Source organism: Pseudoalteromonas distincta (assembly GCF_005877035.1).
GTDB classification, from domain to species: Bacteria; Pseudomonadota; Gammaproteobacteria; order Enterobacterales; family Alteromonadaceae; genus Pseudoalteromonas; species Pseudoalteromonas distincta.
In genome coordinates this window covers 230,685-461,370 of sequence record NZ_CP040559.1, presented here as the reverse complement: position 1 = coordinate 461,370, position 230,686 = coordinate 230,685, and the positions used below count along the sequence as shown (strand labels likewise).

Here is a 230,686-nt window from a genome sequence, read left to right as displayed (position 1 = left end):
TGGGGCGATTTTAGATACACCTACAAGCCTTGAAGCTGCAACAGATCCTCGTTCAGATGGACGTGCAACAGTAACTACAGCAGGAACACAATGTCAGAAATAATAAATCAATGGCCAATTATAGTAGCCTTAATAGCAACCGGTATTTTTGCAGGTATTTTAGCAGGACTTTTTGGTGTAGGCGGCGGTATTGTTATCGTCCCTGTACTGTATTTTTTACTGCAAGGTTTTGGCGTAAGCCCAGAATCGGCAATGATGATAGCCACCGCTACATCACTTGCAACCATAGTACCTACTTCGCTTTCATCTATTCGCTCGCATCATAGCAAAGGGAATATTGACCTTGCGCTAATAAAATACTGGGCACCATTTATTTTAGTTATGGCCGTTGTAGGCAGCTACTTAGCGCACTCAATACGCGGTAATGCACTGGTACTTATGTTTGCCTGTATTGCTATTTTAGTCAGTTTAAACATGCTATTTAGAGCCGGCGCACCCGCGCTTGTAAAACAACTACCAGGTAAATTTGGTCAAGGCGTTATGGCAAGTATTGTAGGTGGTTTGTCGGTAATGATTGGCATAGGCGGCGGCACTATTGGCGTACCTATGCTAAACGCATTTAATGTACGTGCTCATGTTGCAGTAGGTACTGCGGCCGTTTTTGGTTTATTGATTGCGCTACCTGGCGTTATTACCTTATTAAGTATTGGCACAACGCCAACCGATGCTCCCCTAGGTACGTGGGGGGTGGTTAACCTCCCTGCCTTTTTTCTTATTATTCCGCTAACTATTTTATTTGCGCCTATTGGCGTAAAAATCGGTAGCAAGCTGGATCAAAAACAACTAAAACGCGCCTTTGCCGTTGTATTAATGATAACCGGCATACGCATGCTTATTCAGACTCTGGGAGCCTAAAATATGTTTAATAACACGCAAGTTCAAACCTTAAACCCACCACAGCGTTTATTAATGGGACCAGGCCCAATTAATGCCGACCCTCGTGTTTTACGTGCTATGTCGGCGCAGCTTATAGGCCAATACGACCCAGTAATGACCGGTTTTATGAACGAAACCATGGCACGTTACCGCGAAATTTTTAAAACCAAAAACGAATGGACCATGCTAATAGATGGCACATCGCGCGCAGGGATTGAAGCCGTATTATGCTCAATTTTACGCCCAGGCGATAAAGTACTAGTACCAATTATGGGGCGCTTTGGCCACCTACTTGCTGAAATAGCAGAACGTGTTGGCGCAAAGGTGCACACAATAGAAGTACCGTGGGGTGAAGTGTTTACGCCAGAGCAAATCGAAAAAGCCATTGTTGATGTAAAACCCCATGTACTTGCTATGGTACAAGGCGATACATCCACCACCATGAACCAACCTCTTGAGCATATTGGCGATATTTGCCAAAAGCACGATGTACTATTTTACTGCGATGCCACCGCATCTATTGTGGGTAACGAACTTCCTGCCGATGAATGGAAACTCGATGCACTTTCTGTTGGTCTGCAAAAGTGTTTAGGCGGACCTTCTGGGTCTGCGCCATTAACGCTTAGCGACAAATGCGCCGAGTGGATCCAAAAACGTAAAAAGGTAGAAGCAGGTATTCGCACGGCCGACCATACCGACGGCACAGAACCCTTTGTACGCTCAAACTATTTTGATTTAGGCATGATCATGAATTACTGGGGCGAAGAGCGCCTAAATCATCATACCGAAGCCACCAGCATGCTGTATTGCGCCTCAGAATGCGCCCGCATAGTCATTGAAGAAGGCGTGGATAACTGCGTAGCGCGCCACAAATTACATGGCGATGCCATGCTAACAGGCATTCAAGCGCTCGGCTTAAACGTATTTGGCGATTTAAACCATAAAATGAACAACGTACTGGGTGTTTATATACCCGAGGGCATTAATGCCGATCACGTACGCGGGCAAATGCTAACCGATTTTGGAATAGAAATTGGCACCTCGTTTGGGCCACTTCATGGCAAAATTTGGCGTATTGGTACCATGGGTTACAACGCCCGAAAAGATACCGTATTACAAACACTTGCAAGCTTAGACGCTTGCTTACATGCCAACGGCTATAAAGGCCCTAAAGGCGAAGCCGCCATTGCCGCCCTTGCTCACTATAAATAAAAAAAGGATTTAGCATGACGATTGTAAGCCCACAACACAGCCCTTTATTAGATAAAGAACTTGCTGATGAATACGCAACACGCGCTTTATCTCGCTGTAAAACTCTCAGCGCACTATCGCAAATGCAAGGCGGTATTCACCGCGTGTACTTATCAAAAGAGCACAAAGAGTGTAACGCCCTTACTGCATCGTGGATGGTTGAGGCAGGCATGCAATCGTGGCAAGACGAAGTGGGCAACCTTTGGGGGCGGCTTAAATCATCAAACCCACATGCTAAACGTTTAATTATTGGATCGCACCTCGACACAGTACCAAACGCAGGTGCGTTTGATGGTATTTTAGGTGTACTACTGGGGATAGAAATTGCAGCGCTTGCACATAAGTTAAAGCTCGACCTGCCCTTTCATTTAGATGTAGTGGGCTTTTGCGATGAAGAAGGCACCCGCTTTGCCACCACTTTAATTGGCTCAAAAGCCCTCGCTAACGAATTTGACCCACAGTGGCTAAACATTGAAGACACAAACGGCATAACAATGCGCCAAGCCATGCTGGACTTTGGTTTAAACCCCAACGACTATGCAAAGGCCGCACTAAACAAAAACGAATTACTAGGTTACTGGGAAACTCATATTGAACAAGGTCCTGTACTCGAATCGGTTAATCAGGCGTTAGGCGTTGTAACTGCAATCGCAGGAGCAAAGCGCGCCATGCTTACCCTAACAGGGCAAAGCGGTCATGCGGGTACAACGCCAATGAACTTGAGGCAGGATTCACTAGCAGGCTGCGCTGAATTAGTAACCGAAATTGAAAAACTAGCAAGCAATGCTAAAAACGGCGAAGTTGCAACCGTAGGGCAAATACAGTCTCGCCCTGGGGCTACAAACGTGATTGCAGGCAAAACAACCATAAGCCTAGACGCACGCGCACAAAGCGACACCGATCTCGCTAACTTACTAAGCGCCATACAAAGCAGCGCACAATCTATAGCAAGCAAACGCAATTTAACGTTTGATTGGCAATGGACGCATGCCGCCGATGCCGTAGCGTGCGACACCACTATTCAGCATTTGTTTTCAAGCGCATGTAAACTCAATAACCAAGCATCGCCTTCACTTGCCTCAGGCGCAGGGCACGATGCAATGGCAATCGCTCCAATTTGCCCCGTTGGCATGTTGTTTATACGCAGTCCTGGCGGTATAAGCCATCACCCAGCAGAAGCGGTTATCGACAGCGATGTAACAAAGGCACTCAGTGTAATGTACAGCGCGCTTTTACTTTATGTGAAAGAGTGTGAGTGATTTTAAGGTAATCGAGTAAACCAAGTATATTAACTTGGTATGCTTAGAGGCTTAAACCTCCTCAAAGTCATTTGGAGGTTATTACTGAAGGCAGGTAAATGCAGGAATATACGTTATTTAAAGTAGCTTTATCGGGCTGCCCTTTGCTCTTTTAAGCTAAGGCGTTTATGTGAGCTATATACATGTTGAATGTTTGTACCATTGACCAAATATGCATCCATTTCGACGGTAATTAAACCCGATAATGGCTTGATTTCTAGAACACCCAACTCACCTAAATTTGCAGATAGTAAAGTATTATTCCTAATAGCTAACAAAGTTTTGTCAGTATCTCGTAAGTCACCATTCACATATAATTTAGCACCACTAAACCAAGTGTTAATTATTTTAACTTTGATTGACTTAATAGTAAATTCAAAGGATTTTCTCATCAGATCTCCATACCCAGAAATGTAATTATTATACTTTGTGTTCTTATGTGTTTGGCGCACAACCACTTTCTTTTAATACCCGCTTAGTCGATGCTGGGTAATTTTTTAGTGCAGCCAAAGGGCGAATTGGCCGCTGAACCAAATTACCTGAGCAGTTTGGGCACATGTTATTTAACACCGTTTGAGCACAGCTAGAACAAAACGTGCATTCAAATGAACAAATAAAAGCCTCTGTGGACTGTGCAGGTAGATTCTTATCACAACATTCACAATTAGGTCTTAAATCTAGCATTTAGAGCTCCTTTTTATCCACCCAATGCTGAGTAAATATCTATTACCTTTTATAACTTTTGATACCTGATGCTCACTTACATCAGGGCGGAATAGCTTAACCCGCTTTGTTTCAAATATCGGATCACTGCAAATAAACTCACCACCCAAATCTGCTTTTTTAAGCACTATATTCAATCGATAGTGTTTACCAGATTCAACTTTGTCTGTGTGTGGTGCTATTTCACTTCCTTGTGGGAATTTAAGCAAATATGTATCAAATTTAATTGGCCACGTAGCACCACAAATCAACATTTTATCGTAGCCTGATTTTTGTCGGCCTCGCTCCCAACAAAATAATTCACTCAAAAAAAACATACAACCCCTCGAAACAGCTAACAAGCTGCAGGTTAACTCGTTTTTTTATTTTTATTGATAAACAAACCATAGCCGAGTTCATATTTTGATTCAATCGATTACTGTATATTACGTGGGATATAAAAGGGAGTTTTAATGGTGTTTTGATTGGCGTTTTAAAAGACATTATGATGGCTATAATTGACAGAAAATCAAAATATAGCCACCCGTTTTACTTTAATGCTTATTTAAGGTCTTATTTAATCGTTACCTTTGCATCACTTACCCATGTTTCAGTTATAGCTTCATCATTTTTATCAACTAAATACGCGCGTATGTTCACCGGATTGTTGTTAGCTTGTTTGTAGTCAAACGCTAATCGCCATTGGTTTGTACCAACTACCGGATAAACTCCAATAGGTTCTAGTATTTCACCGTTGCTGGCTTCAACAATCGGCTTTATACCACTTTTGTTATCTAAGCCTTTAAATACTGGACCTTCAAAATCAATCACCATCTTGTTAACGCCTTCAGGAATAGGCTGGCCGGGAATTCCCCCTAAGCCTTGGCGAGTATTTACAACGCTTGCAAGCGTTTTTGATTTTGGATCGAGTGGACGCCATTCAATATCATAAGAAAAGGTAAACTCATCACCTTTGCGCGCCTCTTTTTTGGGCACCCAGTAGGCAACAATATTGTCGAACGTTTCATCTTTTGTAGGAATTTCGATTAACTGTACTGCGCCTTTGCCCCAATCGTCAGTAGGTTTTATCCACGCTGATGAACGCTTATTGTAAAATACGCCGTCGTCTTGGTAGTTATTAAAGTCACGATCTCTTTGGATTAAACCAAACCCTTTTGGGTTCTCATCAATAAAGCTATTGGTCGACACCGACTGAGGGTTATTTAAGGGGCGCCAAACGTATTGACCCGATCCTGTGTGAATCGCCAGGCCATCGCTGTCGTGAATTTCTGGGCGCCAATCTTTAGCTTCTGTTTTATCTTTTTGTGAGTACCAATACATACTGGTTAACGGTGCCACGCCTAAGCGTTCAACATCGGCGCGCATATACAAATTAGCGCTCACTGAGGTGATATGGCCTTTGGCTTCTTTGTTATCTTTGCTTAAACCAAATCGATAAGCACCAGTGATAGAAGGCCCTTCAAGCAATGCCCAAACAGACACACTTTCACCTTTTTTCTCTGCGGGGCCAATCCAAAATGCAGAAAAGCGCGGAAATTCTTCTGGCTGATTCATGCCCGTATTAATCGCGATACCTCGGGCTGACAGTCCATATTGCCCCTCTGGCCCATCAGTTCTAAAATAAGACGCGCCTAGAAAAGATATCCAATCTGGTTTCATATCTGGGCGCATTATTCTAAAGCCTGCAAATCCAAACCCCTCTGGGAGATCGTGAGCTGGGCTGTCATCAGGCATATCAAAAACATCATTACTAAAAGGTACATTTTGAACCTGATTTTTATCGTCTCTGATGTAAATACTTACTGGCTCAGGAAAATATCGGCCAGGGTAAAATAATTGTACAGGTGCCTTTTTTCCACTTGGGTATAAGGTTTCATCTTCTTTAAAGCGTATTTTCCAATGTTCGTCATACGTAATTTTATCGATTAACTCCGGCGCTGGCACCTTGGTTGCCGTATAGGGCTTTTCGGCTGAGGCTTTTGCCAGCGCTTTTAAGTCTTCGAATGAAAACTCCGTTTGATCTACTGCTTCTGTCGCGTAAGACGACATCGAAGTGCTAAAAATAATTGCGATAAATAACTTTAATTTCATAAAAAGAATGTCCAATAAATTGAGTCAAATAAAAATGGGAACGCTGCTCGAACGTATGTTTAACTTAAAGTTCTGTATGGATATTACGTGACGAAATATGAACTCGCGTTTACTAAAATATTGTTATTTGACTACAGGGCCTCCCATAATTATTTTTTTAGGGTATTGGTTTTAAGGGAAATTGCGCGCGTTTAATGATATCGCTGAAGTGAAATAAGCGGGGATAGCGCAATTGATTATTAGATCGCTGGTATTCAAATGGATAAGGGTTGTATCTAGGTGGTGGAAAACGAAGAGACTCACCACTTTTAAAATTTGCAATTAATAGCTGAATTTTACTAGTCGTCCACCTCAGGGCATGTTGTTATATTTTATATGCAAATCAGCCATTGGTTAATGCACTAACAATAACACCTGAAATTATTGATGTAACTAATGCTAATGCAGCGACTAAATACCAACCTTTTCTAGTCTCATTTCTTGTATTAAAATACTCGATTGATTTAGAGCCAATATATAAATATGAATCATCTTTGTTACCCATGATAGTTACCCCATCATATGTTTGACTTCCATCTCCCTGAGAATATGCCTGAAACATTCTAACTTGCTTATAAGTTTCAAGTTTACCATTATTATCAAAGTATACAGGCCCTGTAAAGCCAATATATCCAGAGTCCAACAAGGCAGCGAGTGAGTAAAAATCACGATGGTCATTATGTGTACGAATCATAATTGATGATATTTCTTTAATACCCGCATCATCATTGTCATAAATATATTTTAGAATTTGATAATGACTATTTTTCAAAGTGACTCCGAAATTGAATAAAAATATAACAAGTCTCTAGGTTAACTCGTTTTTTATTTGTTTTTATTGATAAATAAACCATAGCTGAGTTCCTATTTTGTTCAATCAGTTACTCAGTTATGCATAAATTTTCAAAAGCGGCTCTGGTAATAATTCAAAAGCCTGTCATCTCAATTCGATATATCGGCATTATTTTTTGTTTGATTTATACCAATAAGGATTTTCTCCAAATAAGTAAAAGTAAGCATTATTGCTAACTGTAGGCAAACAAAAATAATAATGGAGAACGGTGAACTTGATAGCATACTTTGTGTTGTTTTTTCTGAAGTGTCGGCCAAGTAAAAATCAACATAGATCAAAAGTAAAAATAAGCCCGAGACATAAAGTACAACTTTAACTTTTGCACTGCGTAGCTTTGGAACCACTTCATCATTAGTCATTTAAAACGCCTTTAACTGTATTATTTTTTTAAGACGTTTTTTAATGACCTTTTGCTCGCAATAAAGCCCGATAAAACCACCAACAGCAATTGAAGCCACAACCAAAAACCAATATAAAGGGCTGTTAGATGCCTGAATACCCGAAATGTAAAGGTATAAGTTAAACGGGATAATAAAAAATAAGCTACCTAATACTTTAATGAATTCCCTAAAAAGCTCTGTATCAGACTTTGCTTTGTCGATATGAGAGTTAATAGTCTCATTTGATATCTCATTTAGCTCTGGGTATGTCTTTTGTAACCAATTTAAATAATTCAATTATGCATCCTTGTATTTTTATATCTAGTGCTGCCTTAAATAGGCAAAATATATTTGTAAAAATAAGCATTGTGGCAGCAAAGCGAACTACTTTTTGTTCTTGGTTAATTTATTGCTAACTTCATATTTAGCTTTACCTTGGTTTGCACGTAAACCTGCAAAATAGGTTACAGCAGCTATAGGTAAGCAAATAAAACCGTATGCTTTAAAGCTTTCTAAAAAACCACTTTTCTCGCTTATAATGCCACCAAATAAAACCCCAAGAATGGTAGGCAATAAAATAGCTGCAGCTGCGTATATAAATTTTTTCATTCTTCAATCCTTTTATGATTAGTAATTTTGTTTGTAATGATGCTCACCAAGAGCAAAATGTATTTTTATCTTATTTTAATTATTCTTATTGGCTACTGGTTAAATAACCTTTCGCATTTTATTTAATAACTCGTAGCATGCTTTATACAACAGTATTTCCATGTCTTCGTTATGGTACAAAGGACCCCAACGAAAAAAGCCTCTTAAGCTAAATTTTTTAGCTATGAATTCGCGCCACGTAACAGATTTAGAAACGCTGAACGTTTTAATCGTCTTATTGTGTTTAATGTTATACAAGCGCGATACTAACTTAACTTTTGGTCGCCAAAATAGCGGAATAATAGCTGTATCAAAATCTATAGTGAATGCATCACCACCATGCAAAGTAACTATAACAACATCTAAACCAATATCTGACTTTTTAGGCTCTTTAATAGACGAAATGCTGTGAAGACAAAAAATATCCTCAAGCTTCTTGTGCATATGATCTTGTAGTGAATCGCCCGTTATATAAAAAAACGACTCTACCTTAGAAAAATGGCTGTTATTAGCTACAGCTAACGATCCCAAATAAACATTTGGCTTTTCAGAGCTAAACCAATCGAATAGCAAATTTAAATTCCTTTTTTACTTATGCCGAATAAATAGGCCGTAAGGTTGTTATCTAAGGTTAGGATGAAGGAGCAAAAACCAGCTTTTTTTGTTCTGCTTTACGGTTTATTTATTTACGCTCAACTCTTTTACGACGTAATTGAATACCAAGTAATGTCCCTAATAAAACAGCAACAACATGCAGAAAAGCTGGAATTAAATATATCAGAGGATCCATTGATATTTCTAATGAAATGTATAGTAAGGCACCGACACTTAGATCAATAAACCAATAAACCGCCGCAACTAAAAAGGCTTGTTTATACGGACTCACTGTTTGCTTATAGCCTAGGTAACAATAAACGATTAAAGAGGTTACAAATCCGAGGACGTAATAAGTAAAAGTTAATGAGGTACTTTGAGTCATTTCATCAAAGCCAACAATCTTTGTTGCTATTGTTGATAAAGCAACTAGCAATAAATACAAGCCTACTGAAAAGAGTACAATCCTAGAATATTTCACGATAATCCTTTAGCAATACAACGAGGCTGTAGAATAGCTCTAACAGCCAGATTCAATTAATTAGTTTCTTTAATCTTAACGAGCCTGTAGATTAACTCGTTTTTTATTTTTTTGATAAACAAACCATAGCTGAGTTCCTATTTTGGTTCAATCTATTACTGTATTTCACGTGGAATATAAAAAATTCTTAGCTGTTGTTTTAATTGGTGTTTTGGAAGGTATTACGGGAAAGTTTAGTGTGGTTGGATTTTTACTCTTTCTTTCATTGTAGCTCAGCTTTTTGCGTGATTCATTTTTATAAAACTCACTTAACCCGCTGCTTTAATTTATTATTTATGTAAAAGTTAGAATGAATTTCATCCTAATTCTTTAGCTTTTGTTTAACTCTATTTTTGAAACGTAAAATACAATACCAGCAACAAGACCTACTATAGAAAATAAAAACAATTGTAAAAAGCTATATCCATAACCTATTAACGTAATTGAACCATTTTCGACCAATACCTTATCATTAATAATTGAGCTATCTAAACCTGAAGGGAAAACAAAAAAGAAAGAAACTAAGCAAGTAGATATAACTGAAGATTTGAGCACTGTATTTAGCGAATAACCACAGCTTTTAGTGATAAATTTATAAATGGGAAATGCTGTTACTGGAACCAAAATTAGAACAACTATTAACGTCCAAATAAATATACCAAAAGGCATAATAGTAAATTTCATTTCAATTGCCATTGGCGCTAAAAATGCAACAATTAAAGAGGCTAAAATAAAGCTAAATATTGTTCTCAACTCGAAACCTTCTTAGAAAGCTAACGCCTGCCATAACCGATTTGTGGCGCTCTTGCACAAATCCGGTTAATGGTTTTGTTATGTAACGTCACCGTCAAGTCCAAATTTTTTCCTGTTCAAAACTAGCGCTGCCAGCACAGTTACTCCTAGCACTGTGCCAACAGGGAACATGAAGAGTAACAATGTTGAATATATTATTAGTACCCAAAAAAGCCACTCAGTTCGATAGTTTAAGCCCACAACGGAAAATGTTAAAAAGCAAAGTGCAACTAAAAATAAGATGAACCCTGTTACTGTAGACAAAGCTGTTGATGACATTTCTTCTTGTGATATTTTAGGTTCATTATTTCCAAACAGCGTTATCTCTTGAAATGAAGAGGACATAATTAAATACGAATCAACAATTCCCCAAAGTGGTGCCCAGAAAAGCAATAAACCCAAAACTGCGACGTATTTCCCTATAGTTTCCTTGTTCATCATCTCTCCTCACGTAGTTACATAACGAGCCTGTAGATTAACTCGTTTTTTTATTTATTTTTATTGATAAACAAACCATAGCTGAGTTCCTATTTTGGTTCAATCTATTACTGTGCTTTTACGCAGCATATAAAGAAGTGTTTGGTGTTGTTTTAATTGGCGTTTTGGAAGGTATTACTGAAAAATTTAGTGTGGGTACCTTTTTTACTCTTTCTAGAATGAGCAGGATTATCTGTGCGTTATTTATTTTGGGCTAAAGCACCGTTAATTGACCACGATAGTTGGCAGCAAGAAACCATAGGAAAGCCTCATAATACCATCATCACTTCATTGGCATTTAAGTGGATACGAATACTATTTAGGTGCTGGAAAACACACACGCCTTACGACGAATCAACTTACTTAACAGCATTGAAAAGTAAGGGATCACCACTATTAAAATTTGCGGTGAAAAGTGAGCTTTGGTGCTTGCTGTCCCCCCCTGGGCGTGCTGTTATGTTTTATGGAAATACAGCCCCATTTTTCATTCCATGATTAGTATTTTTATCATACTTTTTTTCAAGCACTACGTATTTATCAATAATCTTTTTACCAAGACTATTGGCTTTACTTTTTAAACTAGAGCAATTTTTTGCTGCTAAAACTGACAGACGATTTTCAATCTCTTTAGCTGCATTAATACCAAAGTCTTTATGGCCATTTTCGTGAGCAATTAGTGCATTGTAATAATGTGCCCAACGCTTTTTTAGGTTTACCTTTGCACTATTACTATTCTCCCACTTGGGAAGAGTGAAATTAACTTTGACAGTACTTTTAACACTCATCATAGAGCACAGACCATTACTTTCATTCCAGTTAAAGCGCCAATTAACAAACCAAGAAGTATAAGCATCGTAGGTGTTTCCCGATTGCTTAATAGAGCTTTTAGTATTCATTTCATTTCTTAGCTCATTAGCCGTTGAACCATGTATTGAGTAATACTCCGTATTTATATTTACCTTAGGCGTAGCAAAGGCACTACTTGATACTAAGCAAAACAATATTGAGGTTTTGCTTAGTAATATGAGCTTTTTCATGAAACCTACTCCTTGGTCAGATTTAAAACTAATCTGCTTATTAGACACCACTTCGGGGGGTTATAACACCCCAGAACGGCGTATATTACATAGCTCAATAATTTCACTAAATAACTTTAATGTAAACAAGTGATTAGGCATGTTATAAAAAGGTCTTTGTTATTTTTCACCAAAACGATTTTTAATGATGTTATCGGACAAAATTAAAACAGCTGTTTATTTAAACAGCTGGCTCTGTAAGTCAGCTTTATTTATGTAGCTACCTTTTACGACCATAATTAACAAACGTACGGATACTAAGCGCTAGTTAAGGCTTATTGAGGCTTACTTATACTGGTTTAGCATTGTTATACGCTTTAATAGTTGGCGTTTAGCCTTATCTGGTGGAAAAACTCGATTATAAAACAGAGGAAAAAGTAATAGGAAAATTTTGGCTTTATGTATTTAGCGCGTAATTAGCTAAAGCATTGGTGAGATAAGCGAGCCTTAAAATATTAATGATACAGGCTCGCAGAGGTGTTTATGATAAAAACGAATGAGTGAGGTATTTACTTTACTTCAAAATTCACGTGGTCAAAGTATGGATTTTTCTCACGCGCTTTAAGTACGCTGATTGTAGTGAGCACGATGTGTTGCAGCTCGCTATTTACGCTAACAACTATGCATTCGTCTCTATTAGCATTGCGTTTTGTGTCAGTTGCTATCCCGCATACACCATCACCATTTTTTAATATAAGCTCAATGCTTAAATGGTGCATACAGGCAATTTCGATGTAATCGTATTGGTTGCAACTGATCATAACGTCCTCTTTATTTAGCCGGTTTAAAAACCATTAAAAAAGCAATAACAACAAGGTTGGCTATATACCACAGATCTTTAATTACAAACTGTCCTAAACGATCCAATAAAGTGGAAGAACTAAATGCACCGGTTGCGGTAATTAAGAATGTTTGGGTCATCATAAATACGCTTAAACACGCTAAGCCACTTACAATAATTAGCTTTTTATTATTTAAAAATAACCCTAAGCCCAATAACACGGCAAATAATACATCAAACCCGCCAATTACGTTAGACGCGCCTTGTACGCTAAATACCGTGTATAACCACGACATAAACGGTGAGGTTTCTACTAAACTTACAATGCCTTTTGCTTCAAATTCATAAAACTTCATGCCGCCAATCCACAATAAAACCATAGCAACCGGTATAAAGTTTAAAAGTACGTGTTGTTTGTCGGTAAGTTTGTCTTTATAAAACAAAAACAAATACAAAGGCACTACAGCAAAGTATTTAATTATGCCCTGCCCGCTACCAATGATTGGAAAGCCGCCAAGTTGAGCCATCCAACGGTTACTGGCAAACAAGGTAAGTAATGCAACTAAACTTATAATTGCTGCAAGTAAAAGTGCTGGCGTAGGTTTCATTAGTTTAAGGCGAGCGAGCACGGTGGCAAACGCTAAGGCAATCATAAAGGAGCCACTAATTAAACCTAATGCAGGTACAGACATTAGCGAGTCAACGCCATAAAAACTAAACGTAGCCGTTAACGTATTAGGGTTTGATCCTAACGCAAACGACAAGCCAAGTAGCAAAAAGCTAGTCGTTAATAAAAAAGTAATCACGTTATTGGTTAGTTTTAAGTTCATTGTATTTCCAAGTATTCGTTGAGGTTTATAAAGACCTTACGAACCTATAAAACAATTCAAGCTAACTCTTAAAAATCAGAGTTAATTAAGCACACTGTAAGCTCTTATCGGGTAATGTAATCAATCACTTTAGTTTATAGTTTATTTCCTCTTTATTAATAAAATTAAATAAGTCTAATATTCATATGATGTGCGTCATCTTTTTTATTATTAAATGAAGTAGAATAACGTCGCCTTTTCAATAAACAGAATGCAAGCATTTCTAAAACTTAGGGATATTTTAATGAAGGGTACTGATATTCGAGTTACCTCTGGACTGATTTCTATAGCCATTGTTTTACTACTTTGGTTTGCTGTACCGCCTCCGCAAGGTGTTACCGAAAACGCATGGCATTTGCTCGCTTTATTTATTGGTACTGTTGTTGCCATTATTGGTAAAGCAATGCCTATTGGCGCCATTGCTATTTTAGCTATTACTTCTGTTGCGTTAACCGGCGTAACTAATGACAGCCCATCTGGCGCTATTAAAGATGCATTAAGTGGCTTTTCTAATTCATTAATTTGGTTGATTGGTATTGCTATTATTATTTCTCGGGGTTTAGCTAAAACTGGTTTGGGAAATCGTATTGGCTATAATTTTATTTCTCTTTTTGGTAAAAAAACAGTTGGTATTGGCTATGCACTCGCACTTTCTGAACTTGTTATAGCACCTGTAACGCCAAGTAATACCGCGCGAGGCGGCGCTATTATTCACCCAATAATGAAGTCTATAGCAACAAGCTTTGGCTCTTCCCCTGAGGAAGGCACATCTCGTAAAATTGGGCACTACCTTGCTTTAGTTAGCTACCATATAAACCCTATTACATCAGCTATGTTTATTACAGCGACTGCGCCAAACCCTCTAATTGTAAAACTGATTGCTGATGCTACCGGTGCAAATATCAGTATTACTTGGAGTACGTGGGCGCTGGCAGCGCTTGTTCCTGGTTTGCTATGTATTGCCCTTGTGCCTTTGGTTGTTTATGCCATTTACCCACCTGAAGTTAAAAGTACGCCCGACGCTAAAACCTACGCAGAATCTAAATTAACTGAAATGGGCCCAATGAGTTATGGCGAAAAAATAATGGTGGGTGTTTTTGCTATGCTGCTTGTTTTATGGGCCGGCGTACCTGCAATGATTTTAGGGGCTGACTACGCAGTTAACACAACCGCAGTGGCCTTTTTAGGTTTATCGGTTTTATTAGTGACTGGTGTATTAAGCTGGGACGATGTACTTAAAGAAAAGTCTGCGTGGGATACCGTTGTTTGGTTTTCAGCATTAGTAATGATGGCCACTTTTTTAAATAAACTAGGTTTGGTAACGTGGTTTTCAACACTTGTTGAGAGCAATATTGCGCAACTGGGCTTTGACTGGATTGTATCGGCCATTATATTGGTAGCTGTATATTTTTACGCTCATTACTTTTTTGCGAGTACTACAGCACATATTACTGCTATGTTTGCCGCATTTTACGCCGCAGGTTTAGCGCTTGGCGCTCCGCCTTTATTTTTAGGTTTACTGTTAGCTGGCGCCTCATCACTCATGATGTCGTTAACGCATTACGCAACAGGCACATCACCCATAGTGTTTGGCTCAGGCTATGTATCGTTAAAAGACTGGTGGGTAATGGGCCTTATAATGAGCGTTATTAATTTAAGTGTATGGGGAATTATTGGCGGGCTTTGGTGGAAAGCACTTGGGTATTGGTAGTATTGCCTTTGTTAGCTTGGCTTGCACATTTAATACTGCGCACTTATTTTGATTAGTTCTACAAATATAAACATTAAGGCTGTTGCAAGGGAGCACTATGGTTTTTAAATTCATAAAAGCAGCATATTCAGACAGAGACTACTTATTAAGCCTCAGAAAACTGACTATGATTGAACACTTAGAAAATGCCGGGTTATTTTTAACAGATCAACAGCATGTTTTAAGGCTTAATGATCAATATGACTGCTCCCATCTTATAGTTATAAATGAGGTACCAATTGGTACTTAAAAATACCAAACACACGCTCAACACGTTGAAATAATGCAATTACAAATACATCCATTGCACCAAAATAAAGGGTATGGGAAAGCGGTTATTGAACAAGTTATTACAAGTGCGCAGTCAAAACCCATTAAACTCACCGTGCTTAAAAACAACCCAGCATTAGGACTTTACAAGCGGCTGGGTTTTACTATAACGGATGAGGATAATTACGAGTACCACATGCAAACGCGAGCTACTCGTAGCTAAAATTAGTCGCTTTGATCTCTGAAGTCTTTTTTTCTGAAAATAGTTAAATGCCAACCCCAATGCAAAGAGCCTAATCTTAAAAAGATAGTCGTGAAAAATGAGCCTAAAATACACCAAATGTAATCTACATTAAGGCTAAATAAAGCAGCATAGACTGCACCACCCGCTAAACACGCAGAGGCGTAAGGTTCGCTGCGCATAACAGTTGGTACCTCACGGCAAATTACGTCGCGTATTAAACCACCAAATATACCTGTAGTAATGCCCATGGTAATTGCGACCACCATGCCAGAGCCATTAATGAGTGCTTTTTCTATCCCCATAATATTAAATAGCGCCATACCCACAGCGTCTACCAATAAAAAGTAGTAATTATTAACGCGCGGTAAGTATCGAATAAATGCAATTGTTGCTATAACGGCCCCATAGGTTGAATATAAATACTCTGGGGTTGCAATCCAAAATACCGGTTTGTTTAAAAGTATATCTCTGAGGGTACCGCCCCCTAATGCTGTAACGGTTGCAACCACTACGACGCCAAAGCCACTAATGTTTTTTTCATACCCAAGCAATGCCCCTGCAACAGCAAAAAATGCAACACCGAGTAACCCTAGTACCATAAAGTATTCAGCAGTCATGGTAATTCCTTTTTAAAGTTTATTAGGAGTTGTATCAACTTACGTGCCAAAAAACTGAGTAAATATAAATAAACCAACAATTTAAGTGACTGAAATTTATAAGCTTATTTAATTTATTAAAAAACGTAAGCTATGTGATATTTAGTGAAGGATTAACAAGAGTAATTATTTTAATTATGGGTAGTTTTTACACGTTAAAGTACAGAGGGATTTTGTTACAGAGTTGCAGTCGAGCACTTTTAAATTTTAAGCAAAAATTAAATGAACAATAAAGCTATTACCAATATTACAAAAATAATAGGCAATATTGCATGTTGCCAGTTTTGTTCTTTATTTTGATTGTAGAGTGTTTGCATTGAGCTTTTATCATTATTGGTAAAACTATGCTGGCACTGCATACAGTTTTGGGCTTTTATGCTCACCCAAGTACCACATTTAATACATGCGTAACACCTCGACAGTTTATCAAACTCGTTTGTTTTCCTAAATATTCTCATTTATCACCTCATTGATTTTCGCCGCAGTAAGAAACCCAATGAATAATATATGCTCTTTAAATTCATTATTACTTCTTTACTTTATTCAATAATTTTTACATTTGGAATGTTTTGTAAAAGGTAGGATTTTAAAGATTCAAACGCATCTTTATTAAAAATAAACTCAGTTGTTTTACCATCAACTTGATTATACGGTAGTGCAAATACACCGTGCCTTTTAGTTTTGTCGATGACAACTTTGTTAATATCGTTAATATTAAACACTTGCTTATAAACGTATAATATTTGCCCCTCAACGCGTACAGCCTTTAACGGGCTTTGCTCAACATTACGCGAACGAATAAACACAAAATATAAAATAACGGGAAATAAAAACAGGTTAAGCGCTTGCAAACTAAAAGGTTTATCTATCAATACAATATATGTTGAGTAACAAATTAAAGAGGCCGCTAGTGCTAAAATTAGCTGTGTGTTGTTTTTCATAATCATCCTTGGTTACTAGTCAAAAAAATCGGTAAGGTTTTTTAATTATATTACCAATTTAGTGAAATACGCCATTTTGTAACTTTTGCTAATCAAACAGCGTTTGATACATTATTAAATCCGCAATAAAATATTAGGCTCTCGCTGATGATTAAAGCTCATCTAAAGTGTAGGTAGAAAAATCTATTTCAGAGTCCATGAAAAAAATCCGTCATATAGTGTTATTAAAAAGCAATCTAACACAACTAATTTAAGCTATTCAATTATTTAAGATTATCAAATAAAAAAACTACTAAAAAGTAGCCTTTAATTATTAATTACCCTTCAGCTTTTTAACTGTGCTGCCTTTTTAAGCGCCCACCAACCAATTACTAAGCTCATTAATATACGTACAGGAAAGTAAATAACAGCTGGTAGGCCAAATAACCACTTGGCAAAGCCTTGTGGCATTACATAAAATGCGACCCGCTTCACCCAAAATATAAACTCAACATACTGCGCTAAAAAGTCATTAAGCGATAAGCTTAGTAGCGCTAATTCATTACTTATTAGAACCCATAAGGCATATAAACCAAGCAGACCATCACCCATACTACCAATATAAGATGAGTAGCCTATAAATAATAAAAAACTGCGCATGGTAAGTCCTTCTTAGCTGTACCAACAAGTTAAAATACAAACTAGCTAATCCAAAAAATATTAAAAATGGCTTTGTTAATTGCACCCTTTAGACGTTTTAACTAATTGAATATTATTAACACTTGCGTGTACTCCACAGTAAAACATGTAGTTAGAGCAATGATAGTTTTCATCCATAATATTCAAACCATTCTCATCAAATTCTAGCTCAAACTTACAGTTAATATCGTATTCGGGCTCTTGCTCTTCAAACACCAGTTTTTTACCCTTTAGTACTAAAGGTAATGGTTCTGCCGCCCCTTCTAACGGAGCTGTGATAGTGCAAATATGAAAGTTAAAGCCCCAGATAAGACCTTCTGTAAAATATTTATCGTCTTTTTTAAATATATTTATATAGCTCGTTTTTAATTTAAAACGCTCATCACTTTCGCTACCATCGTCGTTGAGCATAGGGGTCGCGCTAGTTATTTTGTCTGTTCTTGAATAGCATCCTTCAAATGAGTCTGCATGTGAATATCCACTAAAGACCGCACTTGCTAGCATAAAAGCTGTTTTAATCATCACTCGCTCCTTGCTGTAACGTTAAGTTCGCTCAAAAAAACGCCCTGTATCGTCTGTCATTTTTACTGGTAAACCGTTACCAACCATAAAGTGATAAAAACACAAATCATCAATCAAGTCAGGGGCTGATATTTCTATGTCTCGGTAAGTCGCGTCTCTAAATTTAAACCTTAAGGTATGCTCAAACCGCTTCGATTAACAATAAAGTACTTCTTCTAGCTCAGACACCTTTATATTTATACCAAGTAATTTAAATTCACCATTGGCAATATCAATAACTTGTGATTGCTTATTATTTGTAGATAGCCATTCAATAACCACTCCTAAAGAAGATAATCCAAACAAATATAAAAACTGATGCAATAAAGGTTTTTCGTTAATTACTTCCATGTAAAATAGCAAAATGACAATAAATAATGCTGATAAAGCCAAACTATAGACTATTTTAAATCCGGGTAGTTTTTTTTGCCTAGGCAAAGCTGCCATAATTAATATCCTAATTAATCTACATAACTCACTTTTGTTCCCGCTAAATGATCATGTAAACATCGTTTATCTTTTCCAAATATAAATAATGGATTAACAAAACCTGCTATAAACTGACCTACCGAAGGTACAAGTGATAATAGTTGCATACAAAGCATGCGTTTAAAGTAAATTGTAGTAAAGCTTGCTTGTGTACCATCTAAATTTTCAATACGGATAGACATTAAAGATTTACCAATCGTTTGTCCGCGTTGGTACATAAGGTAACCATGAAGCACTAACGTGCTTAATATGCCATAACCTAGCAAACCTGCAGATAAAGTAAGTGTTGGTTGGCTTAAATTATCAAACCCTACGAGTATGAATACAGGTATAAAACAAGCAACACCTAAAACGCCATCAACAATAGCAGCTACTAGCCTATCTGAGCGCGTTGCTTTTTCTCCTGCTACTTTTGATACAATATTTTCAGATGGGCTCTGTGCTTCTCGCATTTTAATTAAGTCGTCTATTTCTTTTGCTCGATCTGGGTAGGCTTCGCGATCTATAGCTCTCGCTGATGAGTAAAGCTCATCTAAAGTGTAGGTAGAAAAATCAATTTCAGAGTCCATGCAAAAAATCCATATAGTGTTATTAAAAAGCAATCTAACACAATTAATTTAAGCTATTCAATTATTTAAGATTATCAAATAAAAAAGCTACTAAAAAGTAGCCTTTAATTATTAATTAAATACCATTCAATTTGCTGTTAAAAATGCCATTTAACTAGTAAGTTTGGATTATGTTCGGTTTGCCCATCTACACCAAATTTATTTTTCCAATAAACATACTCAATACCCACATCAAGACGAGTGGTATCTAAGCCGAGCATAGGGGCAATATTGTATTTAATCTGCGAGGTAAAGTTAAAGCCACCTTCACTTTTACCAAACATTGTGTCGGTGCTATCTACAATATCTAAAAAGCCATCGTATCTAAAGTTACCTTTGTTATAGCCCCACGTGACTGTTATTTGGTTATTATCTTCACGTTGAATACCTATATCATCTTGAAAACGACGATAATAAGCCACATTAAAATATTGAAAGCCAGGTACATCAAGTGATACACCGCCCCCTAATAAATAGTTATTTTGATCCGTATCTCCCGAGCCATACTCTGTTTGTAAGCCTAAAAACACCTCTTTAACAAAGCTATTTTGTGGCTTGTAAAGAGTAGGGTTTATGTTTAGCTCACCGTACACTTCATCGGGATTACTTAATCTATCCATAAAGAAGAACGTACTGCCCCATGTATGTCCCGATGCATGCTCTATAGTAACAACACTTCTATCATCTTCCTCCCCTGAAAACGGCTCTAGGTAGTCGGCTCCTGTCATTGCGGTAATACTAAAATCAGACCAAAGCTCTTTAGCCGATAAACCTGTAGAGCACATTGCAATTGCAGTTACTAATGCTAATTTTTTTATTGTTTTGATTTTCATTGTTAATCCCTTTTATGATTTTTATTAGTTTAGTTAAGATGATCCGTACTTGCTGAGTAATTTTCTGGTAGTACCAACGTCATTATTATTGCGGTGATACCCGACACCGTCACTGCGCTACCAAATATGGCAGTAACTAACTTAGGTGCGTTTGCAAACAACTCCGGTACAAAACTAACACCTAGCCCGAGCCCCAAACTCACCGCAATAATAAGTAAACTTCTGCGATTTATTTTTTCGCTGGCAAGTATTTTGACCCCAGCGGCTGCTACGGTGCCAAACATTACAAGCGTTGCACCGCCCAAAACGGGTTTAGGTATATTTTGTAATACAGCGCCAATCACAGGAAACAAACCAAGGATGATTAAAATACCGCCGATCCACAGGCCTATGTACCTGCTGGCAACACCTGTTAGCTGAATAACCCCGTTGTTTTGACTAAAAGTAGTATTAGGAAAAGTATTAAATAAGGCCGCAATCATCGAGTTAACGCCATCACCTAGAATACCACCGCGTATGCGTGCTAAGTAAGTAGGCCCTCTAACAGGTAACTTAGAAACAGCACAATTGGCAGTAATATCGCCTGTCGATTCAATTGCAGTAATAAGGTATAAAAAGCCAAAGGCTATAAGCGCACCAAAATCTACACTAAAACCGTACTTAAACGGTATTGGCATGGCGATTAAATCAAACTCGCCGACTTCAAATTTGGCTATTCCTAATATAACGGCCAGTATCCAACCTACTATCATGGCTACAACCACGGCTGTTAGCCTTACCCATTGATTTTTACTTGCATTAAGCAGCACCACTAAAGCAACAACCGAAAAACCAACAATTAGGTTACTTGGTGAGGCAAACTCGTCAGGCTTATTAGTTAATAGCCACTGGCCGCCGCCTATGTCGGTCATACCCACTTTTATAAGGTAGACGCCTATAGTGGTAATAACCACGCCGGTAACAACAGGCTTAATTACTTTGCCGAGTTTTTCTATAAAAAAACTAATAAATATCTCTACAAAGGCCGCTAAAAAACACACAGCAAAAATAGTAGCGAGCACTTCATCGTTATTGCCACCCGTAGCTTTAACAGTAAAGCCTGTGGCCAAAATAGTGCCTAAAAAAGCAAAACTGGTGCCTTGCACACATATAAGTCCAGAACCAACAGGCCCTACTCTGCGCGCTTGTATAAACGTACCAACACCCGATACAAACAACGCCATACTAATTAAATATGGTATTTCAGCTGCTAGGCCAAGCACCCCACCAATAATAAGTGTGGGTGTAATAATGCCTACAAAGCTTGCGAGTACGTGCTGTAGTGCAGCAAAAAATGATTCAGTTAGCCCTGGTTTATCATCTACCGCGTAAATTATGTCTTCTGAAATAGCTTCTTGGTTTGACATGGTCAATATCCTTTTAGCGCTTAAACTTGGGCAAGGTATTAACGCCCTGCCCTATTTTAATTCAAATACGTCTGCGTTTATTTAAGCTGCCCTTCTACGCCTTCAACGTAAAAGTCCATGCCGAGTAAGGTTTTATCATCAATAGTCTGCCCAGCTTTTGTAACCAGCTCACCTTGCTGATTTTTTATAGGGCCAGTAAATGGATGAAATTCACCTTTACCAATTTTCTCTGAAATAGCATTTACTTCACTCACTACATCACTTGGAATGTCTTTACTTAGCGGCGCTAAGCGAGTCATCCCTGAGCCTATCCCTTTCCATATATCTTGCGATTGCCATTTATCGTCAAGTACTTGCTGTACGCGATCTGCATAAAATTCATCCCAGTGATGAACCGCTGCCGTTAAATGTGCTTTTTTACCGTATCCGCTCATATCTGAGTGGTAGCCAATAGCGTAAATACCAGCGGCTTGCGCTGCTTGCAATGGTGCAGGCGAATCAGTATGTTGGGTAATAATATCAACGCCTTGATCTATTAGGCTATCGGCAGCTTCGCGCTCTTTACCTGGATCAAACCAGCTATTAACCCACACTACTTTTACTTTTGCATTAGGCTTTACTGAGCGCAAACCAAGCGTAAATGCATTTATACCGCGTATTACCTCCGGAATAGGAAACGCAGCAATATAACCAATACTGTCGGTTTTACTCATGTGCCCTGCAATAACACCTGTTAGGTAGCGTCCTTCGTAAATGCGATCAAAGTAAGTGCTTACGTTTTTTGCGCGTTTATAGCCTGTGGCATGCTCAAACTTTACATTAGGAAATCGTTTAGCCACTTTAAGTGTTGGGTTCATGTAGCCAAACGACGTGGTAAATATTAAATCGTGCCCGCTTTTAGCCAGTTGCGTAATAACACGCTCTGCATCCGCCCCTTCTGGTACGCTTTCGACAAAAGTGGTTTCTATTTTGTCGCCAAACTTTTCTTCAAGGTAGTGGCGGCTAGAGTCATGTGTATAAGTCCAACCGGCCTCACCTATGGGGCTTACATATACAAAGCCAACTTTTACGCTATCTTTTGCAATAGCAGATGCGCTTATGCCTAAGCTCAATGCAACCCCGAGTGCTGTTATAAGTTTTTTCATTGTTATTCTCCGTGTTATATTTTTAATATCCTGTTGAAGCAGGTGATTTGCCTTATTGATTTTGTAATTAATTTAATGACCCTTGTGCCAAGGTTTACCTAGCCACATGGGTTCGTACATTTTTAATTTTTGTTTATTTTTACTGAGCATAATCAGTACTATAAGCGTTGCACCATAAGGCAACATGGCTAATAAGTTAGACTCCACAGCCCACCCAAAAGCCTGTGCCACTAAGTGCATAATGCTGGCAAAGCCAAATAAATAAGCGCCAAGCATTACGCGCTCAATACGCCAGCTTGCAAACACCACTAAAGCAAGAGCTATCCAACCTCGCCCTGCCGTCATGTTTTGAGTCCAAAGTGGTGTATAAGCCAACGACAAGTATGCGCCCGCAATGCCAGCCAGTGCGCCGCCAAACATAACGGCTAAATAACGAGTACGCATTACAGGTAATCCTAAGTTATTACCCACACTTGGGTTTTCGCCAATAGCTCGTACTGCAAGCCCTGCTCTGTGGTATTTAAAAAACAAATACGCACCAAGCACTAAACCCCAACTTAAATACACAATGGCGTCTTGCGAAAATAGCGCTTTGCCTAAAACTGGAATATGCTCAAACCCTGCAATTGCTAAAGTAGGTAACGCGTTAATGGTTTTTCCCTCATAGTCGGCACCTAAAAATGCCGAAAGGCCTGTACCAAAAATAGTCAGCGCCAAACCTGCCGCTACTTGGCTAGCATTTAAATTAAGCGCTACAAAAGCGAAAATAAGTGAGGCCATAACACCAACCAAAGCTGCTACCGTAAAACCAATAAATAGGTTGTCGCATTGGTACATGGTTATAAACCCTGCCACCGCGCCTAAGAGCATCATGCCTTCTTGCCCTAAATTTAAGGTGCCGCTTTTTTCGCATACCATTTCACCCAGCGCCACCAGCAATAAGGGGGTGCCTGTACGAATAGTGGCGTATAAAATATTAGTAATTACATCTAATTCCATGATTTAAGACTCCTGTGCAATATGTATTGGCTGCGCTTTTTGTTGTTTAAATGGCAGCGAAAATCTAAGGCGATAAGTAATAAGCACATCGCACGAGAGTAAATAAAACAGCATTAACCCCTGAAAAATACCGGTTATAGCGTTAGGTAATCCCATGTTAATTTGCGCAAGTTCACCTCCCATATAAATAAGCCCCATTAATAAGCCCGCAAACGTAATTCCTACTGGGTGGAGTCGCCCTAAAAAAGCAACAATAATGGCGGCATAGCCATAACCGGGTGATATTTGCGGAACTAGCTGCCCAATAGGCCCAGCTACTTCGCCCGCTCCAGCAAGCCCCGCCAAGCCCCCGCTAATAACTAGCACTCCGGCAATTAATAATGCTCGTTTGTAACCCGCCATTTTGGCCGCGGATGCATCAAGCCCAAGTACTTGTATTTGAAAGCCTATAAAGGTTTTACTAATAAAAACCCATGTGGCGCATAGCGCTAATAACGCAAACGCCAGGCCTAAGTGCAATCGAGTACCGTCGAATAAAATAGGTAATAGCGTGCTATCGCCAAACAATGCACTTTCAGGAAAGTTATAACCGTGAGGATCTTTGAGTGGCCCATGAACAGCCCACAGCAATACATTTACTGCTATGTAGTTGAGCATTATGGTGACTAAAATTTCATTGGTGTTTAAACGCAGCTTCATAAAAGCAGCAAGCCCCGCCCACAACATGCCACCAGCAATACCAGCGAATAATGTAAGTGGCATTGCAAAAGCACTTGTTGAGTCAACAAAGTTAACGGCTACAGCACTTGCACATACACCACCAATAAGCAGTTGCCCTTCTGCGCCTATATTCCAAACCGATGCTCTATAACAAAGCGCTAAGCCATAGGCGCATAGCAAAATAGGAATGGTCATTACAAGTAGCTCAGTTACACCATACCAATCGGCAACAGGTGCTATAAGCAATGTATACAGGGCATTTAAAGGATCATGCCCTAATAAGGCAAACACCACGTAACCGGTTATTAATGTGAGTAAAATAGCTAAAACAGGAGAGAGATAACTCCAAGCCGGTGAGCGTTCAACACGTGGTTCTAACTTAATCATGCGAGTGCCCCTTGTGGTGTGTGTACTTTAGGCTGGTTATTAAAAACATCGCTAAAGTCGCCAGCCATCCACTGCCCTAACTGCACAAGCGGTACGGTATCGGTATTTAAAATAGGAGACAGTTTGCCATCACAAATCGCGCCAATACGGTCGCAAATTTTATAAAGTTCGTCTAAATCTTCTGAAATAACGAGTACCGCACACCCTTCGTCGCGAAGCTTTAAAATAGCTTCATGTATCGCCACTTGTGCGCCTATATCTACACCCCAAGTAGGGTGCGACATAACGAGTAGTTTTGGGCTTTGCTCTACCTCGCGACCAATAATAAATTTTTGTAAATTACCACCTGAAAGGCTAGCTGCATGAGTGCGAAAACTTGGTGTTTTAACCTTGTATTTTGTAATGATTTTATTAGCAAGCTCAGTAATTTTTTGTTTTACTAAAAAGCCATTTTTAACTAGTCCACTATCAAAACTAGTAAGCAGTGCATTTTGTGCTAAATCCATAGTGGGCACGGCTCCTCGCCCAAGCCTATCCTCTGGCACACATGCAAGCCCAAGGCGGCGCCTTTTTAGCGGGCACAGTGCATCAACTACGGTATTTTTAAATTTAATGGCGCTACTACTAGCTTGAATCTGCTCCCCCGAAAGCACTTTTAATAACTCTTCTTGTCCGTTGCCAGCAACACCCGCAATCCCCACTATTTCGCCTTGCTGTACTGCAAAGTTAATGTTTTTAAGGGGTGTTTCAAATAACGCTTGTGCGGCGGTGGTTAGATTATTAACGGTTAAAAAATCCGCAGTACCCAAAGCTCTGCGAGTTTGGTTACTAATTGGCGTGTTGTCGCCTACCATCAGCCTAGCAATTGACTCACTAGTTTCGTTTTTAGGAATACAATGCCCGCTTACTTTCCCGCCTCTCAAAATGGTAGCACTGTCACATAGCTCAATCACTTCGTGCAGTTTATGGCTAATAAACAGCACAGAGCAGCCTTCTTTTTTAAGTGACTTTAGGGTTTTAAATAATGCATCGACTTCTTGTGGAGTCAGTACTGAAGTGGGTTCGTCTAAAATAAGTAACTGAATATCTAATAATAAGCATCTAACAATTTCTACTCGTTGGCGCTCGCCAGTTGAAAGTGTTGATACCAGTCTATGAGGGTCTAATGGCATACCATAACGTGTTGATGTTTTCGTAATTCGACCCGCAAGCGTGCTGCTATGCCCTGCTAAATCACCTAACGCTAGTTCAATATTTTGGGCGACCGTAAGTGTTTCAAATAACGAAAAGTGCTGAAACACCATTCCAATGCCTAAATCACGCGCATCAGCAGGCTCTTTTATATTCATTATACGGCCGTTGAAAAACATGTCCCCTTGGTCAGGTTTAACCACACCATAAAGCATTTTCATTAATGTGCTTTTACCTGCACCGTTTTCACCTAATAAGGCATGCACTTCACCATGCTTAATTTTTAAGGTTACGTCATTATTGGCTATACATCCGGGATACTGCTTTGTCATTCCCTGCATAGTAAGGCGGTATTTATTATTCATTATTAGGGCCTATTTGTACTTAATGAGCAATTTAACCTACTCAAAACATCAACTGACCAACCGGTCAACAATGGCATGGTAACTGCAATATACTTACCAAGATGAAAAAGTATTTTTCTTACCCGTGCGCAAACAACAAGAAAAAACATACGCCAAGCCTTTATGTATCAGGGCTTTATAAAAATTAAGGGGGTCTGTGTGATTCAATTTTTATTAAATAACACGCCAATTGAAGTACAAGAATGTTCGCCAAGTCTCACCATTTTGGACTGGCTACGCACCAAAAAAGGGAAAGTGGGCACCAAAGAAGGGTGTGCAACTGGCGACTGTGGCGCGTGCACAATTTTAGTGGGTGAAGAGCGTATAAATGCAAACGGGCAAACTAGTTGGCAATACAAAACAATGAACAGCTGTTTATTGTTATTAGGTAATGCGCATGCAAAACATATAGTAACGGTAGAGGCTGTGACTACTGGCTTATACCCAAACTTAACCGATTTACATCCCGTACAACGTGCACTGGTAGAGTGCCATGGTTCGCAGTGTGGTTTTTGTACGCCTGGTATAATAATGAGCTTGTTGGCTCTTTATATTAATGAGCCAACGTACCCTGGTAAAAAAGCGGTTATTCATGCACTTGGCGGTAACTTATGCCGTTGTACAGGTTATAGCCCTATATTACTTGCAGCCGAAAAAGCCTATAGCTATGAGCGTAAAGCTGAACCTTACTCAGCAATGGCCGCTCAATTTAAAGCATCACTTAATACACAATATGATGACGATATTCCATTTTTAAAAAATGGTCCTCGTAAATTTTACTTACCACAAACTGCCCAACAACTTGTTGAGCTAAAAGCGCTTTATCCTTATGCACATTTAGTTGCTGGTGGCACCGACTTTGCCATTGAGCTTAGCCAAAACATGCTCTTACCGGATGTAATTATCTCCCTTAGCCAAGTAAAGGATCTTTGCACCTTGGCAGATAATAACGGTGAGTTACACATAGGTGCAGCGCTACCTTATAGCCAATTTGTTGAGGCATTTTATAACCATTACCCAGAGTCAAAAGAGCTATTTGAACGCTTAGGATCAAGCCAAGTACGTAACAGCGGCACACTAGGTGGCAGCATAGGGAATGCCTCTCCGATTGGCGATCCCGCTCCACTTTTAATCGCTCTTAATGCATCAATGGATTTATTAAGCAGCGCTGGTACGCGCACTATTAAAGCTGCCGACTACTTTATTGATTATAAAAAAACAGTTCTTAAAAGCGATGAAGTAATAAGTAAATTCACAATTCCAAAGCGCCCAGAGTCACTAAAACTGGCGTGTCATAAAATATCAAAACGCTTTGAAGACGATATATCTACCGTGTGTTTGGTGCTTGCTATAGAGCATTCACAAAACATGATTACTCAAGCCCGCTGCGCTATGGGCGGTATGGCAGCTATTCCTAAACGCGCACATCATATTGAGCAAAAGCTGATATCTCAATCATTACAAGTAAGTAGTTTTATAGACGCAGCAACGGCTATTAATAATGACTTTACGCCTATGAGCGATGTAAGAAGCAGTGCGCATTATCGCACCACGGTAAGCAAAAACTTATTACAACGCATTGGTATTGAGTTTTGTGAGCCACAAGCACGCAACAATAACAACATTGCCATTACGAGGATCTCACATGCGTCACTTTGAAATGGATAAACTAAAAGCGCAAGGTGGTAGCGTTGGGCAATCTAAATATCACGAAAGCGCTATTAAACAAGTTTGTGGCAGTGCAAATTTTGCCGACGATAACCCTGAGCCATACGGTTGCCTGCATGCTTACCCAGTGCTCGCCCCTGTTACAAGCGGCTTTATTAAATCAATAGATACCAGTCTCGCACTGGCAGTTGAAGGCGTTAAACGTATTTTATCGGCCGAAGATGTACCGGGTAAATTAGATATTGGCCCAGTATTTCCTGGTGACGTATTACTCACTAACCATGAAATTCAATATCACGGACAACCTGTGCTGGTAGTAGTTGCCGACACCTATGAAATAGCGCGCCGCGCGGCACGTTTAGTGGTTATAGAGTGCGAGCAAACCACACCCATACTTGATATTAAAGAAGCAATTAGCAAAGAGCATTGGGTAAGGCCGCCCCATTCACTTAACCGTGGTAACAGCGAACAAGCCATTAATAACGCAGCCCACCAGCTTAAAGGCGAAATAAACATAGGCGGGCAAGAACACTTTTACCTTGAGGGCCAAATAGCGCTGGCGCAACCTGATAACGACGGGGGCATTCATGTTCAATGCTCTACGCAACACCCTACTGAGGTGCAGCACTTAGTTGCTAAAATTTTAAAAAAGCCATTTAGCTTTGTAAACGTAGAAACCCGCCGTATGGGCGGTGCTTTTGGCGGAAAAGAAACCCAAGGCGCACCATGGGCATGCCTTGCAGCTCTTGCGGTTTACCACCTTGGCTGCGCAGTAAAAATGCGCCTAGCCCGTAGCGACGATTTTAAATTAACCGGTAAGCGCCACCCGTTTTATAATCACTATCATGTTGGTTTTGACGAAAATGGTTTAATAGAAGGTGCCGACATTACCGTAAACGGATTTTGTGGCTACTCCCCAGATTTATCAGATGCAATTGTAGACCGCGCCATGTTTCATGTCGATAACGCCTACTACTACCCAGCCGCCACAATTAAGGGTAATCGCTGTAAAGTAAATACCGTAAGCCATACCGCATTTAGAGGATTTGGTGGCCCGCAAGGCATGATTATGGGCGAGCTAATAATGGACGATATAGCCGCCAAATTAGGTAAAGATCCGCTTGAGATCCGAAAACTCAATTTATACAAAAAAGGCCGCGATACCACGCCGTACCATCAAACCGTAGAGCAACATATTTTAATAGATATGATTGCTCAGCTTGAGGAGTCGGGTGACTACTGGGCACGTAAAGAGGCTATTAAAGCATTTAACGTATCGTCACCTATTATCAAAAAAGGCCTTGCGATGACGCCGGTTAAATACGGTATTTCGTTTACGGTACAACATTTAAACCAAGCTGGTGCATTAGTACATGTATATAGCGATGGCTCTATACATTTAAACCACGGCGGCACCGAAATGGGCCAAGGGCTAAACACCAAAATTGCGCAAATTGTGGCCCATGGCTTTGGGGTCGATTTTAACGCGGTAAGTATTAGTGCTACGCGTACCGACAAAGTGCCAAACACTTCACCAACAGCGGCCTCAAGCGGTACCGACTTAAACGGTATGGCGGCGCTAAATGCAGTAAACACAATAAAAGAGCGCTTAATTGATTTTATTACCGAGCACTTTGAAGTAGACAGCAACACTGTTGTATTTAAAGATAACCTCATTACTTTTAGTAAAGGGGAAATTAGCTTTAGCGAACTTGCAAATCTTGCTTACATGAATCGTATATCGCTTTCATCTACCGGTTATTACGCCACACCCAAAATTCATTACGACAGAGCCAAAGGCGAAGGCCGCCCATTTTTTTACTACGCACACGGCGTTGCACTGAGTGAAGTAGAAGTAGATACGCTTACGGGCGAAAACACGGTAACTCGCGTTGATATACTGCATGATGTAGGCAGCTCAATTAACCCAGCTCTTGATATAGGCCAAATTGAAGGCGCCTTTGTACAAGGTATGGGCTGGCTAACAACCGAAGACTTACAATGGAATGATAAAGGCCAGCTTGCAAGCTTTGGCCCAGCCAACTACAAAATACCAGCCATTGGCGATACCCCTGCCGAATTTAACGTCAATCTTTATAACTCAGCAAATCCAGAAACCACCGTGTTTAGATCAAAAGCCGTAGGCGAGCCGCCATTTATGCTGGCCTTTAGTGTATGGAGCGCCATTCGTAATGCAATAAGTAGTGTGGCTGATTATAAATACACCGCCCCACTGGATACACCCGCAACCCCAGAGCGAGTATTGAGTGCAATTGAGCAAACCGCTAGCTGGTTTAAGGAGCATCAACATGACTAATTTAAATGAGTCGTTTCAGGGTTTTCATACGCAAAATTGGGCGCAGGCTATAAACGAGCACGAACAAAGCGGCACTAACTATGTAATTGCCACGGTACTTGGCACCAATGGCTCAACCCCACGCGGCACAGGCTCTAAAATGGTAATAAGCGGCGAGCATATTTACGACACCCTTGGCGGTGGCCATCTTGAGTACGTAGTAATAGAAAAAGCCCGCGAACTACTTGCCAAAGGCGAAGCCGCCCAAGTAATTGAGCAATTTAACCTAGGTGCAAATTTAGGCCAGTGCTGCGGCGGAGCTGCCACCGTTATGCTTGAATGCATGCAATGCGAGCGCTTTACCCTCGACATTTATGGCGCAGGCCATGTAGCACAAGCGCTTATTGGTATATTGGCACAGCTGCCTATGCGCATACGCTGGATAGATAGCCGCGCAGATGTATTCCCACAGACTATTCCAAATAACGTAGTAAAAGTGGTTGATGAAGAGCCCACAGAACAAGTAAAGCGTGCACCTAAGTCTAACAACTACTTAATATTGACCCATAACCACCAGCTCGACTTTGCACTCACCCAAGCCATTATTAAACGCGCTGATGCCAATTGGCTGGGCGTTATTGGCTCTGACACTAAAGCAAAACGTTTTAAACAACGCCTAGCACATCGCGATTTTACAGCCGCTCAAATACAACAAATGACCTGCCCTGTTGGGCTTAAAAATATTACGGGCAAATTACCAATGGAAGTGGCTATTTCGATTAGTGGACAGCTAATTGGCCTTTATCAGGCTATGCAAACCCAAGCGCCAAAACGCCAAGGCTTGCAATGGCGCACACTAAAAAATGCCTTAATTAGCACCACGCAGGAGGAAGTAGACGCATGAGCAGTTTACAAATAAATACGCTAAATGATGCACAAGCAAAACAAGCACTTGAGCATTGCTGCGCGGCCCCTAACTGGGTAGCGGGCATGATAAAAGCAATGCCATTTAAAAGTGCTCAACAGCTGTTTGAATGCGCACAAAGCATATGGGATAGCCTTGGCGAGAGCGACTATTTAGCTGCCTTTGAAGGCCACCCGCAAATAGGCGACTTATCAACCCTTAGCAAAAAATACGCTGCTACCGCACAAAAAGCGGGGCATGAGCAATCAGGTATGAGCAAAGCAAACGAGGCCGTACTTACCAAAATGATTGCCCTTAATAAAGAGTACCTTAGCAAGTTTGGCTTTATTTTTATTGTGTGCGCCACCGGTAAAACGGCCGAACAAATGCTCGAACTCATAGAGCAGCGCATACACAACACCCGCAGTACAGAGCTAAATATAGCCGCGGGCGAACAAGCCAAAATAACAAAAATAAGATTGGAGTCACTGCTATGAATAAAAGTATGAACAAAAGCCCTATTACCACCCATATACTTGATACCAGCACCGGAAAACCTGCGGCAAACGTTGCTGTTAAGCTATTTAAACTTACAAATAACGAATGGGTACAACTAACCCAAGGCACAACCGATACCGATGGGCGAATTACCGACTGGCTAAATACAGAAGTAGAATTTGCAACCTATAAGCTAGTATTTGATTTAGATAGCTACTACCAAAACCAACCTACCCCTGCGTTTTACCCAGAGGCGCAAATAACGTTTAGATTACAAGATACTAAACATCACCATATCCCATTGTTGCTTAGCCCGTTTGGCTACTCTACATACAGAGGTAGCTAACTATGAGCACACAAAACAATAATAACTTAACAGTAGTTTGTGCCGATATACTCGACTTTGTTGACGACCCTGCCATTACTGGCGAAAACGCCCATCGTTTTTTTGAAAAGGGCGCATTAGTTATCAAGCACGGCAAAGTAGTTAAACTTGGCTACGAGCACGACATACTGCCAACAATTGATAAATCAGCGCGTGTTATCCGCCACGATGGCAAACTCGTTATGCCTGGTATGATTGACACACACATACATTTGCCGCAAACCGAAATGGTAGGCGCGTATGGCGAGCAACTGCTAAGTTGGCTCACCGAATACGCGTTTCCGACAGAGAAAAAGTTTACATGTAAGCATTATTCAAAAGAGATCTCTAATCGCTTTTTAGACGAGCTACTGCGCAATGGCACAACCACTGCTCTTGTATTTGGCACTGTGCACCCGCAATCGGTTGATGCGTTTTTTAAAGAATCACAAAAACGCAATTTACGCATGATTGCCGGTAAAGTAATGATGGATCGTAACTGCCCTGACGACTTATCTGATTGCGCGCAAACAAGTTATGACGAATCTAAAGCCCTCATCGAAAAATGGCACAATGTTGATAGGTTAAGCTACGCAGTTACACCACGCTTTGCTCCTACATCAACCCCAGAGCAACTTCAAAAATGTACTCAGTTGCTTGAAGAATACCCAGACACCTACCTGCATACACACCTATCGGAAAACAAAGACGAGTGCGAATGGGTAAAAGGGCTATTTCCAGAAGCTGAAGATTACCTTGGCGTGTACGAGCAAGCAAAAATGGTACGTAAACGCTCGGTATTTGCCCATAGCATTCATTTATCTGAGCGCGAGCTATGCTGCCTTGCAGATAACAATGCGGCAATATCGCACTGCCCTACCTCAAACCTATTTTTAGGATCAGGACTTTTAAATTTAAAAGCCTGTGAAGAGCACGGCATAAACGTAGGCATGGGTACCGATGTAGGCGCAGGAACAAGCTTTTCTATGCTACAAACAGGTAACGAAGCTTATAAAATTCAGCAATTACAAGGTCAAAAGTTTTCAGCATTTAAAGGGCTGTATTTAGCAACTCTCGGCGGTGCTAGAGCGCTCGATTTAGAAGGAACAATTGGTAATTTTAAAGCCGGTTGTGAAGCCGATTTTATTGTAATGGATTGTTCAGCAACCCCATTTTTAAAATTTAGAATACAACATGCCAAAACCCTGCATGAAAAACTATTTGCAATGATGATGTTAGGCGACGACCGCTGCGTTGAGCAAACCTACATTATGGGTAAAAGCGTGTATAAGCGCGATGATAACAATCAATTTTCAGACACCCGCTCACCGGTATTAGAAGAGGCTTAACCGTTATGGAAAACTATTTATTTGAGCTTGCTCATTTAGTACTGCGTTATTTTCATGTTATTGCTGGTATAGCATGGATTGGCGCTTCATTTTATTTTGCATGGCTTGATAACAACCTACAAACACCACCGCAGTGGAAAATAGATAAAGGCATAAAAGGCGATCTATGGGCCGTGCATGGTGGTGGCTTTTACGAAGTGGCTAAGTATCAAAATGGCCCTGAACAAATGCCTCATACTCTGCATTGGTTTAAGTGGGAAGCCTACACAACGTGGATCACCGGTATATTACTATTTAGCTTACTTTATTATGTTGGCGCCGATGTGTATTTAATTGATAACAGCAAAAGTGAGCTAAGTAAATTTGCAGCTATTGGCGCATCCCTTGGTTTTATTGGCTTAGGCTATGGTGTTTATCGTTTATTGTGTAAAAGCCCACTGGTTGAAAACGGCAAAGTGTTTATTGCTGTAGTTATTGGTTTATTAGCTCTGTGGACTTTTGGGGTTGATCAATTATTTAGCGACCGCGCTGTGTATATTCATGTAGGTGCACTTATTGGCACGTGTATGGTGGGTAATGTGTATCACATTATTATGCCAGGGCAGCGCTACATGGTAAGTGAAGTAGAAGCGGGTAGAATCCCTGATTCAGCGCCAGGTTTAAAGGCAAAGCTGTGTTCTATTCATAATAACTACGCCACATTACCTGTAGTATTTATAATGCTTAGCAATCACTTTCCTTACACGTATAGCCACAACTTTGGCTGGCTTATTTTAATTGCGTTGTTTGGTATTGGTATGTGGATACGCCACTACTTTAACTTAAAACATCAAGGCGTTAATAAGCCCTCAGTACTTGTAAGCGGTATTGCAGCATTTTTTGCTCTTATGCTCGCCATAGCCCCTTGGCCCAGTACACCAACAAATGCAGGCGAAAGCGCGCCTTTACAAGCAAGTATTACCGACGCACAAGCGTGGAATATAATCAGCAAACACTGTACTGGGTGTCACAGCGAAACACCTACCTCTGCGCTTTTTCAAACAGCGCCGCTAGGCTTTAAGCTCGACTCTATCAGTGATGTAAAAAAAGCCAGTACGCTTATTCATACCCGCGCGGTTATAACCAAAGATATGCCACTGGCTAATATGACCAAAATGACTGACAAAGAGCGCGAAACGCTCGGCGCTTGGCTCACAGCACTTAAAAAGGAGCAATAAAATGAGCGAGCAATTTAAAAACTACCCGCGCGATTTAATTGGTTATGGTCCAGATGTACCCCATGCAAACTGGCCTAATAAAGCCCGCATTGCCGTGCAAGTAGTATTAAATTACGAAGAAGGCGGCGAAAACTGTGTATTACATGGTGATGCAGCGGCCGAAACGTTTTTATCAGAAATAGTCAGTGCCCCGCATGTTGAAGACCGCCATATAAGCATGGAGTCTATTTACGAATATGGCTCACGCGCTGGCGTGTGGAGGCTACTGCGTTTATTTAAAAAATACGATATACCGGTCACCATTTTTGCAGTGGCGATGGCCCTTGAGCGCCACCCCGATGTAGCTAAAGCCTTTGTTGAAGCAGGGCACGAGATTGCAAGCCATGGCCTGCGCTGGATTAATTATCAAAATATAGATAAGCAAACCGAACGCGAGCATATGCAACAAGCCATTGATGTCATTAAAAAGCTCACAGGTAAAAAGCCCAAAGGCTGGTATACCGGCCGAACTAGCCCAAATACCGCAGCACTTGTAGTTGAAAATGGTAATTTTTTATATGATGCCGACGATTACAGCGACGACCTACCTTTTTACAGTATTAAAGAAGGTAAGCCACAGCTTATTGTGCCCTACACGCTTGATGTAAACGACATGCGCTTTGCTGCCGTGCAGGGTTTTAACGCAGGCGATCAGTTTTATAATTATTTAAAAGATGCCTTTGATACGCTATACGAGGAAGGCGATCCAGAAGGTGAAAACACCCCAAAAATGATGTCGATAGGTTTGCATTGTCGCTTAATTGGCAGACCAGGAAGAATAAAAGCATTAGCACGGTTTTTAGAATATGCTCGCTCGCATGATCAGGTTTGGTTTGCCACACGTGAGCAAATAGCCGAGCACTGGCTTAAAACACATCCGTATAAAAAAGCATAGTTTATATTTTTTAAAACATAAAAAAGCCCAGCAATGCTGGGCTTAAAGTCACTTTAGGAGTAGTGAAATTTATTCAAAAAACTATTTCCCCATTGGCAGCAAAACAGATATGTAGCGCTGCGCCCAATTAGCAAGCTCCACCCTGTTGCGTGAGTTAGTTTTTTTAAACGCACTGTACAAATGTGTTTTTACAGTGTGGTCGCTAATGCTAAGTTTATCAGCGATTGTATTGTTACTCGCACCCTGTGCAATTAAATGAATAACAGACTTTTCCCGCTTTGTTAAATGCTCGTAATAGTCCTGCTTTAATTCAATGTCGCCGTGTAGGTTATTAAATGACGTTGCCACGGCTAAAATGTCGTTAAAAGCTTTTGAAATTACTTTACGCGTAAACCAAAGCTCGCCAGTATCAACACGAATTAACCCTTTAAAAATATCTTCTGGCGCATCTGATTTATAAAAAACACCATTAAAATGGTTAAGCAATAAGTTTTGCTCGCACACATCTTCTTTATCAACATTAAAGATAACAACGCTATAGTGTTTAGCTAAACAAATAAGGTCTGCGGGAATGAGATCTTGCCATTTACTTTTAGCACCATCTATTAAAAATAAATCATAATTTGCACGCAACTCTATTTTAGGCAAAACATCATCCATTTTAATATCACCAAACAGGGCTTGTAGTGTCCTTAAAATAGTGGCGTAGTTATGTAAATGAAAAGAGGATTGAAATGTTGTTTTTACGAATACCGAGTTTTTATGGGGCATAAATTTCGTCCTTGAAACATTTACACTACATTACCTAAACCAAATACAACTTACAATGAGATTTTGGTATTAAAATAAAGTTATCGCTTCTCACCCTAAAACAGATAAAAACCTATTAAATCAATATATAACCTACATTGCCTTTGTTTTTACAATTGCTTTTGTAAGATAAATAACAGATCGGATTAGTAGTTTAGTAATTCTTAAAACCTTAAATATACATTGTCGTAAACTAAGCTTTAGGGGTAATTATTCTATTGTCTCTTTTAATTTATTTAACGCATCAACCGAAAAACCTCGATCATAAAAGTATAAAATTTCGCCGCTGCTATTTATAAGTACCACACGAGAGTTATTTGGGCTTTGATTACCTGTAAACTTTTGAACTGTCTCGCCATCTTTATAAATAGTGATTACCCCACCCCATAATTCTTTAGGGATGCCTTTGCGCATACCGCTGTCTATAAATGTGCTAAACATACGTGGTGCCATGCCGGCAATGGTTGGTAGTTCGTATGTAGGGAGCGTTACGCCCGCCATATCTAAACCAATTAACCAACGGTCTATATCAAACTGGCTGTCTTGCTTGTACCCAATGAGCAGTAATGTTTTATCTGCTTTAAAATCACTAGGTATAGTTACTATACTTTGCTCTAAGCTTTCGCCACTAATGCTTGGAAACTGCTTACCTGTTAATTGCTGGTTTGGGTACTGTGTTGTACATGCGCTAAGTAGTAAAAGTGCAAAAGCACTTAATGTTAATTTGATCATAATAAACCTAATATTTATAAATTTCATACCGATACGTTTAGTATGGCAGCTGAGATCTAAAAATGCTGACTAGTTATATAATTTTTAAATTTAGACGCAGTCATGGGCTTACCGTACTTCCAGCCTTGTCCGTAATGCACACCCGCTGTTTTTAAAATGGCTTCTTGCTCAGTGGTTTCAATTCCTTCTGCTACACAGGTATAATTAAACTTATGCACAAGTTCCATAATATTCGGGATCATAGAGGCTTTTAAGCCCTCAGTTGCTATATCTTGAACAAACGTACGGTCAATTTTAAGTTGATGAAAACTCAAATTTTGTAAGTTTCTTAAATTTGAATACCCCGTACCAAAGTCATCTAATGATAAGTTAAATCCCGATTCAACCAAGGTTCTAAAATGAGCATGCGCGATGCTTGTATCAAGGTATTCGTCTTCAGTTATCTCTAAACAAATAATAAAGCGTGAATTGGTAAGCTCTGTAATTTGTGGCAGCAACGACACGTTACCCAGCTCTACATCACACGGAAATATATTAAGCGACACTTTAAAGCCTTCAGGCAATACCTCTATAGAAGTTAACTCTTTGATTGTGGTGGCAATCATGGCCTCAGTAAAAGTCCAGGTTAAATTGTTTTTTCTAATAACCGGAATAAACTCATCTGGAAATAAAACACCGTACTTATCTTCAAAACGGGCAAGTACCTCGCAACCAATCAGCTTGCCACTTTGCAAACAAATAATAGGCTGGTAAGTCCAATAAAATGATCCCTTTTTGAGTCCTTTACGAATACGCTGATTAATAGAGCGACGTGCAGCAATTCTTGCATTTACCATTAGCGCACTCGATACACCAGCTAAGCAGGTTAAAATTAAGGAGATGATTAATAAAAAGTGGTTATTAGAAAAGAACTGACTCCAAGGCAAATGCACTGCTGCGCAGTAGTTCTCATTTTCAGTACTACAAGCAACACCCGTTTCATACGGTAAATAGCTGTCGCCACTTATTTTACTATAAGTGCCTTTTGTACCTGCTAAATGATGCAGTTCCTCGGAGTCTCTATATACAACTTCCCAATTTTTGGACCCAATACTCGCAGAGTTGAATGCCTTTGACTCCATGATCAGGTTAAAATTACCTTGGCGAACGATTACCACTTCCATAGGACGTCCGGTAAATAATAATAAATACAACTGCGGCTCAAAACGTACACGTACATCCTCATCTTTACGGATATAGTCAGGCTCAAGGTCGTTTATAACACTGCTTAGCAAACCAGCTCCAGTTGTACACATTAACTGGTTACCAATAAAAAAACCGATATCAATCACATATTGTGAATCAAATAAAACACGCCGCATTTCAAGCAATGTAGTTTCATCGCACTGCTTGAAGCCAAACTTATTAAGAGGTGTAAGCACACTGCGACGCTCTAATACAGCAGAGTCAACATGTTTAAGAATGTGTTTAGTATCGGCATTGATTTGAGTAGTGAGTTCTTGCGCTGCAAAATAGAGCAAAATGAGACAGCCAGTTATAAAAACTAACACCCCTGTTAGAACGGCTATAATCGATTTTTTTTGGTACTTTTCCATAGCATCCTGAGATTGTTAATTTATATCACTAATTTATTAGATGATTGCATAAGTCGCATTAAATTCACACAGATAGATTTAACAATTATTGAGTGAGTTTTGAACCAATTGCGCTATTTTAAAGCCTATTGCCAAATGTTGGATATCATCAAAATGAATCCCATCACCATCTGTTATGTTAATAAACGAATTAAAATCAATAAAAGCACACTTATTATTAGCTGCAACGCTTTTAAATGCACTAGAGAGCTCTGTTGCTTTTGTATCAGCCTCTTCATAAATACGTGAATACTGCTCGGTAATTCTTATTCTAGGTGGGCTAGCAATAATAATTTTAGGGGATTTTAAAGTACTACCTTGCTGATAATAAATGTGTATTGAGTTAATTAAATCATTCAAGCCATCTGCTATTAAAGTAGGTGTTAAATTAAAACGTTTTTTAAGATCGTTTGTACCAAGAGCTATAATAATAAAGTCGAGATCATGCTTATCCAAATAAGGCTTTAAATAGCTAACACCATTGAGCACACCGTCAAACGGGGGATTATGCACTAAAGTGCGATTAGGTTGCCCAGCCTCTATTACGTTAAAACCACACCCTAAGTTTTTATTTAAAAGTGATGTCCAACGGGTATTTTCATCCAAACGTTTACCCGTTTCAGGGTTTAAGCCCCATGTATTTGAATCCCCAAAGCAGAGAATATTTTTTGTTATTTGAGTCATTAAAATGGATTGAGCGTATAGCCTTGCTGTTGAAGTTGTGCGTGAGCGGTCATAGCCGAAAGCGACATTTTTACACCCTTAATTAAAAGCGCTGGCATTACTTTAAAGTGAGTAGCAGATTGCCCGCAAACATACACTTTAGTGTTGTTTGCTAGTAGCTGCTCAATTAACGCTTGGTTTTTATTGTCAGCGTTAAAACGTTTTTTATATTCGCTATTAGCTAACACATCAACACTTGCGCTGCCGTGCACAACTAATGCAAGTTGTATGTTTTCAGGCTTTACGCCATGCGCCACATGCATGTTAATAAAACGCGCTAGCGAATTTATTGAATTATTTTGCGTGCCTTTTTCAGCGCCATCAGCAACATCAAATGCTATTTTAAATACCGTAGCGTCATTAATTTCATCATGCTTGGGGACATTGTAATAATTACCATACCCCTTAATTGGTTGCTCTGTTGCATATATTAAAGGGCTAAAAAGCAGCACTAACAATAGTAAATATTTCATAAAACAATCCTGTGTTTTTTAAGATTATTACTAAACTACCAGAGACAACCAAAAAAGGCTGCAATTTAAGCAACTTTTTGGGTACTTTTATGGCTGTGGTTAATAAACTGCATACCTAAATAACTAAACGTATTTTTAAACTGCTCTACAAAACAGGCGGGGGCTTCACTTGATGACGCATTAGAAAGCACTGAAAAATGCTTACTGCGTAAATTACGAAGCTTAGGTTTTAATACTTCATCGTCCATATAATCGGTTATTCTATCGATAAATAATTTCATTTGTACCGTGGTGCTGTACCAATAAACAGGAGACGCAAACACCCAATGATCATATTTTAAAAGTGCTTCAAACACAGCGTAAAAATCATCATTTTTATAGTTTTTGTTATAGCAGTACGGCGCAATTTTATAATCATCTAAGCATATTACACGCACAGTATTTTGCTCTGCAAATCCATTAACGTGCGCCTGTGTATTACCATTTTTGCGTGCGCTTGAATAAATAATAACAGTGCTACGCTCAAGTTTTTGTTGCATTTAGTTAGCTCCTTTTTTAATGTTGAAAGAAGCTTAAAACCTCAAGTTATATTGAGGTCAATCGGAAATTAAAAATAATGCCAATAGATCAAAAAAAACTAACTGAGGCCAACTTAACCGTGGGCTATGTAGCAAAGCGTAGCGGCGTAAAAGTATCAACCCTGCATTTTTACGAAACAAAAGGACTAATACGTAGCTGGCGCAATGGCGGCAATCAACGCCGCTATAAAAAAGATGTACTGCGCCGCATAGCGGTAGTAAAAGCCGCACAAGCAATGGGAATAACCCTTGATGAAATTAAACAAACACTGGCCACATTACCTGATCAGCGCACACCCACACAAAAAGACTGGGCAGCCCTTTCAAAGCAATGGCAAGCACAGCTGGACGAGCGAATAGCGTATATGCAGCGTTTGCGAGACAAGGTAGACAGCTGCATAGGATGTGGCTGTTTATCACTGAAAAGCTGCCCTATTTATAATAAAGACGACCATTTAGGCAAAACACAAAACGGTGCAGTATTTTTAAATTCAAAGGTTGAAAGTATTTTTCAAGAATGACCTTTGTTATATATTTAAAATAAAAACTAATTAGCCATAACTTAGTATTATCAATTTTATATATTCCAATATACTTACCTCATGAGCAAAACATAGCTTTTCTAGCACAGAATTCTTATTTGCTTTAACTGTTAAATGAGGAAGAGCCATGGCTGCTTGTTTTATTTTTAATCACAAAGTAATCAATTGAAACCTTTAACAGTTTTGATATGGGGATTTTAGTAGTTGTGCACTTAAAGTATAATTACTAAAGATTCATTACCCACTCTCCTTAGGAAATGAGTAAAGTTTACGTCTGCATGTACATGCAGGTCGAAACGTAAAAAAGTATATTCAATACGGATAGTAGCATTGCTAACTGGTTAATTTTTAAGTATTCTTGTGCGCTTAAAAAGGAAGCAATATTCAAGGAACAAACTGTTGGAACCAACTAATCCCACCCCTGACAACAATACAAAACCACCTGTAGTTACTCAGAAACTCACTCAAGCCCTTAAAACGGTCGATCATAAAGAGCTCAAAAGTACTGGTTTTTGGTTAAATCAATTTTTTATGGTTATTTCTACCGTATTTGGTGTTTATTTGGCTGCTCAAAGCGGTTTAGAACAAGCGCTTAAGTTCGATTCATTTAGCAAAATGGAAGATAACTACTATTTGCGTACATCGCTCTATGACGAAGTTAATGATAACGCAAATACGGTAGCTAAGTATGCAGAACGCTTAGCGAAGAGCCCGCCAAAATCAGAAATGGAATTTTTTAAACCCACACTTGAGCAGTACATATGGAAAACCATGCAGTTTTCGCCTACTACGCTTGAAACACCAAGTGAATTTTTGACTAAAATACGTCGGTTTTATTCTCGAGCTGATTTTATCATTAATGCCGCAATAGAAAGAAAAATGTCTGCTAAGCAGGCTTCTATCGAATTAGCAAAAATAACAGACTCAATTAAAACTCAAACGCTACCCGCACTAAAAAATAGCGCTAAACAATTAAAAATGGAATTACAGCAGAATGACATTTCTGTTGGTTCGTTAAAGGAGCTAGAAAATGCCAACTAAGAGCTGCCCACATTGTAAAGACCATCCATTAGAAGTAACCAATTATCAAGGCGAAGAAATAGATATTTGCCGTGAATGTGGTGGCTTATGGTTCGAAAAAAATGAAGTAAATCGGATGATTTCCGAAATAAATGAAGGCCCTGAAGGTGATAAATTTGAAACTCACTTTGGTGAAGCATTAGGAATTTCTGAGCTTGACTGCCCTGATTGTAAAAAAAGCTTGGAACGTTTTCACTTACTTGAAGCTTTTCATACCGAAATAGATGTTTGTAGACACTGCGATGGCACATGGATTGATAAAGATGAGCTTGAAAGTGTTGAAAATAGCCCTGAAATAAAAGCGAGTTTAGGCGAGCTAAATCAAAAAGTAAGTTGGAAAACTTACTTGTTCCAATTTTTAACGCAAATGCCTGTTGAATATAATATTAAGCCACAAAAGACCCCCTGGGTAACTCGCGGTCTTATTGTCTTAAACACACTGATTTTTGCACTTTACTTTTTAAACCCGAGCTCATTTAGCTACGTCATTGATAACTTTGCCATGACACCTGCAGATTTAAGTAAAGGTAATGAGCTATGGACTGTATTAACTTGCGTATTTTTACATGGTTCCATAATGCATCTAGTTGGCAATATGTACTTTTTATATATCGTTGGCGATAACTTAGAAGATGTTTTAGGACACAAGCGCTTTTTGTTGTGGTACTTGGCCTGTGGTCTACTCGCATCATTTGCTAGCTACATTGTAAACCCTATGTCGAATATTCCAGGCGTGGGTGCCAGTGGTGCGATAGCCGGTTTATTTGGCATGTATCTGATGTGGTTTAGGCACGCAAGCCTCACTTTTATGTTTGTAATTTATCAGAAGAAACTTTCTGCGGTATGGTTTTTTGCTATTTGGTTAGGATTTAACATTTTTGGTGCAGTAACAGGCCCTGATGGCATTGATTATGGTGCACATATTGGTGGCTTTATAGCTGGACTAATTATTGGTTATATTTTGAAAAGTAAAATATTAGAGCAAAACCCTATAATTCGTTTACTAAACCAAAAAGAAGCACAGTTAAAACGTTAATCATCATATTAAAGCCACTAATAGATGAACATTGGTGGCTTTATCAAACTTCTCACTAATTTCTATAACTTATACCAATCCGCAATAATACTTAATCATTTTGCGGGGCTAAACGTGTCGCTACCTGCGTTAAAAAATTCTCATTTAGAACAACTAAATAGCGAACTTTTTGCCTAGCTATCAACACGTTTTTCCGCCCTCAAAATAGACCACTTAATTAAGCGAATTGATATTACAACGCGTATAAACTGTATAAAATTGACCGGTGTTTTTTATCGGTATATCGTACGTTGTAGCCTCTTCACTAAGTTCGCATTCAAAGTTATTTAATATATCAGACAGCAGTGCTTGCTCTTCGGTGAACTGTATTGTGGTATACCACAAGATTGAGTCTTCATCTTTTTTGTTTCCAATATAAATACTCTGTAGCAAAGAGCTATTAAAAAACATGTTTGAAGGCTTTGAACTACGTATTGTTTTATTATCGAAATAAAAGTAACCATTGTTATCACTTATGGCTTCATCAATATAAGTATCACCGTAAATCAGCTCTCTTGTTACTTTAACGCCCTGTTGGGGCTCACCATTATTTAATAGTCTGCCTTTTACAGGCAACGACAACGTAACGTTTTGTTTATTAAAAAACCCAAACATGTCTGCACATCCTTGCAATGGTATTAATAAAAATAAAATAAGCGTTAAGGTCACGCCAGCCGATCTTGTATTAGTCATAAAAAGTCCTTTTCCTATTTATACTTTAACCTAACAATAAATCTGGAAAATAAATAGCGATAATACTGCATCCCGCATTTATTAAAATACATAACCACAACATCACTATAAAACGTCGCTTTTGCGATTTATGGCGAAGTAATTGTTGAGCAAGTAATGCCCCCGGCCATCCTCCAAATAATGCAAGTAGTTGCAGTGTGCGCTCTGGCGTACGATTTACTTTTTTATGTGAAGAGCGCTTAGCTTGTCGCTTATCCCACGCGTACATTAAAAAAGTGATAGCACTTAATACACTTATATAACCAGGTACATATATTGGTATATATACAGGTAAGTATTGCAGTAGGTAAGCCAGCCAAATGGCGGCTAAATAAAGTAATGAGAATGTGATTAATATTTTCTTTATCAATTAATTATCGCCTATACTTGGCATTGGTATTACAAAAACAAGAGCCAAATTATGACATATTTTAAAGCGATATTCTTAGTCTTATGCTTATCAACATTTAGTAGCTATGCATCCGATACACCCACCAACCTTGATAAAGAACTTGCCGTATTTAAGCCCTATTTAGGAACTTGGCAGGCTGACTTTAAAGTACCTGAAGGTGCTAAAAAAATACAAGATGTTGGCCGTTGGGAGCGTGCTTTAAACGGTAAAGCGATACATACCAAGCACTCTATTAATGAAGGTGAGTATGGCGGCGAGTCGATGATTTTTTACGACAGTAAAAAAGAGTCTTTGGTATTTTACTATTTCACAACCGCAGGATTTTATACAAAAGGCACTATGAAAGTGCTCAGCCCCACTCAATTTGTAGCCTATGAAGATGTAACTGGTAGCCAAGATGGTATTACAAAGGTTAAATCGATGAGTGAACTAAAAGACGATAAATTTATTGTTTCGACCTCTTATTTAAAAAAAGGTGAGTGGACAAAACCCGAACAACGTATTTATACACGCAGTACAAAAACGGTTAAATTTAAATAGCTGTGATTTAAAAGCACAAAAGACAGCCTAGGCTGCCTTTTGTCATTTATAAAACCGTATTTATTTTACGTATTTTTTAAATGGCGCGTCTACTGGTGTATCAGCAAGGTGATTAGTGTAGTTGCTCATTACTTTTTGAGACAAGCCTACAATAATTTCAAGTAGCTGTTGCTTAGCGTAACCTGCGGCAAAGAATTTTTCGATTTGCTCATCGCTGATCACGCCACGTTCACGTGTCATTGCGAGTGTAGTTTCACGAAGAGTTTCTAGCTTAGGGTTTTCAAGTGGTGTTTTGTTAACAAGTGCGTCAACAATACCTTGATCAACCTTCATTGCCGCTGCAATGCCACTGTGAGCAGGAACACAGTAATGACAGTCGTGCTCTACGTTAATTGATTGCCATACTACTGTTAGCTCTTCTGCGTTGAATGATGTTTTTTGAAACAACTCATGCAGTACTTGATAACCTTTAAGTAATGTTGGTGCTTCAGCCATTACTGCATGTAAGTTAGGAAGCATACCAAATGCTGCTACTGAATCAGCTAGTAACGGTTTTGCTTCTTCTGGTGCGTTTTCTTGAGTGTATAAAGTAAATTCGGCCATGGTTAGCTCCTAATAATTAATAGTTTTAAGTAACTTCGAGACACATAGTATTTGATTTTGAGCGACTGTTCAAGTTAAAATTGAGCAAATGTTCAAATTGATTGAGAATGATATGGCTAATAAGGTTAAATTTGAACGCGAGAATGTAGTTCGCGTTGCTAGTCAGCTATTTTGGCAAAAAGGTTTTCATGCAACCTCAACGCGTGACTTACAAGAAGCCGTTAATATGCGCCCGGGTAGTATTTACTCTGCGTTTGGCTCTAAAGAAGGTCTATACTGCGAATCGCTGAAAGATTACACCGTACAAATGAAAACCCAAATAGAAGGGTTTTTATCAAGTGCCGATACAGTACTTGGTGGATTACGTGCGTTTGTTGAAAACGTGGTAATTAAAACAAAAGATTGCAGCCCAAGCGCTATTTGTATGCTAGTTAAAGCAAACAGCGAGTTTGCAGAAAAAGATTCAAACCTGTATGAGCTAAGCTTAGATTTAACAGCTCAATTTGAAGCTTATTTAACGCAATTATTTAACCAAGCAATAAACAAAGGTGAGTTAAGTAACACGTTGACCGCTGTTGAATATGCGCGCTTTTTTCAAGTGCAATTTACAGGTTTACGCGGTTATTTTAATCGTCCTAATGTAGAGCAATTTGCTGAGCCAATGATCAACCAAATGTTTATGTTGATTAAAAAGTTATAAATAGCAGTTATCGAGCATTCTCAACAAGTTACATTTATTCTACTAAATAAAAATGGCCAGTATTAACTGGCCATTTTTTTGTGCTTAAAGCTTAATTTGTAAGTTACGTTTTAAGCTTATTTAGTTCATTATCTTGCTGGGCAACAAGTGCATTAAGAGCTTCGCTGCTATCCCCTGCTTGTGTAGATAAGTCAGCAAGTTGCGATGCGGCATCAGAGATAAGCGTTAAATTACGGTTTATTTCTTCAGTCACTAAACTTTGCTCTTCAGCAGCGGTGGCAATATGTGTAATTTGGTTGGTTATTTCATCAACTTTAACAACAACACTGTGCAGAGCATCAAAAGCTACTGATGTTTCATCAACGGCATTTTGTGCACGTACTACGCCTTTTTCAATAACGGTAGATGCGTTACCTACTTCAGATAATAAACTATCAATTAGTTGGCTTATGTCATCTGTTGATGAACGCGTTTTAGAAGCAAGTGCACGTACTTCATCGGCAACAACGGCAAAGCCGCGCCCATGTTCACCAGCGCGCGCAGCTTCAATAGCAGCGTTAAGTGCAAGTAAATTTGTTTGTTCTGAAATAGTACGAATTACATCTAATATTTGCGTAATGTCTTTACTACGCGAAGCAACTTTTTCAACGGCTTGGTTAGCTTCTTTAATTTCTTCAGACATCGTTTTAACTTGCGTCATCGCAGATGATAAGCTCGACTCACTGCTCACTACCAAGCTATTTATTTCATCGGCTTGTTGGGCTGATTGCTCTGATGCTCTGGCTACTTCGAGTGCTGTTGCGCTCATTTCGTTCATAGCCGTTACCACACTTTCAATTTCTTGAAATTGAGATTGCACATTATGCTTTGTATCAATAGCTATGTGTTGTGCTATTTCGCCTTGCTGCTTGGTTTGATCAGACACCGTTTTAAGCTCAGAAATTAAATCACGTAGCTTTGCTAAAAATCGGTTAAATCCACCAGCTAATGCAATAAGCTCAGCGTGACTATCAACATGCAATGTATGTGTTAAATCACCTTCAGAACTTGCGAGGTTATCAACCCGCTGTTGAATTTGCTGTAGCGGCGCTATTACACCTGCTATTACTAATTTCATAATAACAAAAGCAACCACAGCAATTACTAAGCCTGTTATTAAAATAATAAATCTGAGTGATGTTGCTGTCTCTTGCATGTTTTTTTCTAGCGCTTCAGGCCCTGCAAGTGCTAGAACTGTAGGTACTTCTATGATTAATGACCACTGAGTGTTAGCTAGTTTTATATTAATTGGGTAGTTAACTAAATACTCGCTAGGCGTTTTAAAGAGACCATGTTGGCCTTTAAATTTAACCAGCTCACTGTAAGTGTTGCTACTAACCGCTTCTTTAAATGGGCGGCCTAATTTAGATTTATAGTGACTGCTGCCTACAATTAAACCTATATCACTTAAAAGTGTTACTTTTGCTTGGCCGTTGTAAAGCTCGCTCGACAGCTTTTCGGTTAAGCCCTGAAAAGTTGGGAGCGTTAAATCAACGCCAGCTAAACCAATAAACTGACCTGACTTTAAAATAGGCACAGTTAACGAAGTTAGCATTACTGAGTCGCCCGATGGGATTTCGTATAAGTACGGTTCCATAATACAAGGCTTAAGCGTGTCTTTTGCACATAAGTACCAATGCGCTTCGCGAATACCAAATTCGTTTAAAGAGGTTATATATTTATCGGCAGCATTAGCTACTTTTTGCTGCTCAATAGCCCCACTTGGATCACGTGTTATATAAACTTCTAACGTACCATCACCATCAACAGAGTGTTTATAGCCCTTGTTAAAGCTCGAATCTTGCCCGTCAAACGCGTTTGCTTCAAACTGAGAGTAGATAGATGAAAGTAATGTGTTTTGTTCTAAAATAGAGCGATTTATACTTACTACCGTATCGCGGCTCAGGGTTTCGCTTTTTGCTGCGTCACCTAATAAAGCAGCCAATGAATAAGGAATGCGGTAAGCTTCATTAATAAAGCCGGCAATTTTTTCTCCGTATCCAGCTGCATGAGCATTAAGCTTTTCTTCTACTTCTACAGTAATGTACTCTTCAGATTTAGTCGCTAACTGCTTATTACTTGATGATAACTGCCACCACAAAATGCCTGATAACACTAGTACAGTTATAAATATACTACCGACACTAAGCCAGAGTAACTTTTTTGCTAACGATATTTCTCGCATTCATTACACCCTTTAAATTAAAACTACTGATACAGTTTAGTAGATCTAATCAATGAAGCTATGAATATCGTTAAACAAATTGAATTTAATACAATACGTTGAGTTTTTTAAAGTTTAGCTAACCGTGCTGTTGTAATTGCGGCTAAAACTAATAAACACACACTTACCCATAAACACGCACTAAGCCCATATACTTGAAAAACCCAACCAGAAAGCACCGTACCAAGCAAACGCCCTATCGCATTGGCCATATAATAAAAGCCAACGTCGAGTGACACTCCATCGTTTTTAGCAAAACTTACTATTAAGTAACTGTGCAGCGATGAATTTACAGCAAATACACCACCAAAAATAAGTAAGCCTATAACAAGCGTAAAATGTACCGCTATATCCAATTGCATCAACAACGCTAAAATGCCAGTTACGCCACTCAATAAAGCAACCCACCAATATGCTTTTTTGACCGAATGTGAAGTTGAATCACCTTGCCCAGTTATTCGCGGTGCTTGCGATTGCACCAGCCCATAAGCAATTACCCACGAAGCCATAAAACCGCTGACCCACCAATGATCCCAGTTAAACTGAGCGGCTAAGTAAACAGGTAGTGCAACTACAAACCATACATCGCGCGCCGCAAACAAGCATAAACGCGCTGCACTAAGTAAGTTAATTGCCCGCGATTTAGAAAATAATTCTTTAAACTTAGGTTTGTTTTTAGCTTTACCAATATCGCCTTTTAAAAAAATTAAACTAATAACCCACGCAACACTAAGTAAAATAATTAGACTTATTAATGCTCCCATAAAACCAAATACAGTTAGTAATAAGCCGCCTAAAAAAAAGCCCACCCCTTTTAAAGCATTTTTAGAGCCCGTAAGTATGGCAATCCATTTATATAATTGGCTTTGCCCTGCATCGTCTTGTGGTACTAAATACTTAATGGCGCTCTTTGCACTCATTTTATTTAAGTCTTTTGCTATGCCACTCAGTGCTTGCGCTGCCATAACATAGGCAACGGTTAGCCAATCCCCTGGCACGCAAAGCATGGCTAAAGCGACAAGTTGTAGCCCAAGCCCTACATTCATGGTTTTGTTCAACCCTAAATGCGCGCCAAGCCAACCACCTACTAAATTGGTGAACACCCCAAATATTTCATAAAACAAAAACAACATGGCTATCGCAAATGCGCCATAACCCAACTGATGAAAATACAGCACCACCAACATGCGTAGCGCACCATCAGTTAAAGTAAATGCCCAATAGTTACCAGTAATTATTAAATATTGTTTTATAGAGCTCGGTAAGTTAGCTAACTGCGCAAACATAGCGTTAAACCTTTTTAAACGAGATTAAACCAAATCACTTTGTGCAACTTTAAGCATTAGCTCAGCAGTACGGTTTGCATAACCCCACTCGTTATCGTACCAAGCGTATAGTTTAAGTTGAGTGTTGTTAATTACCATGGTTGAAAGCGCATCAATAATGCAGCTGCGCGGATCTGTTTTGTAATCTATAGATACAAGCGGTCTTTCTTCGTAGCCTAAAATACCTTGTAACTCGTTATTTGCAGCGTCTTTAAACCACGTGTTTACTTCGTCTTGTGTAACACCTCGCTCGAGCTCAAAAACACAATCGGTAATTGATGCGTTAGTAAGAGGTACACGCACGGCATGGCCGTTTAATTTACCTTTAAGCTCAGGAAAAATATGCGTAATAGCCGTTGCACTACCGGTTGTAGTAGGAATTAAACTTGTACCGCACGAACGCGCACGGCGTAAATCTTTATGAGGGGCATCAATAATTGTTTGGGTATTAGTAATGTCGTGAATAGTAGTCATTGAGCCGTGTTTAATGCCCACTTTTTCTTGCAGTACTTTTACTATTGGCGCTAAACAGTTAGTAGTACACGAGGCGGCTGTAACAATTTTATGCTCACTTGGGTTATAAAGATCATCGTTTGCACCCATTACTACATTTAAAATACCGTCTTCTTTTACAGGTGCGGTTACCACAACACGCTTAACACCTTGTGCTAAATATTGATTTAACAGCTCAGTGGTTTTCATTTTACCGCTGGCTTCTATTACTACATCGCAATCTGACCAATCAGTTTCGTTTATGGTTTTGTTGTTGGTAACTGCAATCGTATGCTTACCCACACTAAAGCTATTATCATCACTAGAAACCTGTTGTGCTAAGCGCCCGTGTACTGAGTCAAACTCAATTAAATGTGCGTGGGTTTTAGCATCGCCCGCTACATCATTTACTTTAATAAACTCTATTTCTGGCCAATCAACTGCTGCACGCAGAGTTAAACGTCCCATACGGCCAAAACCGTTAATACCTACTTTAATAGTCATAATTAAATACCTTTAATAAGTTAGTTACAGCAGCTAGTAATACGTTCAGGGCGATTACCCATAACATTTAAGCGCGTTAAATCGTTTTCATAAAATGAAGGGTTGGCAGTAAGCGTTTGCATTAATACATTTTTAGCCCACTCTGGTAGGGCTTTATTAATACTGTAATAAACCCATTGATTTTGTTTACGGTCGCTCAACAATCCGCATTGTCTTAACTGCGCTAAATGGCGAGACACTTTAGGCTGGCTTAGCTCAAGTGCAGTAACCAGTTCGCATACACATAGCTCTTCTTGATGGCTAATGAGCAGCATTGCTTTTAAACGCGTATCGTCCGCTAGGCATTTATAAAATTGAAGTGGGTTGAATTGTTCCATATTGTCCTCGCAGTTTTATTGCACATACAATAAAACAAAAACAGAACATATGGAATAGTGAATATATGATTTTTTGTATATTTATTTAACGACTCATTTTTATTAAACTCCACGCACAAAAAAGCCCAGAGGCAAAACCACTGGGCTATTACAGTATTAGTTAACTTAGCAATTAATTAAATAACTGAAAGCTCTACTTCAATATTGCCACGTGTTGCGTTTGAATATGGACATACTTGGTGCGCTTTATCTACAAGCGTTTGCGCTGCAGCTTTATCCATATCACCTAGTGACACAGCAAGTTTTACTGCAATACCAAAACCGCCTTCAATCGCGCCAATAGATACTTCAGAATTAATATGCGTGTCGCTTGGTAAATCTATTTTTTCGCTACCTGCTACAAATTTTAGTGCGCCAATAAAACACGCAGCATAACCTGCGGCAAATAATTGCTCAGGGTTAGTGCCTTGACCGTCGTCTCCGCCTAAGCCTTTAGGTGTTGATAGTTTTACATCTAAACGACCATCATCAGATTTAGCTACGCCTTCGCGGCCGCCAGTTGCAGTTGCTTTTGCTGTGTAAGCTACGTTTTGTAATACATTCATAATGAACTCCAAAGTTTAGTAATTAATTTAGTTTGTGTGCAAAATAATAGAACAAGTAATTAGAGATTGCAAATACTTTGCATGCAAATTAAAATACCATGTATCGAAATAAAGGATAACGTTATGCCGTTTGAGCAATTAAAGTTAAAAAATCAGTTATGTCATCGGTTATATATGGCATCTAACAGCATTGCGCGTGCGTATCGCGAGCCTTTAAACGAGCTAAATTTAACTTACCCGCAATACGTAGTAATGATGGCGCTGTGGGAGCAAGACGAAATAACAATTGCAGAGCTAGTAGATAAAACCGCGATAGATGGCGGTGCAATGACTCAAATACTCAAAAAAATGAGCGACAAATCATTACTGGCTGTTATTAAAGATGAGCACGACAAACGCAAACGCCTAGTTCAGCTAACCCAGCATGGCCAATCACTTAAGTTAAAAGCAGCCGATATTCCTAAAAATATTTTATGTAAATTTGATAGTGTAGATGCAACACAAGCGAAGCAGTTAATGCAGCTGCTCGATTTAGTAGTAAACGACTTAGCCGATTAGGCTCTTAATTTTTAAACAATAAACGTGTTTTAAAAGGTTTTAAAAATGACTCATATTAAAAAATTACTATTAGCAGCGGCGTGTAGCACGGCACTTTTAGGTAGCAGCGCCGTAACTGCTAACACCGCTGGCCAAAATGCTGATTTAAAAACAGTAGCGACTTTTGATGCGCAGCACCCACCGGGCAACATTGCTATTACCCCATCGGGCAGAAAGTTTTTATCTGTGCATGGCTTTTTTGGCCAAAAGCAAAAAATTATGGAGCTTTTAAGCGATGGTACAACTAAGCCCTACCCTAATGAAGAGTGGGCATACGCGTACAATAACGGTAAAGGTTTTTACGACGTACTTGGCATAAATGTATCAAGCGATGGCGTTTTATGGATGCTTGATACTTCAGGGCCCGATCACGCTGGGCGCTTAGTAGGTTGGGATACAAACAAAGAGCAACTGCACAAAATTATTTATCTGGCTAAACCGACCATTACCGACACCTCGTTTTTGAACGATTTAGTCATCGATAATAAGCATGGCGTTGTATACATTGCCGACACAGCACAAGGCAGCCAAGCCGCTATTATTACGGTTAACCTTAAAACAGGTGTAGCACGCAGAGTGTTACAAAATAGCCATTACACCACAGCCGAAAATATCGATATGGTTATTGATGGGCGCACAATGAGCCTTGGCGGACAACCTGCCCGCTTAGGTGTTAACCCTATTACGCTTGACCCTAACGAAGACTGGCTTTACTTTGGCTCAATGTCGGGCACGTCGGTTTACCGCATTGCCACCAGCGATATAAATAACAAGAGCCTTTCGGGTAAAGCACTTGAAGACAAAGTTACGCGTTACGGCACTAAGCCAATTTCAGATGGTATTATTGTTGATGGCGGCGGTAACGTATATGTAACCGACATAACCAATGGCGCAATTGGCGTAGTTAAACCCACTGGCGACTACGAAGTATTATTTAAAGACGAACGTTTGAGCTGGCCTGATGGTTTTAGTTACGGAGCCGATCATAAAATATACTTTACCGTTGACGATTTACATAATTCGCCTGTACTTAATAATGGCAAAAATCAAAGCCACGGTAAGTTTAAAGTAATGTCGTTCGAGCCTTTAGTAAAAGGAAAAGTAGGCCGCTAATTTACTTTTTAAGTGACTACATTTTTTAAAAAGCCTTGCACATTTAAGTGACCCAATAGTTGCATGGCTTTTTGTTAAAAACACACCACGTTGGTGCATCTTTTAGTAATATTTCACCTCTTTGGTGCTAACCCTTAAGTATGTATTTACACTTAAATACTAAACACCTGATTTCTATTCATAAAATATTCAAGTTAATGTTGGCATACTTCTTTCTATAAACTGATGTGTTCAGTGAAAATACCAAGGAAAAACCATGTTCAACTTATACCATACCCTTTACCTTTTATGGCGTTTAGACATTAGCGTTTGGCAAGTTAATGATCCAACAAATACCCATACCACCGCTGACAAAGAGCGCGTCTATGTTAAGTAACATCGTATTGTGTAAAGGCTTGGCATAAAGCTTAAATGTAAAAACCTACTTTAGGCTAAGCTTTTGCACACTATGAAATTTATGTGTACATTTTAATTAAACTTCAAATTAATCGTTCAATATAAAAACAACCCCCTTGTAATAAACTCAACATTTAAAAACATCGAAAAAATTAGTAAAAACACTGCGTTTATAACTTTGCAAGCAGCCCTATTGCGTTGTATTGTTGCATCCTATTGAAAATTTTTAGTTGGAACGTGTATGCACGCTTTGGAAGTTAATTTTGATGGCTTAGTTGGCCCTACTCACAACTACGCTGGTTTATCGTATGGTAATGTTGCCTCGTTAAATAACGCAGCAAGCTTTTCAAATCCTCAAGAGGCTGTGCTTCAAGGCCTTGAAAAAATGAAAGCCATGCACGACAAAGGCCTAACTCAAGGTGTATTTGCCCCTCATGCGCGCCCCGACTTAAACGTACTGCGCCGCTTAGGCTTTACCGGTAATGATGCACAAGTAATTCACAAAGCATTTAAAGCAGATCCTATTTTATTACGCGCGTGTTATTCAGCGTCTGCAATGTGGACAGCCAATGCTGCTACGGTATCGCCATCTCCTGATACAACCGACGGCAAAGTACATTTTACTTCAGCTAATTTAAATAATAAGTTTCATCGTTCATTAGAGCCTGCAACCACTACGCGCTTATTAAAAGCGATGTTTAATAACGACAAATACTTTGCGCACCATACCCATTTACCAGACCAAGGCTTTTTTGGCGACGAAGGTGCAGCAAACCATACTCGTTTTTGTGACAGCCACGGCGAGCAAGGCCTTGAAATGTTTGTATTTGGTGCCAGCGCGTTTAACAGCCAATTACCAAAACCAGCTAAATTTCCTGCAAGGCAAACACTAGAAGCCTCAGAAGCAATTTGTCGCTTACATAACTTAAAAGATTCAAGCCAAATTTTACTACAGCAAAATCCAGACGTAATAGACCAAGGCGTTTTTCATAACGATGTAATTGCAGTAGGTAACGCCAACGTATTACTGTGCCACCAGCAAGCATTTTTAAACCAAGCTTTGGCACTTCAAGATATTCGCAAAGCATATGTGGGCAATAAAGAATTTTACATTATTGAAGTACCTACCGATAAAGTAAGCATTACCGACGCTGTAAGTAGCTACTTATTTAATAGCCAGCTTGTGAGCCTTGAAGATGGTTCAATGCTGTTAGTGGCACCACAAGAGTGTAAACGCAACAGCGCAGTTAACGCCTACATTGAAGAAATGATTATGGCTGATAACCCAGTAAATCAAGTACAGTTTTTTGATTTACGCCAAAGTATGCAAAATGGCGGCGGCCCTGCTTGTTTGCGTTTACGTGTAGCCCTTAACGAGCAAGAACTTGCTGCAGTAAACCCAGAGGTTATTTTAACTGATACTAAATACACACAACTGTGTGACTGGGCAAAACGTAACTACCGCGACAAATTAGGCGCAAGTGACTTTGCAGATTCAGCCCTATTAACTGAAAGCTACCAAGCACTTGATGAGCTTACACAACTACTTAATTTAGGTTCAGTGTACGACTTTCAATTAGAAGGTTAATACATCAGCCTACACAAAGGCTAATACAAAAATAGCGAGCCAAGGCTCGCTATTTTTATTTGTGCTTATGTTAATACATATTTAAGCATCTTTGTTAACAGTTATTGCCGATGCCATAGACTCTGATATATGCAGCGTACGCTGCGGAAACGGAATACTCAGCCCTGCGCCTTCAATAGCTTCTTTAACACGTTTATTTAAATCCCACACAGTTTGCCAATAATCACCATTAACAGCCCACGCACGTAATTGAATGTTCACTGCGCTTTCGCCTATTGATGTCACCATTACTTTAGGTGCAGGCTCTGCGAGTAATCGGCTCTCTGATGCGGCTAATTCTTTAAGTACATTTAAGCCAACATCAATAGAGTCGGCATACGAAATCCCCACCACTATATCCATTCGTCTTTTGCCATTACGGGTAAAGTTTTTAATATTGCCACCCCACACTTTGCCGTTAGGCGATGCTATATAAAGACCGTCGGTGGTTTTAAAAATAGTGGTAAATAGGTTTATTTCACTCACAGTACCTAGTGTGCCACTGGCATCAACAAAATCGCCTATTTTAAAAGGTCTAAGTATTAGCAGCATAATACCCGCAGCAATATTGCTCAGCGTATTTTTAAGGGCTAAACCAATCGCTAAACCAGCAGCCCCCATTAGCGCGATTAAGCTTGCCGTGTTTACGCCAAAAATATCTAAAATAAATAGACCGCCAATTATATAAACTAAATAACCAGCAATACTCGATAAAAGAGGAAGCAGCGTACTATCCACTCTTTTTAACGGGGATTTAGAGTTTTTAATCGCTTTTTTAACCGATCGTGCAATTAAGGCACTCGCAACTAATATCACCAACGCTAAAATCACCTTGTAACCTAAAGTGATGATTGTTTCTGAATGGCTTTGCCAAAACGCTAAGAGTTTATCTTTCATGTTTGTTCCGATAAATGTGGCTGAAACTCAGCAAAATAATGGTTAAATCTAATAAAACCGACTTCAAAAGAAGTGGCGCGAGTATATAGAATAAAAAATTTAAACCTACCTTTTTTAATCACTTATTCCAATTTTAATAACGGCCTAAAAACCATGGTTATTAGAATATAAAACACCGCCATTTATGGCTAATTTATAGCGACTATTCAATGTAGGTTAATCGTTTATTGGTATGGTGATTTTAAGTTTTTAACGTTCATTAAAGAGGTCATCTATGGCAAAAGAAAAAATAGTACTTATAACTGGTGCTTCAAGTGGCATTGGCGAAGCAACCGCAAAAACCCTTGTTAACAACGGCCATAAAGTAATACTTACCGCTAGACGCGAAGATAAGTTAACGGAGTTAGTTGAGTCGCTAGGCTCAGATAACGCACTGAGCGTAGCCGCAGATGCAACCGACTTTACCGCACTTGAAAACGTAGTTACCAAAGGCATTGAAAAGTTTGGCCGGTTAGATGTAGCCTTTGCTAACGCGGGCATGGGCGTTTCAACCGCTGGCACCGAAAAAGGCGACCCAGATGAGTGGTCAACTATGATTGACATAAACATTAAAGCCCTACTGTGGACTGCAAAATTAACACTGCCGCATTTACGCCAAAACAAAGGTCACTTTATATTAACCAGCTCTGCCGCTGGCCGTAAGCCAATTGGTGGCTCTATTTACGGTGCCACTAAATGGTTTGCTTATGGCTTTGGACAAAACTTAGCTGAGGAAATAAGCGAATGGAATGGCCGCTGCACAACCATAGCACCAGGCATGGTAAACACCCCATTTTTTGATGAAGCTAAACCCGACAAACTCGACCCACAAGATGTAGCCGACGCCGTACTGTTTGCTATTGAAGCAAACCAGCGCAACAGCGTACGAGAAATCTATTTAATGCCAACTAATTAAATGTAGCTTGGTCGATTTTGGCTATCAGGTTTAATGCTAATGGCGTTAAACCTGATAGTTGCTTGCGTTAAATATAGGTAGATGTTCGCAAGTAAAATAGGGCGAAAGTAATGGGTGTTTAAAGGCTTTGTTATACATCAGAACTAAAGCCCACGTTGCCACCGTTTTGGATAGATACCTTTAAATACGATATTAATAAGTTCTTGTCGGTCGATATATCCTTTCTTGCACTTAATGCCATAGTAAAAGCAGGCAAATAAAGCGCAAAATGTGTATAGCGATAAACAGAGAATTAAGAAGCATAATGTGAACACTACCAATACAGTATCACCATCGTAGCTACGGATTGGTATATCTGACTCGACACCAAAACTTGAAGTAACGACAAAGAACAGGGGAGGATGCAGTTGCAATCCCAAATAAGCAACCAACGCCGCCAACTTTAGCAGACTGCGACTAAAAGTAAGATTTTAACTTTCTTTGACTATTAATTGCTCGAATTAGCACAACACTTTTCCTAGGATATATAACGAGGCTGTAGGGTAACTCAAACAGCCAAAATTAATTAAAAAACGACCTTCTGTAATTAACTCTAAGCGTTTTTAAAGCATTACAAAATTTAGGTTGGGTGTCACTGTAATTCACGCAGGAGCAAAACCAACTGTTTTTTGTCCTGATTGAATCGTCTTGTTATATTTTCAGTTCACAACAACGGGTACGTTTATAGATATACCACAGCCATCTCCGTAGCTAAGAATTAAGCTATGCTTTTCAATAGCATCGGCTTTTACGAGAAACCACACTTTAGCCTCACCTTCGTCTTCAAATATTTTTAGTGCGGAATAAAAAACTGGGTTATTTTTATTACCTATAATGATCCCGGCTAAATTAAATGATTGCCCGTCAATTTCTTGAGGAATTGAAACTGAAATACTATATGTGCTTTCATTTAACACACTATTTATTTTAAATTTACTTGCATAGGCAGCATCCCATTTTGCATTTTGTTCTTCAGTTTCAATACAACTTGTTGCATTGGCAAAGAATGTAAAGAAATATAATGCTAATAGAATTCGCATACTCAACCTGCTTTGAAAATATAACGCTTACATAAGCGGAAAATTAAAGTTGGCTATAATGTTTGAGGAACGAAAAACAGCCAACTGTGATTTTTTCGTTTAATGTTCTTGTTATAAACCCTAGCGACAAATTAAAGATTTATTACAGTCCATATTATTAAAAGTGTACAGATGGCAGTCAATAGTGGCCAAGGCCTTGGCTCAACCATATTAGAATTTGCTTTGTACTTTGAATTTTTATAAATGCTGTAAACTAACAAAATTGAAGAGGTTAAAATTACCAATAATAACTTGTAGCTATCTGATATCCAGTTTAATCCTGCACTTGAAATACCTAAATAAAAAGCATTAATTAATAACCCTGCAATAAAAATTAATACCCCAATAAAAAAATACTTTTCTTTGTGAGCATTAACAGGTGTGCCACATAAAGGGCAAACATAGTTTCTATGTCTTCCTTTAGGAGTAAGATCTCTTGCGACTATAGAACTTTGACATTTCTTACATTTTAATTGAGACATAACTCTGACTTAGACTGGGTTTATAACGCCGTTGTAACCGGCTAAAAATAGTTGGCTATAATTTGTGAGGCACGAACAAAGCCAATTGTTTTTGTCCGCACTTTTAATTTGCCTTGTTAACTGACTTTAGATTCTTACATTTTATTTAAATGGTTTTTTACCGTAACTTGACCTGTGCTTATAAAATAAATAAAAATGAACGATGAACATAAATATGAAATAAAGTACACCGAATAGTAACCCTTTATCTACACCTTCCGCCCAACCGAGTAATCCTCCAGAGAATAAAGCAACACCCAAGTGAGCAAGTAACATTTCAAAGTGTATTCTCAAAAATGCTAACAATTTATTACTCCCAACTGATTATATGCTCAATGCTTAAGAGCCAGTTAACAATTTAGTCTACGACATCTGTCGTTTTACAAACCGATAAATGTCCCTATATTACAGTGATTTCATGCTAGCTATAAAATAAACAACTGTAAACAGTTAGTTAGATTCACCTTACCTTTTCTAAATGAAGCAAAACCCCAAAATGGTGGAGATCAGTAATATCAGACGTATAGCTGATTAGTTATACCCGTTGACTATTAATTAACAGGTTATATTTTAAATACCTGTGTTTAAACCAATAACGCGTACACCCCATAACCCTTAAACTTGTAACTCATTATTACTTATAAAATTAGTTAACAATCACAATCTACTTCTATTGAATACTTTGGATTTTTACTTCATATTAAATATTCTTATTTCTCACTTATTATGCTGTTATGTCATTTTTAAAATTTAGCCATGCACTTATTTTTACCCTTGCTAGTACCCTACCGCTTACAAGCCATGCGGCGCTTGATAAAAATGAGCGTGAAATAGTAAAACAGGTCGATAAAAATATTCCCCAAGCACTTAAAGAAATAGAGCAAGCCGTAAATATTAATAGCGGTTCGCTTAATATTGAAGGTGTAAAAAAAGTAGGTGCGCTGACAAGTGAGCAGCTTAAAGCCATTGGTTTTAAAGTTGAATGGCTGGATGGCAGTGCGTTTAACCGCGCAGGACATGTACTGGCAACCCATGAGAGTAAAAACCCCGATGCAATAAAAATACTGATGATCGGCCATCTAGATACGGTATTTGCCAAAAACGATAACTTTACTACCTACAAACAACTTGATGCCGATACAGCCAGTGGCCCAGGCGTTGCCGATATGAAAGGCGGTAACACGATAATAATTACCGCACTTAAAAGCTTACAAGCCCTTAATTTACTCGAAAATGTAAGCATAAAAGTATTATTGACTGGCGATGAAGAAAGCAGCGGTCGCCCGCTTAGCTTATCTAAACAAGCTATTGTTGATGCAGCAATTTGGGCTGACGTAGCGCTTGGCTATGAAAATGGCGATAACAATATAAAAACAGCTATGGCGGCGCGCCGTGGTTATACCGGCTGGACGCTAAACGTAACGGCAAATGCAGCGCATTCGTCACAAATATTTAGCGAAAGCGTTGGATATGGCGCTATTTACGAAGCATCACGCATTTTAAATGATTTTAGAGAGCAACTTGCCACGCAACCTAATTTAACATTTAACCCAGGGCTTATTGTGGGCGGTACCAATGCCGACTACGACAGTGCTAATTCGTCAGCAACAGCGTTTGGTAAAAGTAATGTAATAGCACAAACCGTGCATGTAGCAGGTGATTTACGCGCACTTTCGCCAAAGCAGGTAGAAAGCGCTAAAAGGGTAATGCTACAAATTGTGGCTAAAAACTTAGATGGCAGTAAAGCAGAGCTTATTTTTGAAGACGGTTACCCGCCAATGGCATTAACTGATGGCAATAAAAAGCTATTAGAATTATACAGCGACGCAAGCCACGATTTAGGCTTCAACAAAGTAGTAGCCGCCAACCCACGCAATGCAGGTGCGGCTGATATTTCGTTTGCGGCAAATCATGTTGATATGGCACTTGATGGTTTAGGCTTGATGGGCAGCGGTGCGCACACTAAAAACGAAACAGCCGATTTAACCAGCCTAAATAAAAACACCGCTAAAACAGCGCTGCTTATATACAGATTGGGGCAGCTATAAGCTCTTTGATTATTTAATAGGCTCTAACCGCTTGCCCGCTACTTGCAATGCAAACTTACGTAGCGTTTTAAGCTGCGGGCTTTCGGTTTGCCAATAGTGCCAGTACAAAGGCGTATCAATATAATATTCTGGGAATAAATCGACTAACTCTCCTTTTATCAGCGAGTCTCCTAGCTGTAAGGTAGGTAATAGCCCATAACCTAGGCCTGCAATCATGGCTTGTTTAAATCCCTCTGACGAAGGGTAAATATGGGTAAACAGTGGGGCTGAGCCATTAATATCTTCTAAAAACTGGTGTTGTAGCTTGTCATACTCACTAAATACCAAGCACGGTAAATGCGCTAATTGCGAAAGCTCAGTAAGCTTATGTTGTTTTATAAAATCGGGGCTTGCAATGGCTTTGTAGCGTATGGCGCCAAGCGGGCTTACCAGCCCGCCATTAACGGGCTCGGGGGATGAGCTAATACACACCATAACCTCGCCGTCTTTCATTCTTTTATGGGCAATGGATTGATCTTCACTAATGACCTCAAAGCGTAATTTGCACGTAAGCTCACTATCAAGCACAGCGAGTGCTTCGGGCAGCCAGGTGGCAAGCGAATCCGCATTAGCAGCAAGCTTTACGCTAAGCGGGGTGTTTAAATCTGTGTGCTCGTTAAGTGCCTCTACATTAAGGGCTACTTCTAGCTGCAATACTTGCTGTAAATGGTTAAGTAAACGTTTACCAAGTGCCGTGGGCGTTGGCGGCTGGGTTCTTATTAATACGGGCTCGCCTAGTTTGGCCTCAAGCTGATGAATACGCCTGCTCACCGCCGATTGGGTAATAAATAATTTTTTTGAGGCTTTTTCAAATCCGCCTTCACTTATAACGGCACTAAGCGCATTGAGTAACTGGTAATCAATCATGAGTTTTACGCATATAACAATAAATATATTCATTGGATTTGTAACAGAATACTCCCTACCCTGCAAGGCATTGAATTGCAGGCTTTATTTATTTGGATTTAAAGTATGTCGTTTTTGTCGGGTGTGATGCTGGGGCTGAGTTTAATTATTGCCATTGGGGCGCAAAATATTTGGATTTTAAGCCAATGTATGGCGGGCGCTAACCGTTTTGTTTTAGCCGCGGTTTGTATAATTTGTGACGCCACTTTAATTATTGTAGGGGTATTTGCAGCTAATGAGTTAAAGCTATGGCTGCCAGGGTTATTACCGTGGTTAACGTGGGGCGGTATTGCTATGTTACTTTACTTAGCATTTGGCTCTGCGCGCAGTGCAATTAAAGGCACATCGGGGTTAAAAGTAACTCAGGTAATAAAAGTGAGCTGGTGGAAAACGGCCCTTGCGGCCTTTGCAATAAGTTTACTAAATCCACATGTTTATTTAGATACCGTGTTACTGCTTGGCAGTATTGGCGCACTTCAGCCTGCGCCTATGCATTTTGCTATTGGCGCTTGCGTGGCCTCTGTTATTTGGTTTAGTGGCTTGGTGTTATTTGCGCCAAAATTAAAAAAGGTTTTAAGCTCCCCATTTCGATGGCGTATATTTGATAGCTGCATTGCGGTTATTTTATGTTTTGTGGCCTTTCAGTTGTATAGCGTTACATAATAAAAAAAGGGAGCAAGCGCTCCCTTAGCGTCAACACATTGTAAAATTAAACATTACAATACATTGCACAACACACATTTTAAGTAATCTATTAAAAGTTAATCATTAATGATGCTTTAATAGTTCGTCCAAGTAATGGTCTAGCTACACCGGTGTAGTCGCCATTTGAAAAACGTAGTCCCTCAGTTACAGAACTACCTTCTGTAAACGAATCGGCATTATTTAAGTTATTAACGTGAAGTTGAAACTCCATATCCTCAGTGAATGAATACAACATACCTGCATTTAATTGCGTGTAACCTGGGTAAATAGTTACGTTGGTATTACCATCGTCTGAAAAACGCTCACTGTAGTGCATTACTTGGCCATATATAGTGACCGGTAATTCTGAGAACGTGTATGACGGACGCACGTTAATCAACCACTGAGATTGACGGCGTGGTCGTCTGTCTGCACCTGATGACACATCGTAGCGGCGTGTATCGTTTATGCCATCACCATCTGTATCTGTTTCTATAATCGCAGAGCGAATTGCTGAGTCTTGTCCTTGCTTGGGATCTTGCCAAACAATACTACCCTGTAGCGATAATCCATCTAACCACTCTGGGCGGTATTTGCCTTCAAATTCAATTCCGTGAGTTTTTAAGCTGGTGCGATAGCTATCGCGTATTTTTGCACAATCATCCGGTGCAGGTACTGCGCTACAAGACACCCCATTTGCACCTGTATCACTTAAGTCATCAAGCGTTGCGGCTAAGGTTTCTTTAGCTGCAAAATCAATGTAAAAACCACTAAAGTTAAATTCATAGTTTTTCTCTGAAAAACGGATGCCACCTTCATACTGCTTAATGTTTTCGACCAAATCTCCGCGAGCAATATCACCGGTAGACGGGTTAGTTGCTGGGCCGCCAAAAATATAATCTTCAAAACCCGGTAATCTAAAAGTGTCAGCGTAACTTAAATAAGTTGTTACGGTATCTGTTAAGCGATAGTTGGCACCAATAGTCCAACCAAAAGCGTCGTAGCTCTCTGAAGCAAATTGCGGTGTACCGTCGGGTACATTTACAAAATTATCAGCCAAGGTATCGTTGGTAGAGCCGACAACTACGTCACTTGGTGTAAAATCGTTTGAGCTATTACCTGGGTCGAATGAATTGGTTGTTACGCGGTCTACTTCAAGTTCTTGATAACGCCCGCCAATATCAATTTGCAGTCTGTCATCAAGCATTGAAATGTGGTCTAGGAAATAAAATGCATTGGTGCGCATAGTGGCATCTGCGCCTAAACCAAATAACGCGGGCTGATCAACACCGCCTTGTGAAATAGACGGGCCAACCTGCTGATCGTTCTCATCCACAGCATACAAATCAACTAATCGAGAGCTTTCACTAATATTACTATAGGCACTTGCAAATACAGATTGAACTTCATATGTGTAATGGCTTGTGTATAAACCAAATGTTAGCTCGTGAGAGTGTTCTTCAAAGTCAAAAAAGCGGCTTAAGCGAAAATCACCTACATAGCTTGTGGCATCAACCATGCCGTAAACCGGAATGTTATGCGCTAAAATTGAGTCTGCGCGTTCTGCAGTGCTTAAATCGGTGCCTGTTACTGTATCTGAGTAAAATGCTTTAACGCCTGTTGCATTTGCGTACGAGTCACCAATTACGCCATCAAAGCTTTGAATGCGAGAAAACTGTTCAGCTTCTAAACGGCTGCGCTCTGTTGGTGGATCGTTAAATAACGCATGGAACCCATTACTACCGCTTGTTGCACGTAATGCGGTATCAAAGCGCCATTGATTAGCAAAGTCTTTAGTTAATTCAAATGTATAAATATTAAATTTAGGCTGTATCCCGTCACTAATATCTAGCTTTAATTGGCTACCGTCAGCGTTATAGAGCTCATAAAAACTGGTTTGATGAGATAAAACAGTTCCATCACTAAAATCAACACCGAGACTATTTACACGACTTGGATCAATTTCAAAAGGATTTTCTGACGTGCCTGGCGCCCGATCGGCAGTAATTGAATACGGTATATTTTGATAAAAATTTGTTTTATCGTTAATAACATGAGCTTGTAGTTTTACTTCTGTGCTGCCATCGTCACTAATGTAAAGTAAATTACCTCTAAATTGGCCGCCACTATTACCTGTGTAACCTGGGTCACGAATACCATCAGCAACACGATAAAAACCACCTAGCGCATACGTTAAGTTATCGTTAATTGGACCTGCAACAAAAAAATCGTTACGCACATGCCCCCAGTCACCCACTTCTATTTTATACGCACCTTCAAAATCTTGAGTACCTGTACGAGTAATGTAGTTTACAGCAGCGCCAAGTGCATTAGAGTAAAGTACGCCACCGGGGCCGCCTTTAACAGCCTCAACGGTTGTGGTCATCAAATCGGGTTTAATAAAAACATCGTTATTCATAAACGGCGCTTCGGGCTCTTCGTATACTGGCAAACCATCAATGAGATTTGGTACATAACGATATCCACCAGCTTGTGGTAAGCCTCTTACAAGTACGTTGTTATGGCTTTCACCTGCGGTTCCGCCTTCAGGGAAAAACCCAGGAATATTTCCTAGTAATTCAGCTGCGCCGTGAGGTGCTAAAACTTTCATTTCCTCTTCTGAAATAGTATTTATAGAAAATGTAGCTTCCATTTTTTGCATATTGCGCGTAACACCGGTGACTATTACGCGCTCTATATCTTGCACTTCAGCTTTTTCTGTTTGCTGTGCTTCCTGAGCAGCTTCTTGAGCAAACAGTTGACTGCTAGGTGCTGCAAAAACAGCTGCTATGGAAATAGCTATAACGTTTTTATTAAACATAGTTGTGTTCCTGTTGATGTCAGTTGTCTATCGTTAGACATTATCGTTACCACAAACCTTATGTCAACAATTTATTTACTTTAAAAAAACAAATTAAACATAAAGTTTGCTGGGGTTAATTAGTTTATTCTAACTATTTGGTGTACTTGGTTATTTTTAAATTTTCTAGCGACTCTTTTTTGCTGCTTTGATCGATATGCAGCTGCGAGAATGCTTGTTTAGGGAAAACTAATGCGGTAATACAATGTGCCCCGTTGTTAAAAAACAGCTCTATTGAGCACTCGTCTACAAATATTTCTAATTGCAAGTTAGTGCACTCATGTTTGCTAAGCGGCATTTTTATTACAGAGTCAAAGCCTTTATCTGTAAAACCTGCTTTCGTTCTGTCGGCGGTTACACTTTGTGTATCGGCATCTATTTCGAGTCTGAATTGTTCATTACAATCATTTTTCCAAACTAAGGCTATATTCCCTTGAGTTAGTGAAATATCGCACTCTAAGCTATAAGCTTCTGGCACACTAATAGGCTGCTCTTTACTTAAGCAATATTGCAAGCGGACTGTATCTTGAGGTAGTTTTACTGCGCTTGGCGTTAATAAGTAATAGCTTTGCTCCGCTTTTTTTAAGTACATAGTGCGGGGTAGAGTCATGGCTCCTCGCCAGGTATTATCAGGAGTATTATTTGCGTATTGCCAATTGCTCATCCATGCAATGTAGGTACGCGAATGTTTAATATTGGGTGTGTTATCCCATGTAATACCCGCATAACAGTCGGTGCCGTAATCTAACCAGCGTATTTGTTCATCTTGAGATACAAATTTTTCGCCGTCAAAATCACCAATAAAATATTGCGTTGCTGAGCCACCATTTGGGCCACCTGGGTTAATACTAATAATTAATACCCAGCGCTCAGTATCAGTATCGCTGCAAATAAGAGGGAATAAATCAGGACATTCCCACACCCCACCATGGGCACCTATTTTGTGTCCAAATTCAGATAGTTTATGCCATGTTTTTAAATCATTCGATTTGTAAATGTGTATGCACTGGCCTGCCACTACCGTTTTAATCCAAAACTGCCCTTTTTCGTACCAGGTTACTTTAGGGTCTCTAAAATCTTTTAAGCCTGGGTTAGGAATAACTGGGTTTTGATCATAAACAGTAAAGCTTTTACCCTCATCGAGTGAGTACGCAATACTTTGCACTTGCGTTTCGTCTTTAGATTGCTGTGTAAAAGTAGCAACAATAGGGGTTTCACCATTTTTAGCAAAACCCGATGTATTATTTTTATCAACAATTGCACCGCCCGAAAATATATAACCTAAGCCTTCTGGTTCCGCGTAAAGTGCGATTGGTTGATGCTGCCAATTAATAAGATCGTCCGAGGTTGCGTGCCCCCAATGCATATTTCCCCATACAACATCATCTGGGTTTAGCTGAAAAAACAGATGATAAGTACCATTAAGATAAAACAACCCATTAGGATCGTTTATCCAGTGGTTCGGTTTATAAAAGTGATATTGAGGTGTCCAGCTTCGCTGCTCAATTAAGTCGTTTTGTTTTGTAGAAGATTGCATAGGCACCACTTAATAAATGTAAATTAAATCTTGTAAAAATGTCTATCGTTGGTCATTATAATGGCTAATTTTAAATTATTGTCAACTTATTGTTCGTAATGTGTGAAAATCCATTACCTTCTAAATAAAGAGAGTATTGAACAATATGTCATCAATTAAAGATGTAGCAGCTAAAGCTAACGTATCAGTAAAAACCGTTTCTAGAGTACTAGGCGGGTTTGAGGGCGTGAGTGATAAAACCAAAAACAAAGTTGAAGCCGCGATGAAAGCGCTTGAGTTTTATCCCTCGGCAGCGGCGCAGTCTTTACGCGGGCAAGAGAAAGGCATTGTGTGCCTTATTACCGAACACCTGACCACCACGCCTGACTCTTTCGATATTATTGCGGGCATTCAACATGAGTGTGAAAAACATTCCAAGCTATTAATGATTGGGGAGTCTGGTGGTAACGAACAAAGCTTTTCTCGGCTGGTGGATGATTTTAGGCGCCAACGCGCCGAGGCCATTATTTACGCGACGGTTTATCACCGAGAAGTGAATATTAAACAATCATTTAATAAGTGCCCTTTAATACTTGTTAACTGCTTTGAATCTCAGCTTAAGCACCCAACTATTTTGCCCGATGATTACAAAGGGGCCTATAAATTAACTGAAGAGTTATTAAATTTAGGGCACACAAAAATAGCGTATTTAACACTTTTTGAAGATATGCCCGCTACACCACTTAGAACGCTAGGGTTTAAAGACGCTCACGAAGCAAAAGGCATAAGTGTTGAAGAAGAGTTGATAAAAATAGGTGTTTGCACAGACCCAGAAGATGAGTTTGCACAGTTACCCGATGTATTACGCGACATTATGTCGAGGCACGAGCGCCCTACAGCCATATGCTGTGGTAACGATAAAATGGCTATGCGCGTATTTATGCTTATACGTCAAATGGGTTACAAAATCCCTCAAACCATTTCTATTGTTGGTTACGATAACTACAAATTAATCGCCGAAAACCTACTACCTAAATTATCAACAGTGAGTCTTCCTTACTTTCGTATGGGCCAACTAGCTGCACAAATCGCAATAAATAAAGAATTACAATCACACACTAAAACACATGAAATTAGCGGAGAACTACTTCTTAGGGGGTCACACAGCTCCGCGTAGATATTAAGGCACTGACAAATGACTGAACACTTATCTAAACGCAATTATTGGTTATTAAGCGGCTGTATTTTAAGCTTTTTTTTAACATGGTCTTTCTGCTTTTCGATTTATCCTATATGGCTTAACCAGGCAATAGGCTTAAATGGTACTCAAACAGGTATCGTATTTAGTATAAATGCTATTGCAGCACTGTTTGTAATGCCTTGTTATGGTTTTATTCAAGATAAGTTAGGTTTAAAAAAGAACCTGTTATGGTTTGTTGGTGTGATGTTGCTACTAAGCGGTCCATTTTTTATTTATGTTTATACCCCGTTACTTATTAGTTCTTTGTATGTTGGGGCCTTTGCTGGTGGTTTATTTTGCTCGGTCGCATTTTTTGCAGGCGTTGGGGCCGTTGAAACCTACATAGAACGAGTTGGCCGCAATACTGGGTTTGAATTTGGTAAAGCACGTATGTGGGGCTCGGTTGGGTGGGCTATTGCAACCTTTTTTACTGGCCAAATTTTTAATATATCACCCACCTTAAATTTTGTTTTAGCAAGTGTAAGTGCTTTAGTTTTTTTAGTGTGTTTATGGTTTGTTAAAGCAAGTGATGAGTCTAAGGAAGTAAACCTAAGCGCCAGCGCATTAAAAATTACTGACGCAATTGCGCTATTCAAAGATGCTAAATTTTGGGCGTTTACAACTTTTGTTATTGGCGTTTCGTGTATATATGGCGTCTACGATCAGCAGTTCCCTGTTTACTTTGCAGCGCAGTTTCCTACTAGAGAAGAGGGAAATGCTATGTATGGTTACTTAAACTCTTTTCAAGTATTTTTAGAAGCGGGTGGAATGTTTTTAGCCCCTTTTTTAGTCAATAAAATTGGCGCAAAAAACGGCTTAATTGTAAGCGGTGTTGTTATGGCACTAAGAATAATCGGCTCTGGCTATGCAACTGATCCATTATCAATCTCTGCAATGAAACTATTACATGCAGTTGAGCTGCCTATTATGCTAATTGCTATTTTTAAATATATATCTGCCACATTTGATGCAAGGCTTTCTGCCACTATTTATATTGTTGGTTTTCAGTTTATGGGGCAGGTTGCGGCAAGCGGTTTATCTGTATTTACTGGTATTTTGTACGATGCGATAGGCTTTGCTGAGGCATATAAGCTTATTGGTATTGTAGTTGCATTCTTTGTAGTTGTATCGGCATTTGTTTTAACTTCAGATAAAAATTCGAACCAAGTTAACAGCAAAGAGAAACTCAATCCCCAAGGAAGTCTTTAGAATTTATTTATGAGATATATTGCTAAGGCTAAAATCACTTTTGCCTTAGCTGTCTGTTCAAGACATTATTTTATACAGTAATTTTCGCACCGTTGCGGGTTCAAACGGCTTATCACAAATGGCATCAACTCCCGCTTGCGCAATATTAGCTAAGTGAGTGTCGTTTGCCTCTGAGCTCACCATTAAAATAGGAATATGTGAGTAGCTATTTGAGCTTCTAACGGCTTCTGTTAGTTCTCGCCCGTCCATTTCTGGCATGTTGTAGTCGGTTACTATTAAGTCAAACGGTTGGTTATTCAAGTGCTCAATAGCTTCTTTACCGTTTTCAGCTTCTATTGGTGCAGGTATTCCCATCCCCGCAAGTACACGTATTATGTGTTTACGCGCAAAGCGGCTGTCGTCTACCACTAAAACTCGCAGCAACGTTACGTCAAAATGATCAAGTTCTACTTCTTCTTCGCTTATAATATCGAGGGTTGCTTTGAGTGCGCGGGTAATGGCTTTTGCGCTAAAAGGCTTTGGCAAAATAGCCAGCACACCCGATTGGCGTAATTGCTCAAGGTATTTTTTATTACGCTCGCTCGATATAAGCATAAAAGGTTGATGCTCGGTGAGAGGGTTTGATCTTATTTCTTGCAATAGTGAGTCGGCTGTCCCGTCAGATAAATACATAGAGCTTATAACTAGATCAGGGTGATAACTTGCTAATAAGCTAAGCGCTTGTGTTTGTGTAGATGCAGTTTCAACTTGTTTTACACCACTTTCTAAAAGCGATTTTATTATTATTTTTTGCTGAACCTCTGAAGGCTCTACAAGTAAAATAGACAAGTTTGCTATTGCAGTTAAGTCGCTCATTCAGATCTCTTTAGTATTGTTATAATCAGGATAATAATAACATTTTTGACTCGTTAATATTATATAAAGAGATTGTAATATTTAAGAAAACATTACCAACCCCTTTAAAATATAGCACTTATTAATTAGATTGAATGTAATCTAATGCATTCATTTTTTTATATGTGACGTTAGCGTGCAAAATATGCGCAGGTTCAGGGTCAACCACTTCAACAGGAATGTCGTAATTTCGGGCTATTTCAATGGCCATTTGCGTAATATTGACGCTAAACGAGGTGCCCATAAATACAATTTTATCGGCGTTGAGCATACGCTGTTGTGCTTGTGTTATTCTGTAAAGCTCGGTGTAGTATTCGTCAAATAATAAAACAAAGGGCTTAAATGAATGGTTTAGCTCAGGCGTTTGGTTTTGAATATTAAATAGCTCAAAAAGAGACTCTTGCAGGCGGCTTTCGTCTACGCTATCCCACGGGGTGGCAAGTGGCGTGACTGGCTCCCCTTGCTCATGAAATAAGGTCATTTGATCAAGCCTGCCGTGTATAGCTATGTAATTTTTGTTACCCGCTTTGCCATCAAGCCCATCTATGTTTTGAGTAATTAGATTTTTGTCGCTCAGCCAATGGTGTACGTCGTTTGGGCCATGGTTGCGATACGTTGCAAAGCGATGGTAATACCATGCTAAAAATTCTTTAGGGGCATTTTGGTACATTGCGCGCGTTGCCATTTCCATAGGCGTATAATTTTTACTGCCAATGGTCCAATAACCATCCTCCCCTCTAAAGGTGGGAATACCACTGGCTGCGCTGACTCCCGCTCCTGTAATGTAAAGAGTGTTCACTTTTCAACCTCGTAACCGAGCACGTTAGCGCTTACTTGCTGACTGTTATCAATGCCGCCAATTCGATATAAAACACCGCTGTGCTCAAGTAAACCACGATGATCCATACTCTTTACTTCAACTGAGGATAAAACCTGCCATTCGTTTTTTTCGATACTAAAGCGCCAAACATGATCACTTGCTGGTGCAGGTTTGCCGTCGTAACCTATTGCGCTGTAGTTGTATGGGTTATTAGAGCCTGCCATCATATAAATATTGCCATTATAGCTGGTGGCTGCCATTCGATAGTGAGCGGTGCCCGTTGGATGTGGCAAGGTACGCCAATCTATTTTTTGTGGGTTAGTTGAATCTATTGTGCCTTTTAAGCACTGTGCTACACCTGCAAACGAGCGATGCGAATCAGGATTAGCTTGTGTTTTAACGCCATCACAAATAACAATGGTGTTAGCACTAATAGCAGCGGCTTGGCCAAATACAGGCTCACCTAAAAATGGCGAGGCTTGTTGCCATGTATTATTTTGCGTGTCGTATACTTGTACTAAGTTTACGTTGCCGTCGTTATGCCAACCGCTAATTAGATAAATGTAACGCGCTTTGTAGCTCAGCGCTACGCTATCGTCTACGGGTACTGGCATGCTCGCAAGATGAGTGTAGGTATCTTTTATTACGTCGTACCTATATACGTCGGGGCTTGAAACTTCAGTATGATCCTCTGCTACCGTATAGCCGCCAAACACATAAGCGTACTCGCCTAAACCGACTGCGGTGCTTGCTAAGCGCCCTTTTAATGGCAAGCTTGAAGGCACACCAGTTTTAGATTGCCACTGTGAATCGCCAACTTTAAGCGCCCACACTTTGTTATGCACTGACGAGTATTGTTTATCGCGCCCCAGCCCCATAAAGCTTAAAAAGTAGGGCTGGTTTTTTACAATAACTTTAGCCACAGCATTATTTGCAACAGGCTCAGGTAAAGCGGGAAGGCTTGCTAACGCAAGAGAAAAAAGAAGGCTCATAAGGCAAATAATTTAATAAGAATTAATACGCTCAGATTAAATTATTTTAGCCTTGTGAGCCAGTATTGTTATATCTAAATAATCAAACGCTTTTGATTAGTAACCATATTAGTAGGCAATACTAATATGCTGATTTACGTGCGCTGCATTTTGCGCTACATCAACCATTGCTGTTGCGTAATCAGTGACCGAAACTTTGCTTTCGCCTGCATCATTAGTAAAAAATGTATTACTGCCTATACGGTAATTGCCTTCATTATCACCCAGGCATAGCTTGTGCAGTTTATTTATCAAGGAACTACCTACAAACTGCTGTAAGAGCATTTATAGATTTTTAACGCAGCGCTGGAAAACCGCTATTAAAAATGTGGCGGTAAGTAATGTATTGTAGTTAAGGGCGTTGTGAAGATGAGTTGTCTAAGGTGGTAGTTCAGCATGATTTTTAACGTAAATAGGTTACGTTATCTAAGCCTTGTTGTTTATTTTTGTACATAGCTTGATCAGCATATTTTATAAGTTCGTGATCTGTTTGTCCGTGCTCTGGGTAGTTTGCAATGCCAATACTGGGGGAAATATTTAGTAGTACGTCATCTAACTTAAAGACAGCTTTAAACTCAGTGAGGACTTTATTTTTTATTCTGATTGTTTCGTGGCTAGAACTTAAATTATCTAAAATAATTAAAAATTCGTCTCCGCCTAAACGCCCTACTGTGTCGTAATGCCTAACCGACGCTGAGAGCCTTTTTGCTATAGCACATAAAAGCTTATCGCCAGTTTCGTGTCCGTGGGTGTCGTTTACTGCTTTAAAGCCATTTATGTCTATAAACAGTAAAGAAAAAAATGTGTTGTTTGTAGTTGCACTAATAATTACTTTTTCTAATCGCTCCATCAATAAAGAGCGATTTGGTAAGCCAGTTAACACATCATGCCGAGCCATGTAATGGAGCTGCTCTTCCATTACTTTTCGCTCAGTTATATCGTGCGCTACTGCAATTCTTACTTGATGTTGCTCTGACCAACGCACAGACCATAATATATGGACTACTTGACCATCTTTTCTCATCCAGCGGTTTTCGAAGCGAGGGTTTACCGTTTCGCCAGACAATAGCGATGTTACGGCGTTATGCGTTTTGTAATGATCACCTTCGTAAACATAGTTAATCATTTTTTTGCCTACAACTTCGTCGGCCGTATAACCAAAAATTTGCTCAAATGCTGCGCTTACAAAAACAAATGTGCCTTGTTTATCTACCACACAAACGGCATCAAGCATTAAATCGAGTACTTCTTCTACATTAATTAATTCATTTTTTATCATACTTTGGTGCCTTCAAAGCAAAACCAAGCAAATTTAAGTATTCTATATAGCTTTAACAAAAGCAAAGATAATTAAACCACAATCGCAGATAACACAGGGCTAGGTATAAATTGTGCCCATATAATTAATATTGCTTTGAGAAGCATGACACGAAAAAGTTAAGATTAAATATTTAATAACCGTAAATACTTTGAAGTTATTCTGAAATAGACTAAATTTTAAGTCGTATATAAACATATAACTATCATCTATTTACATTTTACTGACTCTTTAATAAATATACTTATAAAGTTCATTTAACTATATTTTTACAGTTCAATTGGGCGAAATTAGACCTTTTAACTACTACAAAATTAGTTACCTTGATTTAATCTCATTTATGCTTTTACACTGTTAATGTATGTTAATATTGTGTGATATCACATGTATTACAAAAACAAAGACTGTTTTTGATTTTTTGATTGCGCAGGAGACTTTTGGGTGAAAATATCACAACGTTTGTTTTGGCCATTACTTTTTGTTTGCCCTTTCTTAACGGCCGAGCCGTTTGAAGATGAAGACCTCGATCTTGATGCTTTAATGGGCATGGATGTACAAGCAACTTCTGCGATGAAAAGAGCGCAATCAGCATTTGATACCGCTTCATCTATTTATGTATTAAGTAAAGAACAAATTACTAACTCTGGTGCTACATCAGTACCTGAAGCACTGAAAATGGTGCCAGGTTTAATTGTACGTCAGCTCGATAACAATCAATGGGCTATTTCATCAAGAGGTATTGCCTCTCGATTTTCTAGCAAACTATTGGTTATGATTGACGGGCAAAGCTTATATACCCCAAAATTTGCTGCAGTTTATTGGGAAACACTCAACGTTCCTTTGTATGACATTGAACGCATTGAAGTAATACGCGGACAAGGCGGATTACTTTGGGGTAGTAACGCAAATAATGGCGTGATTAATATCATTACTAAAAACAGTATTGATACTCGCGGTGGATACGCAAACGTAACAACTGGTAATCAAATAAATGTTGATGCAAATCTTCGTTACGGTGGTGATATAAGTAACATAGGCAGCTACCGTGTGTATGGTCATGTAAAAGATGCGAATGAATCAAAAAAAGGGATTTCACTCGCACCTAACGATACAACTAAACAAAATTCCTTAGGTTTTCGGGCTGACTTTACCCCTAATGACGAGTGGTCTGCGCTACTTCAGGGGGACGTTACTCACTCAACACTTGGTCAAAACTACCGAGGTGTTATAGATGAAACCAACGAAAACATTTCATTCTCAGATGATTTAAAGCGAACAGACTCACGCATAATGGCGCGCCTTGAAAACAGAGTGTCGCCCGATGCCAATCAAATGCTACAAATTTCTTGGCTGAAACAAAATGGTTCCCAAGATTATATTAAAGAAGATTTTGAATCGATAGATATTGATTATCAAATGAACTTCATATACCAATTTCTACAGCTAGATTGGGGATTAAACTACCGGTATAACTCTATCTCTTTCGCAGAAAGTGTATTTTTAGATAGCGATAAAAACTTTGATAACCTCAAACAGTTTGGTGCACTTGTTCAAGCTCAATACAATGTGACGCCTGATACACTCGATTTTATTATTGGTACTAAGCTTGATCATAACGATTTAACCGGCTGGGAAAATCAACCGTCAGCAAGGCTTATATACAAACCAGTAGATAACCACCTTACTTGGGGTGCTATATCGAGAAGTGTACGTACACCAACATTGATTGAATTTAACGACAACTTTAAAGTTAATGGTACAGAAATTAAAGATCTTACCGGTTTAAGCTCTGGCTTTGGACAAATAGACGACTACCGAATTGCAACCTACCTAAATGGTAACGACAAAGTTAAATCTGAAAACTATCTATCTTATGAATTAGGCTACCGTTTTACTGCTAACGATTGGTCATTGGATCTTTCTACTTATTATACAGATGCTAATAACGTAGCGGTTATTGATATGAATACGCATGCTGAACAATTCACACCTATACTTGAATTATTTCTAGCAGGGAGAATCCCAGAAGTATTTCAAGCACTAACAATGACTCGCATAGATTTAGACTTTGCATCTGTAGCAGACACGACCACTAAAGGGTTCGACCTAGTTGTATCATGGCAACCAGTTGATAATCTCAATACTGAGTTTGGTTATAGTTACACCGATTATAAGTACGATTTACCTCCTCGAGTAGAGCCCGCAATCGGCTATGACTCTAAAAACAGGCAGTTATTTGCAAAAGCCGATTATTCTTTTTTAACCAACCATAATGTGTTTGCGACATTGCGCGCAATAAACTCAAATGCATATAACACTGATAATTACACAACGTTAGATGTTAGTTGGAATTGGCAAGCAACATCTGTGTGGTCTACTGCAATTTCGGGTAAAAACCTCTTTGCAGGTTCACATATTGAGTACAATAATACGCGCGAAACCTATACATTACCAAACTATATTGATGAATGTATTACGTTTACAATTTCAGCAAATTTCTAAGTTAATTAGATGATTAAATTAAGAAGTTTAATTCACAGTAGCTTAATAACGTTGACACTTCTTAGTGCCAGCGTTTGTGCTGTTGAAAAAGAATACATGCTAAAAGCAGGCTTCTTATATAACTTTGCACGTTTTGGACACTGGGATTATCATTTAGAATCTCTTAATGAATTTATTATTTGTAGCCCTGATAAATACTTTATTGATGCGGCTAACAACGCTTTAAAAAGTCGCACTATAAAAAACTTACCTCTATACAATAAATTAATCACTCTTGATGAAGTAACAACCTCGGCGTGTAACATGCTATTTATTACCTCTGATACATTTATCGAATGGCAAAACATAACACCTTTAGAACTGAAAAACGTTATGCTCATTGGTGAAACAGACACATTTATTGAAAATGGCGGTCATATCAGGTTTTTTCTTTCCAGTGGTAAAATTCGCTTTGAAATTGCTCCAAAACAGCTTAAAGATGCAGGCATTACTATGAGCTCAAAAGTGCTACGCCTTGCCCGCGTTGTAGATAGGTAGTGCAATGAAAAAACTATTTGCATTAAATACGATGAGCAAAAAATTACTATTTATCTTAATGAGTGTTGCACTTGTATCAACCGCGACAGTAACCATTGTATTTAGTGCTTATGAAATCACTAGCGCTAAAGAGGAACAAATAGAAAGCTTGGGCTCTCTGTCAAAAATGCTTTCACCGAATATAACTACAGCACTTATGTTTGATGATATAGATGCAGTGCAAGAGCTTATAAACCCAATACTTATACGCTCAGATGTTATTAGTATAATGGTAACAAGTATGACTGGTGAGGAACTTGTTATTGCGCAATCCGAAGATGAAGATATGGAGCAAAGTATTGAAGTAAGTACACCCCTTCAGCTCGATATGCATGATTACGGTATATTAAAAATACGCGCTAACAACAGCTACATTCAAGACAGAATTACTTTTTACTTTAAATTTATAATGATTTTGATGGTATTCACCTTTGCCGTCAGCCTAATTTTATCTCTTTTATTAAGGCGTCGCTTTTTAAACCCTATTTTATATCTAGCTCAAACAGCAAATAAAATAACTACATCACACGATTATAGCTTACGCGCTAAACAGCTATCACAAGATGAAGTAGGACAATTAACCTCTTGTTTTAATGCGATGTTATACAACATTGAGCAAAGAGAAAATTCATTAGAAAACCAAGTTAGACTGCGTACTAATGAACTTGAAAATGCGAATATTCAGTTGCAACAATATGCCTACCAAGATGGATTAACCGACTTACCGAACAGGCGTTATTTTTACGAAAAACTACAAAGCTTAGTAAGTATTAAGGAAATGAAGTTCGCCCTTATATTCATAGATTTGGATGGCTTTAAAGAAGTAAATGACAGCCTAGGTCACGACTACGGTGATTTACTCTTACACCAAGTAGCCACAAGACTGCAAAGTTGTATAACGACCAAAGATACAGTCGCACGTTTAGGTGGTGACGAATTTACATTAATTTTAGAGGGTGTAAATAGTCCTGATGAAGCATCAAAAATTGCCGAAGCAGTAAAAAGTAGCTTAATGCAGAGCATTAAAGTAAAAAAAGAGACAGTCTATGTTACCGCAAGCATAGGTTTAACATTTTTCCCTGCTGATGGTTTAACAGTAGAAGAGCTCGTTAGACGCGCTGACCAAGCAATGTATTTATCTAAAAATAAAGGGCGGAATCGCTATGAATTTTTCTCTTATGCTATAGAAGAAAAAGCCACAGAAAAGCGTCGTCTAATAGAGGAGATACGCACTGCAATTGTTAAAAACCAATTTGAATTATTTTACCAACCTATATTTTCAATCGACGGGAAATCAGTACCAAAAGCTGAAGCTCTAATTCGTTGGAATCACCCTGAACGAGGCCTAATAGGGCCAAATGAATTTATACCTGTCGCTGAAAAAAACGGATTAATAAACGATATCGGCCAATGGGTAAAATCTCAAGCAATTCAAGATACCGTCCAATTCAATGTTTTAAGTGAAAAGACAATTCAAGTCAGTGTAAATACATCACCTCTTGAAATTGACCGCGCTGGTTGCTGGGTGGATGAATGGATTGTTGCAAGTAAAAAGTACCAGCTACCCGCAAACACCATTTTAATTGAAGTCACTGAAAATACTTTAATGGATCCCGACTCGTCAATACAACGACAATTAAAACGCTTAAGCACTATTAATATAGATATTGCGATTGACGACTTTGGTGTTGGTTATTCTTCTTTGGCGTATTTACAGCGCTTAGATATAGATATTTTAAAAATAGATCGCTCATTTATCAACGATATAGAATCAAACGATAATAGTATTGCTCTCGTGAAAGCTATTATCACTATGGCTCACAATCTAGACGTAATGGTGGTTGCTGAAGGAGTTGAGACACAAAAACAGTATGACCTATTAAAGCAGCTTGCTTGTGATTATATTCAAGGCTACATTTTTTCAAAGGCAATTACTAAACAAGAGTTTATGGAAAAGTATATAATACCAATCCGCAATAATACTTAATCATTTTGCGGGGCTGAACGTGTCGCTACCTGTGTTAAAAAATTCTCATTTAGAACAACTAAATAGCAATTTTTTTGCCTAGCTATCAACACGTTTTCCATCCTCAAAATAGATCACTTAATTAAGCGAATTGGTATAAAACAAAAAGAAGTGATCTGATTTATGTCTATCATGCTAGATTTTAGCAAGCCAACACAGAACACTTCTTTACTTTTTCCTTAAAAATCCATGTATTTAAAGCTCAATCCCAAGCTATAACCAGCGAGGGACTAGTTGTTTATACTCTTTATATTGTGTAGAAAAACGATGAGCTAAATGAGCCTCCTCAACTAATGTTTGTCTATATATAGCTGTAAAACCAATAACTAAACAGGTCAAACTAAATATACTAGGTAAGGCTAAAAAGAACCCCACCTGTGCAGCTACAACGCCTAAATACATCGGATTCCTAGAGTATTCATATAATCCTGATGTTTTAAGCTCATGTGGTCCCTTAGGATCAATGCCTGAACGCCAAAGGGCTGCCATATGAAAATGTACAAACATCGTTAAAATAAAGCCTGCTGTCAATAATACATCGCCAAATAATACGCCTGGCCAGCCATTGAGTATCGAGAATAGCCCAAGATAGCTATCTAACTCAGGTACAAACACTCTAATTACACATACAAACCAAATAGCAGCCCTGAAAAATTTAAAAACCATATGGTTCCACCAACTAGTACAAAATTTATCACCGGGATAAATAACGCCTGATGGTGTATTTCGATTTTTATAAATAATTCTAAATGTATAAAATCCGGCAACAAAAGTATAAAAAATAGCTAAGTAAACTCGGGTAAATTCAACTAGCGATGCAGAGTCATCTACAAATGTTTCATAAGGCATTTAAGTTACAGCTCACAATCATTATTGGTAGTAATTTTAAAACAACTAAGCCAATAGATTTAGTTATAAGATCATGAAATCATATTAGTATTCATTGCCCTCATAAACAAGCTAAGTCTGTGGTTAGTTAACGAGTTATAATAAACTAATCAAACTAATTTATAAATTCTGTTTGATACTTCACCTAAACAACTGCTTACACAAACCGAAAACGTAAATTCGGTAGTTCACAATTTTATTTTTATACCAATTCGCTTAATTAAGTGATCTATTTTTCCGCCCTACTCGATGGTGTTGGTATGAGTGTATATTAATTGCGCACATTTCACTTTTCTGCAAACGTAAAAAAGCCCGACTATTTCTAGTCGGGCTTTCTACAATTTGAAGTCGGTGCGCTACGCAGTAGGATATCGTTGTGCCCACAGCGGTGGAGAGCCACAGTGAAATGCTTCACTATCTTTGTGTCGGGGCGGCCTTCCGTGGGGCTCGCCTTCGAGCTGTTTTGTTTCACTACTGAGTTCGGCATGGGCTCTTGGCTATTTACTAAATCCCAGACAGCAAAAAACCCGTCACATTGCTGTAACGGGTCTCTACAATTTGAAGCCTGATAATGTCGTAGTGCCCACAGCGGTAGAAAGTCATATAGCAAATGCTACACTATCGTTGGCCGGGGCTCGCCTTCGAGCTGTTTGGTTTCACTACTTAGTTCGGCATGGGCTCTGGCTATTTACTAAATCCCAGAAAGCAAAAAACCCGTCACATTGCTGTAACGGGTTTCTCTTATTTGAAGCCTGGTAATGTCGTAGTGCCCACAGCGGTGGAGAGCCACAGTGAAATGCTACACTATCTTTGTGTCGCGATATGAGTGGGTGTTAATTGCGCACATTTCACTTTTCTGCAGACGTAAAAAAACCCGACTATTTCTAGTCGGGCTTTCTACAATTTGAAGCCTGGTAATGTCCTACTTTCACATAGCAAATGCTACACTATCATCGGCGCTGTTTCGTTTCACTACTGAGTTCGGCATGGAATCAGGTGGGTCCAAAACGCTATTGTCACCAAGCAAATTAGGTGCAAAGAATGAATGACAAGCACGTAGTGCTACCATTTTCTTTGCGCAAGGTGCCTCAATGTTAACGCTACGCGCTAAGAGTCACCTCTTGAATTTGGAAAATATCTGATAATATTTTTTAAGTCTTTTCAGTAATATCTACTTTAGTCATATTAACTTCTGTCAAACTGTCGCATAAAACGCGTTTGGCGTTGTATGGTTAAGCCTCACGGGTAATTAGTACAAGTTAGCTTAATGGCTCACACCACTTCCACATCTTGCCTATCAACGTTGTAGTCTTCAACGGCCCTTCAGAGACTTTAAAAGTCTAGTGAGAACTCATCTCGAGGCCTGCTTCGCGCTTAGATGCTTTCAGCGCTTATCAGTTCCGAACGTAGCTACCGGGCAATGCCATTGGCATGACAACCCGAACACCAGCGGTTCGTTCACTCCGGTCCTCTCGTACTAGGAGCAACCCCTCTCAATTCTCAAACGCCCACGGCAGATAGGGACCGAACTGTCTCACGACGTTCTAAACCCAGCTCGCGTACCACTTTAAATGGCGAACAGCCATACCCTTGGGACCGACTTCAGCCCCAGGATGTGATGAGCCGACATCGAGGTGCCAAACACCGCCGTCGATATGAACTCTTGGGCGGTATCAGCCTGTTATCCCCGGAGTACCTTTTATCCGTTGAGCGATGGCCCTTCCATTCAGAACCACCGGATCACTATGACCTACTTTCGTACCTGCTCGACGTGTCTGTCTCGCAGTTAAGCTGGCTTCTACCATTACACTAACCGTACGATGTCCGACCGTACTTAGCCAACCTTCGTGCTCCTCCGTTACTCTTTAGGAGGAGACCGCCCCAGTCAAACTACCCACCAGGCACTGTCCGTAACCCCGATTCAGGGGCCAACGTTAGAACATCAAAACTACAAGGGTGGTATTTCAAGGTTGACTCCACAACAACTAGCGTCGCTGCTTCAAAGTCTCCCACCTATCCTACACATGTAGGTTCAATGTTCAGTGCCAAGCTGTAGTAAAGGTTCACGGGGTCTTTCCGTCTAGCCGCGGGTACACAGCATCTTCACTGCGATTTCAATTTCACTGAGTCTCGGGTGGAGACAGCGTGGCCATGGTTACACCATTCGTGCAGGTCGGAACTTACCCGACAAGGAATTTCGCTACCTTAGGACCGTTATAGTTACGGCCGCCGTTTACCGGGGCTTCGATCAAGAGCTTCTCCCTAAGGATAACCCCATCAATTAACCTTCCGGCACCGGGCAGGTGTCACACCGTATACGTCATCTTGCGATTTTGCACAGTGCTGTGTTTTTAATAAACAGTCCCAGCCACCTGGTCACTGCGGCTCCCGTCCGCTTAGAGAGCAAGTCTCATCACAGATAGGAGCGTACCTTCTCCCGAAGTTACGGTACGATTTTGCCTAGTTCCTTCACCCGAGTTCTCTCAAGCGCCTTAGTATTCTCTACCTGACCACCTGTGTCGGTTTGGGGTACGATTCCATATAATCTGAAGCTTAGAGGCTTTTCCTGGAAGTATGGCATCAACAACTTCATCACCTTAGTGACTCGTCTCGTGTCTCAGTCTTAATAGCAACCCGGATTTACCTAAGTCACCAACCTACTCACTTTCACATGGACTACCAACGCCATGCTTGTTTAGCCTGCTCCGTCCCCCCATCGCAATTATATCGAGTACAGAAATATTAATCTGTTTCCCATCGACTACGCCTTTCGGCCTCGCCTTAGGGGTCGACTTACCCTACCCTGATTAACATGGGATAGGAACCCTTGGTCTTCCGGCGTGGGAGTTTTTCACTCCCATTATCGTTACTCATGTCAGCATTCGCACTTCTGATACGTCCAGCATACCTCCCGGTACACCTTCAACCGCTTACAGAACGCTCCCCTACCACTCAGAATAAATTCTGAATCCGCAGCTTCGGTGCATAGTTTAGCCCCGTTACATCTTCCGCGCAGACCGACTCGACCAGTGAGCTATTACGCTTTCTTTAAAGGATGGCTGCTTCTAAGCCAACCTCCTGGCTGTCTGGGCCTTTCCACATCGTTTCCCACTTAACTATGACTTTGGGACCTTAGCTGGCGGTCTGGGTTGTTTCCCTCTTCACGACGGACGTTAGCACCCGCCGTGTGTCTCCCGGATATTACTTTACGGTATTCGGAGTTTGCAAAGGGTTGGTAAGTCGGGATGACCCCCTAGCCTTAACAGTGCTCTACCCCCGTAAGTATTCGTCCGAGGCTCTACCTAAATAGATTTCGGGGAGAACCAGCTATCTCCCGGTTTGATTAGCCTTTCACTCCTAGCCACAGGTCATCCCCTAACTTTTCAACGTTAGTGGGTTCGGTCCTCCAGTTGATGTTACTCAACCTTCAACCTGCCCATGGCTAGATCACCGGGTTTCGGGTCTATACCTTGCAACTAGTCGCCCAGTTAAGACTCGGTTTCCCTACGGCTACCCTATTCGGTTAACCTCGCTACAAAATATAAGTCGCTGACCCATTATACAAAAGGTACGCAGTCACCCAACAAGTGGGCTCCTACTGCTTGTACGTACACGGTTTCAGGTTCTATTTCACTCCCCTCACAGGGGTTCTTTTCGCCTTTCCCTCACGGTACTGGTTCACTATCGGTCAGTTGGGAGTATTTAGCCTTAGATGATGGTCCACCTATATTCAGTCAAAGTTTCACGTGCTCCGACCTACTCGATTTCACTTAAAATGTCTTTTCATGTACGGGACTATCACCCTGTATCGTGGCACTTTCCAGAGCCTTCCATTAACACATAATAAGCTTAAGGGCTGTTCCGATTTCGCTCGCCGCTACTTTCGGAATCTCGGTTGATTTCTTTTCCTACGGGTACTTAGATGTTTCAGTTCTCCGCGTTCGCCTCGTTAACCTATGTATTCAGTTAACGATACCTGCAAGCAGGTGGGTTTCCCCATTCGGAAATCCTAGTCTCAAGCGCTTTTTACTAGCTTGACTAGGCTTATCGCAAGTTAATACGTCCTTCATCGCCTCCAACTGCCAAGGCATCCACCGTGTACGCTTAGTCACTTAACCATACAACCCAAACGGGTCTTTGTTTTGTGACAGTTTAACTTCGCCAGAAGTCAATATTGAATACTAAAGTAGATACCAATCAATCAACGTAAAACGTTAATTAAATGGCACTGAATGGTACTGCTACCATTCTTTTTTTACTTTTGAAAACTCTTGATAAATACAAAGTATCTATCAGAATTTTATTATCAGCTTTTCCAAATTTTTAAAGAGCATATTAATTAGTTATTCCGAAGAACAAGCACTAATTAACAATCATCTGTGTGGACACTACGAACAAATAAGTTCTAAATCGTATAAGGAGGTGATCCAGCCCCAGGTTCCCCTAGGGCTACCTTGTTACGACTTCACCCCAGTCATGAATCACTCCGTGGTAAACGTCCTCCCGAGGGTTAGACTATCTACTTCTGGAGCAACCCACTCCCATGGTGTGACGGGCGGTGTGTACAAGGCCCGGGAACGTATTCACCGCGTCATTCTGATACGCGATTACTAGCGATTCCGACTTCATGGAGTCGAGTTGCAGACTCCAATCCGGACTACGACACACTTTAAGTGATTCGCTTACTCTCGCGAGTTCGCAGCACTCTGTATGCGCCATTGTAGCACGTGTGTAGCCCTACACGTAAGGGCCATGATGACTTGACGTCGTCCCCACCTTCCTCCGGTTTATCACCGGCAGTCTCCTTAGAGTTCTCAGCATTACCTGCTAGCAACTAAGGATAGGGGTTGCGCTCGTTGCGGGACTTAACCCAACATCTCACAACACGAGCTGACGACAGCCATGCAGCACCTGTATCAGAGTTCCCGAAGGCACCAAACCATCTCTGGTAAGTTCTCTGTATGTCAAGTGTAGGTAAGGTTCTTCGCGTTGCATCGAATTAAACCACATGCTCCACCGCTTGTGCGGGCCCCCGTCAATTCATTTGAGTTTTAACCTTGCGGCCGTACTCCCCAGGCGGTCTACTTAATGCGTTAGCTTTGAAAAACAGAACCGAGGCTCCGAGCTTCTAGTAGACATCGTTTACGGCGTGGACTACCGGGGTATCTAATCCCGTTTGCTCCCCACGCTTTCGTACATGAGCGTCAGTGTTGACCCAGGTGGCTGCCTTCGCCATCGGTATTCCTTCAGATCTCTACGCATTTCACCGCTACACCTGAAATTCTACCACCCTCTATCACACTCTAGTTTGCCAGTTCGAAATGCAGTTCCCAGGTTGAGCCCGGGGCTTTCACATCTCGCTTAACAAACCGCCTGCGTACGCTTTACGCCCAGTAATTCCGATTAACGCTCGCACCCTCCGTATTACCGCGGCTGCTGGCACGGAGTTAGCCGGTGCTTCTTCTGTCAGTAACGTCACAGCTAGCAGGTATTAACTACTAACCTTTCCTCCTGACTGAAAGTGCTTTACAACCCGAAGGCCTTCTTCACACACGCGGCATGGCTGCATCAGGCTTGCGCCCATTGTGCAATATTCCCCACTGCTGCCTCCCGTAGGAGTCTGGGCCGTGTCTCAGTCCCAGTGTGGCTGATCATCCTCTCAAACCAGCTAGGGATCGTCGCCTTGGTGAGCCATTACCTCACCAACTAGCTAATCCCACTTGGGCCAATCTAAAGGCGAGAGCCGAAGCCCCCTTTGGTCCGTAGACATTATGCGGTATTAGCAGTCGTTTCCAACTGTTGTCCCCCACCTCAAGGCATGTTCCCAAGCATTACTCACCCGTCCGCCGCTCGTCAGCAAAGTAGCAAGCTACTTTCTGTTACCGCTCGACTTGCATGTGTTAGGCCTGCCGCCAGCGTTCAATCTGAGCCATGATCAAACTCTTCAATTAAAAAGTTTTATGTCTTTCGACAGCTCAATGAATTCTGAATTTTTTAATATCTTTCGATATTGAATTGACTGTGCCGAAGCAACTTATAAATAAGTTACTTCTGTTGGTCACTCAGTTTTCAATTGAGACTCTAATTTGTTTGCCTCACTACCTAAGTAGGTTGGCTGTTAGAACTCAATCTGTACGAGTGCCCACACAGATGATTGCTTTATATTGTTAAAGAACGTTTTGAGTCGCTTTATCGTCTCAAGGGATGCGAATAATACACCCTTTATTTTTCGAGTCAACACTTTGTTTTAAACTTTCTTTTTAGAAGATTTAAAACCGAAGTTTTATTTAACTCTCTGAGTAGTTCGAGCCTCGCTATGCGTTGCTGTTTCCCGTCTCAGTGGGGTCGCATTATAGGGAGAACAGATTTTTACGCAAGCGTTTTATTGACAAAACTTTAAATAAAGCACTGTTCGCTGAGAATTTGAGCTAAACGCATTAAAAACACAACATAACTAGCACTTTATTAACATTTAACGCCTATTAAAGTGTTTGTTATGGCCTACGCTATCAAAAAATACCGTCTACAGACCTGCTATTAAGTCATTTAGCTAAAAGCTATAGTTAAAGCCCGCGTAAAAACGACGACCTGAGTAGCTAGTATTGAGTAATCGCGCATCGGTGTCATTTCCTAAACGCGTTACTGATTCAGATTTAGTTAAATTAATAACCGCTGCGGTAAAGCTAAGCCCGTCGTATAAATTTACGGATGCATTTACATCGAGTTGTTCGTAAGGGTCTTGGTATACATTTAATCCGCTATTTAAACCGAGTACTGTTTCGCCGCGCTTATTATAAGAAGCACGTACATTAAAATAATCTCCTTCATAATAAACAGAGGTGTTGTACTGATACTTTGCACTACCTATTAAGGCCGACTGACCAAATTCTTCACCATTAATTGTTACATCTGCTTTATTGGTTTTGTTATAAGTGTAATTTGCGTAAAAGCCAAAACCACTATCAAAGGCATGCTGAATAAATACTTCCGCGCCTTTTGATACTGCATCGGTGCCATTACCTACAGTGCTGTAAGGGGCTATATTAATAGTCCCTGCATCCACTATATTATTTTTACCAGCAAAGTTTTGCTCTACGTCGATCACCAGTGGCACAACAAAGTTATCTACTTTTTTATGAAAAAGTGCCAGCCCAACAGCTGAACCTTCGCCATAATAATACTCAATAGATAAATCGGCTTGAATTGATTCAAATGGTTTCAAGTTTTTATTTCCGCCACTACCGCTAAAACCAGGAAGCTCGTTAAATGCGGCTCTATCTTCTGCCCATTCATCTGATACATAAGTAATGCGCTGCTGCGCACCTAAATCACTATAGTCAGGACGAGATATTACTTTAGCTATTGCCCCACGAATAACTAAATCGTCGGTTGCATCCCACGCTATATTAAAGCTTGGCAAAACTTGAGTGTCTTTGTTTTGCTGAGTGACTAATTGATAGTCTTCTACAAAACGAGCGTCACCTGTTACTGGCTCACCTGTTTCATCATTTGTGTGATCTAATTGGTAGGTATATAAGTCAGTAGATGAAGTAAATGTTTTTGTTTGCACAACACGCACGCCCAAATTACCTCTTACTTCAATAAATTCAAAATCACCTTGTATGTAAAAAGCCGATATTTTTTCTTCTATATCGTAAACAAAGTTATCTTCAATGCGCGTATAAGGTACATAACTAGCAGTGACCATATCGCGATATTTATTCCAGTCGATACTTGGCATTTGGTTTATATCAAAACCACCTGCAATATTATTCTCACTAGTAAATACATTTTTAGCTAATGGCATTCCACCATTCCACTGGTAGCTATCAAAACGGGTAATACCTTGCTCACTTGCTTCCCCTGCAGCAATATCAAAATTTGGATCTAAAAAGAAGGTGTTGCCGGTTTCACGGTGAAGAGTTGAATTGCGGTATTTAACACCGGTTCTAATTGTTTTTAAAAAGCCCCAATCAACATAAAAATCCACATCAGCTTGGTAGTAATCTTCTTCTAGCTCACTGCGTACAAAGCTTGAGTTTGAAGAGCCCGCATCACGACCGCCTCCAACTCCATTTTGTAAATTAACTAATGTGTTAGGGTCGATATTAAGTGACACATTATTTTGATTGAGTGACCAGCCTGCCGTTTGAGCTGCGTTTTGAATAGTGGCTGCGTCTTCGCCCGCGTTAGAACTTTTATACGCCGCTTCCCAGCTTTCTTCTGGGCCGCCCTCTGATTGTGTATTACCAATTACAAAGCGCGCTTTAAAATTATCACCTTCATAGGTTAAATTAAAATCAAAGGTATCGGAGGTAGATTCCTCACGTACGTAGCTGCCACGCATCCACGGAAATTGCATATCATTTTCGACACCACTTGCCATTGCATCGTATTGCATACCAGTAACGATAGTGCCCGACTCATCAAGATTTACATCCGTCAAAAAATCAGGATTTAAAGACCACTCTGGTATATCAATCACAGATTCTGTTCTGTCTTGCCCAAGTGTAAAACCAAAATAATTAAAGCCAAGCTCTAAACGATCTGTTGGTCGCCACTGTGAACTAAATTGAATCCCTTCTCGCTCACGTTTTTCGTTAAGAACAGAACCTCGAACAACTTGCGGAAACCAAACGCCATCGTAACTGTTATCGTTAGCATCATTAATAGTATCCCAACCGTTATTGTTATCAACTGTATTACCATGTATATCTGTTGCTTGCCCAGTGCCAGTATAGCGCCATACATTAGCATCAGTACCGCCCGAAAGCGTTCTGTTTGTCCGTTCCTGATAGGTATAGCCAACTAATACACCAAAGTTTTCGTTGTCGTTTTTCCATGAATATAAACCCGTAAACTGCGGTTCGTACTCTTTTGTAACATCAGCGTAAGTACTCTCGACATTAAATACACCCGAGTTTGCATCCATATTTAAAGGCTTTCGGCTGTGCATTAATACAGTGCCACCAACCCCACCTTCATCTAAGCGTGCCTCTGGCGATTTATAAACCTCGACACTTTCAATCATTGAAGACGGTAACAAAGCATAATCAAACGAACGCGAAGGCTCCCCTGGAGAAGATGCTATAAAATTACCATTAAGCTGTGTAAAGGTAAGTTCTGACGATAAACCACGAATACTGACAGATGAACCTTCCCCGCCGTCACGCTCAATTACCACACCGGGTACACGCTGAAGTGAGTCTGCAACGTTTTTATCAGGGAACTTTCCAATGTCTTCAGCGGTAATTGCATCAACTACAGATCCCGACATACGTTTTACATCTAAGTTTTCGGCCATACTTGAACGGATACCACGTACTTCTATTACTTCCATATCTTTTGCGTGCTGCGAGTTTTCTTGCGCTGCAAAAGCACACGTAGAACCCAAAGCAGAAAAAATTGATACATAAAGTGACGACTTACAAAACGTTGAAAAAGGGAAAGGGTATATGCTTGCTACTATCATGTGAGAGGCTGTTCCATTTAAATCTGCTTATATAAAACCTAAAGCGAGAAGTTAGTCCTTTTACGTAAATTATTTACGAAATGGCAAAAATTGTTCCCAATTCTACACAGCCAAACTTAACCGTTTGTTAATCATCAATATTAAAACTAAATAAACGTCTCATATAACTGTATTGATACCTATTGGATGAAACTTAAAATCCAACCCACACATCAAAACCACTCTTAATTAACAAGCTAAGAGAGGCTTTGTTGAATTTAAATATTTATAGCTTAAAAACAAATTATTCAAATCACCATGAAATCACTTTTTGCTGCTGAAGTTTACCAGTAGGATCTGCTTGCGTTTTAAGTTCACAGAACTCATTTGCCCAAATTGATGTACGCGCTCTTATTGGTGGTTCTTCACTATTTACACATTCCATAACCACATTAGCTACTTCGTCTACTGTTTGAAATACGTCAGCAGAGCGACCTTGAGCACTCGCAATGTACTGCTCTAATATTGGTTTATATTCATCATCTACAATGCCACCAGTTTGCTGAAACTGTGCTAACGCATTATTTGCAAATTCAGAGCTAATACCACCAGGCTCTACATTGGTAAAATTGATATTAAATGCTGGTGTTATATAAGTTGCTACCGATTCAACATAACCTTCAAGTGCGAACTTAGCTGCGCAGTAAATTTCATTAAAAGGTTGACCGACAAGACCGCCTACTGACGATATATTCACAATATGCCCTTGGCGTGCTTTACGCATATGCGGCAAAACAGCTTTTGTACAGCGTACCACTCCTAAAAAGTTTACATCCATTACCCACTGAATGTCTTGCTCTGTAGTTTGTTCGGTTGTTCTTATATACCCTGCCCCTGCATTATTTACGAGTAAATCTATTTGTCCTTGTTCATCTATAACGTCAGTAATACATTGCTCAATACTTAGTGTATTTTGCACATCTAAATACTTTATTTCAGCTTGCACATTCGCGTTTTGAAGAGCGACTTCAAGTGCACCTTTTTTATCTAAATTACGCATAGTTGCCACAACAAAATAACCTTGTTGTGCTAGTTTTACGACAATGCTAATACCTAAACCAGTCGATGTACCGGTTACAATTGCTACTTTTTTCATCTTGTTTCCTGCTACTAAGTTAGTGCTGACTAGCACGGTACTGTGAGGGCGTTAGACCTACTTTGTTTTTAAATAATCGGGCAAAGTATTGCGGGTACGCGAAACCTAATGCATAAGCAATACTTGCAACAGAGTCGCTACTTTCTAATAAGCTATTTTTTGCTTTATCAATTAAATGATTATGAATGACTTGTTGTGCGGTTTGTCCGGTTTCTATTTTTAATGCATCTGTTAAATAGCGACTAGTCATATTTAGTGAGTCAGCAAGGGTATTAACACTCGGAATTTCATTGTTGTTATTGAGCACTAATAGCTCATCAAATTTTTCCAAAAACGAATCAACAATTGCGCTATGGGATTCTTTTCGCAATAAAAACTGTCGACGATAAAACCGTTCTGCATAGTTAAGCAAAACATTGATGTGTGCTAAAAGAATGTCACGGCTAAATTCGTCGTAGCTGAGCTTTGATTCGCTTTCTATATTCGCAATTACATTGGCAATTAAACGTTGCTCTTTTGGCGAAAGATGAAGTGCTTCATTAACGGCATAACCAAAAAAAGAAGCCTTTTTGAGTGCAGTACTTAGTGCATGGCCACGAATAAAATCCTCATGAAATACAATTGTTTTCCCTTGAGACTCAACAGTTACACCATTGCTATAAAATGTTTGCTGTGGAGAAAAAAACAATAATGTACCGCTACTACAATCATATTTAGTTTGCCCATATACAATCTCTCCTGCAGTCACCTTTTTTAGAGAAATAGCATAAAAATCGGTGCTAATAACACTTTGAGTATTTAAACATGCTTGGTAATTGTTTTGTGATGAACTGTCTGTTGTTGAAATGGCAAAAAGCGGATGCTCCGGCGCAGGTTTTCCAAGCGCGCTGTAAAAATCTGTGATATTACTAAAATGTACTTTATTCATAGGCCATCTCACTTTGGTTGCTGATAAATAGTTTATAGGCTTGATAAAATAATTACAGTGCACAAATCATCATAAAGTGTATACAAAAAAACGAAGGGGATAATTAGATGTGGTAGTCAGCAGTTTATACTTTAGAAAGCAAAACTGCCGGATGATATTTGAAAGAAGTAACAATTGCTAAATAGCGCTTGGTTAACCAAGCGTAGCAATAACCTCTGAAAGCTCAAGTAATGTCGGCTTTCCACCATAATAATTTGTATCTATATGATAACTATTACCAACCCAAAAAGGCGCTTTAGTTGAGTTATGTCCATGTATTGAAAAGTCGACTCCATGACTTTTAACTACCTTATTTTGTTTAACTACTTCGCGATCCCACAATAGAGATTGCACAATTAGCGATTTATCATCAGGGTAATTTTCCCAATCCCACGATTGTGCAAATGTATGAGACAACCCTATTGTATAACCACGATACTCTAGTACTATTGAAAGCGGTTTAGTTAGTAACTCATCGCACATGACATTGAGCTTTTCACTTGATACCGACTTATGCCAATTGCCACCATTGTCAGTCCATAATTTTAAAGCCGCTTTATCATTACTTAATAATGATTCCAACATTAAATGCTCATGATTACCTAATATCATACATGCCCTAATGGCTTGTAAGTATGTAAATAAGTCATATGTTTTATCCCCGCGATCAACAAAATCGCCTAGGCAAAACAAAGTATCTCTTTCAGGGTCAAAATTCACGTTATTAAGTGCGTTTTTTAAGGCCGGTAAATCACCATCAAGATCGCCAATTACAAATACTCGGCACTCATCATTAATAAATATGGCTTGTTTTGAAGATACAGCCTGAATAGCGTTAATACCTATATCCAAAATAGACTCCTATAGAATGCAATCTAAAACTTAGATTAATACTTGAGTTTATAAAGCCTTAAGGTAACACAATATAGTTGATAATTAATGAAGGTAATAAGATTTGATTGAAACTAAAAATGCATGACAGCGGACTTTTGCTACAAGCTAAATAAGTAATATAGATAGTTTTTAGCCAATAGTAAAAAGCGGCTTAGCAAAATACCTGACGAGTTATTTGCCAGTTACCCGCACAAATTTTTCTGCTAATTCGTCCAAAGTTTCACGCTTATTCGGATCGGGCTTTATGCAGTCAATAGGGCAAACACTTACGCAAGTAGGTTTATCATAATGCCCTACACACTCAGTACATTTACTAGCATCTATTTGGTATATCTTCGCGCCCATATAAATAGCCTCATTAGGGCATTCTGGGTCACACATGTCGCAGTTAATGCATTTACTATTTATGAGTAGAGCCACTGTTTAGCCTTTTCAATTAATATCATTATAAAACAAAAAGATAGAGTTAAACTAAATGTTTTTTGACTACTTTTTACACAAGTCCAGTTCAATAATAAACCTTTATTTTTCTTTAAATCGTAGCACACATTCGTAACACACCATTTTATTTTTAGGTGTAAATTGCAGCCACGAATTATGCCTATTTTTCTCTGTTGCTTTGTTGATCTCAATCAATAAAAATCGCCGCAAGGCCTTTATTTATATAGGTTATTACAAAGTGAAGCACTCTTTATCAACGCTTACCAAAGTTCAATACACGAAAGCTAAACTAGAATGGAACCAGCTCAAACCTCCATTTTCTATGCAGCACATAAATCGGTGTGCTACGCTGGCTCAAAATATCATATTTTTTGAAGAAAAAAGTGCAGATAAACAAAGCCTTAGACCTAGTCGGACTAAAAGATTATCGAAATACGAAGCGCAACACCATATTCGACTAATTTTCACCAAGTCTGGCGCTGCTATTTTCTACTCTAACTTCCCTAAATCATCTGGCATAGCTAATACCAAATTAGGTGAAGCACCTGAATTAACAATAGCAAAAGCACGAAAGCTTACTGAGCAAATGAAGTATGGCGTTTTAAATAATCATAATATTAAAACTGTGTTTGATGCTTATGAACAAAGCTTAATAGAGCGCCATAACACTGCACCTACCAAATTTGCAGCTTCATCGCTCAGAACATATCAATGCAGAATAAAAAAGCTCAGGCATCATTTCCCACTTAAGCGTGCGTTCCAATCTCTTACAGCTGGAGAGTTAGAAAAGATTGTAGATTTAATTATCCAGACAGAGTCCAATAACCAGGCAATCGAGCTTTTTGCACAGATTAGAAGAGTATGGCGATTTGCTAAGAACAAATTTAACTCAGGTAAAAACCCAGCAGCTGATATCGATGACTTTTACGTATCTGACCGTGTAGAAAGCCCTCGTCCTTGCCAAGTTTATACTGACTTAGATTCAATAGCTGAATTGTGGATAAACCTCGCGTCTGCACCAAATGTACATCAAAAAAATGCAGCTCGATTCATGATTTTGACAGGTATACGCCCTATTAATATTCCACAAATGAAGTGGGAGTGGCTCAATAGTATCGACTTCCCAACATTAATTACCTTTCCGGCATCTGTTGTCGGAGTTCGTGGAGAAATGAAAAACCAAAAAGAATATAAATTGCCCTTAACCAAAGCCATGCGCGCCATTATTTTAGAGCAGAGAGACTGGATGGAAAATGCACTCCCTAACTGTAACCCTGATCACATATTTCTTCAGCCTCGCGATCTTAACAAACCATTTGCTAAAAGGTCGCTGGACAAAATCATCAAAGATTACTCCCCTGTTGATGCAGTAAAAGGAGATAAAAGAAACATTGTAATGAAAGGATCTGCGGGAGCATTTTGCACAATGTGCCGAAGTTTTTTTAAATCCAACGCAAAAGCGATTATGGTTGCCAACGGCTATCATTTTAAACACGCTGAGGAACTCACAAGACTCGCGCTTCATCACCTAAGAAAAGAGGACGATCCAAACGGCTTAAACTATGATAAATCTGAAGAGCTATTTGGCACTTCAACAAAGCTAAAATTTAATGTATTCAAAATTCATGAAGCTAGTATTTTAAAAAGAGCTAAAGAGCTTGAAAATCAGCAGCTAAGACTTACAGGAATGCAGAGTAAACAGGCTAGTAATCTAGAAGAAAACAGCCAAAAAAAAGCACTGAGAGATAGGATTAAAGCACATCTAGTTTACAAGCGCGGTTATGTAAACTTCATTAATCAGCCACTTGGTGATACGGGCAGAGTAACAAAAGATTTGATCTTAACCGAAGAAGGAAGAGCTGTCGTTGAGAGATATTTAAATGACCAAGAGGCCAAAGTAAAAAATAATTAAAAAAGTTTAATTTCGACTTACCAAAGTTTTTGTAAAAAAAATTAATTTCATATCATTGCCTTATTAGAGCGATACCTCATCAATTATTTGATGATTTTAACTTTTTTAAGGTTTTTATATTAATGGCAACATCAGTATTAAATTCAATAAAACCATGTGAGGTCACGATTAAAAGTCGTGACCTTTGCATGGCTGAATTTAATGCATTTAAGCCACCCTACAATGACGAGTCAATGGAAGAGCTAGCCAGTCTTGCGACTATTATATTATCGCAGGAAAAAGGTAGAAGACTTTCAAAGTATCAGCTTAAAGATCAAATAAGAATTGTATTCCAGCATGATGGCATTATTAAATTTTTTACTCATTTTAAAAAAGAACATGGCATAAAAAACACAAAGATTGGTGATTCTAATAATATGAGTTTTTCAGCAGCGAAATCAAAAGCGGCCGAAATATACAAAAAGAACACCTCTAATTACACATTCGAATTTGTAGTGAGTAAACAAATAGAAAACTTACAGGCAATTAATAAACATAGCCCTAGCAAGTTAGCTGAAACCACAGTAACAACATACACCTCTTACCTTAATGCAATTCAAAATGCATTTGGTAAAAATACGCTATTTCAGACTATTACGCCTGAAATAATAGAAGCAACGATTGACCAACTACTAACAGAGAAAAGTGGTCCGCATGTGGCTAAGTTATTCGAGCAAATGAAAAAACTGTGGGTGTTCGCAAAAAATAAATATAATAATGGCGATAATCCATTCCTAGAAGTAGACAATAATTATATATCTTCTCGAACGGCGAAGCCTATTCCTTGTAAGGCATATACTGATATATCTCTAATTTCTCAGCTATACATAAACCTAAAAACAGCTAAAAATAATACATTAATAAATGCCGTACTACTGATGATGTTTACTGGGCTAAGGCCCATAAATATTTGTAATCTGCGTCTGTCGTATATAGATGATTTAAATAATCCTAAATTTTTAACGTTTCCTGAAACAACCCATACCACTCGCGGTGCTATGAAAAACCAAAAAGAGTTTAAAATACAACTCACACCCGAGATGAAAAAAGCGATACAACAAGAATTAAAATTAAACCCAGACAGAAACCGCTCCTATTTATTCTGCAAGGTTAAAAACGGCTCAAACCCCATAAGTAAAGAGAGTTTAAACCGAGCTCTTAAATATCATGCACCAAAAAACATGGTGGCGGCCCCGCGAGATAACATAAATATAAAAGGCTCAGCCGGCGCATTTCCAACACTGCTTCGCAGCTTCTTAAAATCGCATATGAAAGAAGTGCTAACTAAAAAAATTGGCTCATCAACGATTGCTGAAATTGAGTCTAAAAAAATGCTTCATCACTCTGTTTCAGAGCACGATCCAATGAGTAAACATTATGACCACTCGAATAAATTATATAATACTGATATTAAAGCACTTTATAAAAACTTCTCACTATTTGAGAAGGAAGTACTTAAAGAAGTAAAAATACAGGCTAAGTTAAAAAACAAAACGACACAAAAATCATTTTTTAAATTTGATAATTCAAATACATTTATCGCCAACGTCAAAAGCACAATAAATGCATATTCAACTATCTGGAGTAATATAATCCAGCAAACCCAAAAGCTTAAAAAGAGCCGCCCTTTGCAAATATTAGAGTAGCGCTTACATATTGCTATACAGCGTTGTCGTTATTTACAAACCTATAAAGAGCTTTTACTAGGTGGTGCAGATTGATTTCTTATAAAAGCAGGGATGTCAAAAATATCAGATGGCTTTGGCTTAGTGGCGACTACTTTAGAGCTTGACTCACTTTTAGTGTCATCAAGTACCATTTTAGAACTCGCGCCCGTAGCAATAACCAGTAGCTCATAATTGGTTGCTAAGGTTTCTATTTTTGAAACACCACAAATAACTAACGCGTTTGGGCTTACCTGCTGACGCACAGTATCAGTAATGAGGTTATAACTACCGAGTGAAATTTCATCTTTGCAATTTACTTGTATTATTACACCCGTACTTGATGACATATCAACTTGATTAACTAACGGGTTGTTAAGTGCCTCATCAAGCGCAGTAGTTAGCTCGCTTTCTTCATTACACTTGCCTACGCCAAGTACAGCATCGCCTTGGCAATCCATAATTTTCGCAAAATCATTTAAATCAACGTTTATTAAGCCTTGATAGCAAAGCATGTCGATGAGTGATTTTATCAGTGAGTGGAGTATTTGGTTTGAATGTTTAAACGCATCGAATAATCCTATATCGTTACCAAGCACCTCAATCAGTTGATCGTTTGGGAGAGTAATAACCGCATTAGCATGCTCTTTAAGCTCATTTAAACCTGCTTGCGCTATATTATTTCTAAACTGCCCTTCACTACTAAATGGTAATGTAGCAACAAATATAATGGGCTTACCTTGCTCACTAGCAAGTTGTGCAATATACGGGCTAGCGCCAGTCCCAGTACCGCCCCCCAACCCTGTTGCACACAGAATTATATCGCAGCCATTAATTAACGTTAAAAGCTGATCTTTACTTTCTTCTGCCGCTTGTAGTCCAACTTTAGGGTCGGCTCCTGCACCATAACCATGAGTTAGCTCAGCACCTATTAGTACTGCTTCATCACTCTGTGTATGTTCAAGTACCACTTTGTCGGTATTAACGCTGTACAAGTGCGCCTGCTCAGACTCGCGTTGTTCAAAAATACTGTTAAGCGAATTACAGCCACACCCACCAATGCCAAATACACCGATTGATAAACCATCATTTTGTTGAATTAATTGAAACATAATCACTCCTTAACTTTTAAAGGAGCATAACAAATAGGTGCGTCAATTTTTGACGCACCCAAACTAGTTAGAGTTATTTATAAATATTTGCGGCCAGTTTAAGCTTTGTAGTGATTCTTTGGCGCAGCTTTTCAGGTTTAACAACCTCGAGCCAATGGGCACATTTAAATAGCTCATCGGTCAATTGCTCGCTATCAATAGTTTGGTAGGTAAATAATACGTTTTTATCGTCAATCTGTTGCTTGTCAATCAGCTCGCCAAGCTCAATAAACCCTTGATTAACTGCAGAATGACTGGGTACTTTTACAATTAACTCGATCGCTTCTTGCTTCATACCTTTACTAATCGCACTGCGCAGCGACTTTAACTGCTCAGTGCTTGGCTCTCGTCGTGTTTTTTGCAGTACCTGCACATTGCGAATACGGTAAACCGGCATCTGGTAACATTTATCGTGAAGCTTCCCCATCATAAACTGCGCCATTAACACACCGCCTTGCTCAACTAAGTTGTAAAAACTCAACTCAGCAAACTTCAACCAATGTGCTTCATCGTAAAGTACCCTATAAAGTTCAGCGCTCACTGCACGCTTATGCTTAATCGCATGCTCAATTTGCGCCACTAACTGAGCATCAATATTCACTTTTAACGAAGGCTTAGGAAGGGTTGCAAGCCAGTCAGGTACATGCCCATTAAAACGTTTAAGAGCCTGCTCTGCTTTAGTATGCACAGAGCGTTTCACATCGCTCGGTACAGATTGCGGTAGTAACTGCTCTAGCAGCAAATAAAGCTCTGCAATATCGCTGCTCATTACTTTTGAGTTACCACCTCGCCACTGCGCATTGATTGACCAGCCATAGGGCTTACTGCGGGTATCTTTTTCAAGCCCAAAGCAACCTTGCTCGTAAAGTGATTGGAGGTCTCGCTGTAGCATACGGGTTGAAATATCAAAGCCAAACTGGTTGAGTTTAACCATTAATTCATGTGAGGAGATATACCTAGGGCTCAAGGGAATAATATCAAGAATTGTACTTTGCCTTAAAATGAGCATTTTAATCACTTATAGAGCTATGGTTAATTAGTTTAAAACAACTATAAAGATAGTAGCTTTCAGAAATATCTATTATTACGGAGCTCTAACTTCTAATTCACAGGCTATCTTAATCTGCTCTATATGCTTGTTGTTCAATTCTATTTCCCTATCAATACGCTCTATTTCATCTTGTAGATTGCGCTTTTCTGAGCCTAGCTCTGCATGGTTTAACTTCATTTCAAAGGGTATTTTTTCTATTTTCAACGATTGTATCTTAGCTATATAGGCCTTCGTTCGCTCTCTGACTAGCTCGTGTACTTTATTTTTAATTTCTAAGTTTCTATTAAATTCACTTATACCTTCAGTAACATCATCTAAAAAATTACTTGTGCCTAGTAGCGCCTGAGTAGCTGCAGATTTACTATCATCATAAACTTTCTGTACCTCAGCCTTTGGTTTTGTGCACTTCATGATTAGGCCTGAAATGACCAAAAGTGGTAGAGCTATATAGGTTAGATAAACCCCTACATAAGTAACAGTAAATAGTGTTAGCAAATAAAGTGCTAATGTAAGCCAAAAAACAAAGCTTGCTTTAGAGTGCATATAAATTAATCCTTTAAAATTAAAATTTCTTATCTAATTTGGCGTTGAAAATTCTCAAAGTTATTTAAGGCGTCGAATGCAGTAAATACAGTCCAGCCGTGTCTTCTTAATATATTAGAATTACTCATATTAATAAGCACCGCTACTTTTCGCCTTGGCCAGCAAAGATCGATTGAAACAAATGTTTCCCTATCTTGAATAACAATCCCGAGCTCAGCACCTGGTAACCTAGTCGACTCACATTTTTGCAGAAGGCCATCTAATGCTGTATCCGCACACTCTCGCAGATTATCGTAATTAAACACGTCAAACTTATGTTGTTCTCGTCTTAGCTGGTTAATTTTGAGAATATCTGAGTTGCTTACATATATATGGTCATGATGTGGCTGCTTTTTATGGCAATCTGCACAAAGTACTCTCAAATTATCTCGTTCATTTTCTGCTTTATTCCCATTGATATGATGAGTATGTAAGAGCCTTTTTTCAGATTTAAGGTCAACGCCGCATTGCTCACATGTGTAATTTAAATCGCTTCTTAACTTAGCCGAAATTGATGGCCAATCTGGCGTATAACCGCTTGTGTGTTTCTTACTGTTAACAGGCAAACTTTTAAAGTAGGAGCTATAAACTTCGAAGAATTGTTCAAACGAAAAATTATTAAATACTTGATTTTTAACTTGAGGGCTTTGCGTAGAGTAACCCTTGTAATTGAGAATTTTTAAGCAGTTTTTACATACACCTAAATCAGCTTCCCCCTCTGTATTAGAGCCTCCTCTGTAGCTTGAGCCAAATACAGGAAAAAAGCCATCAACGCGATTAATTACATCATAGCGTTTAAACCGGCCAGTTTCTCGCATCAACTCAAGAGTAGAACACTCTGCCACATGGATACGTCGCCCTAATTTACCATTAGACAACACGGCTTCAATATCATCGCCTTGATCAGGTATATAAAGCATAACTTGATGGCCATCATAGTTTAGTACACCGTTTGACCCATCGATTTCATCTAGCTGTACATCTTTTCCTAAGATTATCCCTTTTTTTAGAAGATCGTCGAAGATCGTAATTTCAGGGGTATCACTGGTTATAAAAAAGTCTGTAACAACTTGCCCTAAAGGTGCTACCGCTCTATGTAACGCACTAAAATCAACGGTTAGCTTCATTACTGCGCCTCCAGTATCCGTTTTATTTGAATGTCAGCATTAGTAATAGCCCTAAAAGATACCCGCCTTGACCTTGCAGCATCTTCAACACCATTCTCTTTAATTAAACGTGAAGATGAAAAACCAACTGCAGCAATATTAGCTTTAATCCAATCAGATTCATTAGGCATAAGTGCATAACCATACTCTAATACAGAACGTGTTCGTCCCTGAGATAGTCGCATATTATAAAAGTATGCTTGCGCTTCTGTAGAGCCTCTTAAACCAACACTTGAAGTATGGCCCTCAATACGAATTTCATCTAAAGAGTCTCTAAACGGGGCAAGCACGTTGATATAACGGGGGAAAAAGTCGTTTAATATTTCTTTATATGCGTTGCTTAATCGAGTTTCATTATTAGCAAATAAAACATCTGGAGATTGAAAGTTAAACGCTAACGTTTCTTTGTCTATTGTTGCTCCCCACTTATCAAGGTCTTTTTCAAATTCGCTTTCTAGCGCTTCATATATGGCAACTTGATTTTGTTGGTAAGCAACAGCAACATCTTTAATCTTGTCGTTTTCTTTTTGAGTTATCATCATAAAAACAATAGCTATAAACAAGAATACAACCATTAGACCAGCCATCAAATCTGATACTGTTAACCAATGGTCACCACTATCTTGAGAGGTGTTTTGAGAGCCAAATATCTTTTCCATTACATTACTCGCTGACTTACAACTTCATTCATAGCTTTAGTTAGCTTAATGTAATCATCAACAAATTTACCGCTTACCTGTGCAAGTGCTTTACCCATTTCGTTCATTACACGGCTTATTTCTTGCTGCATCGCAGTATCAATAAGTTTTAGTTGCGAGTCTACGGCTTCGCCAGTCATACCAACCTGCTTTTTAACCTCATTTTCCATTGCATCAAAGGTACGTTTAGCTTGGTTAATTTGCTGTGTAGCTGCATCGTCAATAACTTCATTAAGGCGTTGCTGAAGTTTTTCAGCTGACTTAACCACAGTGTCACGCACCTGCTCTGTATCTGTTACAAGGTTTTGATTAGCTTGCTTCATAGTTGAAGTAATGTCTTTAGCGTCTTCCACTAATTTTTCAATCATGTCTCGCATATTGTTATTTAGGTCAGTCACCGTATCTTGTAGGTGCTGCTTAATTACTTCAGTTTGCGACTGTAAATGATCAGATGTTGTCTTTAAGCTTTCGTTAGTTCGAGCTGTATTATCTGTAAACTCATTGCCTGCAGTTTGGATTTCTTTACCAATCTTATCCGAGCTTTCAATCAAACGCTCACCAACACTATTAATGCCTTTCTCTGTTTCATGAGCAAACTTGTCTAATAAATCATTAGATGTCTGAACGTGAGCTTTTATGTAATCGTCTGATTGCGTAAGAAGGGTTTTATAATGGTCACTCGCTGTTGTTACAGCAGCCGATATATCGTTCACTGTAGCTTCAACTTGTTTTTGAATTTGCGGGACGGCTTCAACAGCTTTATCGCGCATATCTTTAAAGGCCTCTAAGTGGCGTTCAAGCTCAGCTAATTGATGTTGATTAACTTCCATAACACCTTTTAATTCACCCATCGATTGAGGAATTATTTGGCTTTGCTCACTAATATGAGCAACAGATGATTCAGTTGCAGAAATTGAAGCAACACCATGAGCATATTGGTCACTCATTTCTTTAAGCTGAACTTTATAGTTTTCTTGCCATTCAACTAATTTAATTACCGCTTCATTTAATTGTTTAAAGTTATCACCAAACTGCTCTGTTAAGTTGTTATTAAAATCACTAATCACCTGTTTTAGCGCCTCAATAACTTGCTCTGTAGCTGACTTTGATAAAGTATCTGCAAAGTCTTGTAGTTTAAGCCATAGCCTTTCACTAAACACCTCAAAGTTCTCTTGTTGTTTTACTGCTTGTTCTTGGGCAATATTTATCGATGTTTTTGCATTATCATTAATATCACCACGTAATATTTTTAATTGCCCAAACAGTGTTGACTCTTCATTACCAACAATCGCCTCTTTTAAAACTTTTGTTTCTGCAACCTGCGCTTGCATAGCACCTAATATCGCCTCAGGTGTTGCATGAGAAATGCTATCTTCTAGTTGCTTAGGTTTTAAGAACGAAAACGTAGACAGTGTTTTAAACACTAAAGATAAAAATATACCCGCTAAACTTGTAATAAATGCCGTTTTTAAACCTGCTAGTAATAACGGAATACTGGCTTCTATATCATTTTGATTAAACTCTAATAAACCAAGAACTATACCTAAAAAAGTACCAAATATACCCATCGTAGTTAATAGTGTTGGAACAAACTGAACAAACTCAACTTGCCTAGCCTTTTTGGTGTAAAACAAACCTGAACCAAAAACAAAAAGCATTAAAATTAATACTGCACCGCTAACAACGTTTGTATCAAAACTGCGTAGTAAACTTTCTAGTATATCCATATGATTTATCTTGTGTACTCTCGTAATTAAATAGACAACTACTTTGAAACCTCAAAGCAGAAAACACGCATTAATGGCGAGGAAAAGAATTATAAAGAGGTATAAAATTAACAGTGGGGATCTGGTAGTACTGCTCGGCTTTTATCCATAAAATCTTTAAGTTCCCTTTCGCCATCCACAACTAAAATAAAGCAATACTTTAGTCGTGGCGAGATAGTATATAAATCAACTGTGATAAGCAAAAAAATAATCATAAACAACTAAAAAAGCAGGTTATACAACCAAGTTTTAAGCTTATATTCAGCAGCATTTATTGTTCAGCTAATATTAACCATTAATTATCAGCCGTGTTATTAAGTAACTCGACTTATCGCTGTAGCTCATATTTTTATTGCGGATAAAACCTTTAACATGGCCGATTCATGTTTTTCGATATTTTTTCGACCTAGTCCCACGGGGCCCCAGTCATCGTAACTCATCATAATCGCTTGCTTTAAACTCTCGGCACGATTGTTCTCACGATAGAAGGATTTTTTATCCTGCGGAGAGTAATTGCTAAGCCTCGAGTTACTACTTGGCGAAATTAAACATAAATTTCCAAAGCGATCGACATCCTCCATTTTGCTTGCACCTGATGGATCGGTTTGCGGGAAGTAATGCTCAACAGAAGTTCTGAAACTAAACTGAAAATCATCAAAGTGCTTTTCAAGCTCTTTTTTACCTTTACCATCAAATGTTTCACCATCTGATAAACGCCTCCACAAAAGGTAATCCAACCGATTAAACACAAAGTTCTGAACCCCCGTTCCTTGATGTAATACGCCTAAGCTCTCTTTATTAAGCTCTAAACATTGACCGCCGGTGATTTCTTCAAAATAGCGATCGCTTAAGCGTTCAAGCTCAGTTAAGTAAACCTCTCCATCAATGCTTAAATCCGCATCATGTGTAACATTCCTATTCAAAATACTTAGCGCATCATTTAACCAGCGCTTATAAACTAAGGCTGGGTTTGATACATGAAACATTGCTAATATCATGCGCAGCTTTTCATTTAGTGAGTCTTGGTTTTTACCAAAAGAGGTATTATAGCTAGAGCTTGTGCTAGTACCGCTCGAATTAGCTACTAGAGTTTGTAGGCTCCACTTACGCTTTTCATTATGTTGGTCTGGCTTGATGATGTAGCTATCAAATAGAACTCTGTACTTAAGCAACTCATATACAAAGGTTTTGGTCTCAACTCTCAAGCCATTATCTTTACTGATAAACGCATCAAGTAATTTTTTATCATCAAGCGATACCCCTTTAATCTCAGGCATCAACTTGAGTACATGAAGTAAGAAATTTGAAAAGTCGATAACCGTGCCAAAGCGCTCTTCTTTCTCGCGCTCTTCATCATCGGTATTTTCACTGGGTGTTTTGTTGTCGATAATTTCGCGAAGTGTCATTGCATCTTGTTTTTGCTGTTTACTCGTATGCTTTGCTTGAATCGCATCAAAGCTTTTTGGCATAGTTTGCCAATTGTCACCAAATACTTCTTTACGCAAATCAGATTGAAAACCCATCTGGGTATAGCGCGACATATTCGAGCAAGCATCCCAGATGGTTGAAAAACAGTTTCTTTCATCATCATTGCTCAGTGTAGCCATGAATTTCGCTTTCAATACTTCGTGTTTTTCTAGTTGCTCACCACGGTTATTCATGATCTCAAAGTAGTGATTAAGATCGGTTTGCGGTGGCACAACGACTCTCAATATAGTGACGTTATCTAACAGGTATTCGCAAAACTGCTTAATTTTAGCTTCTGTATCTAGCCCTTTGGTTTTGAAGTAACGCTGAATAATGTTCAACGCAGCATGAATGTTAGGCTCTTCAGGCTCGCCACTTGACTTACCTATATAAATATCTTCTAACGCTCTAGAAGATTTTGGTCGACTATCAAAAGTTAGATTAATGTCTACCCCTGCTAGATCACTCTCACCCAATACTTTTCGATGTTTTAGATACGCCAATAAAATAGAGAGCGTGGTATGCCTTTGCTGTCCATCAATGGTTTCGTATATCACATTTGATTGCTGTGAGTGAGTTGTGCGCTGATACACAACAAGACTACCTAGGTAATATTTTGCTTGTTTTACGCTAACAGTTTCACCTGGCTGAGTATTAAGCCCTGCGGCATCACTAATATCTTGAATAAGCTGCTCGATCTCAGGCGCACCCCAAGCGTAATTCCGCTGATAAATAGGGATAATATATTCAGTTTTCTTATCGAAAAGCGCCCTAACGGATAACTGTTCTACTTGGTTCACATCACTCATTGATACTTCCCGATTTCATTGCTTCAATAGATGCCTGCACGTCCTTAGCATTATTAAACTTAGGCTCTTTGATACAAGGTGGTTGAAAGTTCAACACCTGTTGAGGGTGGACGGCTTTGCGAATTGCTCTAAATAACCCACTACGGCTTTTCGCGTGGTTATCAACTGATTCCATACAGATGCGTTGCAATTCAAGGCGTAAATAATATGCCCAGCGATAACAAATCTGCGTCGCTTTTTCTAACTCCACATCACCAAATTTGTCGAAGTAATACATCACGGTACACAAAAATAAATTACGCACATAGCTATCCCCTTTACGGTGACTGCCACTGTACCTAGTGTAATTATTAACGAATGAAGCAAGTCTTGCCTCGTTGCCAACAAACAAGCTTGTGTGAATGGCCATATAATGCTGAATATACTCAAAAAATCGCTTACCGTTGATCATCACCTGTTCTACTTGAAATGGATAACTCTTGGTTTGCTTGTCCCATTTTCGCGCAGGATCGCCATTAAAGGTTTCAACCGCGTAATCGAGCGCCAGCATTGCATCCACATAAGCGTACTGGGTGTTATCCAGGTTGATCCCCTTGAATACATCAATGTTATGACGACTAAACGTAATGCCATAATCACCGTCAATCCATCGGCGCATACGGAACAAGAACTCCCCCATGATGGTGTGCAAATTGGCTGAATCATCATCAGGGTTAACGCCTTGCTCCCAAAGGCTTACATGGTGCAAGCGTTCTGTTTGTGTCGTGGCGTCCATCATTTCACGCAGGTGATACGCTTTGAGTAAATCGTGCGGCGCAAGGGCTTTACCACGGGCATTCTGAGAATCAAAAAACTGAAACGCTTCACTCAAATCATCTAATGTCACTTGAATAAGCTCGCACTTGTTAAGCACAAAATTAAGCAATTCCTGCTTTTCGGGGGCAGTCAAACTTGCTACTCGTTCAGAAATGATCTGAGCATTATTTTTGAGGTTGTCGATACTGACTGATGATTCAAACTTATGTTCAAGCAAAGTGGATGAAATAGCTTTCTCAGCCCCATCAAGAATGGTGCAAAGCAGCGTTAAACTGAGCAGCCGCTGCTGCCCATCAACGATGTTCAGTGTCTGTTTTTTATTCTCATTCACTGATTCTTTATCTTGATGCAATACAACAGTACCGAGCCGATAACACGGCTTAGTGCGGTGATTAAAAATATCATCAATTAACTGATTAACGTGCTTAGGCTGCCATTTGTAAGGCCGTTGGTACTCAGGAATCGTGAGTTGTTGCGCTAACAACTGCGCAATAGTTTGTGGTTTGTTGAAGACAATTGCCATAGTTACAACGCCTTTGCGATTATGGCATCGGTGAGGTGGAGTTTAGTCGTTTGTGCGTCGGTTAAACGGGCTTTAAGTTGATCGCACAGCGCCATTAGTTCATCGACTTTAGTCACGATGCGTTTCAGCTCTTCTAAAAGGGGAACTGTAACTAGTAATGAACCTATATGAGTTTGATTAACCGTTTTAAAGGCAAGTAGAATAAACTTACTGATTATATCGGTTTCGCTGAGCTTTCTTTTATCCATAACTTAAACCATCCCTAAATACTACGCTATGAGTGCGCACAACTCGTTGATTCAACGTGTTTCGTGCTGTTTAGTGATGCTATATAAAATAGGGTTAATAAGCAAAAATAAAAGGTAAATTAAAACGAGAGACACTGTCTCTCGTTTTTACTTTGGGTTTATTTTTTTAAGGCGTAATACGATCATTCATTGTTTAAATATAACCATTTAACACTATGAATATTTGCATTTATTTTCCGCAGCAATTTTTATACTTTAAATTAGAGCCACATGAACAGGGTTCATTTCGTCCTAATTTAGTGGTTTTAATACAAGGCTTTTGCGGTTCTACTTTTACTTTGTCACCTTTAATTTCCTCTAGTAAACCAGAAAATAGCTCTCTTATTTTTAAGTACTTTTCATCAAGGTACAAAACTGCATCTAAGTTACCAGTAGCAATTGCTTGGCATAAGTAATTTTGAGCTAGTTCGTCATCTTTTTTAACTAACTCACCTTTGTAATAGATTTTACCTAATTCAAACATTGATTTATTACAGCCTAGCCCTACTGCTTTTTTAAAACTCTCAACTGCTTTATCACCATTAATTAGGCTAGCTTTACCTGAAGAATATAAAACACCTAACCTCTGATATAGAAAAACAGTATGCTCAGCCCTTTTATGGGTAAGGTATTTATGTGCTTTTTTATAGTCTTCACTTAAATAATGGCACCACCCTAAATAAGCGTAAGCGGCGTAAAAGCCTCTTTTCGCTAATGCGTTTAGTAATATTGTTACCTCAGTAATATGCAGGTTATCTACTTTATTATTGAGACATAAAAGAGCATATTTGAATAGAATTTGATGGCTTTGCTGAGCAATACTAATTTGTTTATCATCCGTGCTAATAACATCGGTTATCGTTTTTTTTGAGCAAAGTTGAAAAGCACTTTTATAAGACTCAGCTGCAAAAGAATACATAGTCTGCGCGCGCGCAGTAAAAGATTTTTCATCTAAATCTTCGCTTTCAAAAACTTTTCCCATTTTTTCGTAAAAATCACCTAAGCTTAAATACTCTTTATAGTCACAAGAGATTAAGCAGTTAAACCACAAGTCTTTATGTTCTTGGCCTCCCACATCTATTAACTCATATTGAGGTAAACGCTCACCAAGCCCTAAGCTCAAGTAAGCACTTTCCAGTAAATCTAAGATTTTTTTCCTTGAAACTAACGCCTTACTCAGTAATATCTCGTTACCCAACTCCTTATTATGTACCCCATCGTTTGTTAACTCTCTAACAGCATGAAATAGCTCTCTATCTGCTCCATGAATTGCACTGATATCTGCAAGTTCATTTATTTGCTCCCATAAGTTTTTATTAGTAAATTCATAACTATGGTGTTGCGCATATAGTAAGCATAAGGTCTCTAGTATTTTGCGAAATTTAAACAAACTAACATCAGGGCTTACATTCATCAGTAATAGTGCATTTTTGTAATCTGAAGCAATGGACTCTTTAAACAATGCTGCGAATTGTTCATCATTATTTATAGTGCTCATGCTAATACTCCCTGCTTTAACGCGGCGTTATTTTTAAGCTGATACTCGCTATTACTAATGAGGCTAACTGTATTATCCTTTTTATATCGGCTAGTAAACGTCTCCCAGTTTATTTCACAGACTTCTAATGCTTGCTTCACACCTACATCTAAAATTAAATCACCATAAACATATCCATTTTGAGTTGCGCTATTTTGATAAAAGCGTCCTTGAGGGTTAATCATTAAATAAGAATTTGTCATTGCTTCGTTGTCTTCTGCCACCATGACTTCTTTTAATGAAGCGTGGCGTTTTACAAACCCAGAAAATTGCTCATCAGAAACTAATAAGTTGCTATTTAGTACAGGCAGCACCTGAAACACCTTCCATTTTTCGGGTTTTATGTCTGCTATTAGCTGCTCGAATGATTCTTGGTAATTAAGGCTATTAACAACGGTGTTTAACTTTATTGTAATGGATGGATTAACGCTACGAATCTGTGTAACTGCTTTAATTAAATCGTGGCTTCCAAAAGACTTACCTTTACGATCTATTCGGCCAATATCTTTACGTGCAGTTGAAAATTGGCTATCAAAACTGATCCCAATCATTGAAAACATGGCACCATAGTTATCTATAAAAGAGTCTGTTAGATAGTGGCCATTAGTAATTAGCGATAAATTAAAGCCTAGCAACTTTGTTTTTATGATTAACTTTTCAAAACGTTTTTTAAGTATTAGCGGCTCGCCACCTGCAAAATTGATTCGCACACTTTTGTAAGGGAAAACTGCTTTTACTTGGTTGGTATTATCGTCAAAAAAGTAATCGGCTAATTTTTCTAGCATTAACTCTGCGTTTTGGCCATCAGCTTGTATTTCGCTGGGACGATCCCACTTTGCATAACAAAATTTGCATGAGTAATTACATACTTCTGTAACGTGATAATTAATGACTAATTCATCAATAGAGTTATTCATGCGAACCTCCTAACACAAGGTTCAATAACGTTGTTTTAATAGATGAATCAGCTAATGAAAGTTCATTGGTTTCATTGAGTAATGAAAAAAGAATTAAATGGTGCATTATAATCTCCTAATATCACCGCGGAATGCGGTGACTTCAGGAGCAAGTATCAAACTGTGAAATTCACAAAAAAGAAAAAACAAATTATTTCACCAGAAATTTACAGGCAATTACAATTTTAAGGTTAGGTGTTCGGTTGCTATAACCCCCACCTTTTTGGCCAAAAGATATTTCCATTGAAGTGTATAAAATCTAATATTTAAAAAAGGCTATCAGCTTTATATGCATTTACCGCTAAGGCTTTGCATTACTGGGTTAAAGCTACTGAACGTTACATGAGGTTGGGTGGTATAAAACTGAGATATAAACTAAAAAATTACAACGTGGTGATTTTATTAAAGATGGTAAATTATCATTGAGGAAAATTTTTTTTGCTGAGATTAACAACCTACTGGTGGGAAACTAATTTAGGAGTTAAGGTACATATTTATATCTGAACTAACAGAAATTCAAGTCTGAGCTAGTACAACTTAGTTAATTTACCGTACATCTGGCGTTTACTGCTTAAAACATGGCATTTTTTCATAAAAGGGAATTATGAAACAGTACATTTATTCATCTTCCCCCTTAATTAAGAAACCTATTTTTAGTTGCAAACACCAGCAAGTACGCTTTCAACTTGCTCTTTCATTTGTTGGTAATTTTCTCCTATTGAGCGACCTCTTTTTTGCGATGTATCAACCTCTACAATTGGAATATTAAACCATTGAAAAATCTTTTTATAAGCAGTTTCTACGCAATAATTTTGCGTAATAACATCTCCATACCACTGAATACAGCCATCTCTAGCATCAATTCTGTCATTTATAGTTTGCGCATCGGCCTTCACAAATACAATGACGTCTGGCAGAAGGATGCTTTGAGCAATATTAAGTGTATCAAAAATGGCCTTGACGACCTCTTCTCCAAGCATGACTGTCTGATATGCCAAAGTTGAAAAAATATACCTATCGACTAAGACGTCTTCATTCTTAAATACTGTTGATATAGCATGACTTTTCAATACGTTATTTAGTAAAAAAAATAGAAAAGCACTTTCCTTGGATTCATAGGTGCCAATGAGTTTTCTTAACTCCTGCGCTTCTTCCATTACAGCTGAATAAACAACAGTGTTTTTTTCTTTTGCGTACATAGAGCTTAGCGTTGTTTTTCCGCAGGCATCAAGCCCTTCAAAAGCAATAAATTTATTCATCATAATCTCCTAATATCACCACAGTGTGCGGTGACTTCAGGAGCAAGTATCAATCTGTGAAATTCACAAAAAAGGGAAGGCAGTAAATATTTTAATATTTATTCAGCAATAAACTATATTCTTCGTATTCTGCTTTTTTAGTGTTGTATAGAGTTACTAGCCATTGACCCTGTTCGCTAATAAACGCATCTGGGTTGTTGGTAATTAGTTTACCCAAAACACCAAACTCACCTTCGATGACGGCTTTAAGTGCTAAATCATATGGGCTCGATTGCGCATCAAACTCAATAGAATCAGCAATCATCTCCAATGAACTATATTGACCTTCATTAAATGGATATGGAATTTGATCTTGTGACCAATCTATATTTTCATCTGTTAAAAAGAGCCTTAAATCACTAATACGCTTATCAAGTGCTTGAAATAGTAATTTTTTAGCCTTCCACTCCTTGGTAAATTGATCAAAACTTTCAGTGTTGATTTTTTCGCCATTGAGCCAATTTACAACTAATTTTTTATCTTCAAACAACGTATCTAGAATAACCAGATTGCGAATAAATACATGATTACCTGCTTTAATAGGCTTTGGCACATAATCGACTGACTCAGATTTTATATCTTCCTCATCAAGTAGTTTAGCTTTGAGATTTTTATCTTTAACGTAATAATTTAAACGACTTCTCAACCGCTCTGGTAACAAGTTGCGGTCAATTCCCAAAGCTTGACAGGCAACCGCTGCAATACTTTTATTTTTACCAGCCATACTGATTCCCATAGCAACCAAGACGTTTTTTTGCGCCTTGAACCGTTAAAACACCTTTCGCTACAAATTCGTAATCAATTCTGTTTGTCTCGACACCGCACTGTTTTGCTACTCTATAAATTGCGCCAATACACATCCCTGCCAAATTGGCCTCCTCTAAAGATGTACTCATTGAGCCAAGTAGTGAATTTTTTTGTTCTAAAAATTCACTACAATATTTTTTAAGATTAATTTTATAGTATGAATGGTATCCGGTGCACTGCCCCGCTAAGTGCGCTTCAGTCACAGAAGTTGAAAGCTTTTCTAATAGTGAGCGTTGTTGCTCTTTTTTTTCTTTACACGCAAGGTCTATATCAACTTTCGCTAAACTGCTTGAGCTGAAAAGAATGAATATGACGAATATAAACCCTTTAAACATTGGCTGTGCCTGCTTCTGTTAAGTCTTTTTCAACTACTTGCTTTGATGGTTTTTCGTCAGGTTTAAAATTGATTAGGCACATAATAAATAAGCTAATTATTATTATGTCATCAATCCAATAAATGTTGTATTTACTCACAATAAGAACAGGAATAATGCCTAGTAGGCTTACTTTCATTAATATGTTTAGTGAATGAATACCTAGTAAGCTGATACTAAAACGGAATGGAGTGATAGCTGATTTTTTATACTTCCCGATTAAATTACTCGCTGTTTTACAATTTACAATCCAAAACCAGCCTATTAGTAACTTAACGAACAAATTGCCCTGGGTTTTATATAACACTAAAAAGCTAATAACCCCGAGCGCTAAAATAACGATTAGCGTGATTAAAAAGTGAAACAAAGAGTGAGCCCAATGGTTTGGTTTTGATAACTGCTCTACTTGTTTAGCTCTTGAAAAAAAGTAAAATTTCGATGAGTCCCCATCAGGCGCGAGTTTTTTTTGCTGCGATAAGTATTCAAAGGCAATCATATGTTTGGCTTTATATATTGCAAAGCCATTGTCTGATAACTGAAAATCTTCATTTTCATCTAGTAATGTATTTTTTTTATCTAAATACGCTATTGCATCTAGCGCAGTAGTTACTTTTTCATCACTTTTATGGAGTTCTTTAGGTACTTCAAACCCTGTGTCTTTTTTTAGTGATGCAAGGTTTACCCGCCATTGCTGTATTAATTGATTCTGGGATAGGTGGTTATCTTGAGTTTCTGCTTCTACTTTTTCATTAGTATCGGTGGTGTTCGAATGCTCGTTATTACTTTCCATACTTCTCTTAATATCCTTATACAAATAACTAAATTGAAGCTTTTTATACTATTAAAACTAAAGCTCTTATATTTTTATACTTATGAACAGAGTGACGGTTAGACACTTTAATCCATGAAAAATCACTATCTAAGGTGAATTCAACATGAATAACCTAATGATACCGCAAAGATTAAAACTTTATAAAACTTAATTTTCAAAAATCGGTGAAGGTTCCTTAATTAATAAACTTTGGTTCATATAAGACTAGCTAATTACACTTAATGGCTTTCACTAACAAAGGCAAATTATAACAAGAGTACTTTTATTAATTAAAACTTACTTCAGTCAAAAAAGGGGCTTCTAATAGAAGCCCCTTTGCTCTCATACAAACAAAATCTATTTTTCTAATTCAATCATATTGATTAACAAGTTATCAAAAACTTCTGCATTTAGCGTTGAAGAAATGATCTCACCATTTGGTGAAAATAAACCGAATGACAACTCTTGGTTACGTTTAAACATCGCCAAACCTACATAATCATCAACACGAAATGCAGCGATGTGATTGTTAGCAGTTGCAGTATAATATTGCAAAGACTGATTATTAACTTTAATAGTAGGCGTCATTCTCGCATCTTCAATATAATTTAATCGACCTTCGTCTACTTCACCATTTGCATATTCAGCAACCAGTCTCGCTTCGTAGTCAACCTTATAAACAACATGATCATAATCACCTTCGCTGTTTTTAGCAAAACCTGAGTAAATAGAATGCCACCAATCTCGACCACGTAACCCCATACCCTCATCTTCTTTAACATCATAATTATCAATCCACATATAACCATTTGGAAGAAAATTATCGTTTTCTACTCTTTTGTAAGCTTTGAAAAGCAGTGCTGTTCCATTATCTGATTTGTGACCATATGCGAAACGATATTGAGCATCACCAGCTATAGCTGTACTGTGAGTATACATAAAATCTACACATTCTTTCTCTGCATCCAATGGGATAGGCTTATTTTCTGTAATATATTCTTTAACTGAACAATAAGCATCACCAATACCCTCGGTGATCGTTATACGGCCAAACCCATCATCTTCAGTAACACGATCAAAGTAATAGGCACTCCAATCACCCACTAAAAGAGGCTCAGATAGTTCTTGAATAAATGGCCCATTACCCGCACCTCCATCAATGCTTGGCACAGAAACATACATCTGCCCATAGCTATCCAACTCGAATGAAATATCTGCTGGACTAACACCCGACTCCAGAGTTGAATATACATAATCAGCCACTAAAGACACACTCTGCGGCACACCAGAAAGAGAATCCCCCTCTTGCAACAGCTTAACGGAATAATCAGACGCAAGCCCTACCAAGATAGCTTGAGGACTCCCTGACTCCAAAAGCGTTGTGTAGTCTCCTGTCACTATGTTTAAGTCAACAAACCACATATCAGCAATTGACTGCATTGAATAGCCAGAATCAACTGACATTGTTGTTACAGCACTCACGTTAACAGTACCTGCTTCTGCGTACATTGTGTAAGCGCCATCAACAAGGGTACCAGTATTAATATCAAGTGTTTGCTCTGGCACTGCGTCAATAATAATTGCTGTATCTGCGTAGTCACCCGATACTGTAAAAGCGCCAGATGTTGATGTTAGGCCCAAAAATTCAGACTCTTCACACACAAAGTTTTGATTTACATCAGCACACACACGAGCATCACTTAATGGAGCCACGGTACCGATAACAAAATCCGTAATAGTAACAGTGCCCGTTGATGTGTCACCAACTGAATCGTTCACTTTTGGTGTAGATTCTGAACCACCGCCACCACACGCCGCAAGTAAACTACAAAGAGATAGAGCAATTAATTTTTTCATTTTGTTTATTCCAATATTTTTTAGGGCAAGTAGGAAATTGAGATAGAAACTTAAAGTATTGATTTTTATTTTTAAGCGCACTTGTCTAAGCACGCTTTTTAAACGGCTTAAAATAACTCAGCTATTAGCAACACTTATAAGATGCTCGAGTAAAACGCCCATCAGCTTTTCATCATATTGTGATGTACCGTCAGGGCTTACAGAAACAGGATGACTTAAACGATATTCAACTTTTGACTTACCGCGATACAAAAAGATTTCTAAATCTACATTTGCAACCGTACCACCTGAATTAAATGCAAAACTATTCTTGTAAACTCGCTTGTTTGACTTGTTCTCATTAGGTCGCTGCTTTAACTTCCTCTCAAAACTTGTTTGAACTGATGCAGGGTCAAACTCAACATCAAATGAGCCACTCGAATAAACATATTTATCAATATCTTTACCCGGTTTATCCATCACATTATCGAGTAACTCTTGAAGTGTTTTGTCGCTTATTGGGGAAGATATTGGAATAAACAATGCGTCAGAAGCATCTTCTGCAGTTGCAGTCACTGCAGGTAAAAGGTTAACTTTAAAAGATTCAGTTGTTTCTTCAATTTGGTAAGGAAATGCAGTGTGAACTTTTGAAAGGTAAGTACTACCTGTGCGAAATTTATCCCCGCGAAAGTAGGTAATCTTCACTTCAGAATCAGTTAGAGAAACTTTTTTACCCCATATTAATTTTATGTCTGCCGTTTGCCACTTTCCGCATTCGATATCGCATTGCGTATATCCAGTATGTGCTGAAACATGCTCCCTTAGAGCATTTTTCACAGCTCCTAAAGTAACAACATTACTTGCAACGCCTGGTAGTTTTTTATATTCAAGTGTTTTATTTTTAGCCGTTAGACTCAACGGGATATCCCTGATATCGGGAGTTGACTTACAACCCGAAACAAAAGATAAAATAACAGCGATTACAGCAAGTCTTTTTAAGTTCATTATTAATAATTCCTTCTTATTTAAAGTTTAATTAAATGCGATTGTGTAAGCTTATATACAATGGTTTTGCAGCATGTTTTTTCACGAAAGGAATATCTATGATTTTTTAAAAAGGAGGTAGTGAATAAATATAAAACAGTGTGATTTAGTGTGAAATATTATAATTATTAAATAGTTATAAATATCATGGGGATTGTTGAAATAATCAAAACAAATGGTTAAACTCCCCGAAAAAATAATAAAGCTCTCCCTGTGAACTATAAAATCAATGACTTTTTAATCTCACCAGATATTAATTCAGCATCAAAAAACAACGAAAAACTTGAATTGACCTCCCAAGAAATAATTGCACTTAAACTGTTTTTTTCGTCCGATGATGGTTTTGTTGATACACAAACTCTTGAATCAGAAATTTGGGGGGAACGCATTGTAACTAAAAACTCACTTCGTAAACTGATAAGTGATCTACGGTTAAAATTTGGCGATAGGGAATCATTTAAAAACTTAAGAGGCAGAGGCTACAAACTCAAATTTGAATCGATTGAACCCTCAACGGTTAATCACAAAAAAGTAAAGAATTATAAGTACTTGTTCACTTTACTATTTATTATTTTGATATGTATTGTGGCAATTTTATCTTATAGCTATAAGGGTAACTTTGAAACATTACCGAAAGTTTCTACCCAAACCGTTTTTGAATCTAAAGATTATATTTTGGACTATGCAACTCATAACAATACGTTATTTGTAACTGCGCGAGACAAAAACACATCAAAATTATACAAAGTTTTAAATCGTCAAAACACAGTGTTAATGTCGGAGAGTTATTCTGGTGCATATCGCGGCTTAGAAATTCATAAAAGTGGCCGCACCATAATGCATGTAGTTGAAGATTCAAAATGCAAAATTAAAATTTTTCAGAGGCCTGTCGAAGACCAAATAGATGAGATCCCCTGTAACAGGCAAAATGCATTCCCCTCTTTTGATTGGATTGATGAAAATAGGTTTTACATTACTTTTAACGTTGATCCGAGTTCATCAATTAAACCTTTTATATATGACCTGACAACTAAGCGATTAGAAGAAGTCTTTAGTACCAATTTTGAGTCAGAAAATAAGAAAAATTTTATTGATGCATACATTAAAGGACACAATGATGGCGTATTTTCATTAAGAGAGAATTATTTAGATAAAATGTCTTTGACTTACTTTGAAGGTAATAATAGGAGAACACTTTATAAATTTAGAGCTAAACCTTATTCCGTTGCTGTTGCACATCAGAACCTATTCTTTGTAGGTAATAATAATGAGCTATTTATGTTGCCCTTATCAGATGACATATTATCTCAAGATATAAATTTATCACTTTTGATGGCATCGCAAGCAACTAAAATTGATGACCCTTTAATCCTTGAAGAACAGCTCTATTTATCTTTAGGTAACATGGCAAAAGAAGTTATATATAGTTCATCTGGAAATTTTACTTATAGTTTAGAAAATGGTGTAAGAGACTTCACCTATACTGATAAGGTGCTTACAGTTTTAGCATTAACCAATAGTGGTTACGCAATAGAACAACTCAAAGATGGACTTGTATTTAATACTATTTACTTCGATTCAAACCTGAGCCTTAGGCATATAGCTTTTTTTAAAAACGAAATATTCTTAGCTGGTGCTGATGGTGTTTATAAGTTAGTTGAAAATAAACTGATTCAGATTAGCAATATAAAAACTACTGAGCTCGTGTCTAACGGTAAATGTATGATCGCAGAAGGTGAAGGTATTCATTTACTTGACAAAAGAACACATACTTTCATAAAAATAGTAGAACAAGGTGAAAGAGCATTTCAAAGTGAGCAAGGGTGTTTATTTGTTGATACTCTTACTGGGAATATTGTTAATGAAAGTCGTGAAATAATAAGTAAGCAAACAAAGAGAAGGCTATTAATTGAACATAAAGGTATACTTGCACACCGCTACAATGTTAAGGAACAAACACATATTGTGGATATCAATACTGGTAAAGTAATAGAAAAAACAAAATCACGCGCCAGATTTACAAAGCTTATTTCCTATGAGGACGATATTCTATATTTAGGTGAAGCTGATGTTAATACATCCATTTTGAGGTTGAAATTAGATTAAAAGAGTATCAGCTATAATCACTCTGAACTTTTTATAGCTAGGGTATTTAATTTCCATTGAGTAAGTAAGCGCATTGAAATTTGATGAATCTATAGTATGCAAAATTTCATTTTTCATACTACGGAACGTAAAAAAAGCGCCTTGATAAAGTCAGGGCGCTTTGTGTTTAGGACAAATAAACAAGGGTTATACAAATTTAAATAGCAAATATTTGAGCATGATTCTCATACTACGCCCATTACTTTGGCAATATTTCTCGTAGTTAATTATGCCAATAGCCATCTTAGTGCAAAACAAACTCAGAGCTATAAACCAAGCTAAGTCTTCAGTTGATTGGTACAGTGTAAACAGTAACTCTGAGCCACCAAATGTAATGGTCGAATATACGATTTCTATTCGATACCGACTAATTGCTTTCAATATTTTGAGCATTAAAAGCCATCATCAAACGAGTCAAATGCATCAAAACAGTCACCATTACTTGAATCACTTATCGATTCTTCAATTTCATAAACAGTCATTACTCTATTAGGCTGGCCCACCACATTGCCACCAACATCTACGATATTAGTGCTGGCATTTGTGATAGGTAATCCTGTTGTTGGGTTAATAGCGATATCAGTAACGTCATTGTTTTTCATTTTTCAAACCTTATTAATCATTAATTTCTGCTATCAAATTTAATGATTTCGTGATAAAAAACAAACTTGTTTGACTGCGCAGCTCAGCAACAAACAGTTTGAATTAAGTAATTAGCCCTTCCCTTATTCCACCTAATTTTATTAAGTAAAAACCTTTTATTCTTTTCTAAAAAATTCATTAATAAGTTTAATTTGGAGGCGGCTTTTGTCTGCAAGACAGGTTTTTTAAAACGCATTTTTCGGCACGACAAACTGCAAAAATAGCGCCTCAGAATGAGGCCAACAAGCGCGTAATGTGGCGTAGGCGAAGCCGTAGACACATGGAGACAGCGCGAATGTACAGGCTGGTCTGTACTAACCGCGATAATGTTTCGCATCAGCGAAATTCGATATTAATTTGGCACAAATTGATATCGAACCATCTATTTTCGTCAGAAAATAAAAGCGAAGAAAAATGCGGATAATGGGGCACCCATCGCATTGTCTGAAGCGGCAGTATGGCGGTTAGTACGGAGCGTAGCTCGTACATTCGCGCTGGGTCTACAACGCTAGCGCGATAGCGCGTCGAGTCAGCTCGTTGCGGAGCAACACCAGAGCTGGCGGGCGTTTTAGTCCCTATGGTTAAACAACGAAGTTGAGAGACCATCCGCTGAAAGCGGCTTTTGTTGCGATAATTATCGCGACAATGTTTCCGTGCATGCTGTCAGAGCATCTCGGAATGAAAAACGGCAATGTAATTATAAAATGATGATAATTTTTGTGTTGCGGTGCTAGTTAATTTTACTAATTAACTCATCAAAAGGACTTTTGAATTGACTCAGAAACCATCAAAAGATTTAGAAACGAACAACCTACTCCTCACTCACTACCCTCGCTATTTTGATATTGATATGCGGTATTATCCAGGCGCAAACAATCATCAAAAAGGGGTTAACCGAACTAGGTTGACCGTATTAATCGCGATTCGATTTTCCATTATTACCCCAGGCATTGTTCGTTGGTTATATGCCATCAATCATCGGTTAGCTTTAGAGCATTTAAACCGGCTAGAAAACGATGGTTTTTTGCGGGTGGTAAAAACACACCGAAGCCCAGACGGTCGAGTCTATGTACCTACCTACACTGCAGCCAAATTTGCAGAGGAGTTAATGGGCATCGATATACATTTTAGAGCGAATAGAAACCCTGCTCTGCAGTTCAATCAAAACAATGTAATGCATAACCTGATTAATGCATTTGTCATGCTGCGCGGTATACATAATTACCACAGTGATGAAACGTACGCACCAATGTGGAATGGGTTTATTACCGAGCCTGAATTTAAACGTATCAATAACCTATCTGATACACGAACTGTGGATGGCGCTGTGCTACTTCCTGATGGCTCAATAGTCGCTATTGAGGTGGAACACTCTTTTAAAAACAAAACTGCACGACAGGCCATTTTACTAAAATATTTGTCGTCTTTAAAAAAGGGCGATTACAGTAAGATTTTTTTATTCTCCCAATCAGTCAAAATTTTTGATGACATTAAGCGACTCCACGAACAGTTATTTGAGGAAATGCCGCAACGTTTTGACAAGAAGACACGAGCACCACTTCTCAGTGAAAGCGATGCTGAATTACTTCACTCGTCTATTATTTTCCGCACTAAATTATGTGAAGAAATTAATGAAATGTTTTATCAATAAACGATAGATAAGCAAAGGGGGAATGGATAGTAATCCATTCCCCCTTTGCTTTTGGCCTATTTAAAGCCTTGCCAACATTATTATTAAAAACACGCTTTTGTGAAGTAATAACAAGGCGCTATATTTGCGTCACGCCTTCCCCTAGAGGTGTAATCTCTATTAATGAGATTGAGCTGCTTAAACCAGTTTTCAGCTTAAGTAGTGAGCCTGCAAATAATGACTCATGGCATATTTTAGGGGTAATGATTAGGCAGTTATTTTATTATTAAAATAACTTATATTTGTCCTTTATTATTTATTTAGAAGACTGTTTATTGAATCTTGGATATTACGATCAATACGATCTTGTTCAAACTCGTCAACAAATTCATTTTCAATATCATTTTTATAGTCGTCTTCAAATTCATCCTCGAACTTACTATCAAAAACTGAATCAAAGCGCTCTTCTGGCGCATCACTAAATGCTTGCTCTGGCTCTTCATAAAACTCGTCATCGTAATCAGGATATGCTGGTACGGGTTGGTGTACATCGTTTATTAAACAAATCATTAATTTATACATCAACAATTTTACGCCACGATAATTAAGATGTTTTTTATTAAAAACTTGAGGCTCTACAATAGCCCAAAAGCCTTTAAAGTTAGGGTTATCTGCACTTAGCATGAGTTTGTTTATTTTATGATCGTTATCCCTTACAACCGTTTTGACATCTTCTAACAGGGTGATAATGTCTAGAGTAGAGGTATATCTGCAAGTCATAGAATTTCCTTATCGTAAATTAATTTTGATAATTATTATCCGTTAATAATTACTTACTCCCCTTATTATGAGGTTATTTATAAATAGGCACTCTTAGGGAGAAATAGTGACTTTTTTTGTGAGTTTAAATTATTTATTTAAAACACAATTGGATCAGAATCTTTAAAACTAAAAAGCGAGCCTAAAGGCTCGCCAGAGTTTATGAGCTTTCTATTAACCGTAACCAACTGTCTTCTGCAGCTGCAAAATATACGTTGGGTTTTAGCATAAATAGCTGCTCAAATTCTGCACTAAACAAGCTGCAAAAGTTTGTTATGTCTTCAATATGTATGAGTAAAAAAGCATACATCTCAATACCTTCCAAATACCTCTCCGAGAACTCAGGATTAGCAGCTAGTAACTGTTGAGAAATACTAATACCCAGCACACACCCCACGCTATCTCGGTGTAAATAAACGTAATTGGTGAAACCTAGTTCTAGTGTTTGCTTATCAACAACATCAGCTAGTAGCAAAATTGTAGAGCTGTCATCCCACGGTGATCTACTAGCGCGTACATATTGGCGAATAAACGGCGATTTTTGGTCTTTCATGACTTTTCCTCGTTAATTTGTCCTAAAACTAACTAGGCATAAGTGAGGAGAAAAATTGAAAGGTAATAAGATAAGAGACGTAAATTTGCAAAACACATCAAAAGCATTAAGGTTAGAGTATAACTTCAAATGTTAAGGTGTAGAAATGAGCGACTTTATATGGTTGTTACCGGCTACTGTGCTGACCGTAATATTAATTAGGCTTATTAAACAAACAAAGAAGGTAGATTAAGTTAAAGCAATAGAAAACTTCTTGGGTATAGCCGACTATAGCTAAAGTGACCAATAAGTCACTTTAAAACCCAAAATGCAGCTTAAAGATCCCTAAAAGGCACTTTATAGTTGTGTCATAAAAAAGAAAAATCTAAGTTTTGCTTTTATTAACTCTCAATTCTCTTTTCCAAATTAATTCTTTAACCTACAAAACATAAATATAAGATTCAAAGACTCTATAAGTCTAAAGTTTTCAACTATTCAGTTAATACAATTTGCCTTTTAAGACTGTTTTTAAGATACTAGCTTAGTGTTAACGAGTTACGTAAAGTCGTAGCACAAGCCATAGCACAACAAAGTAACAGACTGTTTTTAAAGACTTTAATTGAAAACCTTATAACTATCGCAGTTAATGCATTTACTATTTATGAGTAGAGCCATTTTTTAGCCTTTTCAATTAAAATCCTATAAAAGAAAAAATAGAACATTTACTGCTTTATTTTAAATAATATGATTAACAGCGTTAAATTATGCATTTTATTAACTTTTTCTTTGTTGATCTTTATCAATAAAAACCTCGGTCTTCTCTACTTTTAATCTCTAATGAAATTTTAAAGTGCCGCTGTTAATATTGTCTACCTCCTAAATAATAAAGTAGTTCTGATGGCAGCTAGTTATTCTCTTGATGATTTACGTTACTTTTGCACCATAGTAAAACTAGGTAGCTTTAAAAAAGCATCCATAAACCTTGGTATGTCACTATCAACTTTAAGCCGTAGAATACGTTTATTAGAGCAAGCTCTGCAATTAACGTTACTAAATCGAGATGCTCATCGGGTAACACTTACGCATACTGGCGAATTATATTACGACCGCTACTGCAAGTTATTTGACGAAGTAGAGTGTATTGAGCAAGCACTTTGTGATGAGAAAGACCAACCTAAAGGGAAAATTAGGATCTCTGCACCCATTTACATGGGTAAACACTTTTTAAGTGCAATTTTTTGTGAGTTTTTACTGCAATATCCCGATATTCAATTAGATTTACGCTTTTCAAATAATCTTATTGATATTGAAAAAGAAGGGATTGATATCGCGTTTAGAGTAAGAAACCCAGCCATCGATAATTGGGTTATTAGAGAACTTAAGCTTACTCATAACCTGCTGTGTGCTCACCCAAACTATGCTCATCAATCCATCACTCATCCGGAGCAATTAGAAGAACACCCAAAAGTTACGTGCGTTGGGCTAGTCCCGTGGCAGTTAAAAAATCAGCAAACGAGCGAAGAATACAGTTTTAATCCAAACACGCATGTCCGGTTAGAAGTTGATGAAATTCAAATGATGAAACAAGCCGTTGAGTCTGGTGTGGGCATTAGCTACATTCCTGATTATATAGCATTGCCTCTTATTGAAGCCGGGGAGCTTAAACGTATTCTTCCTGACTGGCAAAGTAAAGAGCAGCCATTTTCTATGCTTTATCGCGACAGAAAACAAGTACCTTATCGGGTACGACTATTAATAGAGCATACATTGCAACACTTCAACGAAAAGTAGCAATGTATGCTTTTAAAAAGAAAGCTTTAAACGTTTAAAAACTAAGCCTAAGTACAATTACACCTAAAAATGCTGTTGCTAATCCTATCACTTCTTGGCGTGTAAAAGACTCTTTTAGGATGATGCGTGAGTACAATAAAATAATTAAAATGTTCATCCCTGAAATTGCCGAAACGAGCCCTGTATTACCAATTGCAAAAGCCGATATTATTGCCACCATACCTGCCACGTTTGTTAATCCAATCAGTAACCCGTATGAAAATGTTTTACTCGCAGACCAATACCCTTGAGAAGTGCCTTGCTCTGCTAGCATTTTTTTACGCTTTACTAACCAACTAACAGCAAAAAGAAAACTACCAAAACCAAACATAGACGTTAGCGTTGCAAACGTATCGGCCTCAAGAAGTGTTGATTGCTTACCCATTAAATCATTAAATGCAAAGGCAAGTGCAGCGAGTAATCCCCATTGCGCACCTTGTAGGTTGTTCAACGAAATATCGCTTGAATAACGAATGATATAAAGGCCACCAAAAATAATGAAAAAGCCAATTAATTGAATTGTTGTTAAGGTCTCCTGCCACAATAAAAAAGCAAATAAAAGGACAAACAAAGGCGTCAATCCCGATAAAATACTAATTAAAGACGCTTTACCAACCGAAAACCCCTTATGCAACAAACCATTAGCAGCAAAAGAGCCAAAACCTAACGCTAGCCCAACCGTAATGTCTGCCCAGCCATACCATGTATGTTCAAATACCACAGTACCTAGCGCACTAATAACAAATCCTACAAAAAATACACCGAATAATAATAAGTTACGGTTAATCTTTTTCTGCGACGTCCATTGATACAACACTCCTCGAGCACCAAAAAAAACGGTTGCGAGTAATGCAAAAATTATCCACATACAAAAATGATTCCTTTAAAAAGTAATGGGGTAACAGTGAGGAGCGATTTAACAACACGTGTTAAGTACGAATATCCATTATATTCGCTTTTAAAATTTTATAAATAAGCATTAATGATAAGATAAATTCCATAAATGGTATTTAAAAAATAGCAGATGAAGATATAACTGCTCAGCGTCACTCTATTTAATAAAATAGCTTTGAGCAGTTATTAGAGTGGATCCTAACTGACCTCTTTGAATGGATTACGGGTATCTTGGTGCGCTTCTAGATTACGCATTAAAATAGCGTGATCTAAATTAATGCCCTCATCTAGCGGGATTTTTACAATGTGACCAGAACCTTTAGCATCGCTAATACTTTTGCCTCTTTTGTTTTCCATATATTCAAGCGTAAAAGTAATGTTACCTTTTGGTGTCATAAGCTCTAAAGAGTGACCAGTACAAAATTTATTTTTAACGTCTATTTCAACTAATCCATTTTCGCAGCGCCCAAGTACTTCACCCACAAATTGCTGCTTAGTTGATACAGAGTGACCGTATTCATAGTTTTGATAATCTTGGTGGGCATGGCGTTTTAAAAAGCCTTCGGTATAACCACGATGCGCTAAGTTCTCTAATGTTTTAAATAAGCTAGTATCAAATGGTTTACCCGAAGCCGCATCGTCTATTGCTTTACGATAAGCTTGTGCAGTGCGCGCCACATAATAAAATGACTTAGTACGCCCTTCTATTTTTAAACTATGTACACCCATTTTTGTTAACTGCTCTACGTATTGCACAGCGCGTAAATCTTTGGAATTCATAATATACGTGCCGTGTTCATCCTCAAACGCAGGCATATACTCACCAGGGCGACCTTGTTCCTCAAGAATAAATACATCGTTGCTTGGCGCGCCTTCACCCAATGTAGGAATCACCTGTTTGGGGTCAATTTTATGTACCATTTCGCCAGTTTCGTTCTCAACACCAGGTTTTACATCGTAATCCCAGCGACATGCATTAGTACATGTGCCTTGATTTGGATCGCGCTTATTTATGTAACCAGAGAGCAAACAACGCCCCGAATACGCCATACACAGTGCGCCATGAACAAATACTTCAAGTTCGGTGTCTGGGCAGAGTGTGCGTATTTCGGTTATTTCTTCGAGCGACAGCTCTCTTGATAAAATAACCCGTTCGATCCCCTGCTTTGCCCAAAATTGTACACTCGCGTAATTGACCGCATTCGCCTGTACTGATAAGTGAATGGGCATCGCAGGCCATTTTTCACGAACAAGCATAATTAAACCAGGGTCTGACATAATCAGCGCATCGGGCTGCATCGCAATAACTGGCTCTATATCACGTAAATACGATTTAACTTTAGCGTTATGCGGCGCAATATTAGACACCACATAAAACTTTTTATTTTGCGCATGCGCCTCACTAATGCCTATTTGCAGGGTCTCTAGGTCAAACTCATTATTACGCACACGCAAACTATAACGAGGCTGCCCCGCATAAACCGCATCTGCGCCATAAGCAAACGCGTAGCGCATGTTTTTTAAACTGCCTGCGGGGCATAATAATTCAGGAATAAAAGGCATTGAAGAAATAACGGGTAACATGTGCGCTCCATACATCGAACTGGGTTTAAACCAGTTGCATGAGTTTTACCAATTTGATTGAAAAATTAAGCATTAATCCAGTGAAATTGGTGTTATTGAAAAATACATAAACACAAGCGCAGCAGTATAAATATGGCTAATAATTTAAATTTGATCGAGATCATAAAACAGCAATCAAACTGGTTTTTAATAAAATTAGGATTTTTCACTTAAAACGCGTATAATTCGCGCCCGTTAATATTCACACTTTTACTTAAAATTATTGGAGCATAAAGATGGCTTTAGAGCGTACTTTCTCAATCGTAAAACCTGATGCAGTTGCTAAAAACCACATTGGCGCTATCTACAACCGTTTCGAAACTGCTGGCCTTAAAATCGTTGCAGCTAAAATGGTTCACCTTTCACAAGAGAAAGCTGAAGGTTTCTACGCAGAACATAGCGAACGTCCTTTCTTTGGCGCTTTAGTATCTTTCATGACATCTGGTCCAGTAATGGTTACAGTTCTTGAAGGCGAAAACGCTGTTCTTAAAAACCGTGAAATCATGGGTGCTACTAACCCTGCTGAAGCACTAGCTGGCACTTTACGTGCAGACTACGCTGATAGCATCGACGAAAACGCTGTTCACGGTTCTGATGCTGTTGAATCTGCTGCTCGCGAAATCGCGTACTTCTTCGCTGACGAAGAGCTTTGTTCACGTACTCGTTAATTCGAATTCGTTAACAAAATGAAAAGGGCTTTCGGGCCCTTTTTTAGTCATTACGCAAAGTATCCATAAGTGCATTTTTTGATATTTTACTTAATGATTAAAGTGAGTGAATTGTGTACAATTCGTCCTCGTAAATTTTTATCTCCACCGTCACCGATTGAGGTTGTTTCATGACCGAGCAAAAAAAGATTAACTTATTAGATTTAAACCGAGATGCAATGCGCGAGCTATTTGCATCGTTCGGTGAAAAGCCGTTTCGTAGTGACCAGGTGATGAAATGGATTTATCATTTTGGCGTAGATAACTTCGACGAAATGACTAACGTAAATAAAAAGCTTAAAGAAAAGCTTAAAGCTGAGTGCGAAATTGTAGCGCCAGAAATAACAGTTCGCCAACAAGCAAGCGACGGGACTATTAAGTACGCGCTTATTCTTGAAGGCGGCCAAGAAGTAGAAGCCGTTTGGATCCCTGAAAAAGAGCGCGCTACGTTATGTGTATCATCACAAGTGGGTTGTGCGCTTGAATGTACTTTTTGTTCTACTGCTCAACAAGGCTTTAACCGTAACTTAAAAGTATCTGAAATTATTGGCCAAGTTTGGCGTGTAGCTAAAGATATAGGCCTTGATGGTCATAGCGAAAAGCGCCCAGTGACTAATGTTGTAATGATGGGTATGGGCGAGCCTTTACTTAATCTTAAAAACGTAGTGCCAGCAATGGAACTAATGATGGACGATTGGGGCTTTGGTTTATCTAAGCGCCGCGTAACATTAAGTACTTCAGGCGTTGTACCAGCTCTTGATTTACTAAAAGAAAAAATTGACGTAGCACTGGCTATTTCATTGCATGCACCAGATAACGCACTGCGTGACATTTTAGTGCCGGTTAATAAAAAGTACCCTATTGAAGAGTTTTTAGCGGCGTGTCGTCGTTATATCGACGGTTCAAAAGCTAATAAAGACGTAACTGTTGAATACGTTATGCTTAATGGCATTAACGACAGCACTGACCAAGCGCATGCATTAGTACAAACGTTAAAAGGCACACCGTCTAAGGTAAACCTTATTCCGTTTAACCCGTTCCCGGGTAACGAGTACACACGCTCAAGTAATAGCCGTATCGACCGCTTTTCAAAAGTACTACAAGCTGCAGGTGTTACCTGTATTGTGCGCCGTACTCGCGGTGATGATATTGACGCCGCTTGCGGTCAGTTAGTCGGTGACGTAGTTGACCGTACTAAACGCTTAGCTAAAAAGAAAATCCGTGACGATAACGCGATTGCCGTTAATATCCACCAAGCATAATCTGTAACAGCCTTATATGAATAAACCATATAAGGCTGTTAAGTTGTTTATTTTTAAATAAATGATGCAAGAGTAAAGCTTTTAGGTAAGATAGGCGACATGGACTAAAAATAAAGAGATAAGGTAATGCGATCTATACTTGCTATAACACTATCAACACTTGCCCTAAGTGGCTGTGTGAGCGAAAGTAGTTATAACGGCAGTAATAAACCCGTCGTCGAAAATAAAGTTAATAATACTGGTGCAGCACGAACACGAATTGCTTTAGCCCTACAGTATTTAAAAACGGGTAATAATTCTCAAGCCAAATACAATTTAGAACGTGCAGCAGCATTTGCTCCTGACCTACCTGAAGTACATTACTCTCTTGCTTATTACTACCAACAAGTGGGCGAAAACCCGCTAGCTGATAAAGCCTACCAAAAAGCACTTGAAATCAAGCCAGACGATCCTAACACCCTCAATAACTACGGTGTGTTTTTATGTGGTATTGATGAATACGATCGTGCAACTGATCAATTTTTAAAAGCTATTGAAGTACCAAGTTATATTCGCGTTGCCGAAAGCTACGAAAATTTAGCCTTATGTGCTATTGAATTTGATGATTTTGAAAATGCAGAAAGCTACTTTCAACAGGCACTTAATCACAGCTCTCAGCGTACATCTACATTAATTAGCTTAGCCGCACTGTATTACGCAAAAAGTGACTTATACAAAGCCAGTGAACTTTTAAAACGCTATGAAAGTACGGGCCGAGTATCTTCTCGCGCATTAATGCTTAGCTATCTTGTAAAAAACCGAATGGGCAGAATTGAAGAAGCTGAAAAAATTTCAAACACTATTTTGCAAACTTACTCTACCAGCAACGAAGCCTATGCGTTAAAAGAGAAAAGAACACGTTTTAATGAGTTTGAAATACTGCGAGAAAAATACCGTAAAGCGCAGTTAAAAGAACTAAAAAATGACGCAAGCGGCGCGCATGTTAGTTCAAAACCAAAAATAAAAGTTATTAGAAAGAAACGTTCGCCAGAGGACGGGTCAACAAGCTTGGTAACAAACAACGAGCAAAAAACAGATAAAAAGCTCGCAACAGCAAATAACCAAGATGTAAATCCAGTTATAGCAAGAGAAAAGCAAGCTCAAGCATTGCCAAATACGCTCAGTACGCAAGCCGACGAAGCAACCGTAATAGCAAAACAAGTAACGACCCAAAAAGAAGAGGCTCCTAAAGTCGTCGCGCCAAGCAATCCTACCGATACATCGGCTGTTATGCTTGCACTTACTACTGAGCACGACTCTGCAGATTCTATAGTAGCAGCGCCTGAAAAAGCGCAACCCGTTTTAGAAACTAAAAAAGAAGTTATAGCAACAAAACAACCGGCTAAAGCCGATGACGAGGTAACAATAATCTCGTTTGGCGCACCTAAAACAGGCCAGTTTAATTCGCAGCAAACTAGTAACTACAGTAATTCTGCACCTGCAGTTACAAATAAAAAAAACAGTAGTGACGTGGTATTCTACGAAGCGACTAAAAATACAACCGTTTTTGAAAACAGCAACTATCAAAATAATGCTGATATTGAATTTAAAAGCTACGAAGCAGTGCAAAAAACTGAGCTTCCAATGCTTAATCCTAAAGTATCGCCTTTACGCGTGCCATTTCATGTAATTGCTGTTGGCGAAAACCTATTTAGCATTTCGGTGCGATACAATGTTAAACTACAAAAACTCCTGCAATGGAATGGTTTAAAAGAGTCGGATCGGGTAATGAATGGAAGTAAAATATACCTAAACGATCCTAATATTTATTACGAAATTAAAGCTGGTGATTCCCTTTACGATATAGCTACCCAGCGGCATGTATTAATTGATGAATTAATGCGATGGAATAAATTAAGTCCTGATATAGCATTAAAACCAGGGCACAGACTTTTACTAGTGGATCCAGACTCATACACATTATGAATGAAGAAAATACGCAAACACAGAGCGAACAGCCAACTGTAGGCCAAATACTAAAAAATCATAGAGAGCAAGCAAACGTTAGCATCGCAACTATCGCTGCACCGTTAAAGCTATCTGAACTTCAAATTAAACGCCTTGAAAATGATGAATTTGCGTTACTAGGCCCTATCACTTTTGTTAAAGGCTATATAAAAAATTATTGCCGTGAATTAAAAGTCGATAGCGCACCTATATTAGCAATGATGCCGGCTCCACCAGAGCCGACCAAGCCCGCTAATATGCAAAGCTTTTCGCGCCGAACAGAAAAAGAAGCAAGCGACAGCCGTTTAATGTTTTTTAGTTATTTAATTTTAGCGATTGTTATTGGCTCATCTGCTTTATGGTTTTGGCAAAACGCCACCCCCATTGAAGAGCAAACCAGTAAAATAAACGTTGCCAACTCAATAATGAGTGAACGACAAGCAGCTCAACCCAGTATTTTACAGCAACAGCAACAAGCCGAAATTAACGACGAATCACTATTAGAATCAAAAGATACGCTTGAAACATCAACAAGCTCAGAAGCTGTTACAGAAACGGCTCCTATTACATCTAACAACGAAAGCCAAGAAGATGCTAGCAGTACAATTGTTATGAACTTTAACGGCGAAAGTTGGGTTGAAATTTACGATGGCGAAGGCGAAAAAATAGCATTCGGCGTTAAAAAAGCAGGCTACATTATGACCGTAAGCGGAACGCCTCCTTTTTCAGTTGTGCTTGGTAAGCATGACGCTGTAGACATTACTTTAAACGGCGAACCTGTAGATGTTTCTGCATTTCCTAAAAACCGTTTAGCCAAATTTACATTACCACTAGCAGAGTAGTCGCTATGTTTTCAGAATCCCCAATTAAACGCAGAAAATCCACCCGTATCAATGTAGGTAACGTCCCTATTGGTGACGGCGCCCCTATTGCTGTGCAATCAATGACCAACACCGACACCATGGATGTTGATGCAACCGTTGCACAAATTCAGGCAATACAAGATGCAGGTGCCGACATAGTGCGTGTATCAGTACCGACTATGGACGCAGCTGAAGCGTTTAAAAGTATTAAAGAACAAGTGACTATTCCGCTAGTAGCCGATATTCACTTTGATTACCGTATAGCCTTAAAAGTGGCAAAGTACGGCGTAGATTGTCTGCGCATAAACCCAGGTAATATAGGTAGCGAAGAGCGTATAAGAGCTGTGGTCGATTCTGCTCGCGAGCATAACATTCCTATTCGTATAGGTGTAAATGGCGGCTCACTTGAGCGCGACTTACAAGAAAAATACGGCGAGCCTACACCTGAAGCCTTATTAGAATCAGCAATGCGCCATGTAGATATATTACGCCGCCTTGATTTTGACCAATTTAAAATATCGGTAAAAGCATCAGACGTATTTTTAGCGGTAGGCGCCTATCGCTTACTCGCTAAAGAAATAGACCAACCACTGCATTTAGGTATTACCGAAGCGGGCGGCATGCGATCTGGCTCGGTTAAATCAGCCGTAGGTTTAGGTATGCTACTTGCCGAAGGTATTGGCGATACACTGCGAGTGTCGCTTGCAGCTGACCCTGTTCAAGAAATTAAAGTAGGTTTTGATATTTTAAAATCGCTGCGCATACGTTCGCGCGGTATTAACTTTATTGCCTGCCCAAGCTGTTCTCGTCAAGAGTTTGATGTAGTAAGCACCATGAACCAGCTAGAAGAGCGCCTTGAAGATATTATTGAGCCTGTATCGGTTTCGGTAATTGGCTGTGTTGTAAACGGCCCAGGTGAAGCACTCGTTAGTGATATAGGCCTTGCCGGTGCAAACCGTCGCTCAGGTTTATACATTAATGGTGAGCGCCAAAAAGCGCGTATTGACAACAACAATATTGTTGACCAGCTCGAAGGCTACGTGCGCGACTTTATTGCTCAAAAAGAGCAGCAAACACCTATCGATATTAAAATAGTCGAATAAATACCGTATAAAGCGCCAAACCACGCTGTTTGGCGTTTACCTTTATGACCAAAACGCTATAATAACAGGTCAATTTTTAGCATTCTTGTTGTGTAAGCATTTTTTATTACACATAAACAGCATTTAGGATTTATCAGTGGCAAAACAAATTCAGGCAGTTCGCGGTATGAACGATTGTCTGCCGGGCGATACACAAGTTTGGCAGAAAGTAGAAAGCATTTTACGCGAGACAGTAGCATCGTTCGGTTATCAAGAAATTCGTTTTCCTATTGTAGAATCAACCGACTTATTTAAACGCTCTATTGGTGAAGTTACCGATATAGTAGAAAAAGAAATGTACACCTTTGCCGATCGCAATGGCGATTTATTAACACTTCGCCCAGAAGGCACCGCAGTATGCGTACGTGCTGGCAACCAAAATGGCTTACTATATAACCAAGAACAACGCCTTTGGTACATGGGTCCAATGTTTCGTCACGAGCGTCCGCAAAAAGGTCGTTACCGTCAGTTTCACCAATTTGGGTTAGAAACATTTGGTATTGCCACAGCCGACATAGACGCAGAAGTTATTTTATTAACAGCGCAACTATGGGAAGCCTTTGGTATTACTGACCACGTTCGTTTAGAGCTAAATTCTTTAGGGTCTAACGAAGCGCGTGCAGATTACCGTGATGCGTTAGTAGCCTACCTTGAGCAACATATTGACGTGCTTGATGAAGACTCAAAACGTCGTATGTATTCAAATCCATTACGCGTACTTGATAGCAAAAACACAGATGTACAAGCAATTTTAACTGATGCGCCTAAATTGTCTGAAAACTTAGACGCTGAATCAAAAGAACATTTTGAAAATTTATGTGAACGTTTAGACGCTGCTGGCGTCTCATATACGGTTAATGAAAAGTTAGTACGTGGTTTAGACTACTACAACCGTACCGTATTTGAATGGGTAACCGACAGCTTAGGCGCACAAGGCACAGTATGTGCTGGTGGTCGTTACGACGGCTTAGTTGAACAGCTTGGCGGCAAAGCAACGCCAGCAGTTGGTTTTGCAATGGGTCTAGAGCGCTTAGTGTTATTACTACAAGCGCTTGAGTGTGTAGGTGACATTCGTCGTAATGCTGATGTATATTTAGCAGCAATGGGCGACAAAGCAAGCATTCAAGCTCCTGCAATTGCAGCGCAACTACGTAAAGACGTACCAGGTTTACGCGTTATGGTGCATGCGGGCGGCGGCAACTTTAAAAAACAATTAAAACGTGCTGATAAAAGCGATGCACTTGTTGCAGTGATTATTGGTGAAGATGAATTAGAAAAAGGCGTTGTGACCATCAAGTATTTACGCGAGCGTAAAGAACAAGTCACATTAGAATTAGAACAAGCTAAAGCGCTATTAGCTGAGCTTATTAACGGCTAAGCGAACATTAGAGGTAAGAATGGATATTTATTCAACAGAAGAACAACAAGCAGAAGCCATTAAACGCTTTTTCCGTGAAAACGGCATTTCACTTGCACTAGGCATACTTGTTGGCCTTGGTGGCTTATATGGCTGGAAAGCATATAACCAAAACCAAATTACTACCGCTGAAAAAGCATCAGATTCATATACAGCGCTTGTTGAAAGTGATGATGTATTATCTTCAGCTGATGCGTTTATTAGCGAAAATAAAGATACAAACTACGCAACACTTGCTGCATTTGTTGCTGCAAAAGACGCTGTAGAAGCAAAAAAATTAGACGTAGCAAGCGAAAAGCTAAGCTGGATAGTGTCTAATACTGAAAATACAGAATTAAAAGCAATTGCGATTACACGTTTAGCGCGAATTCAAATTGCACAAACTAACTATGACGATGCATTAACTACATTAAATGCACCATTACCTGAAGCATTCAATGCAAACGTTGCCGAGCTTAAAGGCGACATTTACACACAGCAAGGTAACAAAGATCAAGCACGTACTGCATACCAAGCAGCAATAGATGCGGGTGGATTAACAAGTAACCCACTATTACAAATTAAGTTAGATGACCTAGCAGTAACTAGCCCAGCGGCATAAGGTTTTAGGTATGAAAAAATTTACAACAGCAGCCCTTGCCCTATGTATGGCAACACTGATGGGTTGTTCATCAAGTGATGATGAAGATGAACTAGTACTTCCTGAAATTGTAAACCAATTTGAAACTGACGTTGTTTGGCAAGAATCTGTAGGTGATGGCGTAGAGCATTACTTTTCTCGTTTAACACCAGCTGTTTACAAAGATACTGTATATGTTGCCAGCCGTGAAGGTCAGGTAGAAGCGCTTTCGCTTACTAACGGTGACGTAAAATGGGAAACCGATGTACGCCAAGATTTATCGTTTTGGCCATGGGCTGACAACGGTAATGCAAAATTATCAGGTGGTATTTTGCAAGCCTATGGTAAAATTTATATAGGTTCTGAACACGGCTTTATTATTGCTCTTGATCGCGAAACCGGTGAAGAAGTTTGGCGTAAAAATGTACCAGGCGAATCACTGTCTAAACCGACAGCAGGCGATGGCTTAATATTTGTAAATTTAGGCTCTGGTAAATTGTTAGCCCTTCACCCAGATACGGGCGAAGAGCGTTGGAGTTTTGAACAAGAAGTTCCACCACTAACATTACGCGGGCAAAGCTCGCCAACTGTTGCTAACGGTGGTGTATTAGTAGGTCTTGAAACAGGCAAGCTAAGCGTTTTGATTTCAGACAGTGGTTACTCAGCATGGAGCGCAGAAATTGCGGTTGCTAAAGGCGCATCAGAATTTGAACGCCTTGTTGACGTAGACACTCAACCACTTATTAGCGGTCCATACGCTTATGCTATAGCTTACAACGGCAACTTAGCTGCTGTAGATATTCGCTCTGGCAACGTAGTGTGGAAACGTGAGTACAGCAGCTACCGCGAAATTGCGATGGATGCACAAACAATTTATTTAGTAGATAGTGATGGTGTTATTTACGCATTAGATAAAAATTCAGGTATTGAACGTTGGAGCCAACCCGCTCTACGTGGTTGGTACCTAACAGGCCCTGCAGTTGCAGGTAGCCACTTAGCTTTAGGCGACCAAGAAGGTAACCTACATTGGCTAAATAAAGAAACTGGCGAGCTAGTATCTCGCGAAGACTTTGACAGCTCAGGCTTTTTTGTTGAGCCAGTTGTTGCCGACGATAAGCTAATTTTATACACCCGTGATGGTGAAGTTAGTATGGTAAAAATACCAAACTAAGTTACTAATAGTCATATGGTTTTTTTAAGGCTTCGCACTGCGAAGCCTTTTGTTGTTTTTTAAAGAGGTAGTTTATGCTTCCCGTGATCGCTCTAGTTGGGCGACCCAATGTGGGCAAGTCCACATTATTTAACCGTTTAACACGTACTCGTGATGCACTCGTAGCCGATTTTCCAGGTTTAACACGAGATAGAAAATATGGCCAAGCTAGTTACGATGGCTATGAATTTATCGTGGTAGACACGGGTGGTATTGATGGCTCAGAAGAAGGCATCGAAATCGAAATGGCAGATCAATCTCTGCTAGCCATTGAAGAAGCCGACATTGTTCTGTTTTTAGTAGATGCTCGTGTAGGTATGACCGTAGCTGACCAAGCCATTGCTAATCACTTGCGTAAACAAGAGAAAAAGTGCTTTGTTGTTGCCAACAAAACCGACGGCATAGATGCAGATTCAAACTGTGCTGAATTTTACCAATTATCATTAGGTGAAATACATCATATTGCAGCTGCACATGGCCGTGGTATTACCCTATTACTTGAACAAACACTTCAGCCGCTTATTGCTGAACTAGCTGCTCAAGATGAAGAAGTAACAGGTGATGACGAAGAACTAATCGACCTTTACGAAGAAGGCGAAGGTAATGATACCGATCATCAAGCGTTCGCAGACAAGCCTGTAAAGCTTGCTATTATTGGTCGCCCTAACGTTGGTAAGTCAACACTTACAAACCGTATATTGGGTGAAGATCGTGTAATTGTATATGATATGCCAGGTACAACGCGCGATTCTATTTATATTCCAATGACGCGTAACGACAAAGAGTATGTGTTAATTGACACAGCCGGTGTTCGTAAGCGTAAAAAAGTAAGTGACGTAGTTGAAAAGTTCTCAGTAATTAAAACACTACAAGCAATCGAAGATTGTAACGTGGTTTTACTTGTTGTGGATGCGCGCGATGGTATTTCTGATCAAGACTTAAGCTTATTAGGTTTTGCGCTTAACTCAGGTCGTTCGCTGGTTATTGCCGTTAATAAATGGGATGGCCTTGACGACTACGTAAAAGATCGTATTAAAACAGAGCTTGATCGCCGTTTAGGCTTTATTGACTTTGCACGCTTACACTTTATATCTGCACTTCACGGTACAGGTGTTGGTCATTTGTTTGAATCGGTTGATGAAGCGTACGAGTCAGCAACTAAGCGTATTAGCACCGCAATGCTTCGCCGTATTATGGACATGGCTCAAGCCGATCACCAGCCGCCACTTGTTCGTGGTCGTCGTGTTAAGCTTAAATATGCGCATGCCGGTGGTTATAACCCGCCACGTATTGTAATTCATGGTAACCAAGTTCACGATTTACCAGATAGCTACAAACGCTACCTGATGAACTATTACCGTAAAGCACTTAAAATTATGGGCACCCCAATCAAAATTGAATTTAGAGAAGGTGATAACCCATTTGCAGGGCGTACGAATAAAGTAACGCTTTCGCAAAAACGTAAAATACGTGCCTTTGCAAAAGAAAACCGTAATAAATAAACTGCATAAGCGTTAATCTATTACAGAAAAACGGCGTACTTTTTAGTACGCCGTTTTTTATTACTGAAAATTAAGTAATGCTAATTGCACCAGCCGTTCAACTGTGGTGTCTTGAACATTTTTAGGCGCTTTGGGGTAATACTTTGATTTTGGCGGCTTAATAGTTATAAACCCATGATTGGTTGCCATTTCGTGGGCTAACAGCTTTCGCTCTCGGGGGGTTAAATGGTTTTCGTGTATTTTTGCCAGCTCGCCGCTATCAAGCCATATGCCTGAACAACCTGGGCATTCGTCTATTTCAACCACTTTGAGCGGCGAAAAATACCGGCGCATCATCACAATACTTGGGCATTTAGGGCAATTTACTCGCGATGAGACTTCGCCCTCACCTTCGGTATAATTACTCAAATACTTAAGTAATACCTGACCATGCTTTAGCTCTGGCGAGCTAAATTTAAAAATTTGGCTGTTATCAAAAAATACGCCGCCTTGCGCTGACGTAAAAACAGTAATGCCGCCAACAAGTAAAGGTTCAAGAGAGGTATTTGTACGTGGGCATAACATTCTAAAAATCCTTTTTATTTTAATACTTAACTTACACTACTTTACTCAAGTGCTTTATGAATAAGCCCAACAAGCGGCCCGGGCAATGTAATATTACCTGCAAGTACAAACTCATGGGCTTCATCTGACATTTTTTGCCATGTACGGCGAATAATACCAATCCATTTTTCTTCATTGTAATCTGGTTTTGCATTGGCAAACCCAAGCATATAATGCTCAATAAATACAAGGCTTGCTACATCTTCTACTAATTGGCTGTCTGGGTTACGTTTAATATTTTTTTTAGCGACCGCATCGTACACTCGGTTTTGCTCAGCCTCGCTGTAACCAGCTTGCTTCATGAGCGCAACCACGCTGCTAGCATGAAATATATAAAGTGCACTGCGCCACTGATGATAGCCCTGTTTGTTCATTTCAAAATCACTACGTGGCGACTTCCAACGCTGAATATGCTGTGCACGCACTGCAATTTGCATGAGTTCATCGGCATCTGGTTTAAAACGAGTTAACATTTCGCTCATGCGCAAGGCGTATAAACTTTCTTTTGGAAAGCTTTGTCCATTGTGCTGCTCAGTATTAGGGTCTTGGTTATTTGCTTCATCAATTAAGGTAATTACTTTATTAAACATGACGGTCATTTTTTATAATAAGTTTTAATCATTCTAAACGCTGATAAAACAATAAACTAGTACGCCAATCAGTTACGCAGTGAAATTTGTTCAATCAAAAAGTAAAACCAAGAGTTACAAGCTATAAAAGTAAGCGCATTGATTAAGTTAACTTGGTACTATATTGAGCACAAATTAAAATAAAAAAGCGCGATAAATAATAACAAACTCGCCAATAACGGATGACTATGTTTAAAAAAAGTATTCTAGCTATATGCTTAGCGGTTGTATCGCTACCAAGCTTAGCCGACAGTAACACTGAATTAAAAACCATTATTGATAACCACTGGCAAAACGCCAAAGCTGAAAAAATATTTTTTCGTACCGATCCAGACGGCTGGAAGCCAAACGGTACTTTGCCAAATTGGAGCGAGCAAGCCATTGCAAAGCGCCAAGCTTATAACAACAGCGTGCTAAAAAGCTTAGCCAGCATTGACCCAAAAACGCTCAACAACGAGCAGCTAATGAACTACCGCTTATTTAAATATGAGCGAGAAACCGAGCAGCAAAGCTACCTTTATCAAGATAAGTATTTTCCGGTTAATTTTTTAAGTGGCTGGCATACTTATTTTGCCGAAGCCCCCGCTAATATGGCATTTTTAACACCCGACGATTACAACGCATTTTTAATCAGCCTTGCCGACTACCCGCGCTTTAATCAGCAAAATATTGATTTAATGAAAGAGGGTATAAAAACAGGCTTTACTCATTACTGCAAAACCTTTGAAAATTACAGCCAAAGCATTAGCACGCAAATTGTTAAGCAACCTGAAAAAAGTGCCCTTTACGAGCCCTTTACACGTATACCAAACACGTTTACAGCAGAGCAAAAGGCCACATACCAAAATAAAGCTAAGGCCTTAATCAGCTCAAAAGTAGTCCCTGCTTATCAGCATTTTTACGACTTTTTTGAAAACGATTACATGCCTAACTGTAGAGCGCAGCCGGGTATTGCAAGCGTTAAAGGCGGGCTTGATTATTACAAATATGCAGTTAATTACTACACCACAACAAACGCCACACCAAAGCAAATACACGAACTAGGCCTTAAAGAAGTCGCGCGTATTAAAGCGCAGATGCAAAACATTATTGATAAAGTAGGTTTTGATGGCACATACAGCGATTTTTTAGAATTTTTAGCAACCGATGAGCAATTTTACGCAACAGACGCGCAAGACTTGCTAGAAAAAACCGCTTTTATTACGCAAAAAATGTATGGCAAGTTACCAACCTACTTTAATCATTTACCGCGTAATACCTTTACTATTAAAGGCTCAGCGAGTCGCGGCGCGTTTTATATGCCACCTGCTGATAACCGCTCCCCCGGCACTTATTTTTTAGCCTCAACACCTAAACTACAGCCTTTATATAATTTAGAAGCACTTAGCCTGCACGAGGCAATACCAGGGCATCATTTACAAAACGCTATTGCAATGGAGTTAGATGTACCCGAATTTAGACGCACACTTAGCCACTCTGCATTTGGAGAAGGTTGGGCACTATACACCGAACGCTTAGGTAAAGAAGCCGGCTTTTATCAAAGCCCGTACAGCGACTTTGGTCGTTTAGGCTACGAAATGTGGCGTGCAGTGAGGCTTGTTGTTGATACCGGTATTCATGCGTTTGGTTGGAGCCGCCAAAAGGCTATTGACTACTTGGCAGATCACACTGCTTTGCCACAAAGTGCGGTGGAGGATCAAATAGATCGTTATATATCATGGCCAGGCCAAGCGCTTTCGTACAAAATGGGCGAAATAAAAATACGCGAACTGCGCGCAAAAGCTGAAAAAGAGCTAGGTGCTAAGTTCGATATTCGCAGCTTTCACGACACCGTTATAGGTCAAGGCTCGCTGCCTATGGAAGTATTAGAAGACGTAATAAACGATTGGATAGAAAAACAAAAATCGGCTATTTAACATTCAAGGAGGCGGTATTATTTGCCGCCTCTTTTTAAAACCCTCTTAAACACCTCAAAACTAATCCCTACCCGCTTTTGCTTCGTAAAGCTTTAGAGTTTAAAAACCTGAGCAAACCTATGAGCAAACGTATTTTATATTGGCTACAAAACGATTTACGTCTAACCGGCAATGCTATTTTTAGTGACCTTGTGTCGCAGCAGTGCGCACTAGATATTGTATTTGTTATAAACCCACACTGGTTTAAAAATAATAACTACCAACAAAAGCCATATGGCGTGCACAAACAGCAGTTTTTAATGCAAAGCTTGTACGAACTACAACAAGCACTTATTGAGCGCGGGCAAACCCTGCATGTGCTTGAAGGCGAACCTGTATCGCTTTTGAAAGCGCGTATTAATGAGCAAAATATAGATGAAGTTGTATACAGCGAGCAATTTGGCCTGTACGAGCAACGCCAAATAAACTTACTCAAAGCACATTGCCCCAATGTACAGTTTACAGGGGCGCAGCAAGACACGCTCTTTAAACAAAGTGACCTACCGTTTGATTTAAGCGAATTACCTAAACACTTTACCCCGTTTCGTAAAAAGGTAGAGGCCGCCACTAGCCCCATTTCACTTTCAACATTACCAAACGGTTTGCTCCCTCAGCCAATAACCTTGTGCGCTAAAAAACCTTTAGAGCGTATAGCAAATAATGGCGTAATGCATGGCGGGTTTAAAAGTGCGCAAACACATTTAAAGCAATACTTTTCAGGTTTACTACCAAGTACTTATAAAATAACTCGAAACGAGCTTGATGGCTTTAATAACACCACAAAATTTAGTACCTGGCTTGCTTTAGGTTGTGTAAGTGCGCGGCAAGTTTATAAAGCAGTTGAGGCGTACGAACATAGTCAAATAACAAACGAGTCTACTTACTGGATTAAATTTGAATTGCTATGGCGAGAGTATTTTAAATGGCATGCACTTAAGGCAGGTAAAAGCCTGTTTAGCTTTAAAGGCCAAAAGCAAACAAAACCCCTTACTACATTTATGCCAAACCGCTTTGCTACGTGGTGTAATGGCTCAACACCCTACCCATTAGTCAATGCCATTATGAATGAGCTTAATGCTACGGGTTATATATCAAATAGAGCAAGGCAAATTGCAGCAAGCTGCTTAGTAAACGAGCTTGGCCTTGATTGGCGATACGGCGCAGCTTATTTTGAACAGCAACTGATTGATTACGATGTAGCCGCTAATTGGGGTAATTGGCAATATATAGCAGGTGTAGGCGTAGATCCGCGTGGTGGTAGGCACTTTAATATTGAAAAACAAACGTTACAGTTTGACCCGCACGCTGTTTACACTAATAAATGGCAAGGTAATGAAAATGCAAGTACACAACTCGATAACTTAAACGAAGTTGATTGGCCAATTTAAGCCGCCAATCAACTTTTACAAAGTAACGTTTAAAACAGCTCAGCAATACCCACATTAATAGCGTAACCACCCAAGGTTAAAAACAAAAATAAGCAGCCTGCTAATAACAGCGGTTTTATACCAGCTTGGCGAATAGCGCCAACATGTGTGCGTAAACCTAAAGCCACCATCGCAATGGTGAGTAATATATTATCAAACCAAACAACTGCGCTTGTAGCCACTTGAGGAATAACTGATAGCGAATGTACACCACTTGCCACAATAAATAACACCGCAAACCAAGGGATCGTAATACCTGCTTTTTGCTCGCCGCCATGCTCGTTATTGTTTGTTTTAGCATGCTTTTTACTTTGCCAAAACGATAAGCCCACTAAAAATGGCGCAAGCATCATCACCCTTAGCATTTTTTCTATAACGGCGGTATCTGCAGCATTGGCGCTTACTGCTGTTCCCGCTGCAACCACTTGCGCTACTTCATGAATAGTTGAGCCTACAAAAATACCGTAAGCGTGCTCGCTCAATCCCATGTAATCAAACATAATTGGGTAGGCGAACATGCTTAACGTGCCAAACACTACCACCGTTGCCACCGCTACCGATACTTTATGCGCCTGCGCTTTTATAACCGGCTCAGTTGCCATAACCGCTGCGGCACCACAAATAGAGCTACCCGCGCCAATTAATATGGTTGTTTGTTCATCAAGCTTAAATACGCGATTACCTAGCTGCACTGCCAAAATAAATGTGCCTAACAGCATTACAACATCGGTTAATAAGCCTTCCCAGTCTACGCCCGCTACTTGCGCAAAGGTAATTCTAAACCCAAACAACACAACCCCCGCTTTAAGCAATATACTTTTAGCGTAATCAACACCTATATCGGTTTGCGTAGCAATGCGCGAAAACACACTGTTACCCACAATAATGCCAAGCACTATACCAATAGTTAAAGAGCTAAATTGCGCACTTTGCATTATGGGTAACTTACTTAATGCAACAGATGCCCCCGCCAAAACAACCACCAGCAGCATACCTAGCCACCAGCGCGCATCGCCGTATTGCTTAGTATTAATACCCAAATTTTTAATAGCGCTAAGCATAATATTCTCTCAATTGAACAACGTTAAACTGTTGACTTCATTTTAAGAAAGCGCAAAATATAACTCCAATACATTAAAATCATGATTCGATAACTTAAAGTTATGTAATTTGAGAGGCACAATGAACTTGCACGCACTTAGGGTGTTTTATACGGTAGCAAAGCTTGGTAGTTTTTCAGGCGCAGCCGAGGCACTTTTTATAAGCCAGCCGGCTGTATCTAAAGCGCTAAAAGAGCTTGAGCACCAATTAAATATTCAACTTATAGAGCGTGCATCTAAAGGCAAAAAACTTACCTTAAGCGAGGGCGGCCAAGCCTTGTATGATCATGCACGTAGCATTTTTGCCATTGAAAAGGCAGCCATTGAAGATATTAAATCGCGCACAGGGCTTAAGCGCGGCACACTCGTTATAGGCACCAGTACAACCATTGCCAGCTATTGGCTACCTCCCTATTTAGCCAATTTTTGCGCACAATACCCCCATATAAAAGTAGAAGTACAAGTTGCTAATACCGCGCAAATTGAGCTTGCCTTACTTGAATGCACTATCGATTTAGCACTGGTTGAAGGCACACCTACCGAGCCGCATATAATAAGTAAGCACTGGCAAAACGATTTAATGAGTATCGTTATACCGAGTAACTTTAAGCCCACTAAAGACTTAAAAGCATGGTTAAACGAGCAGTTTTGGCTACTGCGCGAACCGGGCTCTGGCACTTTAGAAATGTCGGTAAAGTTATTAGCCCAACATGGCGTACAAGCAGAGCAAAGTATGCAATTGGGCAGCAACGAGGCAATAGCAAGGGCTGTCGCTCAAGGTATGGGGGTCGCTTTATTGCCAAATGTAGTTACTGAGGATTTAGTGCAGCTAGGTAAATTAACACGCCTGAGCCAAAAAAATAACGAGCAACTCTCTCGGCCACTGTATCAATTGCATTATAAAGACAGGCCGTCTTCACATGCTGCGCAAGCGTTCGAAAAAAGCCTGTTTAGTGAATAATGCTCGCAATCTGTAAGTAGTAAGGCACCAGTAGCAAATTTACATAAAGTTTAATCTTTGAAGTCAAAATTTGAGCCCTTTAGTCTTTCTAATGCCTATTAGCTAAGTTAAAACTCACTTGTGTTACGTGATACACCTTTCATGCTTTACTATTAAATTAAAATAATTTTTAAACATGTGTTCAGAGCTGGTATCCCTTAAATCCACATCAAAATAGTAGCCGTCTTCTAAAACTTTCAAACTCTCTAAATCATTGCAAATGCGCTCAAGAATCAAATGTTTATATTTTGGAGTTATATTTTTGATTTCATCCAGAGTGAGCCCTTCGGCATCAAAATTCACAACAACTCTTAAACTGGTACCTGAATAACCATGCCTTACAAAACTAATTCGGCTATCAATGGATGAAAAAATGGTGCTGAAGTGATTTTTATCTTCCTCGTATTTCCATTGAGAAGCATCCCCCCAAATCAAGACAAAAATAGCACCAAAAACAGCGGCAGCTACATACAATTTGTTGGCATTTATCATAAACCACAATTGAACTTTTTCAGTTCGCATTAATTTCATAGGTCACATAACTTTAAAGTAAAAGACTAAATCAGTCGGATAAAATAAAAGACTAATAATCAAAACCAAAGTCTTGCTCATTCACATGTGTAGGTAATATAACTTGAGTTAAGAAAAATACCTTGATGCTACACCAATGCCGATAAGTAAAATAATTAATAAAACCCAATACCTTTTTGAACCATCTAAATTTTCACCGCAGACTGGGCAAGATGATGACGCGATTGGAGTCCCGTTAATATTTGTCGTTTTAACAATTGGGGAGGTAATTCCTGATTTACACTTTTCGCACTTCATAAATATCCATATTAATTATAAATAAAATCGCGGGTTGATGCTCACAAAACGCTTACTTAATTGACGTTAAATGACAGGCTATAATTAGCAACAAATCACAGAAAACCAACCTTTATACATCCTTTTAATTGAATTGCCATAACATAAGAATAGACCTTACAAACCCTGAGTTAAGTCTTGCGCTAACGTACCCGTTGGCTTTTCAATTACGCGCACTAACTCTTTGCCATTTTGTTTAACAATAAACGTTGGCGTGTATTGTAAGTCGTGAGCCTGTGCAATGCCTGCATCGTCTTGCTTGTTGTAACCTACGGCCACATAGTCAATACTGGCCAGTGTAACTTTAGATTCATCTAGCAACTTAATAAGTTTTGGCACTTCGCGCTCACTGTCGTGGCACCACGTTCCAAATAATACAATAAGCTCTTTGCCTTCTAACTTTTGCATTAGGGCAATGTCTTGTGCTGTTGGTGTATACGCTTTGTATTGCTCGTTAAACTTGTCGTAGTCGCTTAGCAGTGCTTGCGTACTTATCTCGCCCGAAAATGGCGCTGTAGCAGCGCAGCTTACAAGCGGCATGCTTAAAGCGCACAGTAAAATTAATTGTTTAAACATAAGGTACTCTTTAATTGGGTATTTAATTAAGTATTAAATGAGGCATTTAACGACTATACCCAATATTGAGTGTGGAGTGAACAACTCAAAACCGTTACTTTTTATCCATAAAAAAGTTAACTTGCGATAAGTTAGTTAAATATTCTCGCCTTACGTCTTTATTATCAGCTAGCTTGTCTAAATCACCAATCAGGGTAACTAGTTTATTATGGGAGTGGCTGCTTGTTTTTTTAAACTCGTCTTGCTTTTCGTCGCTCTCAACACGCTCTTTTTTATTCATGTTGTAGCTGTTTTCGTTTTCTTCAAGCCAAATATCGTCAATTAAGCGAATGTTGCTTTTACTAACGGTTTGCTCTTGCATCGCCATTTGTAGCTCGTATTGATTAGTTTGCGGATTAAACTCAAACATTTTTGTATCAACATCAACCTCGTGAGACTGATTAAGCCCCACAAGCTCTTTATTTTTAACGGCGGTGTTTACGTTATAACTCTCTTCTTTGTCGTAATAATCAGGGCGACTGTATTGATAATCAAAGTGGCTACTTACATTTTTACTTTGCGTTACACCGCTAATCTCCCCTAATTGGCTTTGCTCTGTCGCTTGGCTTAGCTCAATTGTACTTTTAGGCTGATAATCGCCGTTATCAAGCGCATAAGAAAATGTAGCATCAAAATCAGCGAGCTTAGAAATACCCGCTCCTAATGTATTTGGCGCCTTATTATTAAGCCCTTGGTAACGGGCATCGTTTGTAATCATGTTATCAACCAAATCGGCAACCATGGCGCGCCCGTCATTAAAGTGCTGATCTGCAAGTGACCCCAAATTGCTATAACGCTCAGCCGCCGCTGACATACTCGCAAAAGCGCCTTTAAACAATGCAAAACCTTGTTGCATTGCCTCGTCGCCTTTGCGCCCAAATGCCGACTCTTTATCGTCTTTGGTGCTGTTTACTCGGCTATCTTCTAGGCTTTGATCGAGCGACGCTAAATACCGCTGCATTTGCTGCGTGTCTTTAGCGCCAATGGTTGACATATCGAGTGCAAAATCAATGTCGTTTTGCCCAGCTGCGGCTGTAAACACAAGGGCTTGCTGATTTGATGCTTCATCAATGGAGTAACTTAAATCAAGCGTGTTCTGGGCAGTATCAAGCGCATCATTTTGCGTTGTTGAAAACGACACATTAAAACCGGCTAACTGTTCACTATTAAAGTCCGCTAAAAAATCTAAGCTCATGTCTGTTTGATTTGGCACTATAAGAGGGTTGAATGAATTTTCACTCACTTTAAAAAATTCATCGGCCATTTCGCCAACACCCGCCATAACCTGCGTTAAAGCGCCATGTTCAGCCTCAGATAAATTACCATTAACTTCGTAACTTATGCCAAAGCCATCTATCGCTTCACCTGTTTTTTCGTCATAACCTTGCGATGAGTTAAAGGTAATGTTTATAACATCACCTTCTTTAGTTTTTACCGAGAGCTCAAACAGGTAGTTATCGTCATCCTCGTATTTTGTGCGATTAAGGCTTTCCATGTATGGATTAAGTGAACGCTCAACACGTTGCTGGCTTGAGGCTAAAAACGTTTTTTGCTCATGCCCAAGCTGACCTAAACTCGATAAAATATCGCTGGAATTAGCATAAGCACCCTGAATATTTTTAACCGACGTATTTAATCGCTCAATTAATTGGGTGCTATTTTCGTTTTTTAATAACCCCTCATGCTGAGAGCTTATTACGGTGCGCAGGGCGAGTTCTTCATCGGAGAGTTTATAGTTAAGCATGCTGGGCGTGCTTGAAATAGTAAATAACGAGGTAAGTTGCTGCTTTAAAACGTCCTCTACCTTTTGATTACTAGCTAGTGCTTCATCAAGAGTTTTATTATTTAACTGGCTTAATAACCCATCGGTTATTTTTGACTCGTTAGTTTGTAAATCATTAATAGCTTGAAGGTCGCTACCGGTTAGTAGTGAAGGACTCACAGAGGTTTGGTTAGCGTTATTAACTGATTGGGCAAGTAAAGTGCTTAAATTAGCGTGGCTGCCAAGTGCATTATTAACCATGATTATCCTTAATCGCTAAACCCTATTAAGTAATTTATCGGACGCAGCATTAAAAGCTTTAGCTTAAGGAGACGTTTTTTTACCTATTATTCATACAAACAACCCATTAATAAATCGGATAAGTGTAGGTCGGATAAGCACAACGCCATCCGACAATTCACTATTCTATTCGCTTAACACTTCCATTTGTTTCTTTTATTCTTTGTACTAAAAAGTCGACCGCCGCTTTTACCTTTGGTACTAAATAACGTTGCTTTTGATACAACAAATAAACCGCCATAGTCGCATTTTGGCTTATCGCTAATTCATGCTCAAACTTAAGCTCTTGTAACTGGCCAGACTCAAGGTATGAGTCGAGCGCCCATCGAGTTGACATTAAAATACCCTCGCCATTACACGCTTTTTTAGCTAGCCACGACCCGTTATTTGAAATAGCGACCGCAGGCCCAGAAACGTCGTGCCATTGCTCATCCACTTTACATAACCAAGGTGTTGGCCCCGCTGGCGTTTTAAAATAAAGGCCACTGTGGCCCTTTAATTCCATAACATTAGTAGGCACACCGTATTTTTGTAGGTAGCAGGGTGACGCAACAGGAATAAAGCCGTTATCCATTAGTTTTATTGCTAGCACGCGCTCATTTGGCGCATAACCACCGCGAATCGCAATATCAACATCGTCACGCCCGAGTGTCGACAGCTCATCACTTAAGCTAACATCTAATATAATTTCGGGGTATAGCGTGCTAAATTCATCAAGCAGAGGCAGTAATATTTTGTCACCAAAACTCACCATTGAGCTTATACATAATCGCCCCATGGGTGTTGTTTGATAACTGCGTACAGTTTCGTGGCTTTGCTCTAGCTGATTTAATATTTGCTGAACATCGTTATAGTAAATTTGCCCAACTTCGGTCAATTTAACTATGCGGGTCGAACGCTTTAAAAGCGTCGCCCCTAGGCTTTTTTCTAAATCAGCAACTCGCCGCGACAACGACGAAGGCGGCACATCAAAAGCTTTTGCGGCTTTGGTAAAACTGCCCGTTTCAACCACTTTGATAAAATACCGTATGGCTTTTAGTTGATCCAAGTCGCCTCTCCATTAAATAAAATGCTTTATTGTCTTAAAGACAAAAGTGATTCGCATTTTCCCCTATATATAAGCAAATTAAAACAAGTAATAATGTACTCAACCTAAAGACAGGGACTTAAATTGCATTTTTTGGCAATGAGTATCTTCACGTTAATGATGGAAAGCTGACTTATGATTACTTTGCACGGTTTTGCTGCTAGCAACTATTACAACCTAGTTAAACATGTACTTTTACACAAACAACTGCCATTTAAAGAACACCTTGTTTACGGCGGTAGTGAAGAGTTATTAGCAATCAGCCCTGCAGGCAAAGTGCCTGCAATCACAACAGCTAATGGCCTTAATATTTCTGAGTCGAGTGTTATTTGCGACTTTATTGAAGAGTCGTACCCACAAACCCCGCTATATCCTACAGATGCAGGTGAGCGCGCAGTTGTACGTCAAATTATGAAAATGGCAGAGCTTTATTTTGAACTGCCAAGCAGACGGTTTATCCCTTATGTATTTTCAGGCGCTGAAGTACCCGACACAACTAAAGCCGAAGTACGCCAAGTATTAACGCGTGGTGTAACCGCTTTGAGTAGCGTGTGTAAGTTTTCACCTTGGATTGCAGGCGAGCAATTTACAATGGCAGACATTTACGTTTATTACGTAAACACCATTGTTAGCGCCTTTGGCTCAAGCCAGCTTGATTGGGATGTACTTGCACAAGTACCCGGCATGAAAGAGTGGAACGAATCAATGAGCCAATTAGCCATTGCCCAAAGCATAGAGGCCGATCGCCAATCAAATATGGCTGAATTTATGCAAAAAGTGAAAGCGCAAATTCAAGCAGCAAACGCCAAATAACGCGTAGCTATAAAAGTATCTATTCTAATTTTTAATTACTAAGACAGATCGCCAATACAATAATGCTATTGGCTTAACAAATTTAATTCTTTGCAGGAGACACCTATGACAGATAAAAATATCCAACTTACTTCAACTATCAGCGAAGACAATAAACTTACACTTGCCTTAAAAAACATCGAGATGCCAAAGCCGAATGCCGATGAAGTGGTTATTCGCATTGAAGCTGCACCATTAAACCCATCAGACTTAGGCGTTTTATTCAGCGCAGCTGATATGTCTACTGCAAAGCAATCGGGTACTGATGAAGACCCAGTAATTACTGCCGATGTTCCAGCTCAATTTATGCCATCACTTAAAACCCGTGTTGGAAAAGCAACGCCCGTAGGTAATGAAGGCGCAGGCACCGTAGTAGCAGCAGGCTCATCACCAGCCGCACAAGCATTAATGGGTAAAACCGTTGCAGTAATTGGCGGCGGTACGTATCGTCAATTTATATGTGCCAATGTACAAAGTTGCCTAGAGCTAAAAGAAGGGACTACTGCTAAAGAAGGTGCATCATCTTTTGTTAACCCACTTACCGCACTAGCAATGGTAGAAACCATGCGCGCTGAAGGCCATAAAGCTATTATTCACGCCGCAGCGGCTTCTAACCTTGGCCAAATGCTAAACCGTATTTGTATTGCCGATGGCGTTGATTTAATTAATATTGTTCGCAAACCAGAACAAGAAAAATTACTGCGCGATATGGGTGCAAAATATATTGTTAACTCAAGCAGCGACACTTTTCTTGCTGACCTAACAGCTGCAATAATCGAAACCGGTGCAACTATAGCGTTCGACCCTATTGGTGGCGGCCAACTAACAAGTGACATTCTTAACTGTATGGAAGTTGCAGCTGCGCGCGATATGAAAGAGCACACAATTTATGGCTCTGATACATTTAAACAAGTGTACATTTACGGCGCACTAGACCGCGGCCCTATTACATTAAACCGTAACTTTGGCTTTGCTTGGGCTGTAAACGGGTTCTTGTTATTTAATGCTTTAGGTAAATTAGGCACAGATACAGTAATGAAAATGCGCAAACGCGTTGCTGATGAAATCACCACTACATTTGCAAGCAACTACACGCACGAAGTGTCATTAGCTGAGGTATTACATTTACAGTCAATCGCGGCTTATTCTAAACAAGCTACCGGCGAAAAGTACTTAATTAAACCTCAAGCTTAATTAAATATTCTTCGTTAAAAATTAAAAAGCAGATGCTAATTAGGTATCTGCTTTTTTACGTTTAAATATACGCACTCTACTATTGCTAGGTTTGCAGTTAACGCGTCCTTAAAAGCCTGTCATAAAACCATCACAAAAACGTAATTTACTGAATGTTTACACATTGTTTGCACCTTTTATTCTTATAGTTTATCCACTTTAATAAAATAATAAGCGTGCCTACATGAATATAAAACCTTTTATATTTTATTCAGTTATTGCCTCTACTACATTATTGTATGGCTGCGGCGGTGCTGAGCAAACTACCGACACTAGCACAGAGCAAAGTACTGATTCATCATCAACAATCACGTCAACTGGCTTAGTTATAAACGAAATTGTCGCAAGCCCAAGTGATACCTCCTACGATTGGATTGAGCTATATGCCACTGAAGATATAGCCGATTTGTCGGTATTTTCACTTGTTGATGATAACGCCGACAGAGAGCCTCAAGCATTACCCGCAGTAGCGCTTTCGCAAGGAGAGTTTATTGTTATTCAAGCTATTGATGAAACCGACACACCGCCCGATAACGGTTATTACGTTACCTTTAAACTAGGTAGCGACGACGTTGTTACGCTTTATGAAAATGGCACTGCGGTGTCTGTACTTGATTGGGAAGAAGGCGAAGCCGCTGAAGGTTTTAGCTACGGTTTATACACCGACGGCACCGGCACCGCGCAAACATTAACACCAACACAGGGCGCAGCTAACCAAACAGCCGACACCTCAACACTTGTTACCACGCTAATTGCTGAAGATGCCCCACTGCGTATAAACGAAGTAGTAGCAAAAGACAGCAGCGGCTCCGAGGACTGGATAGAGCTTTATGTAACAAGCAGTAGCGATGTTTATTTAGCTGACTACACACTAAGTGATGACAATAACGAGCAATTTGCCCTACCCGACATTACTTTAGCGCCCGGTGAGTTTTATCGCATTTACGCCAGCACCGATGATTTAGGCGACCTCCCAAGCGTAGCGTTTAAATTAGGCTCAAGCGATACCGTAAGCCTTTACAGTAACAATGTAATTATAGAGCAGTTATCGTGGAAAAAAGGCCAAGCCTTGAGTGGTTACAGCTATGGCCGCTACCCAGATGGCAGCGATGCAACAGCGGTATTAACTCCAACAGAGCTTAGTCAAAATAGCAAAGCAACTCACGGACCACTCGTTATTAACGAAGTGGTGGCAAGCGCCACAGACGATGGTAACGACTGGTTTGAGCTATACAATAACAGCGAAAATACTATTAACTTAGCAAACTACCAAGTTATTGATGAAAGCGACGACATAGACCCAGTAACCCTACCCGATATAGATTTATACGCAGGCCAATACATTACTATTTATGCCACCGATGAAGATCCAGGCACTTACTACGTCCCCTTTAAACTAGGTAAAGAAGACGAGTTAAGCTTAATACTCAACGATGAAGTAATTGACTACATTGATTGGGACGAAAGCGATGTAGCCACAGGCTTTAGTTACGGCCTAATCAACAGCACCGACTTTACTCATGCGTTTTTAACCCCTACTCCAGGTAGTGAGAATACCGTTGCAACCGCATTTACACCCACAGCTGTTAATACGCTTTCTATTACAATTACCGACGAAAACTGGAAAGACATTCTAGATAACCCACTTGATGAGGAATATCACGAAACAGCTATTACCTTTAATGGAGTAACACTCGATAGTGTGGCTATTCGCACTAAAGGCGGCTCAAGCTTAAGCAGTGTTGCCAACTCTAGCAGTGACCGATACAGCTTTAAGGTCGATATTAACGAATACGTGTCGGGCCAAAAGTTTTTTGGGCTAAAAAAATTCACACTGCAAAACTCGTTTAACGACCCGTCGTACATGCGTGAAGTAATTGCCTACGACCTAATGGATGAAATGGGCGTACCAACGCCTGAGCATGCTTACGTTAACTTTTATGTAAACGGCGAACTATTTGGTTTGTACTTAATGGTAGAAGCCATAGATGGTGAGTTTGTAGAAAAACACTTTGCCAACAGTAACGGCGATTTATACAAGCCTGATGGCACAGGCAGCGATTTACTGTGGCTAGGTGACGACATACAAAGCTACACCGACATAAACTTACAAACTAACGAAGACACCACCGATAACGGCGCATTTATTAACTTTGTAGAATCGCTCGATGACGGCGAAACAAGCGCCATAGAGGTAGATACACTTTTACGTTATATGTCGGTTAGCACTTCGCTTTCTAATTTAGATAGCTACCACGGTACGCTTGCTCATAACTATTATATTTACGATGACGATGGCGTATTTAGCATTTTGCCATGGGATTTTAACGAGTCATTTGGCACCTTTAACATGAATTGTAATGGCGTAGATGTAAGAGAGCTCTACATTGATGAGCCAGTAAGCGGCGCATTAAGCGAGCGCCCGTTAATCGCTAATGTATTTGCCGAGCAAAGCAACCTTGATGTGTACCACAGTTACTTAACGCAACTTATTAATGGTTCACTTTCAAGCGACACATTTAGTGCCCGCGTAAATGAAATAGCCGACTTAATCCGTGAGCACGTACAAAACGACCCCACTAGTTTTTACGGCTCAGATTACTTTGAGCAAAACCTAACCTCTACTACGGGGCAGTTTTACGGTTTAACGTCGTTTATGCAGTACCGCGTAGCAAATATGGCCGCGCAGCTTGATGGCACATTGCCTTCAGCCGGCGACGGCAGCGGCTTTTGCTCTAGATAAACAACCCATCCTTTATGCAGTGCCAGCACGCTGGCACTGCACTCTGTAACTTTGCAATTTAATAATCTGAGAAAATTATGACAATTCAAGCACGTTTAAAGGATGAACTTTTTGAAAAGGACGCTTCAATTGCACCAGTAGCACTTGCTGCAATAAACACTAAAAATAAGCAGGCCCAACCTGAAAAGCCAACCGCTGAAGGCTCATTATCAACATTAATTAACGAGCTACTCACCCCGTTTGAAGGCTACGGATTAAAAGACCTTAATAACGCCAACTTAATGAACCGTGTAGATAGCAAGTTTATGCTGCCACTGTCTTTTTTACCTGAGCTACTAACTCACTTACAAGGCCAGTACCGTGTGCTTGATATACGAGGTAAGCGTTTATTTTCTTACTATAATCAGTACTTTGATACGCCCGAGCTTGATTTATACAAAGCCCACCATAACGGTAAGCTTAATCGCTACAAAGTGCGCCAAAGACGCTACGTTGATACCGCCACCGAATACCTAGAAGTAAAACTAAAAAACAATCAAAGCCGTACGGTTAAAACACGTATCAAGCTCGAAAAAAACAACGAGCAAGCCCATTGTACTGCGTTTATGAAAGAACAAATGAAAAACAGCTTTGCACATTTAAACGTAACCCAACAAAGCGGCTATAACCGAATAGCCTTAGCCAACGAAGAAAAAGCCGAACGCTTAACGCTTGATTTTAACCTGTGGTACAACACCCCAAAAGGCGATAACAAAATAACCTTACCGGGCTTTTTTATTGCCGAGCTTAAGCAAAGTAAAAAAACAAAACACTCGCCATTTTATAAGCTGATGAGCAAGCACCACATATTCCCAGCCTCGTTTAGTAAATACTGCATTGGCTGTGCTTTGCTCTACCCCGAGCGTTTAAAAGTAAACCGCTTTAAACCTGTTTTAGCCCGTTTAAAACACCTTAACCGCACTAACCCGCTTTTACCTTTAGAGAATAATTAAAATGACAAAATTAGATCTTATTTTTCTTTCCCGCTTTTTAGTAAACATCTTATCGTTGGCTGTACTTTGCTATGGCTGTTACTTCCGTATTAGTAAAAATGCAGTGGTGGCAGGCTCGTTTATTTTATTTGGCGTAGGCGTTTTTATTATTACCTTTTTACTGCACGGCGTTGATATGTCGATGGAGTTTGCATTTGGCCTATTTGCCGTATTCACCATGCTAAGGTACCGCACTGAGTCTATTTCTATTAAAGAGATGACCTACTTATTCCTTGTTACTGCCATTGCTTTACTGACCTCTGTAGGGCAAATGAGCCTAATTGAGCTAAGCATGCTTAATGGCATTATTTGCTTAATTGCCTTTTTGATTGACTCAAGCGTATTTGTAAAACGCTACGAAGTACAAAGCGTGTGCTACGAGCGCATAGAAAACATAACTCCGCAAAACCAAGCCACACTCATCCATGATTTAAAACAGCGCACGGGCCTAAACGTAGTGGCTGTAGATATAGAACACATCGACTTTTTAAGAGACGTAGCGCAACTAAAAGTAAGTTACTTAGCCGAAAAACAAACAAAGGCAGCCTAACATGACCTCTAAACTAACTATTTCTACAGTGGCGCTTTCAACACTTTGTTGTTTTGTTAGTAACGCAAGCTTTGCCAAAATTAACGATGATATAGACCTAAGCGGCTATATCATGCTCGACTACAACAAGTTTGATACCTCATTATTAGAGGATCAATACGACAGCAACAGCTCAGAAAGTACCTCAGAAATACGCCGCGCTCGCCTAAGTTTTAAATCAGACATAAGCAAAGACTGGAAAAGTAAATTTCAACTTGGCTTTGCCGATGGCGAAACCGAAATAAAAGACGCCTACCTAGAATACTCAGGCTGGAAATATGCTGATTTAACCATAGGCCAACAAAAAGAAGGTTTTGGCCTAGAAAAAATAACTAGCTCTCGTAATTTATTAATGCTTGAACGCAGCATGATAAGCGAAGCATTTTCGCCAGGGCGAAGTTTAGGTATTAGCCTATCGGGAGACATAGCCTCAGTAAATTGGCAACTTGGTTATTATCAGCCCGACGAAGACGAAGCAACATCTGCTATTACAGGGCGGGTAGCCTGGGTGCCATGGCAGCAAGATACCAACCTATTACACTTAGGCGTCGCATTTAGTGAGAGGCAGTACGACGGTAACGAATTTAGAGTAAATGAGCCACTTGAGGTTTATACCGCCGACTCATTAATAGAAGGCGATAAAATTAATGCCGATAACCTCTCGCAGCAAGGTATAGAGCTGTTATGGCTTAAAGACAGATTGACCATGATGGCCGAGTGGCAACAAGCACAAGTAACCAGTATTGAAAATACAACCAATGATTACGAAGGCGGCTATTTGCAATTTGGTTATCAGCTATCGGGCGGATACCGTAAGTATAAAAACGTAAAACTAGGCGCAAACTCAGAGCCAGGCTGGGAGCTCACTGGCCGCTATAGTCTACTTAAGCTCAAGCAAGAAAACCAAGACGCAAAAACCTACGCCCTTGGCGTTAACTACACCGTAAACAAAAACATAAAGTTTATGGCCGACTACATTAAAGCCGACTACCTTGAGGCCGGTGGTACTATCACATCGGGCAATGCAATCTCATTAAGGCTGCAATATTCGTTTTAATGCGCTTGCGTGTTAAGCCAGTTAATCTAAAACTATAAAGCCCTGTGCTAAACGTTACGCTTAACACAGGGCTATTTTAATAGAGCTGTTATAAACTCTCTAAAGGTAACTTATCAGGCTGGTACTTATCCCACTAATTACAGTAAGGCAATTTAAGCTTGTGAGCTTGCCCCCTCCTTGTTCATTAATGATGGCCGTTCAATAAAAATGAACAACTTAAATTAGTGAACAAAACTTGACTGGCGTTCAATTTATATTTATGTTCATAAACAATGAACAGTTAAATTTAGTGAACAAATGATGGACCTCGGGATAATACAGGCAGCTATTGAGAAATTAAACTTGCAGACGAGTTTGGGCGCAGAGTATAAAGCTTTTAAAAAAGAGTGTACTGAAGGCGAACTCGCTTTGCCTAATGTTAAAAGCAATTTAATTATTAAATGCAAAAAGCACCTAAATATAACCACCTTACAAAAGTATATTGCTGAATTAAAAATAAAAAATCAGATAACCAATGCCCTATTAATTACTGAGTACATCAACCCTAATCAAGCAGCTCTATTAAAGGAGCAAAATACATCCTTTATAGACCGAGTTGGTAACACGTATATTAATTGCTCCCCAATTTATATTGATATTCAGGGAAATAAACCCGAAAAAGCCCACAGTGAAATAGCCTTAGCCAAACAATTAGGTAAGGCATTTCAACCCAAGGGTATGAACGTAGTATTTATGTTTTTAGTGCAACCGGCGCTGGTAAATAAACCCATGCGCACAATTGCAAAGATGGCCGAGGTTGCACTGGGAACGGTTAAACAAGTAATTGACGATTTAATATATCAAGAGTTTATAGTTCAAAAAGACCAACACACTAAAACAATCAACAATTCAAAAGCTTTACTAGAAAAGTGGTTAGACGCTTATCCTGTAACTGTTGAAGCTAAATTAAAACAAGAAGTCTTCACTACTGACAACACGCAGCGACTACAAAAACTTGAACTAAATAATGTAAATGCCATATGGGGAGGCGAATATGCTGTTCAACAATATGATGATTATTTAAATACAAAAAATTATCTAATTTACGTAAGCCCTGAACATAAAAAAGTCATTTTAAAAACTGCACGATTACGAAAAGTAAAAGCAGAAGATAATATAAACGATGCAGTAACAAAAGTAGTTTTAGTGGAGCCATTTTTAGCTATAGAAAAACTTGTTGGGTCAAAGACTCATTTAGCACACCCGTATTTAATTTATGCTAATTTATTAGCTAGTAGAGACACAAGAAACATAGATGCTGCAACGAGGTTTTATGAAAAGCACATCGCTTAATGTCGTTGGTAAATTACCACGAGGGTTAGTTGACCTTTATCAAAAAATAAACGCCCATACTGAAGCATTAGGGATCCCTTACCTAGTCATAGGTGCTACCGCCAGAGACATTATACTCCACCATGGCTACGGTGCTGCAATTGAGCGAGGTACAAGAGATATTGATTTTGGTATACAAGTCCAAAACTGGGACCAGTTTGAACAGTTAAAGGAGCATCTGCTAAAAAATGGTTTTACCCCTGATCAAACAAAAGTACACCAGCTAGTAACTACCGTTCCTAACGGTGAGAGCTGGGAGATTGATATTATTCCATTTGGAAATATTGCTGGTGATGGTAACTCTATTACTTGGCCGCCACAGCACGATATTGGAATGTCAGTAACAGGCTTTAACGAAGCATTTAAACATGCCCTAGACGTAAAAATTGCCAATAACCCCAATCTTAATATTAAAGTTGCATCGCCTGCTGGGATGCTATTGTTGAAGTTAATTTCATGGCTAGAAAGGGAGCATAGCGTTAGACGTAAAGACGCAATGGATATTTTTTATCTCACTAGGCACTACTCAAAAATACCTGATATCGCAGATTCACTTTATGAGGATGACTTTATGGACGCTCAAAACTATGATGAACATAAAGCGAGCACAATGAAACTAGCCACTGATGCTTGCAGCATCGCTAACGAAGAAGTTCTTTCATTCATTAATGAAAAATTGTTCAATATTGAGTCCAAAGTAGACAATTTAGTACTAGATATAAGCAGAGCAGTTCAAATTGAATATAGTGATGCTGAAGAGTTTTTAAGTATTATTCCTGAGCAGCTAAATACTGCTTAACTGTTTCAATAGCTCCTTTGTTTTATATATAAAGTAATCGCTATTGAAACCGCCGGATGCAATTTTCTTATTCCCATAAGTTACTAAAACAACCTCACTTATGTTCTTTCTCATTTAAGCTTGGAGCAGGGCTTTATATAAGGCGAGGCTTTGATAAGTGAATTTCCAATAGGAATTTGGAATATTTCCCATTCAATGCTGGAATTGAGCTTATTTCTCAATTAACGCTGGAAGGGATCACCCGTACGTTGCTAGCCACCCAAGTACATTAAAGGTTTAAGGATATAGTTAATTTGATAGGCGTACTCTGGCAAACTTAGCTAGTGCGACATCAGCAGGCACTGGCAAACCTTGATGTATGAAGTCAAAATTTGACTCTTTTGACCCAAAAATTGTTGACTAAAGCGACGCAGGAGCAAAAGCCCACTGTTTTTAGTCCTGCTGATTTGCCTTATAGTTCGACCAAGTCACTTAATTTAAAAGTAACTGACTATTATATTAAGTGGAATATGCTTCTGTTGGTTACGAATATTGAATGCCAAACATCTAATGTTTTTAACAAGACGTTCGAGCCAACAGAGCACCTCGATTTCAAAACGCATACTCAGGGATTGCCGACCAAGACTATCTATAAGACCTGCGAGAAACGAGACTTAAGCACATTCCGCCCTTAACTTTAACCGTAGGCGCTATAAAATGAAAGCATATAACGTTGATAATTTTGCTGTACTCATTGGCATAGATTGGGCCGATAAAAAACATGATATTTGTGAACACCCAACTGGCACTAATAAATATCATTACACTGTTATTAAACACACACCTGAAGCGTTGCATGGATGGGCTATGGATATTAAACAACGTTATCCAAAGCAGAAAATAGCGATTGTTTGCGAGCTTAAAAAGGGGCCGCTTATTTATGCATTAGCTAAATACGACCACCTTACTTTATTCACCGTTAATCCTTGTGCTGTAGCTAAATACCGCCAGGCTTTTAAGCCCAGTGGCGCAAAAGATGACCCATCAGATGCCTTTCTACAAGTTGAAATTCTCACGTTACATATGGACAAGCTGTCTGTCATTGAGCCCGAGTCAGCAGCTATGCGTTCGCTATCTCAGCTTGTTGAATATCGCCGAAGTTTAGTGCAAGACAGTGTCGATTTATCCAATAAAATAACAGCGACATTAAAAAATTATTACCCGCAGGCACTTGAATGGTTTAAAGAAAAGGACACGTATATATTCTGCGACTTCATTCAGAAATGGCCGTCACTCACTGCGGTTAAAAAAGCAAGAAAACAGACTTTACTCGACTTTTTTGAGAGTCATAACTCACACTATTGCGCGGTCAATAATGCACGACTAGACAGTATTAAAAATGCGATGCCATTAACTCTGGACGAAGGAGTAATTGTGCCTAATCAAATGCTCGTTGAAGTGCTTATTACGCAATTTAAAGTGTTATTAAAAGGCATTGAAAAGCTTGATAAAGCAATAAAATCGGCTTATAAAGCCCAGCAGGATAAAAAGGTATTTGATAGCTTACCCGGTGCAGGTCCACAACTCGCTCCACGTTTACTTGTTGCTTTTGGGAGTAATCGTGCGCGTTATAATGATGCTGCAGAGCTTCAAAAGTACGCGGGTATAGCGCCTGTTATTGAGCGTAGTGGTCAAAAGATGTGGACTCATTGGCGTTATAGTTGCCCCACTTTTTTAAGGCAAACATTTGTGGAATGGGCAGGCTTTTCTATTCGTTATTCGTTTTGGGCTAAAGCGTATTATGAGCAACAAAAAGCCAAGGGTAAGCCGCATAACAGCATAATTAGATCACTGGCATTTAAATGGATAAGGATTGTATTTAAGTGTTGGAAAACGAATACGCCCTACGATGAATCGACGTATTTAGCGGCCTTAAAACGCAGAGGCTCACCACTTTTAAAATTTGCAATTAATAGCTAAATTTTACTAGTCGTCCACCTCAGGGCGTGTTGTTAGGTGTTTTTAACACTAAAAAATAACTCACCTAATGTTAAGTTATCATGCCATAACCCATTAAAATTAATACTATATTTTTTCTCACAATCTTCAGCTAATGTTTCAACTTCTAGAGCATCAGCCATCAGTTTTGATGGATATAATTCGCGATAAACATCTAATACTTTATCACCAGGTTCGAATTTGAGCTTATCACTTGGAGAGAGTGCGAAAGCATCAGTAAACATTAAGAGAAACTCACGAATATCTTCTTTACTAGAATTGGGAAATGTTGATTTCCAATTCTTGCCCATACAACTACGCTTGCGATACTTTTTAGGCAAGGTGTCACCAACCCAAAAGAACAACATGAGAATAACTCCGATCACGACGATGTACTCTAAACCCATGAAACACCTAACAATTTAATAGAACGCTCACCGCGCATATTTCTGCCGACATAACGCTCATCTATCTACTTTATATAGTTTTAGCAAATAACCTAAGGTATTACTATCACTAAGTTTTCTAAAATTTTTGAGTTAAGTTAAATAGATTAATATCCGCGTGCAGCTCATTTTCATGAATATATGCGCAAAAAGCAGTTTGACCAATCAATTAACTACTATATTTAGCCAATCTCAATAACTGGTTTTCGCTCATAACCGCCTTAGAACATTTGCATTGCGACATTTATTTTGGCCGCTAACACCGCTCTATTAATATGAGGTACAACAATAAACCGCTATCCACAGTAATAAACCAAAAAAGATAAAGTATAGAATTTTAGTTGGGAATCTCTGTTTAATTAGTTTAAGCCTAAAAACTAAATTCGATTCTCTATGAAGAAAAGTCTATGATAAAAACCCAAATAAGGAACAACACCATCGCTACAAGCACGGCCACATATGGCTCTTCATTCCAGATGTGTGACAAACCATTCCAAAACCGAATGAGAAAGAATAAAATGTTCTTTCTCATTCAAGCTTGGAATTGGGACCTATATACGGCGAGGATTTAATAAGTGAATTTCCAATAGGAATTTGGAATATTTCCCATTCAATACTGGAATTAAGCTAATTTCTCAATTAACGCTGGAATGAAGAAGTTTTTAACCCCAAACCTAACTTTTTGGTAAATTTAAGGCGAAAAAAAATAGCCCTAAGTGAGCTAGCTTCTAAAGATATATTCATAATAGATTATTTTAGCGGGGATTTAAAATAAACTTCTACCTCCTACTTAAAGAAGTCGAAGTATTGATGAGTGAGGAGTCAATTCGTTACTAATATTGTTTTACCACAGGGATTATGAACTATTAGCAGTTACTGTACATGCTTTTCAATTACTAAATCAAAATATAAGACTCAGTTGTACTAGCTCAGACTTGATCTGACAGTTACCCGTTTTTTAATCGGTGACTGTCAGTCTAGATTTGAGCTAAATTTTTCTCAGCCCAGATCAATTTTCCATCTAATAAAGTTTCTAATGGCGTTCTGCCACAGCATATTTTTCCTTGATGAGTTCGGTCATTATTGTAATAAATCATCCACTCGTCCAGATCCTTTTGCAATTCCGCTAATGAGCTATATAGCTTTTTACGGAATGTAACTTGATAGAATTCATTGAGTATCGTTTTGTGGAAGCGTTCGCAGATACCATTTGTTTGCGGTGACATAGCTTTGGTTTTTGTATGATCGATATCATTAATAGCCAGATATAACTGGTAATCATGATGTTCGACTTTGCCACAATATTCAGTGCCTCTATCGGTTAGAATACGTAGCATGGGAAGCTCGTACTGTTCGAAGTACGGCAGTACTTTGTCGTTGAGTATGTCAGCCGCAGTAATTGGCGTTTTCGTGGTGTAGAGCTTAGCGAACGCTACTTTGCTGTATGTATCAACGAAGGTTTGTTGGTAGATACGCCCAACGCCTTTGAGATTACCCACGTAAAATGTATCTTGAGAGCCTAGATAACCTGGGTGAGCCGTTTCAATTTCACCACACGCTTCGTCATCATGTTTTTTCTTTTCAAGCGCAGCTACTTGAGCGTCGGTGAGAATGATACCTTCGTTAGCAACTTTATTTTCTAGTGCCTTGAGACGCTTTTTGAAGTTCTCTAGGTCATGACGTAGCCATATTGAACGAACACCGCTGCCAGAAACGAATACGCCTTGTTTTCTGAGTTCATTACTCGTTCTGTGTTGGCCATGAGCTGGATAATCGACAGCGTATTTAATGACGGCTTGTTCAGTTGCTTCATCAACTCTATTTTTTAAGTTTGGCGCTCTACGACTTTTATCAATTAACGCATCAAGTCCACCGTCTTCGACGAGTTCTTGATATCGATAAAATGTATCACGGGATACGCCCATCACTTTGCAGGCTCTTGATACGTTGCCAAGTTCTTCTGCAAGATTAAGTAAACCCGCTTTGTGTTTAATAATTGGATTGTTAGTATGTAGCATGAGAGTTACCTCTTATATGTTTTGATTTAAAGATTCGACACCTTTTATCAAAACGGGTAACTCTCACTTTTTCAAGTTGATGTGTCAGATCTTGTCTGAACTAATACAACTCAGTCTAGTCAGGGATCATCTAACTAGACTTGGTTTGATAAGTAATCACTTCTTTAGATAAATCTAATTTGGGTTTTCCAAAATACCTGAATCTAGACTCCAGCTTTCGCAAGCAACAGTCGTTTAAACTTTCCTTTTTGTATACTACGAAGTCAGTTAAATAACCATTCATATAAATCATGAAAACGGGTTCCGCTTTACAGCAATCTCTAACTCGTTTCTCACAATCACGTGACCTTTCAAAGTTTGCTGTTCTATTCAATACAATATAATGACTTACAAACTGTCGGATAGAGTTAGCATCTATTAACTTCTTATCTTTTGTAAGTTTAAGAAAACCTTCATTTATTAATTTGAGGAGTGTCTTATTATCCAACTTAAGCATTTTAGTTACACTCTTATGGCCCATATCTTTAAATGATTGCCATTTACTTTTGAGTAATTCTTTAAGTCCGATTTCAGATATATGCAAGGAGTTTACATGACGTAAAGAGCTATTCACTTTAAACTGAGATTCGACTCTTCCAGTTATTGCATAATCAACCAATTCCTCAACAGTTAAATCAAATAAATCATAGATATCTTGTGGTATGTCATTAATGTTATAAAACTTATCTAAGGTTTCCATTTGAGTACTTGGCTTATATGACTTAAACATAATGTTTTTGATAGCTTCAAGCTCAAAGAATGATTTTTCAGGCCAAGTACTACAATTTAATGCTGGTAACGTATTTTCCTTTACCATATACGTCAATGAATTCGTTTTTATCCCTAAGAAGTTAGATAGCATCGCACCATTTACTTGGAAGCTTACTTGATTAATACCAGTCCCTTTTCCAAAACGTTGTTTTGCACTGTGCAATTTAGTATCAATGTCAGTATTGTGATAATTTAGCAAAATTTGCTCTGCTTCAATTGGTGACGTTAAACCCTTTTTGATATTGAATGAGCTTATCTGCGTTCGAAGTTCATTAACCCCAAACCGAGTAACAAGTTGCCCCATCCCTTCTAGATGTCTGCGATGCTTTAAAAGCAAGCCTTCCCATACATCACTTAGCTCTTCACAACATAATAGCCTGTATGCGTCTTCAAATAATATTCTCAAAAACTCGATATTTACTCTATCTAGCTTTAGCTTTGCAGTAATAAAATCCAGTGGTCGAAAAACTGACTCAGAAAATTTTAAAAGAGCGTTTTCAAATGAGGATCTTTCAACATCTTCTAAACTTAAAATATGCCTTTCAAATGAGTATAAGGCCTCTGTTGAATGTTGCTTACTCTCCTCTAGAGACAGCACGTTTACAACGTTTATTAATGGCGTCTGATGCTTAGCACAAATGGTTGTTGGGATATGTTGCCAACTTATATTATGTAAGTTATTTTCTTTAAAACACTTAGAACACACTTTTAAATGTTTAGAAAGAGAGTTTGTGCAGTTAAACTCTGAGACTTCAATATCCTGCAGTAAATTATACCTCATGACATCCTGCTGGATTTGCTCTAGGTTATAGAGCAAATCAACATGCTCACTTTTATAAAAGTTCCAAGCGAAAGGCACATGCATCTGATTGGACTTAAGCAATTTAGCAACACTTACAAAGCCATAAAAATGAGCTATCAATACACAAGCTCCATATGGCGTAATCGTTATTTTACACTTCATAATGAACCCCCAACTCTTTTTTAAGTATCATGAACTTCTGGCTATATGGATTCACTTGAGTACGACCTTTGATTAGCTTGGGACTAAATGTTTGAACCAAGTCATCTAATTGCATCTCGTCTCTATGACGCTTAGTAGCATGTAAAATAGCCTTGCTTAACACTTGAGTGAGCTGTCGTAAGTCGCCATTGGTAGTTACAAAAAGCGGTAGGTTTATTCGAGGATCCGTAAAATCAATGTGTGTGAATTTTAAGTTTTCGTTCAGGGTAAGTAAGTAAGTAGCTCACATAAACTCTGTAATTGTTTAAGGTAGATACTGATAAAAGGGACTTTTTGATTGTAAGAGAGTTCCTAGAAGCGAACTGCTCGTTAATTGACAGAAGGTTTTGGACTTTTGATGTACCCGCAAAAACTAAATACACATTAAACTCATCAACAAGCTCTTTTAAATAATCAGCTATTTGACGAACTGACTTTATACCTACTTTTTCGACCACTTGCTGAAACTCATCAAACAATAAAACTCGATAGCGCTTGGTTTGCATTTGCTTAGCAATACGTATGCGTAATTGAACCTCGGAGCCTTCTATGAGGCCCGGCTCACCAAACCCTTTAAGAACGGCTCTGTATAAATCCAATGGGCTCATGTTTGATGGGGAACGTATATAGCATGCTTGCTCTGAGCTATTAGGGGATGCTGTGTTAGCGTACAGTTCATTAAAACGAGTCTTAAATTTTTTTAGTAACGTCGTTTTCCCCGAGCCTGAATCACCAACGATAAGCGTACAGCAGCCACTATTAAGCTCAATGACATTACTTGCTTCGGATAAAAGTAAATCGAGCTCTTCTTTGTTTTTTGCACAAACAAAAGTCTTTTCTGTCAGCATCTTTGCTTTAGTCTTGAGCGTGTTATTTTCGTATGCGGTAAAAGCAGTACTCATAACTCATCACCAACCTTAAATTCAGGCATTGTTGAATTTTTAGGTTCATCAGCCTCTGCAGCTTTTAGTGCATTCATAATTTGCTCGCGGGCGTTAGAGTCATTCATGTCGATTGATTTAGCATTATCAAACTTAAGTTTATTTGGTTTTTTACGACCTGTTTCATGCTCTTTATTTTCAGCTTGCTTTGCTTTCATCTTTTTGAAATTCTTTAGCCCCCTAGTTCCCTCTTTATAAGAGTAATGTTTTCGAGGGGATGAGCTAATATCATTAAATTTTCCAATGCGAGCAACATCTAATTCAGCCTGCTGAATGCCTACTTCGTCATGATGATTCTTAGCTCGTATCGGGACAATTACAAAAGTCTTATCAGCCCTAACAACGATGTTTCTTGTATCAATATCACTGTAAAAACAATCAACCTTTTCTACACCTGACATACTTAGCTCCTTGAGTTCAGAGTTTGCATATTGTTCATTTTTCAACTTAATAGAGCCATTCTTATATAGCGTGTGATTCATGCTGACACCGCCACGAAAATGATCAGGTATAAATTCTGGACTAGGTTCACACACAAGAAGTGGATTTTCGCTTACTTTCTTTTGCCAAACGTCAATTGGAGCTCTTTGGTTTAGCCCACCATGTCCAGAAGTATGGTATGTCTGCGTTATAAATTTCTGAAGTTCTTCTTCAAACTCCTGCAATGTCATCACAGCATGTGATTCAGCTGTTTCACCCTGCTCTAAATGCGCATTATTAACACGGGTTTTTGAGCCCAAGTAGCCCGGCAGCCTAGATAAAAACTCTCGGCGCAACGTCCTGAAAAAACTTTCAATAAATGGTTTACTCCATGGACTATAAGATACAGTCACCATTGGCATTATACCGAGCACTATTGCCATTATTTTGTATCCACTACCTTTGGTTGCGGTAGTAGCATCGGAATAGAGTTTGGTGGGAATGCCATTACACGGCCAATCTATATTCTCTTTAGGCATTACAATATTTTTTAAACATTCAATTGCTAAATCAGATGATTCTGAAACCTTCTTACCTACCTTTATAGAGTAACCAACAATACAGCGAGTACATGTATCAATCGCAAACATGACAACAAGCGTGCCAAGATAAGCCCCTGTTTCACTGTTAATGCCAAGGTTGATGTAAACAGCATCCATTTCGACTCGTTCTAATGGTTTTTCAGCGATATATTCCCTACCTAACTTATAGCGCAAACCCTTTTGTTTCTGCTTACTAATCGTTCTATTTATAAGCATCTCAGCCTCTATATCCTCGAGGCGTCTGTATATACTAGATTTTGACGGGATCCTTGGATATTTAACCGGATCCTCTTTATTGAGTTGCTCGACTTTTATACATATCAAATCACTAATTTTATTTGTAGACTTTGCCGTCTTGTCACTACGAACCAGATAATAATCCATAAAGAAATCATAGATGATATCTTCAGTTTCTTGAGTAAATCGCTTTTTACCCTTGTTGCACGAAGCTGCGTCGTAATTTATTAGTTTCCTTGGATCTTTATTTGAATCTAAGTAAGCTTTCACCTTTGATTGACATGTGCTTTTACTAAAACACTTTGAATTAAATTTATTCCAGTCAAATAACATCCGACTTTCGTCAATATTCGTATTCGATGTGTAATTCTTTGAATGCCTAGCAAGGTGCTCTTCAACAAAACTGTGCCACATCTCTTGATCTTTAATTTGCTTATCACTTAAAAGTGATACTCCTGTTAAGTGGGATGTACTTTGATCATAAAAGCTCGCTTCATTATTTTTAATTTTTCTCATGAGCTCTTGATGAGTAACCACTTTTACATTAGCGCCCACTATTTTTTTTTGTGCTGCATCTAATGGTGAGAGAAATATGGACTTGTTGAGCGAGTTTTGTTGTACAGCATCAACAACGTAGAAGTGCTCATCAACTCTTAATTTCATACCTTCTATTATCATGCTCGACATAACTCACCCTCATAAACATTGCTAAATAAAACACTTTCACCAGACAAATCAGATGAAAGCCCTATTTTGAAATAATCACGGAGAATGCAATATGAAATCAAGTTAGTGTCTATGTTTAAACTTTTACAAATACTAACTGCTTTAGCGAGTGTAGTGGGCACTGACAATATATTTAAAAGGTAATTTAAAGCGTCAAAATTAACTTCCCCAAGTGCCGTTGCATTTCTCTTAATCATCATCATATTTGATAACGCTAATCGCGAAGGTAGGTGCTTTTCTGTCATGACATGAAACTCTAAGCCATGTTCGTTAAATGCTTTTTTTATCAGACCATGCTTTCGATTTTGCTTTTCATCAAGGGCTTTTGAAATTTTAACTTCTATCAACTTAATTACATTATTACAATCAGTTACAGAACAATCAGGTGTGTAAACTCTAACACTTTTACCATCAAGATATTTTATGGTAAATGGTTGGCTTTTCACTGAAACAATCGTTGGATCGAACTCAAACATCACAGCAAAATGCGCCTCATTGAATGACTCAAAAAAATGAGGCGATGAATCTTTTGTAGTTGGAAATAAGCCTGATATGTTAAATCGACTGAAGCGTTCTAAATTACGTCTCATGTTATCTTTGCGATATGCATTATCTATTTTTGTATGTCTTATATTTTTAGCCATACCTAATTCCCTCATCAAAAATTAAATTTTAGTTAAGTTTATGATGACGTCAAATATCATTACCGCAAGAAAAAACAGATCTTTTTGATACTTTCGTAGTTAAAATCATAGTTAACACTCAAAAAAGATAGAAAACATTAAAAAACCTTTATTTTTCATGTGTATTTATACATAAAAACAATAGTTAACATATTAAGGCAATAGCAACAAAGTATAAGCAGAAGATGTTTTAGAATATTTAAATCTAAAAAAACACTCAACCTGACTTAAAAGCAGGTCACTAAAAAATTAAAAAACAAACTTTTTAGGTGCAGAGGCTGACTTGAATCTGACTGAATGAACTTAATATGTAAGCTAGTTTGAAAAATTAACTTCACTTAACTGCGACTTCGTCATAACTGAGCTATAAGTAGATGTATCATTCACAGTACATGAATTAAAATGAAACTCTTGAGTATGAATCTAAAATCAACCGAAACAGCTAAAATTGCATTAAAAACATACTTTAACATTATGAAAGAATGGGATGTGAATGAAGGTAAGCAACGAATTTTACTCGGTAAGCCTGATGAATTTACCTTTGAGAGGTGGAAAAGAGGTAGCGTAACAACACTTACCAGTGATGTGCTGGAACGTATTTCCTATGTGCTTGGTATTTATAAAAATTTAGGGATACTTTTTCCTGAAAGAGCACAAGCCAATGAATGGTTAAATAAACCAAACGAAGCTTTTAATGGCTCTACAGCACTAAATCGTATGCTCCTAGGAACAATCGGAAATTTGCGTGAAGTAAGATACTACTTGGATGAGCAGCTTTGATGATATCGAAGGATATATAAAATATTACTCCCTCCAACACTGATGTATTCATAAATTAGAACCACAGTTAGTAGTAGTTTAAATCATATCAAAATATTAAGTATGTATAGCGACAGCCATTGAGAGGCTATAAATTGAATTACTTTAGATTCGCAGCATTTCCTGCTCTGGAGTGGTATAGGACAAGAAGTATCACTGATATAAGTGAACCTGCTTTTGGTAGTATCTTATATTGCTACTTGTATGGTGGGGTCTGCGAGCACTCAGGAATATATGTCAGAAATAATGAAATAGTTCACCTTAATGGTGATGGTTTAGTTGAAAAGGTTAACTCAAAAAAATTTAGGAAACGCCTTGAAGGAAAAAATTTAGCTACCCACATATATATTTCATGTAAAGGCTTAACGGCTGTCGGGTCCCAAAAAGCGGGTGAAAAAGCGCTTAAGCTCATTGGGAAAGAGTATAACTACAGTGTAACTAATTTTAACTGCCATGCTTTTACAGCCCTATGTTTTGATGAGGATATTAAAAGTAAAAGTAACACCTCTTGGGATAATAGGTTCAAACATACGGGTTTACTCCACTTACCACACTACCTTCTTCCAACATTTATGGCGACTACGTGTTACAAAATTTACGATAATTGCGCCAATAAGTACGATCATATCGCTAAAACTTGCTTAGCAGCCGATAACTGGAGAATTTGGGATACAAAATGAAGTTATAAAAAGCCTATAGCCATAGTGTGCTACCCCGTCTAATATAAGTGATGTTTCTACTGCCCTATTTGAAGAGATGAAAGAATCTGAGGTAAGAGGGAAAGATTCTAAAACTGTGGCCAAATTTTATTGACCACTACATAGCTACTAAATGAGAGCCGCGAACGATATCGCCACCAGCAAAGATTTTTGGACTTGTCGTTTGATGAGTAAATCCCCCTTGCCCCGGTGCGTTGATTCCGCCCAAGTGGTTAATTTCAACATCGTACTTTTCTAACCAATCCATTTTGCAAAATTAAATGGTGTCTTTACTTAGAAGGTGCAGAGTCCGTTTTATTGACTTTACTATAATTGATTTTCATTTGACTATTACCAATTATTCATTAGTATATTTTAAAATACCAACCCTTAACTATGATAGTTTGATGATAAAAAAATCTTTAATTTATGTGCCTCTGGTTGTAATGTCTTTGTTTAATTTCGGTTGCTCGTCTATTCCTGGTGGAGCAGAACCGCCACCTTCATTTAATTATTCATTTAGTGATAAGCTCTCTCTCTCAGATTCTGAAAAAAATTTAGTATTAACTTTATTAATTCAATCTGAGGTAGAAAGAACTCCTTTCGAGCCAACAGGCAATGGAAGGAAGATGAATCATTCGCTACTAGTTAATGATAGTTTATTGTCTTATTTCGGTCTTAATTCAACTTTCAAGCATCAGTTTAATGTTAAAGGTGAACAATTAATCACAGTGGATAAATCTGAACGCCATGGGCAATACAGTAAGGATTCAGATCCTTATTGTTTACTGTGTGATGATTTTGGTTTTTCTGATTATATTGAGAAGCTGCAAGCGAATCTTTCACAGCGTTTAGAGTCTCAGCTTTTAGATTTCTACATCCATAAATCAGCTTATATCTCGATCTCAAAAGACTTGAACCGCATTGCTGATAATTCAATAGTTGATGTTGTTGGTTTAGAAGGAATACTTCCTAAAGTGCTAGTAGATAAGTTGAATGACGGTGTCAAGATCTATGGGTTTTACAAAAATCCACCTCGTGATTACTACTACACACTAGATTTAGCCAAACAAAATTACAACCTGCAACGGAAATTAAAGCTTGGGTATCAAGTTAAAGCCAAGGTAGAACGATTACACTATCGTTCTAAAACAAAATACTTTGTTTATGACCAAATTCTTAATGAGGGCTTAGATTCGGTTCAGTTAAATATATCTGATATGCGCTTCAACTACATACCAAACAGTTTCTCAATGTCTGACAAGTCGATGGATGTTTATGTTGTCGGTTCTAAAATGCACATCAACAATAAAACTAATGAGTATTTAACTATCAATTCCGTAAATACTTATTACGATGAATCTAATACTTCAAATAATGACATTTCTTTAGTTGTGCCGCCTAAATCATCAGGTAGTGTTAATATTATTGATTTAGAAAATTCGGGTAATGCTTTTGTGAAGGTTGTAACAAAGGATCAAAAGGTTCCTTATGGCTTTTCTGTTAGTTATAGTGATTCTGATTTGAGTAAAAGGTTAACGTTGTTTAAGATTAACAATTATAGTATTCAAAATTATTATAATTAGCGTTACTACTTTACACATGAACTTAGTGATCTGACAAGACAAAATCGCTATGTAATTCTTTGGTTCTTTCCATAAAGAAATCACGTATTAATAAAAAAGGGGTTGTTAATCCCCTTTTTGCTATTTTAAATACTGAGCGTAATTTGCTCTTCACACTTTACTCAAAAGCATTAAAATGTTCGGGTAGAAGAAGCGACCAATATTATCGTATGTACCACAGTCGCTTGTGTGAAACCGATAGCGCCAAATGGAAGCAGTTAATTGAATACGTTATCAACACCAAAAATATAAATAACGCAGGCACTCACTCTAATTGAATAAAAAACTGTGTCACTACACTTACTTTTTAGGCGAAAATATATTTTTTGCTAACTAGTTACTTTTAACTCCCCCATTAAATGGATCATTGTTGCTATTAAACCTAAATTACACGCATGACTACAACTGGCACTCTCCAGCCACTCGACAACATAAAATATTGATAATTGGCAAAGTGTTTTACTGTGTCGGATGGCGCTTCGCTTATCCGACCTACACTGGCACAGAGCGAAAACAGGAGGGTCGTTCAAGCTCGTTTTTGGACAGAAACAATTTTGCCTCCTATATAACTACCTTATTTTACACCAAGCTTGTTTTGTCGTGACTCTTGATATGACTCCACCTGTTTGCCAAAATGAAGTTAACTTAAATAGAGCACGCTTTGATTTGGGTGACATATCAATTTGTGTAGTAACAAACCTTGTGTTGTATTCATTCTTCCACTTCTCAGAATATGGATTAGATTTAAAAGTGATGTAAATTCGAGGATAAGACTCTATGTTCTCCTGACGAATGAAAATATCATTGTGATGGCCGTTTAGCTCATCATGAAATTCGTTTAGTTCTTCACTTTTGATAGATAAAGACTTCTTTGTTTTATCCCATTTAATATAAGAACTAGGAACACGTGAATCATCAAATGAACTACCAATCACGTCTATCTTGTCACAAATTAACTCAAAACTTTCTGGGTGAGAGGACACTGTTGTAGCATGTGCCCCCAAATTAGCCAACAATGATATAGCTATCAACATTTTTTTCATTATTAGTCGCCCCCCTATGTCAGCTTGATAAAACCAGAATTAGCGATCAATTTATCACTGTACGAACTATTTAATAATACTTTAACAGCTTCAAAAAACTGCTCAGAACTGGACTCTTTTCCAATGGTAATAATTAGGTCACTGCCGTTATGTGTTAATTTAGCAACGCAATCTAAATCTTCTATATCTTCAACTAGTGCTGAAAAATACATCTCATAATTTTCATCTTCTGGCATGAACGGTCTAATTACACTTAGGTCTGACTCATTGATTTTTCGAATTGATAATTGATACTGCATCATATTACCTGTATGCATAACGTTGTTACTAAAAGAATTGCTCATAAAGTAACAAAGCAATTTAATAAAGGGAAGGCTTGAAAAGTCTTTAAGAATTTCCGACAATGTTTATCGCTCAAAACCGACCTACAGAGTATTCATTTTAACGTATTATAGGGTAGAAATGGGCAAGAAATACGTCTGCCCTACAGAGTTGAACTAATAGAACAAGATGACAATGACCGCTTATCGCTCTTTGCCGAAGTTCAGCTAAGTGCTGTGAGTTCAACCACTCGATGCAACACACTGATTAAATCGTTCCGCAGGTGTTTCGTAGTCTAGTGTTTTCCGCAGCCTCTCATTAAGTTGTTTGGCAACTTGGTTTAATCTTATCTGAGAATGCTCATTTAAGTTAGTTCCTTTTGGAAAGTATTGCCTTAATAGCCTATTTGTATTTTCATTGGAACCTCGTTGCCAAGGTGATTGTGGATCGCAGAAGTAAACTTGAATATCTGTAGCAAGAGTAAAGTCTTTATGATTAGTAAGCTCACATCCTCGATCCCAAGTTAATGATTTATAAAGCTCTGCAGGCAACTTTTCGGCTTGTTTTATCAACGCTTCTATTACTGGTTTTGTTTTATTACTAGGTACTTTCGCTAACATCACATACCTAGAGTGTCGTTCAACTAGGGTCGCGATGAAGCTGTTTCCTGAGCCTTGGATCAAGTCCCCCTCCCAATGGCCTGGAACAGCTCTGTCTTCAACATTTGATGGCCTTTCACTAATTGGTACAGCGTCGACTATCTTTCCTAACCCTTTACCTTTAAGAGTGGCATGCTTTGATTTCCTGACTACCCGCTGCGTTCGTAAATGCTTTTGTAGCTCTTTTTTTAAAGCACCGCGGGTTTGTATATATAGGGTTTTATATATTGTTTCGTGCGACACATTCAAATCTTCATTATTGGGATATGTTCGCCTAAGCCAACCAGATATTTGCTGAGGTGACCATGCAGATTCCATCTTTTGAGCAATGATTAAACATAATGCTTTGTTGCCATACAGCTTACAAGGCTTAGGGCGTTTAGCATTTTCCCAAGCAACTTTGTCAGCTTTACTCGCTCGATATTTTTTAATCCCACCGTGGCGGTTTACTTCACGGCAAATAGTTGAAGGAGAGCGATTAAGATATCTCGCTATTTCTCGAAGTGACTTACCTGCTGCTAACCCTCGTGAAATGTCTTCTCGTTCTGCAAGAGTTAGTGTTGCTGGTGAGCGTTTGGGCTCAAGCGGCCGAACACCACCTGCTTTATGGATAATACCTAATATAGATGAATGGTATCGATCAAATAACCTTGCTATATCATGCGCACTATCACCACGCTGATATCGATCCCAAATTAACCTTCTTTGTTCTGCATTATAATAAATACGCTTTCTCTGTTTCATATAAACGCTCCTTTAACTAATAATAAGGATAGCGTTGCATTCACCAATTGAAACCACAGCCATAAGCGGACAGTGGCATCATAGTCATTTGTTAGTTGTTTTTTAAACCTAAAGATGAAACCATATTTACATACATTTTCATTGCAGCACCATAATTTTTGATAGTTTTAGGTGATACTTGCTTAGCCTCTGCTAATCGATTAGATAGCTCGAACACATCATTTTCATTAGATAAAATACTGGGAGAAATTGTGATGTTTAGATGTTTAGAAACACCGTTTAAATAAGAGATATAAGACTTACGTGAATCTGCAACCACGTCATTATCACCAACACCGCATTTTTTTATATATTCTTTATACTTACTCAAATGTTGAATCTGAATCATACTCAATTCCTTTGAAACAGCTAACTTTTCAATAGCGAAGCAGCCCTACTTGTATGCGTCCCAGCGAAAGACGTTAATTGACGAGTTCATTCAGCTCTTGGCCTAATTTAACGCAATGTGATCTAATTGAATTAATAAACTCTACTAGTTTTTCATCTCGAATTGATTCGAAGTCCTCACCTTTAAAGGTGAACGAATCGAATACTACCCCATGATAATTCTGAGTATCAAAGCCAATACTATATTTTGGTTTGACAAGGCTGATATGTTTTACGGTATTTGTAAAAGCGTGAACATACTGATATTCGAAACTTTTCTGAAAGGCCTCTAGCTTTGATTTGTATTCTGGATTCATCATCCTTTTGACAACACCATTAAATGAGATAGAGTGAACGCTTCTAATTTCTGGGTCAGTCGATACTGCTATAATTTGGGCTAATATTTCTGGAAGCGTATGGACAGTTGTTGCCGCTGCGACCAAAGAAAACTCTCTTATACAACGAGCTTTTTCAAACTCTACATCGCTCTCCTCTGAAAATAATCGATTCATCATTTCTGCAACATCTTTATCTTTTCTACCTGAATATTTTGAAAAGACCTCATCAGCTGTATAAACATGATAAAGTGCTGCTTTACTTTTCCAGTCGAATGAGTCCATGCATATGACTGCTCGCTCAATACTGTCTTTATCATGGGTAGCTTTTAACTTTTCTCTGAGAGCTTTTAAATTCCAAGATGCCAAATTTCCCCCTAGGTGCTAACCGCTTTATCAAAAGACACTTTCCCTATTTTAGTGCGAAAACGTCCCTATTTAATGATTTCTTATTATTAGCAAATAGTGTAAGTATTGCCAGCTTTAAATATCACTCTTCAGAAAGATAGTTTTACTATGTGAAAGAAGGGAAAGTATCTATTAATACCCTTAACTAATGCCAATTAACCCTGAATGACCGCTAATCGCTCAGTGCCAATTACCATCACTCAAAAAGGTAAAAAATGGTAAGACGCTAGCGAAGTATCTATGCCACCTCTAACATATCAGTATTTTTACGTGGCTCCAATTCGAGTTCGAATTCATGTTGATAGTTATCTAGTACTTTAATAGCATTCAAAACATCAACTTTAAAAAACTCTTTACGATGATTTACTAGGTTAACTCTTTCCTTACTGAATTCGTTGTGTAAAAACTTCTCTAAGGTCGGTGCATCTTCTGAATATATATACGCATGTATATAAAATAATTCTGGCACTGAGGCATCACCAAGCTCTTTGATTCGCTCATCTGGATCCGCTCTTCTAGTCATGCCAATTTTTATAACCCCATCCCCAAAAGATAATTTATTAGAGATTATATAAACGTAGCCAGCTCGTGTTTGCTGAGCGAGTGATTGCGATCGAACTTCTCGCTTCTGTAATGCTTCTAACTCTAATTTGTGCAGCTCGTAGAGTTCTCTTTGCTCTTCTGACGCCGTCTCTAGATTGATTAATTCCTGTTCAACCAGTTTTTCCATAACCTCGCGGGCTCTCCTCGCTTTTTTCGCAGCAGCAATTATACGTTTTTCTTCTCGCTCAGCTTCTTTTGCGATACGAGCTTCTTCACGTTGCTCTTCTTTAATGTCTGCTTTAATTTGGTTTAGTTCATATATTAATCTGAGCTCTTTATTTTTTAACTGGAAATAGCCTTCAGCTAATTGTGTCTTAACTATGCGACCTGAGTTATTTATATCATCGAAAGTTTCTCGAGCGCGTTCAGATAGTCGATTAATATTGTTCCAATCTACTATCGAAGCAGCCGCTTTAAATTCATTATCTAAACAGCGGATACGGAGCTTAATTTCGCGATTAAATAGTTTTGTAGCACCAGCTTTACTTCCGTTTACTCGTACATCACCACCCATACGGCATATACAAGCTGCTTTATTTCTGATCATTCCTTTTATATCTTCTTTAACCTGAGCTAATTCCGATTCAATTTTTGTTACATCTGTCGTTTTTGATAGAAACGAGTAGGAGGTATTATCAGAGGTGCCCACGCCGAGCTTGTACAGTGAAAGCTTTTTTTTGTTGTCACGTAGTCTGTTATATTTATTATTGTAAGTAACCTGCAAGTCTGAATATTTTTGCTTTAATTGTTTTAGCTTTACTTCTGCCTTTGATACAGGAAAGTAAGCGTCTCTAACTATTTCGTCTTCCAGAATGGTCTTTTTTAGTGCTGCACATGACTTTCTCCAAAAGACCCCCCCCCCTAATACACTAATTAATAATAAAATTGTTACAGTCATGGTGATATCCTTATATTGATACAGGAAGAGAGTTAGGAGTGTCGTCGTGCTCTAGCTTATCCATTGCTTCACGAATCAAAACACTTTCTCTAAATTCTTTTGCTTCTACATCGAAGAACCAATCGCTTTGAATTTTAAGCTCATCCATCGCTACTTTTACTTCCTCGGGGCTTATTTTAAAAAACTCTTTTCGATTGTTTTCCACATTTACTCGTTTTGGGTCAAACTTTCGGTGAAGTTTTTTCTCTATTTCAGGCGCGTTTTGAACAAATGCCATAGTATGGACATCGAATTTAAATGGTACACTTGCGTCACCAAGCTCATTAACTCGATCCATTGGTTCGAGTCTTCGAGTCATTCCTATTTTAACAATACTTTCGCCAAAGCTGCCTAGGTTTGAAATAACATATATATAACCTGCTTTTGTGATCTGCGCTTGAGAGGTCGCCCGTTGAAATTTATTTTCCAACTTAGCTATTTCAGCCTTCATCTTGTAGATCTTGTCTTGCATTACTTTGGCACTTGCCCCATGAAGCTTTAAAGCTAGGGTTTGGGCTTTTTTCAGATCTGAACTTCGATAAGATATCTCGTCTTCTAAGTCATCGGTTTCATCTGCAGATTGTTGGTTTTGTTCACGGAGGATAGCTTGTTGCTTTTTCCTCTCTGCTTTTTGTCTTTCTCTATGCGATAGTTCTCGGTGCCAAGCGTTTAGCTCATTGATTTTGAGGTTAAAGAACTCAGCTGAAATGGTTACATTAGCTGTCTCGCTTAGTTTTCCTAATTGTTCGTTTACTCGGTGTAGTTTATTAACTGCCGTTTCATAAGTTGAATGGCGCATTTTTTTTCGTATGGCATCAAATTCTGCATTGAATGCTTTGAGCAAAAGGTAGCGGTAGTCTTCGACCATTTTTGCCCCGGTCTTCTCACAACCAAACCACTCCCATTTTGTATATGCGTCCGTTGCGAGGCCCTTGCTTATGAGATTGTACTGATCTGTAAAACATTTATTTATTTGAGCTTTTAACTCTTCTCGATCATCAAACCTATATACCGGTGGTAGTAATCCGACTTCTATATACAACCTTTCTAATTCAAGTTTTTCAACAGATTTATCAAGATCTTTAAGATGCTCTTGACCAGATGAGATCTTATAATTCACTTCTTTGCTTTCGCGCTCAAACTTGGACACCTGAACTTCAACAGATTCCTTTTCAAGGTTTTCCTTTTGACGTTGAGTCTCAGCTATTTGTTCAGTTCGTTTTGTGTAATTAGACTTCGCTTTTATGGCGAGAACAATTATTATTACACCAAATAGGGCCCATAAGACGTTATGTATATCTATTCCTTCGATCATATTTCCCTGCGTTTTATTATGCTTTTTGATTACTTTATCTTGTGTATAGAATATGTTCAACATTACACCTTTGAACAATTCGATTAAAAGTATCGATTTCGAAGTGACTAGTGCAATAATAAACAACCATACAGCTCTTTCATTTTTGTATCTACTAAGTGCTTTTACTTAGACTTAGTAGCTGTAACCACCGAAAAAAGAATCAAATCGAGACTTAATAAATCAAAAATTATGACTGACTGTTTATCGCTCATAACAGCCTTACTACATTGTTAGTGTCAGATAGCTTAGCTTGTGATGGCACTCTTTTAATTTATGCTACAAAAATAAACCGCTATCCATAGTATTAAATCAAAAAAGATAAAGCATGAAATTTTAGATTGGCATCTCGATTTTATGTTTTAATTAGTTTAAGCCTAAAAACCAAATTCCAAACCTTATGAAAAAAACCTAAATAAGGAACGGAAGCACCATCAATGCAAGCCTTACCACATATGGCTCTTCATTCCAGATGTGTGAAAAACCATTCCAAAACCGAATGGGAAAGAACAAAAAGATCCTCTTTGATCAAACTACTCAATAATTGTACTAAATAATGCAATTAGTCATAAATCTGTAACTTTGATCCGCGATAATCTCTATCCGATAAATGAATAGACTCAAGAAGATTAAGTAAGATGAGTACACCCTTAGTGCAACTAACATTTGCACTGCAATCATTTGATGATTCCATGTCTGCGGCGATGAGCCACGCTATGGAATATGAAAAGCTATCGCTAAAAGCCAATGCTGCGCATAACATTACGCTGCAGTGTGTGTTGCCTGATGGCGCAAATGAGAGCGATGTTATTTCACTAAGTGCAACGCAGCCCAGTGCGCGTGGGGCGCAGTATTTTACTGAAAAAACGCTGAGCAATGCAGACCTTGAATCTGGTACTGTAAATCTTACTTTAAGTAACATTACACAAAGCCAGTGTTTTGTAGTGCAAATGATGCTGCACGGAAAAAACACGACCTTAAAAGAAAGCCAGCAACTCGATGTGTACATTAAAGCATTTGAGCAAGGCTATATTCCTGAACAAATAAAAACTGAACATACCAAGTCACAGGGCGTTCGTAGCTACTTTGCGAGTATGGGTTCTACGTTTTTATCGCTGTTTTAATGCTGGCTGCACTTAAATTACGCGACGCTACTTATAAGTTATTAATCTGCAAAACTTACTTTACCCATAGTAACTCCAGCGATACCCTGCGCGGTATTACTTAGGTGTTGCTGCTCTCCGGCTAGGCATTCGTTTGCTAAAATGGCAAATAGTACGGCCTCTTTGGCATCGGGGTTTATACCTAAATCGTCGGTATTTTTAAAAGCCTTAATACGTGGGCAAAGCGCTGTAAGTTGCGCCATTAGTAATGGGTTATGAATACCGCCACCACTTGCATACACCACACAATTTTGTTCGCGCTCTGCACACTCGTTTAATGCATTTGCTATAGCGGTTGCTGTAAAGGTATTTAAGGTGGCCATTACATCTTCATGGCTTAAGTGCTGTGTATTTGTAAGCTGCTGTGCGGCGTTTAAATACGCTAAGTTAAATACTTCAGGCCCTGTAGTTTTAGGCATTGGAAGTTTAAAAAATGCGTTACTACACAATGCATTTAATAATGGTGTATTTACCTTGCCTGCTTTTGCTATTTTTGCGCCATCGTCATAATGCATATCTTTAAAATGTTGCTGCACGTAGGCATCCATAATGGTATTACCGGGGCCAATGTCGGAGCTAAATACACCGTTTGCATCACCATTTTTGGGTAAAAACGTTAAGTTAGCTATGCCGCCCATATTTAGCAAAATCCGACTCTCAGCAGCGCTCGAAAAATACAAATAATCGCCATACACAGCCAGTGGTGCGCCCTCGCCTCCTGCGGCTATGTGTTTTTGCCTAAAATCACCAATGGTTGTAATACCCGTAGTAACGGCTATTTGGTCGCTATCGCCAATTTGTAAGGTGCCATTAGTAAAGCTTTTGTGATTATGCTGCGACTGTGGGCAGTGGTAAATGGTTTGCCCGTGGCTTGCTATTACATCAATACTTGCTGGGTTTATATTCCACTTAGCTAAGCACTGATTAACCATATTGCCATGGAGTTTACCTACCCACGGGTGCAGTAAAGTTACAAGCTCTAAATCGCACTCTCTTTTGGCAAATACCTGCTTTATTTTAGTTTTATAATCGTCGTTGTAGTCAACGGTGGTAAAATTTAAAACCTCAATGTGAGTATTTAAGCCCGCGCCCGTTACTTTACACAGTGCAACATCAAGCCCGTCCAACGAGGTGCCGCTCATTAAACCAATAATTAAACGGCTTGGTTTTAGGGCGCTGTTATAAAGCGCTTTAATGTGAGGGTGCATAATGGCATCTAAAATAGGTGTAATATTTTGCTTATATTAGAGGACTTTAAAACAAAGTAATAGCCGTAAAGAGTTTAATTTAGGTTCTGATTGTTTAACTCTTAAATGATTGTTAAGTTAGTGTGCATACTAAAAATTTATGAAAAAATATGATCACCCTCAGAGAGTTTAAAGCCCAAGACGCGCCTTTTATTATTAACACCTTAAATGATGAACAGGTAACGCGTTATTTATCGTCAAAAATTCCGTTTCCGTATACGCAAGCCGATGCAAACTGGTGGATAAGCCAAGGCTCAAAAAATGGGATTATTAAGGCCATTGTTGTAAATGGGGAATTTGCGGGCTGTATTGGTATAACTCCCGGCGAATTTGAATACAGCCACAGTGGCGAAATTGGTTATTGGCTTAATAAAGTCTATTGGGGGCAAGGTATTATTACTCGCGCTATTGAACTTATATGCAATGAAGCGTTTGCAAGCTCACACTTAAACAGAATTTTTGGTGCCGTGTTTGCTGGTAATACCGGCTCTATGAAAGCACTTACTAAGAGCGGCTTTGAGCAAGAGGCTGTGCTTAAACAGGCTATTTATAAAAACGGGGTATTTTACAACAATCATATATTTAGTAAGCTCAAAGCAGACTAATTACTCTAATTAAATTTGCGCAAAGGTTGAATTATCAACCACCCGCCCAAAACTCCTTTATTAAGGTACGCATTGTACATATTCATACTGCTTAGCCGCGCATTATTGTTTAGCTGAACACGATTTTTAAAGCGTAAACATTCGGTAAGTAGTTTCTTTATATTAATAGGAGATCTTTTATGTCTACGACTAGTCGCCAACTTACTCTTGAATCACGCCCTAATGGCGCTCCAACAGATGAAAACTTTAAATTAAAAACGGTAGAGCTTCCTGCATTAAAAGACGGCGAAGTTTTACTACGTACTATTTACCTATCGCTAGACCCGTACATGCGTGGTCGTATGAGCGATGCTAAGTCGTACGCTGACCCTGTTAATATTGGTGATGTAATGGTTGGCGCAACAGTGTGCCAAGTAGAAGAGTCTAAAAACGATAAGTTTAACGAAGGCGAATGGGTACTTGCCTACACCGGTTGGCAAGACTACGCCATTACCGACGGCGAAGGCTTAATGCAGTTAGGTAAAGAGCCTGCAAACCCTTCATACGCATTAGGTATTATGGGTATGCCTGGCTTTACTGCTTACATGGGTTTACTTGATATTGGCCAGCCTAAAGAAGGCGAAACCGTAGTTGTTGCAGCAGCAACAGGTCCAGTAGGTGCAACGGTTGGTCAAATAGCTAAAATTAAAGGCTGTAAAGTAGTGGGTGTTGCTGGTGGTAGCGAAAAATGTGCACACGCCGTTGAAAAACTAGGGTTTGATGCCTGTATTGATCACAAAGCTGATGACTTTGCAGAGCAGTTAGAAAAAGCCTGTGATAAAGGCATTGATGTTTACTACGAAAATGTGGGCGGTAAAGTATTCGACGCCGTACTACCATTACTAAATACCGCAGCGCGCGTACCATTGTGTGGTTTAGTATCGCAATATAACGCTACTAGCTTGCCAGAAGGCCCAGACCGTTTAGGTATGCTAATGGGTCAATTGCTTACTAAGCGTATTAAAATGCAAGGCTTTATCATTTTTGATGATTACGGCGACCGTTACGACGAGTTTGCACAAGACATGCAAAAATGGCTACAAGACGGAAAAATTCAATACCGTGAGCACATGGTAGAAGGCATCGAAAATACAGTAGACGCGTTCAACGATATGATATGCGGTAAAAACTTTGGTAAAACTGTGGTTAAAATTAATAACCCACTTTAATTTTATACGGCTTGTAAGGCAAAGCCCTTACAAGCCACAAAAGGACTGACATGATTAAACTACACCATTTAAATAAATCCCGTTCTAAACGTATAATTTGGCTTTTAGAAGAGCTAGATGTTGACTACGAAATTGTGGCTTATCAGCGTAATAAAGACACCTTCCTAGCACCTGACGAACTAAAGCATATTCATCAACTTGGCAAGTCACCGGTAATTGAAGATGGCGGTTTAATTATTGCTGAATCAGGCGCTATTACCGACTACCTTATTACTAAATACGGCAACGGTAAATTTGCTCCAAAAGTAGATACCGCTGAATATGTTGACTACCAGCAATGGCTGCACTTTGCAGAAAGCTCAGCAATTTTACCGCTTTTACTTAAAATGTTTGTACTAAAAGACGGCGCTAAAACACAGTTTTTAGAAGGCTATGCCGACGCTGAAACAGCCAAAGTAATTAGCTACTTTAACGACCGCCTAGAAGGTAAACGTTATTTAGTGGGCGATACCCTAACGGGCGCTGACTTTATGATGTCGTTTATTGTTGAAATAGTTAAAAACTCAGGTCAATTAGCGCACTTTAAAAACCTTGTTAAATACGACGAGCAATTACAAAGCCATGAGAAGTTTCATACAGCTAATGAGCTAGAAGCAAAGTACGACTAAACCTTTATATAATATTTTTATATAACAATAAGGAGCATTTTGCTCCTTTTTTAATACCTGTAAAATATGCCCCGCCAAAGTTACGCTTGTAAACTAAATTAACAATCACCTACCTTATTGCTAATAAAACTTTAATTAATAAGGCATAATGCTGCTATTGTTTAAGTATTTTCACTAATAATACAAGCTGCTCTTGCGCGTATTGACTCACACTTGGGATCAACCATGACCATAAACATGCGTTTAACGACCGGCTTTGGCGTAATTTTATCAATGATGATTATTTTAACCATTATTGGAATTTCGCGCGTTAGCCTTATTAATAATAATATTACCCACATGACCGACGTAAATTCGGTAAAGCAACGTTACGCAATTAACTTCAGAGGCAGCGTACACGACAGAGCAATAGCCGTGCGCGACGTAGTGCTAATTACCGAGCAAAGCAGTTTAAGTACCGTGTTAAATAACATACAAGAGCTAAACGCATTTTACCAAACGTCAAGCCGCGCTATGGCTAAGCTAATGGGTGATATGAATAGTGAAGAGCGCGCTTTAATCAATAAAATAAATCAAATAGAGCAGCGCACTCAGCCTTTCATTCAAGGTGTAATAAACGCTAAAAATGCAGGAAACCTAAACGAAGCTAAACGCATTTTATTAACCGATGCGCGCCCTGCGTTTACTCAGTGGCTAAATGTTATAAACCAATTTATAAACCTGCAAGAGCAAGCAAATCAAACCACTACTATTGATACTCTCGATATTGCCAGTTCATTTGAAATTTGGATGATTTCGCTCACCGCGCTTGCAATTTTAATAGGTGCAAGCGTTGCGTATGTTATTAGCCAACTGATCAGAAAGTCAGTAGGTGGCGAACCACAAGAAGCCGCCGAAGTAATTGCCCTTATTGCCCAAGGCGATTTAAGAGGTGATGTACAGTCGTGTTGCCCAAATAGCATGATGGCTTCTGTAGGGGTGATGCAATCTAAATTAAAAGCCATTGTAGATAGCATTATTAACTCATCTGAAGAGCTTTCTACTCACTCTGCAAGCGTAGCGTCTGGCTCGCAGCAAGCACTTAGTGCCGCTGACGCACAAGTAACTTATACAAACTCGGCAGTAAGCAGCCTAGAAGAAATGAGCCGCAGTATTAATGCTGTTGCAGGCTCTGTTAAACAAACAGAAGATAACTCAAAAATAACCGCACAATTATCGCAGCAAGGTAGTATTGCAGTGCAAAAAGTAGCGGCCGAAATTGAGCAAATTTCAGTAACCGTAAAAGCCACAGTTACCCAAGTAAACGTGCTGCAAGAACATGTAAAACACATTGGCGATATTTTAAGTGTGATCCGCAGCATTTCTGATCAAACAAACTTGCTTGCACTAAATGCGGCAATAGAAGCTGCAAGAGCAGGCGAAACAGGCCGAGGTTTTGCTGTTGTAGCTGACGAGGTAAGGCAACTTGCCCAGCGTACTGGTGATGCAACAGGCGACATTGAAAAGATGATTTTGCAAGTACAAGAAAACACGCAAGCGTCGGTAACAGCTATGGAAACCACAGTACCGCAAGTAGAAAATGGCCTAACGCTTACCCATGAGGCAAACGAGTTACTGCATCAAATACAGCAACAAGCTAACGACTCATTAAGTAACGTGCTTGAAATTGTTGAATCAACATCAAACCAAGTAGCCACCGTGGCGCAAATTAGTACCGGCGTTGAAGAAATTGCCAGTATGTCCAAAGAAACCAGCATGTCGCTTAACAGTAACGCACAAGAAGCCGTTGCATTAGCTGACCTTTCAAACACGCTTAAAAAGTATATTAGCTACTTTAAAGTTTAATTTTTTATAGTAAGTAATAAACAAAGGGGCTTTTAAGCCCCTTTGTTGTTTATGTACTTTAATAATAGCGGACTATATACCCGCTAAATCGCGCTCGGTAATACACTCGTCTGAGGCCATTTCAAACTCGCGGCAAACTAATGGGCGGTTTTCGTAAATGGAGCACATAAGCGTGTTGCGGTCGAGTGCTTGGCACCAACCGTCGTCAGCGCGTTTCATTACTTCGCTGCCCCATTTATCGTATTCTATATAGTTAAATGGCACGCCGGTGTCGGTTACTATGCGCACTTCTAATTGGCAACAACAGGCTTGGCAGTTAGCACACGTAACAGGCTCTGGGGTAGTAGAAATATTTTCAACGGGAATAACAATATGAGGCATAGTGGCTTACTTTTTTGAATAAGCCACTAGGATACAGTAACTAATTTAACGCGCTAGTAGTTTTGCTTTTATATCGCTGTAACGCATCTGCTCGCACAGTGCAAAACCACTCAATTGGCGCACTTTATTACGCGCAAATAACGGCACACTCATCCCCGCTAAAAAGCGGCATTGGGTTTCAATACCCACATTATGATTACCTTTGTCTGCCATATGCGCTAAAAACTCATCCACCTTTTGATAAATAAGTTGCTCGTCAATATATGCAGGCTCTATAGAGTATTCAAGCTTAACCGCATGGCCTCTACACACACTACAATGCCCACACTGCTGTGGTGCATTTTGATCGTCAAAATAGCGCGCTAAGTTATAGCTTAAACAACTTTGTAGCTCAAAAAAGCGTACCAGTGCAGCAATACGTTTAATTTCGGCTTGTTCTTTATCACTAAAGTAGTCGTGAAGTTGCTGGGCAAGTTCTGGGTTATTTATAACCTCGCTATGCACTTTGTATACTTGGGTAATACGTTTGGTTTCGAGCGTTATTAGGTTTTTTTCGGCTAGGTAATCAAGGGCTGCCACTACGCGTTTTCGATCAACCTGCGCGGCTTGCGTAAGGGAGTCAAAATTTAGCGTGCCCCATATTTTTTTAAAATCGGTATGGCTAAATATTTGTGTTAAAAATGCTTGGCGTTGCTCGTCAAACTGACTTAGTAGCTCGTTTTTATCAACCAAAAATTTGTACTTAAAATCAGCGTAGTAGGCATATTGCGGCGTTATAGCGCCTTGCATTTCAAGCTGTACAAGTAAGGTTTTAAGTGCCAGTTGGCGAATATTACTTTCGCTTGATAAGCTGTATTCTTGCATTTCCCATTGCTGGTGGCTTTGGCGAATATCGTTAATTACGTATTCAATACCGCTAAGCTCAGGGGTGTCGCCATATACAAAGTTTTCAACCGTATTTAGTCCATCCAAATTGGCAAGGGTGTAGCAGTTTGATGGATTGCCATCGCGCCCTGCTCGGCCAATTTCTTGGCTATAGTTTTCAATCGATTTTGGTAAATCGTAATGTATAACAAAACGAATATCTGACTTATCAACACCCATACCAAAGGCTATGGTTGCCACCACTACGTTAATTTTACCCGCCATAAAGTCATCTTGAATTTGCCAGCGTAGCGTATCTTCAAGCCCCGCATGGTAAGCAACGGCATGCACACCTTGTGCACTTAGCATATTAGCGACTTGCTCAGCGCTTTGCTGTAGCGTTACATACACAATACCAGGGCCACTTTGCGCGCGCACAATGTTGGTAAGCTCGGTGTTTTTATCGGCGGTTTTAACGCTCAACACACTTAAATCTAAATTAGCGCGGTAAAAGCCCGTTTGCACAATACACTCAGGCGATATAGCAAATCGCTCTGCCATATCGCGTTTAACTTTTTTAGTCGCCGTTGCCGTAAGCAGCAATACTAAAGGAATATTAAGCTCTTCGCGGTAACGTGGCAGTTTAAGGTAGTCGGGTCTAAAGTTATGGCCCCATTCAGATATACAGTGCGCTTCGTCTACCACTAACATCGAAAGCTTAACCTGGCTTATAAACTCTCTAAAACGCTCGTTTTTAAAGCGCTCAACCGACACCATTAATACTTTAATTTTACCATTTCGCACATCATTCATTACGGTGCTGCTTTGCATTTGATCTTGGCTAGAATCAAGGCTTGCCGCGTAAATACCTTTGCTATTTAAAAAGCTAATTTGATCTTTCATCAATGCAAGCAAAGGCGAAACCACTAACGTTAAATTTGGTAAATGCAACGCAGTTAATTGATAGCACAACGATTTACCCGAGCCGGTCGGAAATATAGCCAACGACGATTGACCATTTAAAAGCTGCTCTATAGTTTGTTGTTGCCCTGTTCTAAATTGGCTAAAACCAAAGTGCTGCTCAAGTGATTGAATTAGTGGCGTGGTCATAAATGTCCTTTTCGGTGTATTTAACAGCAATTTAACTGCACAGCTAAACTATAAGAAAGTGAGTATAACTTATATGCCTTTATTCAGCATTTTTTGCTGACATCACCTTTATTTAAGCGCAAAATAGAGCACTATAAAATGAGTAGTAACTGCTTGTTGCCAAAATAATTTATTGATACCCAAGTCATCTTAAAAAACTAATAAAAATACAGATCACTTGGGTATATTATTTTTGAGGGCAACGTTATGAATATTACTACACCTAAAATCGTCGTTATTGGCGGTGGTGCTGGCGGATTAGAACTCGCAACGCAATTAGGTCATAAATTAGGAAAGAAAAAACAAGCTGAAATTCTACTAATAGACAAAAACCGTACCCACATATGGAAGCCGTTACTGCACGAAGTAGCGACAGGCTCTATTGACCCCGATTTAGATGGCGTTGTGTATTCAGCCCATGCTGCAAAACACCACTATAACTTTCAACTTGGTACTTTTTGCAATATAGATCAAAGCAATAAAACAGTTACCCTTGCACCACTTTTAGACGAGCTAGGCCACACAATTTTACCCGAGCGCACCGTGCGCTACGACCACCTAGTAATTGCCATTGGCAGCGTAAGTAACGACTTTAATACCCCAGGTATAAAAGATCACTGCTACTTTTTAGACTCAAACCAACAAGCAGAACGCTTTCAGCATTCATTACTAGATAGCTTTACACGCCTTCATCAAGACGACAACCAACAGCAATCACTTAATATTGCTATTGTAGGCGGCGGTGCTACCGGTGTTGAACTCTCAGCTGAGCTTTATCATGTGTCTGAACTATTAAAGCTTTATGGCTTAACAAATATGTCGTCTAAGCGTTTGCATATTCATTTAATAGAAGCCGGACCACGTATTTTACCAGCACTACCTGAGCGTATTGCCGTAAGTGCTAAACGCGAGCTATTAAAACTTGGCGTAAACGTGCGCGAGCAAACACAAGTAAAAGAAGGCACCGCACAAGGCTTTATCACCAAAGACGAAGAACACATTGATGCCGATATTATGGTGTGGGCAGCAGGCGTAAAAGCACCTGATTTTATAAAAGACTTAGGTATTTTTGAGCTGACGCGCAGCAACCAAATTCAAGTAAACGAGTTTTTACAAAGCACCGTAGACGAAAGCATTTTTGTATTAGGCGATTGCTGCGCATTTACCCAAGCCGACGGCAAGCAAGTACCACCTCGTGCACAATCGGCGCATCAAATGGCGCAGTGCGTCGAAAAAAATCTAATCGCAACGCTAAAGCAGCAACCACTACGCGGCTTTAAATACAGCGACCATGGCTCACTTGTTAACTTATCAAGCTACAGCACTGTGGGTAATTTAATGGGCAACCTAACCAGCAATACCTTTTTTATTGAAGGTAAAATTGCCCGCTTTATGTATATATCTTTATACCGTATGCACCAACGCGCCATACACGGTAGCGCAAAAACCTTTGCATTATGGATAAGCGAAAAAGTGCTGCGTGTAGTGCGCCCTAAAATGAAATTGCACTAATAAATTAAGTACGCTCACAAAACCACAAAAAAGCTTTAAGAGTTAATAAGTATTATCTCTTAAAGCTTTTTTGCACTTTGCGTACCTAAAGTAGTACGATGTGAGAATATTTTAATAACATCAAAGGATTGGCGGTTATGAAAAAGCTACTTCTCGGACTTATAATTATAGCGGCTTTGGCAGTATATCTATTTAAAACCCAGCCTAACACAGCCGCTGTAGAGCAGCCCAACGTGGCTACACCAAATGCCACTGAGCCTAACTTAGTTAATAAAAAGCAGCCTGCAGAAGGCACCCCGCTACGAATAGTCACAGATCTAAAAAAAGATATTCGCCTTTGCAGAGATCAATCACAGCAACAACATATAAAAATAAATAATTTAAACCAATCGCTTGTTTCATTTTTTGTGAGTGAGCTTAAAAAAGGGACGTCGGTCCCTACGATTTTAAAGTATGCAAACCTATCAGAAATCAATAAGCGTCAATACATTGCCTTTTTGAGAGATGCCATAGTTACTGAGCAAAAACAGCAGCTTAATATTACTAGCTCTTTAAACGAATTAGCTAATTGGCAAGGCATTGAGGCAATTAAAGGCTTCACCAATGATAAAGTAAAAGAAATGATTCAACAGCTTGGAGATAATAAGCATAGCCCTCCAGGACTTACTCTGAGTGTACCCCTTGATGAAAATGTACAAAAAGAAACCCTTTATGCTTTATTAAACAACACAGATACATTTACCACTTACTCTAAAACGTTTATTAAACTTGAAGGCAGTGAGGTTATTTCCCCGGCTACATTGTTTGTGCTTAATGCAAATAAATTTACGCCAAAAGAGTTTGAGCAGGCAATTTCATCTAACCAATTTACAGTAAATGAAGTAGCTACTGCGATTAAAAACAACATTCCTAATGAGTATATTTTTGCGCTTATGAAGCAGGTGCCGGCACTGGATGCTATGCCGCTGTACGAAGAAAATTCTGTTTTATATAACATGGCTGATATTGCCGTAAGCCAGTTTAATTTACCGCTTGTAAAAGCACTGCAGCAACTAGGCGTAACACCAACCAATCAGCCAGGCTTATTTACGGGTTTAGACGTTGCAATAGTAAGCCTGCCTAAAAGTGGTAACTTAACGCTAGCCCCCTTAGATGCAAAGCATACTCAAATGTTAAACTACCTTACAGAGCAAGGCTATAAAGCTCATAGCCGCAATGCTAGTGACGCTCTAAATAGCAAAGGCGTTTCTTTTGTAAGTGATTTTATTTACCAGCAAGGCGCCTATATTAATGGCCATGAAAACCCTGAGCAATATGCTTACTTTAACCCTATTGGTAAAATAGACAACGCCACATTGCCCCAAGTGAGTGAGCCCGATAATTCTGATGTTGCACGTTTTTTAGTAGATTTGAAGCAACAAAAGGAGGATCTAGATAATAAAAGGCAAAACTGTGAACTATTACAGCAGCAGCTAAGCGCTACTGAACAATTACACTCTACTATGCGAGCATATAATACGGTGCTAGAGGTAAAAAAAGAGCACGGTAATAACTTCGAATATGTTTTACAAGAACAAGACCCCGTATTAGTTAATTACTGGTGGAGTATACTAAGTAATCAGCTTTCAAACGATAGAAGTCATAGCGCGTTCAGCCAATATTTGTCTAAAAAAGATTACCAAAAAGCTTATGAGTACAGCCTTAGTAAACCATTAACTCAAACAGAAACCGATACACTTTTTTCATTCCTACTATTAGAGCCTCATGACTTTATAACGATCTGGCAAAGCCGAGTTGAACCTAAGCCACCGAGTGATTTAGCAAGATTAAGTCGTTTTCCTCTTAGTCAATGGCAAAAGCTTAAACAAGCTGGTTTTGATTTTTCGATTACCGATACGTATGGGCGCGACGTTTATGTACAAGCTGCATCGTCTTCTGTCGAGGTAGTACAATTTCTAATTGATAATAAAATACCCGCTGATTCAGAAAAATTAGGCGTAGATATATTCGACCTAGCGCTTGAGCAAAGCTACACCAAAGGGGAGTTAAGCCCAATGATTCCTTTAGCCCTACAGCTTGTTGAAAAAATTGAACCGAATCACCTTTCTCGCGCAGCACGATTAAAAACGTTTTATCCTGAGGTTTACGAGCAATTAATTAAGTTAAACCCCGCATTAAAACCCGCAGAGGGCACGCAGCTAAATCACTATACTTTTAATAGCCTATAACCCGCACTTTTAATACGCCAACAAATTAGTTGGCGTATTTGTTACTAACCTAAATATTGTCTTTAATATTTAACATTGTCTGTGTAGAGTATTTAAAACAACTAAGGAAATTGGGTTATGACGGGTAAAACGCTAATTTTTAATTTTGACGGCACAGGAAACGAGCCCCGTGATGCAGAGCAATTTAGCTCAGAGCATTTTAAAGAAGACTCTAATATTACCAACATTCTAAAATTGCATTTACTGCTTGGCGGTAAATTAGAAGACTCCCCCATTACTCCTTTTGCTAACCAACTCAGCTTTTATTATCAAGGTATTGGCACTAAAGGCAGCCGCCTTAAACGCATTTTAAACCAAACCCTTGCACCTCGTGGTGACGACGTAGCCAGTATCTTAAATCAAGCATTAAGCGACTTTAAAGCTCACTACCTAATAGGCGATACCATACTGCTAACGGGTTTTAGCCGAGGCGGTGCACTCGCTAGGCGTTTTGCCAAAATCCTAGAGCCTTTAATTGCTGATAATGTTTACGTATGTGTATTTGATACTGTCGCCTCTATTGGCTTATCAAAAGTAAGTAAAGCTACACGCGGCGCAGAGCACGTTATTTTTGAAAACCACACCATTGCCAACAACATTACTCACGCGCTGCACTGCGTAGCCCTTGATGAAAAACGCCGCGCCTTTGAACCCACACTCATGAACCATCAAAGCAATATTACTGAATTATGGTTTGCAGGTGCGCATTCAGACATTGGCGGCGGTTACTACCGCGATGGCCTAGCCGATATTTGCTTGCGCTACGCACTTGAGTGGTTAATAGAGCAACCGCTTAATATATCGTTACTCACTAGCCACGATATAGATTACGAAACCCTACTCCCCGATAGCAACTTAGTAGCACAAGATGACGTAACCGTAACGCCCGATCCGCTCGCATTAAGCCATCAACAAAATTACTTTTGGTTTAACCCATTTTTTAAATTAGTAGATAGGCAGTGCTATGTATTAATTGATGACGAAGCCAGCAACCTTGAGCCTTTAGTGCACTACAGCGTAGCCGAACGCATTAATAAGCTAACCAGTTACCGCCCAGAATCGCTAAAAAAACTGCATTACAAAATTAGCTATAACGACAACACCACACTTAGCTTTATTGGTTTAAGCCAACATATAGAACTGGCTAATCAAAACATGAATGTGCTGAGCATTAACCAAAGCCAAGATGTAATGGTATTTGCCTCAGAGCAATACAACGCAACCGGCCTTATGCTAGAGCAAGGCGCTACGTACCGCTTTACCCCATACCCAAATCAATACTGGTTTGACGATGGCATAAAGTGCACGCCATTAGGCTGGAACCGCGATAACGTACAACTTGGCGTAAAAGAAATCCCCATGGCTGTGCTTGAACCATTTAGACGATTTCCTCGTGCACAATGGTTTTCACTCATTGGTGCTATAAATAAAAACGACGACCACCTTTTTGAAATAGCCAACGGCGCCGACATTAAAATGGATAAATCTGGCGAGTTTTGCCCATTCGCAAACGACCTAAGCCGCTTTTATGGCGCTAATGCCGGTAAAATAAAAGTGAAAGTAACGCGGTTGGGATAAGAGGTAACCGAAGCTTTTAAATTGTAGGCTGGAATTTACATCGCGCTTTGGCTTTATAAAAACACCATGCGAGGTATAAAACCTCACCTACAACAACTCAAACACCACACTCAACAAACCCGTAGGTGCGATTTTACATCGCGCTTTGGCTTTATAAAAACACCCGCGAGGTATAAAACCTCACCTACAACAATTAAACCACTGCACGGAACAAACCCGTAGGTGCGATTTTACATCGCGCTTTGGCATTATAAAAAACACCATGCGAGGTATAAAACCTCACCTACAATAATTCAAACACCACAAAGCCCGCCTAAACACCTGTAGATACCATCTCTCATTTTAAGCTTCAAGGTCGTATTTAACTTTCTTGGAGCTTAAACGCTTCTTGGTTTTTTATTACACCAAAAAATATATGAATTAGCTTTCGCATATTTGCACACACAGCTTGCATCGGTGTTTTACCATTATTTATTAACGTTAACTTGTGTCGTTTTATTGTTTTATTCCATTGCCCGGCGACAATGGCTGCCATATAAAGTTTGCATCGAATTCTGGCTGGCCCAAGTTTACTGATTGATGTTCGCCCTTTTAATTTACCCGATTCATTATGCCGTGGGATTAATCCACAATAAGCCGCCGCTTCTTTGGCTTTATTAAATTTTTTAGCCGCAAACAAATACGTCAGCTCTCTCGATAATACGGGCCCAATGCCAGGGATAGACTCAAGTAGCTTCCTGTTTCTTTTTAAATCAGGTTCATTATCTATGTGGTTATCAATGTCAGATTTAAGCTGTTTAATTTCATCATCTAAAAACGCGATTGTCACTTTTATCGATTGGCAAACACGCGCGGAAACGTTGCTAAATTCACTTGCTTCTAATCGATTCGCTTCTCGTTGGCGGTTACTCTCAAGCGCATCTAAACGACGAATAAGGGCTTTAAGCTCTCTAATTTCTAACGCTTCAGGTTGCCAATAACTAACGACTGCGTGCTTAGCACAGCCGTAATGAGCAAGCATCGTTGCATCAGATTTGTCTGTTTTATGAATTATGTTTAAAGCGTCTGCATACTTTTTAGCTTTACCGGGATTCGCTAAAATAATATTAAAGCCTTGCTCGTGTAAAAAATACATCAGTGCTTCATGATAAACACCCGTTGGTTCGAGGGTGATAACGAGCTCATTAGCAGCGCTTTTAGTTGTATTTAAAAGCCATTTTTCTATTGCTAAAAAGTCTTGATGCTTGTTTTTAAAGACTTTTGTTTTAATTTTGTTTGTAAGCTGGTCTCTCAACCACGATAAATCAATCTTCTCTTTACTAATATCAATGCCGATAAACATCATCTCTACTTACTCCCCTTGTACATACAGCATCTACTTAAAAAAAGTGTGCTTGGATACCATTCAGTTTCTGAGAATAGAAAGTCAGGGCCTTATCTACGGAGCAGTATTAAATACTAGACGCACAGGCAAGTTCACTGACTTCGATGTGATAAATGATAGCTAATCATTTATCAATGAGAGATACAAGGCGCACAGCTTGCTCGCGCGAAAAGCGAAGCTTTTAAATTAAATAAAACAAATATCAGTTTTAATGTTCACTATAAAACTGATAGGTTATTATTACTGTTTTTATCAATGGTTACTTTTTCGTGGCAAATGAAGTTATACAAAAAATAATTGAGTATTTACATCAAAACACCGACATTGATGTAGTTTGGCTATATGGCTCCCATGCAAAAGGGACAGCTCAGCCTCATAGTGACATTGACTTAGCCATAGCATTTAAAAACTTTGATCTGGAATCGTTCGATAAGCGCCTTAGGCCAAAAGAGCTTGAGCTTGAAATAAGTAATGCACTTAATCTTAACGAACAACTTATTTCGATTGTTGATATAAATATTATTCCAAGTTATTTAGCTTTCAACGTTATTGAATATGGAAAAATAATTATAAGCAATAATAGTGTTAGAGCGATGAAAGAGCAGCAGCGTATATATAGCCAGTTCGAATTTGAAACCATAGCGAGTAAACATGACTGATACCGGAATTACACTTTATTTAAGTGAAGTAACACGCCATATTGACGAATATATGCAAGAACTCGACGAACTCAGTCAAATCGATTCACTTAATAGTAGAGACTACCGAGCTGCAGAGCGATTACTACAGTTAATGACCGAGGTGTGTATTGGTTTATCAAAGCATTGGCTAAAGCAGCACAAAAGTAGTACCAGTAGCAACGCCTATCAAACATTTAGCGAACTTACTAATTTAGGCTTTTTGAGCGAGGCAGAACTACTGTCATGGCGTAAAATTATAGGCTTACGAAATGCTCTTGTTCACGATTACTTAAATATTGACCAAAGTATCGTTAAAACAATCATTAAAAAGCAACACTACACAACTATGCACGCATTTAGTATTAAAGCGATTACAGAGCTAAACAAAGATTCATAGATAAAACCTCACCTACAACAATTAAACCACTGCACTGAACAAAACCGTAGGTGCGATTTTACATCGCGCTTTGCTCTTATAAAAACACCCGCGAGGTATAAAACCTCACCTACAACAATTCAAATACCTATTCACCTCACACAATGAGGCGAATAATATGTGTAATTGCCTCATTAGGCAATTTTGTAACGTGTACTACGCCCACCTGCGGCGGTTTTTGTTAAAAATCCAAGCGTTTGCAAGTCCGATAAATGGCGTGTTGCGGTTGCACGGCTAACCTTAGCTACCTTTTGATACTGACTCGCACTAATACCCTGTTCAAATTGGCCATCAAGTAACTTATTAAGCACTTTTACTTGCTGCTCACCTAGCTTTGTTTGATCTTTACTTGCCCAGTAATTGGTTTTAAAAATTGTTTGCTCAATATTATTAAGCGTATGGTGTATCGCATTATCAAGCGTACGTAAAAACCAATTAATCCATTGGGTAATACAAAGATCTCCACGTTGAGTGGCTTCAAGCACCTCGTAGTAGCTTTTTCTGTCTTCTAAAATAGCCACCGACATAGCGTAAAATCGAATTGACTCAGCATGTTCTTGCGCTAATGCCAGGTCGGTTATAAGCCGTGCAATACGCCCATTACCATCCTCAAGTGGATGTATTGTTACAAACCATAAGTGTGCGATAGCTGCCCGAATAAAGGGGTCTATTTGAGGATCGTTTTGCGTTTTGTTAAACCAGTTAAAAAATAGCGAAAGCTCTTTATTTACTCGCTCTTTAAGAGGCGCCGTAAAATGTAATACCGGTTTATCTAAGCGCCCCGATACCACTTGCATTGGCTCGTCACCACGCAATTGCCCGCCCTCAATTTTAGTAAATAAGCTTTGCTCACCTGCAAACAATAAGCGATGCCAATTAAGCACTCGCTCTAAATTAAGCGGTGAGTCTGTGTTATTTATTGCATCAAGCATAATCTCTGCAAGATTATCGCTTTGCACTGTTGTTGGGTAAGGTTGCTCATTAATATTGAGCTTTTTAGCAAGAGAAGAGCGAACCGAAAATGCATTAAGCTTTTCGCCCTCAATCGCACTGGAGTGAATAATATTTGCAAGTAAGGTATCAAGGGCCTGCTGCTTTTGTTGAGCACTTTGCGCGCCCATACGCCCTACTAATAAACCTTGATTATATGAAAGATCCCTTAGTAAAGGAGCAAGCGCTGCAGCATCCCACGTAAAGTTTGGCCAGTTTTGCTGTTGCCATATCCACATAGTCTTTAGTCCTAAAGGTAATTAGCCTCAGTCTATGTTATTTATTTGCCTCATGCAATGAGGCGAATATAAGAGTTAATTGCCTCATTACTTTTAAGCGCTACATAGAACAGTAATTCACTTTCCTGTGGTAAAAAAATGTATTTTTAAGCGAGGTATAAAACCTCACCTACAATAATTTAAACACCGCTCTTAACAAAAGCATAGGTGCGATTTTATATCGCGCTTTGGCTTTTAAATAAGGCCAAGCTCAACACCTGTAGGCGCTCAGCTTGCTCGCGCGAAAAGCGAAGCTTTTAAAATAATTTACAAATATCGCGTTGGCGATGGCAACCAAAGAAAGACAAGCGCCGGTCTCTCTTTGGAATCACACGGCGCCCCTCGATTTCACTTATCCTTAAACAAATAATTAATATGAACGTAAACGCGATGAAAGCACATCCATGTGCAAGCATCGCTTTACTCGAATCCATGCGAAGTAATTACTCATTAATTATGTGTTTGCAGGTGAAGTCGAAGGGGGAAATTCCTTAGCAGAGGCCTTAAAATTGGCTGTAGGCGCCCAGCTTGCTCGCGCGAAAAGCGTAGCTTTTAAAATAATTTACAAATATCGCATTGGCGATGGCAACCAAGGGGCAGATACCGCCGACCGCCCCTTGGAACCCCACGGCGCCCCGAGGATCACATTATTTCCTCAATTTAAATTAATGATATGAACGTAACCAGCGCAGATAGGCCATCCATGGCCAAGCTACGCTTTTAACAGCATCCATGCTGTTAATTACTCACCATTAATTAAATTTCGTATGTGATCACGGGGGAGAACCCCTTGGCTAATGCCTTTAAATTTAAATTAGTGCTGCTAATTTGTTCTATTAGTAGTAGTGCTACTATTTAAAACTTTAAGACCGTGTATAAGCCTGGTATCATCCTACGTCATTAAATTATTTAGTAGTAAAGTTATGGAAAACGGTGAAATTCTTGTTATAGATTTATTCGCAGGCCCGGGTGGTCTTGGCGAAGGGATTTCAGCAGCCCAAACCTCGGATGGTAAATCGCCTTTTCAAATAGGTATTTCTGTTGAGAAGGATTTCCATGCCCATAAAACTCTTACTACTCGTGCTTTCTTTCGCTCACTCAAAACAAAGTCTCAGCCATTAGATAATTACTATAATTATCTGCATGGAAAAATTACACGTGATGAGTTGTTTGAACTTCACCCCGATATTGCAACAGAAGCCAATCAAGAAACTCTCAATGGTGCTAAAGAGCTTGGCAAAGATAATAAGCTTATCCATAAGCGTATAAAAGAGCTTGTAAAAGACCATAAAGGGCCAAAAGTACTAATTGGTGGACCTCCATGCCAAGCTTATTCACTTGCAGGGCGTTCTCGAAATGCCGGTAATAAAAGTTACGTTGCAGAAGAAGATACTCGCCATTTTTTATATAAAGAATACTTAGAAGTAATTTGCCTAGCGAAGCCTGATATTTTTGTGATGGAAAATGTAAGAGGAATACTTACCGCAAAAGTAAATGGCCAAGTGATGTTCCCGCAAATACTGGAAGACTTGCGTAGTCCTGGTTCAGTAACAAAACATAAAAAGATTCCAAAATATAAAATCTACTCATTAGTCGTTGATGCAGAAAACCCAGAAGATCCACAATACAAAGATCCTGCCGATTTTTTAATTCGTTGTGAACATTATGGAATACCTCAAGCAAGACACCGAGTTATTCTATTAGGTATTCGAGAAGATATAGCTGCTATTCCAGAAACACTAAAAATATGTGAACATCAAGTTACCGTAGAACAGGCTATTGATGATTTACCTAATTTACGCAGTGGCTTTTCAAAGCAAAAAGACAATGCAAAAGATTGGGAATCAGCTGTTACTAAAAATGCGGCTAAATTAAAGAGGATACTGAAAAAACAATTTAATGCAGAATCAGCCAATTCATTAAGCCTTAAGCCAAAAATCGGTTTGTCTAGAATAGAAACTGCATTAAGCGACAAAACCCCAGCTATGCCAGAGTCATTAAAAGCCTGGTATATAGACCCTAGCTTAAATGTAGTGCTAAACCATGAAACCAGAGGGCATATGGTTGACGATTTGCTACGCTACGCTTACTGTGCCGCATATGCGCAAATAGAAGGCTCATCCCCAAAATCTCGACACTTCCCACAAGAGTTAGCACCAGCCCATGCAAATTGGGATACAGGCACACACGCAGACCGCTTTAGAGTACAAGTTGCAGATAAGTACGCTACTACAGTAACAAGCCATATCTCAAAGGACGGCCACTATTTCGTACATTACGATCCACAACAATGTAGAAGTTTAAGTGTTAGAGAAGCTGCACGCTTACAAACGTTTCCTGATAACTATATTTTTGAGGGAACTAGAACGAATCAATATGTGCAGGTAGGAAATGCTGTGCCACCGTATTTGGCTTTCCAAATAGGGCAAGCAATTTTGAAAGTACTCACCTCTTTAGTCTCAAAGTAACCTATTATCACCTGCATAAACGTACCTTAATTAATAAGCTTTATAACATCATACTTATAATGAAACAGTGTATTTTTTAAAAATAGATAATGTGCTGTTTTTCTTCATTAAACCCTGAATTTCTTCACATTCCTTAATTGACTCCCATAATTCAGGTTTTTTTGAATATTCATTAAAGTCTTCACTGGCAGAGTATTTTTTTATCAACTCATTCATAAGAATCATGAGCTCTTTTAAATATTCTTGTAATTCATAATCAATACCTTCGTCTTTCCATATTCTTTCTAAATTAAAGCTTTTTCCTGATTCTGAGGCATCGGTATGAATGTACAACACTGATAATGTGTATGGAATAACAGCAGCCCGTAATTGACCCAGAGAGTTCTTACCTTGGCCATAAATTTTTTCCATTTGTCTAAATAAAATAATTTTAGCAATCAACTTTTCATAGAACTCTCTATCTATTTGAATTTTTGCTTTACCTTCTTCTTCAGACTCAATCATTTCAATGAAATGCCTAAAAATCTTTTCCCCGCCTTTTTTTACTAAATGCGGTGAGTTACCCCAAGCTGAGTAATACTTCGCTAGTTCCATATTTGTAAAGCGACGCTCTCTTGGGAATTCTTTTTTTAGACGGTTGCCATTAGAGCCTGCATGTCTAACTTTAGTTAAAAACTCTCCCTTTGCTCGTTCAAAAAACCATCTAAATCCGCTTGGCGCTATTACGCTATCGCTTAGCGACTTTAAGGTTCTTAACTGTGGACTTTTAGAGCGTAAATCCACATTTGATACACGAGATTGCGTGTTGGAAAACTGACTAATATTTGAGATTAAATTATCTAAGTCATTTTCAGCAACATCTTTAGCGATATTAATCTTTGCCATCACCTTAACTTTACTTATATCTAATCCCTCTTTATGTGAAAAGTATATTGACGCTGTTGTTTGTCCACCGTTAACTATCTGAAAATCAGTCAAAGCCTCTAAGTATTGGGATTTTTTATAGGGCTTAATGATTGCATTTGTGGCGGTAACAGTTAAACCATTATTAAATGCAATAAACTGTTCTGGCTTGGTTCGTATCGTTTCTTTGATCCCTTTATTTACACCTTTAAACTGTAAAAAAGAGCGAACATTTTTCTCCAATAAACGGCTACTGTATCGCTTATATAATCCCGAAATGACTTCAGCATCTAAAACGCACAAATATGATGCAAAGTTTCTTTCGTCTGCGGCTTGAATAACTTCAATCCGTTTTTTGAAATCGCGAGTAAAGTTAATAGTCAGTGGTTCCCGGTTGCCTCGAGACTCGATTACGTTAGCTAAAAAGTTTAAATCAATAACTTTCTTTAAAATTAGGATATCTTTTGTTATCGAAGCATTATTTTTTTCATACTTAACTTTCAAATAATCATCTTCGAAATGAACTTTTCGAAGCTGTATTGATTCTCCCTTATTCGAAACAGTTGCAGTTAATGTGAGTAGGAATATTTCAATTACATCAAATTGCTCAAGTCCCTCCACGGAGTTAATTTTAGCAATAAGGGATTTGACTACACCATCAGAATCTTGAACCTTATCGCTTAAAGTCCCCTTTACAGAAAGATTTAAAAACTTAATAGCTTTTTTAAATTGTCTTTCATAATCAGCCTTTAACGTTACACACAATTCTTGCTCAGCTGTTGTTTCATCTAAAGATAATTCATCTATAATAAATAACTGTAATCTTTCCTGAGATTCATTAACGGTATAAGCATTAATTTTTATATTGTCATGTCCGGGGGAAAAATAAGATGGAGTGATATCCTCAGAATCGACAACTTTAGCATCTAGCATGTATGGCAGTAATTCAGACAGCACTGGTTCTTGCCTTATAAATGAGTCCTCATCTTTAGACGCATCTAAAATATCTTGTCTATATTTAAATAACTCTTGAACTTCCATTTATAGCTCTCTTACTTGTATTGTAAACTTCGACATTTTACTTAGGTTTAAATCGTATTTTACATTGGTAATATTAGAGGGGAGGTTCGCTGATGTTATCTTTGGAAAACCTTCATTTAAACAATTAAAGTCTGTTATTGTCATAGCTTTAAAACGATAATTGTCATAGCAACTCAAATTCTGCAGCGTTAACCCTTTTTGATGGAGTGCTTTCAAAACGATTGAAAAGTCACCAAACATTTCGAATGTTAATACCTTTAACTCTTGAACTATCATCTTCAGTGAAGCTCCATTAATCAAGTCTTCTGAAACTGACACTACTGACAAAATTAATTTCTTTCCTTCTTCGATAGCAAGTTGATGTTCGCTTGAGATCCTTACTGAAACTTGTTTATCGTTTTTAGTTTTTACCTCAATATTTTTATCCAAATAAACAAAGTCATGCGTCTGATCATATGGGCCGACCCAACCCAATAATGCTTCATTAATATCTCTCCATCCGCTATTTAAAACTAGCTCTCTTAAAACAATAAGTTCACCCAAAATCCCTTTAATTACATCTTTAGATAACTTTGTAGAATACTCCGGTGAGAAAAATAAAACCCACTGATGGAAAGTTTGAATAAATACTTTTGAATAAACTTCAACCTCTTCTATAGATTTAATTGCGTTATAAATTGATAAAATTAGATCATCAAACAAACCATTAAATTCGCTATCTAATAAAGTCATCACTACATAGTTCTTGTCAGAGAAATATTCTAACGAGATTTTATCTTTTTTTATCACTTTAAATTTCAATTCATAATCGATAGGCAGTATTAAAATAAGACAGTGATTGCCCTGTTCATCTATTGCTAAATGCATATCTGAATAACAACTAGCATTAATTCTTAAAGATTTATGCCCCTTAACAATATTAGAAGCAGAGATTTGTCCCCACTTAGTATTCAAATGCTCAACTTTCATTACAACCTTTCCTCTTGAAAATCTTCAGGCAAAGCAGAATCATCTATAGAGTAATCTTCTTCATAAGGTTCATCTTCTTCAATGTCATAATCTCCTTTGACATAGAAGCCCCCAGGGTCATTTTCTATTGGAGGAAAGCCTATTGCGAAACCAACCAGAGGAGTGTCTAAGTTTATATGGTTCGCCTCTACATATTTCTCAAAATCTGTATCATCCTTACCTTCTTCTTGGTTAAAGGAATACTTAGAGTCAAAAAGGTAAATGATTAAAATAGCTTCATCTTCGCCCATTCTTTCTCTATAAACACGCTCAGGAATAGTTTTGACTTCTTTTTTCGCTTCTTCTAATGACAATGACGGCTTTTTCTTTTGTATATCTAGTATCTTCTCATTATAGAATTGCTTTTCAGCTCGAGTTATCGTCGATTCATTTAAGCGAAGACTTAAGTCCTTTGAGGAAGAAATGATATTGGCATTTTTCCCTGTCATATGAAACTTGTGCTCTTCTAAAAATCGTTTACGGTAAGTTTCTTGGTTAAGGCTTTTATTAGGCCCTCGTCTAATTGACATTTCAACGTCGGAAACTAAATTTGATTCAGAGGCTTTTATAATCCTTTTACCTTGCATATCTTTAGCAGAACCGGTAGTTTTTAAGGCAATTTTCCAATTATTCAGTTTATTATTTTCATTACATAATTTTATAAACTGAGTCATCGTGGAAATATCCTCCATTGAAAAGTTATTTTCACTTTCCAAAAGATTTATTACATCTTGCCCAGTAGCTTCGTAAGATAAAAAGCCTAGTGAAGACCCACTTTTTAACTTTGGCGCGATATTTTCTTTAAAGTTACTCCATACCCGATCAATCTTACTCTTTGTGACATCAAACAAAGTAGTCATTTCTAATTGATCTTGATACGACCATTTAACATCGACGGTTCCCCTGAGTATTGATGGCCTAGTTATTTTTAGAGTCCCTGGGTGCTTCTTCACTCTTAATACAAAATTCTCTGGTGTACTGCCCTGTCGTGACATTTTCTTAAATTCATGCTCAAGCTCCTCTATGCACTTGGTAGTTTGGTTATATTTAAGGATTGCGTCCTCAGTAGTAAAAAGCTTACAACAATCTAAGTAACCTGGACGGTAGCCAAACCATCGCCCCATTTGAAGTAACGTATCCGAATAATTAGTGTTTCTAATAAAGTAATTGATTGTTAGACCTTCCAAAGTAAACCCCCGTGACAAACGGTTACCGCCTATTGCAATATACTTTTTAGGGGAGGCTTTTGAGTACTCTAACTTTTGTTTGGTTATGCTATTAATAGCCTTGACTTCAATACCATTAACAGCCTCTGGCAGATAGCCCTTAATCGACTCAAATACCATTGGGGTTAGGAATTCATCAGTATATTGAGATGGCAGGTAATTGCTTATTGACTCTACAATTTCAGCATAATATTTGTACCAAACTTTTTCAATTTGGGCATATATGGAATTATTAGACATTGGATTATCATTTAGTATTGCACTAGTTAAACTAGATAAATATTCTCCTATCAATGAACTTGTCGTATTTTGCCACAGTGTGAATCTTGAAATATGGATAAGCATTGTATGATGAGGCTGGTACAAAGCGGAGCTTATTATCTCAGGTTTACGCTGCTCTCTTATAGCTATTGATAAAATAAAGCAAATGACAGACTCTTTTAATGATTGCGGCAATTTTTTAGGAAAATTATCATAAGATTTAGCAGCTCTTGTTTCAGCTCTATATTCTGAATAACTACTGAAATATAAATCACTTTTAGCTCTTTCATCCCATTCCTTCTTACTAGCGTAATTTTCTATTCCAATTGGATCGTCTTCACCAAATACTCTAGTTGGAAATTCAGAGATATAGTCATCGACTGGAGACGCTATTAAAGGGATCTTTTCCCCTTCAGCTTTATTATCAATAACCTCCAATGTTTCAAAGATCTGTTTGGCGCCAATATAATTACTTGGTGAATTCAATAAGTAGATGAAGTCTTCAGGGAAAATATTATCAACCTGCTTCAAGAATTTTTCTCGGCTCTCACCTTTATCCTTATATTTTATTGGCCAATCTTTGGTCGGCTGTTCATTCCTGTCTTGAAGGACATTAGCAAATGGGGTAGCGGTATAACCTAGGTAAGACTTTTTATGGAAAAGGTATAGAAGGGCTCTAATATGGCCATTTATCTTCGACGCATACTCATGTCCTTTTGAACCTTCGTTATTTAGAGACGCATTGTCTGCTTCATCATCGATAATCAAAAATGGAATATTAAGTTGATCCTTCCCTTTTTCCACATAATCACTTAACCAAACTATTAGGTTTTTCAGAACACTTACATTTTTCTTACAAACCAGAATATTAGTATGATTTAAGGAGAACTCAGCGTCTACTAAGCTTTTCTTAAAGTCTGAATTAGCAGATGTAACCGAAACCACTTGCTTGATTTCGGAGTTACCTAGTTGACCAAATCTAGCTATGTTACCAACACCCTTCTTACCTTTTTTTCCTGACTCTTCGTCTAAACCTTCACCAATAACATCACTTTCAATCCTTTGCTGGGTTTGACTTCTCAGATCCTCCATTATCCCTGATAAAATAATAATTAAACCGTAGCCACTGTCTACAGCACGATTAATTACGGCATTAAAATTACCTGTTTTACCAGACTGAACTTCACCTACAACGAGCCCTTTTACGTAAAACTCGTCTGAAGATGATGGATCTCCAAGCTTACTAACAATATCTTCACTTGAACGACTAGTTTCATTTATTATTTTTTCAGAACGACCAGTATCTTTTAGGAGCCTCAAATAGCGTTCGGTATAATTCCACTTAATTGCATCTTTTCTTTCTGAAGTTAACCAAGATTTATTCTTAGTTTTAGTTAATGAGTCAGCAGGATCTATTTGAGTTGGATTAATAGATAAATACTCTTTCCTCGCAAGATCAAAGTAACTTTTTAAAGAAATATCATCAATAATAGGCAAACCAATCATTGGAGCCATCACAGGTATATTCACTTTAATTTTTTCAAATATAACTTCAAAATCACTCAATAAGATATTATTAGTATCTGATAAGTCAGAGACCAATACATTAATCATCTTTTTTATTTGTTCTACATATTCATGAGCTGACATTATTTAACTCCTTTTAAAATTTCTATAACAGCTTGCGGAAGAGAATCAACATTAAAGCCTAACTCTGGAATTAAGAACTTGTAAATCACCTCAGGATTAACACCTCTCATAATTAGATCCTGAATATTGATTAGAAGTTCTTCCTCAGAAAGACTCTTTGAAATAGTAAAGTCTTGATTCTCATGTGTACTTCTTATTTTATTGATGCGGGTATTAACCATAGAGATTAGCATATTAAGCTTTGCTGATTGCCGGTTGTCTAATTCAGAGAATAAGCTTTTAATTAATTCAAATTCTTTATTAATTTCTAACACAGGACCTTTACTTGAAGTCCTTCTTTCAAACAAATGAACATGGGAAGTATTTTTTGGTTCATTGAACTGCCTAATCCCACGATTATAAAACTCTTTTTCTGCTTCTTGCTTCAAGTCATTTATGTAACCTTGGAAAGCATTCTTTAATTCATGTGGAATAATAACTTGTGATTTTGCGACGTTTAAATGAAGCAAGTGATCAGCGCTGTTACCTATTTCGACTTGCAATCGAGCTAATTGAAGGCGAGGTGCCTTTTTTATTAACCCGTTCCAGCCACCAAACAAGATTAACCTGTTTGCTCTGTATATATATATGCCCTCCATATCCATTAGGCTACGATTTTTTGTAGCCCATATAGACAGTCCTTGATTAGTTTCTTTGATACTTCTGGAAGGCAAGATAAATCCTTCTATCTTAATAGAATCATCCCCAAACTTTCTTTTTCTAAACTCTAAAGATCTAAAATCATTCTCTTTAGTTGGAAATGGGTTAAATGGTTTTAAGACTTGATTGTTAATTCTAATTTGAAGACTTTTACCCTGCTTCTCCATAAAACGGTGAAAAACTAAACTCAAGTGATCCGAAATTATATCTATTTCTTTAAATAGTGCATTTTCACGGTTTTTTTCTTCTAGATACTGCTCAAATTTGTACAAACCTTCCCAAACAATAATTGTATTAGCTTCAAAGTCGGGAATTGCATTGATACGTGAATGACTAATACTTCTATACTGTTCTAAAATATCGGCAACATCTTCATAGGAGTTAATTAACAGGTTCCATTTGTTGTTTTTAAGTATCTCCAAATCCCAAGTTCTAGCAGAAAATGGGAACTCTCCTTTAGGTCTTGATATGGTTGTAAATTTTCTAGTCTGGGAGAAGGAAGCTGTTTTCATTCCTAAACCAAATCGCCCGAGATCTTCATCAAGTCGGTTTACATCAGGTGATTGGCTAGGAAATTTCATACAATTTTTTAATTGGTCTTCATTCATCCCTTTACCATTATCTGCAAGATATAGTTTAAATGGCTCACTTTCTGTATCAATTAAGATTTCTATTTTGTCAGCCTCAGCAGAAATAGAATTATCGATCAAATCAGCTATAGCAGCTTCAAAGCTATAACCTTGTTCGGAAATCGATTTAATTAAATATTCAGGATTTGGGGTAACATCTTCAAAGCTACCTGCAATAGAATGTTTTCTCATAAAGTTTTACTACTATAAGCCCTAAGTCATTTATATTATTTTTTAGTCTACCGTGATAAAAACCAATCAAGCATGTACATACACTAATCTACCAAAACACTCCAATTCCCCGGATCACACTCGAAAGTTATAAATTGATGAGTAATCACTTGCATGGATGCAAGTTAAGCCGTGACTTCGCCATGGATGGCGAATACACGGCGCTTACATTCACATCAATTTTTAACTTGAGGACACAGTGTGATCCTCGGGTGCGCCGTGGGATTCCAAAGGCCGGTCGGCGGCAGCCGCCCTTTGGTTGCCATCGCCAACGCGATATAACCTCGAATAGAGGTTTTTAAATCCTTTAACCCACATCAAAACACCAATTTATGAGCGCGATATAAAATCGCACCTACACATTAATTACATCGAAGTTTAAAAGCTTCGCTTTTCGCGCGAGCAAGCTCTGCGCCTACAACCCAAAGCGCGAGATAAACTCCCACCTACAGCACGAACTACAAATTCTGTATTACACGTCATACCTTGGCTTTTCTTCCGCCACTAAATCCAGCCCTGTACTTGGTTGCTGATATTTAAAACCAGCCGCCTCTTCAAAATAACCTTTCTTTACCCATAACTTTGCACTGTTAGCCTGCGCAACCTGATATGCCCAATTACTGACTGCAAGTGACTTATCTGAATCACAATAAAAGTAAGGTTGGAGTTTATTGGCAATTTCGGCTTTATGCGTATCGAGGTTTTGTTCTAGCCAGCGGTCGCGGTGAGCGAATGCTGCGAGGTGGTCTCGCTTATTGTTATTACAATCAGCATGCGCAGCAACAAAGTTATGTGCTAAGTCGTTTGGATAGCGCTTAAACGGAATAAAATGGTCGACCTCTGGTGTTTTTTTAGTTTCTTTTTCGTTTTTTAGGTTCATTGGCTTTTGGCAATAAAAGCAAAGCCCTTTTTGAATATCAATAAGCAGCGGCGCAACTACTTTTAAAGCAGTTCTGTTAGTACCAAACAAAAATTCTTGTAGCTGGCTTTGCGATCCTAATAGCGTTTGGTTCGCTTTTATTGTTTGTACTTTTTCTACCCATTCAGTAACACTAAGATGCACAACCAAATCGTAAAAACGCCTAAAGCACTGAGCAATACCTACATTTAAAACAATTCGCTTTGGCTCTCTGCCTTTACCTAAAAGTGTATGAGGATATAAAAAGCACTCTTCTTTTCCCGAAAGTAACTGCAAGCGCCAAAGAGGCCCATCAATAAATGTACGCCGTAATGAGCTTATTACTTTGCTGTAATGCTGATGATTTTTGAATGCGTTATAACTTTTAATACCTGCATTTTGCAGCTTAAATATCTCGGTAATGAACTTTGCTTGGCCTAAGCTATTTTGCTTAAGTAACATATCTTCGGCATTGGTTATTATATCTGTTGTGCCCAATGCATATGGCACTGAATGATTCCAATACAGTTGAATAAACTTATCAACCAAAGTGTCGATTTCAATTTCCATTGGAGCATCGGGATTACTATTTTTATGCTCTACACACACATCAGCAATTGCATGTAACAATGCATATTTATAAGTAGCTGTGAATTCACCTTCAACTAACATTCGCTGAATATATGCTATAAAGTCGAGCTGTTGCTGCATTGCTCCAATCATAAAACGTGCACTACTTTAATAAGCGCATTTAGCCACACTTCACTTTCGCGCTCTGGGCGCTGATCAACGCTTTGCCATTGTTTAATAGCTTTTAACTGCGTATTGCTAAGTAAATGCGTTAAAGCATTTTCGTTTAAATCGGTAAATTCACGACCATTATGCACACGCTCTGTATCGCCATATTTAAACGATACATACAAAACGCCATTCGGTTTAAGCGCATTTTGTAGGTTTAAAAACACCTCCGGTAACTCAGCTTTTGGAACGTGTAATAAACTAGCGCAGCACCAAATACCGTCGTATTTATTTACACAATTTAGCTGTTGGAATGTTTTAACCGCTACAGGTTGTTGTAAGTAACTGCTTGCCAACTCAGCAAGCTTTGGGCTTGCATCAAACGCACTTACAGTAAAACCCTGTGCTTTAAAGAATGCGGCATCGCGCGCACTGCCACAACCTGCATCTAAAATACTCCCGTGCTGTGCAACGTGCGGTAAAAACTCAGCATAAAGCGCCGACATATCAACGTTAAGTGTTGAGTCGCTAAAAGCTTTGGCATTTTGGTTGTAATAAGTAAGTGTGGTGTTTGACACGAGACTCACCGCTCCTTGGCTAATCGTTTAACAGCTAAGGCACTGTTAATACTGCATTCATTATTTGTTTAATCTACAGGAACAGGCGCATTAAATATAGGCTTAATAAGTAGAAATTTTTAAATTAATACGCTGTTATTATTAAGTGCTTATGTTGAGCACTGAGCGCGATATAAATCACGCTAAACGTTTTTCGTTACTTTTTTCTCAACCAAAAAAGACTCGCAGGCACCGAAATCCACGCCTGCTTACCTAACGAATCAAGATAAACAGCGACTTCTTCTTTACTGCCTGGGCTGAAGTATGGCGATTGTTGTTCTTTTAGTTTTTCTTGCCCTGTAAGTATTTTGGTAAAGTGTTTATTTTGCTGCTGGAGGATTTTTTTGTAATCGTTAGCGGGTTTTGAATCACCATGCTTTACAAAAGCACTTAGCGCACGGCTTGCTGTTGTGTGTAGTTCTTGAAAATCAAAGTCGGCCAATAGAGCATCCAACTTGTCCCATTGTTTATTGATGATTAGGCAGTTCATTAATAAAAAGCGGTTTGCTTGATTGTCGTTTGGGTTTAGCGTTAATAACGCTTCGAGTTCTGACTGCGCTTTTTGGGTATAACCATGCAGCGCATGTATTTTTGCTCGATGCGCGCGAAGCATCATATAAGGGCGGGTTTCGTGCAAGCCCCAAAAGTGCCCAGTGTTGTCTTTAATAAATTGCTTTGTTATGAGCCCACTTTCCATTATGTCTAGCAACATTTGTATTGGCTCAAGTGCTTTTAGCTCGGTGTCGGCAAGTACCAGTTCAAGTAATTCATCAAGCTCATCTAATTCATCCGGTTCTTCGTCTAAAAAGCTGTTGTTAAATTCAGCCTCATCTTCATCACTTAAAGTTAGGTCGTTACTAAATCGAAGTTCAAAAATAGCGTCGGCCATAAAATACACATAATTACGTTTATATTCTTGGGCGTTATATTGGGCAAATTCACCAAATTCTTTTGTTGCTGCTTTTTCATTAGAAAATGCTTTTAAAACGCTGCTTAGATTATTAAGAGCCTGCTTTTGCCCTGCATCAAGCATACGTTTATTTATATTTTTAAGCGCCTGTAAAACCCCTTTACAGTAACTTGGTAGGGGCATGTTCGGCTTTAGTGAATCCCGATAGTCTTGCTTAGATAGGCTGCATTTTGCTGGCATTTTTAATTCGTTTTGAATTACTTTATCCATGCTTTAGTTATACAACGCCATTAAGCTTTCGAGGTATTTTATCTCGCTCTCTTTTTGAAGGTTAATATCTCCAAATAAATCAGGTTGCCACTCGCTTGGGGGAAGCATTTGGGGTAATGCACCTAACCCCATTAAATAACCTTGTATAAAATAGTAGTTTGGTTGTTTAGTGCTTAATTCACTGAGTTTTATAACATTGTTGCGAATTTTAGTTGGCGACATAACGTGCCCTGCTATGTATAAATTTATTATTAGTGTACCCATAGATAAGGTTACCAACAACGTTAGTTCGGTTGTTTTATCCTTAAATTGATTTTTAACGATTTATTTACACATTTGAACAAACCCGTGCCGCTAAAATACAAAAGCTGGTTTATACTGTTGTAATAATGAGCAAAATAATAACTATGAGGCGTAATGAATAAATTAATTACCGTATTTTTATGTTTGCTGTTTACGGCTCCATTTAATGTATTTGCTTGTGAAAGAACCTTTAGCGTGGCATCGCACGATGCTTTTTGGCCGCCTTATGTAATGGGCATTAACGGTAAGCTGCAAGGCTCTGAGGTTGATGCACTCAACATTATATTTGCTGACTCCCCTTTTTGTTTTGAAGTTAAGTTACTGCCAAATTCTAAGCGGGCTTTTATTGAGCTTAAATACGGCCGTATTGATTTAGGGTGGGCTGCAAGTTATACAGATGAACGCGCTAAATATGTGCACTTTAGTGATAACTACCGAACTGAGGTTATGCGCTTATACGAAAACAAAAATAATCAGCATAGCGTTAAAAACCTCGAAGACATTTTTAAACAAGGCTTTATTGTTGGCGCTAACTTTGGAAGCTATTACGGCGAGGAGTTTGAGCAATATAAAACTAAATATAAAAAGCAGATTGAATACACCAGTGCAACCAGTAAACGCTTTGAAATGCTTAATAAACAACGTATTGATTTTGCTATTGAAGACGAGCTAGTGGGTGCTTATTTTGGCAAAAAAGGTTCAAATATCAAATTAGTAACCGACATTGAGCATGTAAATAAAGACGATATTTATTTAATGTTTAGCAAACAAACGGTGTCGGTTAGTGAGCTTGCAATAATTAATGAGCACATAAATAAAAACAAAACAGCACTAAAAGCGCTGTTTGAATAGTAGGAGCGTAATGAAAACTTTATTTTTAGCGTTTACAACGCTGCTATTTACTCAGTTTAACGCCCTTGCGTGCACTAAAACATTGGTAATGGGCACTAACGAAACTAATTGGCCGCCTTATCTTGTAAAACAAGGTGATACATTTTTAGGCACAGAAGTGGATGCTGTTAGGGCTATTTTTAAAAATTCAAAATTTTGTATTAAATGGACTTATTTCCCTAGTTTTTCGCGTGTTCAAGCTGAGCTTAAAAATGGTCGAGTAGATATAACCTACGCGGCAAGTTATACAGATCAACGTGCTCAATATGCGCACTTTAGTTTGCCTTATCGCGAAGAAATAATGCTGCTTTATAAACATAAAGATTCGGCTGATGTAACCAGCTTAGCTGATCTTTTTAGTCAAGATTTTACAGCAGGTATTAACCGAGGAAGCTTTTTTGGTGATGAGCTTGAACAACTCAAAACCAAATATTCAAAACAGGTCGTGCTTACTGCTCAAGCAAATAATCGATTTAGCATGTTAGATAAAAAACGAATCGACTATGTTATTGAAGACTCGGTGGTTGCGCAGTACTTTGTGAAAAAACACTCTTCAATTTCGCAGGTAAAAACTATTACACCGATTAACGTTAACAATGTGCACTTTATGCTAAGCAAGGAGTCGCTAACACTTGATGACGTGGCGACTGTTAATCAGTTAATTACCAAAAATGAGGCGGCTATAAAGTCAATTTACCAACCTATGCATTAAAACATAGCTAATAACTTAGCTATTTGGCGCCCCCTCTTTAATATTGCTTGGCATTAGTAATTATTTACATTGTGGCTGTAAGTACATTCAACGCTACATACGTTAAAAATAGTGACTTAAAACCGAGAATTGCCGTTATTTTTACTTGGTTATAAATTAGCTGCCTTTTATCTTTCATTCGTTGTGGCTGATCTGTATAATTCGCCAGCTAATTTACCCTATTGTCTGGTTCTTGTTTGTGGCGTTTTGCTGCAGCGTACTCCTGTCAGTACTAATCTAGGATTACCTTTTTTGATCTCCACCGCAAATATTACGATGCAGTTTGGCGCAGAGCCGTTGTTTGAAAACATTTCAGCTAAATTTGGTAACGGTAACCGTTACGGTTTAATTGGCGCTAACGGCTGCGGCAAGTCGACTTTCATGAAAATTTTAAGCGGTGCGCTTGTTCCAAGTGCGGGTAATGTATCTATTACTCCAGGGTTAAAAGTAGGTAACCTAAGCCAAGACCAGTTTGCTTTTGAGCAATACAGCGTTGTAGACGCGGTAATTATGGGCGACGTGGAGCTTTGGAAAGTAAAGCAAGAACGCGAACGTATTTACTCGTTACCAGAAATGAGCGAAGAAGACGGTATGAAAGTTGCCGATCTTGAAAGTGTATTTGCTGAAATGGACGGTTACACGGCAGAAAGCCGCGCTGAAGAAATTTTGCTTGAAGCGGGTATCGATAAAGAATTTCATTACGGTTTAATGGCAAACGTTGCTCCAGGTTGGAAACTACGTGTGCTTTTAGCACAAGCGTTATTTGCAAACCCTGACATTTTACTACTTGATGAGCCTACCAATAACTTGGATATTCATACAATTACGTGGCTTGCTAACGAGCTTAACAAACGTAAATGTACGATGATTATTATTTCGCATGACCGTCACTTTTTAAACTCGGTATGTACACACATGGCCGATATTGATTACGGTGAGCTGCGTATTTACCCTGGTAACTATGAGAAATTTTTAGAAGCTGCGGGCTTACAACGCGAGCAACTTTTAGCTGAAAACGCTAAAAAGAGCGCTGAAATTGACGAGCTACAAGACTTTGTTAACCGTTTTGGTGCTAACGCTTCAAAAGCCAAACAAGCAAGTTCGCGTGCTAAAAAAATGGATAAGATTAAGCTTGATGAAGTTAAATCTTCAAGCCGTATGAGTCCATCGCTTTCGTTTGACGAAGGTAAAAAAATGTATCGTCAGGCGCTTGAAGTTAATAAGCTTGGCCATGGTTTTGATGGCGAAACGTTATTTAGCGGCGGCGACTTTTTACTTGAAGCTGGCGCTAAGCTTGCTGTAATTGGCGAAAATGGTGTGGGTAAAACTACATTTTTACGCTGTTTAGTAGACGAGCTTAAAAGTAACGAAGGCGAAATTAAATGGTCTGAAAATGCGAGCTTTGGTTATTGCCCGCAAGACAGCACTAAAGATTTTGATAACGATTTAACGTTGTTTGATTGGATGTCGCAATGGCGTACAGCTAAGCACAACGATTTAATGGTTCGTGGCATGTTAGGCCGTTTGTTGTTTACAGCTGACGATTCAAACAAAAAAGCGCGTAACTGTTCTGGTGGTGAAAAAAACCGCCTGTTATTTGGTAAGTTAATGATGCAAGACGTTAACGTGCTTGTTATGGACGAACCAACTAACCACATGGATATGGAAGCCATTGAAGCGCTTAATAACGCGTTAAAAGATTTCCAAGGTACGCTTATTTTTGTAAGCCATGACCGTGAGTTTGTTTCGTCATTAGCTACACGTATCATTGATATTAAAGATAAAAAAGTAATCGACTTCCAAGGTACGTTTGACGAATACCTAGCAAGTTGTGAAGAGAAAAAAGCGTAACCTTTTTCTTATTGCTTATAAAGCGGTGCTAAATTTAGCGCCGTTTTTTTATGTCTGGAATTTGAGTTTAACTATAAAATTAATTAATAAAGGCTTAAATAAATAATTCACTAAGAGGTTAAGAGGCGCTACGCTTTTAGAGTCAGTGATAAAATACTCGTTTTCTGGCTTGGCTCTTCTCATTTACTCCTCTTTGGCTTCTCCTAGTGCAATAGTTTTTCAAGTAAATAGTTCACTAATGGTGATATAAGACGCAGCGCTTTTAAAGTAAGTGATAAAATAAAAAACACTGTTTTTTGACTTAATTTTTCTTAGTTACTGCGGCTTCGCTTTCCCTTATGCAATTAATGGCTCTTATCGCAGAGCTGATTATTTACATTATTTTATTGGTAAATTCTGGACTCATCACTGCTTTAAATCTAGTCATATTCTCCTGTAAGTCTTTGTCACTTAATGCTAATGTTGATGGAGTGAATTATTTAAAACTTTAATAGCTAAACCAAGAGGTAACTATGTCTAATTGGGTTGAAGCAACAGTAAAAAATGTCACGTGGTGGAGCGAAACACTCTTTAGCTTAACCGTTAATGCAAACGTAGAGCCGTTTAAAGCTGGCCAATTTACAAAGCTTTCAATAATGGATGGCGACAAACGTATTGCTCGGGCTTATTCATATGTGAATGCCCCTGAAAACCCCGATCTCGAATTTTATCTTATTAACGTAATTGACGGTTTGCTCTCTCCTCGTTTAGCTACCTTACAACCTGGCGACACAGTATTAATAGAACAACACGCAACCGGCTTTTTTACCCTTGATGAAATACCACAAAGTGATCAGCTTTGGATGTTAGGGACTGGCACTGCCATAGGGCCTTTTTTATCGATATTACAACAGCCCGATGTATGGAAAAAATACAAAACTATAAATTTAGTGCATGGCGTACGTTTTAATAACGACTTAAGCTATCAGGCACTTATTAACGAGCTATTAAGAGTGTACCCAGCACAACTCAACTATATTCCGGTTGTAAGTAGAGAGGAGCCATTACAAGGCTTAAGTGGGCGAATTACTAACGCAATTGAGAGCAACCGCTTGTTTGAACATGTAAAGTTAAACCCAAAGCCTAGTAACGCGCAATTTATGATTTGCGGAAATCCACAAATGGTAAAAGACACAACCGCGCTACTTCTCGATAAAAACTTTACGCGTAACCGCCGTAAAAACCCCGGCAATATTACGGTAGAGCAGTACTGGTAGGCTTCAGTGGTGGTATTAACTACCCGATAACGTTAAAATTTGCTATGTTGCACCCTTATACCAATTTTATCAAAAATATGGTCATTCTATCGCATTGAATAACTCACTAACTGCGTTAAAAGTTATTCATATAGAACAACTATATGTCACAATTTTCGCGTTGTTATTGTGCTATTTTTTAACGCTATAATAGATCGCCTATTTAATGTAATTGGTATTACACGTATTTAGTGTTCATTTTAGGAAAGTTATGAAACCGTTATCTATTATTTTAGCCTCATTAGTCACTACCGTTGCGCTAATTACTTATGCCGCAGAGCAAAGCGAGCCTGAGAAAAAAGAGCCGCAAGTTGAAACTCAAACAAGCGTTGAAAAGCCAAAAGTTGAAAATGAGCAATCAGTAACTCAAACCAACACTGACGACAAAGTAAATACGCTTGAATACAAAGCGCCAGAGCTTAAAAAGCCAACAATTGATGCGACTAAACCAGACGATTCAAAAGTATTAGGTAACGAGCAAATTAAACCTGCTGAAAAGCCTAAAAATAAAATAGAAAAAGCAGTGGCTGTAGCCGAAGCTGAAAAAGCAGTAACGCAAGCAAAAGAAGCACTTACAGTTAAGCAGCAAACTAAAGCTAAACAATCGCGCGAATCACTTGCTGTGGTAGAGCAGCTAGTTAAAGCATATAACGCACGTAACATTGAAGAGTTTCTTCGTGTATATGCCGAAGATGTTGAGTTTTATATTTTCCCTAATGAGCTATTATTTAAAGGTAAAGAAAAACTAATAGAACGTTATGGGCTAATGTTTAAAAAGTTAAAGTGTATTCACTCATCACCAATTAAGCGCATAGTGCACGGTGATATAGTGATTGATCACGAACTTTCAGAAACTTGTTCAACTGACGAAAACGTAGTTGATAAACGCTCAGAGCTTATTTCGAGTTATCAAATTAAAGATGGGAAAATAGTACGCGTACTGTTTTTTAGATAAAGGCTTTAAATGCAAATAAATGACGACAAAAAAATTCGCTTAATGTATCGCATTGAGCCAGGTTGCCTTGGACCTAAGGGTGCTGAGCATATTGAAGATTTTTGTCGTTTTGCAAACAAGCATATTAAATCCCCCTTTTATGGCCAATTTGTATTTTTACCACGTTACGATAAAACCATAGACGAGCGACAATACAGCGTTAACAGCCGTAATTTATCACTTGCTCAAGCTCGGGCTTACTTAAAGCACTTTGATATTAATATTGAAGAATTTGAAGAACAACTCGACGAGCTCCTCACAAAAGCGATTGATTTATACTTTAAGCGATAGCGTTTAATTGCTGTTGCTTAGGTATTGCCTCCCCTCAAACGTACATTTTTATTTATTTTAATTATTATTAAAAAGCTGCGCGTCTACGGTAAGCATTGTATCGAATTTGACGTAATACGTTGTTTTGTAGATGTAGAGCTTGCTCACGTTAGAAGCGTAGCTTCTCCTTGTTTTGTGTATAGGGTTTGATACATATGTAGCTTAACAATTTTGTAAAAGCGTTGCTTTTAAACGCCAGCAAGCTGCACGTCTACAGGTGTTTATACCAAAGTTTAAGAGTATGACTTGTAGAGCACTTTCTTGCACGAGAAGCACAGCTTTTGATTATTTACTCACCTAAAAACTACGTTTTTACATGCTGCCATGGCTGCCCCTCTACAACAAAATTTTAAAAGCCCTAAAAACAAAAAAGCGGTGTTAATTTTAACACCGCTTAATGCGTAATATATTTAGCTTTAGTAAGCTTGGGTTACAACATAGGTTTTATAACATCAAACACAGCTTCTATATGGTCGTCTCTGTCGTTTAGTGCCGCTATGTAACGGTATTTTTCGCCGCCTGCGTTTTCGAATATTTCACGGTTTTCACCTTCTAGCTCTTCAAGTGTTTCTAGGCAGTCGGCGCTAAAAGCAGGACTTATAATAGCTACATCGGTAATACCTTCATCAGGTAAGGCTGCAAGAGTTGCGTCGGTATAAGGCTTTAACCACTCTGCTTTACCAAATCGACTTTGAAAAGTACTAATTACTTTGTCTTTATCAAGGCCTAGTTTTTCGACAACTAAACGCGTGGTTTGTAAACATAGGCAATGGTACGGATCGCCGCGATCTAAAAACAATTTAGGCATACCGTGATACGAAAAAACAATTTTTTGTGGCATACCATTCGCTTCTAAATCCTCACTAATACTATTAGCAAGCGACTCAATGTAACGGGTGTTTTTATGATAGCCATTTATAAAATGTAGTTCTGGCACCCAGCGCCATTTTCGCAGTACGCTCGATACAGCATCAAACGTAGAACCCGTAGTTGGGCTAGAATATTGCGGGTACATTGGTAAAATAATTATACGCGTTAAGCCTTTATCACGAAGCTCTTCAAGGCCTGCCTCTATTGAAGGGTTGCCATAACGCATTGCCATTACTACTTCAGTATTGGTATAACCTTGCTCTTTTAATAAGATATTTAGCTTTACGCTTTGCTGGCGAGTGATGTGAGTAAGCGGTGAGCCGTTTTCGGTCCATATACTCTCGTATAATTTAGCCGAACGTTTAGGGCGTACGCGTAAAATAATGCCATGTAAAATTATCATCCATACCAAGCGTGGTATTTCTACAATGCGTGGATCTGATAAAAATTCGCGTAAATATGTACGAAGCGCAGCCGCTGTTGGTGCATCAGGGCTGCCTAAGTTAGTTAGCAGTATTCCCGTTTTTTGGTTAAAACGCCCATCATGGGGGTTGTCAGTAACCGCAGAAAATCGCGACACAGAGTGCTCCTTCAAGCAAATTCAATAATCTATTTTATGCACATTGTAACGAAAAAAACTGCGGTTTAGATCAATCATTTAGCAGTTTTCACCATTATTCTGAACGGGGCTGGTTTTTTCGATTCTAGCTGTTGGAGTTTTTCTATCGATTTACTGCCAAATACATGACCCTTAGGCAGCAACATTATGCCCGTATGGCTGTGTAGAGCATGGCCCAGTACCATTTGCTCTTTGAGTTCATGGGCGTTACAAATTAGCACTGATCCTGCTGAACTTTTTTGTTCGTGTAGTTTTGCATGGCTTGCTTCAAGTGCACGTACAATTTTAGGATGATAAAACGATCCACTATAAAGTTTTACACTTTCGAGTGCGTCATCGTGGCGCTGCTTTTCATCACTAGCATTGCTCTGCTCAAACGCGTCCCAATAGTCGCGCGCTAAACCTAGCACCATAGCGCCTATAGGTATGTCGTTTCCGGCAAGGCCTTTGGGCATTCCGTTTCCGTTAAAGCGCTCAAACTGATAATAAATAGCATCCGACAAGTCATGTAAATGTATTGCTGGCATTAACATTAATTGTGCAGTACTTGGATGAGTATAAAAGGTTTTGCGTTGTTGCTCGTTTAAGCGGTTAACTGGTTTTTTATATAGATCAGGATCCATAGCAAGCAAGCCTATTTGCGCTAAGTAACCAGCCATAGGGGCAAGATCAATGCTTTTTTGCGACAAGTTTAAGTAAAGTGCTATTTGTGTGCAGGTATTAGCAATATTTTGTGCTTTGTTGCCATCTAGGTAAGGGTTTGCGTTAACAAAATTATATAGCAGCTCTACGGTCGATTTATGCTCTTGTTTTTCGCGCTCGTTGGCGTCTTCAAGCTTTTTTAAAACCTGTTTGATTTGTAAAGTGCGTTTTTCTACTCGTTGCTCAAGCGAATTATTAAGCTCTAGCAACTCTTGGTTTTGCGCTTTAACTTGTGCCTCTAATTTTTGATTTTGTTTTTTTAGTGCAAATTTTTCTAGGCTATCTCTAATGCTACGAAGTAATAAATCGTTTTGCCAAGGCTTTTGAATATAACCATTTATTTGGCCTTGGTTAACAGCCGCTAAGGTAGTTTGTATGTCGGCGTAACCGGTTAATAAAATGCGTTGAGTGTCGGGTGCCAGCGCACGCGCTTTTTCTAAAAACTCGGCACCGTTCATTACCGGCATACGCATATCGCTAATAATTAAACCAAACTCATGATTTTTAAAAAGCGTTAGTGCACTTTGCGGGTTATCGCAAACAATAACCGACAGGCCATTTACTTCAAGTAGCCGTGTTAACGTGCGTAGTACTATTTCATCATCATCAATGCAAAGTACATCAACCTGATTTATTGGTGTGCTTGGTGTTACTTGAGTCATTGAGTCGCCTTTAAATTACTTCTGGTTAAATAATAGCTTAAAAAAATATTCTATGGTGCGTTTGTGACTACCTTTTATGTTAAGTGGTATTTATATAATGGGGTTATTAGCAATAAGTGGATAATTACTCATGCATATCATGCATAATATTAGGCCTTGGCTGCACTAAAGTTGCAAATTTGCATACAGACGACTAAACGTTAAGTATAAAGTTATCTATATGGATGAAGGGAATGGATGGATCAGATGGTAATTTTGAACGTGCTTTTTTAAACGAACAAAAGCTGCGCTTAGCTGCAGAGCAATTACTCAAAGATAAAAGTAGCGTTTTAGTTGCCATAAATAATGAACTACAAAAAAAAGTAGCCGACTTAGAACACCAGCAAATGCTGTTTGTGCAAACAGAAAAAATGGCGACCTTAGGTACACTGAGCGCAGGCGTTGCCCACGAAATAAATACCCCACTTGCCTATGCAATGAGTAACGTAGAGAGCCTACAAAACGCAAGCCCTTTACTAGTAGCGCTGCTAAAACTTAACGAACAATATTTAAATAACGAAATTAAAGAGAGCCGTTTTAAACACGAAATCGATATACTCAATTTACAGTATCCGTACGCGTGGATTTATAACAATTTGCAGGGACAAATTAACGATAGCGTTGAAGGACTTAAACGTATAAAACAAATAGTGCATGACTTATTAAACTTTGCCCACCCCACCTCTTCTCAAGATAAACAATTAGCCGATGTAACAACGGGTGCTAATAATGCTTTAAGGTTATTGAGTAGCAAACTTAAATTATGCGAAATAAAAACGCGGTTTGAACCCCTACCACTCATTTGGTGCAATTTATCGTCAATTAATCAGATTTTTGTAAATCTTTTAATGAATGCTTGGCAAGCTTGCGAATTAGATTTAGAAAAAGGCTGCATTATTGAAGTCAATATTTTTGAACTCAACACAAATATTTGTATTGAAATAAAAGATAACGGTTGTGGCATGAATGAAGACACAATAGCGCATATGTTTGACCCTTTTTACACAACAAAAGAAGTTGGAAAAGGCACCGGTATGGGTATGACACTTGTATACGCTATGGTGAGCGATCACGGTGGAAAAATAGAAGTTAACAGTATATTAGGCACAGGTACGACCATTCGCTGCCTATTACCTTTAAAAGTGTAAAATAACGAACAAAACCACATTGTAAATAAAGTGTTAAACATTCTATTTTTTGATGTTCAATCCCTTCTTAGCGCGTATTTTAACCGATTTGATGTGGTTTTTTCTTATCTTTAAGTTTATTTGCATACTTAGACCAAACATTTAGTTTTTTTCATTTCTTTTTGTTTGCATATGTTGCTAGGATGTTTGCAACAGGTTATGAGCATCATAACCACACACATATTATTAAGAATACAAAAAAACAGGGTCGTCACTATGTCAACATACCGTTTAAACACACTTGCTGTAGCCGTTGCTTTCGCGTTTAGCGCACCAAGCATTGTTAACGCAGAAGAAGCACCTGTGCAAGCTGCTAAAAACATTGAGCAAATATCTGTATTAGGGTCGCGTGTATCTAACCGTACCTCTACAGAGTCTTCTTCTCCTATTGATTTAATTGACGCGGATGATTTAACTAAAGGTGGTTTTACCGAATTAGGCCAAAGCCTTCAAGCGACAGCGCCTTCATTTAACTTTTCGCGTACACAAGTATCAGACGGTTCTGATTTATTTAGACCCGCCACACTTCGTGGCCTACAGCCAGATCAGACCCTTGTATTAGTAAATGGTAAACGTCGTCATAACCAATCAATTTTTGGCCTTAACGGTACAGTAGGCGCAGGCGCTGCGGGTACTGATATGAATGCCATTCCGCTAACAGCACTTAAAGGCGTTGAAGTATTACGCGACGGCGCTGCAGCACAGTATGGCTCTGATGCTATTGCAGGTGTTATTAACTTATCTCTTAATAACTCAACCGGTATTACAACGGGTTTTGTACAATACGGCGGCACAAGTGAAGGTGACGGCGACACTATTTCAGCAGGTTTAAACCGTGGTTTTGAATTAGGTAACGAAGGCGGCTTTATTAACCTATCGCTTGAGTACCGTGATGCCGACGGCACTAACCGCGCAGAGCGCGATACGGGTGGTTCGCTTAATGTTGAACCAGGTACACTAAGTGAAGATGTACGCTGGGGCCAAGGTAACTCAGAAAGTGAATTTACGTCGTTATTTTATAACATGGCATTACCAATGGGCGACGGCGAGCTTTACTCGTTTGGTGGCTACTCTGAGCGCACGGCGCTGGGTAATGGTTTTTACCGTAACTTTAACGAAGCGTCTAAAAACGTAACACAAGTATACAGCGATGGTTTTTTACCGCGCATATATAACGAAGCACAAGATATTTCAGTAGCGCTTGGTTTTAAAGGCGATATAAACACAGACTGGACTTACGATGTATCGGCTGTTTATGGTGAAAACCAATACGATTTTACATCACGCAATACATTAAATGCTTCTTACGCGGCTGAGTATTTATTTAATAACCCAGATGCAAGCGATGCCGACATTGCAGCAAACTCAGGCCCTACTGGCGGTTACTCAGGTGGTTTTAGATTCGATCAAACAACGGTTAACCTTGATGTAAACGGTATTGTAGATATTGGCCGTAGTGAGCCTTTATATGTAACAGTAGGCGCCGAATACCGTAAAGAAAACTACGAAATAGTGCCTGGCGATGAAGCATCATACGCGTGTGGGTTAGCAAATATGGATACTTCGTACCCATCAGTAAACGATCCGGATCAATTTGCACAGTGTGGTTTTCAAGCTTATAACGGCCTTCGCCCTGAAGCGGCTAACGACAGCGACCGTAACAGCTACGCAGTTTATGTAGACGTAGAAACTATGATCACCGATGCATGGAACGTCAGTGGTGCGCTACGCTATGAAGATTTCTCAGATGCTGGGGATGATTTAATTGGTAAATTAGCAACACGTTATGAATTTTCAGATGACTTTGCAGTACGTGGTGCAGTATCTACTGGTTTTAGAGCGCCATCACTTCAACAAAGTGGTTATACAGCTTTTACAACTAACTTAGGCTCAGACGGCACATTAACGCAGTCGTTCACGGCAAACACAGGGACCGCTTTCCCAAGTGCTTTAGGCGTAGATAGCTTAGAGCTTGAAACATCAACAAACTACAGTGCAGGTTTTGTTTACGATGTAACAAGCGAGCTTTCGTTAACGGTTGATTTTTACCGTGTAGAAATTGAAGACCGTATTACACTTGGCAGCTTGCTTTCGGTTGACGATGTATCGTTTAGCTCAGAAGCGGTTGCAGCGCTACAAGCAACTGGTGCAGTGCAAGCTAACTACTTCTCAAACTCGGTTGATTCTACTACACAAGGTGTTGATATTATTGCATCGTACCGCACTGAAGTTGAAGGCGGTAATTTAGGAGTAACCTTTGCAGGTAACCTAAACGATACTAAAATTGACAACGTAAATGCAGAAGACGGTATTCCTGAAGCGGTTGCTTTTGATGATTTACAACGTAGCTTTTTTACCGACGGACAACCAAGTGAGCGCGCAACGCTTACGTTTGACTACGAACGCGATGCCTACACATCAACCATTCGCTTTAACTACTTTGGCGAAACAGACGTAAAATACTTTGGTAACGACCATATTTCATTACCAGGTGAGCTTTCGCCTACGGGGTCATTTAAACCAACAAGTACGGTTGAGTCTGCTGTGTTAGTTGATTTAAATGTTAGTTACCAAATTAATGACATGTTTGCGCTTTCGGTAGGTGCCGATAACGTATTTGACGAAACGCCAGATGAATTAGGCGACGACGAAGTACTTAATTTTATCACCAACGGCGCATTTAAATATCCAGTACGTGCATTGCCATACGGTTTTGACGGCAGAACGTATTACGCAAAAGTAAGCTTTAGTTTTTAATTTATCAAGCAAACTAAAGTAATATTAAGCGCAGTTATTAACTGCGCTTTTTTTATGCTTTTTTATTATTAAAAAGTACCTGTTGGGCATTAAAAATACTTGCGCGGTTGAAAATTAAGCCTACAATCGCCATCTCTTAAATAGGCCAATATAAAAGCCTCTTTATTATTTAACTTAAAATAACCATTAGTTGATAGGAAATATATGACTAAAAAATCTAAAGCAAAAACCGTAAACACCAGCGCGGTAGACACAGGACGAGGCGTTATAAACCACAATGCACTAGCGGCAATGGTCACCTCTAAATTATTTAAACCACAAGTGGTTAAAGCTAAAAAAGGCAAAGGTTCATTTAAACGCAACAACAAGCATTCAGGACAAGAGTCCTATTTAATCGCGGCTTAAATAGCACCGATCAAATAGGGCTTTTGAATATAGTAAGCGAGGTTTTATACCTCGCTTTTACTTTAAAGCATTTAAGCCACGTTACATGAGCGCGAAGTAAATTCGCACCTACGGGTTTGGTGTTTGCACGATGTAGGTGAGGTTTTATACCTCGCTTTTACTTTAAAGCATACAAGCCCCGTTACATGAGCGCGAAATAAATTCGCCCCTACGGGTTTGGTATTTGCACGATGTAGGTGAGGTTTTATACCTCGCTTTCACTTTTAGTTCTTTATTATTTTAACTCCCAAGCTATCCTCTAAAAGCGCAGCGTCTCTAAACCCCTTTGTGAATAACAGCCCTTAAAATATGAACGCACAAAGAGAAGAAAAAGAGGAGTAAATGAGCAGACAAAGTCCATTTGTTTAAGTTATATGATATTTCACCACTGAGGCGCTGTGCGCTACACAAACAAAACACGAGTAATGGTTAGTCACGGCTCCTTGTTTTCTCCTTCACTTCTCGGTGGTGATTAAGTTACTTGTTTACTAATGCATCCGACTAAATGTAAAAGCGGTGCTTTTAAACGCCAGCAAGCTGCGCGTCTACAGGTGTTTTAACTGTTTGTGATGGGTTTGCACGATGTAGGTGAGGTTTTATACCTCGCTTTTACTTTTAGTTCTTTATTATTTTAACTCCCAAACTATCCTCTAAAAGCGCAGCGCCTCTAAACCTCTTTGTGAATAACAGCCCTTAAAAATATGAATGTACAAAGAGAAGAAAAAGAGGAGCAAATGAGCAGACAAAGTCCATTTGTTTAAGTTATATGGTATTTCACCACCGAGGTGCTGTGCGCTACACAGAGAAAACACGAGTAATGGTAAGTCACTGCTCCTTGTTTTCTCTTTCACTTTTCGGTGGTGATTAAGTTACTTGTTACTAATGCATCCGACTAAATGTAAAAGCGGTGCTTTTAAACGCCAGCAAGCTGCGCGTCTACAGGTGCTTATACTCAAGTTAGAGTATGGTCTGTAGAAGGTTACTTGTTTACTAATGCATCCGACTAAATATAAAAGCGGTGCTTTTAAACGCCAGCAAGCTGCGCATCTACAAGTGTTTATACTCACGTTAGAAGTGTAGTTTTAACCTTTAAAACTATTATTTTTAACTGTTTGTGATGGGTTTTCACCAAATAGTTGCGTGTAATCTTTAGCAAATTGCCCCGCATGCCAAAATCCCCAATTGGCTGCTATTACTGAAATGGGCTTATCTTGGTTTGGTTTTTTTAGTTCCCGCCTTACATTATTTAAGCGGGTTAAACGTAAAAACCGCAAAGGGTTAATTCCTAAAATACTCTCAAAGCTATACTGAAGTGTGCGCCTACTTACAAAGGAAAGCTCGCACAGCTCGGTTATGGTTATTGGGTTTTGTGGATTTGTGGCCACGTAATCTTTTACTTTATCTACTACGGCTTTGCGGTGTTTATAACTTGGCGCAATATTTTGCTGCGGATTGTCTGCTTGTAATAAGTGTAGTGCCAACATGTTTAGCATATCTTGCTGTGATTCGGTTTTAAGTCCAAAGCCCTTGCCTACAACCATACTATTAATTATTTGTCTTGCCGTTTGCAAAGATGAGTTGCTCACCGATAAACGAGCTGATTGTGCAGATGCCAGGTTTTTCAATGTTACGCCTTGGAGCTGCGCCATATATTCAATTGAGTTCCAATCGATTACCAAACCATAAATATTAAATTGCTCAGGGGTTATCAGCTCAAAGTCGTTATCACTTGTACGGCACATAAATTGATTACTTGCCACACTTAAACCATTAATTTTACTTTGCTGCGACTGACAAGGAATGCCAAGCCAAACCGAATTAGGGGCTATGTTACATTGCTGACGAAGCGCTCGCTCAGTGTATTCTTTAAACACATGAATATTGGCGTAATCCGTTTCTTCAATACAACCATAAAAGCTGCCGTCGCTCATTTGATCGTATTTTTGCTGCCATTGAGTAAGGCTATGCGCTTGCTCGTCTATATCGTGTGTTTGCACCTTGCTCTTTAGTGGTGCGCTGAAGCTACTTTGCTGCGCCATATCGGGGATGCTCTTTTTCGTTACACTTTCATTATGCTTAAGTTAACACCGCTTTGCGTGTGTAACCAATTGAATTGGATTAATAAATAATCTTTTGCCGAAATTCGATAGTTACTTGGTACAAAATAAGCTGTCTTGTAACTATTCAATATTGATTTATAGCTAAAGATGCAGCAAAACCTATACCAAGGTTGATCATATTAGTTATGTGGAGTAAATCATGGGGCAAGCGTACAGTTACACTTTAGGTACACATACTTATAAATTCAAGAACTTAGCCCAGTTAATGGCTAAAGCTACGCCGCAGCGTTCGGGTGATCGCTTAGCGGGCGTAATTGCACAATCAGCACAAGAACGTGCTGTGGCACAAATGACATTGGCGGATATACCTCTTAAAACATTTTTAAATGAGGTACTTATTCCCTACGAAGATGACGAAATTACACGCTTAATTATTGACGAGCACGATGCAAATGCCTTTATGGCTATTGCACATTTAACCGTAGGCGATTTTCGTAATTGGCTTTTAAGTGACTTTGCAACACCTGCTGTACTTGCAAGTATAAGGCAAGGTATTACGCCCGAAATGGCTGCTGCTGTTAGCAAAATAATGCGCAATCAAGATCTCATATTAATTGCTAAAAAGTGCCATGTTACAAGTGCTTTTAGAAATACTATTGGCCTCCCCGGGCATTTATCTACACGTTTACAACCAAATCACCCAACTGACGATATTAATGGTATTGCTGCATGCATGCTTGATGGTTTGCTATACGGTAATGGCGATGCAGTAATAGGTATAAACCCTGCAACCGATAACGTTGCCCAAGCCATTAAATTAATGACGTTAATGGATGATGTTATTCAAAAGTACGCCATACCAACCCAAAGTTGCGTACTCACCCATGTTACTAACACCATTGAATGTATAGAAGCTGGCGCACCAGTTGATTTAGTATTTCAGTCGATTGGTGGCACAGAGGCTACTAATTCAAGTTTTGGTTTTAATTTAAATACCTTGGCTGAAGCGCAAGATGCCGCTTTGAGTTTAAAGCGTGGCACTGTTGGCAATAATGTAATGTATTTTGAAACTGGGCAAGGCAGTTCGCTTTCAGCAAATGCGCATCATGAGCTTGATCAGCAAACGTGTGAAGCTCGCGCTTATGCCGTTGCGCGTAAGTTTAACCCGTTACTGGTAAATACCGTGGTGGGGTTTATTGGCCCTGAATATTTGTTTGATGGAAAAGAAATTACCCGAGCAGGACTTGAGGATCATTTTTGCGCTAAGTTACTAGGCATACCGATGGGATGCGATGTGTGTTACACCAATCATGCAGAGGCTGATCAAAACGATATGGATAACTTGCTTACGCTATTAGGTGTTGCTGGTTGCTCGTTTGTAATGGGAATACCTGGCTCTGACGATATTATGCTTAATTACCAAACTACGTCTTTTCATGATGCATTATATGTTCGCCGTGTACTTGGCTCTAGACCTGCCCCTGAGTTTGAAGCATGGCTAAGCAAAATGAAAATAATGCAAAGCACTACCGATATTACACTTTCAGATACCTTGCCTCCCGCTTTTGCTAAACCTCTGGGTGCAATTACTGGAGGTGGCTCATGAAATCACGTTCAAAACAGAACACTCCTTTAGATGACTCAGTAAACGAGCATAAAAATAACGGTAATGTAGTGCATAACCCTTGGAGTGATTTACGCCGTTTTACCGACGCCCGTATTGGGCTTGGTCGCGCTGGTATAAGTTTGCCAACCTCAGAAATGCTGGCTTTTCAGCTATCTCACGCACAAGCGCGCGATGCGGTGAGTTTTCCGCTTGATATTAACGAAATGACTGAGCAACTAGGCAGTATTAGCGTATTAAAAGAAGTTGCCCCTCCCCTGCATTTACACAGCCAAGCTGTTGACAGGGTTACTTACCTTCAGCGACCCGATTTAGGCCGCAAGCTTGATGAAAATGGTAGGCAAATACTTCTCAGCTATATGAATAAACAAAAGCACACTACGCAGGCTAAATACGATTTAGCGATTGTAGTGGTTGATGGACTCTCCTCGTTGGCGGTACAAAAAAATGCATGCCCATTTATAACAGAGCTATTAGCGCACCTTACAACAGACAAGCAATTTAAAATTGCCCCCATTACTTTGGTTGAACAAGGTCGAGTAGCAATTGGCGACGATATAGGTGAGTTGCTAAATGCGCAGGTGGTTATGGTGTTAATAGGAGAGCGCCCAGGACTTAGTTCGCCAGATAGCCTTGGCTTGTATTTAACATGGGAGCCTAAAACAGGACTTAACGATGCATGTCGTAATTGCATATCGAATATTCGCCCAGCAGGCCTACCTTATACAGAAGCGGCTAGGCGTGCGCTGTACTTATTACGTGAAGCTAAAAAACTAAAACTAACTGGGGTTAATTTAAAAGACCGTACACAAGATGATGTAATTGAGCATCAGGTTTCAACCACTAACTTTTTAATTGCTGAGTAATTTTAATTAAAAACACGTGAAATAAAACAATAAAAACTAAACATCAACGGAGAAGGGTTATGTCTACTAACAATACAGAGTACCTTGCTAAAAGACAGTTAAAACGAGGTACTGCGGGGTGGTTATTACTCGCAGGTTTGGGTGTGTCGTATGTAATATCGGGTGACTTTGCAGGTTGGAACTTTGGTATTGCCGAAGCGGGTTGGGGTGGCTTTGCCATTGCTGCAGTGTTAATGGCAGTTATGTATTTAGCGCTGGTATTGTCGCTTGCTGAAATGTCAGCCGCAATACCTGCAGCAGGCGGTGGTTATAGTTTTGCGCGCCAAGCTATGGGGCCTGCGGGAGGCTATTTAACTGGCCTTGCGGTATTAATTGAATACGCTTTAGCGCCCGCTGCTATTGTTATTTTTATAGGCTCTGCAGTTGAAGCCCTCACCGGATTTAATGGACCATGGGTATATGCATTATTTTACTTACTATTTGTGGGAATTCATTTAGCAGGCGTAGGTGAAGCACTTAAAGTAATGATGGTAATAAGTGGTTTAGCAGTATTAGCTATTATTGCAACGGCTTTTGTTTTAATTACAAATTTTGATGCATCACGCTTATTTGACGTCCCCGTAACCGATGCAGTGGGAGCCAGTGAGTTTTTACCTTTAGGTTGGTACGGGGTTTGGGCTGCATTACCGTTTGCCATGTGGTTATTTTTAGCGGTGGAAGGTGTACCGCTTGCTGCAGAAGAGGCAAAAGATCCCGCTAAAGATGTGCCAAAAGGCATTATTGGTGCAATGATCTTTTTGTTATTTACTGCTTTTTTAGTTGTTGTTTTAGTGCCTGGCGCTGGCGGTGCTGCTGCAATGGGCGCAAGTGCTGTACCTTTGGTTGATGCATTAAATGCATCGGGTAGTGAGGGCTTAGCAACTGTAGTAAATATATTAGGGCTTGCGGGTTTAGTTGCTTCGTTTTTCTCTATTATTTATGGTTATAGTCGCTTAGTGTTTGCTTTATCTAGAGCCGGATATTTATCGCGTTCGTTGTCGATTACGACTAATCGCAAAGTGCCAGCACGTGCGTTGATTGTACCTGCCGTATTTGGTTTTTTAGTATCACTCAGTGGCGAGGGTGATTTAATACTTGCAATGGCTGTAGTAGGTGCAACGGTATCGTATGCATTAATGGCGCTGAGCCATATTTTGCTGCGCGTTAAACAACCTGATTTACCTCGCCCGTATAAAACCCCAGGTGGCGTAGTAACTTCAAGTATTGCTTTAGTGCTTTCGCTTATAGCATTAACCGGTGTGTATGCGTTCGACCCTCGTGCATTTTTATACACTATAATGCTGTTTATTGTGGGCGCCGTATATTACTTTGGCTACAGCTCAAAACACTTAGTTGCTAAAAGCGCTGATGAGGAGTTTGCAATGTTGGCAGATGCAGAATCTGATTTAGAAATGGCTAAGTAAATATTAATAGTTATTATAAGTGAGGCTAGCCCTCACTTATATTTTTATACAAGCAATACGGTGTAAAAATAGTGCCTGCATGTAAATATCAAGCCCTTAATCTACTTTATTAATATCATTTAAAGCTAAAACTTTATGCTGCCGCGTAGCGCTTTGTTTTGCCCATGCTTGGTTTTTTTGTCCATGCGCTTTCGCTGTGAATTACGGCTGGGCTTGGTGGCTCGACGCGCTTTATTAACTACCGTAGCACTAAGAATTAAATCCTTTAAACGCTTAAGGGCATCTTCTCGATTTAGCTCCTGGGTACGGTGGCTTTGCGCTTTAATGATTAAGACGCCGTCTTTGGTAATTCTTGTATCATTTAAGGCTAATAAGCGTTCTTTGTAGAAGTCAGGTAATTTAGAGCGGTTAATGTCAAAACGTAAATGAATTGCACTTGCTACTTTATTAACATTTTGACCACCGGCACCTTGCGAACGAATAGCTGTGAGCTCTAGTTCCCATTCATCGATAGTGACAGTATTTGAAATTGTTAACATTGTGTTCAGCTCTATTTGTCAAAAATACATTATATCATCAGTACATTAGCTTGTGGTGAATCAACTAAATTCTTAGAACTTAAATAAATTCTCATAAATTGTACTATAAATCAGCCAATATTTTATTTTGTGTTGGCAAGTGTTGCTTATTAGTTTCTAATTGGCACTACTTTAATACTAGGAAATGCTCAATGAAAAAAATACTTGTATCACTTAGCTTATTAGCGATGAGTTTCTCAAGCCTTGCAGAGGATATTAACGAAGGTCAACTTCAAAGCTATATGAAAGCACTGCCAGCTGTGACTAGCTGGGCAAGCAGCCAAGAGTCGTTAAAAGACTTAGATTTAGCAAGTATGCTAGGTGGTTCTGCAGATCAAAGTGTTGGCGAACAAAGCTCTTTAGCTAACAGTGCATTAAGCATGATTAAAGAACAAGACCTATACAAAAGCTTTGCGAGTGTTACAAACCGTTACGGTTTTACGCCAGAGCAGCTAGTAACTGTAGGTTCTGAAGTATCAATGGCTTATATCGAAAATCTTAAGTCGGGCCTTTCTGCTGATAATCAAGAAACTGCTAATAAAGTAATGGGCGGTTTTCAAAGTATGAAAAGTGCTAAAGATAAAGGCGCTAGCTCATTAATGGGTTCGTTTGGTAAATCGTCAAGCGCAGCTGAGGAGTCTACAGAATCTTTAGTAAGCGAAAACAACCTTGAACTTGTGAGCGAATATATGCCACAACTACAAAAGCTTTTTGCACTTTTATAAGTTTTATTGCTTTAAAAAAAGCGGGCTTATCTAGCCGTGAAATTAAAACGCATAAAAAACGGGGGAGTATTCAATACTCCCCCTTTTTATTTAGCGTACAGATTATTTAAGATCGAACCTGTCTGCGTTCATTACTTTTACCCATGCATTAACAAAGTCATGTACAAAACGTTCTTTATTATCGTCTTGTGCATAAAACTCACTTAGTGCACGTAAAATAGAGTTTGAACCAAACACTAAATCTACGCGTGTGGCAGTCCATTTAATGGTGCCTGTTTTGCGTTCAACAATATTGTAAAGACCTGGCTCTAGTGGCTTCCAGTTGTTGGCCATGTCGGTTAGGTTTACAAAAAAGTCGGTAGATAGCGTGCCTACATTATCGGTAAATACACCATGTTTAGTGCCTGCGTAGTTTGTGCCTAGTACACGCATGCCGCCCATAAGTGCTGTCATTTCTGGTGCTGTTAAGCCCATTAATTGGCTGCGCTCTAGTAATAACTCTTCGGCTGATACTGCGTAATCTTTTTTCAGCCAGTTTCTAAAGCCATCGTGAATGGGTTCTAGGACATCAAACGATTCTGCATCAGTCATTTCGTCTGTTGCATCTCCACGTCCTGATGCAAATGGTACTGTTACATTAACACCGGCTTGTTTTGCCGCTTGTTCAACAGCCGCTGTACCACCTAAAACGATTAAATCAGCCATGCTTACTGGCTTAGATAAACCCGCTTGTACTTTTTCAAGGGCACTAAGTACACTTGCTAAACGCGCAGGTTCGTTACCTTGCCAATCTTTTTGTGGTGCTAGACGAATACGTGCGCCATTTGCGCCACCGCGTTTATCAGAACCACGATACGTACGTGCACTAT

General features: G+C 38.9%; 201 protein-coding genes, 3 rRNA genes and 2 pseudogenes (2 of these 206 only partly in view). 84 read left to right on the top strand and 122 right to left on the bottom strand.

Translation table 11 applies throughout. From position 1 onward, the window contains the following. The 4 genes in view from FFU37_RS18825 to FFU37_RS18810 are tightly spaced (at most 14 nt apart) and all read left to right on the top strand, a layout consistent with a single transcriptional unit that may run on beyond the window. Positions 1–103: the end of a gamma-glutamyltransferase family protein gene (locus FFU37_RS18825; RefSeq protein WP_138490290.1), read on the top strand. It extends 1,499 nt beyond the left edge of the window; 103 of the gene's 1,602 nt are visible here — the last part of the coding sequence; the start codon falls outside the window, past its left edge; the stop codon is at positions 101–103. Next, the gene (locus tag FFU37_RS18820; protein ID WP_138490289.1) at positions 91–915 is read left to right on the top strand and encodes a sulfite exporter TauE/SafE family protein; all 825 of its coding nucleotides are present in this window, start codon (positions 91–93) and stop codon (positions 913–915) included. Before FFU37_RS18825 ends, FFU37_RS18820 begins: the two co-directional genes overlap by 13 nt. Before the next feature lie 3 nt (positions 916–918). Next, on the top strand, positions 919–2,148 hold the full coding sequence (locus tag FFU37_RS18815; protein ID WP_138490288.1) for a pyridoxal-phosphate-dependent aminotransferase family protein: 1,230 nt from the start codon (positions 919–921) through the stop codon (positions 2,146–2,148). A 14-nt stretch (positions 2,149–2,162) separates the two neighbouring features. Continuing rightward, positions 2,163–3,446: an allantoate amidohydrolase gene (locus tag FFU37_RS18810; protein ID WP_138490287.1), complete on the top strand. Its 1,284-nt coding sequence runs from the start codon at positions 2,163–2,165 to the stop codon at positions 3,444–3,446. Positions 3,447–3,574: 128 nt separating this feature from the next. Here the strand turns inward: FFU37_RS18810 and FFU37_RS18805 are convergent, their stop codons facing one another. The 12 genes from FFU37_RS18805 to FFU37_RS18750 form a co-directional block, all read right to left on the bottom strand. Next, the gene (locus FFU37_RS18805; protein ID WP_004334655.1) at positions 3,575–3,877 is read right to left on the bottom strand and encodes a hypothetical protein; all 303 of its coding nucleotides are present in this window, start codon (positions 3,875–3,877) and stop codon (positions 3,575–3,577) included. A gap of 43 nt (positions 3,878–3,920) precedes the next feature. Then, complete coding sequence (locus FFU37_RS18800) at positions 3,921–4,169, bottom strand: DUF1272 domain-containing protein (protein WP_138490286.1); 249 nt, start codon at positions 4,167–4,169, stop codon at positions 3,921–3,923. After that, on the bottom strand, positions 4,163–4,525 hold the full coding sequence (locus FFU37_RS18795) for a 2OG-Fe(II) oxygenase (protein ID WP_138490285.1): 363 nt from the start codon (positions 4,523–4,525) through the stop codon (positions 4,163–4,165). Before FFU37_RS18795 ends, FFU37_RS18800 begins: the two co-directional genes overlap by 7 nt. Positions 4,526–4,760: 235 nt before the next feature. After that, complete coding sequence (locus FFU37_RS18790; protein ID WP_138490284.1) at positions 4,761–6,299, bottom strand: OpgD/OpgG family glucan biosynthesis protein; 1,539 nt, start codon at positions 6,297–6,299, stop codon at positions 4,761–4,763. Between the two features lie 382 nt (positions 6,300–6,681). Further along, on the bottom strand, positions 6,682–7,110 hold the full coding sequence (locus FFU37_RS18785; RefSeq protein WP_138490283.1) for a hypothetical protein: 429 nt from the start codon (positions 7,108–7,110) through the stop codon (positions 6,682–6,684). A 170-nt stretch (positions 7,111–7,280) separates the two neighbouring features. Then, positions 7,281–7,550 (bottom strand): hypothetical protein, encoded by a 270-nt coding sequence (locus FFU37_RS18780; protein WP_138490282.1) that lies wholly within the window; start codon positions 7,548–7,550, stop codon positions 7,281–7,283. Continuing rightward, complete coding sequence (locus FFU37_RS18775) at positions 7,551–7,868, bottom strand: hypothetical protein (RefSeq protein WP_007584349.1); 318 nt, start codon at positions 7,866–7,868, stop codon at positions 7,551–7,553. Positions 7,869–7,955: 87 nt separating this feature from the next. Beyond that, positions 7,956–8,180, bottom strand: coding sequence for a hypothetical protein (locus FFU37_RS18770; RefSeq protein WP_007584351.1), 225 nt, complete (start codon positions 8,178–8,180; stop codon positions 7,956–7,958). A 99-nt stretch (positions 8,181–8,279) separates the two neighbouring features. Then, positions 8,280–8,792, bottom strand: coding sequence for a hypothetical protein (locus tag FFU37_RS18765; RefSeq protein ID WP_007584353.1), 513 nt, complete (start codon positions 8,790–8,792; stop codon positions 8,280–8,282). 109 nt (positions 8,793–8,901) lie between these two features. Beyond that, a complete protein-coding gene (locus tag FFU37_RS18760; protein ID WP_239022735.1) occupies positions 8,902–9,294 on the bottom strand; it encodes a hypothetical protein in 393 nt (130 codons plus the stop codon). 369 nt (positions 9,295–9,663) lie between these two features. Beyond that, a complete protein-coding gene (locus FFU37_RS18755; protein ID WP_138490281.1) occupies positions 9,664–10,086 on the bottom strand; it encodes a hypothetical protein in 423 nt (140 codons plus the stop codon). Between the two features lie 78 nt (positions 10,087–10,164). Next, entirely contained in the window at positions 10,165–10,563 is a 399-nt protein-coding gene (locus FFU37_RS18750) for a hypothetical protein (protein WP_138490280.1), read from the bottom strand. A gap of 285 nt (positions 10,564–10,848) precedes the next feature. Here FFU37_RS18750 and FFU37_RS20550 point away from each other — a divergent pair. Further along, positions 10,849–11,001: pseudogene (locus FFU37_RS20550) on the top strand (IS110 family transposase); the annotation flags it as partial. 62 nt (positions 11,002–11,063) lie between these two features. Here FFU37_RS20550 and FFU37_RS18740 read toward each other — a convergent pair. The 3 genes from FFU37_RS18740 to FFU37_RS18725 form a co-directional block, all read right to left on the bottom strand. After that, on the bottom strand, positions 11,064–11,639 hold the full coding sequence (locus FFU37_RS18740) for a DUF922 domain-containing Zn-dependent protease (RefSeq protein WP_138490279.1): 576 nt from the start codon (positions 11,637–11,639) through the stop codon (positions 11,064–11,066). Between the two features lie 548 nt (positions 11,640–12,187). Then, on the bottom strand, positions 12,188–12,439 hold the full coding sequence (locus tag FFU37_RS18730; RefSeq protein ID WP_039486662.1) for a Rho-binding antiterminator: 252 nt from the start codon (positions 12,437–12,439) through the stop codon (positions 12,188–12,190). Positions 12,440–12,449: 10 nt separating this feature from the next. Further along, positions 12,450–13,289, bottom strand: coding sequence for a DUF417 family protein (locus FFU37_RS18725; protein WP_138490278.1), 840 nt, complete (start codon positions 13,287–13,289; stop codon positions 12,450–12,452). Positions 13,290–13,572: 283 nt separating this feature from the next. Between FFU37_RS18725 and FFU37_RS18720 the strand changes: the two genes are divergently transcribed. Both FFU37_RS18720 and FFU37_RS20545 read left to right on the top strand, forming a co-directional pair. After that, complete coding sequence (locus tag FFU37_RS18720; RefSeq protein WP_039486658.1) at positions 13,573–15,039, top strand: DASS family sodium-coupled anion symporter; 1,467 nt, start codon at positions 13,573–13,575, stop codon at positions 15,037–15,039. A gap of 322 nt (positions 15,040–15,361) precedes the next feature. After that, entirely contained in the window at positions 15,362–15,571 is a 210-nt protein-coding gene (locus FFU37_RS20545) for a GNAT family N-acetyltransferase (protein WP_370659865.1), read from the top strand. A 2-nt stretch (positions 15,572–15,573) separates the two neighbouring features. Here FFU37_RS20545 and FFU37_RS18710 read toward each other — a convergent pair whose 3' ends face one another. From FFU37_RS18710 to FFU37_RS18650, 12 genes are all read right to left on the bottom strand, one after another. After that, a complete protein-coding gene (locus FFU37_RS18710) occupies positions 15,574–16,209 on the bottom strand; it encodes a trimeric intracellular cation channel family protein (protein WP_004334621.1) in 636 nt (211 codons plus the stop codon). 578 nt (positions 16,210–16,787) lie between these two features. Then, positions 16,788–17,189: a hypothetical protein gene (locus FFU37_RS18700; protein ID WP_024595034.1), complete on the bottom strand. Its 402-nt coding sequence runs from the start codon at positions 17,187–17,189 to the stop codon at positions 16,788–16,790. A 324-nt stretch (positions 17,190–17,513) separates the two neighbouring features. Further along, on the bottom strand, positions 17,514–17,828 hold the full coding sequence (locus FFU37_RS18695; RefSeq protein ID WP_138490277.1) for a hypothetical protein: 315 nt from the start codon (positions 17,826–17,828) through the stop codon (positions 17,514–17,516). 75 nt (positions 17,829–17,903) lie between these two features. Further along, positions 17,904–18,389, bottom strand: coding sequence for a hypothetical protein (locus FFU37_RS18690; protein ID WP_238719422.1), 486 nt, complete (start codon positions 18,387–18,389; stop codon positions 17,904–17,906). Between the two features lie 195 nt (positions 18,390–18,584). Next, the gene (locus tag FFU37_RS20465; protein ID WP_238719421.1) at positions 18,585–18,875 is read right to left on the bottom strand and encodes a hypothetical protein; all 291 of its coding nucleotides are present in this window, start codon (positions 18,873–18,875) and stop codon (positions 18,585–18,587) included. Between the two features lie 14 nt (positions 18,876–18,889). Then, positions 18,890–19,486 carry an RDD family protein gene (locus FFU37_RS18680; protein ID WP_039486646.1) on the bottom strand — a complete coding sequence of 199 codons (597 nt, stop codon included), beginning with the start codon at positions 19,484–19,486 and terminating at the stop codon, positions 18,890–18,892. Positions 19,487–19,623: 137 nt separating this feature from the next. Beyond that, positions 19,624–20,358: a DUF5020 family protein gene (locus FFU37_RS18675; RefSeq protein ID WP_039486644.1), complete on the bottom strand. Its 735-nt coding sequence runs from the start codon at positions 20,356–20,358 to the stop codon at positions 19,624–19,626. A 29-nt stretch (positions 20,359–20,387) separates the two neighbouring features. After that, complete coding sequence (locus FFU37_RS18670; RefSeq protein WP_004334596.1) at positions 20,388–21,764, bottom strand: uracil-xanthine permease family protein; 1,377 nt, start codon at positions 21,762–21,764, stop codon at positions 20,388–20,390. Between the two features lie 77 nt (positions 21,765–21,841). Further along, positions 21,842–22,909, bottom strand: a complete 1,068-nt coding sequence (locus tag FFU37_RS18665; RefSeq protein WP_039486641.1) for a BMP family ABC transporter substrate-binding protein — start codon at positions 22,907–22,909, stop codon at positions 21,842–21,844. A 72-nt stretch (positions 22,910–22,981) separates the two neighbouring features. Further along, on the bottom strand, positions 22,982–23,908 hold the full coding sequence (locus tag FFU37_RS18660; RefSeq protein WP_024591976.1) for an ABC transporter permease: 927 nt from the start codon (positions 23,906–23,908) through the stop codon (positions 22,982–22,984). 3 nt (positions 23,909–23,911) lie between these two features. Further along, positions 23,912–25,015 (bottom strand): ABC transporter permease, encoded by a 1,104-nt coding sequence (locus tag FFU37_RS18655; RefSeq protein WP_138490276.1) that lies wholly within the window; start codon positions 25,013–25,015, stop codon positions 23,912–23,914. Further along, entirely contained in the window at positions 25,012–26,571 is a 1,560-nt protein-coding gene (locus tag FFU37_RS18650; RefSeq protein WP_004334583.1) for an ABC transporter ATP-binding protein, read from the bottom strand. Before FFU37_RS18650 ends, FFU37_RS18655 begins: the two co-directional genes overlap by 4 nt. Positions 26,572–26,769: 198 nt before the next feature. Here FFU37_RS18650 and xdhA point away from each other — a divergent pair, with 198 nt between their 5' ends. Genes xdhA through puuE form a run of 8 tightly spaced genes read left to right on the top strand, consistent with a single transcriptional unit; the run spans position 26,770 to position 35,840 of the window. Further along, positions 26,770–28,269, top strand: coding sequence for a xanthine dehydrogenase small subunit (gene xdhA / locus FFU37_RS18645; protein WP_138490275.1), 1,500 nt, complete (start codon positions 26,770–26,772; stop codon positions 28,267–28,269). Continuing rightward, complete coding sequence (gene xdhB / locus FFU37_RS18640; RefSeq protein ID WP_138490274.1) at positions 28,256–30,595, top strand: xanthine dehydrogenase molybdopterin binding subunit; 2,340 nt, start codon at positions 28,256–28,258, stop codon at positions 30,593–30,595. The genes xdhA and xdhB overlap by 14 nt, the downstream gene beginning before the upstream one ends. After that, positions 30,588–31,478, top strand: coding sequence for a xanthine dehydrogenase accessory protein XdhC (gene xdhC, locus FFU37_RS18635; protein WP_007378417.1), 891 nt, complete (start codon positions 30,588–30,590; stop codon positions 31,476–31,478). Before xdhB ends, xdhC begins: the two co-directional genes overlap by 8 nt. Then, entirely contained in the window at positions 31,475–31,975 is a 501-nt protein-coding gene (gene uraD / locus FFU37_RS18630; protein ID WP_004334571.1) for a 2-oxo-4-hydroxy-4-carboxy-5-ureidoimidazoline decarboxylase, read from the top strand. The genes xdhC and uraD overlap by 4 nt, the downstream gene beginning before the upstream one ends. Next, a complete protein-coding gene (gene uraH, locus FFU37_RS18625) occupies positions 31,972–32,322 on the top strand; it encodes a hydroxyisourate hydrolase (protein ID WP_033028479.1) in 351 nt (116 codons plus the stop codon). The genes uraD and uraH overlap by 4 nt, the downstream gene beginning before the upstream one ends. A 2-nt stretch (positions 32,323–32,324) precedes the next feature. Further along, the gene (gene guaD, locus FFU37_RS18620) at positions 32,325–33,689 is read left to right on the top strand and encodes a guanine deaminase (protein ID WP_138490273.1); all 1,365 of its coding nucleotides are present in this window, start codon (positions 32,325–32,327) and stop codon (positions 33,687–33,689) included. Between the two features lie 5 nt (positions 33,690–33,694). Next, on the top strand, positions 33,695–34,906 hold the full coding sequence (locus FFU37_RS18615) for a urate hydroxylase PuuD (protein ID WP_138490272.1): 1,212 nt from the start codon (positions 33,695–33,697) through the stop codon (positions 34,904–34,906). A gap of 1 nt (position 34,907) precedes the next feature. Further along, entirely contained in the window at positions 34,908–35,840 is a 933-nt protein-coding gene (gene puuE / locus FFU37_RS18610; protein WP_138490271.1) for an allantoinase PuuE, read from the top strand. 81 nt (positions 35,841–35,921) lie between these two features. Here puuE and FFU37_RS18605 read toward each other — a convergent pair whose 3' ends face one another. The 6 genes from FFU37_RS18605 to FFU37_RS18580 all read right to left on the bottom strand — a co-directional run bounded on the left by FFU37_RS18605 (position 35,922) and on the right by FFU37_RS18580 (position 40,751). After that, complete coding sequence (locus tag FFU37_RS18605) at positions 35,922–36,611, bottom strand: response regulator transcription factor (protein ID WP_039486603.1); 690 nt, start codon at positions 36,609–36,611, stop codon at positions 35,922–35,924. A 249-nt stretch (positions 36,612–36,860) separates the two neighbouring features. Continuing rightward, the gene (locus FFU37_RS18600) at positions 36,861–37,382 is read right to left on the bottom strand and encodes a hypothetical protein (protein ID WP_138490270.1); all 522 of its coding nucleotides are present in this window, start codon (positions 37,380–37,382) and stop codon (positions 36,861–36,863) included. Positions 37,383–37,438: 56 nt separating this feature from the next. Then, a complete protein-coding gene (locus tag FFU37_RS18595; protein WP_138490269.1) occupies positions 37,439–38,977 on the bottom strand; it encodes an EAL domain-containing protein in 1,539 nt (512 codons plus the stop codon). Positions 38,978–39,055: 78 nt separating this feature from the next. Next, the gene (locus tag FFU37_RS18590; RefSeq protein WP_138490455.1) at positions 39,056–39,691 is read right to left on the bottom strand and encodes an SGNH/GDSL hydrolase family protein; all 636 of its coding nucleotides are present in this window, start codon (positions 39,689–39,691) and stop codon (positions 39,056–39,058) included. Between the two features lie 8 nt (positions 39,692–39,699). After that, on the bottom strand, positions 39,700–40,212 hold the full coding sequence (locus FFU37_RS18585; protein WP_138490268.1) for a DsrE family protein: 513 nt from the start codon (positions 40,210–40,212) through the stop codon (positions 39,700–39,702). 65 nt (positions 40,213–40,277) lie between these two features. Further along, the gene (locus tag FFU37_RS18580; RefSeq protein ID WP_138490267.1) at positions 40,278–40,751 is read right to left on the bottom strand and encodes a flavodoxin family protein; all 474 of its coding nucleotides are present in this window, start codon (positions 40,749–40,751) and stop codon (positions 40,278–40,280) included. Positions 40,752–40,828: 77 nt separating this feature from the next. Here FFU37_RS18580 and soxR point away from each other — a divergent pair, with 77 nt between their 5' ends. The 3 genes from soxR to FFU37_RS18565 all read left to right on the top strand — a co-directional run bounded on the left by soxR (position 40,829) and on the right by FFU37_RS18565 (position 43,448). Continuing rightward, positions 40,829–41,311, top strand: coding sequence for a redox-sensitive transcriptional activator SoxR (soxR, locus tag FFU37_RS18575; RefSeq protein ID WP_138490266.1), 483 nt, complete (start codon positions 40,829–40,831; stop codon positions 41,309–41,311). A gap of 420 nt (positions 41,312–41,731) precedes the next feature. Further along, positions 41,732–42,373, top strand: coding sequence for a hypothetical protein (locus FFU37_RS18570; protein ID WP_039486589.1), 642 nt, complete (start codon positions 41,732–41,734; stop codon positions 42,371–42,373). Beyond that, positions 42,363–43,448 carry a rhomboid family intramembrane serine protease gene (locus FFU37_RS18565; protein WP_039486587.1) on the top strand — a complete coding sequence of 362 codons (1,086 nt, stop codon included), beginning with the start codon at positions 42,363–42,365 and terminating at the stop codon, positions 43,446–43,448. The genes FFU37_RS18570 and FFU37_RS18565 overlap by 11 nt, the downstream gene beginning before the upstream one ends. 213 nt (positions 43,449–43,661) lie before the next feature. Here FFU37_RS18565 and FFU37_RS18560 read toward each other — a convergent pair whose 3' ends face one another. Both FFU37_RS18560 and FFU37_RS18555 read right to left on the bottom strand, forming a co-directional pair. Then, positions 43,662–44,180 carry a DUF6795 domain-containing protein gene (locus FFU37_RS18560; protein ID WP_239022734.1) on the bottom strand — a complete coding sequence of 173 codons (519 nt, stop codon included), beginning with the start codon at positions 44,178–44,180 and terminating at the stop codon, positions 43,662–43,664. 25 nt (positions 44,181–44,205) lie between these two features. Then, on the bottom strand, positions 44,206–44,589 hold the full coding sequence (locus FFU37_RS18555; protein WP_039486583.1) for a DUF1294 domain-containing protein: 384 nt from the start codon (positions 44,587–44,589) through the stop codon (positions 44,206–44,208). A gap of 51 nt (positions 44,590–44,640) precedes the next feature. Between FFU37_RS18555 and FFU37_RS18550 the strand changes: the two genes are divergently transcribed. Continuing rightward, on the top strand, positions 44,641–45,171 hold the full coding sequence (locus FFU37_RS18550; protein ID WP_138490265.1) for a hypothetical protein: 531 nt from the start codon (positions 44,641–44,643) through the stop codon (positions 45,169–45,171). 60 nt (positions 45,172–45,231) lie between these two features. On the opposite strand, the gene FFU37_RS18545 is transcribed toward FFU37_RS18550, so the two are convergent. After that, on the bottom strand, positions 45,232–45,774 hold the full coding sequence (locus FFU37_RS18545) for a carboxymuconolactone decarboxylase family protein (protein ID WP_004334524.1): 543 nt from the start codon (positions 45,772–45,774) through the stop codon (positions 45,232–45,234). A gap of 112 nt (positions 45,775–45,886) precedes the next feature. Here FFU37_RS18545 and FFU37_RS18540 point away from each other — a divergent pair, with 112 nt between their 5' ends. Beyond that, positions 45,887–46,474: a TetR/AcrR family transcriptional regulator gene (locus FFU37_RS18540; protein ID WP_004334521.1), complete on the top strand. Its 588-nt coding sequence runs from the start codon at positions 45,887–45,889 to the stop codon at positions 46,472–46,474. A 103-nt stretch (positions 46,475–46,577) separates the two neighbouring features. On the opposite strand, the gene FFU37_RS18535 is transcribed toward FFU37_RS18540, so the two are convergent. The 5 genes from FFU37_RS18535 to FFU37_RS18515 form a co-directional block, all read right to left on the bottom strand. After that, a complete protein-coding gene (locus FFU37_RS18535) occupies positions 46,578–48,698 on the bottom strand; it encodes a methyl-accepting chemotaxis protein (protein WP_138490264.1) in 2,121 nt (706 codons plus the stop codon). 107 nt (positions 48,699–48,805) lie between these two features. Beyond that, positions 48,806–50,023: an organoarsenical effux MFS transporter ArsJ gene (gene arsJ / locus FFU37_RS18530; protein WP_138490263.1), complete on the bottom strand. Its 1,218-nt coding sequence runs from the start codon at positions 50,021–50,023 to the stop codon at positions 48,806–48,808. A 24-nt stretch (positions 50,024–50,047) separates the two neighbouring features. Continuing rightward, positions 50,048–51,058 (bottom strand): ArsJ-associated glyceraldehyde-3-phosphate dehydrogenase, encoded by a 1,011-nt coding sequence (locus FFU37_RS18525; protein ID WP_138490262.1) that lies wholly within the window; start codon positions 51,056–51,058, stop codon positions 50,048–50,050. 20 nt (positions 51,059–51,078) lie between these two features. Next, the gene (locus FFU37_RS18520; RefSeq protein ID WP_138490261.1) at positions 51,079–51,435 is read right to left on the bottom strand and encodes a metalloregulator ArsR/SmtB family transcription factor; all 357 of its coding nucleotides are present in this window, start codon (positions 51,433–51,435) and stop codon (positions 51,079–51,081) included. 176 nt (positions 51,436–51,611) lie between these two features. Continuing rightward, positions 51,612–52,040 (bottom strand): organic hydroperoxide resistance protein, encoded by a 429-nt coding sequence (locus FFU37_RS18515; protein ID WP_138490260.1) that lies wholly within the window; start codon positions 52,038–52,040, stop codon positions 51,612–51,614. Between the two features lie 123 nt (positions 52,041–52,163). Here FFU37_RS18515 and FFU37_RS18510 point away from each other — a divergent pair, with 123 nt between their 5' ends. The 3 genes from FFU37_RS18510 to astB all read left to right on the top strand — a co-directional run bounded on the left by FFU37_RS18510 (position 52,164) and on the right by astB (position 55,734). Beyond that, entirely contained in the window at positions 52,164–52,598 is a 435-nt protein-coding gene (locus tag FFU37_RS18510) for a MarR family winged helix-turn-helix transcriptional regulator (RefSeq protein WP_007377114.1), read from the top strand. A 45-nt stretch (positions 52,599–52,643) separates the two neighbouring features. Further along, complete coding sequence (locus FFU37_RS18505) at positions 52,644–53,750, top strand: L-dopachrome tautomerase-related protein (protein WP_138490259.1); 1,107 nt, start codon at positions 52,644–52,646, stop codon at positions 53,748–53,750. Positions 53,751–54,387: 637 nt separating this feature from the next. Next, on the top strand, positions 54,388–55,734 hold the full coding sequence (gene astB, locus FFU37_RS18500) for an N-succinylarginine dihydrolase (protein WP_138490258.1): 1,347 nt from the start codon (positions 54,388–54,390) through the stop codon (positions 55,732–55,734). 81 nt (positions 55,735–55,815) lie between these two features. Here the strand turns inward: astB and FFU37_RS18495 are convergent, their stop codons facing one another. After that, positions 55,816–56,670 (bottom strand): mechanosensitive ion channel family protein, encoded by an 855-nt coding sequence (locus FFU37_RS18495; RefSeq protein ID WP_007586226.1) that lies wholly within the window; start codon positions 56,668–56,670, stop codon positions 55,816–55,818. 274 nt (positions 56,671–56,944) lie between these two features. On the opposite strand from FFU37_RS18495, the gene FFU37_RS18490 reads away from it, so the two are divergent. After that, positions 56,945–57,625 carry an SDR family oxidoreductase gene (locus FFU37_RS18490; RefSeq protein ID WP_138490257.1) on the top strand — a complete coding sequence of 227 codons (681 nt, stop codon included), beginning with the start codon at positions 56,945–56,947 and terminating at the stop codon, positions 57,623–57,625. 698 nt (positions 57,626–58,323) lie between these two features. Here the strand turns inward: FFU37_RS18490 and FFU37_RS18480 are convergent. Both FFU37_RS18480 and FFU37_RS18475 read right to left on the bottom strand, forming a co-directional pair. Then, complete coding sequence (locus FFU37_RS18480) at positions 58,324–58,704, bottom strand: hypothetical protein (RefSeq protein ID WP_039486545.1); 381 nt, start codon at positions 58,702–58,704, stop codon at positions 58,324–58,326. 131 nt (positions 58,705–58,835) lie between these two features. Beyond that, positions 58,836–59,225, bottom strand: coding sequence for a hypothetical protein (locus FFU37_RS18475; RefSeq protein WP_052201258.1), 390 nt, complete (start codon positions 59,223–59,225; stop codon positions 58,836–58,838). A gap of 773 nt (positions 59,226–59,998) precedes the next feature. Here FFU37_RS18475 and FFU37_RS18470 point away from each other — a divergent pair. Beyond that, entirely contained in the window at positions 59,999–61,312 is a 1,314-nt protein-coding gene (locus tag FFU37_RS18470) for a M20/M25/M40 family metallo-hydrolase (RefSeq protein ID WP_138490256.1), read from the top strand. 9 nt (positions 61,313–61,321) lie between these two features. On the opposite strand, the gene FFU37_RS18465 is transcribed toward FFU37_RS18470, so the two are convergent. Further along, entirely contained in the window at positions 61,322–62,251 is a 930-nt protein-coding gene (locus FFU37_RS18465) for a LysR family transcriptional regulator ArgP (protein WP_239022733.1), read from the bottom strand. Between the two features lie 72 nt (positions 62,252–62,323). On the opposite strand from FFU37_RS18465, the gene FFU37_RS18460 reads away from it, so the two are divergent. Then, positions 62,324–62,920 carry a LysE/ArgO family amino acid transporter gene (locus tag FFU37_RS18460; RefSeq protein ID WP_039486538.1) on the top strand — a complete coding sequence of 199 codons (597 nt, stop codon included), beginning with the start codon at positions 62,324–62,326 and terminating at the stop codon, positions 62,918–62,920. A gap of 91 nt (positions 62,921–63,011) precedes the next feature. On the opposite strand, the gene FFU37_RS18455 is transcribed toward FFU37_RS18460, so the two are convergent. Together FFU37_RS18455 and FFU37_RS18450 are read right to left on the bottom strand one after the other, a co-directional pair. Next, positions 63,012–65,762, bottom strand: a complete 2,751-nt coding sequence (locus FFU37_RS18455; RefSeq protein WP_138490255.1) for a TonB-dependent receptor domain-containing protein — start codon at positions 65,760–65,762, stop codon at positions 63,012–63,014. 133 nt (positions 65,763–65,895) lie between these two features. Next, positions 65,896–67,338 (bottom strand): glycoside hydrolase family 32 protein, encoded by a 1,443-nt coding sequence (locus FFU37_RS18450; RefSeq protein ID WP_138490254.1) that lies wholly within the window; start codon positions 67,336–67,338, stop codon positions 65,896–65,898. Between the two features lie 145 nt (positions 67,339–67,483). On the opposite strand from FFU37_RS18450, the gene FFU37_RS18445 reads away from it, so the two are divergent. Both FFU37_RS18445 and FFU37_RS18440 read left to right on the top strand, forming a co-directional pair. Beyond that, positions 67,484–68,494 (top strand): LacI family DNA-binding transcriptional regulator, encoded by a 1,011-nt coding sequence (locus FFU37_RS18445; protein ID WP_052201256.1) that lies wholly within the window; start codon positions 67,484–67,486, stop codon positions 68,492–68,494. Positions 68,495–68,512: 18 nt separating this feature from the next. Further along, positions 68,513–69,766 (top strand): MFS transporter, encoded by a 1,254-nt coding sequence (locus FFU37_RS18440; protein ID WP_039486536.1) that lies wholly within the window; start codon positions 68,513–68,515, stop codon positions 69,764–69,766. 57 nt (positions 69,767–69,823) lie between these two features. On the opposite strand, the gene FFU37_RS18435 is transcribed toward FFU37_RS18440, so the two are convergent. From FFU37_RS18435 to FFU37_RS18415, 5 genes are all read right to left on the bottom strand, one after another. Beyond that, positions 69,824–70,621, bottom strand: a complete 798-nt coding sequence (locus FFU37_RS18435) for a response regulator (protein ID WP_138490253.1) — start codon at positions 70,619–70,621, stop codon at positions 69,824–69,826. A 121-nt stretch (positions 70,622–70,742) separates the two neighbouring features. Then, positions 70,743–71,459, bottom strand: a complete 717-nt coding sequence (locus tag FFU37_RS18430) for an SIR2 family NAD-dependent protein deacylase (RefSeq protein WP_024597449.1) — start codon at positions 71,457–71,459, stop codon at positions 70,743–70,745. Next, positions 71,456–72,472, bottom strand: coding sequence for a Kelch repeat-containing protein (locus FFU37_RS18425; RefSeq protein ID WP_138490252.1), 1,017 nt, complete (start codon positions 72,470–72,472; stop codon positions 71,456–71,458). Before FFU37_RS18425 ends, FFU37_RS18430 begins: the two co-directional genes overlap by 4 nt. Positions 72,473–72,580: 108 nt before the next feature. Next, a complete protein-coding gene (locus FFU37_RS18420) occupies positions 72,581–72,766 on the bottom strand; it encodes an NAD(P)-dependent oxidoreductase (protein ID WP_024594980.1) in 186 nt (61 codons plus the stop codon). A 148-nt stretch (positions 72,767–72,914) separates the two neighbouring features. Continuing rightward, positions 72,915–73,790 (bottom strand): diguanylate cyclase domain-containing protein, encoded by an 876-nt coding sequence (locus FFU37_RS18415; RefSeq protein ID WP_138490251.1) that lies wholly within the window; start codon positions 73,788–73,790, stop codon positions 72,915–72,917. Positions 73,791–74,270: 480 nt separating this feature from the next. Here FFU37_RS18415 and FFU37_RS18410 point away from each other — a divergent pair, with 480 nt between their 5' ends. From FFU37_RS18410 to FFU37_RS18400, 3 genes are read left to right on the top strand one after another with little or no spacing between them, the layout of a single operon-like run. Continuing rightward, a complete protein-coding gene (locus FFU37_RS18410) occupies positions 74,271–76,331 on the top strand; it encodes a TonB-dependent receptor plug domain-containing protein (RefSeq protein ID WP_138490250.1) in 2,061 nt (686 codons plus the stop codon). 9 nt (positions 76,332–76,340) lie between these two features. Then, positions 76,341–76,868: a YfiR family protein gene (locus FFU37_RS18405; RefSeq protein ID WP_138490249.1), complete on the top strand. Its 528-nt coding sequence runs from the start codon at positions 76,341–76,343 to the stop codon at positions 76,866–76,868. 4 nt (positions 76,869–76,872) lie between these two features. After that, on the top strand, positions 76,873–78,894 hold the full coding sequence (locus FFU37_RS18400; RefSeq protein WP_138490248.1) for a putative bifunctional diguanylate cyclase/phosphodiesterase: 2,022 nt from the start codon (positions 76,873–76,875) through the stop codon (positions 78,892–78,894). Positions 78,895–79,146: 252 nt separating this feature from the next. On the opposite strand, the gene FFU37_RS18395 is transcribed toward FFU37_RS18400, so the two are convergent. From FFU37_RS18395 to FFU37_RS18355, 9 genes are all read right to left on the bottom strand, one after another. Next, entirely contained in the window at positions 79,147–79,782 is a 636-nt protein-coding gene (locus tag FFU37_RS18395; RefSeq protein ID WP_138490247.1) for a methyltransferase family protein, read from the bottom strand. Between the two features lie 948 nt (positions 79,783–80,730). Further along, positions 80,731–80,845, bottom strand: a 5S ribosomal RNA gene (rrf, locus tag FFU37_RS18390). A gap of 204 nt (positions 80,846–81,049) precedes the next feature. Further along, positions 81,050–83,939, bottom strand: a 23S ribosomal RNA gene (locus tag FFU37_RS18385). A 297-nt stretch (positions 83,940–84,236) separates the two neighbouring features. Then, positions 84,237–85,772: ribosomal RNA gene (locus tag FFU37_RS18380) — 16S ribosomal RNA — on the bottom strand. The 16S, 23S and 5S rRNA genes sit together here, the layout of an rRNA operon. 599 nt (positions 85,773–86,371) lie before the next feature. Further along, a complete protein-coding gene (locus FFU37_RS18375; RefSeq protein WP_138490246.1) occupies positions 86,372–89,293 on the bottom strand; it encodes a TonB-dependent receptor in 2,922 nt (973 codons plus the stop codon). Between the two features lie 292 nt (positions 89,294–89,585). Continuing rightward, a complete protein-coding gene (locus tag FFU37_RS18370) occupies positions 89,586–90,428 on the bottom strand; it encodes an SDR family oxidoreductase (protein ID WP_002961275.1) in 843 nt (280 codons plus the stop codon). 19 nt (positions 90,429–90,447) lie between these two features. Next, positions 90,448–91,356: a helix-turn-helix domain-containing protein gene (locus tag FFU37_RS18365; RefSeq protein WP_002961276.1), complete on the bottom strand. Its 909-nt coding sequence runs from the start codon at positions 91,354–91,356 to the stop codon at positions 90,448–90,450. A 192-nt stretch (positions 91,357–91,548) separates the two neighbouring features. Further along, complete coding sequence (locus tag FFU37_RS18360) at positions 91,549–92,247, bottom strand: metallophosphoesterase (protein WP_138490245.1); 699 nt, start codon at positions 92,245–92,247, stop codon at positions 91,549–91,551. A 213-nt stretch (positions 92,248–92,460) separates the two neighbouring features. After that, positions 92,461–92,709 (bottom strand): YfhL family 4Fe-4S dicluster ferredoxin, encoded by a 249-nt coding sequence (locus FFU37_RS18355; RefSeq protein WP_002961279.1) that lies wholly within the window; start codon positions 92,707–92,709, stop codon positions 92,461–92,463. Between the two features lie 259 nt (positions 92,710–92,968). Between FFU37_RS18355 and FFU37_RS18350 the strand changes: the two genes are divergently transcribed. Both FFU37_RS18350 and FFU37_RS18345 read left to right on the top strand, forming a co-directional pair. Continuing rightward, positions 92,969–94,642 carry a tyrosine-type recombinase/integrase gene (locus FFU37_RS18350; RefSeq protein WP_138490244.1) on the top strand — a complete coding sequence of 558 codons (1,674 nt, stop codon included), beginning with the start codon at positions 92,969–92,971 and terminating at the stop codon, positions 94,640–94,642. Positions 94,643–94,875: 233 nt separating this feature from the next. After that, positions 94,876–96,327, top strand: coding sequence for a tyrosine-type recombinase/integrase (locus FFU37_RS18345; RefSeq protein ID WP_239022746.1), 1,452 nt, complete (start codon positions 94,876–94,878; stop codon positions 96,325–96,327). A 41-nt stretch (positions 96,328–96,368) separates the two neighbouring features. Here FFU37_RS18345 and FFU37_RS18340 read toward each other — a convergent pair whose 3' ends face one another. The 17 genes from FFU37_RS18340 to FFU37_RS18260 form a co-directional block, all read right to left on the bottom strand. After that, positions 96,369–97,457 (bottom strand): cell division protein FtsZ, encoded by a 1,089-nt coding sequence (locus FFU37_RS18340; RefSeq protein WP_138490242.1) that lies wholly within the window; start codon positions 97,455–97,457, stop codon positions 96,369–96,371. 73 nt (positions 97,458–97,530) lie between these two features. Continuing rightward, on the bottom strand, positions 97,531–98,430 hold the full coding sequence (locus FFU37_RS18335) for a WYL domain-containing protein (RefSeq protein ID WP_138490241.1): 900 nt from the start codon (positions 98,428–98,430) through the stop codon (positions 97,531–97,533). A 150-nt stretch (positions 98,431–98,580) separates the two neighbouring features. Continuing rightward, complete coding sequence (locus FFU37_RS18330) at positions 98,581–99,090, bottom strand: hypothetical protein (RefSeq protein ID WP_138490240.1); 510 nt, start codon at positions 99,088–99,090, stop codon at positions 98,581–98,583. Positions 99,091–99,119: 29 nt separating this feature from the next. Then, positions 99,120–100,256, bottom strand: a complete 1,137-nt coding sequence (locus tag FFU37_RS18325) for an HNH endonuclease (RefSeq protein WP_138490239.1) — start codon at positions 100,254–100,256, stop codon at positions 99,120–99,122. Further along, positions 100,256–100,954, bottom strand: a complete 699-nt coding sequence (locus FFU37_RS18320) for an OmpA family protein (protein ID WP_138490238.1) — start codon at positions 100,952–100,954, stop codon at positions 100,256–100,258. Before FFU37_RS18320 ends, FFU37_RS18325 begins: the two co-directional genes overlap by 1 nt. Then, entirely contained in the window at positions 100,954–102,720 is a 1,767-nt protein-coding gene (locus FFU37_RS18315; RefSeq protein ID WP_138490237.1) for a coiled-coil domain-containing protein, read from the bottom strand. Before FFU37_RS18315 ends, FFU37_RS18320 begins: the two co-directional genes overlap by 1 nt. Positions 102,721–103,100: 380 nt before the next feature. Next, positions 103,101–105,035: a DUF262 domain-containing protein gene (locus FFU37_RS18310; protein WP_138490236.1), complete on the bottom strand. Its 1,935-nt coding sequence runs from the start codon at positions 105,033–105,035 to the stop codon at positions 103,101–103,103. Next, the gene (locus FFU37_RS18305; RefSeq protein WP_138490235.1) at positions 105,028–106,374 is read right to left on the bottom strand and encodes a DUF262 domain-containing protein; all 1,347 of its coding nucleotides are present in this window, start codon (positions 106,372–106,374) and stop codon (positions 105,028–105,030) included. Before FFU37_RS18305 ends, FFU37_RS18310 begins: the two co-directional genes overlap by 8 nt. Positions 106,375–106,376: 2 nt before the next feature. Then, positions 106,377–106,622 (bottom strand): restriction endonuclease subunit S domain-containing protein, encoded by a 246-nt coding sequence (locus FFU37_RS20530; protein WP_024597946.1) that lies wholly within the window; start codon positions 106,620–106,622, stop codon positions 106,377–106,379. A 229-nt stretch (positions 106,623–106,851) separates the two neighbouring features. Continuing rightward, positions 106,852–108,159, bottom strand: coding sequence for a DUF4145 domain-containing protein (locus tag FFU37_RS20460; RefSeq protein WP_239022745.1), 1,308 nt, complete (start codon positions 108,157–108,159; stop codon positions 106,852–106,854). Then, positions 108,156–109,115 carry a viperin family antiviral radical SAM protein gene (locus FFU37_RS18290; RefSeq protein ID WP_138490234.1) on the bottom strand — a complete coding sequence of 320 codons (960 nt, stop codon included), beginning with the start codon at positions 109,113–109,115 and terminating at the stop codon, positions 108,156–108,158. The genes FFU37_RS20460 and FFU37_RS18290 overlap by 4 nt, the downstream gene beginning before the upstream one ends. Positions 109,116–109,807: 692 nt before the next feature. After that, positions 109,808–110,416 carry a dTMP kinase gene (locus FFU37_RS18285; RefSeq protein WP_217496778.1) on the bottom strand — a complete coding sequence of 203 codons (609 nt, stop codon included), beginning with the start codon at positions 110,414–110,416 and terminating at the stop codon, positions 109,808–109,810. Positions 110,417–110,504: 88 nt separating this feature from the next. Next, positions 110,505–111,176, bottom strand: coding sequence for a hypothetical protein (locus FFU37_RS18280; protein WP_138490233.1), 672 nt, complete (start codon positions 111,174–111,176; stop codon positions 110,505–110,507). Next, positions 111,166–111,594 carry a hypothetical protein gene (locus tag FFU37_RS18275; RefSeq protein ID WP_138490232.1) on the bottom strand — a complete coding sequence of 143 codons (429 nt, stop codon included), beginning with the start codon at positions 111,592–111,594 and terminating at the stop codon, positions 111,166–111,168. The genes FFU37_RS18280 and FFU37_RS18275 overlap by 11 nt, the downstream gene beginning before the upstream one ends. Continuing rightward, on the bottom strand, positions 111,587–112,423 hold the full coding sequence (locus FFU37_RS18270) for a hypothetical protein (RefSeq protein ID WP_138490231.1): 837 nt from the start codon (positions 112,421–112,423) through the stop codon (positions 111,587–111,589). The genes FFU37_RS18275 and FFU37_RS18270 overlap by 8 nt, the downstream gene beginning before the upstream one ends. A 378-nt stretch (positions 112,424–112,801) precedes the next feature. After that, positions 112,802–114,301 (bottom strand): hypothetical protein, encoded by a 1,500-nt coding sequence (locus FFU37_RS18265; protein WP_138490230.1) that lies wholly within the window; start codon positions 114,299–114,301, stop codon positions 112,802–112,804. Between the two features lie 117 nt (positions 114,302–114,418). Further along, the gene (locus FFU37_RS18260) at positions 114,419–115,285 is read right to left on the bottom strand and encodes a hypothetical protein (RefSeq protein ID WP_138490229.1); all 867 of its coding nucleotides are present in this window, start codon (positions 115,283–115,285) and stop codon (positions 114,419–114,421) included. Positions 115,286–115,537: 252 nt separating this feature from the next. Between FFU37_RS18260 and FFU37_RS18255 the strand changes: the two genes are divergently transcribed. Continuing rightward, a complete protein-coding gene (locus FFU37_RS18255) occupies positions 115,538–117,430 on the top strand; it encodes a winged helix-turn-helix domain-containing protein (RefSeq protein WP_138490228.1) in 1,893 nt (630 codons plus the stop codon). Positions 117,431–117,861: 431 nt separating this feature from the next. On the opposite strand, the gene FFU37_RS18245 is transcribed toward FFU37_RS18255, so the two are convergent. Continuing rightward, positions 117,862–118,071 carry a hypothetical protein gene (locus tag FFU37_RS18245; RefSeq protein ID WP_039488742.1) on the bottom strand — a complete coding sequence of 70 codons (210 nt, stop codon included), beginning with the start codon at positions 118,069–118,071 and terminating at the stop codon, positions 117,862–117,864. Positions 118,072–118,883: 812 nt separating this feature from the next. On the opposite strand from FFU37_RS18245, the gene FFU37_RS18240 reads away from it, so the two are divergent. Further along, positions 118,884–119,762, top strand: a complete 879-nt coding sequence (locus tag FFU37_RS18240) for a hypothetical protein (protein ID WP_039488743.1) — start codon at positions 118,884–118,886, stop codon at positions 119,760–119,762. 291 nt (positions 119,763–120,053) lie between these two features. Here FFU37_RS18240 and FFU37_RS18235 read toward each other — a convergent pair whose 3' ends face one another. Further along, the gene (locus FFU37_RS18235) at positions 120,054–120,521 is read right to left on the bottom strand and encodes a hypothetical protein (protein ID WP_238719445.1); all 468 of its coding nucleotides are present in this window, start codon (positions 120,519–120,521) and stop codon (positions 120,054–120,056) included. 199 nt (positions 120,522–120,720) lie between these two features. Then, positions 120,721–121,113, bottom strand: coding sequence for a hypothetical protein (locus FFU37_RS18230; RefSeq protein ID WP_039488745.1), 393 nt, complete (start codon positions 121,111–121,113; stop codon positions 120,721–120,723). Between the two features lie 876 nt (positions 121,114–121,989). On the opposite strand from FFU37_RS18230, the gene FFU37_RS18225 reads away from it, so the two are divergent. Further along, entirely contained in the window at positions 121,990–122,883 is an 894-nt protein-coding gene (locus FFU37_RS18225; protein ID WP_138490227.1) for a LysR family transcriptional regulator, read from the top strand. Between the two features lie 34 nt (positions 122,884–122,917). Here FFU37_RS18225 and FFU37_RS18220 read toward each other — a convergent pair whose 3' ends face one another. After that, complete coding sequence (locus tag FFU37_RS18220; RefSeq protein WP_138490226.1) at positions 122,918–123,790, bottom strand: EamA family transporter; 873 nt, start codon at positions 123,788–123,790, stop codon at positions 122,918–122,920. A 224-nt stretch (positions 123,791–124,014) separates the two neighbouring features. After that, positions 124,015–125,400 (bottom strand): prephenate-dependent tRNA uridine(34) hydroxylase TrhP, encoded by a 1,386-nt coding sequence (gene trhP, locus FFU37_RS18215; RefSeq protein WP_138490225.1) that lies wholly within the window; start codon positions 125,398–125,400, stop codon positions 124,015–124,017. 275 nt (positions 125,401–125,675) lie between these two features. On the opposite strand from trhP, the gene ndk reads away from it, so the two are divergent. The 9 genes from ndk to der all read left to right on the top strand — a co-directional run bounded on the left by ndk (position 125,676) and on the right by der (position 136,147). Next, complete coding sequence (gene ndk / locus FFU37_RS18210) at positions 125,676–126,107, top strand: nucleoside-diphosphate kinase (RefSeq protein WP_002961288.1); 432 nt, start codon at positions 125,676–125,678, stop codon at positions 126,105–126,107. Positions 126,108–126,277: 170 nt separating this feature from the next. Beyond that, a complete protein-coding gene (rlmN, locus tag FFU37_RS18205; RefSeq protein WP_002961289.1) occupies positions 126,278–127,408 on the top strand; it encodes a dual-specificity RNA methyltransferase RlmN in 1,131 nt (376 codons plus the stop codon). 126 nt (positions 127,409–127,534) lie between these two features. Further along, positions 127,535–129,373 carry a type IV pilus biogenesis/stability protein PilW gene (pilW, locus tag FFU37_RS18200; RefSeq protein WP_138490224.1) on the top strand — a complete coding sequence of 613 codons (1,839 nt, stop codon included), beginning with the start codon at positions 127,535–127,537 and terminating at the stop codon, positions 129,371–129,373. Then, positions 129,370–130,236 (top strand): RodZ domain-containing protein, encoded by an 867-nt coding sequence (locus FFU37_RS18195; RefSeq protein ID WP_002961292.1) that lies wholly within the window; start codon positions 129,370–129,372, stop codon positions 130,234–130,236. Before pilW ends, FFU37_RS18195 begins: the two co-directional genes overlap by 4 nt. 5 nt (positions 130,237–130,241) lie before the next feature. Next, the gene (gene ispG / locus FFU37_RS18190; protein ID WP_002961295.1) at positions 130,242–131,360 is read left to right on the top strand and encodes a flavodoxin-dependent (E)-4-hydroxy-3-methylbut-2-enyl-diphosphate synthase; all 1,119 of its coding nucleotides are present in this window, start codon (positions 130,242–130,244) and stop codon (positions 131,358–131,360) included. Positions 131,361–131,496: 136 nt separating this feature from the next. Next, positions 131,497–132,777: a histidine--tRNA ligase gene (hisS, locus tag FFU37_RS18185; RefSeq protein ID WP_138490223.1), complete on the top strand. Its 1,281-nt coding sequence runs from the start codon at positions 131,497–131,499 to the stop codon at positions 132,775–132,777. Positions 132,778–132,796: 19 nt separating this feature from the next. Then, the gene (locus FFU37_RS18180) at positions 132,797–133,417 is read left to right on the top strand and encodes a YfgM family protein (protein ID WP_002961300.1); all 621 of its coding nucleotides are present in this window, start codon (positions 132,797–132,799) and stop codon (positions 133,415–133,417) included. Between the two features lie 10 nt (positions 133,418–133,427). Then, positions 133,428–134,606: an outer membrane protein assembly factor BamB gene (gene bamB / locus FFU37_RS18175; protein ID WP_138490222.1), complete on the top strand. Its 1,179-nt coding sequence runs from the start codon at positions 133,428–133,430 to the stop codon at positions 134,604–134,606. Between the two features lie 74 nt (positions 134,607–134,680). Then, complete coding sequence (gene der, locus FFU37_RS18170; protein ID WP_138490221.1) at positions 134,681–136,147, top strand: ribosome biogenesis GTPase Der; 1,467 nt, start codon at positions 134,681–134,683, stop codon at positions 136,145–136,147. Between the two features lie 60 nt (positions 136,148–136,207). On the opposite strand, the gene FFU37_RS18165 is transcribed toward der, so the two are convergent. Together FFU37_RS18165 and FFU37_RS18160 are read right to left on the bottom strand one after the other, a co-directional pair. Beyond that, the gene (locus FFU37_RS18165; RefSeq protein WP_138490220.1) at positions 136,208–136,711 is read right to left on the bottom strand and encodes a TFIIB-type zinc ribbon-containing protein; all 504 of its coding nucleotides are present in this window, start codon (positions 136,709–136,711) and stop codon (positions 136,208–136,210) included. A 41-nt stretch (positions 136,712–136,752) separates the two neighbouring features. Beyond that, on the bottom strand, positions 136,753–137,340 hold the full coding sequence (locus FFU37_RS18160; RefSeq protein WP_138490219.1) for a DUF4202 domain-containing protein: 588 nt from the start codon (positions 137,338–137,340) through the stop codon (positions 136,753–136,755). Between the two features lie 227 nt (positions 137,341–137,567). Between FFU37_RS18160 and FFU37_RS18155 the strand changes: the two genes are divergently transcribed. Beyond that, on the top strand, positions 137,568–139,295 hold the full coding sequence (locus FFU37_RS18155) for a DUF885 domain-containing protein (RefSeq protein ID WP_138490218.1): 1,728 nt from the start codon (positions 137,568–137,570) through the stop codon (positions 139,293–139,295). 119 nt (positions 139,296–139,414) lie between these two features. Continuing rightward, positions 139,415–140,722 (top strand): DASH family cryptochrome, encoded by a 1,308-nt coding sequence (locus tag FFU37_RS18150; protein ID WP_138490217.1) that lies wholly within the window; start codon positions 139,415–139,417, stop codon positions 140,720–140,722. Between the two features lie 29 nt (positions 140,723–140,751). Here the strand turns inward: FFU37_RS18150 and FFU37_RS18145 are convergent, their stop codons facing one another. After that, positions 140,752–141,822 carry a YeiH family protein gene (locus tag FFU37_RS18145; protein WP_138490216.1) on the bottom strand — a complete coding sequence of 357 codons (1,071 nt, stop codon included), beginning with the start codon at positions 141,820–141,822 and terminating at the stop codon, positions 140,752–140,754. Between the two features lie 121 nt (positions 141,823–141,943). Between FFU37_RS18145 and FFU37_RS18140 the strand changes: the two genes are divergently transcribed. Beyond that, positions 141,944–142,822 carry a LysR family transcriptional regulator gene (locus FFU37_RS18140; protein WP_138490215.1) on the top strand — a complete coding sequence of 293 codons (879 nt, stop codon included), beginning with the start codon at positions 141,944–141,946 and terminating at the stop codon, positions 142,820–142,822. Positions 142,823–142,945: 123 nt separating this feature from the next. Here FFU37_RS18140 and FFU37_RS18135 read toward each other — a convergent pair whose 3' ends face one another. From FFU37_RS18135 to FFU37_RS18115, 4 genes are all read right to left on the bottom strand, one after another. Further along, complete coding sequence (locus FFU37_RS18135) at positions 142,946–143,392, bottom strand: hypothetical protein (protein ID WP_138490214.1); 447 nt, start codon at positions 143,390–143,392, stop codon at positions 142,946–142,948. A gap of 453 nt (positions 143,393–143,845) precedes the next feature. Next, entirely contained in the window at positions 143,846–144,304 is a 459-nt protein-coding gene (locus FFU37_RS18125) for a thioredoxin family protein (RefSeq protein WP_138490212.1), read from the bottom strand. 94 nt (positions 144,305–144,398) lie between these two features. Continuing rightward, positions 144,399–146,366 carry a hypothetical protein gene (locus FFU37_RS18120; protein WP_138490211.1) on the bottom strand — a complete coding sequence of 656 codons (1,968 nt, stop codon included), beginning with the start codon at positions 146,364–146,366 and terminating at the stop codon, positions 144,399–144,401. A gap of 160 nt (positions 146,367–146,526) precedes the next feature. Further along, a complete protein-coding gene (locus FFU37_RS18115; protein ID WP_138490210.1) occupies positions 146,527–147,453 on the bottom strand; it encodes a LysR family transcriptional regulator in 927 nt (308 codons plus the stop codon). 174 nt (positions 147,454–147,627) lie between these two features. On the opposite strand from FFU37_RS18115, the gene FFU37_RS18110 reads away from it, so the two are divergent. From FFU37_RS18110 to FFU37_RS18070, 9 genes are all read left to right on the top strand, one after another. Then, the gene (locus tag FFU37_RS18110; protein WP_138490209.1) at positions 147,628–148,305 is read left to right on the top strand and encodes a glutathione S-transferase family protein; all 678 of its coding nucleotides are present in this window, start codon (positions 147,628–147,630) and stop codon (positions 148,303–148,305) included. Between the two features lie 105 nt (positions 148,306–148,410). Then, entirely contained in the window at positions 148,411–149,538 is a 1,128-nt protein-coding gene (locus FFU37_RS18105; protein WP_007583457.1) for a zinc-binding dehydrogenase, read from the top strand. A 223-nt stretch (positions 149,539–149,761) separates the two neighbouring features. Continuing rightward, positions 149,762–152,320, top strand: a complete 2,559-nt coding sequence (locus FFU37_RS18100; protein WP_138490208.1) for a CotH kinase family protein — start codon at positions 149,762–149,764, stop codon at positions 152,318–152,320. Between the two features lie 77 nt (positions 152,321–152,397). After that, entirely contained in the window at positions 152,398–153,312 is a 915-nt protein-coding gene (locus tag FFU37_RS18095) for a polyphosphate polymerase domain-containing protein (protein ID WP_138490207.1), read from the top strand. 1 nt (position 153,313) lies between these two features. Beyond that, on the top strand, positions 153,314–153,901 hold the full coding sequence (locus FFU37_RS18090; RefSeq protein ID WP_138490206.1) for a DUF4956 domain-containing protein: 588 nt from the start codon (positions 153,314–153,316) through the stop codon (positions 153,899–153,901). A 1-nt stretch (position 153,902) separates the two neighbouring features. Then, a complete protein-coding gene (locus FFU37_RS18085; protein WP_138490205.1) occupies positions 153,903–154,997 on the top strand; it encodes an OprO/OprP family phosphate-selective porin in 1,095 nt (364 codons plus the stop codon). A 354-nt stretch (positions 154,998–155,351) separates the two neighbouring features. Beyond that, a complete protein-coding gene (locus FFU37_RS18080; protein ID WP_175413929.1) occupies positions 155,352–156,329 on the top strand; it encodes a type IV toxin-antitoxin system AbiEi family antitoxin in 978 nt (325 codons plus the stop codon). After that, positions 156,310–157,167, top strand: a complete 858-nt coding sequence (locus FFU37_RS18075; protein ID WP_175413928.1) for a nucleotidyl transferase AbiEii/AbiGii toxin family protein — start codon at positions 156,310–156,312, stop codon at positions 157,165–157,167. Before FFU37_RS18080 ends, FFU37_RS18075 begins: the two co-directional genes overlap by 20 nt. 696 nt (positions 157,168–157,863) lie before the next feature. Further along, a complete protein-coding gene (locus FFU37_RS18070) occupies positions 157,864–159,126 on the top strand; it encodes an IS110 family RNA-guided transposase (RefSeq protein WP_138490202.1) in 1,263 nt (420 codons plus the stop codon). 32 nt (positions 159,127–159,158) lie between these two features. Here FFU37_RS18070 and FFU37_RS18065 read toward each other — a convergent pair whose 3' ends face one another. The 6 genes from FFU37_RS18065 to FFU37_RS18040 all read right to left on the bottom strand — a co-directional run bounded on the left by FFU37_RS18065 (position 159,159) and on the right by FFU37_RS18040 (position 166,991). Beyond that, complete coding sequence (locus FFU37_RS18065) at positions 159,159–159,551, bottom strand: hypothetical protein (RefSeq protein WP_138490201.1); 393 nt, start codon at positions 159,549–159,551, stop codon at positions 159,159–159,161. Positions 159,552–160,567: 1,016 nt separating this feature from the next. Beyond that, positions 160,568–161,608 (bottom strand): IS481 family transposase, encoded by a 1,041-nt coding sequence (locus tag FFU37_RS18060; RefSeq protein WP_138488686.1) that lies wholly within the window; start codon positions 161,606–161,608, stop codon positions 160,568–160,570. Positions 161,609–161,738: 130 nt separating this feature from the next. Next, positions 161,739–163,382: a TniQ family protein gene (locus FFU37_RS18055; RefSeq protein WP_138490200.1), complete on the bottom strand. Its 1,644-nt coding sequence runs from the start codon at positions 163,380–163,382 to the stop codon at positions 161,739–161,741. Between the two features lie 233 nt (positions 163,383–163,615). Beyond that, positions 163,616–164,323: an ATP-binding protein gene (locus FFU37_RS18050; protein WP_138490199.1), complete on the bottom strand. Its 708-nt coding sequence runs from the start codon at positions 164,321–164,323 to the stop codon at positions 163,616–163,618. Then, entirely contained in the window at positions 164,320–166,308 is a 1,989-nt protein-coding gene (locus tag FFU37_RS18045) for a TnsB C-terminal domain-containing protein (protein ID WP_138490198.1), read from the bottom strand. The genes FFU37_RS18050 and FFU37_RS18045 overlap by 4 nt, the downstream gene beginning before the upstream one ends. Continuing rightward, positions 166,296–166,991 (bottom strand): TnsA endonuclease N-terminal domain-containing protein, encoded by a 696-nt coding sequence (locus FFU37_RS18040; RefSeq protein ID WP_175413927.1) that lies wholly within the window; start codon positions 166,989–166,991, stop codon positions 166,296–166,298. Before FFU37_RS18040 ends, FFU37_RS18045 begins: the two co-directional genes overlap by 13 nt. Positions 166,992–167,447: 456 nt before the next feature. On the opposite strand from FFU37_RS18040, the gene FFU37_RS18035 reads away from it, so the two are divergent. Together FFU37_RS18035 and FFU37_RS18030 are read left to right on the top strand one after the other, a co-directional pair. Next, complete coding sequence (locus FFU37_RS18035) at positions 167,448–167,810, top strand: MbcA/ParS/Xre antitoxin family protein (protein WP_239022744.1); 363 nt, start codon at positions 167,448–167,450, stop codon at positions 167,808–167,810. Positions 167,811–167,944: 134 nt separating this feature from the next. Further along, entirely contained in the window at positions 167,945–168,529 is a 585-nt protein-coding gene (locus FFU37_RS18030; RefSeq protein ID WP_138490195.1) for a hypothetical protein, read from the top strand. A 136-nt stretch (positions 168,530–168,665) separates the two neighbouring features. Here FFU37_RS18030 and FFU37_RS18025 read toward each other — a convergent pair. Then, positions 168,666–168,818 (bottom strand): annotated as a pseudogene (locus FFU37_RS18025) (glutamate synthase small subunit); the annotation flags it as partial. A gap of 136 nt (positions 168,819–168,954) precedes the next feature. Between FFU37_RS18025 and FFU37_RS18020 the strand changes: the two are divergent. Continuing rightward, positions 168,955–170,133 carry a hypothetical protein gene (locus FFU37_RS18020; RefSeq protein ID WP_138490194.1) on the top strand — a complete coding sequence of 393 codons (1,179 nt, stop codon included), beginning with the start codon at positions 168,955–168,957 and terminating at the stop codon, positions 170,131–170,133. A 608-nt stretch (positions 170,134–170,741) separates the two neighbouring features. Here the strand turns inward: FFU37_RS18020 and FFU37_RS18015 are convergent. The 7 genes from FFU37_RS18015 to FFU37_RS20455 all read right to left on the bottom strand — a co-directional run bounded on the left by FFU37_RS18015 (position 170,742) and on the right by FFU37_RS20455 (position 177,026). Further along, entirely contained in the window at positions 170,742–171,215 is a 474-nt protein-coding gene (locus FFU37_RS18015) for a hypothetical protein (RefSeq protein WP_138490193.1), read from the bottom strand. A 14-nt stretch (positions 171,216–171,229) separates the two neighbouring features. Beyond that, positions 171,230–171,619 carry a hypothetical protein gene (locus FFU37_RS18010; RefSeq protein ID WP_175413926.1) on the bottom strand — a complete coding sequence of 130 codons (390 nt, stop codon included), beginning with the start codon at positions 171,617–171,619 and terminating at the stop codon, positions 171,230–171,232. Positions 171,620–171,778: 159 nt separating this feature from the next. Next, positions 171,779–172,939 carry an IS30 family transposase gene (locus FFU37_RS18005; protein WP_138490191.1) on the bottom strand — a complete coding sequence of 387 codons (1,161 nt, stop codon included), beginning with the start codon at positions 172,937–172,939 and terminating at the stop codon, positions 171,779–171,781. A 91-nt stretch (positions 172,940–173,030) separates the two neighbouring features. Next, positions 173,031–173,327, bottom strand: coding sequence for a hypothetical protein (locus tag FFU37_RS18000; protein ID WP_138490190.1), 297 nt, complete (start codon positions 173,325–173,327; stop codon positions 173,031–173,033). Between the two features lie 73 nt (positions 173,328–173,400). Next, the gene (locus FFU37_RS17995) at positions 173,401–174,069 is read right to left on the bottom strand and encodes a hypothetical protein (RefSeq protein WP_138490189.1); all 669 of its coding nucleotides are present in this window, start codon (positions 174,067–174,069) and stop codon (positions 173,401–173,403) included. A gap of 277 nt (positions 174,070–174,346) precedes the next feature. Continuing rightward, positions 174,347–175,609 (bottom strand): SNIPE associated domain-containing protein, encoded by a 1,263-nt coding sequence (locus FFU37_RS17990; protein ID WP_138490188.1) that lies wholly within the window; start codon positions 175,607–175,609, stop codon positions 174,347–174,349. A gap of 10 nt (positions 175,610–175,619) precedes the next feature. Then, complete coding sequence (locus FFU37_RS20455; protein ID WP_138490187.1) at positions 175,620–177,026, bottom strand: SNIPE associated domain-containing protein; 1,407 nt, start codon at positions 177,024–177,026, stop codon at positions 175,620–175,622. A 614-nt stretch (positions 177,027–177,640) separates the two neighbouring features. On the opposite strand from FFU37_RS20455, the gene FFU37_RS17980 reads away from it, so the two are divergent. After that, complete coding sequence (locus FFU37_RS17980; protein WP_010554987.1) at positions 177,641–178,126, top strand: hypothetical protein; 486 nt, start codon at positions 177,641–177,643, stop codon at positions 178,124–178,126. A gap of 41 nt (positions 178,127–178,167) precedes the next feature. On the opposite strand, the gene FFU37_RS17975 is transcribed toward FFU37_RS17980, so the two are convergent. Continuing rightward, positions 178,168–179,373, bottom strand: a complete 1,206-nt coding sequence (locus FFU37_RS17975; RefSeq protein WP_138490186.1) for an anhydro-N-acetylmuramic acid kinase — start codon at positions 179,371–179,373, stop codon at positions 178,168–178,170. A gap of 149 nt (positions 179,374–179,522) precedes the next feature. On the opposite strand from FFU37_RS17975, the gene FFU37_RS17970 reads away from it, so the two are divergent. The 4 genes from FFU37_RS17970 (at position 179,523) to FFU37_RS17955 (ending at position 183,738) form a co-directional block, all read left to right on the top strand. Then, entirely contained in the window at positions 179,523–180,017 is a 495-nt protein-coding gene (locus tag FFU37_RS17970; RefSeq protein WP_138490185.1) for a GNAT family N-acetyltransferase, read from the top strand. Positions 180,018–180,196: 179 nt separating this feature from the next. Next, complete coding sequence (gene curA, locus FFU37_RS17965; RefSeq protein ID WP_002962785.1) at positions 180,197–181,225, top strand: NADPH-dependent curcumin/dihydrocurcumin reductase; 1,029 nt, start codon at positions 180,197–180,199, stop codon at positions 181,223–181,225. 50 nt (positions 181,226–181,275) lie between these two features. Continuing rightward, on the top strand, positions 181,276–181,893 hold the full coding sequence (locus tag FFU37_RS17960) for a glutathione S-transferase family protein (protein WP_024597791.1): 618 nt from the start codon (positions 181,276–181,278) through the stop codon (positions 181,891–181,893). A gap of 225 nt (positions 181,894–182,118) precedes the next feature. Continuing rightward, the gene (locus FFU37_RS17955) at positions 182,119–183,738 is read left to right on the top strand and encodes a methyl-accepting chemotaxis protein (protein ID WP_138490184.1); all 1,620 of its coding nucleotides are present in this window, start codon (positions 182,119–182,121) and stop codon (positions 183,736–183,738) included. Positions 183,739–183,810: 72 nt separating this feature from the next. On the opposite strand, the gene FFU37_RS17950 is transcribed toward FFU37_RS17955, so the two are convergent. Together FFU37_RS17950 and FFU37_RS17945 are read right to left on the bottom strand one after the other, a co-directional pair. Beyond that, the gene (locus FFU37_RS17950; protein ID WP_002962790.1) at positions 183,811–184,119 is read right to left on the bottom strand and encodes a YkgJ family cysteine cluster protein; all 309 of its coding nucleotides are present in this window, start codon (positions 184,117–184,119) and stop codon (positions 183,811–183,813) included. Positions 184,120–184,164: 45 nt separating this feature from the next. Continuing rightward, positions 184,165–186,093, bottom strand: coding sequence for a RecQ family ATP-dependent DNA helicase (locus tag FFU37_RS17945; RefSeq protein WP_138490183.1), 1,929 nt, complete (start codon positions 186,091–186,093; stop codon positions 184,165–184,167). A gap of 246 nt (positions 186,094–186,339) precedes the next feature. On the opposite strand from FFU37_RS17945, the gene FFU37_RS17940 reads away from it, so the two are divergent. The 3 genes from FFU37_RS17940 to FFU37_RS17930 all read left to right on the top strand — a co-directional run bounded on the left by FFU37_RS17940 (position 186,340) and on the right by FFU37_RS17930 (position 191,489). After that, positions 186,340–187,644: an NAD(P)/FAD-dependent oxidoreductase gene (locus FFU37_RS17940; RefSeq protein WP_002962796.1), complete on the top strand. Its 1,305-nt coding sequence runs from the start codon at positions 186,340–186,342 to the stop codon at positions 187,642–187,644. A gap of 137 nt (positions 187,645–187,781) precedes the next feature. Further along, complete coding sequence (locus tag FFU37_RS17935) at positions 187,782–189,872, top strand: cupric reductase (RefSeq protein ID WP_138490182.1); 2,091 nt, start codon at positions 187,782–187,784, stop codon at positions 189,870–189,872. A 117-nt stretch (positions 189,873–189,989) separates the two neighbouring features. After that, on the top strand, positions 189,990–191,489 hold the full coding sequence (locus tag FFU37_RS17930) for a phospholipase effector Tle1 domain-containing protein (RefSeq protein ID WP_138490181.1): 1,500 nt from the start codon (positions 189,990–189,992) through the stop codon (positions 191,487–191,489). A 361-nt stretch (positions 191,490–191,850) separates the two neighbouring features. Here FFU37_RS17930 and FFU37_RS17925 read toward each other — a convergent pair whose 3' ends face one another. Next, a complete protein-coding gene (locus FFU37_RS17925) occupies positions 191,851–192,834 on the bottom strand; it encodes an IS110 family RNA-guided transposase (RefSeq protein WP_138490180.1) in 984 nt (327 codons plus the stop codon). A gap of 308 nt (positions 192,835–193,142) precedes the next feature. On the opposite strand from FFU37_RS17925, the gene mntA reads away from it, so the two are divergent. Both mntA and hepT read left to right on the top strand, forming a co-directional pair. Further along, a complete protein-coding gene (gene mntA / locus FFU37_RS17920; protein WP_002962075.1) occupies positions 193,143–193,532 on the top strand; it encodes a type VII toxin-antitoxin system MntA family adenylyltransferase antitoxin in 390 nt (129 codons plus the stop codon). Beyond that, the gene (gene hepT / locus FFU37_RS17915) at positions 193,525–193,950 is read left to right on the top strand and encodes a type VII toxin-antitoxin system HepT family RNase toxin (protein ID WP_002962076.1); all 426 of its coding nucleotides are present in this window, start codon (positions 193,525–193,527) and stop codon (positions 193,948–193,950) included. The genes mntA and hepT overlap by 8 nt, the downstream gene beginning before the upstream one ends. 173 nt (positions 193,951–194,123) lie before the next feature. Here hepT and FFU37_RS17910 read toward each other — a convergent pair whose 3' ends face one another. Continuing rightward, positions 194,124–195,218: a Fic family protein gene (locus FFU37_RS17910; RefSeq protein WP_138490179.1), complete on the bottom strand. Its 1,095-nt coding sequence runs from the start codon at positions 195,216–195,218 to the stop codon at positions 194,124–194,126. Positions 195,219–196,180: 962 nt separating this feature from the next. Here FFU37_RS17910 and FFU37_RS17905 point away from each other — a divergent pair. Beyond that, complete coding sequence (locus tag FFU37_RS17905) at positions 196,181–197,725, top strand: DNA cytosine methyltransferase (protein WP_138490178.1); 1,545 nt, start codon at positions 196,181–196,183, stop codon at positions 197,723–197,725. A gap of 54 nt (positions 197,726–197,779) precedes the next feature. On the opposite strand, the gene FFU37_RS17900 is transcribed toward FFU37_RS17905, so the two are convergent. The 8 genes from FFU37_RS17900 to FFU37_RS20450 form a co-directional block, all read right to left on the bottom strand. After that, the gene (locus FFU37_RS17900; RefSeq protein ID WP_239022743.1) at positions 197,780–199,669 is read right to left on the bottom strand and encodes an AIPR family protein; all 1,890 of its coding nucleotides are present in this window, start codon (positions 199,667–199,669) and stop codon (positions 197,780–197,782) included. Next, positions 199,670–200,638 (bottom strand): PD-(D/E)XK motif protein, encoded by a 969-nt coding sequence (locus FFU37_RS17895; RefSeq protein ID WP_138490177.1) that lies wholly within the window; start codon positions 200,636–200,638, stop codon positions 199,670–199,672. It abuts the gene before it with no gap. Further along, complete coding sequence (locus FFU37_RS17890; protein ID WP_138490176.1) at positions 200,638–203,814, bottom strand: Z1 domain-containing protein; 3,177 nt, start codon at positions 203,812–203,814, stop codon at positions 200,638–200,640. Before FFU37_RS17890 ends, FFU37_RS17895 begins: the two co-directional genes overlap by 1 nt. Beyond that, positions 203,814–205,334: an ATP-binding protein gene (locus tag FFU37_RS17885; protein ID WP_138490175.1), complete on the bottom strand. Its 1,521-nt coding sequence runs from the start codon at positions 205,332–205,334 to the stop codon at positions 203,814–203,816. Before FFU37_RS17885 ends, FFU37_RS17890 begins: the two co-directional genes overlap by 1 nt. A gap of 511 nt (positions 205,335–205,845) precedes the next feature. Then, entirely contained in the window at positions 205,846–206,994 is a 1,149-nt protein-coding gene (locus tag FFU37_RS17880; RefSeq protein ID WP_138490174.1) for an HNH endonuclease, read from the bottom strand. Continuing rightward, a complete protein-coding gene (locus tag FFU37_RS17875) occupies positions 206,991–207,587 on the bottom strand; it encodes a class I SAM-dependent methyltransferase (RefSeq protein ID WP_138490173.1) in 597 nt (198 codons plus the stop codon). Before FFU37_RS17875 ends, FFU37_RS17880 begins: the two co-directional genes overlap by 4 nt. A gap of 196 nt (positions 207,588–207,783) precedes the next feature. Next, entirely contained in the window at positions 207,784–208,806 is a 1,023-nt protein-coding gene (locus FFU37_RS17870) for a hypothetical protein (RefSeq protein ID WP_239022742.1), read from the bottom strand. Between the two features lie 3 nt (positions 208,807–208,809). Further along, positions 208,810–209,028, bottom strand: coding sequence for a UPF0149 family protein (locus FFU37_RS20450; protein WP_239022741.1), 219 nt, complete (start codon positions 209,026–209,028; stop codon positions 208,810–208,812). A gap of 195 nt (positions 209,029–209,223) precedes the next feature. Between FFU37_RS20450 and FFU37_RS17865 the strand changes: the two genes are divergently transcribed. From FFU37_RS17865 to FFU37_RS17840, 6 genes are all read left to right on the top strand, one after another. Next, a complete protein-coding gene (locus FFU37_RS17865) occupies positions 209,224–209,961 on the top strand; it encodes a substrate-binding periplasmic protein (protein WP_138490172.1) in 738 nt (245 codons plus the stop codon). A gap of 10 nt (positions 209,962–209,971) precedes the next feature. Continuing rightward, positions 209,972–210,712, top strand: coding sequence for a substrate-binding periplasmic protein (locus tag FFU37_RS17860; protein WP_138490171.1), 741 nt, complete (start codon positions 209,972–209,974; stop codon positions 210,710–210,712). A 291-nt stretch (positions 210,713–211,003) separates the two neighbouring features. Then, positions 211,004–212,602, top strand: a complete 1,599-nt coding sequence (locus tag FFU37_RS17855) for an ABC-F family ATPase (RefSeq protein WP_076914907.1) — start codon at positions 211,004–211,006, stop codon at positions 212,600–212,602. A gap of 512 nt (positions 212,603–213,114) precedes the next feature. Further along, positions 213,115–213,858 carry a ferredoxin--NADP reductase gene (locus FFU37_RS17850; RefSeq protein WP_138490170.1) on the top strand — a complete coding sequence of 248 codons (744 nt, stop codon included), beginning with the start codon at positions 213,115–213,117 and terminating at the stop codon, positions 213,856–213,858. A 250-nt stretch (positions 213,859–214,108) separates the two neighbouring features. Further along, positions 214,109–214,852, top strand: a complete 744-nt coding sequence (locus FFU37_RS17845; protein WP_138490169.1) for a nuclear transport factor 2 family protein — start codon at positions 214,109–214,111, stop codon at positions 214,850–214,852. A 9-nt stretch (positions 214,853–214,861) separates the two neighbouring features. Continuing rightward, positions 214,862–215,182 (top strand): hypothetical protein, encoded by a 321-nt coding sequence (locus FFU37_RS17840; protein WP_002962108.1) that lies wholly within the window; start codon positions 214,862–214,864, stop codon positions 215,180–215,182. Between the two features lie 469 nt (positions 215,183–215,651). Here the strand turns inward: FFU37_RS17840 and hemH are convergent, their stop codons facing one another. After that, complete coding sequence (hemH, locus tag FFU37_RS17835) at positions 215,652–216,671, bottom strand: ferrochelatase (RefSeq protein WP_138490168.1); 1,020 nt, start codon at positions 216,669–216,671, stop codon at positions 215,652–215,654. A 74-nt stretch (positions 216,672–216,745) separates the two neighbouring features. Further along, on the bottom strand, positions 216,746–218,074 hold the full coding sequence (nosR, locus tag FFU37_RS17830; RefSeq protein ID WP_138490167.1) for a response regulator c-di-GMP phosphodiesterase, NosR family: 1,329 nt from the start codon (positions 218,072–218,074) through the stop codon (positions 216,746–216,748). A 233-nt stretch (positions 218,075–218,307) separates the two neighbouring features. Here nosR and FFU37_RS17825 point away from each other — a divergent pair, with 233 nt between their 5' ends. From FFU37_RS17825 to arfA, 3 genes are all read left to right on the top strand, one after another. Then, positions 218,308–219,261 (top strand): sensor histidine kinase, encoded by a 954-nt coding sequence (locus FFU37_RS17825; protein ID WP_138490166.1) that lies wholly within the window; start codon positions 218,308–218,310, stop codon positions 219,259–219,261. A gap of 255 nt (positions 219,262–219,516) precedes the next feature. Next, positions 219,517–222,057, top strand: a complete 2,541-nt coding sequence (locus FFU37_RS17820) for a TonB-dependent receptor plug domain-containing protein (RefSeq protein ID WP_138490165.1) — start codon at positions 219,517–219,519, stop codon at positions 222,055–222,057. Between the two features lie 204 nt (positions 222,058–222,261). Next, complete coding sequence (gene arfA, locus FFU37_RS17815) at positions 222,262–222,462, top strand: ribosome alternative rescue factor ArfA (RefSeq protein WP_138490164.1); 201 nt, start codon at positions 222,262–222,264, stop codon at positions 222,460–222,462. 1,121 nt (positions 222,463–223,583) lie between these two features. Here arfA and FFU37_RS17810 read toward each other — a convergent pair. After that, positions 223,584–224,540 carry a helix-turn-helix domain-containing protein gene (locus tag FFU37_RS17810; RefSeq protein ID WP_138490163.1) on the bottom strand — a complete coding sequence of 319 codons (957 nt, stop codon included), beginning with the start codon at positions 224,538–224,540 and terminating at the stop codon, positions 223,584–223,586. Between the two features lie 220 nt (positions 224,541–224,760). Here FFU37_RS17810 and FFU37_RS17805 point away from each other — a divergent pair, with 220 nt between their 5' ends. The 3 genes from FFU37_RS17805 to eat are packed head-to-tail and all read left to right on the top strand — an operon-like array spanning position 224,761 to position 228,514. Continuing rightward, the gene (locus tag FFU37_RS17805) at positions 224,761–226,167 is read left to right on the top strand and encodes an ethanolamine ammonia-lyase subunit EutB (RefSeq protein WP_002959099.1); all 1,407 of its coding nucleotides are present in this window, start codon (positions 224,761–224,763) and stop codon (positions 226,165–226,167) included. Next, the gene (gene eutC, locus FFU37_RS17800; RefSeq protein WP_138490162.1) at positions 226,164–227,051 is read left to right on the top strand and encodes an ethanolamine ammonia-lyase subunit EutC; all 888 of its coding nucleotides are present in this window, start codon (positions 226,164–226,166) and stop codon (positions 227,049–227,051) included. The genes FFU37_RS17805 and eutC overlap by 4 nt, the downstream gene beginning before the upstream one ends. A gap of 59 nt (positions 227,052–227,110) precedes the next feature. After that, positions 227,111–228,514: an ethanolamine permease gene (eat, locus tag FFU37_RS17795; RefSeq protein ID WP_138490161.1), complete on the top strand. Its 1,404-nt coding sequence runs from the start codon at positions 227,111–227,113 to the stop codon at positions 228,512–228,514. Between the two features lie 125 nt (positions 228,515–228,639). Here eat and arfB read toward each other — a convergent pair whose 3' ends face one another. Then, positions 228,640–229,053, bottom strand: a complete 414-nt coding sequence (gene arfB, locus FFU37_RS17790; RefSeq protein ID WP_002959105.1) for an alternative ribosome rescue aminoacyl-tRNA hydrolase ArfB — start codon at positions 229,051–229,053, stop codon at positions 228,640–228,642. 191 nt (positions 229,054–229,244) lie between these two features. On the opposite strand from arfB, the gene FFU37_RS17785 reads away from it, so the two are divergent. Next, positions 229,245–229,817, top strand: coding sequence for a hypothetical protein (locus FFU37_RS17785; protein WP_002959106.1), 573 nt, complete (start codon positions 229,245–229,247; stop codon positions 229,815–229,817). Between the two features lie 102 nt (positions 229,818–229,919). Here FFU37_RS17785 and katG read toward each other — a convergent pair whose 3' ends face one another. Beyond that, positions 229,920–230,686, bottom strand: partial view of a catalase/peroxidase HPI gene (gene katG, locus FFU37_RS17780; RefSeq protein ID WP_138490160.1) — the 3' end only. It continues 1,414 nt past the right edge of the window; 767 of the gene's 2,181 nt are visible here — the last part of the coding sequence; the start codon falls outside the window, past its right edge; its stop codon occupies positions 229,920–229,922.

What these genes read in the sequence shown, in the direction of transcription:
- FFU37_RS18820 (WP_138490289.1), top strand. Translation starts at nt 91, where the DNA reads ATGTCAGAAATAATAAATCAATGGCCAATTATAGTAGCCTTAATAGCA.
- FFU37_RS18815 (WP_138490288.1), top strand. Translation starts at nt 919, where the DNA reads ATGTTTAATAACACGCAAGTTCAAACCTTAAACCCACCACAGCGTTTA.
- FFU37_RS18810 (WP_138490287.1), top strand. Translation starts at nt 2,163, where the DNA reads ATGACGATTGTAAGCCCACAACACAGCCCTTTATTAGATAAAGAACTT.
- FFU37_RS18805 (WP_004334655.1), bottom strand. Translation starts at nt 3,877, where the DNA reads ATGAGAAAATCCTTTGAATTTACTATTAAGTCAATCAAAGTTAAAATA.
- FFU37_RS18800 (WP_138490286.1), bottom strand. Translation starts at nt 4,169, where the DNA reads ATGCTAGATTTAAGACCTAATTGTGAATGTTGTGATAAGAATCTACCT.
- FFU37_RS18795 (WP_138490285.1), bottom strand. Translation starts at nt 4,525, where the DNA reads ATGTTTTTTTTGAGTGAATTATTTTGTTGGGAGCGAGGCCGACAAAAA.
- FFU37_RS18790 (WP_138490284.1), bottom strand. Translation starts at nt 6,299, where the DNA reads ATGAAATTAAAGTTATTTATCGCAATTATTTTTAGCACTTCGATGTCG.
- FFU37_RS18780 (WP_138490282.1), bottom strand. Translation starts at nt 7,550, where the DNA reads ATGACTAATGATGAAGTGGTTCCAAAGCTACGCAGTGCAAAAGTTAAA.
- FFU37_RS18770 (WP_007584351.1), bottom strand. Translation starts at nt 8,180, where the DNA reads ATGAAAAAATTTATATACGCAGCTGCAGCTATTTTATTGCCTACCATT.
- FFU37_RS18750 (WP_138490280.1), bottom strand. Translation starts at nt 10,563, where the DNA reads ATGAACAAGGAAACTATAGGGAAATACGTCGCAGTTTTGGGTTTATTG.
- FFU37_RS18740 (WP_138490279.1), bottom strand. Translation starts at nt 11,639, where the DNA reads ATGAAAAAGCTCATATTACTAAGCAAAACCTCAATATTGTTTTGCTTA.
- FFU37_RS18730 (WP_039486662.1), bottom strand. Translation starts at nt 12,439, where the DNA reads ATGATCAGTTGCAACCAATACGATTACATCGAAATTGCCTGTATGCAC.
- FFU37_RS18725 (WP_138490278.1), bottom strand. Translation starts at nt 13,289, where the DNA reads ATGAACTTAAAACTAACCAATAACGTGATTACTTTTTTATTAACGACT.
- FFU37_RS18720 (WP_039486658.1), top strand. Translation starts at nt 13,573, where the DNA reads ATGAAGGGTACTGATATTCGAGTTACCTCTGGACTGATTTCTATAGCC.
- FFU37_RS20545 (WP_370659865.1), top strand. Translation starts at nt 15,362, where the DNA reads ATGCAATTACAAATACATCCATTGCACCAAAATAAAGGGTATGGGAAA.
- FFU37_RS18710 (WP_004334621.1), bottom strand. Translation starts at nt 16,209, where the DNA reads ATGACTGCTGAATACTTTATGGTACTAGGGTTACTCGGTGTTGCATTT.
- FFU37_RS18700 (WP_024595034.1), bottom strand. Translation starts at nt 17,189, where the DNA reads ATGAAAAACAACACACAGCTAATTTTAGCACTAGCGGCCTCTTTAATT.
- FFU37_RS18695 (WP_138490277.1), bottom strand. Translation starts at nt 17,828, where the DNA reads ATGCGCAGTTTTTTATTATTTATAGGCTACTCATCTTATATTGGTAGT.
- FFU37_RS18690 (WP_238719422.1), bottom strand. Translation starts at nt 18,389, where the DNA reads ATGATTAAAACAGCTTTTATGCTAGCAAGTGCGGTCTTTAGTGGATAT.
- FFU37_RS20465 (WP_238719421.1), bottom strand. Translation starts at nt 18,875, where the DNA reads ATGGCAGCTTTGCCTAGGCAAAAAAAACTACCCGGATTTAAAATAGTC.
- FFU37_RS18680 (WP_039486646.1), bottom strand. Translation starts at nt 19,486, where the DNA reads ATGGACTCTGAAATTGATTTTTCTACCTACACTTTAGATGAGCTTTAC.
- FFU37_RS18675 (WP_039486644.1), bottom strand. Translation starts at nt 20,358, where the DNA reads ATGAAAATCAAAACAATAAAAAAATTAGCATTAGTAACTGCAATTGCA.
- FFU37_RS18670 (WP_004334596.1), bottom strand. Translation starts at nt 21,764, where the DNA reads ATGTCAAACCAAGAAGCTATTTCAGAAGACATAATTTACGCGGTAGAT.
- FFU37_RS18665 (WP_039486641.1), bottom strand. Translation starts at nt 22,909, where the DNA reads ATGAAAAAACTTATAACAGCACTCGGGGTTGCATTGAGCTTAGGCATA.
- FFU37_RS18660 (WP_024591976.1), bottom strand. Translation starts at nt 23,908, where the DNA reads ATGGAATTAGATGTAATTACTAATATTTTATACGCCACTATTCGTACA.
- FFU37_RS18655 (WP_138490276.1), bottom strand. Translation starts at nt 25,015, where the DNA reads ATGATTAAGTTAGAACCACGTGTTGAACGCTCACCGGCTTGGAGTTAT.
- FFU37_RS18650 (WP_004334583.1), bottom strand. Translation starts at nt 26,571, where the DNA reads ATGAATAATAAATACCGCCTTACTATGCAGGGAATGACAAAGCAGTAT.
- xdhB (WP_138490274.1), top strand. Translation starts at nt 28,256, where the DNA reads ATGCGTCACTTTGAAATGGATAAACTAAAAGCGCAAGGTGGTAGCGTT.
- xdhC (WP_007378417.1), top strand. Translation starts at nt 30,588, where the DNA reads ATGACTAATTTAAATGAGTCGTTTCAGGGTTTTCATACGCAAAATTGG.
- uraD (WP_004334571.1), top strand. Translation starts at nt 31,475, where the DNA reads ATGAGCAGTTTACAAATAAATACGCTAAATGATGCACAAGCAAAACAA.
- uraH (WP_033028479.1), top strand. Translation starts at nt 31,972, where the DNA reads ATGAATAAAAGTATGAACAAAAGCCCTATTACCACCCATATACTTGAT.
- guaD (WP_138490273.1), top strand. Translation starts at nt 32,325, where the DNA reads ATGAGCACACAAAACAATAATAACTTAACAGTAGTTTGTGCCGATATA.
- FFU37_RS18615 (WP_138490272.1), top strand. Translation starts at nt 33,695, where the DNA reads ATGGAAAACTATTTATTTGAGCTTGCTCATTTAGTACTGCGTTATTTT.
- puuE (WP_138490271.1), top strand. Translation starts at nt 34,908, where the DNA reads ATGAGCGAGCAATTTAAAAACTACCCGCGCGATTTAATTGGTTATGGT.
- FFU37_RS18605 (WP_039486603.1), bottom strand. Translation starts at nt 36,611, where the DNA reads ATGCCCCATAAAAACTCGGTATTCGTAAAAACAACATTTCAATCCTCT.
- FFU37_RS18600 (WP_138490270.1), bottom strand. Translation starts at nt 37,382, where the DNA reads ATGATCAAATTAACATTAAGTGCTTTTGCACTTTTACTACTTAGCGCA.
- FFU37_RS18595 (WP_138490269.1), bottom strand. Translation starts at nt 38,977, where the DNA reads ATGGAAAAGTACCAAAAAAAATCGATTATAGCCGTTCTAACAGGGGTG.
- FFU37_RS18585 (WP_138490268.1), bottom strand. Translation starts at nt 40,212, where the DNA reads ATGAAATATTTACTATTGTTAGTGCTGCTTTTTAGCCCTTTAATATAT.
- FFU37_RS18580 (WP_138490267.1), bottom strand. Translation starts at nt 40,751, where the DNA reads ATGCAACAAAAACTTGAGCGTAGCACTGTTATTATTTATTCAAGCGCA.
- soxR (WP_138490266.1), top strand. Translation starts at nt 40,829, where the DNA reads ATGCCAATAGATCAAAAAAAACTAACTGAGGCCAACTTAACCGTGGGC.
- FFU37_RS18565 (WP_039486587.1), top strand. Translation starts at nt 42,363, where the DNA reads ATGCCAACTAAGAGCTGCCCACATTGTAAAGACCATCCATTAGAAGTA.
- FFU37_RS18560 (WP_239022734.1), bottom strand. Translation starts at nt 44,180, where the DNA reads ATGACTAATACAAGATCGGCTGGCGTGACCTTAACGCTTATTTTATTT.
- FFU37_RS18550 (WP_138490265.1), top strand. Translation starts at nt 44,641, where the DNA reads ATGACATATTTTAAAGCGATATTCTTAGTCTTATGCTTATCAACATTT.
- FFU37_RS18545 (WP_004334524.1), bottom strand. Translation starts at nt 45,774, where the DNA reads ATGGCCGAATTTACTTTATACACTCAAGAAAACGCACCAGAAGAAGCA.
- FFU37_RS18540 (WP_004334521.1), top strand. Translation starts at nt 45,887, where the DNA reads ATGGCTAATAAGGTTAAATTTGAACGCGAGAATGTAGTTCGCGTTGCT.
- FFU37_RS18535 (WP_138490264.1), bottom strand. Translation starts at nt 48,698, where the DNA reads ATGCGAGAAATATCGTTAGCAAAAAAGTTACTCTGGCTTAGTGTCGGT.
- arsJ (WP_138490263.1), bottom strand. Translation starts at nt 50,023, where the DNA reads ATGTTTGCGCAGTTAGCTAACTTACCGAGCTCTATAAAACAATATTTA.
- FFU37_RS18525 (WP_138490262.1), bottom strand. Translation starts at nt 51,058, where the DNA reads ATGACTATTAAAGTAGGTATTAACGGTTTTGGCCGTATGGGACGTTTA.
- FFU37_RS18520 (WP_138490261.1), bottom strand. Translation starts at nt 51,435, where the DNA reads ATGGAACAATTCAACCCACTTCAATTTTATAAATGCCTAGCGGACGAT.
- FFU37_RS18515 (WP_138490260.1), bottom strand. Translation starts at nt 52,040, where the DNA reads ATGAATGTATTACAAAACGTAGCTTACACAGCAAAAGCAACTGCAACT.
- FFU37_RS18510 (WP_007377114.1), top strand. Translation starts at nt 52,164, where the DNA reads ATGCCGTTTGAGCAATTAAAGTTAAAAAATCAGTTATGTCATCGGTTA.
- FFU37_RS18505 (WP_138490259.1), top strand. Translation starts at nt 52,644, where the DNA reads ATGACTCATATTAAAAAATTACTATTAGCAGCGGCGTGTAGCACGGCA.
- astB (WP_138490258.1), top strand. Translation starts at nt 54,388, where the DNA reads ATGCACGCTTTGGAAGTTAATTTTGATGGCTTAGTTGGCCCTACTCAC.
- FFU37_RS18495 (WP_007586226.1), bottom strand. Translation starts at nt 56,670, where the DNA reads ATGAAAGATAAACTCTTAGCGTTTTGGCAAAGCCATTCAGAAACAATC.
- FFU37_RS18490 (WP_138490257.1), top strand. Translation starts at nt 56,945, where the DNA reads ATGGCAAAAGAAAAAATAGTACTTATAACTGGTGCTTCAAGTGGCATT.
- FFU37_RS18480 (WP_039486545.1), bottom strand. Translation starts at nt 58,704, where the DNA reads ATGCGAATTCTATTAGCATTATATTTCTTTACATTCTTTGCCAATGCA.
- FFU37_RS18475 (WP_052201258.1), bottom strand. Translation starts at nt 59,225, where the DNA reads ATGTCTCAATTAAAATGTAAGAAATGTCAAAGTTCTATAGTCGCAAGA.
- FFU37_RS18470 (WP_138490256.1), top strand. Translation starts at nt 59,999, where the DNA reads ATGTCATTTTTAAAATTTAGCCATGCACTTATTTTTACCCTTGCTAGT.
- FFU37_RS18465 (WP_239022733.1), bottom strand. Translation starts at nt 62,251, where the DNA reads ATGAATATATTTATTGTTATATGCGTAAAACTCATGATTGATTACCAG.
- FFU37_RS18460 (WP_039486538.1), top strand. Translation starts at nt 62,324, where the DNA reads ATGTCGTTTTTGTCGGGTGTGATGCTGGGGCTGAGTTTAATTATTGCC.
- FFU37_RS18455 (WP_138490255.1), bottom strand. Translation starts at nt 65,762, where the DNA reads ATGTTTAATAAAAACGTTATAGCTATTTCCATAGCAGCTGTTTTTGCA.
- FFU37_RS18450 (WP_138490254.1), bottom strand. Translation starts at nt 67,338, where the DNA reads ATGCAATCTTCTACAAAACAAAACGACTTAATTGAGCAGCGAAGCTGG.
- FFU37_RS18445 (WP_052201256.1), top strand. Translation starts at nt 67,484, where the DNA reads ATGTCATCAATTAAAGATGTAGCAGCTAAAGCTAACGTATCAGTAAAA.
- FFU37_RS18440 (WP_039486536.1), top strand. Translation starts at nt 68,513, where the DNA reads ATGACTGAACACTTATCTAAACGCAATTATTGGTTATTAAGCGGCTGT.
- FFU37_RS18435 (WP_138490253.1), bottom strand. Translation starts at nt 70,621, where the DNA reads ATGAGCGACTTAACTGCAATAGCAAACTTGTCTATTTTACTTGTAGAG.
- FFU37_RS18425 (WP_138490252.1), bottom strand. Translation starts at nt 72,472, where the DNA reads ATGAGCCTTCTTTTTTCTCTTGCGTTAGCAAGCCTTCCCGCTTTACCT.
- FFU37_RS18415 (WP_138490251.1), bottom strand. Translation starts at nt 73,790, where the DNA reads ATGATAAAAAATGAATTAATTAATGTAGAAGAAGTACTCGATTTAATG.
- FFU37_RS18405 (WP_138490249.1), top strand. Translation starts at nt 76,341, where the DNA reads ATGATTAAATTAAGAAGTTTAATTCACAGTAGCTTAATAACGTTGACA.
- FFU37_RS18400 (WP_138490248.1), top strand. Translation starts at nt 76,873, where the DNA reads ATGAAAAAACTATTTGCATTAAATACGATGAGCAAAAAATTACTATTT.
- FFU37_RS18395 (WP_138490247.1), bottom strand. Translation starts at nt 79,782, where the DNA reads ATGCCTTATGAAACATTTGTAGATGACTCTGCATCGCTAGTTGAATTT.
- FFU37_RS18375 (WP_138490246.1), bottom strand. Translation starts at nt 89,293, where the DNA reads ATGATAGTAGCAAGCATATACCCTTTCCCTTTTTCAACGTTTTGTAAG.
- FFU37_RS18370 (WP_002961275.1), bottom strand. Translation starts at nt 90,428, where the DNA reads ATGAAAAAAGTAGCAATTGTAACCGGTACATCGACTGGTTTAGGTATT.
- FFU37_RS18365 (WP_002961276.1), bottom strand. Translation starts at nt 91,356, where the DNA reads ATGAATAAAGTACATTTTAGTAATATCACAGATTTTTACAGCGCGCTT.
- FFU37_RS18345 (WP_239022746.1), top strand. Translation starts at nt 94,876, where the DNA reads ATGGAAGAGCTAGCCAGTCTTGCGACTATTATATTATCGCAGGAAAAA.
- FFU37_RS18340 (WP_138490242.1), bottom strand. Translation starts at nt 97,457, where the DNA reads ATGTTTCAATTAATTCAACAAAATGATGGTTTATCAATCGGTGTATTT.
- FFU37_RS18335 (WP_138490241.1), bottom strand. Translation starts at nt 98,430, where the DNA reads ATGGTTAAACTCAACCAGTTTGGCTTTGATATTTCAACCCGTATGCTA.
- FFU37_RS18330 (WP_138490240.1), bottom strand. Translation starts at nt 99,090, where the DNA reads ATGCACTCTAAAGCAAGCTTTGTTTTTTGGCTTACATTAGCACTTTAT.
- FFU37_RS18325 (WP_138490239.1), bottom strand. Translation starts at nt 100,256, where the DNA reads ATGAAGCTAACCGTTGATTTTAGTGCGTTACATAGAGCGGTAGCACCT.
- FFU37_RS18320 (WP_138490238.1), bottom strand. Translation starts at nt 100,954, where the DNA reads ATGGAAAAGATATTTGGCTCTCAAAACACCTCTCAAGATAGTGGTGAC.
- FFU37_RS18315 (WP_138490237.1), bottom strand. Translation starts at nt 102,720, where the DNA reads ATGGATATACTAGAAAGTTTACTACGCAGTTTTGATACAAACGTTGTT.
- FFU37_RS18310 (WP_138490236.1), bottom strand. Translation starts at nt 105,035, where the DNA reads ATGAGTGATGTGAACCAAGTAGAACAGTTATCCGTTAGGGCGCTTTTC.
- FFU37_RS18305 (WP_138490235.1), bottom strand. Translation starts at nt 106,374, where the DNA reads ATGGCAATTGTCTTCAACAAACCACAAACTATTGCGCAGTTGTTAGCG.
- FFU37_RS20530 (WP_024597946.1), bottom strand. Translation starts at nt 106,622, where the DNA reads ATGGATAAAAGAAAGCTCAGCGAAACCGATATAATCAGTAAGTTTATT.
- FFU37_RS20460 (WP_239022745.1), bottom strand. Translation starts at nt 108,159, where the DNA reads ATGAGCACTATAAATAATGATGAACAATTCGCAGCATTGTTTAAAGAG.
- FFU37_RS18290 (WP_138490234.1), bottom strand. Translation starts at nt 109,115, where the DNA reads ATGAATAACTCTATTGATGAATTAGTCATTAATTATCACGTTACAGAA.
- FFU37_RS18285 (WP_217496778.1), bottom strand. Translation starts at nt 110,416, where the DNA reads ATGATGAATAAATTTATTGCTTTTGAAGGGCTTGATGCCTGCGGAAAA.
- FFU37_RS18280 (WP_138490233.1), bottom strand. Translation starts at nt 111,176, where the DNA reads ATGGCTGGTAAAAATAAAAGTATTGCAGCGGTTGCCTGTCAAGCTTTG.
- FFU37_RS18275 (WP_138490232.1), bottom strand. Translation starts at nt 111,594, where the DNA reads ATGTTTAAAGGGTTTATATTCGTCATATTCATTCTTTTCAGCTCAAGC.
- FFU37_RS18270 (WP_138490231.1), bottom strand. Translation starts at nt 112,423, where the DNA reads ATGGAAAGTAATAACGAGCATTCGAACACCACCGATACTAATGAAAAA.
- FFU37_RS18265 (WP_138490230.1), bottom strand. Translation starts at nt 114,301, where the DNA reads ATGAAAAAATTAATTGCTCTATCTCTTTGTAGTTTACTTGCGGCGTGT.
- FFU37_RS18260 (WP_138490229.1), bottom strand. Translation starts at nt 115,285, where the DNA reads ATGAACTTAAAAAGACTTGCTGTAATCGCTGTTATTTTATCTTTTGTT.
- FFU37_RS18245 (WP_039488742.1), bottom strand. Translation starts at nt 118,071, where the DNA reads ATGAAAAACAATGACGTTACTGATATCGCTATTAACCCAACAACAGGA.
- FFU37_RS18235 (WP_238719445.1), bottom strand. Translation starts at nt 120,521, where the DNA reads ATGACTTGCAGATATACCTCTACTCTAGACATTATCACCCTGTTAGAA.
- FFU37_RS18230 (WP_039488745.1), bottom strand. Translation starts at nt 121,113, where the DNA reads ATGAAAGACCAAAAATCGCCGTTTATTCGCCAATATGTACGCGCTAGT.
- FFU37_RS18225 (WP_138490227.1), top strand. Translation starts at nt 121,990, where the DNA reads ATGGCAGCTAGTTATTCTCTTGATGATTTACGTTACTTTTGCACCATA.
- FFU37_RS18220 (WP_138490226.1), bottom strand. Translation starts at nt 123,790, where the DNA reads ATGTGGATAATTTTTGCATTACTCGCAACCGTTTTTTTTGGTGCTCGA.
- trhP (WP_138490225.1), bottom strand. Translation starts at nt 125,400, where the DNA reads ATGTTACCCGTTATTTCTTCAATGCCTTTTATTCCTGAATTATTATGC.
- ndk (WP_002961288.1), top strand. Translation starts at nt 125,676, where the DNA reads ATGGCTTTAGAGCGTACTTTCTCAATCGTAAAACCTGATGCAGTTGCT.
- rlmN (WP_002961289.1), top strand. Translation starts at nt 126,278, where the DNA reads ATGACCGAGCAAAAAAAGATTAACTTATTAGATTTAAACCGAGATGCA.
- pilW (WP_138490224.1), top strand. Translation starts at nt 127,535, where the DNA reads ATGCGATCTATACTTGCTATAACACTATCAACACTTGCCCTAAGTGGC.
- FFU37_RS18195 (WP_002961292.1), top strand. Translation starts at nt 129,370, where the DNA reads ATGAATGAAGAAAATACGCAAACACAGAGCGAACAGCCAACTGTAGGC.
- ispG (WP_002961295.1), top strand. Translation starts at nt 130,242, where the DNA reads ATGTTTTCAGAATCCCCAATTAAACGCAGAAAATCCACCCGTATCAAT.
- FFU37_RS18180 (WP_002961300.1), top strand. Translation starts at nt 132,797, where the DNA reads ATGGATATTTATTCAACAGAAGAACAACAAGCAGAAGCCATTAAACGC.
- bamB (WP_138490222.1), top strand. Translation starts at nt 133,428, where the DNA reads ATGAAAAAATTTACAACAGCAGCCCTTGCCCTATGTATGGCAACACTG.
- der (WP_138490221.1), top strand. Translation starts at nt 134,681, where the DNA reads ATGCTTCCCGTGATCGCTCTAGTTGGGCGACCCAATGTGGGCAAGTCC.
- FFU37_RS18165 (WP_138490220.1), bottom strand. Translation starts at nt 136,711, where the DNA reads ATGTTATGCCCACGTACAAATACCTCTCTTGAACCTTTACTTGTTGGC.
- FFU37_RS18160 (WP_138490219.1), bottom strand. Translation starts at nt 137,340, where the DNA reads ATGTTTAATAAAGTAATTACCTTAATTGATGAAGCAAATAACCAAGAC.
- FFU37_RS18155 (WP_138490218.1), top strand. Translation starts at nt 137,568, where the DNA reads ATGTTTAAAAAAAGTATTCTAGCTATATGCTTAGCGGTTGTATCGCTA.
- FFU37_RS18150 (WP_138490217.1), top strand. Translation starts at nt 139,415, where the DNA reads ATGAGCAAACGTATTTTATATTGGCTACAAAACGATTTACGTCTAACC.
- FFU37_RS18145 (WP_138490216.1), bottom strand. Translation starts at nt 141,822, where the DNA reads ATGCTTAGCGCTATTAAAAATTTGGGTATTAATACTAAGCAATACGGC.
- FFU37_RS18140 (WP_138490215.1), top strand. Translation starts at nt 141,944, where the DNA reads ATGAACTTGCACGCACTTAGGGTGTTTTATACGGTAGCAAAGCTTGGT.
- FFU37_RS18135 (WP_138490214.1), bottom strand. Translation starts at nt 143,392, where the DNA reads ATGAAATTAATGCGAACTGAAAAAGTTCAATTGTGGTTTATGATAAAT.
- FFU37_RS18125 (WP_138490212.1), bottom strand. Translation starts at nt 144,304, where the DNA reads ATGTTTAAACAATTAATTTTACTGTGCGCTTTAAGCATGCCGCTTGTA.
- FFU37_RS18120 (WP_138490211.1), bottom strand. Translation starts at nt 146,366, where the DNA reads ATGGTTAATAATGCACTTGGCAGCCACGCTAATTTAAGCACTTTACTT.
- FFU37_RS18110 (WP_138490209.1), top strand. Translation starts at nt 147,628, where the DNA reads ATGATTACTTTGCACGGTTTTGCTGCTAGCAACTATTACAACCTAGTT.
- FFU37_RS18105 (WP_007583457.1), top strand. Translation starts at nt 148,411, where the DNA reads ATGACAGATAAAAATATCCAACTTACTTCAACTATCAGCGAAGACAAT.
- FFU37_RS18100 (WP_138490208.1), top strand. Translation starts at nt 149,762, where the DNA reads ATGAATATAAAACCTTTTATATTTTATTCAGTTATTGCCTCTACTACA.
- FFU37_RS18095 (WP_138490207.1), top strand. Translation starts at nt 152,398, where the DNA reads ATGACAATTCAAGCACGTTTAAAGGATGAACTTTTTGAAAAGGACGCT.
- FFU37_RS18090 (WP_138490206.1), top strand. Translation starts at nt 153,314, where the DNA reads ATGACAAAATTAGATCTTATTTTTCTTTCCCGCTTTTTAGTAAACATC.
- FFU37_RS18085 (WP_138490205.1), top strand. Translation starts at nt 153,903, where the DNA reads ATGACCTCTAAACTAACTATTTCTACAGTGGCGCTTTCAACACTTTGT.
- FFU37_RS18075 (WP_175413928.1), top strand. Translation starts at nt 156,310, where the DNA reads ATGAAAAGCACATCGCTTAATGTCGTTGGTAAATTACCACGAGGGTTA.
- FFU37_RS18070 (WP_138490202.1), top strand. Translation starts at nt 157,864, where the DNA reads ATGAAAGCATATAACGTTGATAATTTTGCTGTACTCATTGGCATAGAT.
- FFU37_RS18065 (WP_138490201.1), bottom strand. Translation starts at nt 159,551, where the DNA reads ATGGGTTTAGAGTACATCGTCGTGATCGGAGTTATTCTCATGTTGTTC.
- FFU37_RS18060 (WP_138488686.1), bottom strand. Translation starts at nt 161,608, where the DNA reads ATGCTACATACTAACAATCCAATTATTAAACACAAAGCGGGTTTACTT.
- FFU37_RS18055 (WP_138490200.1), bottom strand. Translation starts at nt 163,382, where the DNA reads ATGAAGTGTAAAATAACGATTACGCCATATGGAGCTTGTGTATTGATA.
- FFU37_RS18050 (WP_138490199.1), bottom strand. Translation starts at nt 164,323, where the DNA reads ATGAGTACTGCTTTTACCGCATACGAAAATAACACGCTCAAGACTAAA.
- FFU37_RS18045 (WP_138490198.1), bottom strand. Translation starts at nt 166,308, where the DNA reads ATGTCGAGCATGATAATAGAAGGTATGAAATTAAGAGTTGATGAGCAC.
- FFU37_RS18040 (WP_175413927.1), bottom strand. Translation starts at nt 166,991, where the DNA reads ATGGCTAAAAATATAAGACATACAAAAATAGATAATGCATATCGCAAA.
- FFU37_RS18035 (WP_239022744.1), top strand. Translation starts at nt 167,448, where the DNA reads ATGAATCTAAAATCAACCGAAACAGCTAAAATTGCATTAAAAACATAC.
- FFU37_RS18020 (WP_138490194.1), top strand. Translation starts at nt 168,955, where the DNA reads ATGATAAAAAAATCTTTAATTTATGTGCCTCTGGTTGTAATGTCTTTG.
- FFU37_RS18015 (WP_138490193.1), bottom strand. Translation starts at nt 171,215, where the DNA reads ATGAAAAAAATGTTGATAGCTATATCATTGTTGGCTAATTTGGGGGCA.
- FFU37_RS18005 (WP_138490191.1), bottom strand. Translation starts at nt 172,939, where the DNA reads ATGAAACAGAGAAAGCGTATTTATTATAATGCAGAACAAAGAAGGTTA.
- FFU37_RS18000 (WP_138490190.1), bottom strand. Translation starts at nt 173,327, where the DNA reads ATGATTCAGATTCAACATTTGAGTAAGTATAAAGAATATATAAAAAAA.
- FFU37_RS17990 (WP_138490188.1), bottom strand. Translation starts at nt 175,609, where the DNA reads ATGACTGTAACAATTTTATTATTAATTAGTGTATTAGGGGGGGGGGTC.
- FFU37_RS20455 (WP_138490187.1), bottom strand. Translation starts at nt 177,026, where the DNA reads ATGTTGAACATATTCTATACACAAGATAAAGTAATCAAAAAGCATAAT.
- FFU37_RS17980 (WP_010554987.1), top strand. Translation starts at nt 177,641, where the DNA reads ATGAGTACACCCTTAGTGCAACTAACATTTGCACTGCAATCATTTGAT.
- FFU37_RS17975 (WP_138490186.1), bottom strand. Translation starts at nt 179,373, where the DNA reads ATGCACCCTCACATTAAAGCGCTTTATAACAGCGCCCTAAAACCAAGC.
- FFU37_RS17970 (WP_138490185.1), top strand. Translation starts at nt 179,523, where the DNA reads ATGATCACCCTCAGAGAGTTTAAAGCCCAAGACGCGCCTTTTATTATT.
- curA (WP_002962785.1), top strand. Translation starts at nt 180,197, where the DNA reads ATGTCTACGACTAGTCGCCAACTTACTCTTGAATCACGCCCTAATGGC.
- FFU37_RS17960 (WP_024597791.1), top strand. Translation starts at nt 181,276, where the DNA reads ATGATTAAACTACACCATTTAAATAAATCCCGTTCTAAACGTATAATT.
- FFU37_RS17955 (WP_138490184.1), top strand. Translation starts at nt 182,119, where the DNA reads ATGACCATAAACATGCGTTTAACGACCGGCTTTGGCGTAATTTTATCA.
- FFU37_RS17950 (WP_002962790.1), bottom strand. Translation starts at nt 184,119, where the DNA reads ATGCCTCATATTGTTATTCCCGTTGAAAATATTTCTACTACCCCAGAG.
- FFU37_RS17945 (WP_138490183.1), bottom strand. Translation starts at nt 186,093, where the DNA reads ATGACCACGCCACTAATTCAATCACTTGAGCAGCACTTTGGTTTTAGC.
- FFU37_RS17940 (WP_002962796.1), top strand. Translation starts at nt 186,340, where the DNA reads ATGAATATTACTACACCTAAAATCGTCGTTATTGGCGGTGGTGCTGGC.
- FFU37_RS17935 (WP_138490182.1), top strand. Translation starts at nt 187,782, where the DNA reads ATGAAAAAGCTACTTCTCGGACTTATAATTATAGCGGCTTTGGCAGTA.
- FFU37_RS17930 (WP_138490181.1), top strand. Translation starts at nt 189,990, where the DNA reads ATGACGGGTAAAACGCTAATTTTTAATTTTGACGGCACAGGAAACGAG.
- FFU37_RS17925 (WP_138490180.1), bottom strand. Translation starts at nt 192,834, where the DNA reads ATGATGTTTATCGGCATTGATATTAGTAAAGAGAAGATTGATTTATCG.
- hepT (WP_002962076.1), top strand. Translation starts at nt 193,525, where the DNA reads ATGACTGATACCGGAATTACACTTTATTTAAGTGAAGTAACACGCCAT.
- FFU37_RS17910 (WP_138490179.1), bottom strand. Translation starts at nt 195,218, where the DNA reads ATGTGGATATGGCAACAGCAAAACTGGCCAAACTTTACGTGGGATGCT.
- FFU37_RS17905 (WP_138490178.1), top strand. Translation starts at nt 196,181, where the DNA reads ATGGAAAACGGTGAAATTCTTGTTATAGATTTATTCGCAGGCCCGGGT.
- FFU37_RS17900 (WP_239022743.1), bottom strand. Translation starts at nt 199,669, where the DNA reads ATGGAAGTTCAAGAGTTATTTAAATATAGACAAGATATTTTAGATGCG.
- FFU37_RS17895 (WP_138490177.1), bottom strand. Translation starts at nt 200,638, where the DNA reads ATGAAAGTTGAGCATTTGAATACTAAGTGGGGACAAATCTCTGCTTCT.
- FFU37_RS17890 (WP_138490176.1), bottom strand. Translation starts at nt 203,814, where the DNA reads ATGTCAGCTCATGAATATGTAGAACAAATAAAAAAGATGATTAATGTA.
- FFU37_RS17885 (WP_138490175.1), bottom strand. Translation starts at nt 205,334, where the DNA reads ATGAGAAAACATTCTATTGCAGGTAGCTTTGAAGATGTTACCCCAAAT.
- FFU37_RS17880 (WP_138490174.1), bottom strand. Translation starts at nt 206,994, where the DNA reads ATGATTGGAGCAATGCAGCAACAGCTCGACTTTATAGCATATATTCAG.
- FFU37_RS17870 (WP_239022742.1), bottom strand. Translation starts at nt 208,806, where the DNA reads ATGGATAAAGTAATTCAAAACGAATTAAAAATGCCAGCAAAATGCAGC.
- FFU37_RS20450 (WP_239022741.1), bottom strand. Translation starts at nt 209,028, where the DNA reads ATGTCGCCAACTAAAATTCGCAACAATGTTATAAAACTCAGTGAATTA.
- FFU37_RS17865 (WP_138490172.1), top strand. Translation starts at nt 209,224, where the DNA reads ATGAATAAATTAATTACCGTATTTTTATGTTTGCTGTTTACGGCTCCA.
- FFU37_RS17860 (WP_138490171.1), top strand. Translation starts at nt 209,972, where the DNA reads ATGAAAACTTTATTTTTAGCGTTTACAACGCTGCTATTTACTCAGTTT.
- FFU37_RS17850 (WP_138490170.1), top strand. Translation starts at nt 213,115, where the DNA reads ATGTCTAATTGGGTTGAAGCAACAGTAAAAAATGTCACGTGGTGGAGC.
- FFU37_RS17845 (WP_138490169.1), top strand. Translation starts at nt 214,109, where the DNA reads ATGAAACCGTTATCTATTATTTTAGCCTCATTAGTCACTACCGTTGCG.
- FFU37_RS17840 (WP_002962108.1), top strand. Translation starts at nt 214,862, where the DNA reads ATGCAAATAAATGACGACAAAAAAATTCGCTTAATGTATCGCATTGAG.
- nosR (WP_138490167.1), bottom strand. Translation starts at nt 218,074, where the DNA reads ATGACTCAAGTAACACCAAGCACACCAATAAATCAGGTTGATGTACTT.
- FFU37_RS17825 (WP_138490166.1), top strand. Translation starts at nt 218,308, where the DNA reads ATGGATGGATCAGATGGTAATTTTGAACGTGCTTTTTTAAACGAACAA.
- FFU37_RS17820 (WP_138490165.1), top strand. Translation starts at nt 219,517, where the DNA reads ATGTCAACATACCGTTTAAACACACTTGCTGTAGCCGTTGCTTTCGCG.
- arfA (WP_138490164.1), top strand. Translation starts at nt 222,262, where the DNA reads ATGACTAAAAAATCTAAAGCAAAAACCGTAAACACCAGCGCGGTAGAC.
- FFU37_RS17810 (WP_138490163.1), bottom strand. Translation starts at nt 224,540, where the DNA reads ATGGCGCAGCAAAGTAGCTTCAGCGCACCACTAAAGAGCAAGGTGCAA.
- FFU37_RS17805 (WP_002959099.1), top strand. Translation starts at nt 224,761, where the DNA reads ATGGGGCAAGCGTACAGTTACACTTTAGGTACACATACTTATAAATTC.
- eutC (WP_138490162.1), top strand. Translation starts at nt 226,164, where the DNA reads ATGAAATCACGTTCAAAACAGAACACTCCTTTAGATGACTCAGTAAAC.
- eat (WP_138490161.1), top strand. Translation starts at nt 227,111, where the DNA reads ATGTCTACTAACAATACAGAGTACCTTGCTAAAAGACAGTTAAAACGA.
- arfB (WP_002959105.1), bottom strand. Translation starts at nt 229,053, where the DNA reads ATGTTAACAATTTCAAATACTGTCACTATCGATGAATGGGAACTAGAG.
- FFU37_RS17785 (WP_002959106.1), top strand. Translation starts at nt 229,245, where the DNA reads ATGAAAAAAATACTTGTATCACTTAGCTTATTAGCGATGAGTTTCTCA.